The sequence below is a fragment of the Streptomyces sp. NPDC041129 genome, assembly GCF_055592265.1.
Map to the genome: position 1 here is coordinate 457,285 of NZ_JBVIYV010000001.1, position 230,686 is coordinate 687,970.

Consider the following 230,686-nt stretch of genomic DNA (forward strand, 5'->3'; position numbering starts at 1 on the left):
TGGGCTCTCCCGGTGGCGCGGGCCGGCTGGGTCCCGTCGCATGGGACCACCCCTTCGTTGCCGGCCGGCCCGTCCCCGCGTCATGAGGCACGTCAGGCCGTCGGCCGGCGCCGGGCCGCCATCACCGCGTAGACGATGATCCCCGCGAACAGGAACAGCACTCCCTGGTACACCGCCGCGTAGCCGGCGCCCGCGACGAGCCACATCGAGAACGCGGCCGCGACCGCCGTGACGACCGAGTCCCGGACCAGCCGCGCCCGGTCGACCGACTCGCGCCGGCCGGACACCAGGTGGAACAGCTGGGCGGCGGTGGCCAGCAGGTACGGCACGGTCGCGGTGAACGTGGTGACCAGCACCAGCATGTCGAAGACCTTCGCGGAGCCCGCCGTGTAGTTGTAGACGGTGAGCAGCGAGGCCAGGACGACGGTGACACCGACGCCGACGGTCGGCACGCCCCGGCGGCGACGCGCGAACGCGGCCGGGAACAGGCCGTCCCGCGCCGCCGCGTACGGGGTCTGGGCGCTCAGCAGCGTCCAGCCGTTGAGGCAGCCGGTCATCGAGACCAGGGCCGCGAGGGCTACCGCCCAGCCGCCCCAGCTCCCGCCGAACATGGCGTTCACGGCGTCCGAGAACGGCGCGGTCGACGTCACCAGACGGCCGTGCCCGACCGTGCCGAAGACCGACAGGGTGCCCAGCAGGTACACGAGGGCGGCACCGGCGGTGCCGATGACGGTGGCGCGCCCCACGTTGCGGCGGGCGTCCCTGACCTCGCCCGCGCTGACGGCGGCGGACTCCACCCCGAGGTAGGAGAAGAGCAGCAGGGCGGCGCACGCGGACACCGCGCCGACGACACCGCCGCCGGTGGCGTTGAACGGCCCGAGCTTCGCCGGGTCGAAGAAGAACAGGCCGCCGACCGCGACGAGCAGCAGCGGGACGAACTTCAGCACCGTGGAGACGAGTTGTACGGCGCCCACGTAGCGGGTGCCGGCGAAGTTGGCGAGCGCGGGCAGCCACTGCAGCACCAGGGCGGCCAGGCACGCGCTCCATCGGTGGCCGGCCACCGGGATCAGCACGTCGAGGTAGCCGACGGCGGCCACGGCGAGCGCCGCGTTCGAGACCCAGGTGGTGATCCAGTACGCCCAGGCGGCGAGAAAGCCGGCGAAGTCGCCGAACGCCTCACGGGCGTAGACGTAGGGGCCGCCGGTGCGCGGGTCGCGTTCGGCGAGCCGGCCGAAAACCAGGGCGAGCGCGATGGCGCCCACCGTCAGGACCGCGAAGGCGACCAGGCTGACGGTGCCGTAGGGGGCGACGGAGGCGGGCAGCAGGAAGATGCCCCCGCCGATGATGTTGCCCATTACCAGAGCGGTGGCGACGGGCAGCCCGAAGCGGCGGGCGTGCCGTCCGGTGTCGCCGTTCGGGTCCTCGGCGGGAACGGGGTGGGCTCCCGAGGGCGCCGGAGCCGGCCGCTCGGCGGTCCCGGTGACGTGCATGGGTGGGTGTGCCTCTCATCGAACGGGTGTTCCCGGGATCGCCGGGACCACGCCATGGTCGGGGATGCCCCGACCTGACGCAAAATCGCCGATTATTGTCCCGTTGGACCCGTTCGATGACGAAAAAACTGCTCCTCTGAGGCCTCTGTACCGTGAGACGTCCGTCAGCCCTTGCTGGAGCCCAGGGTCAGGCCGCTGACGAACTGGCGCTGCAGCGCGAAGTAGACGATCAGGGTCGGTATCGCGGTGAGCAGGGCGCCGGCGGCGACCAGGTTGGGATCGGTGAAGTACTGGCCGGACAGGTTGTTCAGGGCCGAGGTGATCGGCATGTTCTCACCGGTGGAGATGAGCACCAGGGCCCAGAAGAAGTCGTTGTAGATCCAGATCGACAGCAGGGTCGCCAGGGCCGCCATCGCCGGCTTGCACAGCGGCAGCGTGATCTGCCAGTACAGCCGCCACACGGAGGCACCGTCGACCAGCGCGGCCTCGGTCAGCTCGTGCGGCAGCGAGCGCATGTAGTTGCTCAGCACGAACGCGCAGAACCCGGACTGGAACGCCACGTGGATGAGCACGAGGCCGAGCGCGGAGTCGTACAGCTTGCCGCTCGCGGTGATGCCGGGCAGATCCGTCAGCAGGTACATCCGGTACAGCGGCGTGATGATGACCTGCTGCGGCAGCAGGTTGCCCGCCGTGAAGACCAGCAGCAGCGCCAGGTTGACCCGGAAGTCGAACCGGCTGACGTAGAAGGCGACGCAGGAGGACAGGAACAGCGTCAGCAGCACGGCCGGTACCGCGATGACCAGCGTGTTGACGAGGTAGTGCGTCATGTCCGACTGCTGGTACGCGTGGGTGAAGTTGTCCAGGCTGAGCTTGTCCGGCCAGGACACGTACCCCTTGGCGCTGGTCTCGCCGTACGGGCGCAGGGCCGAGAAGACCGCCCACAGCAGGGGTGCCAGCCAGGCCAGGGCCGTGCCCGCGAGGAAGACGTGCAGCAGGACGCGGGCCGGGCGCACGGGTGCGCGCCGCCTGAGTGCGACGGTGGGGGCGCTCACGATCGCCGCTCCTTCCGGAAGGTGGCCACCAGGTACGGGATGATCACCGCGAGGGAGATCACCAGGAGGACCACCGCGATGGCGGAGCCGTAACCGATGCGGCTGGACTCGCCGATGATGTTGTTCGTCACCAGGATCGACAGCAACTCGGTCCCCTGCGCGCCCTTGTTGAAGACGAAGACCAGGTCGAAGGCGCGCAGTGCCTCGATGATGGTGACGACGAGGACGACCGTGTTGGTCGGGCGCAGGGTGGGGAAGACGACGTGCCGGAACGACTGCCACTCACCCGCGCCGTCCAGGGCGGACGCCTCCCGCAGGGACGGGTCGACGCTCTTCAGGCCGGCCAGGTAAAGGATCATCATGTAGCCGGTGTGCCGCCAGGACGCGGCGACGAGCACCGCCCACAGGTTGAGATCGGGGTCGCCGATCCAGTCGATGTAGTGGCCGGGCTCGTTGGCCCCGGCGATGCTGTTGATCAGGCCCGTGTCCGGGTTGTAGACGAGCTGCCAGACGAACCCGATGCACGCCATCGAGATGACGACCGGCAGGAAGAACGCGGTCTGGTAGACCCGGCTGAACCGGATCCGCTTGTCCAACTGCACGGCCAGGAACAGCCCGAACGGCGTCGGGACGAGGATCAGGGCCGCGAACCAGATGAGGTTGTGCTGGACAGCGGGCCAGAACTGCGGGTTGTCGCTGAAGAGTTGCTTGAAGTTCTCCAGTCCCACCCACTGGATCGAGTCGAAGCCGATGCCGTCCCAGGTGGTGAAGGCGAGGAGGATCGAGGCGAGGGCGGTGACCCAGACCAGGGCCACGTGCAGGACCGTGGGGACGCCCGCCATGAGGGCGAGCGTGATCCGGTCGCGGCGGGTCAGCAGGCGCCGGTGACCCCGTGCGGCCCGCGTCGTCCCGGGCGCGGCGTCCTGAGGCGGCACGCCGGCCGCCTCCGGCGTCTTCGTCGTCGTGTCGGTCGTCATCGGGGCGCTCACGAGGACGCGAAGATGGTCTTCTTCTGGCGCTCGATCGACGACAGCAGGCCGTCCACGCCCTTGGGGTTCTGGATGAACTTCTGCAGCGCGGGCTGCATCACCGTGGAGGTGAAGTCCGGCCGGCTGTCGCGGTCCATGAACTGGGTGAGGCTCTTGGCGCCGCTGATCATCGTGTACGCCTTCTTCTGCAGCGCGGTGTACGAGGAGGTGTCCGCCTTGCTGGAGGCGGCCACCACGCTGGAGTCGGCCTTGAGGTAGACCGCCTCGGCCTCCGGGGTGCCGAGGTACTCCAGCAGTTTCACCACGCCCGCGTGGTTCTTCGGGGCCTTGCTGACCATGAAGCCGTCGGTCGGCGCCTCGACGGTGTCCTGGCCGTAGGCGGGGTTCATCTCCGGGAATGCGAAGAAGTCGAGGTCGTCCAGGTCGGCCTTGTCCGTGAACTGTTGTCCCACGAACGAGCCGAGGAGGTACATGCCCGCCTTCTTGGCCACCAGGGTCTGTGCGGCGTCCTGCCAGGTGCGGCCCATGGCGCCGTCCTGGTGGTAGGGGAGCAGCTCGCTCCAGTGGTCGAAGACGGACTTCACCTTCGCGTCGGTCCAGGAGGCCTTGCCGGCCATCAGCTCGACATGGAAGTCATAGCCGTTGAGCCGGAAGTTGATCTGGTCGAAAGTGCCCATCGCCGGCCAGGCGTCCTTGTCGCCGAAGGCGATCGGGACCAGGCCGTCCTTCTTCATCCGCTTGCAGAGGGCGACCAACTGGTCCCAGGTGGTGGGGACTTCGTAGCCGCGCTGCTGGAAGACGCTTCTGCGGTAGAAGAGCGCCCACGGGTAGGTGTACAGCGGCACGAAGTAGTACTTGCCGTCCTCGCCCTTGCTCAGCTTCTTCATGGCCTCGGGGAAGTTGCCCTCGATCTTCGCCCACACGTCGTCGACCGGCGTCGCCAGCTTCTTCGCCGCGAAGAACTGCATGCGGTAGCCGGCGAACCAGTTGAACACGTCGTCCGGGGTGCCCTGGAGGTAGGAGTTGATCTGCTCCTGGAAGGTGTTGTGGTCCTTCGTGTTCACGTCGACCGTGATGCCCGACCGCTCCCTGAACGTCGCGTAGATCTCCGCGAAGGCCTTCTTCGGTACCGCGTCGGAGGCGTTGGAGCCCAGGGTGACGGTCTTCGGGTCGGCGGCGGAACCGCTGCCGCCGCAGGCGGACAGCAGGGGTATGCCCGCACCGGCGAGGAGCGCGGCACCACCCGCTCCGCGGAGCAGCGAACGACGGCTGGGCCCGGGGAGGGAGAGACCGGAGAGGGAGAGGCGCATGGCGGCTCCTGAGGATTGCAGGGTCCGGCGAAGGGGATGAGTCGATCACCGAAAGGTCCTCGAAACCGATCAGAAACCAACTCGACCGAACAGCGTGGGCGTAATAACAGCCCCACGTGAGCCGAGCGTCAATAGGTCCCGCTCAGGCCGGCCGGTCTCTTGCCCGAAACGTAATCGCCGCGGAGCGGCTTTTTGAAATGATGTCTTGACAAAGGATTGACAGCGGGCTTCGCAGGGGGGTTGGATCGCGTGCCAACGCAACAGCGTCCTTACCCCGTAGCACAGTGAGGTGCACGAACGATGGACCGCTCTGCTCACTTCCGCTCCCGCCGGCCGGCCCTCGTCGTGGCCGTGGCCGCCGCGACAGCCCTCACCCTCGCCGGCTGCTCCAGCGGGTCCGGGGGGAAGAAGGCCGAGGAGGATGGTTCGAACGCCTCCGCGGGCAAGGCGAACACCCCCCGGATGACCGTCGCCCTGGTCACCCACCAGTCGGCGGGCGACACCTTCTGGGACATCGTCCGCAAGGGTGCCGAGGCGGCCGCCGCCAAGGACAACATCAAGCTGGTCTACTCCCACAACCCCGACGCCGGCCAGCAGGCCGGGCTCGTCCAGAACGCCGTCGACCAGAAGGTCGACGGCATCGCCGTCACTCTGGCGAAGCCGGACGCCATGAGGGACGTCGTCGGCAAGGCGAAGACGGCCGGCATACCCGTCGTAGGCCTGAACTCGGGCCTCAGCGACTGGAAGAGGCTCGGTCTGCTGCAGTTCTTCGGACAGGACGAGACCGTCGCCGGGGAGGCGTTCGGCAAGAAGCTGAACGAGGTCGGGGCCAAGAAGGCCGTGTGCGTGATCCAGGAGCAGGGCAACATCGGCCTCACCCAGCGCTGCGACGGCGTGAAGAAGACGTTCTCCGGCACGACCGAGACGCTGTACGTGAACGGCGCCGACATGCCGTCCGTGAAGTCGACGATCACGGCCAAGCTGAAGCAGGACAAGGCGATCGACTACGTGGTCACGCTGGGCGCCCCCTTCGCGCTGACCGCCGTGCAGTCGGTGGACGACGCGGGCAGCAAGGCCCGGATCGCAACCTTCGACCTGAACAAGAACCTGACCGGCGCCGTCAAGAAGGGCACCATCCAGTTCGCCGTGGACCAGCAGCCCTACCTCCAGGGCTACTTGGCGATCGACTCACTGTGGCTGTACAAGAACAACGGCAACTACAGCGGCGGTGGCGAGCAGCCGGTGCTGACCGGGCCGGCCTTCGTCGACAAGTCCAACGTGGACAAGGTCGCCGAGTTCGCCGCGAAGGGCACCCGCTGATGAGCGTGACCCGGCCCGCCGGGCCGGCGGCGGGCACACCTCCCGCCCCCTCCGCCGGGGCCGCCGACGGCCGCACCGCACGGCGTCCGCTGCCGCTGCGGCTGCTGGCCCGCCCGGAGATGGGCGTCTTCCTGGGCGCCCTGGCCGTACTGGTCTTCTTCCTGATCGCGGCGCCCTCGGTCCGCCAGGGCAGCTCGATGGCCACGGTCCTCTACCAGTCCTCGACGATCGGCGTCATGGCCCTCCCGGTGGCCCTGCTGATGATCGGCGGAGAGTTCGACCTGTCCTCGGGCGTCGCCGTGATCACCTCCGCGCTCACCGCGAGCATGCTCAGCTACCAGCTGACGGTGAACGTGTGGACCGGAGTCGTCGTAGCCCTCGCCCTGTCGCTGGGTATCGGGGCCTTCAACGGCTGGATGGTGATCAGAACGGGGCTGCCGAGCTTCCTGGTCACCCTCGGCACCTTCCTGATCCTCCAGGGCGTCAACCTCGCCGTCACCAAACTGGTCACCGACAACGTCGCCACCGACGACATCAGCGACATGGACGGCTTCGGCCAGGCCAAGCGGGTCTTCGCCTCCTCCGTCGCCATCGGCGGCGTACAGGTGAAGATCACCGTCTTCTACTGGCTCGCCTTCGCCGCCCTCGCCACCTGGGTGCTGCTGCGCACCAAGTACGGCAACTGGGTCTTCGCCGTCGGCGGCAGCCAGGAGAGCGCCCGGGCCGTCGGTGTCCCGGTCACCTTCACCAAGATCACTCTGTTCATGCTGGTCGGGCTCGGTGCCTGGTTCATCGGCATGCACAACCTGTTCTCCTTCAACACCGTGCAGTCCGGCGAGGGCGTCGGCCAGGAACTGATCTACATCTCCGCCGCGGTCATCGGCGGCTGTCTGCTCACCGGCGGCCAAGGCTCCGCGATCGGACCGCTCTTCGGCGCATTCATGTTCGGCATGGTGAACCAGGGCATCGTCTTCGCCGGCTGGAACCCCGACTGGTTCAAGGCCTTCCTCGGCGTGATGCTGCTCGGCGCCGTCCTGATCAATCTGTGGGTCCGGCGCACGGCAACCCGGAGGTGACCTTCGATGACCACGAACGGAACCGGAACCCACGGCGCGGTCCAGAAGGACACCGCGCCCGCCGCGGACGGCCCGGTCGTCGAGCTGCGCGGCGCGGGCAAGTCCTACGGCAACGTCCGCGCCCTGCACGGCGTCGACCTCGAGGTGCACCAGGGCCGGGTGACCTGCGTCCTCGGTGACAACGGTGCCGGCAAGTCCACCCTCATCAAGATCGTTTCCGGTCTGCACCGGCACACCGAGGGCGAGTTCCTGGTGGACGGCCGGCCGGTGCGCTTCAGCACCCCGCGCGAGGCCCTCGACCGCGGCATCGCCGCCGTCTACCAGGACCTCGCCACCGTCCCCCTCATGCCGGTGTGGCGGAACTTCTTCCTGGGCTCCGAGCGGACCAAGGGGCCCTGGCCGGTCCGGCGCCTGGACATCGCCCGTATGAAGGCGATCTGCGACCGGGAACTGCGCGACATGGGCATCGTCCTGGACGACCTGGAGCGGCCCATCGGCACCCTGTCCGGCGGCCAGCGCCAGTGCGTCGCCATCGCCCGGGCCGTCCACTTCGGCGCCCGCGTGCTGATCCTGGACGAGCCGACGGCCGCCCTGGGCGTCAAACAGTCGGGTGTGGTCCTGAAGTACATCGCCGCGGCCCGCGACCGTGGCCTCGGCGTCATCTTCATCACCCACAACCCGCACCACGCCTACATGGTCGGCGACCACTTCAGCGTGCTGCGCCTCGGCACCCTCGAACTCAGCGCCGGACGCGCCGGGATCACCCTCGAGGAGCTGACCAACCACATGGCGGGCGGCGCCGAACTAGCCGCGCTCAAGCACGAACTGGCCCAGGTGCGCGGCGTGGACGTCGACGGGCTGCCGGAGGAGGGGGACCTCACCGCACCGACGGCCGGCGCGCCGGAGGAGACCGGCTGACGGCGCGGCACACGCAACCGGCGGACCGGACCCGTGCGTCCACAGGGGTGTACGGGTCCGTACGAGCGCACGGGGAGGCCGAGTTGACGAACGAGACGCACGAGACGCACGAGGCGAACGTGAGCGGCGAGCGACGGAGGGCGGAACGGGAGCCGGTGCCGGACACCGCCGCGACCGCCCGCCGCGCCCGGTTCGGCACGCTCCCGGAGCGGGTCCGGCCCGAGGACACGGTGGAGACACGCCCCGCCGCGCCGAGGGACCCGGCACGCGACGCATACGACCCCGACGAATGGCTGGTCCGCTACTGCCTCTGAGCCGCGGGCGACTCGGCGGGAGCCCGAGCGGGCGCGGCGCGGTCAGCCGGCCCGCACCTCCGCGACCGTCACCGGACGGTGCTCGCGGAGGGACAGGGTGCACGCCTCGGCGATCCAGCCCGCCTCCAGGGCGTCCTCGACCGTGCAGGGGGAGGGGAGGGCGCCGGCCACCACGTCCGTGAACGCCGCGAGTTCGGCGCGGTAGGCGGAGGCGAAGCGGTCCATGAAGAAGTCGTGCGGGGTGCCGGACGGGAAGGTCACCCCGGGTTCGGCCGAGCGTAGCGGCAGCTTGTCCTCCAGGCCGACCGCGAGGGAGTCCGCGAAGCCGAGCAGCTCCATCCGGACGTCGTAACCGCGGGCGTTGTGACGGGAGTTGGAGACCACCGCGAGTGTGCCGTCGTCCAGGGTGAGGATCGCGCCGACGGTGTCCGCGTCGCCCGCCTCCCTGATGTGACCGGCACCGCGGTTGCCGCCGGCCGCGTACACCTCGGTGACCTCGCGGCCGGTCACCCAGCGCAGGACGTCGAAGTCGTGGACGGAGCAGTCCCGGAAGATGCCGCCGGAGGCGGCGATGTACGCGGCGGGCGGCGGCGCGGGGTCCAGGGTCGTGCAGCGGACCGAGTGCAGCTTGCCCAGCTCACCGCTGCGCACCGCCGCCCGGGCGGCCGTGAAACCCGCGTCGAACCGGCGGTTGAAGCCGATCTGCACCGGCACCTCGCCGCCCCGGACGGCCTTGAGCACCTCCAGGCCCTCCGCCATGGTGCGGGCGACCGGCTTCTCGCAGAACACCGGGACGCCGGCCTCGACCCCGGCCCGGATCAGCGCCGGATGGGCGGCCGTCGCCGCCGCGACGACCAGACCGTCCACCCCGGCCGCGAGCAGTGCCTCCGGCGAATCCGCGATCCGGGCGCCGAACCGCTCGGCGGCGGCCCGCGCCGCTTCGGCGAACGGGTCGGCGACGACGAGAGATTCGACGACGTCCAGCCCCGAGAGGGTCTCGGCGTGGAAGGCGCCGATGCGGCCGAGGCCGAGGATTCCGATGCGCATGAGGGGGCAGCTCCTTGGGTGCGGTGGTGCGAGGGGGCGTGCCGGTCGAGGCCGCGCCGGTGCGTTCCGTTCCGGTCTCAACCGACCACCGGCCCTGGCGGCAGGTCGACCCACGTCCGTCTCTCGGCGGACGCCACCATGGCGTCCAGCACCGCGGCCCCGCGCACCGCGTCCGCGAGGGTGGCGCCGTAGGGCCTGCCCTCGGCGACGGAGCGCAGGAAGCGGTACGCCTCGATGACCTTCAGGTCGTCGTAGCCCATGGCGTTGGCCGCGCCCGGCTGGAACGCGGCGAACTCACCGGCGTCCGGGCCGACGTACACCGTGCTCACCGGCTGGTCCTGGTACGTCGTGCCGCGGCTCACCCCCAGCTCGTTCATCCTGCGGAAGTCCCAGAAGACCGCGCCCCGCGTGCCGTGCACCTCGAAGCCGTAGGCGTTCTGCTCGCCGACCGAGACCCGGCAGGCCTCCAGTACCCCGCGGGCGCCGCAGGCGAACCGCAGCAGACAGCCGACGTAGTCCTCGTTCTCGACCGGACCCGGCTCACCGCCGAGGGCCCGCGCGTGTCCGGCGGTGGCACCTGCCGGACGGGCGCGCTCGGGCACGAAGACGGCCGTGTCGGCGATCAGGGAGGTGATGTCGCCGAGCAGGAAGCGGGCCAGGTCCGCGCCGTGCGAGGCCAGGTCGCCGAGCACTCCGCTGCCACCGCGCGCACGCTCGTAACGCCAGGTCAGAGCACCGTCGGGATGGGCGGCGTAGTCGCTGAACAGGCGGATGCGGGCATGGGTGACCGCGCCGATCTCCCCGCCGGCGATCAGGTCGCGGGCGGCCTCCACGGCGGGAGCGTTGCGGTAGTTGAAGCCGACCGTGCCCTGGACGCCGGCCCCCGCGACCGCCTCGGCGACGGCACGGGCGTCCGCACCGGTCAGCCCCACCGGTTTCTCGATCCACAGGTGCTTGCCGGCCTCGGCCATCGCCGCCCCGATCTCCCGGTGCAGGAAGTTCGGCACGGTGACGCTCACGGCCCGCACCCGCGGGTCGGCGGCCACCTCGCGCCAGTCGCGGGTGGCACGGGCGAACCCGAACCGCTCGGCGGCCTCCTCGGCCCGGCCCGGCACCTCCTCGGCGACCGTCAACAGCTCGGGGCGCAGCGGCAGTTGCGGATAGTGGTGCCCGACACGGGCGTACGCCTGGGTGTGCACCCGCCCCATCCAGCCGAAACCGACGACGGCGACACCGAGCGCATCCACCATGACAGCACCTCTGCTCATGCCTGGACCGGTTCAACCCCTGTCCAGGTCACCTTTGTGCGGACATGGTCAGCGTGTCAATCGGACGCGGCCGGCCGGCCCCCGCACGGCGCCCCTCAGAGATTGATCGCGTAGGCCTTGCGCAGCGTCTCGTGCACGGTCCACGTCGTACGGTCGCCCGCGCCCAGCACGGCCAGGTCGCCGGGTCCCACCCGCAGCGTGGGTCCGCCCTCCACCTCGATCGTCGCGGACCCGCTGATCACCACGAACAGCTCGTCCGCCTCGGTGTCGGTGACCACGCCCGGCGTGATCTGCCAGACCCCGCGGATCTGCCGGCGGTCCGCCGACTCCCACAACACCTTCCCCGTCACCTCCGGGTTCCCGGAGACGATCTGCTCCGGGTCGAGCGGCTCGGGTTCGAGTTCGGCGTCGGGAACGTGGAGAGCGAAGCTGTGCGTCATGCGGCGACCCTAACCAGCGGGGCCGCCGCGCGGCCGTCGACAGTGTGTGCGGCATCGGGCCCGGAAGACGGACACTCCGTCGCGCCGCACACGGCCGACGCTTCGTGGCGCCACCTGCGGCCGACGCGACCACAGCCGCCCCCGGTCGGACGCGGGAGGTGAGGGCACCCGCCCGGGTGCGGTAGGGTTTGACCTGCGTGATCACGCGGCAGGACCGCGTGGGAGGGCAACGGGACGTGGCGCAGCTTGGTAGCGCACTTGACTGGGGGTCAAGGGGTCGCAGGTTCAAATCCTGTCGTCCCGACCAGCGTTTACGCAGGTTGGAGGCCGTTCTCTCGCTAATGAGAGGGCGGCCTTTCGTGCGTCCGGAGCCATGGTGGTCGCAGTGTGGTCGCACGTCCACTCCGTGGCCGGTCGGCCGTAGCGCTGAAGGCCGGCGGCACGGGGGAGCGGAGTCGGCGGACAGCCTCGCGGAGCCGGTGGATGTGGTCGCGTGGTGGTCGCAGCCACGCCGCACGGCCCTTTGGGTGGTTGGCCTTCTCGGCTCCGGTGAGGGTGTGGCCGATGGTGTCGACGGCTTTTCGGGCTGCTTGGGTGAGGTGGCTGTAGATGTTGGCTGTCGTCGACAGGGTGGAGTGGCGCAGGTCGTGCACCGCGATCCTGGGGACGCCGGCTTCAGCAGTCGGTCCAGAACCCCGTGTGGTCCGAGAGGACGGCCGTCGGGCTGGCGGAAGACGAGTCCGGCGAACGGATCGTCAGGGTAGCCGCGCGTTCGGGGCATCGTCTTGGCGCGATGCCGGAGGGCGGTGGCGACGCGGGGTGAGTTGGCGGCCCAGCCGCGGCTGGATCAGGTCTTCGGCGTGGTGATGACGAGGCGGTTGTTGTCAATGGCGGAGAGGGTGCAGCGTACGTAGAGGACGTGTTCCGATAGGTGGACGTCGTCCCAGGGGAGGCCGAGGGCTTCGCCCGCGACCACCACGCCCACTGGAGGCGCCGTGACCAGCGTGATTCCCTTGTCCGGGCGCCAAGGCCCCCCTCCGGAGGCCTCCGGCAGATTCCTCGTGTGCTGGTAGTACAGGGCCCGCACCGACGTTGACCTGCGGGATGGTGGCTGTGGCGTGCGTTGGACAGACGCTGATCCGGGAATGGTCCGGATCTCGATCGCGGCGGCTGAGCGGCTTGGATGGCCGGAGGGCTACTCCCCACCGTGCGCCTCGGTGACCGGCTGTCTGCCGGCGCGCTAGGACTGAGAGCGGCCTGCGTTGCTGGTTGCGATGCGGAGCTGGAGCCAGCTGGAGAGACGGGTGTCCGGGTCGTCCAGGTCGAGGCCGAACAGTTCGCGGCTGCGGCGTAGCCGGTATTTGAGGGTGTTCTGGTGGATGGTCAGGCGCCCTGCCGCGTCGCTGATGTTGCCGACGGAGTCCAGCCAGGCGGCCACGGACGCCGCGTAGTGGGTGTGGTGGGTGCGGTCGTGTTCGAGCATCGCCTCGATGCCCTGGTGGCGCAGCCTCGGCCGGCGGGCGAGTTCGTCCGCCAGGTGTGCGAGCAGGACCCGGGCGTGGACGTCGGTCAGGGCCGCGACCGGCGGTGCGTCGGGATCGCTGGTGGTTACGCGGAGTACGTTGTCGACCTCCGCACGTAGCTCGGCCAGCTCGGACAGCCCCGTGGCGGATTCGCTGAGGGCGGCACGCGGCGGCGGGGTGCGGGGCCAAGTGACGGCGGCGAGAGCCTGTGCGGCCAGGCGCCGTCCCGATTCCGAGTCCTCACCGGGCAGCAGGGTGTAGACGGCGCCGGGGGCGGTGGCGACCGCGGCCGAGGGGCGTACCGCCGACCAGTGCCGGCCCAGGTCCCCTCCCAACCGAGTGAGCACCGCCTGCACCTCCGGGGGTGCGCCGGCTGGGGCGAAACCGATCAGCAGCAGCGGTGCGCCCACCGGCAGACCGAGGCGGTAGGCAGTCTCCTGCGCCCGTGCGTTGCCGTCCAGAGCCGCTCGCAGTGCCTGGTCGCGGGAGTGGAGTTCCAGTGCGGCGGCCCCACGGCGGCGGAGCATGTGCAGGGCGGCGGTCCGGGCGCCGTCCAGCAGCGCCTGCTCTCCGGCCAGGTTGAGCGGGGTGTGGTCTTCGATCGCCCAGATCGTCCCGAGCGGGAGGTCGCCCGCGCGGATGGCGACGGCGGCGCGCGGCAGTTCTGTGTCGGCCAGGGGTGGGAGGCGTACGACGCCCGTGGCGGCCAGCACCTCACGGTACTGGCGCAGCTGTCCTCCGCCCTGCGAGCCGGCCTGGGCGGGGACGCGCCGGCCGAGGATGCCCTGGCGGCGCAGCTCGTCGATGCGGCCACCCGGCACCGTGGAGTAGGCGAGGACGCGGGTGTCGAGGTCCTCGATGGCCACAGAGCCGCCGATGACCGCGGCGATGGCGTCGGCGAGGGCGAACAGCTCCTCGCCGTAGCCGCTGTCCGGGATTGTCAGATCCGACCATGTCATGGCCGGATCGTAGGCGATCGGGACAAGGCGGGGGAGGGGTGGCGGCCTCCAGCATGGTGCGACCGGCCGGCCCCGAGCTCGGGGCCGGCCGTATCACACCCGTGGAGGAAGATCATGTCCGTCGCGCTCGCACCAGCCGCCGTCCCGCCGTCCCAGGAAGCACTCCTCGGGCTGTTTCCGCCGGGCACGGAGCTCACTCCTGGCGGTGAGCTCATGATCGGGGGCTGTCGGGTGACCGAGCTCGCGGAGCGATTCGGTACCCCGGCGCTGATCGTCGACGAGGCAGCACTGCGCCACCGCGCCCGCCGGTACGCGGACGGTCTCGCAGCCCGCTGGGAGAAGTCACGTGTTGCGTTCGCCTCCAAGGCCTTCCCGTGCACGGCCGTGTACCGGCTGCTGGCGGAGGAAGGACTGAGCATCGACGTCGCGGGCGGCGGCGAGCTGGCCCTGGCCCTGGCTGGCGGGGTCGACCCGGCTTCGCTGGTGGTGCACGGCAACGCCAAGACCGATGCCGAACTGCGGATGGCGGTGGAAGCCGGCGCCGGGTTGATCGTCATCGACAACCTCGACGACATCGACCGGCTGGAGTGGATCGTCACCGGTGAACAGCCCGTGCTTGTCCGGGTGACGCCGGGGATCCGCCCTGACACCCATGCCGCGGTCTCCACCGGGCAGGAGGGTTCGAAGTTCGGCCTGACCCTGCACGAGGCGCGCGAGGCGATCGCCCGGCTGCGCGCGAGTGACCGGCTCAGGCTGGACGGTGTACACGTCCACATCGGATCCCAGATCCTCGACACCGACCCGTTCGCCCAGGCCGTGGAAGCCGTCGCCGGTCTCGGCACGTTCGCCGTCTACGACCTGGGAGGCGGGCTCGGCGCCCGCTACACCTACGAAGACCGGCCGCCCACCATCGAGGAGTACCTGGACACCTTGGTGGGGACGGCCAGGAAGGTGCTGCCCTCCGACGCGGAGATCATCATCGAGCCCGGCCGGTCGATGGTCGCTGAGGCCGGGGTGACACTCTACCGGGTGGTCACCGTCAAGCATGGCGAACCGGTCTTCGCCGCCGTCGACGGCGGGATGGCGGACAACCTCGAAGTCGCCCTGTACGGGCAGCGCTTCGAAGCCACCATCGCCACCCGCGTGGGCGGCGGCGAACCTCACCACTTGGTGGGCAGGCACTGCGAGTCCGGCGACACCCTCAGCGCCGGCGTGCCCCTGCGCGACCCGCGTCCCGGCGACCTGATCGCCGTACCGGCCACCGGCGCCTACTGCTTCTCCCTCAGCAACAACTACAACGGCGCGCTGCGGCCCCCCGTCGTCTTCTGCCAGAGCGGTGAGGCGCGGGCCGTGGTCCGCCGGGAGACGTACAGCGACCTGACACGCCGCGACCTCCCCTGAGTGCCTGACCGACCCGGCTCGGACCCGACCAGCCCAAGAACCGCCCTCCCACGAAGGCCGTCACCGCCCGCCCCTTGAAGGAGTTCCGATGTCACTTCGGCCGACGCTGCGTCAGCAGCTCTTCAGACGCAAGCCCTTGCACACCTTCACCAGCGAGCCGGAAGGCGGCGGTCTGCGCCGGACCCTGGGTCCCTTCCAGCTCACGATGATCGGGATCGGCGCCACGATCGGCACCGGAGTCTTCTTCCTCCTCGGCAGCGCGGTTCCGGAAGCCGGACCGGCCGTGATCGTGTCCTTCGCCCTCGCCGCCGTCGCCGCGGCCCTCACCGCGCTCTGCTACGCCGAACTGGCCTCGGCGGTGCCGGTGTCCGGCTCCTCGTACTCCTACGCGTACGCCACCCTTGGCGAGTTCGCGGCCTGGGCCGTCGGCTGGTGCCTGCTGCTGGAGTACGCCGTATCCGGCGCCGCCATCGCGGTGAGCTGGGGCCAGTACCTCAACGACCTCACCCAGCGCCTCTTCGGCTTCCAGATGCCCGACGCGATATCCGCCCCGCCGGGCGCAGGCGGATACATCAATCTGCCAGGCGTCGTCCTCGTGGGCCTGTGCTGCCTGCTCCTGGTCCGAGGCGCCAAGGAATCGGCGCTCGTCAACACCGTCATGGTGCTGATCAAGCTCGGTGTGCTCGTCCTGTTCATCGTCGTCGGCACCACAGGTTTCGACTCCGCGAACCTGCGGCCCTTCGCCCCCATGGGCACGGCCGGCATCAGTACCGCCGCAGCCACCGTCTTCTTCGCCTTCATCGGCCTCGACGCGGTCTCCACCGCCGGCGAAGAGGTCCGCAACCCCCGCCGCACCCTGCCCCTGGCCATCGTCGGCGCCCTGATCGTGGTCACCACCCTGTACATCCTGGTGGCCGTCGTGGGCGTCGGCGCCCAGCCCTGGACGGCCTTCGCCGGACAGGAGGCAGGTCTCTCCGCCATCCTCGGCGACATCACCGGGGCGGGGTGGCCCGCCGTCCTGCTCTCCGCCGGGGCGGTGCTCTCCCTCGTCAGCGTCACCCTCGTCGTGCTGTACGGGCAGAGCCGCATCCTCTACACCATGGGCCGCGACGGCATGCTGCCCTCGATGTTCCGCCGCGTCAGCCCGCGCAGCGGCACCCCAGCCGTCGCCACCCTCCTGACCGGCGGCTTCGTCGCGCTCCTCGCGGCGGTGTTCCCCCTCGACCTGCTGGCCGACCTCACCAGCATGGGCACCCTCGCGGCCTTCGCCGTCGTCTCGCTCGGCGTGATGATCCTGCGCCGCACCGCCCCGGACCTCGACCGCGGCTTCCGGGTCCCCGGCTACCCCGTGGTCCCCGTCCTGTCGATCCTGGCCTGCGCCTACCTCATGTACGAACTGCCGCTCGACACCTACCTCCTCTTCGGAGGCTGGCTGACCCTGGCCCTGGTCGTCTACCTCCTCTACAGCCGCAAAAACTCACGGCTCGACGAGGCAGCCGAGCCCGCTGGAGAACAGACCATGTCCTGACATGCAAGGTTGCACCCCTGTGCCGGATGGCGATCAGGGCATCGTCCCGACTTGTGAGCACGCAGGTCAGGGGGCGTGTCGGAGTGATCCGATACGGCCCTTCGGTCATTTCATGGGGTCTTGCGGCTTCGGGTCCGCTCCGCGGCCCGGCGGCTTCAGTCGCCGGCCGCCGCCCACAGGCCGCGTACATGGCCCAGGTGCCGGGTCATGACCTCGCGCACGGCCTTCTCGTCCCGCTCCAGCAGTGCGTCCAGGAGTTCGAGGTGTTCCTCGGCGGAGGCGAGCAGCCGGCCCGCCTCCACCAGGGACGTCAGTCCGTAGAGCCGGGAGCGGCCACGCAGGTCCGCGACCACCTCCACCAGGTGGGCGTTGCCGGCCAGGGCGAGCAGGCCGAGGTGGAAACGGTTGTCCGCCTCGACGTAGGCGATCAGGTCGCCGGCCGCGGCCGCGGCGACGATCTCCCGGGCCGCCGGGCGCAACGCCTCCAGGGAGACCCGGTCGGCCGTCCGGGCCAGGTCCACCACGGTGGGTGTCTCGATCAGGGCGCGGATGTGCGTGTACTCGTCGAGCTGCCGCTCGGAGACCGCGGTGACCCGGAAGCCCTTGTTCGGCACCGTGTCGACCAGGCCCTCCTTGGCCAGGTCCAGCATGGCCTCGCGCACCGGCGTCGCCGACACTCCGAAGCGGGCCGCCAGCGAGGGCGCCGAGTAGACCTGCCCCGGCCGCAGTTCGCCCGCGATCAGCGCGGCCCGCAGCGCGTCGGCGACCCGCTCGCGGTAGCTGCTCCGCCGGCCGCCGAGGCGGGGGAGCGCGGGTGCGTCCGCGTCCTGCGGTATCTGTGCCATGTCACGCATCATCGAAGTCTAGAGGACGAACCCCTCCGGGAAGGGGTCGGCCGGATCGAGCAGGTACTGGGCGGTGCCGGTGATCCAGGCGCGGCCGGTGAAACTCGGCAGCACGGCGGGGAACCGGCCGACCCGGGTGGTGCCGAGCAGCCGGCCCGTGAAGTGGGTGCCGATGAAGGACTCGTTCACGAACTCGGTGTGCAACGGCAGTTCGCCCCGCGCGTGCAACTGCGCCATGCGCGCACTGGTCCCCGTCCCGCAGGGGGAGCGGTCGAACCAGCCCGGGTGGATGACCATCGCGTGCCGCGAGCGGCGGGCGGTCGCGTCCGGCGCGTGCAGATGGACGTGGTGGCAGCCGCGGATCGACGGGTCCTCGGGGTGCACCGGCTCCGCCTCCGCGTTGATCGCCCGCATCAGCGCGAGGCCGGCCGCCAGGATGTCGTCCTTGCGGTCGCGGTCGAAGGGCAGGCCGAAGGCGTCGAGCGGGAGGATGGCGTAGAAGTTGCCGCCGTAGGCGAGGTCGTAGGTGACGGTGCGGCCGTCGGGGAGGGTGGCCTCGCGGTCCAGGGCCACCGCGAAGGAGGGCACGTTCCGGAGGGTGACGTCGCGGGCCGCTCCGTCCTCCACCGTCACCTCCGCGACCACGACCCCCGCCGGGGTGTCGAGGCGGATGGTCGTCACCGGCTCCACCACCTCCACCATGCCGGTCTCGACCAGCACGGTCGCCACGCCGATCGTGCCGTGCCCGCACATCGGCAGATAGCCGGAGACCTCGATGTAGATGACGCCCCAGTCGCAGTCGGGCCGGGTGGGCGGCTGCAGGATCGCGCCGCTCATCGCGGAGTGCCCGCGCGGCTCGTTCATCAGCAACCGCTTGATGTGATCACGGTGCTCCCGGAAGTACAGCCGCCGCTCGTTCGTCGTCGCACCGGGTACGGTGCCGATCCCGCCGGTGATCACGCGGGTCGGCATGCCCTCGGTGTGCGAGTCGACGGCGTGCAGGACGTGCTTGCTGCGCATGCTCCGGCCTCTCTGTGGTGGCGTCGTAGCGTCCGGCTGGTCGGGCTTCTCGCCGCGGCTGGTGCGTCAGGCGAGACCCGCGGCCACGGCCTTCTCGGTGGCGGCGCGGACGGCCACCTCCTGCTCGGGGAGCAGCGCGACGCGCGGAGGGCGCACCGGCCCGCCGTGCCGGCCGACCACGTCCATGGACAGTTTGATCGCCTGCACGAACTCCACCCGTGAGTCCCAGCGCAGCAGCGGGTGCAATCGCCGGTAGAGCGGAAGCGCGGCGCCCAGGTCCCCGGCCGTCGCGGCACGGTACAGCTCGGCCGAGGCCCGGGGGAACGCGTTGGGGTATCCGGCCACCCAGCCCTTGGCGCCGGCCACGGCGAGCTCCAGCAGAACGTCGTCGGCACCGATCAACAGATCGAGGTCCGGAGCGAGTTCGGCGATCCGGTAGGCGCGGCGGACGTCGCCGGAGAACTCCTTGACACCGTGGACGTGGCCCTCGCCGTGCAGCCGGGCGAGGAGTTCGGGTACGAGGTCGACCTTGGTGTCGACCGGGTTGTTGTACGCCACCACCGGCAGACCCGCTCGCGCGACCTCGGCGTAGTGCGCCAGCACGGACCGCTCGTCGGCGCGGTAGGCGTTGGGCGGCAGCAGCATCACGGCCGCACAGCCGGCCTCGGCCGCCTGCTCCGCCCACCGCCGGGCCTCGGCCGAGCCGTACGCCGCGACGCCCGGCATGACCCGCGCGCCGCCGATCGCGGCGACGGCCGTCCTCACGACCTCGGCGCGCTCCTCGGGGGTGAGCACCTGGTACTCGCCGAGGGAGCCGTTGGGCACGACACCGTCGCAGCCGTTCTCTACCAGCCAGGCGCAGTGCTCGGCGTACCGGTCGTGGTCCACCGAGAGGTCCGCGCGGAGCGGGAGCGCGGTGGCCACGAGGACGCCGCGCCAGGGGCGGCTCTGCTGGAGCGTCATGAGTGGTCCCCAATCGAATAGGGTGTGACATTTTACTGAGGCTGCGGGGGGTGGGGGTGGGGTCGTGGTCTACGGAACGGTGCGGGTGCGGGTGCGGGGTGGGCGGGCCGGTCAGTCCGGTTGTGGCTCAGGCAGTCCGGCCAGTACGCCGAGCGGTACCGGCCGGGCGAACGGCCGGCGTCCGGGGGTGAAGGGGCAGCCGGTCAGCCCGGCCACCGCGGGGCCGCACATCCGGCCCTGGCACCAGCCCATTCCGGCGCGGGTGAGCAGCTTCACGGTGCGCGCGTCCCCGGCTCCGAGGGTGCCGGCCGCCTCGCGGACCTGCCCGGCGGTGACCTCCTCGCAACGGCACACCGTCGTGTCGTCCGTCATCCGCTCGGCCCAGTCCGCGGGCGGCGCGTACACCGCGTCCAGCGCGGCGGAGAACGCCCGCAGCCGGGTACGGGCCCGGGCGGCAGCGGCCCATGCGCGCGGGTCCGGGGCGGTGCCGTGCAGGCGGGCGGCCATCGAAAGGCCGGCGACGTGTCCCTCGGCGAGCGCGAGGTCGGCGCCACCGATGCCGGTGGCCTCCCCGGCCGCCCAGACGCCCGGCACGTCGGTGCGCTGCTCGGGGTCGACGCGGACGTCGGTCCCGGCCAGGGTGCAGCCGAGCGTCTCGGCCAGGTCGGTGTGGGGCAGCATCCCGTGCCCCACCGCGAGGGCGTCGCACGGAAGGCGGCGGGTGGTGCCGGGCGCCAGCCGCCCGTCCCGGTCCAGCGCGGCGACGGTGACCGCCTCGAGCCGGTCGGCGCCGTGCGCCTCGACCACGGTGTGCCGGGCCAGGGGACGCACCCCGTACCTCAGCAACCGGGCCGCGTACCAGGCGCCTTCGGCGAGTTTCCCGGGGTGCCCGGCCAGCGCCGGAGCCTGCCGCAGCAGGGCCCTCCGGCCGGCGGACTCCACCAGCGCGGCCACCCGGACGCCCGCCTCGGCGAGCCCCGCCGCCACGGGGAGCAGCAGCGGACCGGTGCCGGCGACGACGACCGTGCGGCCGGGCACCACCAGTTGGCCCTTCAGCATGGCCTGGGCGCCGCCCGCGGTGACGACTCCGGGGAGCGTCCAGCCGGGGAAGGGCAGCACCCGCTCGTAGCCGCCGGTGGAGAGCAGCACCGCGTCGGCGCGTAAGGTGACCCCCTCCTCCAGTGCCACGCCGCGCAGGGCGTGCACCGCGAACCCTCCGGAGGCGGGAAGCCGCTCCACGCACCAGACATGGTGATCGTTCAGGTGAGTGATCATCCCGGTGGCGCGATGCCGGTCCAGCGTGTCCCGCAGCCGTTCCCAGGTGCGTGCCTGGGGGCGGGGTGCGGGCGGGTGGCCCGCCGCCAGGGCGGCGGCGGGCTGCCGGTGGATCTGGCCGCCCGCCCGCTCGGCCGCGTCGACCAGGGTCACGCGCACGCCGCGCGCGGCCGCGGCCAGAGCACCGGCCAGCCCCGCCGGACCCGCCCCGACGACGGCGAGATGCGGTCGCTCAGTCATCCTCGTGTCCCGTACCCTCCTGTGTGCGGATCGCGTCGCCCGGCTCGAGCGGGACCAGACAAGCCCTTTGGTTGGGGCGTCCGTTGACGGTCACCAGGCAGTCGAAGCACACCCCGATCCCGCAGAACACCCCGCGTGGCCGGCCCTCGACGCGTGTGCCGCGCCAGGAGGTCACACCCGCCGCCCACAGCGCTGCCGCGACCGTCTGTCCCGGCAGTGCCTCCACGGGCCGGCCGTCGAAGGTGACGGTGAACGCGGCGGACGGATGCGCCCCGGCCGGCTGCGAAGGGGTCACGGCGTCTCGCCGCCTCTCGTCGCCGGGGGAGTCCCGGGTGTCCCGAACCGGTCCGGGCGGAACGGGCCGAGATCCAGTTCCGTCGCTTTCCCGGTCAGTGCCTGCGCTATCAACTGCCCGGTCCCGGTGGCCAGTCCGATGCCGGCGCCCTCGTGTCCGCAGGCGTGCAGCAGTCCGGGTACGCGGGGGTCGGGGCCGATCGCCGGGAGGTGGTCGGGCAGGTAGGGCCGGAAACCCGCGTACGTCCGCAGCGCGCGCACCCGCTCCAGGAAGGGGAACAGGCCGATCGCGCCGGCCGCCAGCGCTCGTACGGCGGGCAGGGACAACGCGCGGTCGAAGCCGACCCGTTCACGGGTCGCCCCGATCAGGACCGGCCCGGCGGCGGTGCCCTCGACGACCGGCGAGGTCCGGAGCGCGGCCGAGTCGCTCGCGACGTCGGCCACGTAGTCGGCGGCGTACACCTTGTGCCGGACCGCCCGCGGAAGCGGCTCGGTGACCAGTACGAAGCCGCGCCGGGGGAGGACCGGGAGGTGAACGCCCGCCAGGGCGGCGAGTTCGCCGCCCCAGGTGCCGGCGGCGTTCACCACGGCCGGGGCGTGGAGGTCGCCCTGGGCGGTACGGACCCCGCGTACCGCGCCGTCCGGCCCGCGCAGCACGCCGGTCACGGTCAGGCCGGGGTGCAGCCGGGCCCCCGAGGCGCGGATCAGGTGGGCGGCGGCGAGGGCGGGCATGACCTGGGCGTCCTGGGGGTAGAGCACCCCGCCCGCCAGACCGGGGGCCAAGTGGGGCTCCAGGTCCGCCAGTTCCCGGGCATCGGCCCGGTCGGCGTCGACTCCCGCGGCTCGTTGGCGTTCGCTGAGGTCGTGCAGTGCGGAGAGTTCACCGGGCGTCTTGGCCACGACGAGGCCGCCCTTCGGCTCGTACTCGATCGCCGGACCGGACTCCTCCGCGAGTCGCGCCCACAATCGGGCGGACAGCAGGGCCAGTTCGAGTTCGGGACCGGGAGCCTTGTCGGAGACCAGCAGGTTGCCCTCGCCTGCGCCGGTGGTGCCCCCGGCGACCGGGCCGCGGTCCACCACACTCACGTCGAGACCCGCCCGCGCGGCGTACAACGCGCAGGCCGCACCCACGGCACCGGCCCCGACGACCACGACATCACAGGTCAGTCGCATCGTCACAACAGTAATATGTCACATGGCGCAGTGTCGGGACAGACCCCCGGCGAAGGCGAGGTCGCGCTGCGGGCCGTCAGTCCAGCGTGGTCGGGGTCGGGGACGGGGTCTTGCCGGCCAGCACCTGCTGCAACCGCTGGGTGCCCTGCTGGACCGCCGTCTCCGTGCTGTCGTGGTCGACGCCGGACGGGCCGCCGTTGGTGACCAGGATCCCCGAGGAGCCGACCCGGACGGCGGCCACATCCAGCTTCAGCGTGACGGGTTCTCCGTCCGAGGTGCCCCGAACCGTCAGGGTGAGGCCCTGCCTGCCGTCCCCCACGGCGGGCAGCGAACTGCTCACGACCTGCACCGTCCGCTTGCCGCCGTCGGAGCCGGTCACGGTGAACTGGTCGCAGGTGTCCGTGAGGCTCTTCATCCAGTCCAGGGACTTCTCCAGCGATCCCTTGCCGTAGTCACCCACTTGGTAGAGCAGCCGGGCGTCACCCTCGGTGAAGCCGGTGAGCGCCGACGCGCCGACCGGCCGGCCCAGCAGGGTGTCGGAGTACAGGCTGTCGAGCAGCTTCTGGCAGTCCTGGGAACCGGTTTCGCCGTTCAGGAACGAGGCGACGTCGACCTTGCCGACCAGCAGCTTGTCGCGCCAGTTCGACGCGTTGTTCACCTGCGTCCACGCGTCCTCGAGGTCGGCCTCGGTGATCAGCGCGGCCTTCGCCCCGTTCGTGGTCAGCGCCCGCGAGGCCGACGCGGAGGGGGAGGACGCGGAAGGGGAGGACGACGTCGACAGGGAGGACAGGGACGGGGAGGACGGGGACTGCTGCCTCGCCGCCGGGGAGGCGGGCGCGGCCTCCGGGGATCCGGTGTCGCCCGCGCAGGCGGCGGTGACCAGCAGAGTCCCCGTCGCCAGCGCCGAGGCGAGAGCACGTGCGGGGCGGGACGGACGGTCCATCGCGGCGGCCTCCTCAGAGCGCGGTACGTCCCTCCACATCAGCACCGGGCCGGTCGGCCGACGAGTGCAGTGTGGCGTTCGAGTGACCCGTGCGGGTCCGCCGTGTGGACGTCCTCTTGACGTCGCGGCACGCCGGATCGACACTCCAGGGAAAGGGAATCCCAGCGAACGGGTAGGGAATCATGGTGCGCCTCGAGACGGTGGCCGGCCGAGCGGGCCGCACGCCGCCCCACGCACCCCTTCTCACCTCCCGCCTGCACATCGACCTGCTGCGCGTCTGCAGCGCGATCGGCCTGCACCGCTGACAGCCGGTGACGGTGAGGCGACGGCCGACGGCTCGGCCGGCAGCCGACCTCCGACCGCTCTCCTCCGACGGTTGACCGCTGATCGCTGATCGCTGACCGCTGACCGCCGTACGCCGAGCCGGTAAGCCCGCGCCCTCGTCGCACCCATGCCGCATTCGCCGCGCACGCCTCCGCGCGCCCGCACCAGGGGAGACGCATGTCCATCGCTCCGCTCGCCGCCGTCCCGTCGCTCCGCCGCCCCGCCCCCGCCTTCCGAGGCCGGATCGGGCAGGACGCGCGCAGCGGCCACTACGCCGTCCCGCACCGCTACCGGCTCCATCTGTCGACCGGGTCTCCCGAAGGACTGCGCCTTGCCGTCGGCCACCGTCTGCTCGGGCTCGACGGCAGTTGTCCGGTGACCTTCCTGCCCGCCGAACCGGACCAACCCGACGGCGGGCACTCGGCGTTGCGCCCGCTGTACGAGGCGAGCGCGCACCACTACACCGGGCCCGCCCTCGCGCCGGTGCTCAGCGACGACTGGTCCGGACGCATCGTCAGCACACACGCTCCGGAGATCCTCCGCGACCTGGACCGCCTCCGCCCGAACTGCCGTGCCTCGCTGTACCCGAGCGGCGCCGAGAGCGAGATCGAGGCCGTGGAGCGGCTCTGTGCCGACGACATCCAGCGGGCGGCGCGACGCGCCGGCCGGGCCGACGCCGGTCCGGCCGACCGGGCCTCCGCACTGGAACGCCTGCTGGACACGCTGGGCCGGCTGGAGCGCTACCTGACGGGCGAGGAGTTCCTGGTCGCCGGCCGCCTGACCGCCGCCGACGTCGAGCTGTGGGTGGCACTGGTCCAATTGGACACCGTGCACAGTGATCGTCTCGACGCCCCGGCCGTGCACCGCCTCGCCGGCCACCCGGTGCTGTGGGGCTACGCCCGGCGGCTGGCCGCCCACCCGGCCTTCGCCGCTCACCTCGACGGGACCGCTCCGTCGGCCGACCGGGCCGTACCGCTGCTTCAGGAGCGGGACTTCCAGGCCGCTCGCGGCCCATCGCGCCGCGCCGGGGACACGATGGCGAGGCCGGAGGACGTCTCCCTCCCCCGAAGGTGACGTCCCCCGACCGCTCCCCCTGTGCCCGACTGTGGCCTGGACCGCCAGAGTGCCGTATCCGGTCGGCCGGGCGCCTGAGTAGAGGGGTACTCAAGTCGCCCTGTATCAGAACTGAGCAGGAGCGCTCCTGTTCGTGTGACGACTCACGAACAGGACGCGAAGACACTGGAACTGCCCTGGCCGTTCACCGGGCGGGAGGACGAACTGGATCTGGTCCGCCGGGCACTGGCCGCAGGAAGGCCGGGCATCGTGGTGACCGGGCCGGCCGGCCGGGGCAAGACCCGGCTGGTCAAGGAGGCGGTCCGGGGCCTGGACTGCGCCCGGGTGACCGGAAGTCCCGAGATCCGTGGCCTGCGCTTCGCGGCCTTCGCACACCTGCTGCCCGACACCGCCTCGCTGCACCGCGCGGTGCGGCTCCTGTCCGGAGTGCGCCTCCTCGTCGTCGACGACGCTCATCTGCTCGACGAGGCCTCCGCCGCGCTCGTCCACCAGCTCGCCGTGCACGCAGGTACCCGGCTGGCGGTGACCGCCACCGACGGCGCGCCCGCGCCCGCCGCCGTCTCCAGACTGTGGACGGGGGAGCTGTTGCCGCGCCTGCCGTTGCCGCCGCTGCCCCGCGAGGACACCGACCGGCTCCTCGCCGCGGCCGGGCTCGAACCGCTCACCATGGGACGGCTGCACCGGCTGTGCCAGGGTGATCTGCGGCTGCTCCGTGACCTGTTGGGGGCGCTGCACTGCTCCGACGCCCTGACCGCCGTCCCGGGCGGCGGCGGGTGGGCGTGGCGCGGACCGGTCCCGGTCACCGCGACCGTCCGCGAGCGGCTGGCCGCCGTCCTCGACCGGCCCTACCCCGACGAGCGCGAGACACTGCACCGGCTCGCCTTCGCCGGGCCCCTGCCGCTCGCCCTGGACGTCCTCGGCCTGGACGTGCTCGAACGCCTGGAGCAGGAAGGGCTGATCGACGTCGACGACCACGGCACCGTCACCCTCGCCCACCCCTTGCACGGACCGGTCCTGCGCGCCACCGCCGGCCCGCTGCGGGCACGCCGGCTGGCCCGCACCCCGGACCGCTGCGGGCCGGCTCTCTCGGCCGAACGAACCACGCTGGAAAAGCGGCTGGAGCGACACGACGTAAGGGCCGTGCCGACACCGGTCGGCGACTGGCTGCTGTCCGAGGGGCTGCCGGTCCCGGGCGGGTACGCCGCCGTACGCGCCCGGTACGCCCGGCTGCGCGGAGAGCTGCGCGAGGCGGCCGCATGGGCGCGCGAGGGCCTGCGCGCGGCACCGGAGGACAGCGGCTGCCGTACCGAACTCGACTTAGCGGCAAATCAATTCGGCGACATCAGGGGGACGGGGGTGTGGGCCGCGGCGGCACGGGGCGACGTCGGGGGCGCGCTGGACCGGATCGCCGGGGACGAGACGTCGGCGCTCTACGACGCCGTGCGGCTGGGGGCGCCGGAGCGGGTCACGGGGCGGCTGCCGGGCGACGGTGTGTTCGCCCGGCACGCCGACGCGCTCGCCCGCGGCGACGGCCCCGCCCTTGACCGGGCCGCCGAGGCGCTGGCGGAGCGCGGCTTCCTGCTGTTCGCGGCCGAGGCACACGCACAGGCCGTACCGGCCCACCGCGACCCGCGTGCCGCCCGCCTCTCCCGCACCCGGGCGCTCGCACTGGCCCGCCGCTGCCAGGGCGCCCGCACACCGGCGCTCTCCGGGCTCGTCCTCGGCGAACTCACCGCACGGCAACGGCAGATCGTCGCCCTCGCCGCGTCCGGCCTCAGCAACCGGCAGATCGCCGAGCGACTCACGCTCTCCGTCCGGACCGTCGGCAACCACCTGTACGGCGCCTACGCCCGCCTCGGTGCGAGCGACCGCGGCGCACTGCCGTGCCTCACGGACTCGCCGGCGGCGGAGCCCGCCTGACCGCGAGAGCTCACCCGGCGTGCGGGCTCCGCCTCATGCCGCCCCGAACGCCGCGAACGCCCACCCCGTCGCCTGGTGGACCGCGTCGCCCGGCTGGGTGGCGCGGGCGTCAAGGAGGGACTCGGCCAGGGAGAGGCCCGCGTCCAGGCCCTTGTGCAGGGCGAGCATCAGCGGCACCACGGCCGCGTCGTTGACCGGCGCGCTGCTCGCCACCACCCCGGCCGTGCCCAGCGGCAGCAACGCGGTGACCAGGCCCAGCAGTTCGTCCGCGCCGACCGAGGCGAGCCGGGCGGTGTCGCAACTGGAGAGGATGATCCGGTAGGGGCTGCGGGCCAGCCGCTCGAAGTCGTGCACGATGAGCGGCCCGTCGGCCATCCGCAGAGCGGAGAACAGCGGGCTGTCCGCGCGGAACGTGCCGTGCGCGGCGAGATGCGCGAGGGCCGCGCCGTCCAAGTGCTCCAGGACCCGGGGCACCCGCGCCGCCCGCCCCTCCAGCACCGTCGCCGCCGCACCGTACCGGCCGGCCAGCTCGGGCACCTCCGCGCCACCCGTGGCCAGACCCGGGCCGCGGACCAGCACATGCCGCCCGCCGCGCGGCGGCGCCGTCTCCCGGGCCCGCAGCCAACTGCCCGCCGACGGCGACACACTGAGCACCCGCTCCCGCAGGGCAGGCAGCAGCGCCCATGGCACCCGGTGCAGCGCGCCCGGCGGCACGATCACCACCGGGCCGGACCCGAGATGCGCCGCGGCACCGCCCAGCAGCAGCTCCTCCAGGCGACGGCCCGCCGCTTCCACCAGCGGCAGCCGCGCCTCGCCGCCCGGATGCGCGAGCCGGCGCAGCCCGGCCTGCACGTGCTCCGCCTCGGCCACCGCCTCCGCGAGCGCCCCGCCCGCGAACCGCCGGACCCGGCCCCGCCCACAGAGCAGGATGTGCACCCGGCCGTCCACCACGGCGAGTTCGACCAGCCGGGCGTCGCCGAGACGGTCCAGCAGCCGAGCCGTGTCGAAGCGGTCGCCGTCGCCGGGGGAATCGCCGCGCATGTGGTGGGTGCGGGAGCGGATCTCCCGTTCCAGCCGCCGCTGTTCGCGTTCCAGAGTGGCCACCGGGCGGCCCTCCATCCGCGCCTCCTCCGCGCGGGCCGCTATCTCCCGGTAGGCGGTGATGCCGCCGAGCAGCGCCGGATCGGCGGGCGGCCGGGCGGGCGGCGCGGCCAGCACGGTCGCCCGCCAGCGCTCGCTCCACGTCAGCAGCCGCCGCGGGCCGCCGTGCGCCAGGCTCACCTCCTGGGCCAGCGCGGCCAGTTCGGCCCCCTGCGCGGTGGCACGGGCCCGCAGCTCGGAGGCGCCCAGTGTCATCCGGTGGTCGTCGAGCACGGCCAGGCCCCGCCGGCAGGCATGCAGCACACCGCGCCCGGAACCGGCCGCCCGGGCGCGCAGCGCCTGCGCCACCCAGCCCGTCACCCTGGCCGGCGGCGGACCGGAGTACCGGCTGCGCGCCGCGGCCGCCAGATGCCGCTCCGCGTCCGCCGTCCGGCCCAGCCTCAGCGCGATCCGCCCGGCGAGCAGCGAGGCCTCCGGCGCGGCCGGCGAGCCGAAGGAGGCCAGCCGCTCGGCGACCCGCGCCGCGTCCGCGACCAGCCGGCCCGACCCGGGCCCCGCCGCCGCCCGCGCCTCGGTCAGCACCAGCCGGGCGTGCGTCTCCCACCAGGTCCGCCGCTGCCTGGCGAACAGGCGTACCGCGTGGGCGGCGCGGTCGGTCGCGATGTCGTCCTTCCCGGCCGAGCGGGCGGCGCGTGCGGCGGCCAGCAGCAGCTCCGCCTTACGGGTGGACTGCCCGCCGATCCGGTCCAGCAGCGCGATCGCGGTGTCCGCCTCGGCCAGCGCCTCGGGGGCGAGCCCGGCGGCCATCAGCACCTCGCAGCGCCGCACGGACAGCATGAAGGTGGGTGTGCCGAGCTTGGCGTACCGCTCCTCGGCCTCGTCCAGCAGCCGGAGCGCGGCCGGGATGTCCCCGGAGCGGAACGCGGCGAGGCCCCGGCTCTCCACCGCGTCCGCCTTGTCGTGCTCCTGGCCGGTGGTGTCCCACAGCCGCTCCGCCGCCGTGAAGTCCGCGACCGCCCGGTCCACCGCGCCCAGCGCCAGATGCACGGTGGCCCGCAGGGTCAGCGCCCGCGCGGTCCAGATCCCGTCGCCGGCCTGCCGCAGTGCCGGAAGCGCCCGCCGTACGTCCTCCAGCGCCTCCCGGTGATGCCCCAGCACCCACCACACGTAGGCCCGCCGGTACCGCACCCGTGCCCTGGTGTGTCCGCTGCCCCGCGCGACCCCCCGCTCGAACGACGCCAGCCCCTGCCTGGTGCGCCCCGCGTGCACCAGTGCGACCCCCAGGGTGGCGAGCACGTCCGCCTCCCGCTCCGCCGACTCGGCGCGCGCCGCCAGGTCCCGGGCCCGGCGCAGATGCCTGAGGGCGATCCTCAGATCGCCGAAGTCCCGCTGCCAGATGCCGAGCACCTGGTGCGCGACGCTGGCGTGCAGCGGCGGCGGGCCGGTGTGCAGCACGTGTTCCGCGCGTGCCCGGGCCTCGCCCGGGTCGGCGAAGACCATAGGCAGCAGTTCGAGGACCGACTCGCTTCCCGCTGTCACGCCTCGCATGGTAGTGGCCTGCGCAAACCCGCCCCACGGGTTCGCCGTTGTCACTCGCGGCCGTACCCGCCGCGCCCACCGGCTGCGTCAAGCTGTATCAATCGGTCGCCGGGCGACTCTGACTGTCGGAGAACGTCTCAGGGGGAGGACACACCATGGCACCTCAGCGATTCCACGAACAGTTCGACCACATCCAGCGCGCGATGCCCGGCACCGCCCTGGCCATGGGGCCGGACGACGCCGCGGAGTTCCTCTACGAGAAGGGTGTCGTGCTCGCCCGCGACGGCGAGGAGGCCCGGCTGGTCGAGGACACCGTGCGCGGCCACTTCACCGACACCCAGGGCCTGGTCCCGGACCATGTGCGCCGGACTGGCCCGGAGACCAACCGCACCGGCGTCACGCGGATCCGGGTCGGCGACCCCACCCTCGGCGATGACGTCGTCCCGCACGCCCTGGGCGCCCTGCGGGAGGCCGAGGGCCGCCGGGGCCGCCGCCTGGTCAGCCGCAACCACGTCGTGCACATCGCGGTCAACGCCTGCCCCGGCGACGAGCCGGTCCCCGCACCGCGCAGCGAGCCGCCCAACCCGGCCCCGGTGGAGGCCCCGTACGATCCGGACACCGCCGTCGGCGTCCTCGTCATCGACACCGGCCTGGTGCGGGACTACGGCTCCTACCCACTGCTCGCCCACACCGCCGGCGACCCGCAGGTCAGCGAGACCGGCCCCGACGGCGCGCTGCGGCAGTACGTCGGGCACGGCACGTTCATCGCCGGAATCGTCGCCGCCGTCGCCCCCAACACCGACGTCACCGTGCGCGGCACGCTCGCCGACGCGGGCGCCGTCCTGGAGTCGGAGTTCGGCGCCAAACTCTTCGAGGCCGTCGACCGTGGAGGCTGGCCCGACATCATCAGCCTCTCGGCCGGCACGTCCAACGGCCGCACCGACGGCCTGCTCGGCCTCGACGCGTTCATGCGGGAACTGCGCGAGCGGGGAACCCTGTTGGTCGCCGCCGCCGGCAACAACGCCAGCGACAACCCGTTCTGGCCGGCCGCCTACGCCGCCCTGCCCGAGTACGAGGACTGCGTGCTGTCGGTCGGCGCGCTGCGCGGGGACGGCGAGTCCGGCGCCTGCTTCAGCAACCACGGCCCCTGGGTCCGGGTCTACGCCCCCGGCGAGCGCCTCACCAGCGCCCTCACCGGCTTCCGCTCACCCGTGCCGTACGTCTACCAGCACTCCACCTACGACGCCTGCCGGTACGGCTTCGGGTACGTCTGCACCTGCCAGTACCCGCGGCACACGGGCGTGCTGAGCGAGGCGCGGGAGAGCTCCGCCGGCAAACCCGACCAGGTGATGTTCGACGGCCTCGCGCAGTGGAGCGGCACGTCCTTCGCCACCCCGGTCGTCGCCGGGCTCGTCGCCGCCCACATGACGGCGCACAAGGAGCGCGACCCGCGCGCGGCCCGGGCCCAACTGCTCGGCTCGGTCACCGAGTCCGCCGAGGTGCGCGGGGCGCACGTACCGGTGCTGCGGCCTTCCACCTGGCGGCCGACCCCCGTCTCGATCCCGGTCCGGCCGGTATGAGGGCCGGAACGCTCCCCTCCACGGCGTACGATGACGTGCCGTACACGAGGGGTGGAGCCGTGGACCGTACAGAGGTCGGCGCGCTGGTCCGGTCCGCGGTCGACGGTGACGCGGCGGCCTGGAAGGCGCTGGTGGAGGGACTGAGTCCGCTGGTGTGGTCGGTGGTGCGCGCACACCGGCTCTCCGACGCCGACGCGCACGAGGTCTACCAGACCGTGTGGTTCCGCTTCGCCCAGCACCTCCACCGTCTCCGGGAACCGGACAAGGCGGGCTCCTGGCTGGCCAGTACCGCCCGGCACGAGTGCCTGAAGGTGCTCAAGGGGCTGACCCGGCTGACGCTGACGGACGACCCGCAGGTGCTGGACCGGGCCAGCGAGGAACGGACGCCGGAGCAGTCGCTGATCGACTCCGAGGAGGAGGCCGCGCAGGCCGAGCGGATCCGCCGGCTGTGGCAGGAGTTCGAGGCGCTCGGCGAGCGCTGCCGGCAGTTGCTGCGGGTGCTGATGGCCTCGCCGCCGCCGAGCTATCTGGAGGTATCGGCCGCGCTCGGCATCGCGGTCGGCAGCATCGGCCCGCTGCGCCAGCGCTGTCTGCGCCGGCTACGGGCCCGGATGGACGCACGGGAGGCGGCATGAGCGGCATCCACGACGACGACGCCCTCACCGAAGAGGGTTTCGACGAGGCCGGGTTCGACGGGGGCCTGCTGGAGGAGGAACTGCGCCAGGCGGCCGCCGTGCTGGACCCGGTCCCGGCCGAACTGCGCCAACTCGCGCTGGCCGCCTACGCGCTGCACGACCTGGACGCGGACATCGCCGAGCTGACCTTCGATTCGCTGGTGGACGCGCTGCCCGTCAGGGGAGTACCGGACGCGCCACGAATGCTGACCTTCCGCGCGGGCGGCCTGACCGTCGACATCGAGGTCACCGGGGAGGGCCTGATCGGTCAGGTACTGCCCCCGGGCCCGGCCCGCGTCGAGGTCCTGGGCGGCCTCCAGGCGGCCCGCCCCGTCACCGTCGACACTCTCGGCCGCTTCACCAGTGACACCCCACCCACCGGCCCGTTCGCCCTGCGGCTCCGCACCGACGGCCAGGTGGTCGTCACGGAGTGGCTGCGGGCCTGAGGGCCGGGGGGCGCCGGAGCCAGAACCGGGTCCGGCGCCCGACGGGCGGGGCCGTGCGTCCCGCGGGCCGGTGTGGGCGGCCTTCCCGGTGCGTGCGCCGGTCGGTTCGAAGGCGGTCGGCCTGCCCTCGGAGTTGTTCCTCGCGGGTCACGCGGGATTCGCGACCGTGGGGGAGCCGGGGCGGGGGATGGTGACTGCCGGGGCGTACTGGGCGGCCTGCGCGTCGAACATCGAGGCGTAACGCCCTCGGGCTGCCATGAGTTCGGCGTGGCTGCCGTGCTCGACGAGTCGTCCGTTGTGCAGGACGTGGATGTGGTCGGCGTGGCGGACGCCGGACATGCGGTGGGTGACCAGGACGACGGCGCGGTTCGGGGCGGCGAGCCCGCGGATGCGGTCGAAGGCGGCGATCTCGGCTTCCGGGTCGAGGGCCGAGGTGGGCTCGTCCACGATGAGCAGGCTGTCGGCATCCGAGGTCGTGCCGCGCCAGTGGGTACGGGCGAGCCCGATCTTCTGCCACTCGCCGCCGGAGAGTTCGCTGGCGCCGCGGAACATCCTGGCGAGCAGGCTGCGAAGGCCGTCGGGGAGTTTCGCGATGACCGGTCCGGCCCCCGCGTAGTCGACGGACGGCCGCAGGTCCTCGGGACCGGCCTCGTGGCCGGGCCGGCCGATCCGGATGTTCAACGCCGCCGTGACGGGCCAGCGCTGGAAGTCCTGGGTCAGCAGTGCGACCCGGTCGAAGACCGCTGAGCGGTCCAGGGAGGCGATCTCGGCATCGCCCCACCGCACGGTCCCGCTCTGCGGCAGGAGCAGGCCCGACAACACCTTCATCAGAGTGCTCTTGCCGGAGCCGTTCTCGCCGACCACCGCGGTGACCGAGCCCATGGGCAGCGTGAGTGAGACCCCGTCCAGGGCGGGCGTCTCCCGGTCCGGATAGCGGTAGCCGACCCGGTCGAGGACGACCTCCCGCACCCGTGGCGGAACGGGATCGCCCCCGCTGGGAATGATGCGCCGTGCCGCCTCGTCCAGGAACCGGGCGTGGTCGCGGACGTAGAGGGACTCCTCGTGCAACTGGTTCACGTTCATCACCAGCGCGCCCAGTCCGGCCGAACCCGACCGCACGGCGATGACGGCGGTCCCGGCCACGGCCAGACTCATGTGTCCGCTCGAGATCAGCAGGAACATGGCCGCGTACGTCGCCGCCATGCCGAGGCCGGACAGCGCGGCGGCCACCCACTCGGTGACGGCCTTGCCGGCGGCCAGCCGCTCCTGCTCGGCCTCGGCGCTCTCGGCCATGCGCTCGTAGCGGCTGAGCAGGAAGGGGCCGACGGCGTGGATGCGCACCTCCTGCGCGGCGCTCCGCTCCGTGAGCAGGCTGCCGATGAGCCGGGCGGCCCGCACGTGCTCGATCCAGCTCATCACCGACACGTACCGCTCCTGCGCCACCCGCATCGCACCCCAGCCGCGCGGCGCCGCGATCAGGACCAGCATCGGCAGGAGCACCGGGTGGAGGATGGTGAGCACGCCGGCCGTGGAGATCAGGGAGATGGTCCCGTTCAGCGCGGCCACACAGGCGCCGATCATGCGGCGGGCGGATCCGGCGCCGTACTGGGCGACGTCGATCAGGCGCCGGAACTCCGGGTCCTCGATGGCCTCCAGCTCCACCGACGCGGCGGCGGCCAGGTACTGGGTCGTGGCGATCCGCTCGACCAGCGGTTCTAGACGGCCCGCCCGTGAGGTGGACCATCCGGCGAGGCCCGAGTTGACCACGGCTGCTCCGGCGGCGGCGAGCAGGCCCGGCAGCACCGCGTGCAACCGCTGCCCCGGGCTGCCCGAACCGAGCAGGGCGTGCATCACGGAGTTGACCGCGAGCAACCCCACGGCCGCGGCGAGGCCCTGCCCGATCTCGCTGATGGCGACCGTGAGCAGAGCGCGGCGGTCCGCCTGCCACGCCATTCGCAACGTCGCCCCGACCAGCGCGGGCATGGAGCGCAGGGCCGACAACATCGTCAGGTCGAGTCGGGCGCTCTCGTGTTCCGACCAGCCCATGTCGTAGCGCAGAGGGCCGCCGAACAGCTCCCGTTCGGCGTCGGAGACCTCCGGCTCGGCCAGCCGCACGCGTCCGAAGAACCTTTTCATCGGACGCCTCCCGGCCCACGCCGGCTCGGCCTTCGGTGAGCCGGCGCGGGCAGCCGCCGGGCCATGGTCGGTTGCTCTTGTGTGTCGGCCGTCAACGTGGTCCCCCTCGACGGTTGTGCGGCTGGTTCGTACGGCTCAACGAATCAGCCCGAGTTTCCGAACACATGTGTTTCGGTCGCGTCGGTATCCCCACGATTGAGCGCGCGCCGGAACGTGCGGACTGCATCGACCCGTGCGGTGCCGGGGGCGGAGGCTGGAACCACGGTGGCCGAAACGCCGAGCGTCGCGGCGGCGCCGGTGGCGGCGGGGCGAGGCCGAGTCCCCGGTGTCTGCGTGCGGGGTCACAGCCATCCGGCGTGCGGGCCACGGCCGTGCGGGAGGGACCGGCCCCACCCGCGACGGGGCGGGCGGCGAGGCGCGAGCACGTGTCGGGCGTGCCCCGGTCCCGGTCACCAGGTGACGGGCAGGGTGCGGGGTCCGCGGATCATCGTCTTGTGCCGCCACCGGACCTGGTCCGGTGGAACGGCGAGGCGCAGGCCGGGCAGCCGGGCCAGGATCGTGTCGACGAGCAGTTCGGTCTGCAGCCGGGCTAGGACGGCGCCGGTGCAGTAGTGCGGACCGTTGCCGAAGGCCAGGTGTGGGTTGGGGCGCCGGTCCGGGTCGATGCGGTCGGGGTCGGGGAAGACGGCCGGATCGCGGTTGGCGGCGAGGTAGGAGACGTAGACCGGTTCGCCCGCCGCGATGCGGTGGCCGCCGACCTCGACGTCCTCCAGGGCGATCCGGGCGAGCCCGACCGTGCTGCGGTGCGGGATGTGACGCAGGAGTTCGTCGAGCACGGGGCCGCGCGCCTCGGGACGGGTGCGTACCCGCTCCATCAGCTCCGGGCGGGTCAGCATCAGGAACAGCATCTGGCCGCAGTTGTGGGTGACCGCCTCGCCGCCGATCTGCAGCGGCCCGGCGAGGCCGACGGCCTCCTCCTCGCTGATCTCGCCCCGGGACACCGCGGCCCCGAGGAGTGAGTAGACGTCCTCGTCCGTGCTGTGCGCGCGCGACCGGACGGCCGTGGTGATCCAGCCGTAGAGGCCGGTCTTCGCGGCCTGGGCGGCCTCGGCGCCACCGGAGGTGGAGATGATCTGCCGGGTCCAGGCGTGCACCTGCTCCCGGTCGGCGGGCGGCACGCCCATCACCTCGCTGACGACCGTGATCGGGAACGGCTCCAGCACCCGCTCGACGAGGTCCGCCGGCGGCCCGTCCCGCACGACGTCGTCCACCAGGTCGTCCAGGACCCGCTGCGCGCGGGGCCGCAGCCGCTTCATGGCGCTCACCGTGAAGGCGCCGGCGACCGGCTTGCGCAGCCGGTTGTGCTCGGGCTGGTCGGCCCAGGCCAGCGAGCCCGGGCGCGGGGCGAAGTCCGGTGCGAGCCGGGTGATCTGACGGCGGGTCACCTCGGCACGGCCGAAGCGCGGATCGTTGGTGACCAGCTTCACGTCCGCGTAGCGGGTGGCGAGCCACGCCCACCCCTCACCGAACGGCAGCCGGATGCGGGTCAGGGGGCCCTCGCGCATCAGGCCGGCGAGGACCGGGTCGAAGTCCGTCCCGTCCAGGTCGAGCGGCAGCCAGTCCCGTACGGGCGGCCGGTCCCGCTCGGGCGGTGCGGCCCGGCCGGTGAGCGTGATCTCCTCCGTCATGCCCACCACCTTCGTACGCGCCCCGCCCGCTGTCCTGCGGGAGTGCTCCAGCCGGAGGGCCCGGACCCGCACCGGCGCCGGCCCCGCCGCTACACGGCGTCCACGAGCGCGGCCAGCGCCCCGGCAACGTCCTCGAGGCCCGGCCCCGCGGGGCCGCCGGGCTCGGTCATGTAGGTGTCCCGGCGGATCTCCACCATCAGCGCGCTCACCCGCGCCTCGCGCCCGTAGTACTCCAGCGGCACGTAGGTCCCGCTGAACGGGCTGTCCAGCCCCGTCTCCCCGCACCCCGCGAACGCCTCCAGGGCCGCCGCGCGTAGCCGGGACGGGGTGTGGAGGTCGTCCGTGCCCAGGCACACGGGCGGCCGCGGACCGGCGCCGTGCAACTCGTACGGCAGGGCCTCGCGCGGATAGGAGTGCACGTCGATCACGATCGCGCGCCCGGTCGCGGCCAGCCGCCCGGCCACCGCCTCGGTCATCGCGCGCGCGTACGGCCGGAAGTACCGCTCGACCAGCGGCTCGGGGTCGGTGTCCGCGGCCCGCAGCGCACCGCGGTGCGTGGTCCCGGTGTACACGGCTCCCATGCCCACGGCGAGCATCTCCTCCCGCTCGTCCGGGAACCGCTCCGGGTCCACGACCAGCCGGGACAGCCGGTTCACGAACCGCCAGGGGGTGGTCCCGGCGAGGGCCGCCGCCCGCTCCGCCATCCGCGCGGTGTGCGCGTCGGTGATGTGGTCCAGTTCCCGCTCGAGCGCCGCGTCGTCCAGCACGATCCCCTCACGGACGTCACCCGGTATCGCCCGCGACGAGTGCGGCACGTGCAGCAGCACGGGCGACTCGGCGGCGCCGGGCAGGAGCTCGAACGAGGGGCTGTACGAGGGCACGGGCTGCTCCACGGGCGTCGGTCGGACGGTGCACGATCAAGGTGCCACACGGCACTGACAACGCCCCCCGCACCGGCGGCGGACCGGGACGGACGGGCGGTGCACCGGCCCCGGCATGCCTCCGCCCCGGCCGGGTGCACCGGCCGGGGCGGAGGATCACTCATGGCGGCGGCTGAACCGCCGCGGAGCTCAGCTCAGGGACGCGAGGGCCGAGTTCCAGGTGGCCGACGGGCGCATGACCGCGTCCGCCTTGGCCTTCTCCGGCTGGAAGTAGCCGCCGATGTCGGCCGGGCTGCCCTGCACGGCGATCAGCTCGTCGACGATCTTCTGCTCGTCGGCCGCGAGGGTCTCGGCGAACGGGGCGAACGCCTTCGCCAGGTCGGCGTCGTCGGTCTGGCCGGCCAGCTCCTGCGCCCAGTACAGGGACAGGTAGAAGTGGCTGCCGCGGTTGTCGATGCCGCCGAGGCGACGGGTCGGGGACTTGTCCTCGTTGAGGAAGGTCGCCGTGGCGCGGTCGAGGGTGTCGGCGAGGACCTTGGCGCGGGTGTTGCCCGTGGCCGCCGCGTACTGCTCGAAGGACGGCACCAGGGCGAAGAACTCACCGAGGGAGTCCCAGCGCAGGTAGTTCTCCTTGACCAACTGCTGGACGTGCTTCGGCGCGGAGCCGCCGGCGCCCGTCTCGAACAGGCCGCCGCCCGCCATCAGCGGGACGACCGACAGCATCTTGGCGCTGGTGCCCAGCTCCAGGATCGGGAAGAGGTCGGTCAGGTAGTCACGCAGCACGTTGCCGGTCACCGAGATGGTGTTCTCGCCGCGGCGGATGCGCTCCACCGACAGCTTGGTGGCCTCGACGGGGGGCAGGATGCGGATGTCCAGGCCCTGGGTGTCGTGCTCCGTCAGGTACTGCTCGACCTTGGCGATCAGGTTGGCGTCGTGGGCGCGGGTCTCGTCCAGCCAGAAGACGGCCGGGTCGCCGGTGGCGCGGGCGCGGGTGACGGCGAGCTTCACCCAGTCCTTGATCGGGGCGTCCTTGGTCTGGCAGGCGCGGAAGATGTCGCCGGCGGAGACCGTCTGCTCCAGGACGACGTTGCCGGCCTGGTCGACCAGGCGGACGGTGCCCGTGGTCGGGATCTCGAAGGTCTTGTCGTGGCTGCCGTACTCCTCGGCCTTCTGCGCCATGAGACCGACGTTCGGGACGGAGCCCATGGTGGAGGGGTCGTAGGCGCCGTTGGCACGGCAGTCGTCGATCACGGCCTGGTAGACGCCGGAGTACGAGGAGTCCGGCAGGACCGCGAGGGTGTCGGCCTCCTGGCCGTCCGGGCCCCACATGTGGCCGGAGGTGCGGATCATGGCCGGCATCGAGGCGTCGACGATGACGTCGGACGGCACGTGCAGATTGGTGATGCCCTTGTCGGAGTCGACCATCGCGAGCGCGGGGCCCTCGGCCAGCTCGGCGTCGAAGGAGGCCTTGATCTCGGCGCCCTCGGGCAGCGACTCGATGCCCTTGAGGATGCCGCCCAGACCGTCGTTCGGGGTCAGGCCGGCGGCGGCGAAGGTCTCGCCGTACTTCGCGAAGGTCTTCGGGAAGAAGGCGCGCACCACGTGGCCGAAGACGATCGGGTCGGAGACCTTCATCATCGTGGCCTTCAGGTGCACGGAGAACAGGACGCCCTCCTCCTTGGCCCGGGCGACCTGCGCGGTCAGGAACTCGCGCAGCGCGGCGACGCGCATCACGGAGGCGTCGACGACCTCACCCTCGAGCACCGGGACGGACTCGCGCAGGACGGTGGTCGAGCCGTCGTCGCCCTTTAGCTCGATGCGCAGCGCACCGGCCTCGGAGATCACCACGGACTTCTCCGTGGAGCGGAAGTCGTCCACGCCCATGGTGGCCACGTCGGTCTTGGAGTCGGAGCTCCAGGCGCCCATGCGGTGCGGGTGGGTCTTGGCGTAGTTCTTGACCGAGGCGGGGGCGCGGCGGTCGGAGTTGCCCTCGCGCAGCACCGGGTTGACGGCCGAGCCCTTGATCTTGTCGTAGCGGGCGCGGATCTCGCGCTCCTCGTCGGTCTTCGGGTCGTCCGGGTAGTCCGGCAGCGCGTAGCCCTTGCCCTGCAGCTCGGCGACGGCGGCCTTGAGCTGCGGGATGGAGGCCGAGATGTTCGGCAGCTTGATGATGTTGGCGGCGGGCGTCTTGGCCAGCTCGCCCAGCTCGCTGAGCGCGTCGGGGATGCGCTGGTCCTCGTTCAGGTACTCCGGGAAGACGGCGATGATGCGCCCGGCCAGCGAGATGTCGCGGGTCTCCACGGGCACACCGGCCTGCGAGGCGTACGCCTGGATCACCGGCAGGAAGGAGTGCGTCGCGAGGGCCGGGGCCTCGTCTGTGTAGGTGTAGATGATGGTCGAGTCAGTCACCGGGTGCTCCGCTCCACGTCTGCAACATTGCTCGACATCAAGATATCTCGTGATCGGGTCCGGCTCGACAGGGGTCCCGGCCGGAAATTCGTGCCGCCCCGGGGCAACCGATCCCGCCTTCATGTGGTCATGACAAACGATCACCACTGACCACGCGTGATCGCCTCCGACCGGCGGCCGGATCCGACCACCCGGCCGCCCGAGCGAAAGCGGACCATGAGATATCGCACCAGAGTGACGGCCCCGGCGGCCGCCCTGATCGGCACCGCCGCGGCACTGACGACGGGCACCCCGGCCCAGGCGCGCCCCGCGGGCCCCGGCGCGGCGGCGCACAGGACGGCCCGCACGGCGGCCGTCCTCGGCCCCGAGACCCTCGGTGACCCCGTCTTCCCCACCCTCGGCAACAAGGGCTACCGAGCCACGTCCTACCACCTGGACGTGGCCTGGGACGCCAAGGCCAGGAAGGTCGACGCGACGGCCACGGTGAAGATACGCGTCGACCGCCCGCTCAGCCGCTTCTCGCTGGACGCCCTCGGCCTGGACATACGCACCGTGTCCGTCGACGGCGCCGCCGCCGCCTTCGCCCAGGTGGGCGAGAAGCTGCGGATCACACCCGCCACGGCGCTGCCGCCGGACGCGCTGGCCACCGTGACCGTCGCCTACTCCGCCGACCCGCGCCGTGTCCTCGCCCACACCGCCTGGGTGCCCACGCCCGACGGCTTCGCGACCTGCCCGCAGCCGAACTCCGCGCACACCGTCTTCCCGTGCAACGACCACCCCTCGGACAAGGCGGACTTCACCTTCCGCATCACGGTCCCGAGCGGCCTGCGCGCGGTGGCGAACGGCCTGCTCACCGGCACCGAGACGCTGAGCGGCGACCGCACGGCGTACTCGTACCGCTCGGTCTCCCCGATGGCCACCGAAGTCGTGCAGATCACCGTCGGCGACTACGTGATCAAGGACCGCCAGGGCCCGCACGGCCTGCCGCTGCGCGATGTCGTGCCCGCCGCCCGCGCCACCGCCCTGGAGCCGGCCCTCGCCCTCACCCCCGGCCTCGTGACCTGGCTGGAGGACCGGCTGGGTGCCTACCCGTTCGAGACGTACGGCCTGCTGCCGTGCAACTCGGACGACCCGGCGGCCTTCGACTTCACCGGCCTGGAGACGCAGACCCTCACCCTGTACAAGCCGAACTTCCTGCTCCAGCCGGAGAAGAGCATCGGCTCGCACATGATGCACGAGCTGGTCCACTCCTACTTCGGCAACCTGGTCAGCCCCGCCACCTGGGCCGACCTGTGGCTGAACGAGGGCCACGCCGACTACTACGGGCTGCTCTACCGCTACGAGCGCGGCTGGGCCGACTCCCTCGGCCTGACCAGCATGGAAGCCCGGATGAAGGACACCTACGCGCGCGGCGACCAGTGGCGCCACGACTCCGGCCCGGTGGCGTCCCCGAACGCGGTGAACCTCTTCGACAGCCAGCGCTACCTGGGTGGCGTCCTCGTCCTGTACGCCTTCCGGCAGCTCGTCGGCGAGCAGGTGTTCAACACCGTCGAGCGCACCTTCCTGGAGCGCTTCCGCGACTACTCGGCGACCACCACCGACTACATCGACGTGGCCTCCGAGGTCTCCGGCCAGGACCAGTCCGGCTTCCTGCGCGACTGGCTCTACGGCACCAAGACGCCGCGCATGCCCGGCCACCCCGACTGGACGGTGAACCCGGTCGCCTCCTCCTTCGCGGCCCCGCACAGCAAGCGCGGCGGCCACTGGCACGAGAACTCGGCCACGCTCTGATCAGCCGTGGCGGGCGGCGTCCGGCCCGGCGCCGCCCGCCACCTCGCGCTCGATCCACCGGCAGATCACGTCCACCACGTACACGTGCTCGGCGCGGCTCAGCTCCCGCCCGCGGGGAATGCCGTGCCAGCGCTGCAGACAGCCCCGGCAGCACGTCGCGGTGGCGTGCTGGGCGACGAACACCGGATGCCCCCGGTACGGCGTCTGCCTGCCGTCCTTGTGCGGCTGGGCCGGGGCGAGCCGCGCGGCGATCAGGTCGTAGGCGTGCCACCGGATCGTCGCCGGCCCCTTCTGCGTGGCGACGGCCAGCTCCCGGCCGCGCAGGCGGAACTTCGCCCGGAATGGCTGACGCGCGATCGTGTCGAGCCGTTCGTCGAGGGAGCGGGCGGCCGGATCCGGCGGCGGAGAGGACATGGCCCTTCGAGGGTATGCCCACCGCCGCCCTCGGGCCCTACTCGGCCACGGCCGGCGCGTGCTCCTCCCCGCTGCGCTGCTGCGGTATCACCACCGCGCCCTGCTGCAGGGCCACCGTCCTGGTCGGGGACGGGATGCGGATGCCCTCCGCGCGGTAGCGGCGGTGCAGGCTCTTGATGAACTCGTGCTTGACGCGGTACTGGTCGCTGAACTCGCCCACGCCGAGGATCACCGTGAAGCCGATGCGCGAGTCGCCGAAGGTGTGGAAGCGGATCGCGGGCTCGTGGTCCGGGACGGCGCCGGTGATCCCGGTCATCGTCTCGGCGATGACCTCGTGGGTGACGCGCTCGACGTGGTCGAGGTCGCTGTCGTAGCTCACACCCACCTGCACCAGGATCGTCAACTGCTGCTCGGGACGCGTGTAGTTGGTCATGTTGCTCTTCGCGAGCTCGCCGTTGGGGACGACCACCAGGTTGTTGGAGAGCTGGCGGACCGTCGTCTGACGCCAGTTGATGTCCACCACATAGCCCTCCTCGCCGCTGCTGAGCCGGATGTAGTCGCCCGGCTGCACGGTCTTGGAGGCGAGGATGTGGATGCCCGCGAAGAGGTTGGCGAGGGTGTCCTGCAGGGCCAGCGCGACGGCCAGACCGCCGACGCCCAGGGCGGTGAGCAGGGGCGCGATGGACACGCCGAGCGTCTGCAGCACCACCAGGAAGCCGATCGCCAGCACCAGCACCCGGGTGATGTTCACGAAGATGGTGGCCGAACCGGCCACGCCCGAACGGGACTGGGTCACCGACTGGACCAGGCCCGCGATCACCCGGGCCGCGGACACGGTCACCACGAGGATCAGCCACACCTCGAGGAACTGGTCGGTGTGGTGCTGCACGGTCCGGGTCAGCGGCAGCACCGCGGCGGCCACCGCGGCGCCGCCCGCGATCGCCGACCACGGGACGACGGAGCGCAGCGCGTCCACGATGACGTCGTCACCGCTCCAGCGGGTCCGCTCGGCGTGCTTGCCCAGCCAGCGCAGCACCGTGCGGGAGAGGAAGGCCAGCAGCAGCCCCGCGGCCACGGCGATGCCGGCGAGCACCAGGTCGTGCAGGGTCAGCGCACGGTTCACCGGTCACCTCCGGGGTGCGAAAGGGCGGTGCGGAGCCTGGAGTGAAGTCTCGTCACGTTGTCACCTGCTCGTGGTCCGTACATGTGCGATCGCGCCGGCCACCGACGTCGTCGGCGGGCGGCGCGATCGCTCATCCTGCCGTATCCGGCAGCCCGGTTCGCACCGGGACGGCGCGGATCAGACGATGCCCTCCGCGAGTTCGGCCTGGTCGCGCTCGTCACCGTAGGCCGCGGTGGTGGGCGTGCCGTACGAACGGCGGGCGACGTACCACCAGATGCTGGCCAGCACGAGCACGACCACCAGGGCCACGGCCGCGTAGTTCATCGTGTCGACGGTGACCGGCGAGGACTGCGGAAGGCAGAACAGGACCGTCACACAGGCCACCCAGACCACCGCGATCCAGCCGACCGGCCTGCTCCACCGGCCCAGGTTCCACGGACCCGGCCGGAACCGGTCGCCGGCGCGCAGCCGCAGCAGGACGGGGATGGCGTAGGCCGGGGTGATGCCGATGACGTTGATGGCGGTGACCGCGCCGTACGCCGTCGCCGAGTACAGGGACGGCAGGGCGAGCACACCGGCGACGACCACCGACAGCCAGACCGCCGCGACCGGCGTCTGGGTACGGCTGCTGACCTTGCGCCACAGGTGCGAGCCCGGCAGCGCGCCGTCCCGGCTGAACGCGAACACCATCCGGCTGGCCGCGGCCACCTCGGCGTTCCCGCAGAACAACTGGGCGACGATGACGACGAGCAGCAGCACGCTCGCCCCGTCGGTGCCGAGGCCGTCGAGCAGGATCTGCGCGGGCGGCACCCCGGTCGCCGTGGCCCGCGTGGCGTCGTAGTCCTGGATGGCGAAGGTCAGTCCGGCGAGCAGGACGAAGCCCGCGATCCACGACACCCAGATGGACCGCACGATGCCCTTCGCCGCGGACACCGAGGCGTTGGAGGTCTCCTCGGACAGGTGCGCGGAGGCGTCGTAGCCGGAGAAGGTGTACTGGGCGAGCAGCAGGCCGATGGCCGCCACGTACAGCGGGCTCGACCACCCGCTGTCGTTCACGAACTCGGTGAACACGAAGGACGGCGACTGGTGGTGGTCGGGGACGATCGCCAGCGCGCCGACGATGAGCGCGACACCGGCCAGGTGCCACCACACGCTGACCGAGTTGAGCAGGCTGACCAGGCGGACGCCGAACAGGTTCAGCACGGCGTGCAGCAGCAGGATGCCGCAGAAGATCAGCATGGTCCTGCCGGGAGTCGGCTGGAAGCCCCACTGGAGGTTGGCGAACGCGCCGGTGAACAGGGCGGCCCCGTAGTCGATGCCGGCGATCGCGCCGAGCAGGCCCAGCAGGTTCAGCCAGCCCGTGTACCAACCCCAGCGGCGGCCGCCGAGCCGGTCCGCCATGTAGTACAGGGCACCGGAGGTCGGGTAGGCGCTGGTGACCTCGGCGAGCGCCAGGCCGACGCAGAGCACGAACAGGCCGACGCCCGCCCAGCCCCACAGCATCACGGCCGGCCCGCCGGTGCCGAGGCCGAAGCCGTACAGGGTCATGCAGCCGGACAGGATCGAGATCACCGAGAAGCTGATCGCGAAGTTGCCGAAGCCGCCCATGCGGCGGGCCAGCACGGGGCGGTAGCCGAGTTCGCGCAGCCGCTGCTCCTCGTCGTGCTGCGGCCGGGCGGGGGAGGGCGACGGATCGGGGGCGGGGGACATGCGGAAACCTCCGGGAGGGGGGAAACGAGGGGGAGCGTCAGGGGCGGGAGCCGAGATCCTCCCCGGCCGCGCGGCAGCGGTCCCTGGCCCGCAGGAACACCTCCACCGCGGGGCCGCGGTCTGGGGCGCGGTACATCCAGGGCGACGGCGTGAAGTACGGGCCGATCGCGTCGAACACCCGGCGGGCCTCGGCGAACCGCTGGGCACCCCACAGCGCGTGGGCCAGGTGGTTGAGGTCCAGCAGGGAGCGTTCGCTCCCGGGCGCGTGCTCGAACCAGGAGTGCAGCGCCCGCGCCGCCTCACGGGCGGCGTCATCCGCGACCCAGTGCAGGTCGAGCGCCGCGTCGTGGCCTGCGGCCCGCCGGTAGCGCTCGACCCGGACGTACAGCGGCAGCACGTGCAGGGCGGAGCCGGGCGGCGCCGGGGCGGCGGCCCACCGGGTGTAGCGGGCGGCCTCGGCGAGCCGGTCGGAGGCGGCGGTGGCGTACAGGAACTGAAGCATCCGGTGGTGCGCCTCGCGGTTGTGCGGGTCGCGCTTGCCGGCCTCGGCCAGCAGTTCCCAGGGGCCCGGCGGCAGCAGGGGTTCCGGCGGCGGCGTCCGGTGCTCCGGCCAGCGCTGCTCCGGGTCGAGCTGGGCCAGCGCCAGCAGGCACACCCAGGGCACCGGGTCTTCCGGGGCGGTCTGGGCGGCGGACTGCGCGGCGTCCCAGGCCTCGATCCACAACTCGTGTGCCCGCAGGTGCCGTTCGCGCCGCGCCCGCAGGGCCCGCTCCACGCCGACCCGGGCGTGCATCACCGCGGCCGGCACGCTGTGCGGCTCCTCCGCGAGCCAGGCCCGCACCACGTCGGTGCCGGCCGCCGCGGCCGCGAGGATCTGGGTGCGCTGGGTCCACTGCCACGGGCTCGTGGTGTCCGCGAGCAGCGTGCGCATCGCCATCCAGCGCCCGGTGCGCAGATCCTGCAGGGCGCCGCGCAGGGCGCCGTCGTGACCGGCGGGATCGTAGGCGGGGCGGGCTCCCTCCCTGGCCATCAGCCACCCGCCCCGGTCCGCGAGCGGACGGGCAGAGTGACGCGGTGCGCTGACAACAGCCCTCCTCGGGGCGGTGGTTGGCGGTCACGTACGGGGACGGCGGTCACTATAGGGGTGTCGTTTGCACCGTGCCATCGATGTCAACTCAACTTCCCCAATGCGCAGTTGATCACCAGCCGACCGCGCTTGACGCCGGACACCGCCCGACGGCAGGCTGTTCGCGCCGATCTTCGAAGGGCCGCACGAGCGCGCGGGAGGGTGCGATGACGGGGCCGGTGCTCGCCGTCGACCAGGGCACGTCCGGCACCAAGGCGCTGGTGGTCTGCCCCGAACGCGGCGTCCTGGGCGCCGGGTTCGCCGCCGTGCGGCCCCGCCATCTGCCCGGCGGGCAGGTCGAGGTGGACCCCGAAGCGCTGTACGCCTCCGTGCTCGACGCCGGCCGGGCCGCCTTGGCCGAGGCGAGCGAGGACGTCGTGGCGATGGGCCTGGCCAACCAGGGCGAGACCGTGCTCGCCTGGGACCCCGTGACCGGCCGCCCGCTGACCGACGCCCTCGTCTGGCAGGACCGGCGCGCCGAGACCGTGTGCGCCGAACTGAACGACCGCGCCGACGAGTTGCGGCAGCTCACCGGCCTGCCCCTCGACCCGTACTTCGCGGCACCGAAAATGGCCTGGATCCGCCGTCACCTCACCCGCGAGGGCGTCGTCACCACCTCCGACGCCTGGCTGGTGCACCGGCTCACCGGCGCCTTCGTCACCGACGCGGCCACCGCGGGCCGTACCCAGCTCCTGGACCTGGACGGCACCCACTGGTCGGCGCGGGCGCTGGAGGCCTACGGACTGTCCGGCGAACGGCTGCCGGAGATCACCGACAACGCACAACCCGTCGGCACGACAAGGGCGTTCGGCCCCGAGATCCCCGTCACCGGCCTGATCGTCGACCAGCAGGCCGCTCTGCTGGCCCAGCGCATCACCGGGCCTGGCGGCGCCAAGTGCACCTATGGCACCGGAGCGTTCCTGCTCGCGCACACCGGCGGCACACCCCGGCGCGGCGACTCCGGCCTGGTGAGCTGTGTCGCCTGGCGGCTCGCCGGCGACACCGGTTACTGCCTCGACGGGCAGGTGTACACGGCCGCCTCCGCCGTGCGCTGGCTCACCGACCTCGGCGTCATCTCCTCGGCCGCCGACATCGACCCGGTCGGCAGCGCCGTCCCCGACAGCGGCGGCGTCACCTTCGTACCCGCCCTCGCGGGGCTCGCCGCCCCCTGGTGGCGCGGCGACCTGCGCGGGTCGCTGACCGGGCTCGGCCTGGACACCGGCCCCGGACACCTGGTCCGCGCCCTGTGCGAGGGCCTGGCGGCGCAGGTCACCGAGCTGGCCCGGGCGGCCGCCACCGACCTCGGCACCCCGCTGGACACGCTGCGCGTCGACGGCGGGCTGACCCGCTCCGCCCTGCTCATGCAGACCCAGGCCGACCTGCTGCAGCGCCCCGTCGAGGTCTCCGCCCTGCCCGACGCCACCGCACTCGGCGCCGCCGCCCTGGCCCGGCTCGGCGCCGACCCCGCGCTGAGTGTGGCCGACGCCCTGCCCGACTGGAAGCCGGCCGCCGTGTACGAGCCCCGCATCCCGGCCGGTCTGGCCGCCGAACGCCTGGCCTGCTTCCGCACCGCGGTCGCCGCGCTGCTCGGCTCATGACGGTCACCGCCGAGGGACCGCTGCCCGGGCAGCCGTACGACGTCGCGGTCGTCGGCGCCGGGGTCGTCGGCTGCGCCATCGCCCGCGAACTCGCCCGCCACCCCGGCCTGCGCGTCGTCCTGGCCGAGGCCCAGGACGACGTCGGCCAGGGCACCTCCAAGGCCAACACCGCCATCCTGCACACCGGTTTCGACGCCAACCCGGGATCCCTGGAGGCCACGCTGGTCCGCGAGGGCTCCCGGCGGCTGGCCGCCTACGCCGCCGAGTCCGGCATCCCCGTCGAACGGACCGGCGCCCTCCTCGTCGCCTGGGACGCGGAGCAGCTCGCCACCCTGCCCCGGCTCGCCGAGAAGGCCGGGCGCAACGGCTGCCCGGACACCCGGCTCCTCGGCGCCGACGAGCTCTACACCCGCGAACCGCACCTCGGCCCGGGCGCGCTCGGCGCCCTGCACGTGCCCGGCGAGAGCATCATCTGCCCCTGGACGACAACCCTGGCCTACGCCACCCAGGCGGTCCGCGCGGGCGTCCACCTGCACCTCGGCGCCCGGGTCACCCGGTCCGAACGGCGCGACGGCGTCCATCTGCTGACCACCTCCCGGGGCGCCCTGCGCGCCCGGTACCTGGTCAACGCGGCCGGACTGCACGCCGACACCCTCGACCGGACGCTCGGCCACGACGACTTCACCGTCACCCCGCGCCGGGGCCAGCTCATCGTCCACGACCGGTTCGCCCGCCCGCTGGTCCGGCACATCCTCCTGCCCGTCCCGACCGCTCTCGGCAAGGGCGTCCTGATCGCGCCGACCGTGCACGGCAACGTCCTGCTCGGCCCCACCGCCGAGGACCTGGACGACAAACGGGCCACCCAGTCCACCGGCGAGGGCCTCGCCCTGCTGCGGGAGAAGGGCCGCCGCATCCTCCCCGCGCTGCTCGACGAGGAGGTCACCGCCGTCTACGCCGGGCTGCGCGCCGCCACCGAGCACGACGACTACCGGATCTTCGCGCACCCCGAGCAGGCGTACGTCACCGTCGGCGGCATCCGCTCCACCGGCCTCACCGCGTCCATGGCCATCGCCGCCCACGTCGCCGGGCTACTGGCCGGCGCCGGGCTCGACCTCGGTCCGGAGCGGGAACCGGAGCCGGTACGGATGCCCGGCATCGGCGAGGCCACCCCGCGCCCCTGCCTGCGGCCCGAACTGATCGCCGCCGACCCGGAGTACGGCGTGCTCGTCTGCCACTGCGAGCGGGTCTCCCGCGGGGAGATCCGCGACGCCCTCGCCAGTACGATCCCGCCGCGCACCCTGGAGGGCCTGCGCCGCCGCACCCGCGCCCGGGCGGGCCGCTGCCAGGGGTTCCACTGCGGGGCGGCGCTCCGGGAGCTGTTCGAGGAGGCGCGCCCATGACCGCGAACCCGCCGGTGCGCTCCGTCGACGTCCTCGTCGTCGGCGCGGGCCCCGCGGGGCTCGCCGCCGCGGCACACCTGGCCACCGCCGGCGCCGGCCGGGTCGAGGTGCTCGAGCGGGAGGCACGGCCCGGGGGAGCGCCCCGCTACTGCGCGCACGGAGGCTTCGGCACCTGGACGCGTCCGCTGACCGGCCCGGGGTACGCACGGCTCCTCACCGAGGCCGCCGTGCGGGCCGGTGCCGTGGTGTGCACAGGGGTGACGGTTCTTCAGTGGGCGGACGCCGGACGGCCGTTTCCGGCGACACCAGCCGGGACCGGCACGGCGGGCGGCCCCGGGCCCGGTGGTGCGGAGGCGGCGGGCCCGGGCGAGGACCCGTGGCTCGTCCGGGCGGCGCGGGCAGGCGTGGCCGACGGCCCGGCGTCCGAGGGGGCGGACCCGGCGGACGTCCTCGACGGTCCGCCGGACGGGGCGACGGCGGCCGGCGAAGCCGTCGGCCAGGGGGTCCGGGGCGCGGCACCAGCGGGCGCGCCCGGTGCCCCGGTGCCCCCCGATGTCGCCCGGTCGAGCGTGGCCGGCGGCCCCGGCGACCGGAGCGAACCGGTCTTCACGGTGGTCGGTCCCGGCGGGCTGGAGACGGTCAGGGCCCGAGCCGTCCTCCTCGCCACCGGCGCCCGGGAACGCCCCCGCGCGGCCAGGCTGGTCCCCGGCACCAGGCCCGCGGGTGTCCATACCACCGGCGAACTCCAGCAGGCGGTGCACCTGTTCGGGCAGCCGATCGGAACCCGCGCGGTGGTGGTCGGCGCCGGGCACGTCTCGTACGCCGCGGCCGGCACCCTGCGGGCGGCCGGTGTCACGGTCGCCGCCCTGGTCACCGAAGAGAGCCGTGCGCAAATGCCGCCTTTCCGCGCGCAGTTGACCCGCCTGGTCCGCCGCATTCCGCTCCTCACCCACGCCACGGTCGCCGAACTCCTCGGCCACGGACGCCTGTCCGGCGTCCGCCTGCGCCACCGCGACGGCCGTACGGTGGTCCTGCCCTGCGACACGATCGTCTTCACCGGCGACTTCGTGGCCGAGAACGAACTCGCCCGGACCGCCGGCATCCGGCTGGACGCGAGCCCGTACACCTCACGCCCCGGCGTCTTCGCCGCCGGCGGCCTGCCGCACCCGGGGCAGCGCGCCGCCGCGGCGGCCCGCGACGGGGTGGCGGCGGCCGGCGCGGTGCTGCACTGGCTGGCGGGGGCGCCCTGGCCCGGCACCTGACCGGACCGGCCCGGCGGCCCTGAACCCCGGAGTCCTCAGAACTCCGTGAAGGACCCGTGCCGCCCCGCGCCCCCCGCGAACCGCGCCGCGCCCTCGAGGCCCTCGGCCAGCACGGCGACGCCGTACCGGAGTTCCCCGCGCATCGCCGTCTCCTCGGCCTGGCCCTCCTGGTCCAGCACCGAGGCCCGGTCCCCGCGCAGGCACGCCTGCGGGAAGCGGGCGATGGCGGCCGCGAGCTCCTCGGCCTCGGCGCGGGCGCGGCCGGTCGGCACCACCCGGTTGGCGAGACCGATGTCGTAGGCCTCGCGGGCCGGGACCGGGCGGCCGGTGAGGATCATGTCCATGGCGCGGCTGGTGCCGATCAGCCGGGGGAGCCGTACCGTGCCGCCGTCGATCAGCGGAACGCCCCAGCGGCGGCAGAACACCCCGAAGACGGCGTCCTCCTCGGCGACCCGGAGATCGCACCACAGGGCCAGTTCGAGGCCGCCCGCGACGGCGTGCCCCGCGACGGCCGCGATCACCGGCTTCGACAGCCGCATCCGGGTCGGCCCCATCGGCCCGTCGCCGTCCTCCGCGACCCGGTTGCCCCGCTCCGTGCCGACCGCCTTGAGGTCGGCGCCCGCGCAGAAGGTGCCGCCCTCGCCCCACAGCACCGCCACGCGGGCGGCGTCGTCCGCCTCGAACGCCCGGAAGGCGTCGGTGAGTTCGGCGGCCGTCGGGCCGTCGACCGCGTTGCGGGCCTCGGGGCGCGACAGCACGATCGTGGTGACGTGTTCCCTGCGCTCCACACGGACCGGCACGGCGGTGCTCCTCTTCTGGGGGGTGTAGCGGCTCGAAGGGCCACTCTGCCTCAGATGACCTTCAGCCGCACCAGCGCCCCCAGCGTCAGCGCCCCCGGCACCAGCGGCAGCCACACGGTGATGACCCGGTAGGCCAGTACCACCGCGGTGGCCACCGCGGCCGGTCCGCCCGCCGCGACCAGCGCCACGATCAGCGCCGCCTCCACGGAGCCGACCCCGCCCGGTGTCGGCACCAGTGCCACCGCGACCGTCGCCGCGAGATAGGCGAGCGCCATGTGCGCCGGCGGCACCGGCAGTTCCAGCGCCCGACCCACCGCGGCCAGACCGGCCGCCTGGCAGGCCGGGAACGCCAGCGAGCCGCCCCACAGGGCCAGCGCCCGGCCCGGACGCGTGTGCACCGACCGCGCCTCACCCAGGGCGTCCCGCAGGAAGGCGCACACGGCCGTGCGCAGCCGCCGTACGAGGGCCAGCGCGGCGGCCGCCAGCAGCACCAGCGCGCCCGCGCCCGACAGCAGCGGCAGCGCGGAGCCGGCGGGCAGCAGCGTGCCCGGCCGCAGCGCGTCGGGGAAGGCGAGCAGCAGCGCGGCCAGCAGAGCGAGCCGGCCCACGCTCTCCGCCAGCAGGTACAGGGCCAGCGCGGCCGAGGAGCGGGCCGGCGACACCCCGTACACGGTCATGAAGCGCAGGTTCACCGCGCTCGCGCCGAGCCCGGTGGGCAGCAGATGGTTGGCCGCGCCCGCCGCGAACTGGGTGGCCAGCAGCCGCCCCTTCGGCAACGGCTGCACCACCGCGCCCTGCCGGGTGAACGCGGCCGCCACCCAGGTCAGGCAGGTCGCGGCGGCCGCCGCCAGCAGCCACGGCCAGGAGGCGGCGCGCAACTGGCCGAAGCCCTCGGCGAGCACCGAGCGGTGCCGGACCGCGGCCACAGCGACCAGTACGAGCGGCACCGCGCACAGGACCTGGCGGACGGGGAAGCGCCGGGGGAGGCGTCCCCGGGGGACGTCGGGGAATCGGAGCGCTGTCACACCTGGAGAGGCTCGCCGCGCCGCGCCAACGGCGGATGGCGCGGGCGCGGACGGCGGCTTACGGACGGGCAGCGGATGAGCGGAGCCCTTGGGATGCGGTGATGCCGGCGGAGACGAGGAGGCGCGGACATTGACCTCAACGACGCTTGAGGTCCTACGTTCTCTCCCATGAGCATGGAGACCACCGCCTGGACGCAGCTGCACAGCGTCATGAACGCACAGGCCGAGCGCCGCCCCTTCGCCCGAGCCACGCTGCGCCGCATCGCCGCCTTCGCCCGCCCGCACCGCGCGGGCATCATCCGCTTCGTCCTGCTCGGGGTGGTGACGGCACTGCTGGCCGTGGCCACCCCGGTGCTCGCCGGCCACGTCGTCGACGCGATCGTGGCGGGCCACGACTCCGGGGTCGTCGTACGGCTCTCCCTGCTGATCGCGCTGGTCGCCCTCGCCGAGGCGGGACTGGGCGTCCTCGGCCGGCGCCTGTCGTCGACGCTCGGGGAGGGCCTCATCCTCGACCTGCGCACGGCTGTGTTCGATCATGTGCAGCGCATGCCCGTCGCGTTCTTCACACGTACCCGTACGGGAGCGCTGGTCAGCCGTCTCAACAACGACGTGATCGGTGCCCAGCGGGCGTTCGCCAACACCCTCTCTGGCGTGGTGACCAACCTCGTCACCCTGCTGCTCACCCTCGCGGTGATGCTCACCCTGTCCTGGCAGATCACGCTGCTCGCCCTGGTGCTGCTGCCGGTGTTCGTGCTGCCCGCCCGGCGCATGGGCAGCCGCATGGCCCGGATGCAGCGGGAGGCCGCGGCCCTCAACGCGGCCATGGGCACCCGGATGACCGAGCGCTTCTCCGCGCCCGGCGCCACCCTGGTCAAGCTGTTCGGCCGCCCGGAGGAGGAGTCGGAGGAGTTCGCGGCCCGCGCCCGCCGGGTGCGCGACATCGGGGTGCGCACGGCCACGGCCCAGTCGGTGTTCATCACCAGCCTCACCCTGGTCTCCGCCCTCGCCCTGGCCCTCGTCTACGGCCTCGGCGGCTGGTTCGCGCTGCGCGGCACCCTGGAGGCCGGCGCGGTCGTCTCCCTCGCCCTGCTGCTCACCCGGCTCTACGCCCCGCTCACCGCGCTCGCCGGGGCCCGCGTCGAGGTGATGTCCGCCCTGGTCAGCTTCGAGCGGGTCTTCGAGGTGCTCGACCTGAAGCCGCTCATCGAGGAGAAGCCGGACGCCGGCGAGGTACCGGCGGGACCGGTCGCGGTCGAGTTCGACGACGTCCGCTTCGCCTACCCGTCCGCCGACCAGGTCTCCCTCGCCTCCCTTGAGGAGGTCGCCGCCCTGGACACCCGCGGCGGCACCGAGGTCCTGCACGGCATCTCCTTCCGCGCCGAACCCGGCCACACCGTCGCCCTGGTCGGTTCCTCGGGCGCCGGCAAGTCCACCATCGCGCAACTGCTGCCGCGCCTGTACGACGTCGACTCCGGTGCCGTGCGGATCGGCGGGACCGACGTGCGCGACCTGAGCGCCGCCTCGCTGCGGGCCACCCTCGGCATGGTCACCCAGGACGGCCATCTCTTCCACGACACCGTCCGCGCCAACCTGCTGCTCGCCCGTCCTGAGGCCACGGACGAGGAACTGTGGGACGCGCTGGGCCGCGCCCGTCTCGCCGAGGTCGTGCGCGCCCTGCCGGACGGTCTCGACACGGTCGTCGGCGAGCGCGGCTACCGGCTCTCCGGCGGCGAACGCCAGCGCATGACCATCGCCCGGCTGCTGCTGGCCCGCCAGCGCGTGGTCATCCTCGACGAGGCCACCGCCCACCTGGACAACACCTCGGAGGCGGCCGTGCAGGAGGCCCTCACCGAGGCCCTGGAGGGCCGTACCGCCGTGGTGATCGCCCACCGACTGTCCACCGTGCGGGCCGCCGACCAGATCCTGGTCGTGGAGTCCGGCCGGATCGTGGAACGGGGCACGCACGACGAACTGCTCGCGGCGGACGGGCGGTACGCGGAGCTGCACCGCACCCAGTTCGCCCGGCGCGACGGCGAGGTACCGGCCGTCTGACGGCGACCACCCCGCGGCCGGACGCCGCGGGGCCCGGGTCCGGCCGCGGGGACACGCGACGGGACCCGGGCCCGCCGACGGGACACGTGACCGGAGCCGGGCCCCGCGGCACGGATCCGGCCACCGGCCGCAGTCCAGATCCATGACCGATGTCCAACCCCTTGACGCCACTGGTCCGGACCTTTAACTTCACGCCTTAATCAAAGACGCCGAACGCGCTCAACGCCCAGTCCCTGCCGTGGTGTTGCCCGCGTCCGGCCACCCCCCACGTGAAAGGCCGGCCCCTCCATGGCCAGACCACTGCCCGCGGTCGTCTCCCTCGCCGCCCTGTCCATCGCCACCGGGCTGCTCACCGCCGCCCCGGCCCACGCCGCCACCGGCACCATCACCGGCCTCGCCGGCAAGTGCCTCGACGTCGCCGGGGCCGGCTCCGCCGACGGCACGCCCGTACAGCTCTACGACTGCAACGGCACCGCCGCCCAGCAGTGGACGGTCGGCGGCGACGGCACCATCCGCGCCCTCGGCAAGTGCCTGGACGTCACCGGCAATTCGACCGCCGACGGCGCCAAGGCACAACTGTGGACCTGTACCGGCGGCGCCAACCAGAAGTGGACCGTCACCGCCGCCCACGACATCGTCAACCCGCAGGCCGACAAGTGCCTGGACGTCACCGACAACAACCCGGCCAACGGCACCCGCGCACAGATCTGGAGCTGCGGCGGCGGCGCCAACCAGAAGTGGAACGCGCCCGCCGCGGGCGGTGGCGGCACCTCCGCGCCGATGGCCGTGGCGCCGTACCTCTACAACGGCTGGGGCAGCCCGCCCAGCCCCGCCACCATCACCCAGGCCACCGGCGTGAAGTGGTTCACGCTCGCGTTCGTGCTCAGCAACGGCTACTGCAACCCCCAGTGGGACGGCGGCCGCCCGCTGACCGGCGGGGTGGACCAGCAGACGATCGGCACCGTGCGCGCGGGCGGCGGAGACGTCATCCCGTCGTTCGGCGGCTACAGCGGCAACAAGCTGGAGAGCTCCTGCGCCGGCGCGGGCGAACTCGCCGCCGCCTACCAGAAGGTGATCAACGCCTACGGCCTGAAGGCGATCGACATCGACCTCGAGGCCGACGCGTACGGCAACGCGACCGTGCAGCAGCGCACCGTGGACGCGCTCAAGACCGTCAAGGCCAACAACCCCGGCCTGAAGGTGTACGTCACCATCGGCACCGGGCAGAGCGGCCCCGACACTAGCCTCATCAACCGGGCGGCCGCGTCCGGGCTGACCGTGGACGCCTGGACGATCATGCCGTTCGACTTCGGCGGCGCCGGCAAGAACATGGGCAACCTCACCACGCAGGCCGCCGAGGGCCTGAAGAACGCGCTGAAGAACGCCTACCACTACAGCGACGACCAGGCCTACCGGGACATGGGCATCTCGTCCATGAACGGTGTCACCGACCAGAACGAGACCGTCACGGTGAACGACTTCCGGACCATCCTGGCCTACGCCCAGGCGCACCACCTGGCCCGGCTCACCTTCTGGTCCGCCAACCGCGACCGCCCCTGCACCGGCGGCCCCGCCGACAGCTGCTCCGGCGTCCCGCAGTCCGACTGGGACTACACCCGCGTCCTCGCGGCCTACACCGGCTGACCCGGCCGGCGGAAGAGCCGGTTCCCGGGATCAGCAGCCCGTCGCCGGGCCGGACCGCCGTCCGGCCCGGCGACGGGGCCGCGGTGGGCCCTGGAGTGGCCGGGACGTGTGAGGCGTCGCAGCCTGGATACGCGGTGTGCACGGACACCACGGCCCGTCCGGAAGGCCCTCCCTGCCATGACCAGCGAAAACCGGCTCGACCCGCATTCGGAGATCACCCTCCGGGTGAACGGCAAACCCCACAGCCTGCTCGTCGACCACCGGCGGGTCCTGCTGGACCTGCTCCGCGAGGACCTGGGCCTCACCGGGTCCAAGAAGGGCTGCGACCACGGTCAGTGCGGCGCCTGCACCGTCCTGGTGGACGGGCGACGCGTCAACGGCTGCCTGCTGCTGGCCGTCACGCTCGACGGCAGCGAGGTCACCACCATCGAGGGCCTGGGCGGCGCCGGCGAGGAACCGCACCCGCTCCAGCGGGCCTTCCTCGAACGGGACGCCTTCCAGTGCGGCTACTGCACGCCCGGGCAGATCTGCTCCGCCGTGGGCGTGATCGCCGAGGCCGCGGCCGGCCATCCCTCCCACGTCACCGACCCGGCGGAGCCCTCCGGCCGGCCCGTGCCGCTGGACCGGACCGAGATCCGCGAGCGGCTCAGCGGCAACCTGTGCCGCTGCGGCGCCTATCCGCGCATCGTCGAGGCGGTGGAGGACGTGATCGGGTGAAAGGCTTCGGATACCTCAGGCCCACCGGCGTCCAGGAGGCCGTCGACGCCTACGCGGCCCACCCCGGCGCCCGCTACCTCGCCGGCGGCACCAACCTCGTCGACCTGATGAAGCTCGGCGTGGAGACCCCCGGCGTCCTCATCGACATCGGCCGGCTGCCGCTGGACGCGGTCGAGGAACTGCCGGACGGCGCGCTGCGCGTCGGCGCCACCGTCCGCAACAGCGATCTCGCCGCCCACCCGCTCGTCCGCGACCGCTACCCGGTGCTGTCCCAGGCACTCCTCGCGGGCGCCTCCGGCCAGCTCCGCAACGCCGCCACCACCGGCGGCAACCTGCTCCAGCGCACCCGCTGCCCCTACTTCCAGGACCTGGACAAACCCTGCAACAAGCGCGAGCCGGGCAGCGGCTGCGGTGCCCGCGACGGCGTCCACCGCGACCACGCCGTCCTCGGCCACTCCCCGCACTGCATCGCCACCCACCCCTCCGACATGGCCGTCGCCCTGGCGGCCCTCGACGCCCGGGTCGAGCTGTACGGCGCCGAGGGCGGGCGCAGCATCCCGGTCGCCGACTTCCACCGGCTGCCCGGGGTGCGCCCGGAGCGGGACACCGAGATCCGCCCCGGCGAGCTGATCACCGGTGTGCTGCTCCCCGCCGCCCGGGCCGGAGTGCCCTCCGCCTACCGCAAGGCCCGCGACCGGGCCTCGTACGCCTTCGCCCTGGCCTCCGTGGCCGTCGTCCTGCGGGTCGCGGACGGCGTGGTGGACCAGGTGGGACTCGCCTTCGGCGGCCTCGCCCACCGGCCCTGGCGCGCCCACCACGCGGAGACCGCCCTGCTGGGCGCGGCGGCGACCCCCGAGGCCTTCGAGGGCGCCGTCGCCCTGGAACTGGAGCGTGCCGAGCCGTTGCGCGACAACGCCTACAAGGTGCCCCTCGCCCGCAACCTCGCCCTGGACGTCCTGAACCGCCTCGCCCCCGCACCCGCGACGGCCTGACCCCCGGACCCGGCCGACCCCAGGAGAACCCGATGGCGAACGACCCACTGGAGCACGGCGGCCCGCTGCCCGGGACCGGTCTGCCGCACGACGACCCGATGGCCGCCACCGGAGCGGCCCGGGACGATCCGCTGGACGGCGCCGCTCCGCCGCACGACGACCCCGTCACCCGCACCGCCTCCGCCGCCCCGGGTGAGGCCGGCGGCGACCGGCAGCCCCGCCCCGGCGCCCTGGAGCGGGACCCCCATCCCACCCCGCGCACCGGCACCGCCCTCGGGGCGCCCGCCGGCCGGCGGGAAGGTCGGGAGAAGGTCACCGGTAACGCCCGTTACGCCGCCGAGTACCCGGTGCCCGGCCGCGTCCACGCGTGGCCCGTGCCCGCGGCCGTGGCCCGGGGCCGGGTCACCGGCGTGGACACCTCGGCCGCCCTCGCGCTGCCCGGCGTCCTCGCCGTGCTGACCCCCGGCGACGCCCCGCGCCTCGGCGCGACGGACGACGCCACCCTCGCCGTCCTGCAGAACCGGCACGTGCCGCACCGAGGCTGGTGCGTAGCCCTGGCCGTCGCCGAGACCCTGGAGGCGGCCCGCGCCGCCGCCCGGGCCGTCCGCGTCACCTACGCCGCGGAGCACCACGACGTCGTACTCCGGCCCGGGCACCCGGACGCCTACGAGCCCGAGGAGGCCAACGCCGGCCTGCCGGGGCGCGTCGAGCACGGCGACCCGCACGGCGCCTTCGCCGCCGCCGAGGTCCGCGTCGACACCGAGTACCGGGTGCCGCCCCTGCACAACCACCCCATGGAGCCGCACGCGACCACCGCGCAGTGGGACGGTGACCGGCTGACCGTCCACACCTCCAGCCAGGGCGGCACCACCGTCCAGTCCGTGCTCGCCGGTCTCTTCGGCCTGCCCGGAGAACACGTCACCGTGGTGGCCGAGCACGTCGGCGGCGGCTTCGGCTCCAAGGGCACGCCGCGCCCCGACGTCGTCCTCGCCGCGATGGCCGCACGGCACACCGGCCGCCCGGTCACCCTGGCCTACCCCCGCCGGTACCTGCCCACCGTCGTCGGGCACCGCGCCCCCACCCTGCACCGGCTGCGCCTCGGCGCCACCGCCGACGGACACCTCACCGCGGTGCTGCACGAGATCACCACGCACACCTCGCACGTCAAGGAGTTCGTGGAGCAGGCCGCGGTGCCGTCCCGCGTCATGTACAACGCCCCGCACCTGCTCAGCACCCACAGCGTGGTGCCGCTGGACGTCCCCAGCCCGTCCTGGATGCGCGCCCCCGGCGAGGCCCCCGGCATGTACGCCCTGGAGTCCGCGGTCGACGAACTCGCCGACGCCCTCGGCCTGGACCCCGTCGAGCTGCGGATCCGCAACGAACCGGACGGCGAACCCGGCAGCGGCAAGCCGTTCAGCAGCCGGCACCTCGCCGAGTGCCTGCGCGAGGGGGCCCGCCGCTTCGGCTGGGACCGACGCGACCCGCGCCCGCGCTCCCGGACCGAGGGCCCGCTGCTCATCGGCACCGGAGTGGCCGCGGCGACCTACCCGGTCCAGATCTGGCCGTCCACCGCCACCGCCCAGGCCCTGCCCGAGGGCACCTTCGTCATCAGGGTGAACGCGGCCGACATCGGCACCGGCGCCCGGACCGTCCTCGCCCAGGTCGCCGCCGACGCGCTCGGCGCGCCCCTGGACCGGGTGCGCACCGAGGTGGGCCGCAGCGACCTGCCCCCGGCCTCGCTGGCCGGCGGCTCCTCCGGCACCGCGTCCTGGGGCTGGGCCGTGCACGAGGCGTGCGCCGGCCTCGCGACCCGGCTCGCCGAGCACCCGGGCCCGCTGCCGGCCGAGGGCCTCGAGGTCCGCTCCGACACCACCGGCCGGGCGGACGCCGACTCCCCGTACGCCCGGCACGCCTTCGGCGCCCACTTCGCCGAGGTCGCCGTCGACACCGTCACCGGCGAGGTACGCGCGCGCCGGATGCTCGGCGTCTTCGCCGCCGGGCGGATCCTCAACGCCCGTACCGCGCGCTCCCAGTTCGTCGGCGGCATGACGATGGGCCTGGGCATGGCCCTGACCGAGGGCAGCACCATGGACGCCCCGTTCGGTGACTTCACCGAGGCCGACCTCGCCTCCTACCACGTGCCCGCCCACGCCGACGTCCCCGCCATCGAGGTCGATTGGATCGAGGAGGACGACCCGCACCTCAACCCCATGGGCAGCAAGGGCATCGGCGAGATCGGCATCGTCGGCACCGCCGCCGCCCTCGGCAACGCCGTCCACCACGCCACCGGGATCCGGTTCCGCGAACTGCCCCTCACCCCGGACCGGATCCTCACCGGCCTGCTGTCCGAACGGTGACCGCCACGACGCAGGACACGGGACGGGGGAGCGCCCGGGTGCCGGGACTGCTGTGGGAGTACGACGGCTACGACCCCGCGGAGGAACGCCTGCGGGAGTCCCTGTGCACCCTGGGAAACGGCTACTTCGCCACCCGCGGGGCGCTGCCCGAGTGCGCCGCCGACGCCGTGCACTACCCGGGTACCTACGCGGCCGGCATCTACAACCGGCTCACCTCCGACGTCGCCGGCCGCCGGGTCGACAACGAGGACATGGTCAACCTCCCCGACTGGCTGCCGCTGCGCGTCCGCCCGGACGGCCACGACTGGCTCGGCCCCGACACCACCCCGGTCGCCGAACACCAGCAGATCCTGCACCTGGACCCCGGTGTGCTGGAGCGCCGCACCCGGTACCGGCTCGACGGCGGCGGCACACTCCTGGTGCGGCAGCTCCGTCTGGTCCACATGGCCGACCCGCACCTCGCCGCCCTGCGCACGGACATCACAGCCGAGGACTGGACCGGCGAACTCGACGTCGAGGCCGCGCTCGACGGCGGTGTCACCAACTCCGGCGTGGCCCGCTACCGCGACCTGGACGGCCGCCACCTCACCCAGGTCGAGGCGGGCAGCGCCGAGTCCGGCGCGATGTGGCTGCGCTGCCGCACCCGTACGTCGGACATCACCGTCGGACTCGCCTGCCGGCTGACCTCCGACGCCCCGGCGGCCACCGACGCGCACGAGCCGACGCGGGCCGTGCGGCGCCTGCGTCTCGCCCTCGCGCCCGGCCGTACGGTCACCGTCGACAAGTGCGTCGCCCTGCACACCTCCCACGACCCCGCCATCAGCGACCCGCTGTGGGCCGCCGTGGACCGCGCCGAGACCGCGCCCGCCTTCGACGAACTGCTCGCCTCGCACGCCACGGCCTGGGAGCAGTTGTGGCGGCGCGCCGAACTCGACGTGCCGGGCGAACCGGGCAGCATCCTGCGGCTGCACCTCTTCCACGTGCTGCAGTGCCTCTCCCCGCACACCGCCGACCTCGACGTGGGTGTCCCCGCCCGCGGACTGCACGGCGAGGCGTACCGGGGGCACGTCTTCTGGGACGAGCTGTTCGTGCTGCCGTACCTCAACCTCCATCTGCCCGAGGTGTCCCGGTCGTTGCTCCACTACCGCCACCGCCGTCTGGACGTGGCCGTCCACGCGGCCCACGAGGCCGGCCTGCGCGGCGCCCTGTACCCGTGGCAGAGCGGCAGCGACGGCCGGGAGGAGACCCAGGAACTGCACCTCAACCCCCGCTCGGGGCGCTGGCTGCCGGACCACTCCCGGCTGCAGCGGCACGTCGGCTCGGCGGTCGCGTACAACGTGTGGCAGTACTGCGAGGCAGCCGGCGACACCGACTTCCTGCACACCGAGGGCGCCGAGATGCTGCTGCAGATCGCCCGCTTCTGGGCCGACTCGGCCACCTACGACGAACACCTCGGCCGTCACCGGATCCTGGGAGTGGTCGGCCCCGACGAGTACCACGACGCCTACCCCGACGCCGCCGGGCCCGGCCTGGACGACAACGCGTACACGAACGTCACCGCGGCCTGGGTGCTCCTGCGCGCGCTGGGCCTGCTGCGCGACCTGCCCGAACCGCGCCGCCGCGAACTCGCCGAGAGCATCGGCCTGGAACAGGACGAACTCGCCCGCTGGGAGGAGGTCTCCCGCACCCTCCACGTGCCCTACCACGACGGCGTGATCAGCCAGTTCGACGGCTACGGCGATCTCGCCGAGCTGGACTGGCAGGGCTACCGGGAACGGTACGGCGACATCCGGCGCCTCGACCGGATCCTGGAGGCGGAGGGCGACACCGTCAACCGCTACAAGGCGTCCAAGCAGGCCGACGTGCTGATGCTGGGCTACCTGTTCTCGCCCGCCGAACTACAGTCTCTGTTCAGGCGGTTGGGGCACCGCCTCGACGAGGACATCTGGTCCGCGACGGTCGACCACTATCTGCACCGCACCTCCCACGGCTCCACCCTCAGCGGCCTCGTGCACGGCTGGATCCTGGCCCGCGCCCGCCGCGCCGACGCCTGGGGCTTCGTCCAGGAGGCACTGCGCGGCGACATCGCCGACGTCCAGGGCGGCACCACCGGCGAGGGCATCCACCTGGGCGCCATGGCCGGCACCCTCGACCTCGTGCAGCGCTGCCTGACCGGCCTGGAGACCCGCGACGGCGCCCTCTGGCTCGACCCGGTACCGCTGCCGGAACTCTCCTCCTACGGCTTCTCCCTGCGCTACCAGGGCCACTGGGGCGTGAGCCTGCGCCTGCGCGCGGGCCTGCTGGAGGCCGTCGTGCCGTCGGCCTCCGGCCGCCCGCCCATCGACTTCCGCCTGCAGGACCGGGTGGTCCGGGTCGGACCGGGGGAGAGGGTGCGCATGCGGCTGCCGGACTGACCGGCACGCGCCCGCCGCCGGCTTCTCGACGGCCACGGTCCCGAGGGGTCAGGATGCCCTCGGGCGGGTGCCGGGGTCCGTGAAACGGCACGGGACGAGAGGACAGGGGACGAGGAGATGCGGGACATGAGCGCGGCCGGGCGGCCCGGGCCACGAGCCGACGGGCAGGAGCCGCTGCGCGCGCTCGCGGTGGACGACGAGGAACCGGCGCTCGAGGAACTGCTGTACCTGCTCGGCGAGGACGAGCGGATCGGCAGCGTCGTACCCGCCCTCGACGCCGCCGGGGCGGTGCGCCTGCTGGAGCGGGCCATGACGGCCGGACCCGACGGCCCGGACGCCTTCGACGTCGTCTTCCTCGACATCAACATGCCCGGCCTGAGCGGCCTGGACCTGGCCGGTCTGCTCGCAGACCACCCGGACCCGCCGCTGATCGTCTTCGTCACCGCCCACGAGGACTTCGCGCTCCGCGCCTTCGACCTCAAGGCGGTGGACTACCTGCTCAAGCCGTTGCGCAAGGAGCGCTTCGCGGAGGCCGTACGGCGCGTCGCCGAACTGACCCGGGCCGGGCAGGGACCCCGGCCGCCCCGGCTCCCGGCGGACGGCCCCGGCCCCGCCCCGGCCGGCACCCCCGGCGACCAGGTCCCCGTGGAACTCGGCGGGGTGACCCGGTTCGTCCCCGTCGCCGACATCACCTACGTCGAGGCACAGGGCGACTACGCCCGCCTGCACACCCCGCACGGCAGCCACCTGGTGCGCGTCCCGCTCACCACCCTGGAGGAGCAGTGGCGCTCGCGCGGGTTCGTCCGCATCCACCGCAGCCGCCTGGTGGCCCTCGGCCGCATCGAGGAACTCCGCCTGGACGGCGGCAACCTGACCGTCCGGATAGGTGACCGGATCCTCGCCGTGAGCCGCCGCAACGCACGGGAACTGCGGGATCTGCTGGCCGCGCGGGCCCGGGGGACGGTACGCGCACGACGGTGACGGCACCCGGTTCCCGGCGCGCCCGCGAAGCGGCCGTGGCGGCCCTGTGGCGATCCTCGTCCGGTACCTACCTGACCGCCCCGGCGCTGCGTACACTCGCCCGCAACAAGGTGATCACCGCGGCGTCGGGGAGTGCGTGATGGGTGCGGAATCCGTCCCTCGCAGAGAGGTGGTCACCGGACGGCCCCGCACCGACCGCGCCGGCCTCCCCCCGCTGGTCCCGCCCGGCAGCCGCCCAGCCGCCCCGGACGACGACGCCCCCGTACGGAACTTGATGCACCGTCAGCTTCGCGCCGCGCTCACCGCGACGGCCCTGCTCGCCCTTTCGCTCGGACTGCTCCCCGTGCTCCTGCGGATCCTCTCGGCCGGCGGCGCCCGGCACGACGTCCCGCTCGCCGTGTGGCTGCTGCTGGGCGTGGCGCCGTATCCGATCCTGCTGTGCACGGGAGCCTGGTACGTCCGCCGTGCCGAGCACAACGAGGGTGACGTGACCGGGCGTTGAACCAGACGTACGGAATCGCCGGCGTGTCGGCCGTGGTCCTCGCCACGGTGCTCGTCGGCGCGCTGGGCCTGCGCGTCTCACGCACCACCTCCGACTTCTACGTCGCCTCGCGCAGCGTCCCGCCGCGGCTCAACGCCTTCGCCGTCAGCGGCGAGTACCTGTCCGCCGCCTCCTTCCTCGGCGTCGCCGGACTCGTCCTCGCCCAGGGCGCCGACATGCTCTGGTTCCCCATCGGCTACACCGCCGGCTTCCTGGTGCTGCTCGCCTTCGTCGCCGCCCCCCTGCGGCGCTCCGGCGCCTACACGCTGCCGGACTTCGCCGAGGCACGCCTGGAGTCCCGCGCCGTACGGCGGATCGCGAGTGTGTTCGTCGTCGGCGTCGGCTGGCTCTACCTGCTGCCACAACTGCGCGGCGCCGGGCTGATCCTCCGGCTGCTCACCGGCGCGCCCGGCTGGTTCGGTGGCCTGGTCGTGGCCGCCGTCGTCACCGTCGCGGTGGCCGCCGGCGGCATGCGCAGCATCACCTTCGTCCAGGCCTTCCAGTACTGGCTGAAACTCACCGCCCTGCTGGTGCCCGCCGTGTTCCTGCTCATCGCCTGGCGGGCCGACCGGGCCCCGGCCCCCGCCTGGGACGAGCGGCCCGTCTTCCAGCGCTCCACCCGGGTCGCCACCGACCGGCCGCTGACCCTCACCGTCCACGAACCGGTGCGCGTCACCGTCACCGGAACCGTCGACGGACGGCCCCTCGCCGACGGCCCGCTCACCCTCGGCGCCGGCACCCACCAGGTCGGCCCCGGCACCACCCTGAGCTTCCCGCCAGGCGCCCCCGTGCCGCTGCCCGACCACGGCGGGCCCGGCACGGCCGCCTCCGGCTGGGCGCAGCCACTGTCGGCGGGCCGCGAACAGCACGGCCTGTACGCCACCTACGGGCTGATCCTCGCCACCTTCCTCGGCGCCATGGGACTGCCGCACGTCGTCGTCCGCTTCTACACCAACCCCGACGGCCGCGCCGCCCGCCGCACCACCGTCGTCGTCCTCGGCCTGCTCGGCGCCTTCTACCTGCTGATCCCGCTCTACGGTGTGCTCGGCCGGCTCTACGCGCCCGACCTGCTGCTGACCGGCGACACCGACGCGGCGGTGCTCGTCCTGCCGCAGCGGCTGATCGGGGGGCTCGGCGGCGACCTGCTCGGCGCCCTGGTCGCGGGCGGCGCCTGCGCGGCGTTCCTGTCCACCGTCTCCGGACTCACCATGTCCGTCGCCGGGGTGCTCGCCCAGGACGTGCTGCCGACTCTCGGCATCCGGCACTTCCGGCTCGCGACCCTGCCCGCCATCGCGGTCCCCACCGCCGCCAGCACCGTCGTCACCGACCTCCCCGTGGCCGACGCCGTCGGCCTCGCCTTCGCCGTGTCCGCCTCCTCGTTCTGCCCGCTGCTGCTCCTCGGCATCTGGTGGCGCGGCCTCACGCCGCCCGGCGCGGCCGCGGGACTGCTCCTCGGCGGCGGGTCCGCGCTCACCGCGGTGACCGTGACCATCGCCGGCGGGGCGAGGTCCGGCCCGCTGCACACCCTGCTGGCCTGGCCGGCCGTCTGGTCGGTCCCCGTGGGCTTCGCGGCCATGGTGCTGATCTCCCTGGCCACCCGGCACCGCGTCCCGGCGACCACGGCCACCACGATGGCCCGCCTCCACCTGCCCGAGCCCCCGAGCGGCCGGGCCACCGCCGAGGCGACCGCGCTGGGCACCGGTCCGGAGCGGTCCCGGGGCCGCCGTCCGTGAGCGCGCTCGGCACCGTCGTCCTCGCCGTGGCCGCTCTGGGGCTGTTCGCCCTGGGCGCCGCCCTCGGCCATGCCGGGGCCCGCCGGCAGCAGGAGAACCCGGCCTGCGTCGGAACCCCCGTGGAGCGGGCCACCTTCCACACCCTGCACACCGCCTCGCTCGCCGCGCCGCCCCTGCGCGCGGGCCTCACCCCTGACACCGCCCGCAAGGCGGTCCGCCGGCTGCGGCCGCTGCTCGGCACGGTCGCCCTGGCCCTCGCCGACGAGGAGTCCGTGCTCGCCTGGGACGGCGCCGGCGACCACCACCGGACCGCGGCCGCGGCCCACCTCGCCCACACCGCGCGCACCAGGACGTTCCCGCTGACCTGCCCCGACCCCCGCTGCCCCGTCCGCTGGGGGGTGATGGTCCCGCTGACGGTCGACGGCCGGGCCGCCGGCGCCCTGGCCGCCTTCGCCGACCAGGAGTCAGCGGTCGTCGTCCGGGCCGCCGAGGAAGTGGCCCGCTGGGTCTCCGTACAGCTCGAACTCGTCGACCTCGACCGGGCGCGGTCCAGCGTGATCGAGGCCGAGATCCGGGCCCTGCGCGCCCAGATCTCCCCGCACTTCGTCTACAACTCGCTCGCCTCCATCGCCTCGTTCGTCCGCACCGACCCCGAGCGGGCCCGCGAACTGCTGCTGGAGTTCGCGGACTTCACGCGCTACTCGTTCCGCCGGGGCGGCGACTTCACCACGCTCGCCGAGGAACTGCGCTCGATCGAGCAGTACCTCGAACTCGCCCGCGCCCGCTTCGGCAGACGCCTGGAGGTGACCCTGCGGATTGCCCCCGAGGTACTGCCCGTCACCCTGCCGTTCCTCTGCCTGCAGCCCCTCGTGGAGAACGCGCTCAAACACGGCCTCGAGGAGTCCGTGGACCGCGGCCGGATCACCATCACCGCCGAGGACGAGGGCACCGAGGCCCGGGTCGTCATCGAGGACGACGGCGTCGGCATGGACCCGCAGCGCCTGCGCGACCTGCTGCGCGGCCGGGGCGGCCCGTCCGCCGGAATAGGCCTGAGCAACGTGGACATGCGGCTGCGCCAGGTCTACGGCGACGACCACGGCCTCGTCATCGAGACCGGCGTCGGCGCCGGCACGAAGATCACCGTCCGGCTCCCCAAATTCCACCCGGGCTCGGCCCGCTGAAGCGAAGGGACCGAAAGAAGCGATGGATACGAACACCGGCATCCCCGACGGCGCGGCCGACCGGGCCCTGGCCCTCCTGCGCGAGTGCGGCGCGGGGGCCTTGGCGCACCCCGGTGGCACCCTCCTCGCGCACCTGCGCCGCGTACAGGACCGGCTCGCCCTGTGGCAGGCCCGTCCGGCGCTCCAACTGGCCGGCCTCTGTCACGCGTTCTACGGCACCGACGGCTTTCCCCACGCCCTGCTGCCGGTGTCCCGCCGGGCGGAGCTCACTGCGGTGATCGGGGCCGAGGCGGAGTCGATCGTCCACCTGTACGCCTCCTGCGACCGCGGGGCCACCTATCCGGGCCTCGGGCGGCCCGACGCTCCCTTCCACGACCGCTTCACCGGGGAGTCGCACGTGCCCGGCCCACAGCCGCGCCGGGACTTCGCCGAACTGTCGGCCGCGAACGAACTCGACCTCGCCCGCCTCGACCCCGCCTTCCGCGAGCGGTGGGGGGCCGATCTGCTCGCGCTCTTCACCCGGCTCGAGGCGCTGCTGAGCACCGGGGCCCGGCTCGACTGCCGCACCGTCCTCGCCGGGCCCACCTCGTGAAGCGCGCCGGGGGTCTTGGAACCCGGGCGAGGACGACCGCACCCCGAGCGGGCGCCAATCTCCGCAATTCATTTGCGGAAATTGCGCTAGGCTTGCGTACATGACGCGACGACTTGCTCAGGTGGCTAAGAAAGTGGGGGTCAGCGAGGCGACGGTCAGTCGTGTCCTCAATGGCAAGCCCGGTGTCTCGGAGTCGACCCGGCAGTCGGTGCTCACCGCCCTCGACGTCCTCGGCTACGAGCGGCCCACGCAGCTGCGCGGAGAGCGGGCCCGGCTCGTCGGACTCGTCCTGCCGGAGCTGCAGAACCCGATCTTCCCCGCGTTCGCCGAGGTCATCGGTGCCGCGCTGGCTCAGCAGGGGCTGACGCCGGTGCTGTGCACGCAGACCAAGGGCGGCGTCTCCGAGGCCGACTACGTGGACCTCCTGCTGCAGCAGCAGGTGTCCGGCGTGGTCTTCGCCGGCGGTCTGTTCGCACAGGCCGACGCGCCGCACGACCACTACCGCCGGCTCGCCGAGCGGGACATCCCGGTGGTCCTCATCAACGCCTCCATCGCGGGCCTCGACTTCCCCTGTGTCGCCTGCGACGACGCCGTCGCGGTCGAGCAGGCCTGGCGCCACCTCGCCTCGCTGGGGCACGAGCGGATCGGGCTGGTCCTCGGCCCCGGCGACCACGTCCCCTCGCGCCGCAAGCTGGAGGCCGCCCGGGTGGTGGCGCGCCGCACCGGCGAGGAGCTGCCGGACGAGTTCGTCGCGCGGTCGATGTTCTCGCTGGAGGGCGGGCAGGCGGCGGCCGCCCGGCTCCTGGAGCGCGGGGTGACCGGCATCGTGTGCGCGAGCGACCCGCTGGCGCTCGGCGCCATAAGGGCCGTGCGCAGGCGCGGACTCACCGTCCCCGGGGACGTCTCGGTCGTCGGGTACGACGACTCCGCCTTCATGAACTGCACCGAGCCGCCGCTGTCGACGGTCCGTCAGCCCATCGAGGCGATGGGCCGGGCGGCGGTCGAGCTGTTGTGCGCCCAGCTCCAGGGCGCCCGTTCGCACCCCGGTGAGCTGCTCTTCGAGCCCGAACTGGTGCTGCGCGGCTCCACGGCGCCCCCGCCCGCGGGCTGACGCCCTCCCTTCGGACTCCGGCCGGCACCGGCACCGGGACACCGCCTCCGCGGTTCCGGTGCCGGTGTTTTCGTATGCCTTGATCCACAAGTTTTCGCGTCGGTGACGTAGACGACTCAACAGCCCTCTGGAAGTCTCTGAGCGTGCAATGCAAAGAAGAGACATCCATGCGTTTCATTCATGAGGCCTAGATTCGAGGGACTGATGAGAATCCGCAGAAGGGGATCGCGGTGCCTGAGCGCCGTGATCGTGACCGGCCTCCTGGCACTGGTCGGCCCGGTGATGACCGCCCGGGCCACCGGAGGACCGAACATCGCGCTGGGGGACAAGGCGTCCGCGAGCAGCGCCCACAGCGAGTACGCCGCAGGGAACATCACCGACGGCAACCAGGGCACCTACTGGCAGAGCGCCGGCTCCGGCTTCCCCCAGTGGGTGCAGACCGACCTGGGCACGACCGAGAACGTCGACGAGGTCGTCCTCGAGCTGCCCGCCGGGTGGGAGAGCCGGGCGGAGACCCTCTCCGTCCAGGGCAGCGCCGACGGCACGAGCTTCAGCACGCTGAAGACGTCCGCCTCGTACACCTTCAGCCCGGGGTCCGGCAACACCGTCACGGTCGCGTTCCCGGCGGTCCGGACCCGGTTCGTACGGATCGACGTCACCGGGAACACCGGCTGGGGGGCTGCGCAGCTCTCCGAGCTGGAGGTGCACGCCGCCGGTGAGTCGTCGGTGAACCTGGCCGCCGGCCGGCCCCTCTCCGCCGGCAGCCACATCCAGACGTACACCGCCGAGAACGCGGGCGACGGCAACCCGGCCACCTACTGGGAGAGCGCCGCCCACGACTTCCCGCAGTGGCTGCGCGCCGACCTCGGCTCTTCCGTCCGTGTCGACCGAGTGGTGCTGCGGCTGCCCGGGAGCTGGGAGAAGCGCAGTCAGACGCTGAAGATCCAGGGCAGCACCGACGGCACCGACTTCACCGACCTGACCGCCTCCCGGGCCTACGCCTTCGACCCGGCGACCGGCAATTCGGCGGCCATCGCCCTGGACGCCACCACCACCCGCTATGTCCGGGTACTCGTCACGGCGAACTCCGTCCAGCCCGCCGCCCAGATCGCCGAACTGGAGGTGTACGGCCCGGAGACCGGGGACACCCGGGCCCCCAGCGCCCCGGCGGGTCTGGCGTACACCGAGCCCACGACCGGACAGGTCCGGCTGAGCTGGAACGCGGCCACCGACGACGTCGGTGTGACGGGCTACGACGTCTACGCCAACGGCTCACTGCTGGCCGGCCTCGCCGGTGACGTCACCACCTACACCGACACCCGGCCGGCCGGTGAGACCGTCTCCTACTACGTGCGCGCCCGGGACGCGGCCGGCAACCAGTCGGGCAACAGCAACACCGTCACCCGCACCGGAGACAAGGGCGACACCCAGGCCCCGACCGCCCCGTCGAACCTGGCGTACACCGAGCCGGCGGACGGCAAGATCAAGCTGACCTGGACCGCGTCCTCCGACGACACCCGGGTCACCGGGTACGACGTCTACGCCGGCAACACCCTGCGCGACAGCGTCGCCGGTGACGTCACCACCTTCACCGACACCCAGCCCGCGACGCGCACGGTGACCTACTACGTGCGCGCCCGCGACGCGGCCGGCAACAGGTCCGTCCCCAGCAACAGCGTGACCCGCGACGGCAGCGGCGGCACCGGTTCCAACCTCGCCGTCGGCAAGCCCATCACCGCCTCCTCCGCGGTCGACTCCTACGTCGCCGCGAACGCCGACGACAACAGCACGGCCACCTACTGGGAGGGCGCCGCCGGCAGCTACCCGAACACGCTCACCGTCAAGCTGGGGGCCAACGCCGACCTGGACCGCCTCGTCCTGAAGCTGAACCCGGACTCGGTCTGGGCCAAACGGACCCAGACGATCGAGGTGCTGGGCCGGGAGCAGAGCGCCGGGGACTTCACCTCCCTGGTCGCGGCGAAGAGCTACACCTTCGACCCGGCCGACGGCAACACCGTCACCGTCCCGGTCTCCGCCCGGGTGGCCGACGTACGGCTGCGGTTCACGGCCAACTCCGGTGCCACCGGGGGCCAGCTCGCGGAGTTCCAGGTGATCGGGGTCCCGGCACCCAACCCGGACCTGGAGGTCACCGGCCTGACCGTGTCGCCCGCCGCCCCGGTCGAGTCGGACACCATCGCCGTGTCGGCCACCGTGCGCAACGGCGGCCCGGCCGCCGCCCCGGCGAGCAGGGTCGCGGTGACCCTCGGCGGCACCAGGGCCGCCACCGCGCAGGTCGGTGCGCTCGCGGCCGGAGCGCAGACCACCGTCACCGCCTCCCTCGGGCAGCGCGACGCGGGAACCTACCAGCTCGGCGCGGTCGCCGACGACGGTGACGCGGTCATCGAGCAGAACGAGACCGACAACACCTACACCAGCCCGAGTCCGCTGGTGGTCAAGCCCGTCGACACCTCCGACCTCGTCGCCTCCTCGGTGACCACCTTGCCGTCCAGCCCGACGGCGGGCGACGACGTCACCTTCACGGTGACCCTGAAGAACCAGGGCACCCGGGCCAGCGCCGGAGGCGCCCACGGCGTCACCCTCACCCTGACCGACTCCAAGGGCGACACGGTCAGGACCTTGACCGGCTCCTACGACGGTACCCTGGCCGCGGGCTCCGCACAGGACGTGCGGCTGGGCCCCTGGACCGCCGCCAACGGCTCGTACACCGTGAAGACCGTCGTCGCCGCCGACACCGGCGAGGTGCCGGTCAAGCGCGACAACAACACCTCCAGCCGGCCGCTGTTCGTCGGCCGCGGCGCCGACATGCCGTACGACATGTACGAGGCTGAGGACGGCACGGTCGGCGGCGGCGCCAAGGTGGTCGGGCCCAACCGCACCGTGGGCGATGTCGCGGGCGAGGCCTCCGGCCGCAAGGCCGTCACCCTGGACGCGACGGGGCAGTACGTCGAGTTCACCACCCGCGCCGCGACAAACACCCTGGTCACACGCTTCTCCATCCCGGACGCCCCGGGCGGCGGGGGCATCGACACGACGATCGACGTCTACGTCGACGGCGTCTTCAAGAAGGCGCTGCCCCTGACCTCGAAGTACGCCTGGCTGTACGGGGCGGAGACCGCGCCCGGCAACTTCCCGGGCTCGGGGGCCCCGCGGCACATCTACGACGAGGCGCACATCCTGCTCGGCGAGACCGTGCCCAAGGGCAGCACCATCCGGCTGCAGAAGGACGCCGCGAACACCTCCACGTACGCGATCGACTTCGTCAACCTGGAGCAGGTAGCGCCGGTCGCCAACCCCGACCCCGCCGCGTACGCCGTGCCCGGCGGATTCACCCAACAGGCCGTGCAGGACGCCCTGGACAAGGTGCGCATGGACACCACCGGCAAGCTCGTCGGCGTCTACCTGCCGCCCGGCGACTACGAGACGTCTAACAAGTTCCAGGTGTACGGCAAGGCCGTACGCGTGGTCGGCGCCGGCCCCTGGTACACGACGTTCCACGCGCCGGCGGCGCAGGAGAACACCGACATCGGCTTCCGGGCCGACGCGACGGCCAAGGGCTCGCTCTTCAAGGGCTTCGCCTACTTCGGCAACTACACCTCGCGGATCGACGGCCCGGGCAAGGTGTTCGACTTCTCGGGCGTCTCGGACATCGTCATCGACGACATCTGGAACGAGCACATGGTCTGCCTGTACTGGGGGGCCGACACCGACCGGATGACCATCAGGAACTCCCGGATCCGGGACATGTTCGCCGACGGCGTCAACATGACCAACGGCTCCACCGACAACCTAGTGACCAACAACGACGCGCGCGCCACCGGCGACGACAGCTTCGCGCTGTTCTCGGCGATCGACGCCGGCGGCGCGGATGAGAAGAACAACGTCTACGAGAACCTGACCAGCACCCTGACCTGGCGCGCCGCCGGCGTGGCCGTCTACGGCGGCTACCACAACACGTTCCGCAACATCCGCATCGCGGACACGCTGGTGTACTCCGGAATCACCATCTCCTCCCTGGACTTCGGCTACCCGATGAACGGTTTCGGGACCGATCCGACCACCTTCGAGAACGTGACGATCGAGCGGGCCGGCGGCCACTTCTGGGGCGCGCAGACCTTCCCGGGCATCTGGGTCTTCTCCGCGTCGAAGGTGTTCCAGGGCATCCGGGTCAACCACGTCGACATCGTCGATCCCACGTACAGCGGGGTGATGTTCCAGACCAACTACTCCGGCGGACAGCCGCAGTACCCCGTCAAGGACACCGTCTTCACCGACGTCTCCATCACCGGCGCCCGCAAGAGCGGGGACGCCTACGACCCCAAGTCGGGCTTCGGCCTGTGGGCCAACGATATGCCCGAGGCGGGGCAGGGGCCCGCCGTGGGCGAGGTGACGTTCAACGGGCTGCGGATGAGCGGCAACGCGGTGGACGTCCGCAACACCACGTCCACCTTCAGGATCAACATCAACCCCTGAGATCGCCGCAAGCTGTTTGCGGGGCTTTGCAGCAGGCTTGCGTGCGTTCGCCCCCTCGAGATGAGGGTGCTGCGGCCCGCCTCGGGTGTCTCCCGAGGCGGGCCGCGGGCTGCTTTGCCGTTGGCAGAGGGCAGTTCGGGCCCTGGCGCCGACGCCAGTCATGCGTGACTGGGCGCCGCGACTGTCAAACATTTACGAACTCGGCGCGATATCTTGCGGGCCGTTGTTGATGGTGGTTGAGTGTGCGGCGCCCCACAACGCACCGAGTCGCACCGACGGTGGGGCGACCTCACCGTTCATGCCCGAAGGGGACCACCCATGAGAAGTGCCCGGTTCCGCCGTACCCGCCGCTCCGGCGCGGTCGCCCTCGTCTCCGCGCTCACCCTGACCGCGCTCGCCGCCTGCGGCACCAGCGCGAGCAACAACGGCGCCGGTGGTTCCGAAGGAGGCGGCTCCTCCGACCCGGCCGCCCCCCTGGACCCCAAGGCCAAGGTGACGATCACCATCGACTGCATGCCCCCCGCGGCCAAGGCGGCCGAACTCAGGGAGTGGAAGCAGGACGTCGCCGAGTTCAACAAGAAGTACCCGAACGTGACCATCGAGGGCCGCTCCACCCCGGGCCAGTGCCTGGAGCCGCCCCGCTTCACCGCGATGCTGAAGGCGAAGTCCCAGCCCGACGTCTTCTACACGTACTTCACCGACCTGCCGCAGGTGCTCGACAACGACGGCGCCGCCGACATCACGGCCTACGTCAACGACCGTACGGTCCCGCTGCTGAAGGACATCGACCCCAACGTCCTCGGCTCGCTCAAGCACGACGGCAAGCTCTACGGCCTGCCCACCAGCAACTACACCATGGGTCTGCTCATCAACCGCAAGCTCTTCGAGCAGGCCGGCCTCAACCCCGACTCGCCGCCGCGCACCTGGGACGAGGTCCGCGCCGCGGCCAAGAGGATCGCCGCCCTCGGCAATGGCATCGCCGGCTACGGCGACTACAGCGCGGCCAACACCGGCGGCTGGCACTTCACCGCCCAGGTGTACAGCCTCGGCGGCGACATCGTGGACGCGAGCGGCAAGAAGGCCGCGTTCAACAACGACATCGGCCGGCAGGTGGCGCGCAACCTGCACGCCATGCGCTGGGACGACGACAGCATGGGCAAGACCCAGTTGCTCAAGTGGGGCGACCTGCAGAAGCAGATAGCGAGCGACAAGCTCGGCATGTTCCTGGCCGCCCCCGACGACATCGCGTACATGGTCCAGCAACTCGGCGCCAAGTACGAGAACTTCGGCATGGGCCCGATCCCGGGCGAGCAGAACACCCTGGCCGGCGGCAACAACTACATGATCAAGAGCGGTATCTCCGGCGACAAGATCAAGGCCGCGGTCGCCTGGCTGAACTTCAAGAACCTCACCGTCGGCAAGGGCCAGTTCCAGTGGGCCCGCACCAAGGCCGACAAGCTTCCGGTCGGCGTCCCGCAGCCCAACTTCTGGCTGGGGGAGTCGAAGAAGAAGGACGACGCCGCACGGCTGGCGAACGCCACCATGCCCGTCGCCAACTTCCAGACGTTCACGGACAACCCGGTGCCCGGCAAGGCCGAACCGCCCAAGGCGCAGGAGATCTACAAGGTCCTCGACAACGTGATGTCCGGCATCCTCACCAACAAGGACGCCGATGTCGACAAGCTGCTCTCCACGGCCGAGTCCCAGGTCAACCAGGTCCTCGCCAACCAGTGACCGGTCCCCGGCGGAGGGCGGGCCCACGGGCCCGCCACCGCCGGGAGCACCGTGTCCGCGCCCCGGCCCCCCCGGCCCCGCGGCGCGTGCGCCCCCGCAATCCGGCAGCCGAGCACCAAGGAGCGACGATGGCGGCCCCCAGTCTGATCCCGAGCACGGCGGACCCCGCCCGCCCGGCACCCCCGCGCGCTGCGGGCCCGCCACCACCCGGCGGCCGGTTCGCCCGCGGGCTGCGGCGCAACCTCACCGCCCACGGCTTCCTCATCGGCGCGGTGATCTGCTTCGCGGTGTTCTCCTGGTACCCGATGATCAGGGAGTTCGGCCTCGCGTTCCAGAAGACCGGCAACGGCGGGACCAGCTGGGTCGGCCTGGACAACCTCGAAACCGTCTACCACGACCCCGCCTTCTGGCAGGCCTGGCGCAACACCCTGCTGTTCACCCTGCTGGCGCTGCTCCTCGGCTTCGCGGTGCCCTTCCTCACCGCGATCGTCATCAACGAGTTCCGGCACGGCCAGGGCTTCCTCCGGCTCCTCGTCTACCTGCCCGTGATGCTCCCGCCGGTCGCCTCCGTGCTGCTCTTCAAGTACCTCTACGACCCCGGATACGGCCTGCTGAACGAGCTGCTGGGCTTTCTGCACCTGCCCGAGCAGCAGTGGCTGCAGGACCCCGGCCTGTCGATGCTGTCCGTGGTCATCGCCTCGACCTGGATGAACATGGGCGGCGCGACCCTGATCTACCTCGCCGCGCTCCAGGGCATCCCCGGCGAGCTGTACGAGGCGGCCGAGCTCGACGGCGCCGGCCTGCTGCGCAAGGTCTGGCACGTCACGATCCCGCAGACCCGGCTGATCCTGTCACTGATGCTGCTGATGCAGGTCATCGCGACCATGCAGGTCTTCGTCGAGCCGTTCCTGCTCACCGGCGGCGCCGGCCCCGAGGGTTCGACCACCACCGTCGTCTACCTGATCTACCAGTACGCCTTCAACTTCAACAACTACGGTGCCGCGGCGGCGCTCGGCCTGCTCCTGCTCGTACTCCTCGCCGGTTTCTCGGCGGCGTACGTGCGGCTCAGCCGCGCCGGCGACGAGTAGACGGGGGAGACACCCGCATGTCCACACGCACACTCATCTCACCGGCCCAACTCGCCAAGCCGTGCGGGAAGTTCCTCTACTGGGCGGTCTTCGCCGTGGTCGTCGGGGCCTTCGCCCTGGTGTTCCTCGGGCCGATGTACTGGCTGGCCTCCAGCGGCGTGAAGGACGCGCAGGAGGTGATCCAGACCCCGCCGACCCTGGTACCGAAGTCCTTCACCCCGGGCAACTACACCCGTGCCTGGGACGTCATGGACCTCTCCCGGCTGCTGCTCAACACGACGTTCTACGCGTTCGGCGCGCTGGCCTGCCAGCTCGTCCTCGACGTGGCCGCCGCCTACTCGCTGTCCAAGCTCCGCCCGGTGTTCGGCAAGGCGATCCTCGGCATGATGCTGGCCACGCTCATGATCCCGGCCACCGTGCTGGTCGTACCCCAGTACCTGACCGTTCTCGACGTGCCGATCGTGCACCGGAACCTGCTGAACACGCCCTGGGCGATCTGGCTCCCCTCGGTCACCAACGCCTTCAACATCTTCCTGCTGAAGCGGTTCTTCGACTCCATCCCGAAGGAACTCCTCGACGCGGCCGCCATGGACGGCGCCTCCCCGGTGCGGATCCTCTGGTCGATCGTGCTGCCCATCTCCCGGCCCATCCTCGGCGTGGTGTCGATCTTCGCGATCGTCGGCGTCTGGAAGGACTTCCTCTGGCCGATGCTCACCCTGCCCGACCCGTCGAAGCAGACCCTCAACGTGGGGATCTACTCGCTCTCCACCGGGGTCCCCGTGAACATCCTGATCGCTGCCCTGACGATCGCCTCGGTGCCGACCCTGCTGATCTTCCTGGTCTTCCAGCGGAACATCATGAGCGGCCTGACCGCCGGCGGCCTCAAGGGCTGACCGCACCGCCCGCCGGTTCCCGGCCTCTCCCTCCCCTTCCCAGCCTTCGCCGCCGGCCCGTCCGACGCCCCGCAGCATCCGGGCCGGCGGCGAAGATCCACCCTGCCCGAAAGGAACGTCAGTTGGCAGCCCCTCACTCGCCCCGCACCGACGACTGGTGGCGCGACGCCGTCATTTACCAGGTGTACCCGCGCAGCTTCGCCGACGGCGACGGCGACGGCACCGGGGACCTCGCGGGAGTCCGGGCGAGACTGCCCCACCTCGCACAACTGGGCGTCGACGCCGTCTGGTTCACCCCCTGGTACGCCTCCCCGCTGGTGGACGGCGGCTACGACGTCTCCGACTACCGCACCATCGACCCGGCGTTCGGGACCCTCGCCGAAGCCGAGAAGCTCATCGCGGAGGCCGCCGAACTGGGCATCCGGGTCATCGTCGACATCGTCCCCAATCACGTCTCCGACCAGCACCCCTGGTTCCGCGCCGCGCTGGAGGCCGGGCCCGGCAGCCCCGAGCGGGAGCTGTTCCACTTCCGCCCCGGGCGCGGCGGGAACGGCGAACGCCCGCCCAACGACTGGCCGTCACAGTTCTCCGGACCCACCTGGACCCGGGTGCCCGACGGCGACTGGTACCTGCACCTCTTCACCCCGGAGCAGCCCGACCTCAACTGGGCCCACCCCGCGGTCCGCCGGGAGCACGAGGAGATCCTGCGCTTCTGGTTCGAACGCGGCGTCGCCGGCGTACGCATCGACTCCGCCGCCCTGCTCGTCAAGGATCCCGCGCTCGCCGACTTCGAGGAGGGCGTGGACCCGCACCCGTACATCGACCAGGACGAGCTGCACGACGTCTACCGCTCCTGGCGGTCGATCGCCGACGAGTACGGGGCGGTGTTCGTCGGCGAGGTCTGGCTGCCGGACGCCGAACGCTTCGCCCGCTATCTCCGGCCCGACGAACTCCACACCGCCTTCAACTTCAACTTCCTCGCCTGCCCCTGGGAACCGGACCGCCTGCGGAGCGCCATCGACGACACGCTCGCCGAGCACGCCCCCGTCGGGGCCCCCGCCACCTGGGTCCTGTGCAACCACGACGTCACGCGTACCGTCACCCGCTACGGGCGCGCCGACACCTCCTTCGACTTCGCCGCGAAGGCCTTCGGCATCCCGACCGACCTGGAGCTGGGCACCAGGCGGGCCCGCGCCGCCGCCCTGCTGACCCTGGCCCTGCCCGGCTCCGTCTACCTGTACCAGGGTGAGGAGCTGGGGCTGCCCGAGGCCGACGTCCCGCGGACGAGCATCCAGGACCCCATGCACTTCCGCTCGGGAGGCACCGACCCGGGGCGGGACGGCTGCCGCATCCCGCTGCCGTGGGAGGCCGGCGCCCTCTGGTGCGGCTTCGGCGCGGGTGCCGCACCCTGGCTCCCGCAGCCCGAGGACTGGGGCCACTACGCCGTCGACCGGCAGGCGGCCGACCCGGACTCGATGCTCGCGCTGTACCGTGCGGCCCTGCTCCTGCGCCGGTCCGTGCCGGGTTTCGGGGACGGCCCCCTCACCTGGCTGCCCTCCGGTGACGGTGTCCTCGCCTTCGCCCGGGAGCACGGACTGGTCTGCGTCGTCAACCTGTCCGGGCGGTCGGCCGAACTCCCGGCGTACGAGGACCTGTTGCTCGCGAGCGGTCCGCTCGACGATACGGGCCGGCTGCCGCGGGACACGGCGGTCTGGCTCCGGACCTGACCCGCGACCCGGATGCGGCAGGGCCCCGGCCACCGTGTCACACGGTGCCCGGGGCCCTGCCCCACGTCAGTCCTTCAGCGCCGTGCCGGCGGCGGTGAGGGCCTTGGTGTTCTCCGCCTTCGCGGCCGTCAGAGTGCTCTTGTGGGCCGTGATCTGCTTCTTCTGGATCTTGGTTTCGGCCTTGAACCAGACGTCCACCAGGTTGGTCCGCTGCTTGCAGTCGATCTCCGCCAGGGCGACGTCGATCTCCTTCTGGGTGGCCGGGTCGGTGTGCGGGACCAGGTCGGCCGACTCGGTCGGCGTCGCGGCCTCGTAGCCCTTGCCCTTCATGCACCGCGACCAGGCGCCCATGGCCTTCTTGACGGCCGGGACCTGCATCGACTGCACGAACGACTGGCCGTTCAGCTCCGAGACGAGCTGGAAGTCGACGGCCGGCTTGCCGATCTTCTCGGCCGCGTAGCCGACACAGCCCTTGGCGTGGATCTTCTTGCCGTTGTAGGTCTTCGGCGCGGCCTTGGCGACGAAGGAGCCGTCCGCCCCCGCCTTGGTCGGCTTGCCGTGCCCGGTCAGCACCTCCACCTGCGTCTCGCTCAGGCTGGGCACCTTCTGCCGGGGCTGGTCGGTCAGGGCGCCGGGCAGACCGTAGCCGTACTTCGCGGCGTTGGCGCGGTCGGTGAGGCCGTAACGGCGCTCCATGTTGGCGTCGTTGTCGTTCGGCGGCGGGGTGGCGCCGGCCACGGTGAGCTTGACGTCGAAGCCGTAGCCGGCCATGCACTTCTCCTGGAGGTGGCGGGTGGCCGTGTCCAGGGTGACGGTGTCGGCGTAGGTCTGCATGTAGGCCTCGAGCGGCAGCGACAGGCCCTTGGCCAGGCCGCGCTGCGGGGTCGCCTTGGGCCAGTTGGCCTTGTCGACGAGCGGCTTGTTCGCCGCGACCGGGGCCGCCGCGTCATGGCCGGAGCCGCTCGATCCGCAGGCCGAGAGCATCCCGGTTGTCGCGATCATGACAGTTGCGGCGATGAAGGCGCGCTTGTTCCACATGGGGGTGACTCCTCGGTTCGGATCAGGCGAAGTGCTGGGAGGCGTTGTTGTTCTTCAGCGCCGAGATCAGGTTGGTGAGGTTGCAGTCACCGTAGGGCTCGTTGTGCGCGAAGTACTGCGAGGTGCCGCCGTAGCCCGAGTTGTAGTACACGCGGTAGTTGTCGGCCGGGGCGCAGTTCTGCACCGAGGCCGCGTTGTTCTTCGTGTACTGGCCGGAGCCGGTGCCGTTGCCGTTGAACACGTAGCGGTACGTGCTCAGCGTGGAGCCCTGGTACTGGCTGGTGCCCCAGTAGTCGTTCACGTTGCCGTAGAACGACGACCAGCTCGTCACGTATCTGCCGCCGCTGACCGCCAGCTCCTTGGAGTTGTACAGCAGCCACAGATCGCCTTCGGAACAGGTGATCCAGGGCACGTCGCAGTTGTCCGTGACCTTGTACTCGGCGGCGTGGGCGGGGGTGGCGCCGGCCATGAGCGCGGCGGTCGCGGCGAACGCGGAGGCCACCGCGCCGATCCTGGACCGCAGGCGGATGTTCTTCATGCTGGAGGAACCCTTCGCTCGGGTTGTGATGATCATTTGAAGTGGATCTTACAGAGAGAGCTTGGAAAGGTGACAGGAATTCCACTGTCCGCGGACGGCCTCGCCGTGTTCGCGCCCGTCCCCGGCCGGGGACGGGCGCGAACACGGTCGAAGCAGACGTCCGCAGGCGGGTGCGTCACGCGTCCGCCGTCCTCACCAGGGGAACGCGCCGGACCCGTGGAAGGAGACGAACAACCAGATGACCAGAGGGAAAAGGACCAGGAAGACGAAGGCGGCCAGCGCCTTCGCCCATCCGGCGGTCCTCCCGCGACCGTCAGCCGGCACGGCGGATCACAGCTTGCCCACGGCGCGGACGAACGCCTGGGCGTAGGCGCTCGTACCGGTCCCGGTGGGGTGGAAGCTCTCGCGGCTGACGCACCAGCTTCCTCCCAGCTCGCAGCGGAAGTCACCGTCCCCCTGGGGGGCGACGACGATCTTGTTGATGCCCTCGGGGTCGTCGCAGGCGCGCCGGCCCTCGAAGTCGGGGTCGGGCGATTCGTAGGTCACCGGAATGCCCGACGAGTGCAGTGACGCGACCATTTGCTGCTGCTCGTCGGCCATGGTCCGGGCCATGGCGTTGATGCGGATCATCCCCGCCCCGCCGACGCCGCTCACACAGGTGAGGGAGTCCTCGTTGAACAGCTGGGGGTAACCCAGCAGGATGATCTTGGCGTTGGGTGCCTGGTCGTGGATCTCCCGCAGGGTCTTCTCGACCTTCGGAACGGTCTCGTCGATGGCCCGGTCGACGTCGTCCTCGGAGGGACAGCCCTCGAGCGCGCACGACTGCATGATGCTCGGGAAGCCCGCGTCGTTGCCGCCGACCGTCAGGGCGACCAGGGTGGTGTCGCTGCTGAGCACCCCGGACTTGATCTGGGCCATCTCGTGGAACTGCCCGTCCGCATGCGCGTACTTGCTCCGGTCGTCCCATGACACCGGCCAGGTGTCGTAGTCGTTGCCCTGGTCGTCCGTCGCCTTTCCGCGCACGTTCCACGTCAGTGCGCCGGAGCAGGCCACGTCCAGGAAGTCGGCGGAGGTGGCGTGCTGGTCGGCGATCTGGCCGAGGGTGGACGACTGGCCGGGCAGGGTCGCCTTGCGCGACCAGGAGTTGTCGCTGCGCCGGCAGGCGTTCCAGGTCTCCTTCTCGCTGTCCCGGTCGGACTCGGGGGAGTAGGCGCCCGCGCCCTCGCCGGAGGAGTAGGAGTCGCCCAGCACGGCGACCATGTCCTTCGGCTTGCCCGGGAGATCCTGGAAGGCGACCGAAGTGAACGCGATGTCCTCGTCGGCCGTGCCGTCGTCCGTGGTGTTCGTCAGCTGCACGCGGGGCGTACCGGTGAAGTGGTAGACGCCGAGCTCCACCCAGGTGCTCTTGCCGTAGTGGGTGTTGATGTAACGGTCACGGTCACCGCCCGCGACACCCTTGATCACGTAGTGGGCCTGCTGGGTGTGGGCCCCGGTGTCGGGGACGTGCACGAACACCCTTGCCCAGTCCAGGCTCTGGCCGAGTGTCCAGGTGCCGGTGATGGTCATCGGGCCGTAATCGCCGCCCAGATGCTCGGAGTCGCGGGTGTGGGCGTACCAGAAGTGACCGCCGTAACCGCCGCCGACCTGGTGCAGGTCCGCCTTGGCCTCGTAGTGGTTCGCGGCGTCGGCGTTGAAGTCGAACTGGAAGCTGCCCGAGGACGTCACCTGCCCGCAGTCGCCCCAGGACTCGGTTCCGTTGGCGACGGAGGCGACGACATGGGTGCCGGGGGCGCCGGAGCAGACCGGTTCGCCGTGCTGCAGGCGGTAGCCGCGTCCCGGCTCGGTGACCAGGGTCTGGTACTTGATGCTCTCGTGACCGCAGTCGGTCGCGCAGTCGTCCTTCCAGGTCGCGTTCGGCGCGTGCCACCAGTACTGCGAGTAGCACGCCTCGGTGTCGCAGTCCGGCGGGTTGATCGAGTCGCAGTAGTTGTACTCGTTGCAGAACGTGCTCAGGGGCGGCGAGACCTGGCTGCGCTGCTCCTTGGTCACCCACCAGGCGGGCCGGAAGCCGGCCGAGGAGAACCCGGACTCGCCGGGCCAGTCCTGGCGGCCGGACGTGGCGTAGGAGTAACCGGTGTCCATGGACCAGGCGGCCCAGCCCATCACCTTCTCCTCGTACGGCCAGTCCTGCGGGTGCGCCGCGTCCTTGTTCGCCTCCGTGCCGTCCACGTCGGTGTCCATGAACGGGTGGCCCCAGCTCTTCTTGTAGATCGGGTTCGCCGGGTTGTTGTACCAGCCCAGACCCCAGGGGCCGTCGACGTGCGGGGTGGGGGCGTTGAAGCCGAGGTTGTAGTTCCACACGGCGGTGAACCAGTTCTCCACCCGGGAGGGATCGTCGTCGTTGACGGTGACCTTCTGCCCGTCGGTGTGCACCTCGTTCCACTTGTCCGCGAGGATCTTCATGGAGGCGGCGATGTTGGTCGCGTAGTCGACGGCGACGGCCTTCTGCAGGGCCGGCGACAGACTCGTCTCACCGGTCTTCTCGTGCCCGGCGAGCCGCATCCCGTCGGTGACCTGGCCGACGCCGTAACCGCAGTCGGACTTGTCCCAGTTGATGTGCCAGTACACGTCCGGGTCGCTCGGGTCGGCCTTGTGGCCGTAGTAGCCGTCCACCGCGGCCAGCGGGCTGCCCATCTGGCCGGGAATGGAACCGGATTCGGCCTGCCAGAGGTTGGACTCCTGGGCCATGATGCCCAGCATCACATTGGCGGGGATCCGCCCGCCACCGGTCAGCGTGGGCGCCGGGAACAGGCCCTGCGGGTCGATGGTGCCGATCCCGGTCTGGTTGCGGTAGCCGCCCTGGCGGATGTACTGGGAGCGCAACTGGCCGCGTACGGCCATGTCCACGGCCCACTCGACCTGGTTCGGCGTGGGCTGCAGCGCCTGCGCGTTCACGTCGTTGCGGGAGACGGAGCACCAGCGGTCGGGGTCCGTCGGATCCTGTGAAGCGACGGCCGCGGCGGCGGTGAGCGTCGACCGCTTGGGCTCGCCCGCGCCGGAGTCCGGCACGCTCGCGCCGGTCAGGGCGGGGGAGAGCCGGCTCTTCCCGGCGGAGTCGTCGGTCCTGGTGACCGTCTGCTCGATCCTCGCGCCGGTACCGGTGGCCGTGGAGGTCACCGTCACCGGCGTGTTGGCCGCGACGGTGGCCGGGGACTGGGCGGCCTCGCCGCGCGGTGCGGGGTCGGCCTTGGTGAAGCCCTTGCCCGCCTTCGCGATGTGCTCGAGTCCCGCCCGCACCCCGGGGGTGAGGACCGGGTCGACGGCCAGCCGCCCCTGGCTGGAGATGACCGTGTCGGCCGGAGCGCCGACGCGGGTGATGCCGGTGCCCGCCGTGTGGGTGGCGCCGGCCGGGTGCCCGGTCAGGAACACCGCGTCGGAGCCGCCGCGTTCGAGGTCGAGGTCACCGAGCTTGCCGGTGGCGACAACGGCCGGCGCGCCGTGCCCGCCCCACACCCTGGCGCGCGCGACCTTGGTGCCGCGCCGCTCCACGAAGGCGATCCTGCCGCCGTCGACGGGGTGGATGTCGTACGGCACCCCGCCCGCGGTGAACAGCTTCTCGGCCTTGCCGTTGCGGTGGCCGAGCCGGACCACACTGCGGCCCAGGGCGCCGACCGCGCCGCCCTCGACGGGCACCGCGCTGGTGACCTCGCCGCGTGCGGAGGCGTCGCCCACGGTCTTGCCGGTGGTGTCCACGGTCACCACGCGGGTCCGGGTGGCGGCCGGGTCGTTCATGTCGCGGAAGGCGGTGAACGCGGCGGTGCGGGTCGACGGGTTGCAGGACGGGTCGAAGTACGCGAGCGAGGCGGTGAAGGGCAGCTTCGTGACCTTGCCGGTGGCCAGGTTCACGACGGCGGCGAAGGCGCCGCCCTGCATCAGGTCCGGCTTGTTGGTGAAGGTGCGCGGCGCGTAGACCACGGCGGCGTGGTCGCGGTCCATGACGCACTCGTTGCCGAGCCACGAGTCCGCCGGCATGCCGGGCTCGCTGAGCACGGCGGCGGTCCGCCAGTCGTATGCCCTCGCGCTGTCCGCGACCAGGACGTGCAGCCCGTCGACGTCGGCGGCGGCGGTCACGGCCCGGTCCCTGCTGCTCCGCCACCCCTTTCCGAGCTTCTTGTCCGGGCTGGTGACCCGTCCGCCGGGTGCGTTCGTGGCATTGCCGGGCTCGGTGCTCGTGGGCCTCGGTGCGGCGTGGGGCGCCGCGAGCGCGCTCGCGCTCTGCAGCAGCCCGCCGGCCAGCACGGCGCAGGCCAGCACGGCGCCGAGCCGCCCGCGTATGCGTCTGTTGGATCTCAAGGAGATTGTCCTCGCTTCTCGGTGGGGTTCCCGCGCCCGTGTCCGGGCACGACTCGGCCCGGAAGGGGGCCCATGGGCCGGGCGGGAGCTTGGGGAGCCGGCCGCTGGCGTCGGGCAGGAAGCGGGCCGCGGGATCGGCGAGCGCCGCGGCCCGCCCTGTCACCCGCGGTTCATGAAGCCGCGCCGCTCATCGAAGAGTTCCGCGGCCTGCAGGCCGGCGCGGCGGCGACACAGAGCTGTTCTCGGACACGTGTTGAGCCCCCCTCATGGCCACCCATGACAGGCGAGCGCGCCCTCCGGCACGCGACAGCCCCCTGGATGCCCCCGCTGGTGTCGCACGCTCACGACACAGAACCGACGTTTGGTCTAGTCCACCCGTTTCCAGCGCGGTCATCCTATGCCTCGCATGGACATGCCACGCAAGATTCCGGGCTCCACCCTTGATCGGCTTTGACCGACCCTTGGCGGGAGCAATGCCGTTCGTTGAACAACGGGCGGGGGCCCTCGCTCCTTCTGGCATCCGCTGCCACGAGGTTCGGGGGCGTCAACGACGCGGGCGTCAGGCGCGTTCCCAATGCTCGACAAGGGCACGAGCCGATCCGGGAGCAGCCGCCACCAGCAGGGGTGAGCCGAAGGTGAAGGCCTCTCCTGCCGCTCCGAGGACCATTCGTCCCCGTTGGCGGCAGAGCGCGACCCCGGCCGCCACGTCCCAGGGCTTGGGAGCGACGCACACGCACGCGTCGAGCCAACCCTCGGCGACGCCCACGAGGTCCAGCGCCATCGAACCCTGCATTCTGAGGCGGTACGCCTCCTCCTGAACGCGATACAGGAACTTTCGGACACGGAGGGGGCCGGAACCCGTTCCTGAGACACCGACCACCGCGCGCCGCAGCTCTCCTATGCCTGTCGCTTCGTCCGCCGCGGCGGTGACTGTGGGGTCGGTCGTCCAGCGCCGGCCGAGCGCGGGCGCGTGGATCACGCCGAGCACGGGGGCACCGTCCCGTACATGGGCGAGGGAGACGGCGTACATGGGTGCGCCGCGGGTGAAGTTCATCGTGCCGTCGATGGGGTCCAGCAGCCAGCAACGGTCCGGCAACCGGTAGTGGTCCGGCGCCGACTCCTCGCCGATGACCGGGATGTCCGGCGAGAGGGCAGCCAGGACCCGTGTCATACGGGCCTCCACCTCGGTGTCGGCGTCCGTCACCTCCTCGCCGGAGGCCTTGAATCGTCGCGCCGTCCACTCGTCCGAGGCGGTCGACAACCAGCCGACCGCCTCGTCCATGGCTCGTTCGGCGATTGAGCGGTATTCCCGGAGCCCGGTCACAGCCGGGCCAGCGGCAGCTCCACCAACTTCTCTGCGTGAGCCCCGTGTTGCCCCATGACGTAGAAACTGAGCCGGTCGAAGACCCAGGTGCCGGGCAGGGTGACACGCTCAGGCGTGGTGCGGACCAGCTCGAGGGCGACCGCCTCTGGCGCGCGGCCCAGCGTCATGTGCGGGGCATAGGCGTCCCCGACGTAGCGGTAGCCGTATTTCTGGTAACTGATGCGCTCACTGTCCGTGAAACGGGACACGTCCTTGTCCGCGTCGAAGGCACCCCGGTCGAGGTGCGAGTCCAGAACGGCCACCACGGACTCCTGCAGGGCCATCATCAGAGGCGGCCGTTCCAGTGCGAGGAAGAGCCACCCGGTGGGCTGGTAGACCACGCCCGGGCTGGAGAGAACGAGTGCATCGGGCAGGCCGATCTCCGCGGCGGACGCGGCGATGCCTGCCAGGGTCTCGGCAGGATCGAGCGAGTCGCGGAAAGGGCCCTGGAAGACGGTGACATGAGGAAGGTTGCCGTCCGCGCTGAGCGGTGGCTCCAGGTTGACGTCTCCACCGACGCTCGCTTGCAACCGGACGGCGGCATGCAGCTGATCGGCGCGCGGAAGCAGCGCGACACCAAGCCATCTCGTCATGGGTGAGCTCCTACTTTCCTGAGTACGTGCAGTGCCGCATCGAGCCCTCGTCGCATGCAGGTCACCGGTGGTTCTCCGTTCAGCCAGCCGGCGATGACACCAGCGTCGAACGCGTCACCTCCGCCCGTCCTGTCCACCGGATCCACCGGAGTCGTCGGCTGGTGGAAGAGCTGTCCCCCGGCAGTGGCCCACAGGGCGCCCTCGGGCCCCATGGTCACTATCACATCACCCGAAACCAGATCGGCACATCGCCGCGCGTTGGCGGTCGCATCGGCCGAAACGGCCCCCGGCATACGGGACGCTTCGTCGGCGTTCATGAAGTTGAGCGACGCCTTCGCCGCCAACGCGCTCATGTCCCGGCCGTTCCACTCGACGGAGACGCTGCGCCCGGCTGCGTGAGCCAGATCGACGATGCGCCTCAGGGCCAGGGTGGGTTCGCCCACGACATGGACGTGGTCGCAGCCGCGCACGTCGTCCTCGGTGACGGCGTCGAACGCGAGACCGCGATCGGCGCCTGCGAACGTCATCATCCGCTTGCGACCTCCCGAGGAGAGGACGACGGCGGTGCTGGTCCGGGCTCCGTCCTGCACCCGCACCAGGGAGGTGTCGACGCCGCCCTCACGCAGTGCCTGGAGGCACAGCGAGCCGGCCGCGTCGTCCCCGACCGCCGAGGCGAGCCGGACCGAGCAGCCCTGACGGACCAGGCCGGCGGCCGTGTTCGCCCCGGCGCCTCCGGGAGTCACCGCGCACGCCGTGCCGCGCAGCTTCTCGTGCTCCAGAGGCAGCCGGTCCGCCTGGGCGATGACGTCGAAGTTCGTACCGCCGACGACCAGCACCCGCTTCTCACGACTCACGGCGAGCCCCAGCGGTAGCTCTCGAAGAGCACATGGCGCACCAGCCGCTCCCTGCTGTCGGCCAGGGTCTCCGGTGGGAAGGACGCGTGTGTCACCAAGTCCCGGATCATGCGCTCGTAGTGTGCCTCGTCGGTGCCGACTCCATGGAACGACCGCATCAGTTCCGTGAACAACTCCCTGGGGGGCAGCTCCAGTTCCTCCAGCCAGGCCCGGTTCGCTATCAGTACGTTTGCGGCGGCGGAACGCAGCCGTGTCCGGGTGGCGGCGGGCAGCATCTCGGAGTTCAGGAGTTCGAAGTACGCGTCGTCGTCGTGCGCGTGCATGCGGAGGTTCTGGCCGCCGACTGCCAGTACGTCACGGTTGAGGTGGAAGAGTTCGAGGCCCAGATGATGTGGAACGTCGAGGATGCTCACCCCGCGGCACCGCAGGCCCGCCTCGTCGGTGCCCAGGGCGGACAGCAGGTTGTCGAACATGTCGCTGTGCTTGGGTACCGCGATCTGAGCCCCCTCGGGATTCGCCAGGAACTCCTCGGCCGTCGCGCCGCCCCAGCGCCCTGCACGAGCCGCGAGGAGGTAGAAGTTGCGGCCGCCCATCGAGTAGCCGACCCGTCCGACAGGTACGACCTGGTCGCGGACCGACTCCTCCGTTTCGAGCAGGCGCAGTACACGCTGCTCGTTGTAGACGGCTGCGTCGAGGAGCCGGGTCGACACGTCCCTTACGAGGCTGTCGGCCCAGGGGAGCTGGACCGGTACGACGCGGTGGTTGCGTCGTGCCATCGCCTTCTCGAAGCCGCAGCCCAGTAGCACCGCCTTCACCACGATCAGCGTCGAGTCGGCGAGCCGCGTGGTGCCCGTTCTGCGCTGGTGTGCCGAGAGCCGGTGCCTGGCGTCCTCCTCGGCGAGCGACTTGCTGGTCTGCCCGTACCAGACGGCCAGCTGGGTGAGTGCGTCCAGGCACGGTCGCACGTCGTCGGCCGAGATCTCCTCGGCCGACGCGTCTTGCGCGTGACTGCCGTAGTTGCCGTAGTTCTGGATCGTGCGAATGGCCAGCACGATTTTCGGTGGCACCAGGCCTTTGCCGGTGAGTACCGTCAGAAGGGACTCAAGGGTCGGCTTGCTACCGACGGCCTCCCGTAGCGCGATGTCCAAGAGGATCGACTCCGCTGCTCTCCTCGCAGTACCGAGGAAGACCTCGGGATCCGATTCCGCGTACCTCAGAGCTTTCCTGTACAGCCGGAGCGGCTCACCCTCGCTGCTGGTCACCCCGTTGCCCGTATCCTTTTCTCCCAGCTCCGCAGGCCAGGAAGGTAGCAGCACGCTGGCCGGACATACAGTCACAATCCAGCCGATTTCACCTTCGGCCGGATCGTGTTCGCGGTCATCCGTCTTCCTCGGGTCCTCGTCCGAGCAGCGAGGACAGCACCAGACGGCCGTAACGCGTGGTGAGTACGAGGGCCGTGGCCGACAGAGCCGCGCCGAGCGCCACGATCAGCGGTACGACGCCCTGGAGGTCGAGCAGCGGGAGCGCTGCCAGCGCCGTGCTCAGCGGCAGGCCGAGGATGGTCAGCACCCCCAGGGCCCCGGCGATCTGCTGGCTCTCCTGGGTCTGCACCAGTCGCGCGTAGTCGGCCGCCTCCGCAAGGATCTCGCTGAACCGGGCAGGCAGACGATGCTGTTCCTGATATGCCGTCAGCAGGTCGTTCGCGGGCCCGTGCGCGGTCAGGTGCTGGCGCCAGTACGTGCTGCGGAAGGTCGCGATGCGCCGCTCCAGTACGGAGACCCGCCGGGCCAGCCGCGGACCCTCGAAGACGCCCGATAGGGCGTCGGTGAGCTCGTCGATGTGGTCGCGCTGAACGGACCCGAGGAGCAGTGCGTCCAGATAGACGGTGCGGCAGTGCGACTCGGCGAAGGCGAAGAAGTCGCCGTCGCCGGTGTCCGGCCGATGGCCGAGGAAGGCGGCGCCGTGGCGGAGCACCAGTGCGCTCCAGTCCGCGGACAGCCGAAGCGCCTGAGCCTTCTGCTTGGGCCACTCCTCGAAGGGCACCGGGAAGTCGGCGTCCGTCGAACGGGAGGCCAGTGACCAGAGCCAGCGGTCGGCGGCGTCGGGCAGTCTGCCGTCCTGCCGCAGGGCGGGGGACTGGTGGGCGTCCGGAGTGAGGAAGGCGAGTGTGTAGGGAGTGTCGGTGTGCGGCACCGCCACCGCGTCCAGCAGCGCGGCAGGGGAGAGGGGGCCGTCGAGAGGATCGGGTCCCGCGGAGTGCCGGTGGCCGATGGCGCGCAGCGTCTCCAGAAGCGCCGGTCCCGCGACGTCGAAGTGCAGGACGGCAATGGCTTGATGGGGCTGCCGCGCGGTGTCGGTGCGCAGCAACTCGATGCCCCGCAGATGGAGCGCGCCTTGCCGTAAGTCCGTGAACCGGTGCCACCGGCAGGGGCGTCCGGGAGTGCCGTAGAGCACTCGGGCGGCGGCCGGTGTGAAGTAGGTCTGCCGGGTCTCGGCGTCGGTACACCGGCCGCCGCCAAGGTCGAAGGGTATGGGGCCCACCGGCCACGGGGGAGAAGCCGTGAGGCGAACGGGAATGATGACGGCGAGTGTCTGCCGTACGCCGGTGACGGAAGTGAGCTCCGTGATCAAGGGCGGAAGCCTCCCATGTGGACCGCTGCGATCTGGACGGGCGCCTCAGAATAGGCGAGGGCCGGGAGGCAACCGGGGGCGTGTGTGCCGCTCAGTCCTCCAGGCGCACCGGCATCAACAGCGAGAAGGTGTGCTCGTCGTCGGGGCGGCGGATCGCCAGGGGGGCCGTCGGGGACGTGGATTCCAGGGTGAGGTGGTCGTGGGCGGCGGCGGTGAGGGCCTGGAGGAGGAACTCGCGGTTCACGGCGATGCGGTTCTGGCCGGCCTCGGCGTCCTCGCGGATGGTCACCGTGCCGTCGTCCGTCATCTCGAGCACGCTCAAGTCCGCCGTCGAGTCGTGGTGTTCGTGGACCGGGCCCGTCTCGAGCGCCTTGCGGAAGGCGGGTGCGTCGACGGGGGCGCGGCGGCCTGCCGGCAGGTGGACCAGGCGGCGGTAGTCGGGGAAGCCGTGGTCGAGGCGCTTCCCGGCCACCTGGCGGTCGCCGGTCTCCAGCGTCACCCGGTCGCCGTCCAGCTCCAACCGGACGGGCTCCTCGCCGTCGAGCAGCGCGCGCATCGCGTCTGCGAGCGGGGTGGGCACGACGGCCTGGACGCGCGGGCCGCTGTGCCCGGTGACCGCTGCCCGGGCCACGGCCATGCGGTAGCGGTCGGTGGCCACGGTGTGCAGTGCGTCGCCGTCGATGTCGAACAGGATGGCGTCGAGCATGGGCAGTTCGGGATCGGTGCCGGTCGCGAAACGCACCGCGTCCAGGGCTGCCGCCAGAGCCGTTGCCGGGACGGACAGGTGGACGGGGGCGGTGTGGAGCGGGGCCATGTGGTTCTCCCTCTGGTCGAGTAGGGCTCGGAGAGTGGAGAACTCGCCGCGGGCATCGGACAGTCCCGCGGCCAGCCGGTGCAGATGGCCGTCCAGCAGCGTGCGGACCAGGCCGGTGTCGGCACCGGACCAGGCGGCCAGCACCAGCCGGATGTCGGCCAGCGGCATACCGGCCCGGCGCAGGCGTGCCAGCACCCGGGCCTCTTCCAACTGCTCCCGGCCGTACCAGCGGTACCCGCTCACCGGGTCCACCCGGACCGGGACCAGCACGCCGGCCCGGTCGTAGAACCGCAGGGCGCTCACGCCCAGGCCGCTGGCACGGGCCATCTCCCCGATACTGCGCATCTCGCTCTCCACACCCGGAACCCTGAGCCCTCGACCAGGTCGAGGGTCAACCCGGCCGGATCAGTGTCCTGCCGCCGCTGTCGCTCCAGGACCCTCCGGCCGCGGGACGGGCCTGGCGCGGCGCTCGGGCCGCCAGGTCGTCATGAGCGCCCCGGCCAGCAGGAGTTCGGCGATGTCCCCGCCGTAGTACATGATCTCCGCCCCCTGCCGGACCTCGTCGACGGGGGCACGGACGTCGACGAAGAACCCGCCGTACACGGCCTGGGCGATCAGGGCGTGGGCGGCGATCGCGACGCCCAGATACACCAGGCGGGTCCTGACTCCGGGGCGGGTGGGCGCGGGGTCGGGGCCGGCGATGGCGTGGGCGAACAGGCAGCCCGAGGCCAGGAAGTGCGCCTGCATGAGCCAGTGCCCCAGGGGGTGGCCCATGGCGGCGTTGTACAACGGCGTGAAGTAGAGCACCCCGAGGCTGCCGGTGCTCAGGACGAGTGTCACCGCCGGATGCGCCACTACCCGGGCCGGGGTGCTGTGCAGCACCGCCGAGAGCCCGCGGGCCCGGGGGGCCGGCAGCGCTCGCAGCAGGAGTGTCACCGGCGCTCCCAGCACCAGCGCCGTCGGCGCGTACATGCCGATGAGCATGTGCTGGACCATGTGCCCACGGAAGTCGGAGTGCGCGGCGGACGACAATGGCGGAAGAAGGGCGGTGCCGAGCAGGCACAGTCCGCCCAGGAACGATGCCGACCGCCAACGGCGCGGGCTCCGTGCGGGGTTGCGGCGCCGTGCGCGGTGCGCGGCGAGCAGATAGCAGCCGGCCGTGGCGAGCAGGGCCGCCAGGATCAGCGCGGCCGGCACCGCCGCCGGCGCACCGCCGCCACCGTCGTGCTGATGCATGTCCTCCATCAGGCGTGGTCTCCGGCTCGCCCGGTGCCGCGGGGAGCCTCGGAACCGAGGAGCGTTCCGCCGCGCTGGAGCAGGTGCCCGGCGAGCATGAAGAGGCCGCCCAGTACGAGGAAACCGGTGTCCCACCAAGCCTGGTGGGGACCCCCGTGGACGTGGTGGATGCCCAGAACCTGGTGGTCCAGGATGCCCTCGACCAGGTTGAACAGGCCCCAGCCGAAGAGGATCCAGCCCCACAGGACCCGTGAGGTCCACACCGCCCGCCGGTCGTGCGTGATACGCGAGTACAGCACGGCCAGGCCCAGGAGCACGGCGACCCAGCACACCGCGTGGAAGATGCCGTCCCACAGCGTGTTCATCTCCAGACCCGAGACCGTGTGCGGGTCGTAGTACTTCACCCCGATGCGGTCGTGGTTGGTGCTGGTGAGCATGTGGTGCCACCGCAGGAGCTGGTGCAGCAGGATGCCGTCGATGAACCCGCCCAGACCCACGCCGAGGACGATCCCCGGTAATCGCAGACTGCTGGGCTCCACCGTGAGCGGCGGGGCTGTGCCCGGCATGGTGGCCATCAGCTGATCTCCGTTCGGTCGGCAGCGCGTGGATGGTCCTGGGGCGTGGTTTCCCGCACGGCCCGCCACAATCACCCCGCCCGGTGCAGTTTCGGTCAGCCGCCCGTGGCCTCGGAAAATCTGGTCCAACCAGTTGACCAGTCGCCGCGGCCGGTCCACGCTGCTCGCCATGACACGGCACGGCATCCGGCGTGAAGCGGTCTCCGACCAGCTCTTCGCCGTCCTGCGCGACAGGATCCTCGACGGCGGACTGCCGCCCGGCTCGGCGCTCACCGCCGAACGGGACCTGGCGTCCGAGTTCGGCGTGAACCGGCACGCCGTCCGTGAAGCCGTCAAACGGCTCCAGCAGGCACGGCTCGTCCAGGTCAGCCATGGCGGGCGCACACTCGTCCAGGACTGGCGGCGCTCCGCGGGTCTCGACCTGGCCATGGGTATCGTGGCGGCCGACGCCGGGCCCTCGGTCGACGACCTCGCCCGGGACGCACTGGAGATGCGGGCCTGCATCGGCGCCGACGCGGCCCGGCTGTGCGCGATCCGGTGCTCGGCGGCAGCAGCCCGCGAGATCGTCGAGGCCGCGGGGCGGTACGCGCGCGGCGGACCCGATCTGGCCGAGCTGGGTGCCGCCGACATCGCCTGGTGGCGGCTCGTCGTGGAGGGCTCCGGGAACATCGCCTATCTGCTGGCCTTCAACAGCCTTGTCGAGGGCACGCTTCCGGTCGCCGATGTGCCCGGCGACCTGCGGACGGCCGAACTCCTCGATGTGGCGGCCCGTATCCGGCTGGCGTCGCACATCGAGGCACGCGAGACGGAGGCGGCCGAACGCCTGGCGCGTGAGCTGTTGTCCCGCAGTGTGCCGGCGACGCCCCGGAAGGCGGTGCGCTGAAAATGATCCCTGCCGTGGTCTACGCGATACCGGCGTTCGTGCTCCTCGTCGTCGTGGAGGCGTTGTCCTACCGTTTCCTGCCGGACGACGACGAACGCGGCTACGAGCTGCGGGACACGGTGACCAGCATGTCGATGGGGGCCGGCAGCCAGGTCGTCGCGGTGCCGTGGAAGGCGGTGACGGTCGTGGTGTACGCGGCCCTCTTCACCGTCGCTCCCTGGCAGTTCTCGCCGTCCTCGGTGTGGACGTGGCTGGTGCTGTTCTTCGCCGACGACCTGGCGTACTACGTCTTCCACCGTGCCCATCACCGGGTCAGGGTGCTGTGGGCGAGCCATGTGGTCCACCACTCCAGCGTCCGCTTCAACCTCTCGACCGCTCTGCGCCAGAGCTGGACGCCGATGACGGGACTGCCGTTCTGGCTGCCCCTTGCGCTGCTCGGCATCCCGCCGTGGATGATCCTGCTCCAGCAGGCCTTCAGCCTCGTCTACCAGTTCTTCCTGCACACCGAACGGGTGGACAAGCTGTGGCGTCCGGTGGAACTGGTCTTCAACACGCCCTCCCACCACCGCGTCCACCACGGATCGAACGACGAGTACCTGGACCGCAACTACGGCGGCATCCTCATCATCTGGGACCGGCTCTTCGGGACCTTCGAACCGGAGGGCGCACGCGCGGTGTACGGACTCACGAAGAACATCGGCACCTACAACCCGGTGCGGGTGGCCTTCCACGAGTACACGGCCGCCTGGCGTGACGTCCGCGCGGCCCGGAACTGGCGCCAGCGCGCCGGGTACCTCCTCGGGCCGCCCGGCTGGGCGCCCAGGGCCGAGGGGTGATCCCGCTCCCCGAGGCCACCCCTGCGCCGTGTGCCCGCGCTCACGGCCCGGCGGCACCGGCGGGCGCGTGGCATCGCGCCCGCCACGGTCCCGGATCTGGAGAAGACCGCCAACGCGGGCTGGCGGTCCGGCGAGGCGCACGGTCCCGACGACCTGCCGGACGATGTCGCGCAGTGGCTCGCCGACCACCCGAGCCGCCCGGAGCGAACGGCGGCGGACCAGCCCCTCGCCCATCAGGGCGTCATCGCGGAGAGGGTCAAGAACATCCAGCAGCGCCTGAACGAGCTCGGGTGGACCCCGCCCCTCGGCGTCGACGGCAACTTCGGGCCGCGCACGAAGGAGGCCGTGCAGTGCTTCCAGGCCAGCAACGGGCTCACCGCGGACGGCATCGTCGGCAACAGGACGTGGCGGCAGCTCGTGGGAGCCCAGTGACGTCACGAGCGGGTGCTGCCGGGACGTCGAGCACCGGCGTTACCGGGACGTCGAGGACCGGAGTTACCGGCACGCCGAGGACCGGCCGGCCATCCGTGTCCGTCTGGCCGGATGATGGCCGGTCCGGTCCCGCGACCAGGCTGAGGCAGGGTGGACCCGCCGCGGTCGGCAGGCCCTACTTGGTGCCGAGGCCGGCCGGGTCGAGTTCGTCCTTGCCCTCGGCCTTGAGGACCTTGTTGAGCGGCGTGAGGTCGTAGATGCCCTTCAGGTCCGGCTTGTCGAGCAGGCCCGCCGTCACCGCGTGCTCCGCCTCGGTGTTGAGGGTCGAGGCCAGCGGGTCGTCGAGGAAGGTGATGGACTTCCACGCCGGGTCGATGACCTCGGCCGGCAGCGCCTTGCCCGACAGTTCCTCCAGGGCCTTGTTGGCGGACGCCTTCGCCTTGTCCGGGTGGGCGTCGATCCACTCGTTCGTCTTCACCGAGCCGCGCAGCACGGCCTCGACGACGTCCGGGTGCTCCTTCAGGAACTTCTGCGACACGATGATGTTCGTGATCACGAACTTGTTGCCGGGCCACAGGGACGCCTCGTCGAGCAGCACCTTGCCGCCCTCGGCGACCAGCTTCGACGCGGTCGGCTCGGGCACCCAGGCGCCGTCGACGGAGCCGGACTTGTAGGCGTCCGGGGTCACCTTGTTGTCGGTGCGGACGACGGAGACGTCACCCTTGCCGCTCTGCGCGTCGACCTTCCAGCCCTGTTCCGCGGCCCAGTTGAGGAAGGCCACGTCCTGGGTGTTGCCGAGCTGCGGCGTGGCGATCTTCTTGCCCTTGACGTCCTTCAGGGACTTGATCTTCTTCGGGTTCACGACCAGCTTCACCCCGCCGGACGCCGAACCGCCGATGATCCGCAGGTTCTTGCCGTTGGACTTGGTGTAGCCGTTGATGGCGGGGGAGGGGCCGATCCAGCCGATGTCGATGGAACCGGCGTTGAGCGCCTCGATCTCGGAGGGGCCGGCGTTGAAGGTGGAGGTCTTGATCGTGGTGCCGCCGAGCTCCTTCTGGAACAAGCCCTCCTGCACGCCCACGAGAGCGGTGGCGTGCGTGAGGTTGGGGAAGTAGCCGATCTTCACCTGGTCGGTGGAGAGCTTCTTGGCGCCCGCCGCGACCGCGCTCTTCTTCCCGTCGTCGGTCGACTCGGAACCGTACCCGCAGGCGGTCAGCAGGACGGGGAGCGCCGCGATGACGGCGATGGTACGCAGGGTGGTGAGCGGTCTTGCGGCAGACACGGAGGTGTCCTCTCAGGGGAGGGATGAACAAGGAGGTACGAAGAGCGAGCAGGGTGTGCGCGGGTGCCTCGGGGCACGCCGGCTCCGCTGACCGGTCGGCGGCAGCTGGGACGCCGCCCCGGACCCGTGAGCGGATCGGGAGGAACGTCAGGTGAAAGCGACCCGCCCGCCGGAGAGGGCGGGGTTCGCGGACGGCTCAGACAGGCCGACAGATGGCGCTGGACGTGCGGCCGAAGTCGATGTGCCGGCGCGAGGTCAGCGGAGGCGGCGACGGGAGTGCGCGACTGGGCGACACCATGACCACACCCCCCGCTTCCCTAGTTTTCCTACCTGGTTGCTAGGGATCGTGGCAGAAGGCGGCGCTCACCCCAAGGGGGTGTTCGCATGATGGACGGCGGGGGTCCGGCAGGCAGGGGTCAGGCAGGCAGGACGAACGGCGGATGCGCGCCGTTGAGGAAGTAGTCCCCCACATCGCGGAGCCGGGGAGCGACGGGCTCGTACAGGGTGTGCGTCCGGGCGTTGCGCCAGAAGCGGTCGAAGCCCAGCCGCGAGGACGCGGAGCGGGCGCCGACGATGTCGAGGGCGCGGGCGGTGGACTCCTGTGCGGCCCGGGAGGAGGCGGCCTCGGCCATGGCGACGAGGACGGAGATGTCCGCGTACTCGTCGTAGGTCAGGTCCGCGCCGCGTGCCAGCCCGCCGTGGACTGCCTCCAGCGCCTGGTCGGTGAGGGCGGACGCGGAGCGGGTGAGGACCGCGAGTTCCCCGTAGGCGGCCAGTGCCTGCGGGTCCTGGTCGGAACCGGACGGCCGGGCGGGGGGCCGGGGCGAGTGGCCCGCCCGGCTGTACTCCCGGGCCTCGGCGAGCACTCCCTCCGCCATGCCGAGACGGAGCTGGACGGAGAGGAGGCGCCCGACCGGAGAGGCCAGGGCGGTCGGGGGAGACAGGATGTCCTCGTCCGCGGACAGGGAACCGAGTACGTCGTCGGCGGCGACCGGTACGGAGTCGAACTCCACGCTCCCTCCGGCCGCGAGACGCTGGCCGAAGGCGTCGGCGTCGCCACCGGGGCCGACGCCGTGGTGGGCGGGGTCGACGACGACGGCGACCGGTTCGCCGGTGTCGGCCCGCACGGCCCGCACGGCGAGACGGTCGGCCACCAGGACTCCGGTGGAGTAGCTCTGCCGTCCGTCGAGCACATGGCCGCCGCCGCGCGCCCTGGTCAATGTCAGTGGGGAATCCTGGCGGGCCAGACCGCCACCCCAGCACCACTGCTCCGCCGCGTACTGCCGCTCGAGCCGGGCGGCGCGGGAGGGGTCGGCGAGAAACCGGGCGCTCCACGACAGGAAGTAGTGGCTGCCGAGCAGTTGGCCGATCGCGCCGTCGGCCACCGCGATCTCCCGGACCACGGCGTAGGCCGTGGTCCAGTCCGCGCCGCCCCCTCCCCACTCCGCCGGCACGAGGAGTGTCAGCAGTCCCGCCTCGCGCAGCCGGGACACCTCGTCGAGCGGGGGTTTGCCCGCCTGTTCCCGGGCCACCGCGTCCGTGGCCAGGTCGTCGGCCGACTCCCGGGCCACGCGCAGCCAGTGCGCACGGCCGGGTCCGGGCGGGCCGGAATCCGACACCGGGCCGGACGGCGCGGTGGCAACGTCCATGGTGGAGGTCTCCTCGAAGCCGACATGCCGACGACGAACGAGTCGTTGCTGCGCGGGGGACATGGGCATCATCCTGCGCATCCCGCGAGCGGAGCGTCAACACTTCCCTAGTAAATCGATAGGAATTGTAGGGAAAGCTGTTCCGTCGGGGGTGTGTTCACCGGTCGCCGTCCAGCGCCGGCCGGGTCTCGGCCGCGGTCGCCCGCTCCAGCCGGGCGCGAAATCCGGCCGTACGCACCTTGAGTCGGTGCAGAGGAGTGGGCGGCAGGTGGTGCGTGGACCCGCGCGCGTAGTGGCGCTCGACGTAGAACTGACCCGCGCTGAGCAGGGTCGTGACGACGATGTACCAGAGGGTGGCCACCATCAGCAGCGGGATGATCTGGTAGGTCTGGTTGTAGACCAGTTGCACCGAGTACAGCAGGTCGTGCACGGCCAGCACGCTGACGATGCTGGTGCCCTTCAGCGTGCCGATCAGCATGTTGCCCGCGGCCGGCACGATGGAGCGCATCGCCTGCGGGAGGACGATGCGGCGCAGGGTGCGTCGTCTGCCGATGCCGAGAGCCTGGGCGGCCGCCGTCTGGCCGGCGTCCACCGAGAGGATCCCGCCGCGCACCACCTCGGCGGCGTACGCGGCTTCGTGCAGGGTCAGCCCGATGACGGCGGTGAGGGTGGGGCCGAGCAGGTCGACCGTTCTGACGGTGACGAACTGCGGCCCGAAGGGGATTCCGAGGCCGAGCGTCGGATAGAGGGCGCCGATGTTGAACCAGAACAGCAGCTGCACCAGCAGCGGGGTGGACCGGAAGATCCACACGTAGCCCCAACTCAGCGTTCGCAGAACCGGGTTGCCGGACTGTCGCAGCACGGCCAGGGGGATGCCGAGCAGGAAGCCGAGCACCATCACCACGCCGGTCAGCCAGAGGGTGAGCAGCAGCCCGTCGAGCACGGCGGTGGTGGTGAAGTACCGGCCGACCACGTCCCACTGGAAGGCCTTGTTGCGGACCACGGAGTTGACCGCCATCGCCAGGACCAGCAGCGCCCCGCCGGCCGTCAGCCGGCGGCCTAGGCGCCGCCGGGGCACGATGCGCGGCAGGTCGTCGGAGGTGCCCTTGCCGGGCTCTGCCCGGCGTCCCGCGGGTGGGGCGGACGCCGGAGGGCGGGAGGAATCGGTGACGTCGGACGGCGAAACCATCAGGAGACTCTCCAGGGGAGGGAGGCGCGTGGACGCCGGTGACCACACGGCGGCACACACGTGCACGGAGTCCGCGCGGAGACAGCGCGGGTACGGGGCAGGCGGCCCAGGCCTTCGGCGTCATCACGGTCGCCGCGTCCCTCAACGCGGCCGGTGCGGCCGCCGCGCGCGGCGGAGCCGTTTCCGTCCTCGATCGTATGCGGCCGCGGCGCGCGGGTGTCAACCACGCCGGAGCAGCTCAACACCCTTCCGCCATCCGGGACGTGGTTGACGGAACGCGAGATGTACTGCTCAATTAAGCGCATGAATGCCGAGCAGCGTCTGGTCACCCGTGACCACATCGACTTCGGTCGGGTGTGGTCCGCAGCGTGTTGCGCCTGAAGCGGCAGCGGGCCGTCTGACCGGCCCTTCCCTCCCTCGGTCACCCCGTCGCGGGCCGAGTTCCTCCCCTCGTAGCACCGTCGCACGCCCGCGCTGACACGTGCTGGTACGCGTGGGAACGGTCCTGCGGGACACCCCGGACGCGCGCTGCCGCCGCCCTTTCCCGCCGAGGTCCATCGCCCCGGCGTCCTCACACCCGCTCACCCCGTCTCTCTCCCCCCCCCGCACCCGAGGCGTGCCGTCACACGGTCCGCAGGGCTGCTCCGCCGTGTCCGCATGCCGCCCCGCCTGCCCGGACACGGCACCGAAGACCTGAGGAAAGGCCATCTCCCATGCCAGTGGAGTTCCTCGGCATCGCCGCCACCAACGACGGCTCCGAGACCACCCCGCGCTCCGGCGCCGCCTTCGACAAGGAGTACACGCTCCGGCTCGCCCGGGCCCACGAGGAGCACGGGTGGGACCGGGTGCTGTTCGCCTACGGTTCCGGATCGCCGGATCCGGCGCCGGCCGCCGCGTTCGTCGCGAGCCGGCTGGACGGGCTCCAGATCCTGCTGGCCCACCGCCCGAACGTCTCGTACCCGACCTTCGCCGCGAAGACCTTCGCCACCCTCGACCAGATCAGCGAGGGCCGGCTGACGGTGCACTTCATCACCGGCGGAAACGACCATGAGCAGGGCCGGGAGGGCGACACCCTCAGCAAGGACGAGCGCTACGCCCGCACCCGCGAGTACATCCGGGTCGTCAAGAAGATCTGGACCAGCCACGAGCCCTTCGACCACGAGGGCGCCCACTACCGCTTCCACGACTTCGTCAGCGATGTCTTCCCCGTCCAACAGCCCCGCCCGAAGGTGTCGTTCGGCGGTTCGTCACCCGCCGCGTACACCGCGGGGGGCGCCGAGGCGGACATCTACTGCCTCTGGGGCGAGCCCCTGGAGCGGACCGCCGAGCAGATCGAGCAGGTGAAGGCCGCCGCGAGGGCCGCGGGCCGTACCGACGTGCCCCGCATCCAGGTGGCGTTCCGCCCGATCATCGCCCCGACCGAGGAACTCGCCTGGGAGAAGGCCCACCGCACGGTCGGTGCCATCAGGGAGCGGCGCGCCGCCGGCCGCGCACGGCACCACCGCGGCGCCCCGGACGCCACGGCTCCTGAGAACACCGGCTCGCAGCGGCTGATCGCCATCGCCGAGGCGGGGGAGCGCTACGACCGCGCCCTGTGGACCCCGACCGCCGCCGCCACCGGTGGCGCGGGCAATTCCAACGCCCTGGTCGGCACCCCGGAGACGGTCGCCCAGGCCCTGCTGGACTACTACGACCTCGGCGTCGACATCCTCTCCGCCCGCGGCTACGACCTGCTGGGCGACGCCATCGACTTCGGCCGGTACGTGATCCCGATCGTCCGTGAGGAGGTCGCCAAACGCGACGCCGAACGCGACGCCGAGCGGGCGGCACGCGGGACCCGGGCCTTCGCGGCGGTGGGCGAATGACTTCCGTGACCCGACCACCCCACCTCAGCGGCCGAGACGGAAAAGGCAGCCGGCGTATGAACCTCCGAAAGTCCGGAACCCGGCCGCGCGTCGCCGCCGGCATCGCGCTGCTGCCCCTGCTGGTGCTGACCGCGTGCGGCTCCGGCGACACCCCCGGCACCACGGCGGTGGGTGCCCAGGCGTCCCCCGCCCCGACCGACGACCCGGTCGCCGCCGTGCGCAAGGTGGACTCCGTCGCCGCCCTGCTGCCCGCCGACGTACGCAGGGCGGGCACGCTGCGGGTCGGCAGCGCGATCGGGTTCCCGCCCGGCGCGTACTACCCGAACGGCCCGGACAAGGCGCCCGCCGGCCAGGACATCGACCTCGCCGATGCGGCGGCCAAGGTCCTCGGTGTCCGACTGCGGCGCCAAGGAGCCTCGTTCGAGACGATCCTGCCCGCCCTCGGCAGCGGCAAGTACGACTTCGGCACCGGCAACTTCGGTGTCACCACCGAACGTCTGAAGACGATCGACTTCGTCACCTACATCGACGACGGCCAGGGCTTCGCGGTGAAGAAGGGGGTCGCCGTACTCAAGAAGAAGGTCACCGACCTCACCCAGCTGTGCGGGCTGACCATCGGTACCGGGGCCGGCACCACGTTCGAGGCGACCCTCACCGCACAGAAGGACGTGTGCGCGAAGGCGGGCAGGAAGCCGTACGAGGTCAAGGTCTACTCGGAGAACGCGGCGACCCTCACCGCACTCCAGCAGGGCCGCATCGACGTGATCATGTCGACCATCAACGGACTGCGTTATCAGGCCGCACAGCCCGCGTCGGGGACGGCCTTCCTCGGCGAATACCACCGCCTCGACGTCGGCTTCGCCTTCAAGAAGGGGTCCCCGCTCACCAAGGCGTTCCAGGCCGCCGTCAACGAGCTGATCGAGGACGGCACATACGCCCGGATCCTCCGGAAGTGGGGCACCTCCGCCTCCGCGATCAAGTCGTCCCGGATCAATCCGCCCGAGCACAGCTGAGAGTCGAGCAGGAACAACACGATGTCATCCACCACCGGCGCCGCCCCGCCCGGCGCGGCCTCCCCGGCCGTCGCCCCCGACGCGCCGCCCACACCGGGCGAACGGGCCGCTCTCGAGGTCGTCCCCGCCCGCCACTACGCCCGCTGGACGGCGGCCGTCGCCGTCGTCGTGCTGGTCACCCAGTTCGTGCACGGGCTGGCCACCAACCCGGTCTGGGAATGGGGTGTCTTCGGCGACTACGTCCTGTCCGAGACCATCGTCCAGGCGGTGTGGGTGACCCTCCAGCTCACCGCCTACGCGACCGTGCTGGGCTTCCTCCTCGGCACCGTCCTGGCCTTCATGCGCCTCTCGCGCAGCCCGGTGCTGCGGACCGTCGCCTGGACCTACATCTGGATCTTCCGTTCCATCCCGATGATCGTCCAGCTCGTGTTCTGGTTCAACCTGAGTGCCCTGTACGAGGAGTTGGGCGTCGGCATCCCCTTCGGCCCGGTGCTCTGGTCCGTCGACAGCAACAGCCTGATCGGCACCATCGGGGCCGCCGTGATCGGGCTGACGCTGCACCAGGCCGCCTACGCCGCCGAGATCGTCCGCGGCGGCGTCGTCTCGGTCGACCCCGGACAGCTGGAAGCCGCCGCCGCGCTGGGCATCCCCCGGCTGCGCCAGATCCGCAAGATCGTGCTGCCGCAGGCCATGCGCGCCATCCTGCCCACGGCCGGCAACGAGATCATCGGCCTGCTCAAGGGCACCTCGGTCGTCTACGTGATGTCGATCGGCGAGCTGTTCTACCGGGTGCAGGTGATCTACGGCCGCAACGGACGGGTGATCCCGCTGCTGCTGGTCGCCACCGCCTGGTACGTGGTGCTGACCTCCCTGCTGTCGGTCGCCCAGTACTACGTCGAGCGCCGTTACGCGCGGGGCGCCGACCGCACCCCGCCGCCCCACCCGTTCCAGCGCGCCCGCCGCCGCCTGCGCGAGCTGCGCGCCGAGGCGGCACGACGCGGCGGGCCCGTCGTACCCCTGAAGCCCCTCGGACCCGTGGGAGACAGCCGATGAGTCAGGTGATGGTGGACGTCCGCGGCGTCCACAAGAGCTTCGGCCCGCTGGAAGTGCTCCGCGGCGTCGACCTGCAGATCCGCACCGGCGAGGTCACCGTGGTCCTCGGCCCCTCCGGCTCCGGGAAGTCCACGCTGCTGCGCACCATCAACCACCTGGAGAAGGTCGACCGCGGCTGGATCGGCATCGACGGCGAGCTCATCGGTTACCGCCGCTCCGGGGGCAAGCTGTACGAGCTGAAGGAGAAGGAGGTTCTCAAGCAGCGCACCCATATCGGGTTCGTCTTCCAGAACTTCAACCTCTTCCCGCATCTGACCGTGCTGGACAACCTCGTCGAGGCCCCCGTCTCCGCGCTGCGCCACCCCCGCAAGGAGGCCGAGGACAGGGCCCGCCGACTGCTGGAACGGGTCGGCCTCGCCGACAAGGCCGACGCCTACCCCCGGCAGCTCTCCGGCGGCCAGCAGCAGCGCGTGGCCATCGCCCGCGCGCTCGCCCTCGAACCGAAGGTGCTCCTCTTCGACGAGCCCACCTCCGCGCTCGACCCCGAACTGGTCGGCGAAGTCCTCGACGTCATCAAGGACCTGGCCCGGACCGGCACCACCATGATCGTCGTGACCCACGAGATCGGCTTCGCCCGCGAGGTCGCCGACACGGTCGTGTTCATGGACGGCGGTGTCGTCGTGGAACAGGGGCCGCCCGCGGCCGTTCTGGACGCCCCACGGCGCGAACGCACCCGCGCCTTCCTCTCCAAGGTCCTCTGACCGCACCTCATCCCGTACGCCCACGCAAGGAGAACGACCGTGTCCACCCTCACCGCCCGCCGCACCGCCGCGGCAAGCCTCGGACTCGCCTCCGCCCTGGTCCTCGCCGCCTGCGGCAACCCTTCCGACGGCGGCACGACCGAGGTCGCGGCCACGACGGGCGGCAGGACGAGGATCAACCTCAGCCCCGAGCAGCACCGCGTCACCACCGGCAGGGTCGACTCCATCGCCGCCGAGGTGCCCGAGGCGATCCGCGAGAGAGGCACGCTGGAGATCGTCGGCTCCTCCGGCTCCGCCGCGCCGCTCACCTTCTACGCCACCGACAACAAGTCCGTCATCGGCGTCGAGCCCGACATCGCGTACCTGGTCGCCGACGTCCTCGGCCTCGAGCCGCACATCAACACCGTCTCCTGGGAGAACATCTTCGTCGGCCTCGACAGCGGCAAGTACGACGTCGGCTTCAGCAACATCACCGACACCGAGGAACGCAAGGAGAAGTACGACTTCGCCGCCTACCGCGAGGACAACCTCGGATTCGAGGCGAAGAAGGGCAGCGGTCTGAAGGTCAGCGGGCCCAAGGACGTGGCCGGCCGGACGGTCGCCGTGGGCAGCGGCACCAACCAGGAGAAGCTGCTCGTCGAGTGGAGCAAGGAGGACGTCAAGGCCGGCCTGAAGCCGGTGGACATCAAGTACTACCAGAACGACAGCGACACCTACCTCGCCCTCCAGTCCGGCCGGATCGACCTCTACCTCGGGCCCAACCCGACCGCCGCCTACCACGCGGCCACCACCGGGAAGACGGAGGTCGTCGGCACCTACTCCGGCGCCGGCGCCACCCTCCAGGGCCTCATCGCGGCCACCACCAAGAAGGACAACGGACTGGTCAAGGCGCTCGCCGACGCCCTCAACAAGATCATCGAGAACGGTACCTACGCCAAGGTGCTCAAGCGCTGGGGCCTGTCCGACGAAGCCGTGGCGAAGTCGGAGATCAACCCGCCCGGCCTGCCCAAGACCAACAAGTAGCCGTCCCCACGCCCCGAAAGGTCCGCCATGGCCACCGTCCTGTCCGTCTCCGGAAGTCCCTCCGCCACCTCCCGCACCGGCCGGCTGCTGCGCCACCTGGACGCGCGGCTCACGGCCCAGGGACACCAGGTGATCCCGCTGGACGTCCGCACCATCCCCGCCGAGGCCCTCCTCGGCGCCGACTTCCAGCACCCCGCGATCCGCGAGGCGGCCGCGCTCTTCGACCGCGCCGACGGGGTGGTGATCGGTACTCCCGTCTACAAGGCCGCCTACTCCGGGCTGCTGAAGGCGCTGCTCGACCTGCTGCCCCAGTACGGCCTGGCCGGCAAGACCGTCCTTCCGCTGGCCACCGGCGGAACCACGGCCCACGTCCTGGCGATCGACTACGCCCTGCGCCCGGTGCTCAGCTCCATGGGCGCCGCACACATCGTTCCGGGCTGGTTCACGCTGGACAAGGACATCGCGGTGGGCGACGACGGCACCCTGACCGTCGCGCCGGGTCCGGCCGAGGCCCTCGCACAGGTCGTCGACCAGTTCTCAGTCGCCCTCGGAAGCCGTACGGCCCTGCTGGCGGCCGCCGGATGAGCGCCCCGACCGCGAACGCCGACGACCCGCGAGAGATGTGAGCCCGGTGAACCTCACCTTCCACTGGTTCCTGCCCACCAACGGAGACAGCCGTCATGTCGTCGGCGGCGGCCACGGCACCCCGGCCACCGTCTCGGGACAGGACCGGCCGCCCACGGTGGCCTACCTGAGCCAGATCGCCCGCGCCGCGGAGGACCTCGGCTTCACCGGTGCGCTGACCCCCACCGGCGCCTGGTGCGAGGACGCCTGGCTGACCACCGCCATGGTCAGCCGGCACACCGAGCGGCTGAAGTTCCTGGTCGCCTTCAGACCCGGCTCCGTCTCACCGACGCTCGCCGCGCAGATGGCGTCCACCTTCCAGCGGCAGAGCGGCGGCCGGCTGCTGCTCAACGTGGTCACGGGCGGGGAGAGCCACGAGCAGCGCGCCTACGGCGACTTCCTCGACAAGGACGCGCGGTATCGCCGCACCGGGGAGTTCCTGCACGTCGTACGCGAGTTGTGGGAGGGCGGGACCGTCGACCTGGACGGCGAGCACCTGCGGGTCGCGGACGCCCGGCTCGCGCGGCTGCCCGACCCCGTCCCCGAGGTGTACTTCGGCGGCTCGTCGCCCATCGCCGGTGAGATCGCGGCGCGGTACGCCGACGTCTACCTCACCTGGGGGGAGCCACCGGCCCAGGTCGCCGGCAAGATCGCCCGGATCAGGGAGCTCGCCGCGGGTCAGGGCCGCGTCCTGCGCTTCGGGATCCGGCTGCACGTCATCACCCGCGACACCTCCGAACAGGCGTGGGCGGAGGCGCACCGGCTCCTGGACGGCTTCGACCCGGAGACGGTGCGGTCGGTGCAGGAAGGGCTCGCCCGCAGCGAGTCCGAGGGGCAGCGGCGCATGCTCGCCCTGCACGGCGGCGGCAGCCGCGAGGCCCTCGAGATCCACCCCAACCTGTGGGCCGGCATCGGCCTGGTGCGCGGTGGCGCGGGTACAGCGCTGGTCGGCAGCCACGCCGAGGTGGCCGAGCGGATCAAGGAGTACCACGCCCTGGGCATCGACGAGTTCGTCCTCTCCGGGTACCCGCACCTGGAGGAGGCGTACTGGTTCGGCGAGGGCGTACTGCCGAGGCTCGAAGCGCAGGGACTGTGGGCCCACCCACTGCGCGCCGCCAAGGCCGCGCCCGCTGCCCAGGTTCCCTTCGCGGGCTCCGGGACCCCGCGATGACCCCACGGTCGCGACCGTCCGGCTCGGCACCCACGCACCAGGAAGGCACCCCTCTCGTGTCCGCATCCCGTCCGCTCCATCTCGCCGTCGCGCTCGACGGCACGGGCTGGCACCCGGCCGCATGGCGCGAGCCGGGCGCCCGGCCCCACGAACTGCTCACCGCCGGCTACTGGGCCGGCCTCGTGACCGAGGCCGAACGCGGCCTGCTCGACTTCGTGACCTTCGAGGACGGGCTGGGGCTCCAGTCCTCGCACCCCACGGAGCCGGACGGACGCACCGACCAGGTACGCGGCCGGCTGGACGCGGTGCTCCTCGCGGCCCGCGTCGCACCGCTGACCCGCCGCATCGGGCTGATTCCGGCCGTGGTCGCCACCCACACGGAGCCGTTCCACATATCCAAGGCGATCGCCACCCTGGACTACGTCAGCGGCGGTCGCGCGGGCCTGCGCGTCCAGGTGTCCGCACGGCGGAACGAGGCGGCGCACTTCGGCCGCCGTACCTTCCCGCCTCTCGGCGCCGAGGACCGGGACACTCCGGCGGGCAGGGCACTGATCGGCGAGCTCTTCGAGGAGGCCGCCGACCACGTCGAGGTGGTACGCCGCCTGTGGGACAGCTGGGAGGACGACGCGGAGATCCGTGACGTCGCCACCGGCCGCTTCATCGATCGCGGCAAACTGCACTACATCGACTTCGAGGGCCGGCACTTCAGGGTCAAGGGCCCCTCGATCACCCCCCGGCCACCACAGGGACAGCCCCTCGTCAGCGCGCTCGCGCACCACGGCGCGGCCCGCCAACTGGTGGGCGGTTCCGCCGATATCGGCTACATCACCCCGCACGACACCGACCAGGCCCGCGCGGCCGTGGAAGAGATCCGCACCGCCCAGGCCGCGGCGGGGCGGGCCGAGGAGCCGCTGCACATCTTCGGTGACCTGGTCGTGTTCCTGGACGACGACCCGACGACGGCGAAGGACCGCAAGGCCCGCCTGGACGACCTCGCGGGACACCCCTACGCCAGTGACGCCGAGGTGTTCACCGGTACCCCCGCGCAACTGGCCGATCTGCTCCAGGAACGGCGCCGTGCCGGACTGAGCGGCTTCCGTCTGCGCCCCGCGGTGATCGGGCACGACCTGGAGCGGATCACACAGGGCCTGGTGCCCGAACTCCAGCGCAGGGGGGCCTTCCGGCGCGCATACGAGGCGGACACCCTGCGCGGCCTGCTCGGACTCGAACGCCCCGCCAACCGCTACGCAGCCGTCCGAGCCTGAGGAGCCCCACGACCATGAGCGACCCGACCACGGGCAGGCCCCTGAAGCAGATCCACCTCGCCGCTCACTTCCCCGGCGTCAACAACACCACCGTGTGGAGCGATCCACGGGCGGGCAGCCACATCGAGTTCAGCTCGTTCGCGCACTTCGCCCGGACCGCCGAACGCGCCAAGTTCGACTTCCTGTTCCTCGCCGAGGGACTGCGCCTGCGCGAACAGGGCGGCGAGATCTACGACCTGGACGTGGTGGGGCGGCCCGACACCTTCACCGTCCTGTCCGCCCTCGCCGCGGTCACCGAACGGCTCGGCCTGACCGGCACCATCAACTCCACCTTCAACGAGCCCTACGAGGTGGCCCGCCAGTTCGCCGCCCTGGACCATCTGTCGGGCGGCCGCGCCGCCTGGAACGTCGTGACCTCCTGGGACGCCTTCACCGGCGAGAACTTCCGCCGCGGCGGCTTCCTCCCGCAGGACCAGCGCTACTCCAGGGCCAGGGAGTTCCTCGCCACCGCCACCGAACTGTTCGACTCCTGGCACGGTGACGAGATCGTCGCCGACCGCGAGTCCGGCATCTTCCTCAAGGACGCCGACGCCGGCGCCTTCGTCCACCGGGGCGAACACTTCGACATCGAGGGCCGGTTCGACGTACCGCGCAGCCCCCAGGGCCGCCCCGTGATCTTCCAGGCCGGCGACTCCGACGAGGGCCGCGAGTTCGCCGCGTCGAGCGCGGACGCCATCTTCAGCCGGCACAGCACCCTGGAGGCGGGGCGGGACTTCTACTCCGACGTCAAGGGACGCCTGGCCCGCCACGGGCGAACCCCTGGCCAACTGCTGATCCTGCCCGCGGCGACCTTCGTGCTGGGCGACACGGACGCCGAGGCGCGGGAGCGGGCGCGTGAGGTGCGACGCCAGCAGGTCAGCGGGCAGACCGCGATAAAGTACCTGGAGCACGTCTGGAACCGGGACCTGTCCGGCTACGACCCGGACGGCCCGCTCCCCGACATCGACCCGGATCCCGGCGAGAACACCATCGCCCGCGGCCGCGCGAGCGTCCGGATGTTCCGCGACCCCCTCGCCGTCGCCGCGCAATGGCGCGAACGCGCCGCGGCCGAGAACCTGTCGATCCGCGAGCTGGTCATCGAGACCACCGGCCGCCAGTCGTTCGTCGGCTCCCCGGCGACCGTCGCCGAGACCATCAACACCTTCGTCCAGACCGACGCCGCGGACGGCTTCATCCTGGTCCCGCACATCACTCCCGGCGGTCTTGACGAATTCGCCGACACCGTCGTCCCGTTGCTCCAGGAACGCGGTGTGTTCCGCCACGACTACACGGGCACCACCCTCCGCGACCACCTGGGCCTGGCCCACCCCGACGCCCACGCGCGACCGCCGGCCCGGCAGGTGGCGCCGTGAGATTCCTGGCCGTCACCCTCATCGTGCACGCCCCGGATCCCGTGACCGGCGTGCGGAAATCCACCGGCGAGCGCTTCCGCGAGGTGATCGACAACGCCCTGCTCGCCGAGGAGCTCGGCTTCGACGGATTCGGCGTCGGCGAACGCCACGAGCGGCCGTTCATCTCCTCCTCGCCACCGGTCGTGCTCAGCCACATCGCCGCGCTCACCTCGCGGATCCGGCTGTTCACCGCCGTCACCACGCTCAGCCTGCTCGACCCGGTCCGCGCCTACGAGGACTACGCGACCCTGGACCACCTGTCCGCCGGCCGCCTCGACCTGATCATCGGCAAGGGCAACGGCGCCGCCCAGCGCGAGCTGTTCCACGTCACGCCCGAGGACCAGTGGGACCGCAACGCCGAGAGCTACGAGCTGTTCCGCCGGATCTGGCGGCAGGACAAGGTGAGCGCCGCACCGCGGTTCCGCCCCGCGCTGACGGACGCCGAGGTGTGGCCGAGGCCGCTCCAGCGGCCCGTCCGGGTCTGGCACGGCAGCGCGACCAGCAGGGAGTCGGTCGACCTGGCCGCACGGTACGGAGATCCGCTCTTCTCGGCCAACGTCACCCACCCCATCGAGCCGTACGCCGAACTGATCCGCCACTACCGGGAGAGATGGGAGCAATACGGCCACGACCCGGCGCTGGCCGTCGTCGGCGCGGGGACGGCCGGCTACTACGCGGCCCGCACCTCGCAGGAGGCGGTCGCCGCGTACCGTCCCGTGTTCGAGGGCCATCTCGCCCTCCAGAAACGGCTGGGCGCCGAGCCGGTGTTCACCAGCCTCGAGGACTTCGTCGAACGCAGCTCGGCGCTCATCGGCAGCCCCCAGCAGGTGATCGACAAAGTCCACCGCTACCACGAGCGGTTCGGCCACAGCGTGCTCCACCTGCACGCCGACGCGGGCGGGCTCACCCAGGCCCAGCACCGTGCCTCGCTCGAACTCTTCCAGTCCGACATCGCCCCCGTGCTGCGCCGTGACATCCCCGACCCGCCGTTCCCCTGGGCCCCGGTCCTCGCCGGACCCGCGTCCGCATCCGTGCCCGCCAACCACTAGGAGCATCCGACCGTGTCCGGCATCCCCCTCGGGGTTCTCGACCTCGTCCCGGTCTCGTCCGGTTCCACCGCCGCCGAGGCCCTGCGCAACACCATCGACCTCGCCCGGCAGACCGAGCGGTTCGGCTACACCCGCTACTGGTTCGCCGAGCACCACCTCAACCCGGGGGTGGCCGGCACCTCGCCCGCCGTCGTGCTCGCCCTGACGGCCTCCGCGACCTCCACGATCAGGATCGGTTCCGGAGCCGTACAGCTCGGTCACCGCACCGCCCTGTCCACCGTCGAGGAGTTCGGGCTGATCGACGCCCTGCACCCCGGGCGCCTCGACCTGGGCCTCGGCCGCTCGGGCGGCCGGCCGTCCGCAACGGCCGCGGGACCCAGGCCGACCACGACCCCCGTCGTCGACGGGCGCGCCCCCAACGGCCTGCTGATCCCGCCACGCTTCTCCCCGCAGCACCTGCTCGGTTCACCGCGCTTCCTGCTCCAGCAGCGGCTGCTGCACCAGCCCGGCGCCTCCTCCCAGGACTACGGCGAACAGGTCGACGACATACTCGCGCTCCTGCGCGGCGACTACCGCTCGGCGGACGGCGTCGAAGCGCACGCCGTACCGGGCGAGGGTGCCGATGTGCAGGTGTGGATACTCGGCAGCAGCGGCGGACAGAGCGCCGACGTCGCGGGCCGCAACGGCCTGCGTTTCACCGCCAACTACCACGTCAGCCCCGCCACCGTGCTGGAGGCCGCCGAGGGCTACCGCGCCGCCTTCCAGCCCTCCGGCGATCTCGACAAGCCCTACGTCAGCGTCTCCGCCGACGTCGTCGTCGCCGAGGACGACGCGACCGCCCGCGAACTCGCCACCGGCTACGGCCCCTGGGTCCGCAGCATCCGCACCGCCGAGGGCGCCATCCCGTTCCCGACCCCGGAGCAGGCCCGCGCCCACGCCTGGACCGACGCCGACCGGGCCCTGGTGGCCGACCGTGTCGACACCCAGTTCGTCGGCTCCCCGGGGCGCGTCGCCGACCGGCTCGAACAACTCCAGGAGGCCACCGGCGCGGACGAGCTGATCATCACCACCATCACCCACGCCCACGCCGACCGCGTGCGCTCGTATCGACTCCTGGCCGAGGAGTGGCAGCGCCGATGAGCTGATCGCGGGCCGGCCGGGCCCGGCGGGATCACCTCCCGCGAGACGGTGTCCTGATCTACCGTCAGGACTCGCGGTCGCCTCCGGCCTGCCCGACGAGTTGTCGCACGAGTGCGGAGACTTGTTCCAGTTCGGTGAGGAAGCCGTCGTGACCGCACGGGGACTCGATCACCCGGAGATGATCCGCGGTGGGGATGCCGGCGGCCAACTCGGCCTGCTGGGACAGTGGGTAGAGGCGGTCGGAGTCCACTCCGGCGACGAGCGTCCGGGCCGTCACGCGGCTCAGGGCGGCACGTGTACCGCCCCGGCCACGGCCGATGTCGTGACTGTTCATGGCCTGCGTCAACGTGACGTAGCTGCCCGCGTCGAAGCGGCGCACCAGCTTGGCGGCATGGTGGTCGAGGTAGGACTCGACCCGGTACCGGCCGCCGTCCCAGGGGTCCTCGGCGCCCTGCGGCGTGCGGCCGAAGCGGTCCCGCAGCTCCGGTTCGCTGCGGTAGGTGACATGGGCGAGGCGGCGGGCCAGGCCGAGTCCCGCGTGCGGGCCGAGACCGGGGCCGGCGTCGTGGTAGTCGCCGCCGCGCCAGTGCGGGTCGCCGCGGATGGCATGGAGCTGGATGTTCGCCCAGGCGATGTGTTCCGCGCTCGGCGCGGCAGTCGTGGCGAGCAGCAGGAGCGCCCGCGTCCGCTCCGGATGAGACACCGACCATCACCAGCGCGGCATGGCCGCTTCCTCTTCCGGGGCGCGCCGGTGACCGCGACCGCGGTCTGTGGCGCGCGCCGTCGCCCGCTCACACCGGCCGGGGTTCCTCCGCCACCACAGTGCGGCGGAGGAACGGCAGGGGGGCAGGGGGCGCCGGGGGTCGGCGCGGGGCTCAGGATCCACCGCGCTCGCGGGGGAACTTCTGGCCCGCCTCGATCGCCACCGGCAGCCGGTTCTCGGCCGGCGGCAGCGGGCAGGTGGCCAGGTCCGTGTAGGCGCACGGCAGGTTCGCGGCACGGTTGAAGTCCAGGACGACCGTGCCGTCGGCGGCGGGCGGCCCGACGGCCAGGGCCCGGTTGGCGGCATAGGTGGTGACCCCGGAGGTCGCGTCGGTGAACAGAACCATCAGCCCGCCCGCACCGCGTCCGGGGAACGCGGTCAGGGACAGCGGGCGCCCGTGCAGCTCGAACTCGATCCTGCCCGGAGCGTCGTACACGTGCTCAAGGCCCTCGACAGCCGCGCCCACGGTGGTCGGCCGCGGCTCGTCGAAGGGTATGTACCGGCCCGTCACGGCCCAGCGCGGGTCGGGGGCGTAGGCAGGTGTTCCGGTGAAGGCCGTGCGCAGCGGCGCGTCCGGGTGCCGGGGGCGCACGATGTCATGGCCGCCCCGCCTGGCGACCTCGATGACGGCGTCCCCCCAGACCGCTTCCACTCCGCCGCGCTCGGGGAGCACACCGAAGCGGTGTTCACCCCGCACCACCGTTCCGCCGACGACCAGTTCCTCCCCGTCGCCGAGGTGCACGACGACCCCGTCGTGCCCGGTGTGCCACGCGCCGGGCGCGTCGGGGAAGCGCTGCGGCCGGTCGTCGAGCCAGTGCAGGCCGGTGACGGCCAGGAACCCGTGCGGGGCGGCGAGCCCGGCCTCCTGGGCGCGGTACCAGTCCAGCCAGTTCTCGGTGAAGAGCTGGAGGTCCGCGGTGGTGGCCTCAGTGGTCATGAGTTCTCCTTGGTCGGGCGAGGCTCGGCCTCGCACAGCGGGGACAGGGCGTCTGGGGGGCGAAGCCCCGAGGGGCGTGCTCAGCCGGCCAGTTGGCCGAGCAGTGCCCAGGTGCGCCGGCGGTCGGCGGCTCCCGCGATCCCGGTGCCCGAGAACACGACCTCGGTCGCACCGGCGTCGCGGTAACGCCGCACTTCGGCTGCCACCTTCTTCTCGTCGCCGATCACGGCCACGTCGGCGGCCCGGCGACCGCCGGAGAGCTCGATGACGCGCGCGTAGGACGGGATCTGTTCGTAGAACGCGAGACTGTCGGTGGCCCTCGCGCGTACCGAGTCCACGTCGTCGGTGACCACACCGGGTACCAGGGCCACGATCCTGGGCGCGGGACGGCCGGCGGCCTCGGCCGCGGCTGTCACGGCCGGAACGATGTGTTCCGCCAGGGCGCGCGGTCCCGCCAGATACGGCAGGATCCCGTCCGCGAGTTCACCGCTGACCCGCAGCGCCTGCGGCCCCATCGCGGCGACCAGCACGGGGACGCCGCCCTCGGCGCCGGGCACCCGGGCGGGGACCGGCGTGGTGGCGGTGATCAGCTCACCGTGGAAGTCCGCCCTGCCGGTCTGCGTCAACTGCCGTAGCGCGGTGAGGAATTCACGCAGGCGGGCGATGGGGCGCTCGAAGGGCAGGCCGAATCCGGTCTCGGTCAGCAGTCTCGTGCCCAGGGCCAGACCGAGGTGGTAGCGGCCGTGCGTCGCGGCCTGCGCGGTCTGGGCCTGGCTGGAGACGAGCAGTGGGTGCCGTCCGAAGACGGGGATCGCGGAGGTGCCCACGTGCAGTCCCGGTACGGCGCGCCCGACGATCGCGGCGAGCTGGGGTGAGTCCGCGCCGAACGTCTGGCCGAACCAGGCCGACCGCAGTCCGGCGGCCGCGGCCTCCCGGGCCAGCCGCACGGTGGCGTCGACCTGGTTCCGCGCGTCGGCGGCGTCGAGTGCTACTCCCACAGTCATGCCATTCAGAACGGCCCTCGGCCGAACCCGCATTCCGCCCGGCGTGTGACAGCTTCTTGTCGGTCATGTGTACGGAAGCCGTACCTCCCCGCGGCGCGCGAACGCGTCCCCGCGGTGCACGCCGTATCGCACGGCGGATCGCGTCGGGGGGTTTATCCCGCCTTCTCCGGGTGACGCGGCTGTGGGAACGGTGTGTCTGGGAACGTCTCCGCCGCGTTCGTACGGTGTGCTGGGCGTGGAGACGCCAGCCGCACCGCGCTGATCGGACGTCGGCGTCCCAGGAGCGGCGACATCGCCGCTGACGCACCACGAAAGGCAGACCAGACCCATGACGGAGATCCGACCCGCCACCACGACCGATTCGGGCGCACCGGTGGAGAGTGACGAACACTCGCTCACCGTGGGCCCCGGGGGACCGATTCTGCTGCAGGACGCCTATCTGATCGAACAGATGGCGCAGTTCAACCGGGAGCGGATTCCCGAGCGCCAGCCGCATGCCAAGGGAAGCGGGGCGTTCGGCTACTTCGAGGTGACCGACGATGTCAGTGCGTACACGAAGGCGGCCGTGTTCCAGCCCGGCACCCGCACCGACCTCGTCATCCGCTTCTCGACCGTCGCCGGTGAGCGCGGCAGCCCGGACACCTGGCGTGACCCGCGCGGCTTCGCGGTGAAGTTCTACACCAGCGAAGGCAACTACGACATGGTCGGGAACAACACCCCGGTGTTCTTCGTGAAGGACCCGATGAAGTTCCAGCACTTCATCCGGTCCCAGAAGCGCCGCGCCGACAACAACCTGCGCGACCACGACATGCAGTGGGACTTCTGGACCCTCTCGCCGGAGTCCGCCCACCAGGTCACCTGGCTGATGGGAGACCGCGGCGTCCCGCGGACCTGGCGCCACATGAACGGCTACACCTCCCACACCTACATGTGGATCAACGCCGCCGGGGAGCGGTTCTGGGTGAAGTACCACTTCAAGACCGACCAGGGCATCGAGTTCTTCACCCAGCACGAGGCCGACCAGATGGCCGCGGCCGACACCGACTACCACACCCGCGACCTCTTCGAGCACATCCGGGACGGCGACTTCCCGAGCTGGACCCTGTACGTGCAGGTGATGCCGTACGAGGAGGCCGCGAACTACCGCTTCAACCCGTTCGACCTGACCAAGGTGTGGCCGCACGGGGACTATCCGCTCATCCGGGTCGGCCGCATGACGCTCGACCGCAACCCCACCGACAACCACGCGCAGATCGAGCAGGCGGCGTTCCAGCCCAACAACTTCGTCCCCGGCATCGGACCGAGCCCGGACCGCATGCTGCTGGCCAGGCTGTTCTCCTACGCGGACGCCCACCGCCACCGCATCGGCGGCAACTACCAGCAGCTCCCCGTGAACGCGCCCGTCGTCGACGTCCACACCTACTCCAAGGACGGGGCGATGGCGTACCGGAACACGACCGACCCGGTGTACGCCCCGAACTCCAAGGGCGGCCCCGCGGCCGACACCGAGCGTTACGGATCCCCGCCGAGCTGGACGGCCGACGGCGAGATCACCCGCTCCGCCTACGTCTCCCACCCCGAGGACGACGACTGGGGGCAACCGGGCACCCTGGTGCGCGAGGTCATGGACGATGCCGCCCGTGACCGTCTGGTCGACAATGTCGTCGGGCACCTGCTCAACGGGGTGACGGAACCCGTCCTCGAACGTGCCTTCGCGTACTGGTCCAACATCGACGAGACCATCGGCAAGCGCATCGCCGACGGCGTCCGGGCCAAGGTCGACGAGAAGGACCCCAAGTCCACCGAGCAGGGCAACCCGGCCCGGAGCTCCATGCAGCACAAGGCGTGAACGGCCAGGTCGGCCCGGGCGCGCCGCTACGGAAGGCAGGAGGACTCACGCGCCCCACAGCGTGACGTACACCGGGGGCCGCCCGGGAGGGCGGGACCCCGCGCCGGGCGCGCGCATGAGGCGGGTCGCCGCGGGCGTGTGCAGGAAGTGCAGGAACGCGTCGGTGGCCGGGGAGCGGTGTCCCGGCCGCATGACGGTGACGTGCCACGTGGCGTCCCAAGGCGTGGCAGGCGTCTCCAGCAGGCGCAGCTCGTCACGCCGGACGCGGGGTGACACCAGGTGCGCCAGCGCCGGTGCCACCCCCGCGCCCTCGGCGGCGGCCGCCAGGGTCGCGGTCTGGTTGGGGAACACCCACACGTTTCCCTCGGCCACGCCGAGCCGGCGGAGCAGCCGTCCGGAGTCTGCGTCGGGATCGGTCCCGAAGGAGTCGACCAGCCACGACCAGCGCGGCGGCGGACCGGGCGGCCGTGGTGACCCGGCGCCGGTCACCACGACGAGCTGGGTGCGGAACAGCGGCTCGCTGACCAGTTCACCCCTGCCGTCGTCGCCGAGAAGCGGCCCGAGCGCGACGTCGGCCAGCCGGTTCTCCACCAGCACGCGTGTCCCGCTGCTGGCGGCCACCCCGAACGGATCCCGCTCGACGCCGGTGTCCGGAGCCGCGACCGCCATGGTCGCCCGCAAGGTGCGCGAACGCGCGAAGATCGTCGCCTCCGCCATGCTCGAAGTGAGCCGGACGACCTGGAATGGGCGAAGGGCCGCTGGTTCGTCACGGGCGACCCCGACCAGGGCCGCACCATGGTGGAGATCGCGCTCGCCGCGCACTCCAGCCTGGAGCTGCCCGAGGGCGTCGAGGGCCACCTGGACCGAGCTGCGTCTACAACCCGCCGAACCTCACCTTCCCCTTCGGCGCGTACATCTGCGTAGCCGACGTCGACGCGGGCACCGGCCAGGTGAAGGTGCGCCGGTTCGTCGCCGTGGACGACTGCGGCAACCGCATCAATCCCACGATCGTGGAGGGTCAGGTGCACGGCGGGCTCGCCGACGGACTCGGGCGCATCGACGTGCGCCGCACCCTCTCCGACAGCCGGCGCACCGGCGGACAACCGCTGCGGCTACGCCGCTTCGTGCCCCGTACCCGCCCTCGCGACCTCGTCGTGCTCTGCGACGTCTCCGGCTCGATGGAGCCCTACGCCCGCGCGATGCTGCAACTGCTCTTCTGCGCCGCCCGCGCCACCCACGCCGAGGTCTTCACCTTCGCCACCCGGCTCACCCGCCTCACGCCCGTCCTCCGGCGGTCCGGGTCGCACGACGCCCTGGTGCGGGCCGGACGAGCTGCCCCGGACTGGTCCGGGGGCACCCGGATAGGGGAGTGCCTGGCGGAGTTCAACGAGCGGTTCGGCCGGCGCGGCATGGCGCGCGGCGCCGTGGTCGCCATCGTCTCCGACGGCTGGGACACCGGCGGTCCCGCCGACCTCGCCACCCACATGGCGCGGCTGTCCCGCGTCGCCTACCGCGTCGTATGGGTCAACCCGCGCTCGGCGAACCCGCGTTACCGTCCGCTCGTGGCCGGCATGGCGGCCGCCCTGCCCTACTGCGACGCGGTCGTCAGCGCCCACAACCTCGCGGCCCTGGTGCCGGGTCCTGTGCATGCCGCAACGGTGGGGACCCACAGGCGCGGACACCGCGAGGTGGGGCGCGTCCCCATTACCGCCTCCGGCAGGCCGGACCTAACGTCCCCGTAACTCCCCGGTCACGCGGTCGCGTTCGAAGCAGGAGCGCGGCCGCTCTCGGCCTCCCCACCCGTCGCGATCACCCAGGTGGCACGATGAACCCCACTTCCCCCCACCCGCTGCCGCGCCGTTCGTGGCCGCGCCCCGCCTCCACGGCGGCGCTGGTCCTGTCCCTGATCGCCGTGGTCCTCGGACTCTCCCCGACCCCGGCGCAGGCCGCGAGCCTGCAGCAGGTCACGGGCTTCGGCTCGAACCCGGGCAACCTGCAGATGTTCCAGTACGCCCCCGACAACCTGCCGTCCGGCGCGCCGCTGGTCGTGGCCCTGCACGGCTGTACGCAGAGCGCCAGTGACTACTACAGCCACTCGGGCTGGCCCAAGTACGCGGACATGTACGGCTTCGCCGTGGTCTTCCCGCAGACCACCAGCTCCAACAACGCCAACTCCTGCTTCAACTGGTTCCAGTCCTCCGACTACACCCGGGGCCAGGGCGAGGCGCTGTCGGTCAAGCAGATGGTGGACAACGCCACGTCCCGTTACGGCAGCGACCCCGGCCGCGTCTACGTCACGGGGCTGTCGGCCGGCGGCGCGATGACCTCGGTGCTGCTCGCCGACTACCCCGACGTGTTCGCGGGCGGCGCGATCGACTCCGGCATCCCGGCGGGCTGCGCGACCGACCTCTCCAGTGGTCTGACCTGCCAGAACAGTGCGGTCAGCAAGCCTCCGCAGCAGTGGGGCGACGCGGTCCGCAGCGCCTCGGGCGGCTGGGGCGGGCCCTGGCCGCGCGTCGCGATCTGGCAGGGCACCGGCGACACCACGGTGAACCCGGCCAACGCCACCGAGGAACGCGACCAGTGGACCGACGTCTGGGGCATCAGCCGTACCCCGTCCTCGACCACCACCCTGACCGGCGGCACCACGCAGGCCGTGTACAACGACGCGAGCGGCAGGCCCGCCGTGGAGACCTTCTCCGTCTCCGGCATGGCGCACGGCCTCGCGGTCAACCCGGGCTCCGGCACCGACCAGTGCGGCAGCACCGGTACCTACTACCTCAACCACATCTGCTCCTCGTACTGGACCGCGAAGTTCTGGGGCCTGGACGGGGCGGGCGGAGGGAGCACCGGCAGCCTCCCGGCACCCAGCGGGCTCACCGTCACCGGCACGACCGACACCACCGCGTCCCTGGCCTGGTCGGCGGTGAGCGGCGCGGCGTCGTACAACGTGTACCGCGGCGGCAGCAAGGTGGGATCGACCACCGGTACGTCGTACACCGACACGGGGCTGGGCTCCGGCACCAAGTACACCTACACCGTCGCCGCCACGGACTCCGGCGGCGCGGTCGGCACGCGGTCGTCGGCGGTCACGGCGACGACCGCCGGCTACCAGCCGCAGTGCTTCACGGACAACAACTACAACCAGGTCGCGGCGGGCCGCGCCCACCAGAGTCTCGGCTACGTCTACGCCAACGGCTCCAACCAGAGCATGGGCCTCTACAACGTCGCCGTCACCCACACCCTCGAGGAGACCTCGTCCGGCTACTACGTGATCGCCGACTCGGGCTGCCCGTCCTGACGGACCGGACGGGCCGTGTCGTGCGGCGCTGGCCTCACCCTCGTCCGGTGAGGCCACCGCTGCCCGCCGGTCACTGGCGATCGGCGGCAGCTTCGCGCGGGCGCGGAGGGTGCGGACGGTTCCGGCGCCGCCGATGCCCTACACGTCGTCCCATGCCATCGAGCTCATCCGCCAGCCGGCCGGCGTCCTGACGAACTGGGTGGTCTTGCAGCCCGAGCCCTCGAACCATTCGCCGTGGCGGAAGCCGGACTTGCGGTATTCGCTGAACCGGTGCGCGATCGATCCGAAGATCTCGGTCCGCTCGGCGACCTCCCGTTCGGAGAACTCGGTCAGCGTCCCGTCCGTCAGCATCCGCCGGCGGGACTCGATGAACCCGTCGAGGTCGTAGATCACCGGATCGTCCCCGACGTTCGCGATGATCCTGCCCTCCGGAATGAAGACGTCGCGGACGACTTCGAGGGCCGGCCGGGTGCCGCCGGTGTTGGTGAACGCGCCGACGAACACGCGCATCAGCCGGTCGAGTTCGGCCCGGACGCCCGCTCCGGACGCTTCCCCGGCGGACGGCCACTCCTCGGCGAGGACCGACCAGACCTCGCTGTCGTGCCGCACACCCCGGTACGAGGAACGCCGCCGCAGCACGCCGTCGCGGGTCATGCAGATCGCCATGCTCGACGACTTCCTGACCTCACAACGCCGGTGACGCGGTTCGGACCGCGGCGAAGGGTCCGCGGCCGAGGCCGGCTCCTGGAGGGGGCCATGGGCGGTGGCCATGGCCGCCGAGCGATGGGTACCACGGCGCGATGTCATGCCTTGTGTTACTGTCATGCGTTTGCGTGGTCGTCGCGGTGGGCGATTCTGCCTGTTCGGTTCCGCTTGTGCGCGGGCTGTCACATCCTGCCGGGCCTTCCTCGGTACGTTCTCCTGCGGAAGGCTGTTCATGAATCATCCCGAAGACTCCGGCATCGCGCACGGTGGTCCCGCCCGGCCCGGGGCCACGACCCCCGCGCCGTCCCCGGCCGTCACCTTCGCCGGTCTGGAACTGCCGGTGGCGGTGCTGCGGACACTGAGCGAACTCGGGGTGCGTGACCCCTTTCCCATCCAGGCCGCCACGCTGCCCGATGCCCTGCGGGGTCGCGACGTCCTGGGGCGCGGGCGCACCGGATCGGGCAAGACGCTCGCCTTCGGCCTGCCGCTGCTGACACGTACGGCCGGGCGGCGCGCCGAACCGAAGCAGCCACTCGCTCTGATCCTCGTGCCCACCCGGGAGCTGGCCCAGCAGGTCACCCAGGCGCTGGCGCCGTACGCCGAGGCACTGCGGCTGCGGATGGCCACGGTCGTCGGCGGCATGTCGATCGGCCGGCAGATCGCCGAACTGCGCCAGGGAGCCGAGGTGGTCGTCGCCACCCCCGGACGCCTGCACGACCTGATCGAGCGCAACGCCTGCCGTCTGGGACGGGTGAGGATCACCGTGCTCGACGAGGCCGACCAGATGTGCGACCTGGGCTTCCTGCCGCAGGTCGTCGATGTGCTCGACCAGGTGCACCCCGACGGTCAGCGGATGCTGTTCTCGGCCACTTTGGACCGCGACGTCGATCAGCTGGTCCGCCGCTACCTCCACGACCCCGTCGTCCACTCGGTCGACCCGTCCGCGGGCACGGTCACGACGATGGAGCACCACGTCCTGGTCGTCCACGGCCCTGACCGCTACGCCGTGACCACGGAGATCTCCGCCCGCGACGGACGTGTACTGCTGTTCCTCGACACCAAGCACGCCGTCGACCAGCTCACCCGGCACCTGCGGGCCAGCGGGGTGCACGCCGGGGCCCTGCACAGCGGCAAGTCCCAGCCACAGCGCACACGGACCCTGGCGCAGTTCAAGAACGGCCAGATCACCGTCCTGGTGGCGACCAATGTCGCGGCCCGTGGCCTGCACGTCGACGACCTCGATCTCGTGGTCAACGTCGACCCGCCCACCGACCCCAAGGACTATGTGCACCGGGCGGGCCGCACCGCACGAGCGGGTGAGTCCGGCAGCGTGGTCACGCTCGTGCTTCCGGGCCAGCGCCGGGAGGTGAGCCGCATGATGGCCGGGGCCGGCGTCGAGCCGACCGTCACCAAGGTGCGCTCGGGCGAGGCGGAGCTGAGCCGGATCACCGGCGCCAGGGCTCCCTCCGGCACCCCGCTCGACGGCGGGCCCGCCGTCCCCCGGCCCAAGAACACCAACGCTCCCTTCCGCGGTCTCGGCACCAGCAAGGACAGCGCCCGCGGCGCCGGCGGCAAGTCCCGGAAGGCCGCGGAGGCCCGCAAGCTCGCCGAGGCCCGCAAGGCCGCCCTCATGCGTCGCAACGGCTGAGGCGCGTCGCCCCGGCAGTGAGCAATGATGTTGCGGCACCCCCGTACGGCGCTCCGGCATGACAAGCTGTGGGCGCCCATCCCCGAACCCAGGAGGTCACCATGACCGCAGAGCCCGTATCCACGGAAGGTTCGGAGCCGGACGTCCCGGAGACGACGTCCCCCGTGGCGCCGGACAGCGACGGCAACTACGACCTCAAGCGCAAGTTCCGCGAAGCCCTGGCGCGCAAGCGCGGTGCGCAGACGGACGCCGCCGACAGTACCGCCAACCCCAACGCGTCGAAGGTGCGTGCGGCGCACGGCCCGGCCGCGAGCCAGCGGTCGTTCAGGCGCAAGAGCGGCGGCTGAGCCGGTAGGTCCCGCGCGGCGCCCGGCGCCGAAACCCTGGTGCACTCGTGGCGCTGTGGTGTCGGCGGTGCGGCCGGATACTCGAAGGGGGGACCCATCGGGGCACCGACGTGTCCGTGCCCCGCCGGCCCCGGGTTACCGGGTCGCGGTGTGGTCTGTGCGGGAAGGACGGCGGCGACGTGGTGGAGGGCGTGAGGTCCGGCGGAGAGCACCGGCGGCTGTCGGCGGCGAAGCCGCCTCTGTGGGAGCGGGTGGCCGAGCAGCTGGGCACGGCGATCGCCGTGATCGACGCGGCCGGGCGGATCGTCGCGGTCAACCCGGCCGCCGAGGGGCTCCTGAATCGCCCGGCGGCGCTGGTTCTCGGGCATGACCTGCATGACCTGTGCCATCGGGACCCGGGCGGCGCCCTCATCCCGCGGGAGTACTGCCCGCTGCTGCGGGCACTGGCCGAGAGGCGTTCGGCACGCGGGGACGACGACAGGTGCCTGCGGGGTGACGGACGGCTGATCCCGATCTCCTGGTCGGCCACGCCTCTGACGGACGACGACGGCTCCGGTGCCTCGCCGGGCATGGTCGTGTTGATCGCCGAGACCGCGGCGGAGCGCCGTATGGGAAGTGAACGCGCTGAACGCGCGGAGCAGTCGGAGCGGGCGGAACGGGCGGAACGAGCCGCTCATACCAGCGCCCTGGAGAGTCTCGCCGAGCGGTTGACACTCGTCGCGGAGATCACCGACGTGCTCGGTCAGACCCTTGAGGTGGACGAGGCCCTCGCCCGGTTGAGCCGGGCCCTGGTTCCCCGCCTCGCCGACTGGGCCGCGGTGGACCTGCGTGTCGGCTCCCGTCAGGTGCACCGAGTGGCCGTGACCGGCCCTGAAGGCCGTGACGCCGGGCAGGAGGACTGGCGCGGTCATCTGCCCCCGGCCGGGGAGACGACCCACTCGGCCCTGGTCCAGGTGCTGAACGGAGACGGTCCCGTCCTGCAGGACCGGGCGGACACGGACGCACCGCCCGACTCCCCGCTGGCCGCCGTACACAGCACCTTCCTCGGAGCGACCGGCGCGGCGTCCGTCATCACGGTGCCGCTCGGCAGCAGACGGCAGCCCACCGGTGCGCTGACACTCGTGCGCACCGACCCGGCACGGCCCTTCGGCACCGGTGATCTGGACGTGGTGAGCGACATCGGCCGCCGGGTCGGCCTGGTCATCGACAACGCCCGCCAGTACGGCCGGCAGCGCGCGGTCGCCGAGGCCATGCAGCGCAACCTCCTCCCCCCGCTGCCCGCGCACGGCCGGTTCCAGCTGGCCGCCCGGTACCAGCCCGCTCCGCCGGGATCCCAGGTAGGCGGTGACTGGTACGACGCGTTCCCGCTGAGGGACGGCTCACTGGCCCTCGTCATCGGCGACGTCGTCGGCCACGATCTCACCGCCGCGGCCGGCATGGCGCAGTTGCACGGCATCCTGCGCTCCCTCGCCTGGGACCACTCCGAGCCGACCGGTGCCGTCGTGGACCGCCTCGACGACGCCATGCACGCCATCACCACCGTGCGGATGGCCACCCTCGTCCTCGCCCGGGTGCACGGTCCGGAGACCGGACCCTGGACGCTGCACTGGACCAGTGCGGGGCATCCGCCACCCCTGCTGCTGACTCCCGGCGGGAACGCGCAGTACCTCGAAGCCGGCCAGGGACTCATCCTCGGAACCCACCTGGGCGCCGCCGGTCACCGTCCGAGCGCCGTCCACGCCCTGCCGACAGGGTCCACGCTCCTGCTCTACACCGACGGCCTGGTCGAAGCCCGCGGCAGCGACCTGGACACCGGGCTCGACCGGCTGCGCCGCCACGCCCTCGCTCTCGCCCACGAACCACTGGACACCTTGTGCGACCAGCTGCCGGCCCGGATGTCCCTCGGCAGCACCGACGACATCGCCCTTCTCGCCCTGCGCCTGCCCGGGCCCCTGACCGGGGCCGAGGCCTGATTCACGGCGGAGCGGCCGCTCACGTCCCCGGAGCCAGCACCAGAACGCGGAACGGAGCGGGCGACACGACCTGGACGCGGTCCTCTCCGGCGTACCGCCAACCCCAGGACCGCATCGTCTCGACGGTCCTGTCGTCCCGGACGTCCACCAGTGCGACGCCGAGCGCGCCGCCGTGGTCGGCGAGCAATCGCCGCTGCAGGCGCCGGGCGAGGTTCCAGACCTGGTCGCGGTATTCCCGGCGCACGCAGGGCGGGACGACGATACCGGAGACGACGAAGAGCCGACCGGAGCCGGCGCGTCCGAGCAGCCCTGCCCGAAGGCGTCCGTCGAGGGCCGCCCACCATGTTCCCGTGCCGCCCACAGGGAAGCCGTAGGCGTATCCGGTCAGGGCGGTGGTCTCCGCGATCAGCAGTGAGAACCCCGGTCGTCGCGCGTCGGCCGCGAGGCGGCGCAGAAAGGCGGCACGGGCCTGGTTCCACGCCCATGGATCGCCACCGGAGGTCTCCGCGTACAGGTCGCCCAGCTCCTGCATACGGTCCTCGACCTGACCACGCGTCAGCGGGCGGACGCGTTCCGCGATCGGGGGCGAGGACCTGCCCCGTCGCTTCGGCGGGCCGGGCACGAGGGTACGCGGCCTGCCCCGTGCGGGCCGGAGCGCCGGCAGGGCCAAGGTCGTCGGAAGGAACACCTGCGTGGTCATGACCAGCCCTGCCCCGGCGCGGACGAAGGACGCCCCGCCGTCATCGATCCCCGAGAACGGCACCGGTGCCTGAGGCGGTGCGCGGCGTGCCCTCGGTGTCTCCACCGTACTCCCGGCCGGGCCCGCCGCGGCGGGCAGCGCTCCGACGCCTGCGCCCGTTCCGCTGGCGATGGCCTGATCGGCGTGGACCCGACCTCGAACCGGACCCCGCCGCATCGCCGAACAGGGCATCCGCCTGACGGCGGAGCCGGAGGACGACAGACCCGCCCGCTTCTCCTCGCCAGGAGTAGCCTGACCGTACCGAGAGCATTTCGCGCAGCGCTTCCGGCGGTGCCGTTCCCGGCGAGTGGCGAAACGGGCAGCCGTCCCACGGCTCCCGGGACGGGGCCGCACGATGGAACCCAGCAGTACGCCGGCCGAGGACGCGTCCGGTGCGGAGGCACACACCTATCGCATGCCCCTGCCCCGCCTGACCCTCACCCCGGACGTCAGCCACGGCCCGCTGGACGGGGCCTGGTGGCCGCGCTGCGACGCGCTGGAACTGGAACTTCCCACACTCGTCGGCTCGTTGGAGCCGGACCCAGGGGCCACGATACGGGTCACCGTGGACCCCTCCGAATGGGCCGACGCCCCGCAACGGGTCATGGCGCCCGGCCGGGTGATCGACGTGGAGCCGGCCGGACCCGGAAGCGACGCGCACGCCATCACCCTGGACTGCGGCAGCGTGGGCCGCTGGGTGCTCCTCGTCGTCCCGCCCGAGGAACCCGCCGGAACAGCCGCTCGGATGCTGGCCGCCGCCGCCGACCCCGACAACCCGCTGACCGCCGCGCGCATGCTGGCGCTCGCCGAGACGGGGCGCCCCATGGACACGAACGCGGAGACGGGATGAGGCACAGAGCTCCGGGGAGCCCACGGGTCCCTGGGGAACGGGTCCTTGGGGAGCCCACCTGATCTTCCGCCGCGCCCGGCACTGTCCACCCCGCCGACGCGAGCGCACAGGACGCCTCGGCGTTTCGAACGATCGACACCACTCCGTCTCACCGCGAGCCCGCCCCCGGCCGCCGAGGCGCACCGCCCGGCCGCGGACGACCTACCGCGCCGAATCCCGGTACGGCTGATGACCGGTGGCCTTCGGCGCGGGCGCGGGGCGTTGCGGCGGTCGCGGTGCGGTCATGTCCAGCAGGAGCAGGGCGTCGTGGTCGGGGGTGCCGGGTTCGGCGGTGTAGACGCCGATGCGCTGGCCGGGGGTGCCTTCCACGTGCAGCGACGGGGAGGTGAGGGTGACAGTCCCGATCCGGGGGTGGTGGAAGGTCTTGTGCGCGGGCTTGCGTCCGGTCACCTCGTAGCGTTCCCAGAGACCGGCGAACTCGGGGCTCAAGCTGTGAATGCGCGCCGAGCGCATGGCCGAGAACATCGACGTCTTCGACTTCCAGCTCACCGACGAGCAGATGGCCCGGATCGCCACTCTCGACACCGGCAGTTCACTGTTCTTCGACCACCACGACCCCGAGATCGTCACCTGGCTCGCCAGGCGCCGCCTGGACGTCTGACCACACCCCGTCGAGCACTGCTGTGGCGATCGCCACGAGAGTCTCCGGAGGGCCGTTTCGTACGCTGATCGCGGCCCTTCGTGCGGAGAGCGTGGGAAGCCGGATGTGCTTCCGGGCGCCGCGTCGCGCGGGCTGTGGCGCACCCCTGGCCGGTGTCGTCCGGTGAGCCCGTAGGCTCTGACGCATGGCGGGTACACAGACGCGTGGGGCGGAGCGGGGACCGGGGCGGCCACGCGAGGAGCGGGTCACCGGGGCGGTCCTCAACGCGGTCGTGGAGCTGGTCACGGAGCAGGGCATGGGGGCGGTCACCATGGACGCCGTCGCGGCCCGTGCCGGTGTGAGCAAGCCTGCCATCTACCGACGCTGGCCCACCAAGCAGGATCTCGTCATCGCCGCCGCCGAGAGCCGTATCGGCGTTCTCTCGGTGCCCGACCTGGGCGACTTCCGGGCGGAGCTGCGGGTCGTGCTGACGACCCGGCTGGAGGCGTACCGGATGCCCGGCTCGGACCGGCTGTTGGCCGGCCTGATCGGTACGGCGGCCGAGGTGGGCGTCGACCATGCCCAGTACGCCCGGTACACGGAGCGGATCACGAGCGAGACCCGGCGCATCCTCGAGCGCGGAATCGCCCGAGGTGACGTGCGTGCGGACATCGACGTGCGGGCCGCGGCGACCCTGGTGGCCGCACCGCTGCTCTTCCGGCTGATCGGCGAGCGGGAACTGCCCGACTCCCAGTTTGTGGACGCCCTGGTGGATCTCGTCGCCCGCGCCGTCGCCGAGACCGCCTGACCTCGGCCGCCGTCCCGCCGGCGTCCGGGCGCCGCCTCGCGGGGGCTGCGCGCCGCCCCCGTTTTCCGCCCTGCCGACCTGCTCACCACGTCCCGACCGTCGCTGACGGGGCAGGCCGCGGACACGCGGCCCCCTGGGACGAAGGCCCGCCCCCGGCCGCCCCGACGGCTCCTCGACCCCGCTCGGACATCGATTGCCGCAGACCCTTGCCACCTCCTCCGCCAATAACGATACTGCCAGGAACGAAATCCGTTCCGTAGTTCCCGGAGGATCCATGGACAGCGCCGCCACCACCAGTTCTCCCGTTCTCGGCAAGCCCTTGGTGCACTTCGGCAAGCGCGTGCTCGAGCGCACCGCGCCGGGTCTGCCCACATCGGACTACCGCCGTCTGGGCATCCACCCGCTCACCCCGCACATCGGCGCGGAGATCGACGCCGTCGACCTCTCCGCCCCGGTCGACGAGGAACTCGCCGAGGAACTGAAGCGTGCCCTGCTGGAGTGGAAGGTGATCTTCTTCCGGGACCAGCACGCGTTCGACGCGACCGCCCAACTCGCGCTCGCCCGCGTGTGGGGTGAGCCGGAGCCGAACCCGTTCTTCCCGAAGACCAGGACCACCGGCGTTTCCCGGCTGGCCAAGGACGCCAACGCCGCGGGCAACAAGAACATCTGGCACAGCGACCACTCCTTCATGGCCGCGCCCGCTCTCGGCTCGGTGCTGCGGGCCGTCGACATCCCGCCCGCCGGCGGCGACACCATGTGGGCCGACATGGCAGCCGCCTACGACAATCTGTCCCCCGAGATGCGGGAGCGCATCGACGGACTGACCGCCGAGCACGACTGGGTGCACAGCTGGGGCGCCATGATGCCGGCGGACCAGATCGCCACTCACCGCCAGACGCTGCCGCCCGTCGAGCACCCGGTGGTCGTCCGCCACCCGCGCACCGGCCGCAAGCTGCTCTACGTCAACGAGCCCTTCACCATCCGGATCGTCGGGCTGCCGGACGACGAGAGCCGGGAGTTGCTGCACGAGCTCGTCCTGCAGTCGCGCATCCCCGAGTACCAGGTCCGTTTCCGCTGGCAGCCGGGCTCCGTGGCGATCTGGGACAACATCGCCACCCAGCACTACGCGATCAACGACTACTACCCGCAGCGCCGGGTCATGGAGCGCATCGCGATCACCGGTGTACCGCTCTCCTGATCCGAACCCGCCCGCTGTGAGGGCCGGGCTGGAGCCCGGCCTGTTGTCGCACCCCTTTGCCCGACCGTCCTACGCGGAGTCCCTGTGACCGACACCGACGTCGTACCGGCTGAACCGGCCGGCCCCACGAGAACCATGAGCGGTCCACGGCGCCGCGCCTGGACCGTCACCGCACTCCTCGTCGTCTTCATGATGGTCAACTTCGCGGACAAGTCCGTGCTGGGTCTGGCGGCCGAGTCGATCCGCACGGACCTCGGCCTGTCCGCGTCCGCCTTCGGGCTCGCCAACAGCGCCTTCTTCCTGCTGTTCTCGGCCTGCGGCGCCGCGGTCGGGCTGCTCGCCGACCGCGTGAGGCCGAAGTGGCTGCTCCTGGTGATGGCCCTGCTGTGGTCGGTCGCCCAGACCCCACTGGCCCTTGGGGGAGGATTCGCCCTGCTCGTCGCCTCGCGTGTGCTGCTCGGCGCTGCCGAGGGGCCCGCCTTCCCCGTCGCGCAGCAGACCGCGATGTCCTGGTTCCCCGACCGCGGCCGCAACCTGCCGGGCGCACTGGTCGTCCTCGGCACCACACTCGGCATGCTCCTCGCCGCACCCGGCCTGACCTGGGTGATGGACCACCACGGCTGGCACTCGGGCTTCGCCGTCGTGGCGCTCGCCGGCCTGGTCTGGGCACTGTTGTGGGTCCCCTTCGGAGGGGAGGGGCGCTACGCGAGGGCCGCGCTGGACGACGCCTGCTCCGCCCGTACGGAAGCCCCGGCCGGCGGGATCGAGGTGGTCGCGCGCCGGACACCGTACCGACGGATTCTCGCGACCAGTACCTGGATCGGTGCCACGACCGCCTACTTCGGCGCCTACTGGATCACCGCGTTCGGACTGGTCTGGCTCCCCTCCTACCTGCACGAGGGGCTGGGCTACTCGCCGGCGGCGTCCGCCAGAGTGCTGATGTGCGTCTACGGCCTGAACGCGGTGGTCGTGCTCGGTCAGGCCGGCCTGACCGGGTGGCTGCTGCGCCGCGGCACGGCGAGCCGGTGGGCCCGCGGCCGGGTCGGCGGCATCCTCCTGCTCATCAGCGCCGCAGCCTGCCTGGCACTGCCGTCCGTGCCTGCCGGAGCCGCGACCGTCGTGCTCCTGGTCGTCGGGTTCGGAGCAGCCGGCGCGATGACCAGCATCGCTGTCACCACCGTCACCCGGCTGAGCCCCGCCGATCGCCGTGGCGGCGCCCTGGGCATCATGAACGCTGTCGTGACCACTGCCGGCCTGATCGCGCCGACACTCATCGGGTACCTCGTGGACGCCAACGGAGCAGACGGCTATCAGTACGCCGTCCTGATCACCGGTGCCCTGCTCCTCCTGGGCGGGACCGCCGCGGCCGCGCTGATCGACCCGGACCGCGACGCCCGCCTGCTGGTCGACTGAGTCCCGGGCGTCCCACCCCTTCTACGGGACGCGCCCATCGCACGACCCGCAGGGCCCCGCAGCCCCCGTGCCCTCGGACGGAGCGCGCCGTCCCCGCATCAGATGCGGCCGCCCCCATGCCACCCATCGACCTCCCCAAGGAGTGACGTGACCTCCAGCGCCCTCGACACATCCACCCTGGACCGGGCCGTCGCCGCGCTGCGCCGTGGCGCCGAATCCTGGTCCACCACCCCGCTCTCCGAGCGCATCGCCCTCCTGGAGCGGCTACTGCCCCGGGTGGTCGCCGGCTCCGCCGACATGGCCGCAGCCGGGGCGAACGCCAAGGGATACGCTCCCGACTCCCCATGGGCGGCCGAGGACTGGATGGGCGGGCCATGGGCCCTGGTCCAGAACACCGCGGCCCTCCTGCACGTCCTGCGGCGCATCGCCGCCGGCCGCGACCCCCTGGCCGCCGGCGCGGTGCGCGAGCGGGACGGCCGAACGCTGGTCGACGTCTTCCCCGCCACCGGATGGGACAGGCTGCTGCTCAACGGCTTCAGCGCCCAGGTGTGGACGCGCCCCGGCACCACCCCCGAGCAGGTACGGGAGCGGGCGGCCGGGGAGTACCGGGGACGGCCCGGGCGTCCCGGTGTGGCTCTGGTGCTCGGCGCGGGCAACGTCGCCGCCATCACGGCGCTCGACATCCTGCACAAGCTCTACGCCGAAGGGCAGGTCGTCGTCGCCAAGATGAACCCGATCAACGCCTACCTCCGCCCGCACTTCGAGCGGGTCTTCGCCGAGTTCGTCGCACGCGACTGGGTCCGCTTCGTCGACGGCGGAGCGGCCGAGGGCGGTCACCTCACGCGTCACGAAGGCGTCGTCAGCATTCACGTCACAGGCAGCGACCGCACCCACGACGCCATCGTCTGGGGCACCGGCGACGAAGCCGTCGACCGGCGCCGCGAGGACCGGCCCCTGGTCGGCAAACCCTTCAGCAGCGAACTGGGCGGTGTCAGCCCGTGCGTCGTGACGCCCGGCCCATGGAGCGACGCCGACTTCCGGTTCCAGGCCGAGCACATCGTCAGCAGCAAGATGAACAATTCCGGGCACAACTGCATCGCAGGCCAGGTCCTGGTCGTTCCCCGCGACTGGGACGGCACGGAGCGGCTGCTGAACGAGATCCGGCGAGTGCTGCGGGACCTGCCGCCGCGCGCCGACTACTATCCCGGGGCGCATCAGCGGCTCGCCGGCGTCCGTGCGGCACACCCGACGGCGGAGACCTACGGCGACGGCTGCCGGCTTCTCGTACCCGACATCGCCGACCACGACGACGTCCTGATCACCAGTGAGGTATTCGGCAGCGCCCTGGGCGTCGTACGGCTCGCCGGGACGACCACGGCCGAATTCCTGCACCGCGCCGTCGACTTCGCCAACGACGTCCTCCCCGGGAGCCTCGGCGCCACCCTGATCGTCCACCCCAGGACCGCGCGCTCCGAGAAGGCGGCGCTCAAGACGGCGATCGCCGACCTGCGGTACGGCACGCTGGGCATCAACTGCTGGTCAGCGGTGGGCTTCCTGCTCGGCTACACCCCTTGGGGAGCATTCCCGGGCAACACACGCCAGGCCATCGGCAGCGGCATCGGTTTCGTCCACAACGCGTTCATGCTCGAGGACGTCGAGAAGACCGTGCTGCGCGCTCCCTTCGCCCCGGCACCGCGTGGCCTGGTCACGGGTGAGCCGTCACTCTCCCCCCGGCCGCCGTACTTCGTCACCAACCGTACGGCGCTGACCACCGTCGAACGCCTCACCCGCTTCACCGCCGCGCCGAGCGCGCTGGGACTTCCGGCCCTCTTCGCGTCCGCGCTGCGCGGCTGACCAGCCGGAACCGGACCGCGCGGATCCCGCCTCGACCGCCTCCACACCCTCACGGAGACCCCCTTGCTGAACCTCGCCTGCCTGCTGGAAAGCAGCGCCCGCGACGTCCCCGACCACACCGCTGTCGTCCTCGGCGACCAGCGGCTGACCTACGCCGAACTGGACACGAACGCACGCCGCGTGGCCGGCCTGCTGCACGCGCGGGGCATCCGGCCCGGCGACAAGGTCGCGTTGTCCTGCCCCAACCTGCCCTGGTTCCCCATCGTCTACTACGGCATCCTCAAGGCCGGGGCCGTCGTCGTTCCGCTCAACGTCCTGCTCAGGAGCCGCGAGATCGCGTACCACCTGACCGACTCGGGAGCCAAGGCCTACTTCTGCTTCGAGGGAACGCCCGAACTGCGGATGGGCCAGGAGGGATGGAACGGGTTCGAGACCAGCGCCGGCTGCGAGCACTTCTTCCTGCTGACCGCCGCCCCCACCACCGACTCTCCGCTCGCGGGCGCCCAGACCCTGACCGCGGCGCTCGACGGGCGGAGCGCGGACTTCGAGACGGTGGCCACCGAGGCCGGTGACACCGCGGTCATCCTCTACACCTCCGGTACCACCGGCCTGCCCAAGGGCGCCGAACTCACGCACTCCAACATGACGCTCAACGCCCTCACCTGCCGGCGACTGCTCGATGGAGCCGAGCAGGACGTGCACCTGATCACGCTGCCGCTGTTCCACTCCTTCGGCCAGAGCGTCCAGATGAACGCCGGCCTCGCCGCGCGGGCGACGCTGGTACTGCTTCCGCGCTTCGAGGCGCGCTCGGCCCTCACCCTGATGGAGCGCCATTCGGTCACGATCTTCGCCGGCGTCCCCACCATGTACTGGTCCCTGCTCAGCGAGGAGGCGCCCGGTGTGGACCCTGCCCGGATCGCGCGGAGTCTGCGCCTCGCCGTCTCGGCGGGCGCGGCACTGCCGGTCGAGATCCACCGCCGCTTCGAGGAGCGGTTCGGCATCACCCTCCTGGAGGGCTACGGCCTGTCGGAGACCAGCCCGGTGGCCACCTTCTCCCCGCCCGGCGAGGAGGCACGCCCGGGCTCCATCGGGCGTCCGGTCTGGGGCGTGGAGCTGGACCTGATCGACGAGGACGGGTCCCCGGTCGCGGGCCCCGACGCGGTCGGCGAGATCGTCATCCGCGGGCACAACGTGATGAAGGGCTACCTCAACCGACCGGAGGCCACGGCAGAGGTCCTGCGCGATGGCTGGTTCCGCACCGGCGACCTGGCCCGCCGGGACAGCGACGGCTGGTACTACATCGTCGACCGCGCCAAGGACCTGATCATCCGCGGCGGCTTCAACGTCTACCCGCGGGAGATCGAGGAGGTGCTGCTGACCCATCCCGCCGTGAGCATGGCGGCCGTGATCGGCGTGCCCCATGCCAGCCACGGCGAGGAGATCAAGGCGTGTGTGGTGTGCACACCAGGCGTGGCGATCTCCGCAGAGGAACTCGTCGCCTGGTGCCGGGAGTCGATGGCGAGCTACAAGTACCCGCGCCTGGTGGAGTTCTGCGACGTCCTGCCCACCAACGCCACCGGCAAGATCCTCAAGCGGCAACTGCGCAACGCGAACGGAGCCGATGCCGGCCGATGAACCGGTGACGAGGACGCACGGGCGCGGGCTGCCTCCTGCACCACTTCGCCTCCGACGGGCTGGGCAGTGGCATCCCGATCACCGACGTGGCCGAGTGGACGGGGCGCAAGCCGATCGACCCGAGCGGCCGACCCGCCGCAGGAAGGCACTCCCCGGTGCGAAATACTCTCCCGATGAGTTCACGCACTGCTCCGGTCAGCCAGCCGATCACGATACGGAGGGCAGTCGCGCGGGACGCCAAACGGCTCACGCGGCTCGTGCGTGGCTCAGCCGCCTACGAGGGTAAGTACGCATCCGCAGTGGCGGGCTACCGGGTCGGTCCTGACTACATCGAAGCCCACCGCGCCTTCGTCGCCGTCGGCGCCGGCGAGCATGGAGGCCGGGTCCTCGGGTTCTACTCGCTCGTCCTCGCTCCACCGGAGCTCGACCTGCTGTTCGTCGCCGACGAAGCACAAGGACGTGGTATTGGACGGCTGCTCGTCGCGCACATGCTGTCCGAGGCCCGTGCCGCCGGGCTCGACCGCGTCGAGGTCGTGTCGCATCGTCCCGCCGAGGACTTCTACCACCGCGTCGGCGCAGTGCGGACCGGGACCGCGCTCGCGAACCCGCCCGCCGTGCCGTGGGACCGTCCCAGATTTGAGTTTCGCATTCCTTCGGAATGACGCGGTGCCGGTACGGGGCACCGGCACCGCACGCCTGGTGACCGGCCCGCAGGAGCCGCTGGACGCCGCGCGCTCGGTGTGTGCCGTCGCCTTGCCGGTGCGGCCATCAGCGCAAGTGGCCGTAGTCACAGCTCTTGCCCCGTCGTAGGCGTCGACGACGGCGATGGTCCTGCCGGGGCCGCCGGCGGAGGCGGCGGAGGTCAGGCCGTAGGCCGGCTGCGGGTCGCCGGGGCCGTAGCCGGTGGGGGAGTCCACGGCGGCGTTCGCCCGGACGGTCCAGGCGGAACGCCGGCCCGCCCAGCGCTACGGCGTGGAGGGCCGCTGCGGGGAGCGGAGTACGAGCAGGGTGATCTCGCTCGGGGCGAAGACGCGGAAGGGCGGGCCCCAGAAACCGGTGCCACGGCTGGTGTAGAGGAGGGTGCGGGCGCCGTGGCGGCTGAGGCCGGCGAGGGCGGGCTGATCGATGCGGACCAGGTGGTGGAAGGGCCAGATCTGGCCGCCGTGGGTGTGGCCGGAGAGCTGGAGGTCGACCCCGCCGGCCGCCGCCCGGTCGACGAACTTGGGCTGGTGGGCCAGGAGCAGTACGGGGTGGTCGGGGTCGGCGCCGTGCAGGGCTCCGGCGAGGTGGGCGCCGTGGCCGGCGAGGCCGGAGGACTCGGCCGTGACGTCGTCCACGCCGGCCACCACGAGGGTGTCGCCACCGCGTTCGAGCAGCAGATGGCGGTTGCGCAGCGGCTCCCAGCCCAGCTCGTCCATCAGGTCGACCCAGCCCTGGGCCTCGCTGTAGTACTCGTGGTTGCCGGTGACGTAGACACGGGCGTGGGTGGCCCGCACGGTCCCGAGCGGGGCGGCCTGCGCGCGGCGGCGTTCGGCCGTTCCGTCCGCGATGTCACCGGTGTGGCACACCAGGTCGGCTTCCAGGGTGTTGACCGTCTCGCAGACCCGTGCCGACCAGCGGGCACGGTCGAGCGGGCCGTAGTGGGTGTCGGTGATGAGGACGACCCGGGTGCCGTCCAGACCGGCCCCCAGTCGCGGAAGTCGCACGTCGAGCCGACGCACGCGGGGCACCCGGCGGGCCTCGGCGTACCCCCACGCGAGCAGCACGGCGGCTGTGCCGAGGACCGCCCAGGCGGTGATCCGGGCCCGGTCCTGGCCGTCGCCGACGCCGGTCACGGTCAGGGCGAGCCGCAGCAGCACGCCGAGCACGACGGACCAGGTGAACAGGACCCAGATGGTGCCCAGCAGGGTGTCACCGACGATCGCCGCCCGGTCCTGCTGCCGTCGGCCGTGGCCGCGCACCATCGCGAGCGGCATGCCGAGCAGGCCGAGGGCGAACAGGGCGGTGCCGGCCAGCGTGACAGGGAGCGGCCAGTGCTGGCCGGCGTGCAGCAGGAGCCAGCAGGGCACGGTCCACAGCAGAACGGGGGCGATCAGGGGGAGGTAGCGCATCAGGCGGTGCAGTCGGCTCTGCTGAGTCGCATGCGCTGCGGTGTCGGCGGGTCGGGTTTCGCTGGCGTCGGTCACGCTTCCCCTCCTTGAACAACCAGGCTGCCGTCGCGCGCACTGTATCCGGCCGTCCCGGGCCGGTCGGACGGACGGGGTGCTCATGGGGGGCAGCCCCGTGCGGCGAGGTGGCCTCCGAGTTCCCCCCGGCTCACGCGGTTGCTGGCGCTGCGCCTGACCGGGGCCGAGGCGGCCTCGCCGACATCGGTCCCGCCGCGGGACCAGCGCGCCGGATCAGCCATATCGGCCACCAGGCGTGTTCTACATCCACGGCGCCGGCTGGGTCTTCGGCGACGACAAGACCCACGACCGCCTCGGAGGTCCAGGCCGTACCGACACTGCTGATCCTCGACCAGGGCGCGACGGTCGCCCGGCAGGCGGGGGCGGCGCCCGCCCCCGCTCTGCGCCAGTGGGTCGAACAGTCGATCACCGCCCGGAAAGGATGATCCGGATGACCCTGCATGCAGACCCCCCCCACCTCGCGCTTGTCCGGCCGGTCCAGCCGCTGACCCCAGAAGGGTGTCTCCGCCGCCTGACACCCCACCGAGCCGGCGGTGCCGGACCAGTGTCCTCCATGCGGTGAACCGCGACCACCACCGGGGCGGCAGTCGGCTGCCTCGGCCCAACGATCTGGTCGGCCTCACGTCCGCGACGCACTCTGGTGCAGGCGCAGTCCCGCCAGCGCAGTCAGCACCGCGTCGTTGGCACTCCGGTCGCCGACGGTGAGCCGGAGTCCCTCGCCGGGGTAGTAGCGCGTTTCAACACCCCCTTCGGCGAGTGCCGCGGCGCCCTCGTCGATCGGATCGGGCACGGCGAGCCACACGGAGTTGGCGTGGCCGGGGCGTACCCGCCAGCCGAGGGCTGCGAGTTCACGCCGGAGCCGTTCTCGTTCGGCGACGAGGGTGTCCACACGTCGGCGCAGCTCGTCTTCGGCCCGCAGCGAGGCCTTCACCGCCGCTGTGGCCACCGCGTTGATGCCGAAGGGCAACTGCTGCCGACGGATCCGCGCCACCAGGTCGGAGGCGCCGAGTCCATAGCCCACCCGCAGGGCAGCGAGGCCGTAGGCCTTGGAGAAGGTACGCAGGACCAGCAGGTTGGGATGTGCGTCCAGGAGCGCGAGTGAATCCGGCAGATCGGCGTCTCGGGCGAACTCCACGTACGCCTCGTCGAGGAGCACGGTGACGTGTTGGGGGACCTCACGCAGGAACGCCGACAGTGCGTCGGCGGTGACGAGGCTTCCCGTGGGGTTGTGGGGATTGCACAGCACCACGACACGGGTGCGGTGATCGAGCGCCGCGAGCAGGGCGCCCAGATCCTGGTCTCCGTCCGGCGACAAGGGTATGGGGACAGGGTGAGCGCCGACCATGGCGACCAGGAGGGGGTAGGCGTCGAACGTGCGCCAGGCGTAGGCCACCGAGTCGCCGGGCCGGACCACTGCCCGGAGCAACTGCAGGGCCACGCCGACCGATCCGCTGCCGACCGCGACGCGGTCGGAGGCCACCTGGCACCGTGCGGCGATTCGCTCGGTGAGGTCGTCGGGGTGGAACTGCGGGTAGCGGTGAGCCAGTGCGACGGCCCGTCGCATCGCCTCGCGCACTGAGGGCAGCGGGGGATACGGGCTTTCGTTCAGGGCAAGTCGGTGCAGCACGGGGATGTCCACGGCTCAGTTCCGTCCGCCGTGCCACCGGACGGCGACTGCACCGGCGAAGTCGCCCGCGTGGGCGAATCCCCCGAGCACCGTCAGGTCCCCGTCCTCCACCTGCCCGGAGCTGATCGCGCGGTCCAAGGTCACCGGAATCGCCGCTCCGAACAGATTCCCGTACTCATCGAAGGTGTTCAGGTGCCGCTCGGCAGGCAGTTGCAGCGCCTCACGCCAGTTCCGCAGGAAGGTACGGTTGGGCTGGTTGGTGATGAGGACGTCGATGTCGGAGCTCGCCACGCCGAGCCGCCGGCACAGCTCCGTGACCACCTCGGGGACGAGGCGGTTACCGCGTGCCAGGACCTTGGCGACGCTGGCGTCGGTGAACCCGATCCGCAGTTGGGACTCGCCCGGCTCCCAGTACTTGCGACCGTCGTCGACCGCCACGGTCATGTCACCGGCGTACTCGCCGATGTGCCGCGTCTCCACGTCGAGGACCGGCGACTGCGCCGACGTCGTCACGTACCCCACCCCGCACCCGTCGCCCGGGATCGCCGCCTGGGCGAGTCTGCGCACCTCGGACTGGGTGAACCATTGCCCCGCGGCACTCTGCGCGTTGCAGATCAGCGCGGTCTTCGCGTCCGTGGAGGTGAGGATCTGCCGTGCCAGCTTCACCATGTACACAAAGGAAGCGCAGCCCGCGTTGGCCACGTCGACGAGCCACTCCGGGTTCAGGCCCAGCCGGCGGGCCACCTCGGTTCCGGCGCCCACGAACGGCAGATCCGGCAACTGGCTGTGCACCAACAGTACGTCGACGCCTCGGATCTCCGCCACGCCGTGCCGTTCGATCAGGGGCTGCACGGCGCGTTCCACCATGTCCGCGTTGGTCTCGTCCCTGGCCACGTGGTGCCGTAACGGCGGCACCTTGAACATGGGGTGGTTGCGGAGCTTGTCCTCGGCTCCGGGGAAGTCCGTGTAGAACTCCGCGGGGACCGGCTCGCCGGGCAGGTAGCTGGCGACGTCGGTGAGGCTGACCGTGGTCACTGCGCCACCACCCGCGTCGGAGCTGAACCGACCGGCAGGCCGCCCCGGTGGCGGTGCTCCAGGATGGCCTTGAGGTTGAGCATCTCCAGGGTGTGCCCTGCGTAGAAGAGGTCCCAGTAGTCGCCCACCCAAGGCCGTTCCGGGCGGGGAGCCAGGCCGGGATGCGGGTTGGCGTCGTAGTAGGGGTGGCGGCAGTTGGTCCAGGTGATCACCGAACCGGGCTTGTCGAGTACCGGTCGGGCCGGTACGACACGCATCAGGTAGATCATCCACAGCTTCTCGGCCTGGTCCCAGGAGCAGTGGTAGTCCACGGTCATGGCATCGGGGTTCGCCAGCACCTTGCAGTAGATCCTGGTGTCGTCCTCCAGCCGGTCGTGACCGACCCACAGCCCTGGTGTGTCGGTGGGCGCGAAGTCCCGCAGGCTGCAGGTCCACTCCTCCAGATGGTGTCCCTGGCGCAGGTAGTCGTAAGCCTGCTCCGGGGGGCAGTCGACGTACTCGTGGATGGTGCAGTACTGCCCGTAGACCTGATGGTGGGGGTAGACCGCGTGGGTGAGCTCCATGCAGCGGGCGGTCAGTTCCTCCTTGCCGGCGTTCTCGATCCGGACCAGACCGGGTATGTCAGCCAACGTGGACGACTTCTTGTTCATTTGAACCCTCCTTGCTCTTGGCGGCTTCGGTGAAGGACTGGAAGGGGAGGAACGGGGGAATCTCCCGCGGATCACAGGCCACTGCGACCAGCGCGGGGCCGCCCCGCGCGTTGCTGCGAAGCAGAGCCGTGCGCAGTTGCGCCGCGTCCCTGGCTTCCGTGGCCTCCAGGGACGGGAAGGCGGCGGCCACCCCGGCGGCGAGGTCGGTCCGGGCGAACAGGTCGTCCTTGCGGACCCCGCCCTGGAGGAACTCCTCCCGCAACGCGCACATGGCGTGCGCATTGTTGTTGAAGATCACGAACGTCACGGGTGCGTCGTACTCCACGGCGGTGTGCACTTCCATCCCGTGCATGAAGAAGGACCCGTCGCCGGCGATGACGTAGGCGCGCCGGCCGGTGGCGAGCGCGGCACCGATGCCGGCACCGAAGGTGTAGCCCATGCCGCCCATGCCGACCGCCACCACGAAGCGGCCGTGGCGCGGTGCCGCGAGGAGATGGACCGCGCTGGCCCCCGCGTTCCCGGCGTCCACGAACACGTGTGCGTCCTGGGGGAGTGCCGCCTGCACCGCGGCGACCGCCTGGGCATGGGGGACCGTTCGCTCCCCGGTCTGAGTGAGCGGACGCCGCGTGGGTGTGGGAAGGGGGCCGGCGTGCGGCGGGCAGGGACGAGGGTGCGAGGGCAGCCGGGCGGTCACCGCGCGCAGCGCGTCCCGCAGGTTCCCACCGAGCGCGGTGCCTGTCACGAACGGTGGCTCGGATCCGAGGCAGACGACGCGGGTGGCGGTCAGGGCCTGATCGAGGCCGCCGCGTGCCAGGAGCGGCAGTCGGGTACCGACCAGCAGGCACAGGTCGGCCCGCTGCAGACAGTCCTCGACGTTGGCGTGGCCCATCACCCCGGCCACACCTGCGAACCGGGGATCACGGTTGTCGAAGACGTCCTTGGCGTCCGGGGTGACCGCCACCCAGGCCCCGAGGCGCCGGGCCAGTTCGGCCAGCTGGTCACGCGCGTCGGTGGCGGCGACTTCCTCACCGGCGATGACGAGGACGCGACCCGCCTCGCGAAGAGCGTCCGACACGGCGCTGAGGGCTGCCGTGTTGAGCCGGGTCGCGGCTGCCGCAGCGAGGCCGCCCGGTGACGGGGCCGTGTCGCGGACGGGCACCCGGATCCGCCTCTGCTGCACGTCCTTGGGCAGCAACAGCACCGCAGGGCCGCGTGGATCGGCCTGTGCCGCCGCGACTGCCCGGGGCAGCAACTCCGTGAACGAGTGGGCGTCGTCGACCCGGGCGCAGAACCGGGAGACGGGCGCGAAGACCTCCCTCGCGTCGAAGGAGCCCGCCTTGCCACTGGAGTCCTGGAACGCCCCGCGCCCTTCCTGGCCGGTCGGCGGCTGGCCCACCAGGGCCAGAACGGGCACCCGGGAGGCGTATGCCTCCGCAAGACCTGGTACGAGATTCATCGCCCCACCGCCCGAGGTGGCGGCGACGACGCCGAGGCGCCTGGTGGTACGTGCGTATCCGTCGGCCATGGTGACGGCGGCGAACTCGTGTTTGGCGACGACGCTGCGGACCGCGCCGTCGCGGTGCACTGCGTCATACAGGTCCTCGATGTTCGCGCCGCCGACACCGAACATGTGGGTGACGCCGGCCCTGGCGAGTTCCCTGGCCAGATGGTCGACGAGGCGTACCGACTCTGCTTCGCGTGATTCCGGAGCCGTGGAGGTCATGCGGGGCGCCCCTCCCTCTCGAGCTGCCGGTCGATGAGGCCGGACGGCGAGATGACCTGAAAGCGGTGCCGGTATTCCTTGGGGGTGAGTCCCAGGGTTCTTCCGAAGGAGCGGAAGAACGTCTCGGTGGCGGGGAATCCGCAGCGGCCAGCTATCTGGCTGATCGTCAGGTCTGTGGATTCCAGCAGGTCGCGTGCGCGGGAGATACGCGTCCGCTCGACATACTGGCCTGGTGTCACACCTACCTCGCGCCGGAACACCCGGGCGAAGTTGCGCTGGCTCATGTTGGCCCGCTGCGCGATCTCGGCGACGGGCAGCGGGTTGTTCAGGTTTTCCTGGATCCACTCCTGTGCTGCCCGGATCGGCGGATGGTCGGCCAACTGGGCGTCGAGGACGGCGCTGTACTGCGACTGTCCTCCGTGCCGCTTGAGAAACAGCACCAGAAACCGTGCCGCCTCCAGTGCGAGTGCCGATCCGTGATCGGCCTCCACCAGAGCCAGCGCCATGTCGATGCCCGTGGACACGCCCGCGGAGGTCACGAAGGGTCCGTCCCAGACGAAGATCGGCTCGGCGTCCACCGTCACCTTCGGAAAGCGGCAGGCCATCGCCTCGCTGTAGGCCCAGTGGGTGGTGGCGCGTCTGCCGTCGAGCAGACCCGCCTCGGCCAGCAGGAAGGATCCGCCGCATACGGAGGCGATTCTGCGCGACCGGGCCGCCGCCCTGCCGATCCAGGACACGAGCGCCTGGTCCCGGAGCGCGTTGTCGAGACTCCATCCGCCCGGAACGAGGAGCGTGTCGATCGGGCCCTGCGCCGCATCCAGTGGCGAGGCCTCCACCACCACCCCCGAGCTCATGCGGACCCGTGGTGCGTCGGTGGAGACGAATTCGGCCCGGTAGGGGGTGGCCGAGGGGCCCAGGAGCCGGTTCGCGGTATCGAACACTTCAATCGGTCCGGTGATGTCCAGGGCCATCGCGCCCGTGTACACCACCACAACAACACGTCGCTTCAACACGGTCACAGCCTGTATCGGATGCCGCACTGGCTGCAATGACAGATTACTGACGGATCCGGCCAACCAGCGGCGTCGAACGGGCGGGAATGGCGCTGGCAAGGAGATTCTTCCGCCGAGCGGGCAGTGCCGGGTGAGGCAGCTCACAGCACGTCGGTGCTGCCGTGCGGGACAACTACCGTCGATCGGGCCGACCTTGACGGTGTTGCGACGCCCTCGACACCTTCGGCCGGTGACGGAAACCGGCGTGCTCGTGGCGACACCCCGCGGTTCGCCGGGCGCACCCCGTGCCACTCGCCTCGGCATCCGTGCTCAGCGCGACCATTCGCGATCTCGGCGCCCTCCTCTACTGCGCCCCACCTGTAACGACAGCTCCGGCGCGCACCTCGCCCCGATGGCGAACCGCTCAGAAGGTCCCCGAAGTCGCCGCTCACCGGAACACGCACTAGGAGTAGGGCGGAGGGCCCGCTCCCAGAGCGGTGAACGTGGCCACCCCTGCCGCTCAGTGAGAGAGCCCCGATGCCCCCAGTACCGCCTGCACGGTCTAGCGCGTTTCACTTTGATGGATTGGTCAGTTGATCGGATGTGTCCATCCGATTAGTGATCACCGATGCGATGTGGGACCGGATCCGGCCGTTGATGCCAGCGGATCCCGTCCGCGGGCGGCGATGGGCCGACCACCGCCGAACCGTTGAGGCCATCGCGTGGAAGTACCGCACCAACTCGCCCTGGCGTGACCTCCCCGACGAGCTCGGCTCATTCCAGACCGCTCACCAGGGGCTGATCAGATGGGCCGTCGACGGCACCTGGGAGATGATTTTCACCGCTGTCCTCGCGTCGGCGAACGCCGACGATGACATCGGCTGGACGGTGTCGGTGGACTCCACGGTCGTCCGGGCCCACCAGCACGCCGCCGGAGCACCCAAAAGGGGGCGACCTACTCCGGCGAACCCTCCGATCACGCGGTCGGACGCTCCCGCGGCGGGCTGAGCACCAAGCGCGTACGGACGACAGGAGAGGAGCGGGATGTGCAGCGAGCCGGAGACCGGCACGGCATCGCGGGGGGCCCGCGTCAGCCGGTAGCTGCCGGCCGCATCTGGGCGGCTGTCGTCCTTGGGGGACTTCTGACCACCAGCGCTTGCGATGCGGGGGACAAGTCCGACGGGGAAAGTGCGAAGGGCCTCGACCTGAGCGACGTCGCAGCTGCGTGGGGCCCCGATCGGGCGACGTACACCGAGGACGGCCGCCCCGAGCGCGCCACGCTGAACTCGGTGAGCGACAATCAGGCACGGGGACGAGAGAGATTTCCTCTCCGTCGAGGAAGTCTCCACCGGTCGGCAGCGCTCGGAAGGTGGCGTCGGTCTGGAGCCGGGCAAGACCTACGAGGCGTCCATCTTCTCCCGGAACGACCCTGATCGCTTCGACCGCATTTCCGACGAAACCCCGGCACCGGACACCGCGCGGGGCCGTGTCCTGGGATCTTCCTCGGGCGGCCGTGCAGCTTTCGCGGACGGTTTCCCGGAGTCCTTGCCGCGAGAGCGCAGGTGGTCGCGCACCGGCGACAGATCGTCCCGGGACCGCTTCACCTGCTTACGCCGCTCCGCCAGAGGCCTGACTCCGGGCGGCCTGCGGTCAACCTCGATCACGGCCAGGCCGGCGCGGTCGTTGCTCCGCACCTGGTAAATGCCGTCGACGCCACGAGCAGGGACGGGCGGACGACGCGACGCGGGTTTCACTTCGGACCCGATTGGCCCTGTGCAGCGGTGGAGTGATCTTCCTTGAATGGGTAGAACACAGGTAGTGGGCGTGTATTAGCTGCTGTCGGGTCCAATGGTGAGCGTCCAGCCCTGCCACGCCTGCACCGGTCTGAAGAGGCACGCAATGGATCCATGGCTGATGTGGTTGATCGGCGCAGCCGTCCTGGCTGTGGCGGAGATCTTCACAGTGACTGCCGCGCTCGGATTGCTGAGTGCGGCCGCGTTGGTAGCGGCGGGTTCTGCCGCGGTCGGGCTGCCTGTGCCCTTCCAGTTCCTGGTGTTCACCGTCGTCGCTGTGGTCGCCGTCCTGTTTTTGCGGCCCATCGCACTGCGCCAGCGTCTGTGCCGGCCCCAAACGGCACGGTTCGGCGTGGACGCCCTGGTCGGCAAGACCGCCCATGTCGTCGCGGAGGTGACGGGACAGGGCGGCAGGGTCCGTATCGACGGCGATGAGTGGACGGCCCGCGCCTACGACGAGACGCTGGTGATCCCTGTCGGAAAAACCGTCGACGTCATGAAGATCAGCGGCGCGACCGCGCTCGTCTACCCCCGGGACTGAAACCATGGAAACCTCGGCGTTCCTGATTGCCGGCCTGATCCTCGCTCTGTTCGCGGTGTTCACGGTGATACGGGCGGTCCGCATAGTGCCCCAGGCGCGTGCGCGTAACGTCGAGCGACTGGGCCGCTACCTCCGGACCCTGAATCCCGGCCTCAACTTCGTCATCCCGTACATCGACCGCGTTCGCCCGCTGATCGACCTGCGGGAACAGGTTGTCTCCTTCAAACCGCAGCCGGTGATCACCGAGGACAACCTGGTCGTCGAGATCGACACCGTTCTCTATTTCCAGGTGACCGATCCGCGTGCGGCATTCTACGAGATCGCGAATTTCCTTCAGGCGGTCGAGCAGCTCACCGTCACCACACTGCGCAACGTCGTGGGATCCATGGACCTGGAAAAGACGCTCACCTCCCGGGACACCATCAACAGCCAGCTGCGCGGCGTGCTGGACGAGGCCACCGGCAAGTGGGGGCTGAGGGTCAACCGGGTGGAGATCAAGGCCATCGACCCTCCGCAGACCATCAAGGACGCGATGCAGAAGCAGATGCGGGCCGAGCGGGACAAGCGCGCCGCGATTCTGGGAGCCGAGGGGCAACGCCAGTCACAGATCCTCACGGCCGAGGGCGACAAGCAGGCGGCCGTTCTGCGCGCGGAGGGCAACCGTACCGCCGCGATCCTCCAGGCCGAGGGCCAGTCCCGGGCCATCGACGAGGTGTTCCAGGCCGTACATCGCAACGACCCGGACCCCAAGCTGCTCGCCTACCAGTACCTCCAGGCGCTGCCCCAACTCGCGCAAGGCTCGGGCAACAACTTCTGGGTCATCCCCAGCGAGATCACCTCCGCACTCCAGGGCGTGTCCCGCGCCTTCAGCGAGGTGCTGCCCCAGTCTCCGGCCACTCGCGAAAAGCCCACGGACGACATGGCCGCCCAGGCCGCCGACGACACGGCGCAGGCGGCGGAAGCCGCCGCCGAGGCCCTCGCCGACGCTGCCAGGGCCGATCGCACCACCACCCTCGACCGCCGCCTCTCCGAGCCGCCACGCTGACTGCCGGGCACGTCGGCTGCGCTTGGCCGGTGCCCGTCGCCCGTAGGCTTGCGCATGGGGGCGTTCCTCGAAGAACGCGGTTGTTCGAGACCATCCCGTTGCCCGCACCCGTGGACGATTCGGTTCCGAGATGCTTTCGGTAAACAGCGTGAGGAAACCGGCTACGACACGTCCTCACCGCGAACCCGCTGATCTGGCACGAGCTCGACACAGGTGTTGGCGAACGGGTTGCCCTCGGTCCACTCGAAGTAGATGTGCGGGGTGCACCCGGTGACGTCCCGCGCGTGCAGGAGGAGCGCGGCCAGGGCATTGGGGATGGACGCGGACTCCAGGGTCAGCACGCGGTAGCGCCCGTGCAGGACCTCGCCGCGTACGGCAGGCCCCCTCGAACTCTGAGGGGTCGGTGACGGTCACCTCGACTAAAACGAAGTCCTCCTGCTCCGGCATGTCGTTGTCGGCCCGGATCTGCTCGACCTTGTCGCGGTACTCCGCCTTGTCACGGCTGTCCGGCTCGTTGGCGATGTACCGCATCTTGCGGCTGGCCGTGTCCCGGATGAATCGTTCCGCCATGGGGTCGAGCGTCACGCTGGTCACGCGCAGCTCGAAGGTGCGGGTCAGCCGGGAACTCCCGCTCAAGGTGACCGGTGTCCAGGCGCAGCCGCAAGGCGTTCCGGCGGTGCACGGCCGTCAGCGCCGCCCGCAGCGGCGACGGCGGCACGGCGAGGACGGGGCAGCCGGCGTGGGCGAGGCAGTAGCGGCTGACCGACGGCCACAGCGCTCGGCGCAGCCGGCCCCGCCCGCCGGCGCCGATGACGAGGATGTCGCTGTCCCCGGGCGGCGATCCGCACCAACGCCGGTCCGGGGGCGCCCCGGACGACGAGCGCCTGCCCGGGCAGCCCGGTGCCGGCGCCGCCGAACACGTCACGCAGCGCTGCGACAAGCCTTTCCCGCGTGAGCCGCTCCCACTCCGGGACCATGGCGGCCGAGGCCGGGAACCTGCGGGCGGCGAGATCCCCCTCCGGCGGCTGCCAGGCGGCCACCGGCCAGAGTTCCGCACCTCGGAGCCGTGCCTCGTCGGCAGCCCGCACCAGGGCGGTCAGGCTCCCCGGCGAGCCGCTCACTCCGACTACGACACGAGCGGCTGGGAGCATGGGGGACTCGGACATCGCTTTCACCTTCTGTACGTGCCGCCGGAGGGTTTCCGGTCGGCGATCCTTTGCAGAAGCGCCTCCATCTCACCTCCCTTTCAGGGCTCCCGACAGTGCGTACACCAGTTCTTGGCGCCCTTCTGACGGTCCTTTCGGTGGCCTCTCACCAGCGCTGTCAGCATCCCGTCAGGACCGGTCCGGCGGCCGGGGGGTTCGGGCATAACGTCGACAGCGAACCCCGGTCCGCCTCCCCGCGTCCGGGGTCTCACAGATCCGATCCCACGCGCTGCCCTTCGGGAGGCACCCCATGGCAGAACCCCTCTACGGCGAAGACCCCGAGCCCTCCGATCGGTTCCCGGCCGGACCCCTGTACGTCCCGGTCCGGCCGGGCCCCTCCGGGTGTGCGGCCCGGCTTTTCCGCACACCGCTCGGCGCCCGCACGGCCGTCGGCTTCACCTCCGAGCGCAGGCTGACCGCGACGCTCGGCCCCGGACAGGAGTGGATCCGCCTCGCCACACCCGCCCTGCGCGCACTGACCGTCCCGCTCGGCGTCACCACCCTCACGGTGGACCCGCAATTCACTGCCCCGGCGCCCAGGCCGATGCCCGCAACGGCACCCGCCTTCGCGCTGCGGATCGCCTGAGGGGGAAGGACACGATGACCACGGCTCCCGTCGCCGCTCCCGCTGTCACGGCCGCCGACCTGTCGGTGTGGCCGGCCTCCACCACCGAACCCCGGCCCGGCGAACTGGCTGTGGGCGGAGTGCCGCTCGCCGAGCTCGCCGACCGCTTCGGCACCCCCGTCTACGTCCTGGACGAGGCAGAGGTCCGCGACCGCTGCCGCACCTAAACGACGCCTTCCCGGAAGCCGAAGTCCTCTACGCGGCCAAGGCGTTCCTGTGCCGGGCCATGGCCCACAGGATGGACGAGGAGGGCCTCGGCCTCGACGTCTGCTCTGCCGGCGAACTCGAACTCGCCGTCACCACCGGCTTCCCGCCCGAGCGGATCGTGCTGCACGGCAACGCCAAGTCACCCCGTGACCTGGACACCGCTCTCCGCCTGGGGGTCGGCCGCATCGTCATCGACAGCCCCTCGGAAATCGCACGGCTGGCCGCCGCCGTCGGCCCCGACGGGCATCAGAAGGTGATGGTCCGGGTCGTCCCGAGCATCAGCGCGGGCGGCCACGACAAGATCCGCACCGGCACCGGCGACCAGAAGTTCGGCCTGTCCATCGCCGACGGCTACGCGGCGCACGCCATCGCCCGCATACTCGACCAGCCGCAGCTCGAACTCACCGGCCTGCACTGCCACCTTGGCTCACAGATCACCAGCGTCAAGCCGTATCTGGTCGCCGTGCGCCGCCTGGTCGGACTGATGACCCGCCTGCACGAGCAGCACGGCCTGGTCCTGCCCGAACTCGACCTGGGCGGCGGGCACGGCATCGCCTACCGCCCGGGCGAGGACGCCCTGGACCTCACCGCACTGGCCCGCAAGGTCCGCGCCGAGCTCAAGGACGCGTGCGCCACGGCCGGACTCCCCGTACCCCGCCTGATCATCGAGCCGGGACGGGCGATAGTGGGCCCTGCGGGCATCGTCCTGTACCGCGTCCTCTCCGTGAAGCACACGGGCGAGCACGTGTTCGTGGCCGTGGACGGCGGCATGAGCGACAACCCGCGCCCGGCCCTGTACGGCGTCCGGTACGCGCCCCGGCTGACCGGCCGGCGCGGCGCCACGGCCCAAGCCCGGGTGACCGTGGTGGGCCGGCACTGCGAGGCCGGCGACGGCCTCGCCGCCGACGTGGACCTGTCGGCCGACGTACGCCCCGGCGACCTGCTCGCAGTGCCCGTGGCCGGCGCCTACCACCTGTCCATGGCCTCCGGCTACAACCTGGTGGGCCGCCCGCCCGTCGTCGCCGTACGAGACGGACATGCCCGCTTGCTCGTGCGCCGGGAATCGCTGGAGGACATCCGCCGCCGCGACGTGGGTCTGTAAGCCACACGCGGACCCTGGTCGCCCGGGCGGGCCGGTCTTCCCTCCCTCCCGACCGACCCGCCCGGGGGCTGCGGACGGCGATCAGCGTGCCTACACCTCGATGTGCGAGCCCATGATGACCGCGCGCTCACGGGGGAGCCCGAAGTACTCGGCGGCGTCCGCGGTGATGTAGGAGGTGGCGATGCCGCCGGCCACGCTGCGAGCCCCACCGACCGCCGTACAAGGGTGATCAGCGCCATGATGCCGCCCTCGCCGTCGTTGTCGGCGCGCACCGCCAGCAGCACATAGGTGACCGTCACGATGATCATCATGGCCAGAACACGAGCGACACCATGCCGTACACGTTCTGGATGCCGACCGGGACGGGGTGCGGGTCGCTCGGGTTGAACACGGTTGAGAGCGAGCTGCGCCGGCGGAGCCACCGAGGCCCGGGCGCTCCTGCGGAGGCATGGTCTCCACTCGGAGCCCGGAGAAGGTGCTGCTGCGGCGCAGCGGCGCCGGCTGCCGGGCGAGCGTTTCCCTTTCCAGCCGAGATGTGACGGGAATCTCGATGCGGCTGTGGGGGCCGACCGTAGTCTGGTCACGCGTCGGTCGCTGGTGAGGTTGATGGCTCATGCAGACTCTCCAGCATCTGCCTGGCGAACCGTCAGTCGACTCAGCAAGCGGTCAGCATGAATCTCTTGATGAATGGTGGGCGTTGGCCGGAGGGCGAGCCGTTGTAGGCTGAGAGGACAGCCCTTGACCCGCAAAAAGCGGGCAGGGAGCGAATTCCCGGGAGTGCTGAATGCTTCGCACCATGTTCAAGTCCAAGATCCACCGCGCCACCGTCACCCAGGCCGACCTGCACTACGTGGGATCCGTGACCATCGACGCGGACCTGCTGGACGCCGCCGATCTGCTGCCGGGCGAGCTCGTGCACATCGTGGACATCACCAACGGCGCCCGCCTGGAGACGTACGTCATCGAGGGGGAGCGCGGGTCCGGGGTCGTCGGGATCAACGGGGCGGCCGCCCACCTCGTGCATCCCGGGGATCTGGTGATCATCATCAGCTACGCTCAGGTCACCGACGCCGAGGCGCGGGCACTGAAGCCGCGGGTGGTGCACGTGGACGGCGACAACCGGATCGTCGAGCTCGGCGCCGACCCGTCCGCGCCGGTGCCCGGCTCGGACCAGCAGCGCAGCCCGCAGGCCGTTCCGGCCTGACCGGGGACGACGACCAGGAGCGTGCGTGCCCATGACTGACATCGAGATCCGCGACGACCGGGCCGCTGGCCGCCTGGAGGCCGTCGGCGACGGCGAAGTCGTCGGTCACGTCGAGTACTTCGTCCTCGAGTCGCCCGCGCGCGCCCTGGTCCCGGTCCACACCATCGTCGAGCCGGACCACGAGGGCAAAGGCATCGCCGGCTCCCTGGCCCGCGAGCTGTACGCCGTCGCCGAGCGCGAGGGCGTCCCCGTCGCCCCGCTGTGCCCGTACGTCGTGAAGTGGGCCGAACGCCACCCCGAGGCCGCCCCGCCGGCCGACCCGGAACTGCTCGCGGCCGCCAAGGACTGGCTGCGGGCCCACCCCGGCCGCTTCTGAGGCCGGCGGACCGGACCACGCAGGCTCTGATTCCACGATGCTCGCGCTACTGCACACCTCACCCGTGCACATCCCGGTCTTCGACGTCCTCCGCGACACCGATCACCCGGGCCTGGAGCTGCGCCACTTCGTCGACGAGGAGCTGCTGGAGCGGGCCCGGCGCGACGGCCCCGAGGCGGTCGGCGGCGACGTGGGCCAGGCCCTCGGCCGCGCCGTGGGCGCCGGGGCACGGGCGGTGCTGTGCACCTGCTCCACCATCGGTGGCGTCGCGGAGGCCCGGGCGGCCGCGGCCGGCGTGCCGGTGCTGCGGGTCGACCGGCCCATGGCGGCCGCCGCCGTGGCAGCGGGCCCGCGTGTCACCGTCCTCGCCGCCCTGCGCAGCACCCTCGGCCCCACCGCCGAGCTCGTCGAGGAGGAGGCGTTCCGGGCCGGCCGCCCCGTCTCGGTCCGCACCGTGCTGGTCGACGGAGCCTGGGACCACTTCACGGCAGGAGCCACCGAGGCGTACGTACAGCGGGTCGCGGCCGCCGCGGACGCGGTCACCGGCACCGATGTGATCGTCCTCGCCCAGGCCTCCATGGCCCCGGCCCAGCGCCTCACCTCGGCGGCGGTTCCGGTGCTGTCCAGCCCCCGTCCGGGACTGGCCGCCGGGGCCGCGGCTGTCGCGGCTGCGGCGGTGGTGCGCGAGCGCTGAGCGCAGGGCCGGGCGGGCAGCGGCTACCGGTGCCGTGCCGCGTGACCGCTGAGCACGGGGGCTCGGCCAGGACAGCGGCTGTCGTCGCGACGGCGGTGCGGGACCGGCTGCCACCGGACCGCCGAGCACGCAGCCGTGCCGGGCAGCGGCTTCGCATGAGTAAGCAGCGGTGCCGGGGCAGCGGCTCCGCAGTGGTGCTGCGGCAGCCGTGAGCGCGGGACCATGCCTCGCGCCTCCACCTGGGCGCGTTCCGTGCCGCCGTCGGGTGAGTGGCCGAGCGGCCCTCGGGTAGGCGGGGGAGTAGTCAAGAGGCGACGACGTACAGCGACCGCCGGAGGCCATCCATGACGAGCCCGCACCCCGACCCCGTACCCCCCGGCCCGACCCCGGGTCCGGGTCCCACCCCGCCGGATCCCTACCCGAGCCCGGTCCCGCCCCCCGCACCGGGGCCCGAGCCGACGCCGCCGGGCCCGGGACCCGAGCCCACACCGCCTCCGGCGCCCCCGGCCCCCGGCCCGCCGGAGCCCTCACCGTCCCCGATCCCTCCGGGCCCCGAGCCGACGCCGAGCCCGGAACCCGGCCCGCCCCTGACGGCCGGGACCTGAAAGAACTCAGGGGACTGCGCGAATCAGGACCTGAGAGGGGCGTACCAGGGGCGCGAAGACGGGGCGGGGGACGGCGCGCCCGTGGGCGCCGCCCCACGGGCGCGCAGCGCTATGCGCCGACCTCCGACCGGTCCCCGCCCCACAACGTGTGGAACGACCCGTCCTGGTCGACCCGCCGGTAGGTGTGCGCCCCGAAGAAGTCCCGCTGGCCCTGCGTAAGGGCGGCCGGCAGGCGCTCGGCGCGCAGCGCGTCGTAGTAGGCGAGCGCCGCAGCGAAGCCCGGCGTCGGAACGCCCTGGCGGGTGGCCGCGATGATCACCTCGCGCCAGTCGTCCTGCGCGGCGGCGATCTCCTGCGCGAACGTCTCGTCCGACAGCAGGCTGGGCAGGTCCGGCCGGGCGTCGTACGCGGCGCGGATGCGGTCGAGGAAGGCCGCGCGGATGATGCAGCCGCCGCGCCAGATCGCCGAGACCGCGCCGAGGTCGATGTCCCAGTCGTACTCCTCGCTGCCCGCCGCGATCTCGTGGAAGCCCTGCGTGTACGACACGATCTTGGACGCGTACAGCGCCTGCTCCACCCGGTCCGCGAAGGCGGCGGCCTCCGCCTCGCCGAGCGGCGACGGCTTCGGTCCGGCCAGACCCTGGGACGCCTCGCGCAGCGCCGCGTGACCCGACAGGGACCGGGCGAACACCGCCTCGGCGATGCCCGACACCGGCACACCCAGGTCCAGCGCGATCTGCACCGTCCAGCGGCCGGTGCCCTTCTGCTCGGCCTGGTCCACGACCACGTCCACGAACGGCTTGCCGGTGGCCGCGTCGACGTGGGACAGCACCTCGGCCGTGATCTCGATCAGGTAGGAGTCCAGGCGCCCGGTGTTCCAGGTGCGGAAGATCTCCGCGATCTGCGCGGGGGAGTACCCGGCGACATCGCGCAGGAGCTGGTAGGCCTCGCCGATGAGCTGCATGTCGGCGTACTCGATGCCGTTGTGCACCATCTTCACGAAGTGACCGGCGCCGTCGGGGCCCACGTGCGTCACACAGGGCGCCCCGTCCTTCGCCTTCGCGGAGATCTTCTCCAGCATGGGGCCCAGCGAGTCGTAGGACTCCTTCGGGCCGCCCGGCATGATGCTCGGCCCGTGCAGCGCTCCCTCCTCACCGCCGGAGACGCCCATGCCCACGAAGTGGATGCCCTGCTCGCGCAGCGCCTTCTCGCGGCGGCGGGTGTCCGCGAAGTGCGCGTTGCCACCGTCGATGATCATGTCACCGGGCTCCAGCAGCGGCGCGAACTCCTCGATCACCGCGTCCGTCGGCCCACCGGCCTTGACCATCACGACCAGCCGGCGCGGGCGCTCCAGCGCCGCCACGAACTCCTTGGCGGTCTCGGCCGCGATGAAGTCGCCCTCGTCCCCGAACTCCTCCACCAGCGCGTGCGTCCGCGACGCCGTACGGTTGTGCACGGCGACCGTGTAGCCGTTGCGCGCGAAGTTCCGGGCGAGATTGCGGCCCATGACCGCGAGCCCGGTGACGCCGATCTGCGCTGAAGTGCTCATTCCGCCTGCTCCCTAGCTGCCTCGTGACTACGGCTCCGCCGTGCGGACCCTCGCCCATCCTGACGTGCCGCTACGGCGAGCGCACATCCGACCCGCCACGCTTGTTTACGCACGGAACGCGGCGGTCGGCTCACCGCGGCCGCCGATGTCGTCAAGGAGGGTCCGTTCCCGGCCACTTGGGGCGGACAGGAGGCCGATTTCCCGTCTTGTCATGGCCTGTTCGCGGCGCTTACTTTTGCCGCTCCTGACGCATGCCGAGGGGAATTCGGACATGGCCGTACGCGGCCGGCATCGCCGGTACCAGCCGAACAGGATCAACCGCGCCTCACTCACCGTCACGGCGGGAGGTGCCGGACTCGCGATCCCGCTGGTCGCCGCGGGTGCCGCCGACGCGGCCGACGCGGCCACCTGGAACAAGGTCGCCGCCTGCGAGTCCAGCGGGAACTGGCACATCAACACCGGTAACGGCTACTACGGCGGGCTGCAGTTCACCCAGTCCACCTGGGAGGCCTACGGCGGCGCCCGGTACGCGCCGCGCGCCGACCTCGCCACCCGGGACCAGCAGATCGCCGTCGCCGAACACGTCCTCGACGGCCAGGGGCCCGGCGCCTGGCCGGCGTGCTCGGAACGGGCCGGGCTGAACCAGGGCGGCGCGGCCCCGGACGTGCACACGGACGGTGCGGCGAGGCGCCCGGCGAAGACCGGCCCGACGCGGGACACGCGGGACACGCGGGATGTCCGGGGCGTCCGGGACGTGAAGCCGCAGACGACACCGCAGTCCCGCGCGGGCCGGGCCGAGATGTACACGGTGGTGCGGGGCGACACCCTGTCCGGCATCGCGGGCGAGCACCACGTCCGGGGCGGCTGGCGGCAGCTCTACGAGGGCAACCGGGCCGTCATCGGCTCCGACCCCGACCTGATCGTTCCTGGACAGCGGCTCGGCCTGGGCGCCACCGCCTCACCGGCGTCCGACACACGCCCGCACACCGGCGCCACACCGAAGTCCGAGTCCAAGTCCCCGAAGAAGAAGGAACCTTCGCGGAAGAGACCCGCGGAGAAGAAGTCCGCCGGGCAGCGGGAACACCCGGCCGGGTCCGGTCACGCGGAGAAGAAGACCTCCCGGCATCCGGCGCCGGCCGGCGGACACTCGCTCGTCGCCCCGGTGCACGCCGGCATCGGCACCGGCTACCACGTGGCCGGGTCGCACTGGTCGAAGGGCTACCACACCGGCGTCGACTTCCTGGTGCCGACCGGCACCAGCGTGGAGGCGGCGGGGGCCGGGCAGGTGGTGTCCGCGGGGTGGGGCGGCTCCTACGGCTACCAGGTGGTGATCCGGCACGCGGGCGGGCACTACACCCAGTACGCCCATCTGTCGGCGATCTCCGTGCGGGCCGGGCAGAGCGTCGCTACGGGCCAGCGCCTCGGCCGGTCCGGGTCCACCGGGAACGTCACGGGCCCGCATCTGCACTTCGAGGTGCGGACCGGGCCCGGCTTCGGCTCCGACGTCGACCCGATCGCCTATCTCCGGGCCGGCGGCGTCAGGATCTGACCCGCGAGCGGTACGCGTTCAGGACGGGCAGCGGGGCGTAGATGTTCGCGCACAGCGGGACGTACGGCGTGTCGTCGTAGACGGGGCACTCGGGCACCCGTACGTCCGCCAGGGCGGCCGGCGTCAAGCCGCCCTCCGGCAGACCCGCCCGAGCGGAGTCCACCTGAGCCGGGCCCGCCTGTGCCGAGCCCTCCGGTGTCAGCCGTGCCCGTGTCAGGCCCTCGTCGTCCGGGCCCGTCTCCGCCGGTCCGGCGCCGGCGGAGGCCGGGGTGTGCTCCAGCCGCTCGGTGGTGAGCAGGATCAGGCCACCCGCGGCCACCACCGCGCAGCCCAGCGCCAGCACGGTGCCGGTGCTGCCGTGGCGGAACGTCTCGCCGAACATCAGGATGCCGACCGCGGCGGCCAAAACCGGATTCACCACGGTGGCCGTGGCCAGCGGCGCGGCGAGGCCGCCGCCCCGGTAGGAGGCCTGGGACAGCAGCACCCCGGCGGTCGCGAACGCGCCGATCACCGCGAGGGAGGGCAGATCGCCGGGGTCGATGCCGTCGCTCCAGTCGACCGCGACGGTCTTGGTGAACACCGACGCCATGCCGAACGCCGTGCCCGAGGCGGTGGCGAGCAGCACGCTGCGCACGGCGGGGTGCCGGTGCACGGCCAGTCCCGCGCACGTCAGCGCCACGACCGCCCCGCCGGTGACCAGCGCGACGGCCACCCGCTGGGCCGAGTCGAGGGACTGCGCGTCGGCCGAGCCGACCAGGGACAGCAGGCCCGCGAGGCCCACCGTGGCCATGACCGCGCCCCGCCATGCGGCCGCCCCGGCCCGGCGGCCGACGAATAGCGCCGCCATGGGCAGGGCGAAGACGATGGTCAGCGCGCCCAGCGGCTGCACCAGACTGAGCGGGCCGCAGGCCAGTGCCACGACGTGCAGCAGGCCGCCTAGTCCGTTCAGCGCCAGCGCCGCCCACCAGCCGGCCCGGCGCAGCGGCATGTACGACCTGTCGGGGCACGACACCGCGACCTGCTCCTGCACGATGGCTCCGCCCGCGTACGCGACGGCGGAGACGAACGACAGCAGCACGGACAGCGCGAGGGCGCTCATCTGCGGCTCCTTCGCGCGGGGCGGGCCCCCGGGGCCCGGCGCGGCGTACGGTCGGCGGTCATGGCGAACACTCTGCCCGCCAAGGCCCGTTCCCGTCGTCGTACCTGAGCACGCAATGGGTCCTACTGCCGATGGAGTACACCACCGCCCCGATCATCCCCAAGGCGGGTGTGAACGGGGGCCGGACCCGGGCTCCGGGGCGGCGTACGGGACTGGTAGTAGTGCTGTCCGTGGACCTCGACGCCGATCTCGCCGCGCTCCGCCCGCTGGGCGGCTTCTTCGTCCTGCGCACCCGCGCGGACCCGGCCGGGCCGGCACCGGGAGACCTCGCCACCCTCGCGGAGACGTACGCGCCGGCGCCGCCGGAGGTTCAACGCGACGCGCTGGCCCTGCGGGTCGCGACCGTCGCCGGCAGGCTGCGCGCCGCTGAGCCGCGGGTTTCGGCCTCCATCAGCCAGCAGGGCCTCGCCGCCCGGCTGTGGTCCGTGGCCCTGGCCTGCGCCGCGCTGTACGGCCGGCTGCCCGGCCTCGACCCGCGGTTGCTGCGCTGGGACCCCGTCGCCACCGCCCCCGACGACCTGTGGCTGACCGAGGTGCGCCCGCTGCCCGGGGACGCGGCCACGCTCGCGGACACCGTGCTGCACGGCCATCTGGAACCCCTAGGGGTGGCCCTGAGGGCCCGTTACGGGGTCGCGCCCGGACTGCTGCGGGGCAACGCCGGCTCGGCGCTCGCCGGCGCGGCACGGGAACTGGACCGCTGGGCCCGCGCGGGCGGCCGTACCGACGTGGCGGCGCGGGCCCGCGCCCTCACGGACGAGCTCTTCACCCATCCCCTGCTGCGGGGCACCGGCACCCGCACGGCGACGGCCTTCCGCCGCCGGAGCTGCTGCCTGTACTACCGGGTGCCCGGCGGGGGAGTCTGCGGGGACTGCTGCTTCACCCGGCCGCCGCGCTCTTCCCCGCGCGCCGTATCTGGGTGACCATGAAGTCAACGTACGGACGAGACCAGGGGGTTGTCAGGTGCGAGTGGGACTGCTGACGCGGGAGTACCCCCCGGACGTGTACGGCGGCGCGGGGGTCCATGTGGAGTTCCTCTCCCGCGAACTGGCCTCGCTGGTGGACCTCGAGGTGCACTGCTGGGGCGAGGGCCGAGGCGTGGGCGTCTTACGGCACCGCCCCTGGTCCGCCCTCGACGGCTCCAACGACGCGCTGCGCACCTTCTCCGTGGACCTCTCCATCGCCGCCGCCCTCGAGGGCCGCGAACTCGTCCACTCGCACACCTGGTACGCCAATCTCGCCGGGCACCTCGCCAAGCTCCAGTACGGCGTCCCGCACGTGGTCACCGCCCACTCGCTGGAGCCCCTGCGCCCCTGGAAGGCCGAGCAACTGGGGGGCGGGTACGCGCTGTCGAGCTGGACCGAGCGCACCGCGATCGAGGCCGCCGACGCGGTGATCGCCGTGTCCGGGGCCATGCGCGAGGACATCCTCGCCTGCTACCCGGCGCTCGACCCGGCCCGGGTGCACGTCGTGCACAACGGCATCGACACCGCCCTGTACCGTCCGGACCACGGCATCGACGCCCTGCTCAGGCACGGCGTCGACCCCACCCGCCCGTACGTCCTGTTCGTCGGCCGGATCACCCGCCAGAAGGGCGTGCCCCATCTGCTGCGCGCGGTACGGGACATCCACCCCGGCACCCAGGTGGTGCTGTGCGCGGGCGCGCCCGACACACCGGAGATCGATCGGGAGTTCCGCGAGCTGTACGAGGAGCTGAGCCGGGTCCGTGCGGGCGTGCTCTGGATCCCGCAGATGCTGCCCCGCCCTGAGGTGATCCAGCTCCTCACGCGGGCGGCGGTGTTCGTCTGCCCCTCGGTGTACGAACCGCTCGGCATCGTCAACCTGGAGGCGATGGCCTGCGGAACGCCGGTCGTGGCCTCCAGGGTCGGCGGCATCCCGGAGGTGGTGGACGACGGCCGGACCGGTCTGCTGGTCGACGTGGACGACGACTTCGAGGCGAACCTCGCCCGGGCACTGGACACCGTACTCGGCGACCCGGAGGCCGCCGGCCGGATGGGAGAGGCCGGACGGCTGCGCGCCGTGGGCGAGTTCGGCTGGGACGCGGTGGCCAGGCGGACCGCCGGACTCTACGAGGAGGTCCTCAAGCAGGCTTAGTCCGGCCCGCTCGGGGCATCCATGGTGGAACCAGGGTGAGGGGAGCCGTCATGCGGCGTGGAGGGCCTTCGGTACTCGGGATCGTGCTGGCGGGCGGGGAGGGCAAACGCCTGATGCCGCTCACCGCCGACCGCGCCAAACCGGCGGTCACCTTCGGCGGCACGTACCGGCTCGTCGACTTCGTCCTGTCCAACCTCGTCAACGCCGACGTGCTGCGCATCTGCGTGCTGACCCAGTACAAGTCGCACTCGCTGGACCGGCACATCACCACCACCTGGCGGATGTCCAGCCTGCTCGGCAACTACGTCACGCCGGTCCCCGCCCAGCAGCGCCTCGGCCCGCGCTGGTACCTGGGCAGCGCCGACGCGATCCTGCAGTCGCTGAACCTCGTGTACGACGAACAGCCCGAGTACGTGGCCGTGTTCGGCGCCGACCACGTCTACCGGATGGACCCGCGGCAGATGCTCCGCCAGCACATCGAGGGCGGCGCCGGCGTGACCGTGGCCGGCATCCGGGTGCCGCGCTCGGAGTCCTCCTCCTTCGGGGTGATCACGCCCGGCTCGGACGGCCGTACCGTGCAGCGCTTCCTGGAGAAGCCGGCCGATCCTCCCGGCCTCGCGGACGACCCCGAGTGCGTCTTCGCCTCGATGGGCAACTACGTCTTCACCACCAAGGCCCTCATCGAGGCGCTGCAGCGGGACGCCGAGGACGGCCAGTCCGTGCACGACATGGGCGGCTCGATCCTGCCCCAGCTCACCGCCCGTGGCGAGGCGCAGCTCTACGACTTCAGCGAGAACCACGTCCCCGGCGAGACCTCGAGGGACCAGGGCTACTGGCGGGACGTCGGCACCCTCGACGCCTACTACGAGGCGCACATGGACCTGATAGCCGAGCGCCCGGCCTTCAACCTGTACAACCGCCAGTGGCCCGTCTACACCCACGCGGGCCAGCTCTCCCCGGCGCGCTTCAACGCGGGCGGCATCGCGAGCGAGTCCATCATCAGCGCCGGCTGCCTGATCCGCGGCCAGGTCACCCGCTCCGTGCTGTCGCCGGGGGTGCGTGTCGACCCGGGAGCGGTCGTCCAGGGCTCGGTGCTGCACGACAACGTGCGCATCGGCCGGGGCGCGGTGGTGCGCGGCGCCGTCCTCGACAAGAACGTCGAGGTCCCGCCCGGCGCGACGATCGGTGTCAACCCCGAACGGGACGCGGAGCTGTACACCGTCTCCAAGGGCGGCGTGATCGCCCTGGGCAAGGGGCAGCGGGTGGACTGACCGACACCCCGTCAGACGATCCCTCCCCGCGACGCGTTCGGCGTCATCCCTCCGTAATGCCCGGGTTCGCCTCGTTCGCCCGCCACGATGCAGGCAACGATGTCGAACCTTCGGAGGTCATCCGACATGAGAGGGACCCGGCGCACACGGCTGTGCCTGGCCGGGGTGATGGCAGCCTCCACGCTGATCGCCACCCCCGCCGCACGCGCCGCCGAGCGGACCGACGGCCACCTCACCGACCTGGTCAACCCCTTCATCGGGACCCAGGACGAGGGCAACACCTTCCCCGGCGCGGCCGTGCCCTTCGGCATGGTGCAGCTCTCCCCGGACACCGGGCACAACACCGGCTACGACTACACGCAGAACCGTGTCCGCGGCTTCTCGCTGGTCCACCTGTCCGGCGTCGGCTGCCGGATCGGCGGCGACCTGCCCGTGCTGCCCACCACCGGCGACGTCACACAGACGGACTACACCAAGTACGCCGCGGGGTTCCGGCACGCGGACGAGGAGGCGAGCCCCGGCTACTACCGCGTCGGCCTCGACTCCGGCATCCGCGCCGAACTCACCGCGACCGCGCGCACCGGGGTGCAGCGCTACACGTTCCCCGCCACCGGCCGGGCCAACGTCCTGCTGAACGCCGCCCAGGCGTTGCACCGGCCGGGCGGCAGCAAGGTCGAGATCCTCGACGACCGCACCGTGCGCACGGAGATCACCGGCCACGGATTCTGCCGGGACACCGGCCCGTACACCGTCCACACCATCACCCGCTTCAGCCGCCCGTTCACCGCCTACGGAACCTGGGACGGACCGACGGTCACCGGCGGGGCGCGCACCGGCCGCGGCGGCGCCTACGTCCGCTTCGACACCACGCGGAACCGTACCGTCGAGGCGACCACCGCCCTGTCGTACGTCGACGCGGACGGAGCCGCCGCCAACCTGCGGGCCGAGGGCGGCCGGTCCTTCGACGCCGTGCGGCACCGGGCCCGTGAGGAGTGGGAGCGGCGGCTCGCCACCGTCCGCGTCCAGGGTGGCGCCCCGGTGCTGCGCCGCACCTTCTACTCCTCGCTCTACCGCTCGTTCCTCGCTCCGAACGTCGGCGGCGACGCCGACGGCCGCTACCTCGGCTGGGACCGCCGCGTCCACCGCGCACGGGGCTTCACCTACTACCAGAACTGGTCCCTGTGGGACACCTACCGCACCCAGGCCCAGCTCCTCGCCCTGCTCGCGCCCCGTGAGGCCCGCGACATGGCCCGGTCGGTGGTGCAGGTGGACGAGGACGGCGGCTGGCTGCCCAAGTGGGGCTACGGACCGGTGGAGACGAACGTCATGAGCGGCGACCCGGTCACCCCGTTCCTGACCACCGCGTACCAGATGGGCCTGCTCAAGGGCTTCGAGGAGCGGGCCTACCGGGCGCTCAGGAAGAACGCCGACGGCGTGCCGCCCGCCGGCTATCCCGGCATCGGCCGGGAGGCCAACGCCGAGTACATCGCGCACGGCTTCGCGCCCTACGTCTGGAACCGACCGCTCGCCAAGATGGGCGACTCCGACTACCACCACGGCGCCTCCGTCACCCTGGAGTACGCCCTCGCCGACGCCGTGCTCGCCCAGATGGCCCGCGGCCTCGGACACCGGGAGGACGCCGCCCGCTACGCGGCCCGCGCCCGGAACTACCGCACCGTCTTCGACCCCGCGACCGGCTTCTTCCGCCCCCGCGACGCCTCCGGCGCCTTCACCGGCACGCTCGACCCGGCCCGCGCCCCCGGCTTCCACGAGGGCACCGCCTGGCAGTACCAGTGGCTGGTCCCGCACGACCTGCCCGGCGTGGTCGGCCTGATCGGCGGCGAACGCGCGGCCAACGACCGCCTGGACGCCTTCTTCGCCTACGACCGGCTGCTGGCCGACCCCGGGCGCACCGCCCGCGAGGTGTGGGTGCACGGCGACGCGTACGCCTACTACAACGCCGACAAGTACAACCCGATGAACGAGCCCGACCTCATCGCGCCCTACACGTACCTGTCCACCGGCCAGCCGTGGAAGACCACCGACGTGGTGCACGCGGCGCTGACCCTGTTCACCGACGGGCCCACCGGTATGACCGGCAACGACGACCTGGGCACCATGTCCGCCTGGAACGTCCTGTCCTCCATCGGGCTCTTCCCGATCCAGCCCGGCTACGACACCTGGGGACTGTCCACCCCGGTGTTCGACCGGGTCGACCTCACCCTGGACCGCCGCTACTGGCCCGGCGGGCGGCTCACCGTGACCGCCCCCGGCACCTCGGCCGCCGAGCGCTACATCCAGGGCGTCCGCACGGACGGGACACCGCACGCGCGGACCTATCTGCGCACGGATGCGCTGCGCTCCCTGCGCACGCTCGCCTTCACGGTCGGCCCGCGCCCGTCGGAGTGGGGTACGGCGCCAACGGCCGCGCCCCCCGTCCTGAGGTGACCCGGGCCGACCTTGGCCCTCTCGTGTGTCCCGCTCCTCTCAGCGGGGTGGGACTTAATCTGCCGTTAACTGTCCGTAGCGCGGTCGTACTTGACCGTAATCGCCTCACGGGGATTGACTGCTGGTTCACCCCGTCGTCGACGTGCGAGGCAAGCCTTGACCTCCGACCCGCTCGCTCCCCTCGATCTGGCCTTCTGGAACATCGAGTCCGAACGGCACCCGATGCACCTGGGCGCGCTCGGTGTGTTCGCCACGCACTCGCCCACCGCGGGCGCGCACGCGGCCGACCTGCTGGCCGCCCGCGCCGCCGCCGTGCCCGGCCTGCGCATGCGCATCCGGGACACCTGGCAGCCGCTCGCGTTCGGCGGCGCCACCCGTGAACCCACCCCGGACTTCGACCCGCTGGACCACGTGCGCCTGCACGCGCCGACGGCCGACTTCCACGCGGTCGCGGGCCGGCTGATGGAACGGCCGCTGGAGCGCGACCGCCCGCCGTGGGAGGCACATGTGCTGCCCGGCGAGGACGGCGTCTCCTTCGCCGTGCTGTTCAAGTTCCACCACGCCCTCGCCGACGGGCTGCGCGCGCTGAAGCTGGCCGCCGGTGTGCTCGACCCGCTCGACCTGCCCGAGCGTGCCCCGCGGGCCGTCGAGCCGCCGCGCGGCCCGCTCTCCGACGTCCTGTCCGACGTGCGCCGACTGCCCGGCATGATGCCCGGACTGGTCAGGGGCGCGCTGTCCGACGTGGGCCGGGCCCTGGACATCGGCGCCTCGCTCGCCCGGTCGACCCTCGGCATGCGCCCCTCGTCCGCGCTGACCTCGGCGCCCAGCGGCACCCGCCGCACGGCCGGGGTCGTCCTGGACATCGACGACGTGCACCGGGTCCGCAAGAGCGCCGGCGGCACCGTCAACGACGTGCTCATCGCCGTCGTCGCCGGTGCGCTGCGCCGCTGGCTGGACGCGCGCGGCGAGGACACCGAGGGGGTGGCGCCGCGCGCCCTCATCCCGGTCTCCCGGCGCCGCCCGCGCACCGCGCACCCACAGGGCAACCGGCTCTCCGGGTACCTGATACGGCTTCCGGTCGACGACCCCGATCCGCTGCGCCGGCTCGACACCGTCCGCACGGCGATGGTCCGCAACAAGGACGCGGGGCCGAACCGGGGCGCCGGCGCGGTCGCGCTGCTCGCCGACCACGTACCGGCCCTCGGTCACCGGCTCGGCGGCCCGCTGGTCGGCCAGGCCGCGCGGCTGTGGTTCGACATCCTGGTCACCAGCGTGCCGCTGCCGGGGCTCGGGCTGCGGCTGGGCGGTCACGAGCTGACGGAGGTGTATCCGCTGGCCCCGCTCGCGCCCGGGCAGTCGCTGGCGGTCGCGATCTCGACGTACCGGGGGCACGTGCACTACGGCCTGGTGGCCGATGCCGAGGCCGTCCCGGACCTGGACGTGTTCGCCCGCGCGGTGTCGGAGGAGGTGCAGGACCTGCTCGCGGTGTGCGACGCCTGAGGACCGGCCTCCGGCCGGGTCCCGGGTTCGGCGCCCGGGCTTCGGATCCGCACCGGCCGTGCGGCCGGCCCTCGCCCCGGCGCGCCTCCGCGGCGGCACGGGGCGCGGCCGCGGGAATGGCGAGACGGCGTTGTCGCAGCTCAGCGGGGTGGGGCGGCGGGCGAGGGCGGGGGCCGGGGGAGCGGTTTGGCCGTAAGGTGTGCGGCTACGTAAAATTCCCCGTTCGAAAGCGGGCGCGAGTCGGAGCGCTGCGCGGGTGATCAGGGAAGCGGCAGCGCGATGACGGTGACAGAGGACGGTTCCGTGTCCATGGAGGCAGCCATGGCCGTCCCCACGGACGCATCCATGGAAGAGGTGGTCCACGGACCCGGTATCGACCCCGAGCGGCTGGCCGTCTGCCTGAGCGTGCTCGAGGAGCTCGACGGGCTCGACGTCGACCACCCCGACGCGATCACGGTGCGCCGGGCCACCTCGCACATCTACCGCACGGTCAAGCAGCGCCGCCGCCAGGAGCGCCGCGCCGCCAAGACCGCGCACGACCGCGCGGTCACCGAGGCCACCGCCACCGGCTCCGCCGAGCGCATCGACGACGAGACCGAGGGGATCCTGCCCTCCTCCAAGACCGACGAGGGCCGGATCGCGGGCATCCTCCAGCGCCCCCGCTCCTGCTACGTCTGCAAGCAGCGGTACGTCGAGGTCGACTACTTCTACCACCAGCTCTGCCAGAAGTGCGCCGACGAGAACCGGGCCAGGCGGGACGCCCGCGCCGACCTCACCGGCAAGCGCGCCCTGCTCACCGGCGGCCGCGCCAAGATCGGCATGTACATCGCGCTCCGGCTGCTGCGGGACGGCGCGCACACGACCGTCACCACCCGCTTCCCCAAGGACGCCATCCGCCGCTTCAAGGCGATGGAGGACTCGGCGGACTGGCTGCACCGGCTGGAGGTCGTCGGCATCGACCTGCGCGACCCGGCGCAGGCCGTGGCCCTGGCCGAGCAGGTCGCCGAGGCGGGCCCGCTCGACATCCTGATCAACAACGCCACGCAGACCGTGCGCCGGCTGCCCACCGCCTACGCCGCCCTGGTGGACGGCGAGAGCGCGCCGCTGCCCGCCGGTGAACTGCCCTCCCACCACGTCATCGGCGCCTTCAACTCCGGCGCCGTCGACGGCATAGCCGCCCTGCCCGTCGGCACCAGCGGCCTGGACGCGCAGAAGGTCGCGGACCTCGCCCTCGTCGCGGGCAACGCCAGCGTCGCCCGGCACCTCGACGGCACCGCCATCGACGCGGGCGGCCTCGTCCCCGACGTGGTCGACACCAACACCTGGGTGCAGACCATCGAGCAGATCTCCCCTGTGGAGCTGCTGGAGACCCAGCTCTGCAACTACACGGCACCGTTCATCCTCATCAGCAAGCTGCGCCCGGCCATGGCCGAGGCGGCGCGCCGGGCGGGCCGCGGGCGTGCCTACGTCGTCAACGTCTCCGCGATGGAGGGCGTCTTCAGCCGCGGCTACAAGGGCGCCGGGCACCCGAACACCAACGCCGCGAAGGCGGCCATGAACATGGTGACGCGGACCAGCGCCCAGGAGATGTTCGACACGGACGGCATCCTCATGACCGCCGTCGACACCGGCTGGATCACCGACGAGCGTCCGCACTACGAGAAGCTGCGGCTGGCCGAGGCCGGCTTCCACGCGCCCCTCGACCTGGTCGACGGCGCGGCCCGTGTATACGACCCGATCGTGCGCGGTGAGGCGGGCGAGGACCTGTACGGCGTCTTCATGAAGGACTACGCGCCCGGCAAGTGGTGAGCCCACGCGCTCGGCGACCGAATCACCCACTCGGCCTCGAAGGCATGTTCGCCTGATAGCCCGAGTGGGTGATTCGTTTGGGTCATCGAGTGATGCGCTTTGTGGCAAATAGCTGCATATTGAGAGGCATTGGGGGGTCGGACGACTCCCGATAGTTACACCTTGTTTGCACTCCCTATCGAGCGGCTGTCCGCTCATTTGGTTAATCTGGAGGGCGCGGACAGCAGTACCGGGTCCCACCCACACCCATCGTCCGCACCGGCGCCACCGCGTCCGAACTGGCCTTCCATCCAGACCCGAGCGGGCACGAGTGCCGGAGCGCAGCTGTGCGGTATGCCCCGAGGGTGAGCCCGACACATAAGGAGTGCGCGGTGACACCGGAGAAGACGAATCTCGACGAACGCCCCAAGGAACGCGGCGAGCGCGCCGGCCGGCGGCACGGAGAACTGGGCAGCCTCGACGTGTGGGCCCGGTCCGCCCCCATCCGCCTCGCAGGGTACGAGGAAGACCTCGCCGAACCCCACATCCTGCCCAGCGTGGACTGACCGCCGGGCCCGATCACCCAGGTCACCGCAGGTATGGGCGTGACAGGCTCACGCCCATACCCGATCCGAGAAGCCGGCGCCGCCCCGCGCTCCGTGCGGCTCGATCAGACCCCGTCCGCCGAGTCCGGCAGCGGTGCCGTCCGGGACCACGGGCGCAGCGTCTCCAACTCCTCCGCCAGCGCCAGCAGATCCGCCTCACGGCCCGGCTGCGCCACGAGCTGTACGGCGCAGGGGGCGCCCGAGGGCAGGCTGCCGAAGGGGACCGACATCGCCGGCCAGCCGGTCAGGTTCCACGGCGGGGTGAAGGGCGAGTAGGCGGTGTTGGCCAGGATGTTGCGCAGCCAGCCGCGCTCGTGCCAGGGGGCGGCCGCGGGGGAGCGGCGGGCGAGGGCCGGGGTCAGCAGCACGTCGTGCTCGGTGAGGAACGGGGTCAGCCGGGCGCGCAGGCGTTCACGCTGGACCCCGGAGCGGACCGACCGGACGAAGCGGCGGCCCACGGCCGCGTGCACCCGGGTCCGCCGGGCCAGCAGCGCCGGGTCCAGGCCCTCCGCGTCCACCGCCGTACCCGCCGTCCAGTGCCGCAGCGAGGTCACGCCGAGGGAGAGCGGGTAGGGCGGCTCCGCGCGCCGGACCCGGTGTCCGGCCCCGGCCAGCGCCCCGGCCGCCTCCCGGACCGCGGTCGTGTACGGCCTGCTCACGCTCACCCCGGCGAGCGGGCTGCGCAGGGCGACGGCGATGCCGAGCGGCGTCCGCTGCGCGGGCCCCGCGAACCCGTCGTCCGCGAGGACCGACAGCATCAGCCGCAGATCCCCGACCGTGGTGGCCAGCGGGCCGTTCTCCGACATGCCGAACCAGTCGCCGTTGCCGATCCCGGCCGGCACCACCCCGTGCCCCGCCTTCAGCGTGACCAGTCCGCAGTTGGCCGCCGGGATGCGCAGCGAGCCCATGCCGTCGTTGCCGAGTGCCAGCGGCACCAGGCCCGCGGCCACCGCCGCCGCGCTGCCGCCGGAGGAGCCGCCCGCCGTGCGGGAGAGGTCCCAGGGGTTGCGCGCGGTGCCGTGGACGCCCTCCGTCGTGCCGAAGACACACAGCTCGGGCACGTTCGTCAGGCCCACGACCACGGCGCCGGCCGCCCGCAGCCGGGCCACCGTCACATGGTCCTCGGCGGCCGGTTCGTCCGACGTGGCGGCGGAGCCGTTGCGGTGGGACTCGCCACGCACCGCCAGGTTGTCCTTCACCGCGACCGGCACCCCCGCGAGCGGCAGCCCGGCCAGATCGGACCGCGCCCCCACCTCGTCCGCCTCCGCGAGCGCCGCCTCGGCCCGCACGGCGCGGAAGGCCCCGATCCGGCCGTCGAGGCGCTCGATCCGCGCGAGGTGCTCCGCCACCACCTGCCGCGGCGTGACGTCCTTCTCGCGTACGGCCGCGGCGATGTCGGCGGCGGTCCGGCCGGCCCAGCTGGTCACGGGCACTCCCTGGCTACTCGTCGGTATGAATCTGCGCGCAGGGAGAACTGTGCACGCTCGGACGCGGCGCGTCGAGAGGCCGGAAGGGGCCTCGCCCTGGCGGCCGGTGAGCGGCTATGGCACGACCGGCCGCTCGAAGAAGGTCTCCAGGGCGACGGTGGCCTGGGTGCCGCTCACGCCGGGGATCGCGTAGACGCGGCGGAGCACGTCCTGGAGCTGCTCCGTCGTCGTGGTCCTGACCTTGACGAATACCGAAGCGCTGCCCGCGATGACATGGGCCTCCTGGATCTCCGGGATCGCGGCGAACGCGTCGCCGCTCTCTCCCATCCACCGTGTCGACGTGACGGTGACGAAGGCGAGCACGCCCCGTCCCACCGCCGCGGGGTCCACCTCCACGGTGGTACGCCGGATGACTCCCCGCTCGCGCAGTTTGCGGACCCGTTCATGGGTCGCCCCGGCGGACAGTCCGACCGCCTCCCCGAGCGCCGCGTACGACCTCGACGCGTCCTCCTGCAGGAGGACGAGCAACCGCCGGTCTGTGTCGTCCAACGCATCTCCTTCGGCAATACGGTTGATGAACCGAATGACATTCTGCATAGTGAGGCTCCGCTGTATCAAATTCGGAACCACAGTGGGGGTTGGCGACATGCCGGACGAGCGACCGCAGTTGTACGAGATCCTTGACGACCGCTTCCGCACCGGCAAGTGCCACGTGGGCGACTCGCGGCTGGAGGTCCTCCACGAGGGCTGCCGCTGGGCCGAGGGCCCGCTGTACGTCCCGGCCGGGCGGTACGTGGTGTGGAGCGACATCCCCAACGACCGCATGCTGCGCTGGGACGAGACCACCGGGCGGGTCGGCGTCTTCCGCTCGCCCGCCGGTCACCCCAACGGCAACACCCTGGACAACGAGGGCCGCCTGATCACCTGTGAGCAGGGCAACCGCCGGGTGACCCGCACCGAGCACGACGGCTCGATCACCGTCATCGCGGACCGGTTCGAGGGCAAGCGGCTGAACAGCCCGAACGACGCGGCCGTACGGTCCGACGGCTCGATCTGGTTCTCCGACCCCGACTTCGGGATCACCAGCGACTACGAGGGCCACCGCGCCGAGAGCGAGATCGGCGCCACCAACGTCTACCGGGTGGACCCGGGCACCGGAGAGGTCCGGCTGGTCGCCGACGGATTCGGCGGTCCCAACGGCCTGGTCTTCTCCCTCGACGAGAGCCGGCTCTACGTCTCGGACAGCAGGGCCGGCCACATCCGGGTCTTCGACGTACAGGACGACGGCACCCTCACCTCCGACCGGGTCTTCACCGAGTGCAAGGCCGGCAGGTTCGACAACATCCGCTTCGACGACGGAGGCCGGCTCTGGGCCGCCGCGATGGACGGCGGAGTGCACTGCTACGACCCGGACGGCACACTCCTCGGCCGCCTGCTGGTCCCCGGCATCGTCGCCAACATCCGCTTCGGAGGCGCCAAGAGGAACCGGCTGTTCATCGCCGCCGACACCACGCTCTACTCCCTCGTCATGGGCGTCACCGGCCCGCCGCCGTTGCCGGGGGTGCACGGCACCCGCTGACTTCAGGAGGCGGACGCCGCCCCCGTGCTGCCGCGTCCCGTCAGCCGGGGCACCGGCACCCCCACCGACCGCGCAGGCTCGCCGTCCAGCAGCGCCATCAGCTCCCGCGCCGCGGTCCGGCCGAACTCGGCGCTGTCGCGGGACAGGGCGGACAGCCGCGGCGTCACCATGCGGCACAGGGCCGAGTCCTCCCACGACACCACCGACACGTCCCGCGGGACACGGAAGCCCAGTTCGGCCGCCGCGGCCAGACCCGCCACCGCCATCACGTCGTTGTCGTAGATCAGCGCGGTCGGGGGCGGTGACCCGCCGAGGACCCGGCGGGTCACCGCGGCGCCCTGCGTGTCGGAGTAGTCGGTGGTCACCGAGCGGACCCCGGTGAGACCGCGGCGCTCCGCCTCCGCCCGCAGGGTCGCGATCCGGCGCTGGGTGTGCGCCAGGCCTGGCAGCCCCGCGATGTGCACGATCCGGCGGTGCCCCAGTGCCGCCAGCTCGTCCACCACCGACGCCATCGCGCCGGCGTCGTCCGCCCAGACCGTGGAGAGACCGGGGTGCCGTACGTCCGGCGCGCCGCCGATGACCACGGCGGGCAGGCCGAGTTCGTCCAGGAGGCCGGGGCGCGGGTCCTCGGCCCGCGGGTCGGCCACCAGGACGCCGTCCACCCGGTGCTCCGCCCACCAGCGCCGGTACACCGCGCACTCGTCGGCCACGTCCGGGGCCATCTGGAAGAGCAGGCCCAGGTGACGCTCGGCCAGCACCTCCTGGATGCCGGAGACGAGTTGCAGGAAGAAGGAGTCGACCCCCAGCGTGTCCGCGGGCCGGGCCAGTACGAAACCGACCGTGGCCACCCCCTCGCCGGAGAGGGCGCGGGCCGCCGTGCTGGGACGCCAGCCCAGTTGCTCGGCGACCCGGCGGACCCGGGCGCGGGTGTTCTCCGAGACCCCGGGGCGGCCGTTGAGGGCGAACGAGACCGCGCTCTCGGAGACTCCGGCGCGGCGCGCGATGTCCTTCATCGTCGGCCGGCGCGCGGGTGATCGCTTCTCCGGCAACGCTGTGCCCCTTCCCTCGGCGGCCCGGCACCGGCCAACCGCTAATGCGCTTGAGTCCACTTACCCTAAAGCGCATTAGTGATCCGCGGCAATAGGGTGTAAGCACCGCCCTGAGCAGGGAATTTGAGCCACTAATGACTTTAGCGGGGTCGAATCCATTGACGCGTCCCACAAACGCTGTGCACAGTCTGGCCCGGCACCTTCTGCCACTTCCCCCTGCAAAGGAGCCCAGCCGCCGTGCGCATCTCCCGCAGAACCTTCGCCGCCGCCACCGTCGCCCTTCTCCTGCCGCTGAGTGCCTGCGGCTCGGGCGGGGACGAGGGCGGCTCAACCGACGCCTCGGGCAAGGTCGAGGGCGACATCACCTTCCAGACCTGGAACCTGCGCGCCAACTTCAAGCCGTACTTCGAGGGGCTGATCGCGGACTTCGAGAAGAAGCACCCCGGCACCCGTGTGAAGTGGATCGACCAACCCGCCGAGGGCTACGCCGACAAGATCAGCGCCGACGCCGCCGGCGGCACCCTGCCCGACGTCGTCAACGTCTCCCCGGACCTGGTCGCCCCGCTCGCCAAGGCCGGTCTCGCCCTCGACCTCGACAAGTCCGCGGGCGAGTACAGGTCCGAGTACCTGCCCGGGGCCTGGGCCGGGCACCAGGTGCCGGGCCTCGGCGGGACGTATGCATTCCCCTGGTACCTGAACACCGGTCCGCTCTTCTACAACAAGGCCCTGTTCAGGAAGGCCGGACTCGACCCCAGCGCACCGCCGAAGACGTACGACGACCTCTTCACCGACGCGCGGCGGATCGCCGAGAAGACCGGCGGCAAGGTCGCCACGCTCGCCAACGTCCCCACCATCGAGGACTTCGGCCGCTACGGCGTGCCGCTGATGAACAAGGAGGGGACCGGCTTCGCCTTCGACGACGCCAAGGGGGTCGAACTCCTCGCCGAGTACAAGCGGCTCTACGACGCCAAGGCGCTCGACCCGCAGGCGCTGACCGCCACCCCGGAGTCCTCCGGGAAGAAGTTCCTCACCCAGGCCGTCGCCATGAACCCCGGCAGCGCCCTGGACCTCGGCAACTTCAAGAAACAGGCGCCCGGCCTCTACCGGAACATCGGGATCACCGACCAGGTCACCAGCACCGGGCACGCCAACATGTACGTGATGGGCGTGATGGTCAACTCCCGTACCGAGCACACCCCGGCAGCGGTCGCCTTCGCGCACTTCGTCACCGACGCGCGCAACCAGATGTCCTTCGCCAAGAAGGTCGCCATCTTCCCGAGCACCGCCGGCTCCCTGGACGATCCGTACTTCACCGAGGAGGACGGCACCGACGAGACCCGGGTGCGGGTCGCCGCCGCCAAGTCGCTGAAGAACGCCGTCAACTACACGCCGGTGCTGTTCAGCGAGCAGATGAAGACCGCGCTGCGCAACGAGGTCGCCAAGGCTCTGCAGGGCAAGGAGAGTCCCGAGGCGGCTCTCGACAACGCTGTCAAGGCCTGCGACCAGCTCCTGAAGCAGCAGGGCTGAGCAGCATGGCCACGCCCACCACCACCTCCCGGATACGGCGCCAGCTTCCCAGCAGTCCCTGGCTGTTCGCCGCCCCCGGGCTGCTGATCGCCGGCGCCTTCGTGCTCCATCCGTTCGTGTCGACCGTCGTGAACTCCTTCACCGACCGCCGCACCCTGATCCCCGGGCGCTTCGTGGGCCTCGCCAACTACCGCGAGCTCCTCCACGACGACATGTTCTGGACCGGGCTGCGCAACAGCGTCCTGTACATCGCCGGTGTCGTACCCGCCCTGGTGGTCCTGCCGCTGCTGCTCGCGCTGCTGGTGCAGCGCAGCATCCCCGGCATCACCTTCTTCCGGTCCGCCTTCTACACCCCGGTGGTCGCCTCCATCGTGGTCGTCGGGCTGATCTGGGTGTGGCTGCTGGACGAGCGCGGTCTGGTCAACTCCCTGCTGGAGACGGTCGGCATCGGTCGGGTCGGCTTCCTCAGCGACCAGTGGCTCCTCCTGCTCAGCGCCATGGCGGTGACGGTGTGGAAGGGCCTCGGCTACTACATGATCATTTATCTGGCGGCGCTCGCCGACGTCCCGCGCGAACTGCACGAGGCCGCCGCCGTGGACGGCGCGGGAGCGGTGCGCCGCTTCCTCGACGTCACCGTTCCCGCCGTGCGTTCCACCATGGTGCTGGTCGCCGCGCTGTCCTCGGTCGCCGCCTTCAAGGTGTTCTCCGAGGTGTATCTGATGGCCGGTCCCAACGGCGGCCCGGCCGGCGAGGACACCACCCTCGTCATGCTCGTCCAGCGCACCGGCACCGGGCTGACCGGCCGGGTCGGCTACGCCTCCGCCCTCTCCGTCGTGGTGTTCGCCGTCGCCGTCGCGCTGATGCTCCTCGTACTGCGCGCCGACCGGAGGGAGGAGACGTGAGCGTCCTGGAGAAGACGGCGCGCACACACCGCACGGCGGGCCCGGCCGGGCCCGCCCCCACCCGGGCACCCAGGATCACCGACGAGCACGGCCGCCGGATACGGCCCGCCGAACTGGTCCTGCGCTACGTGCTGCTGCTCGTCGTCCTCGCCCTCACCGTCGGACCCTTCCTGTGGCAGCTCTCCACGTCCCTCAAGGGCCCCACCGAGGACATCTTCAGCTCCCCGCCGAAGTTCCTGCCCGGCCGTCCCACCCTGCACAACTACACGCGGGTCGCGCACACCATCCCCGTCTGGGACTACGCCCTCAACTCGCTCAAGGTCGCCGCCGCGAGCGTCGTGACCAACTGCGCCGGTTCGGCCCTCGCCGGATACGCCCTGGCCCGCCTGCGCTACCGCGGCCGTAAGGCGGCGACCCTGGTCTTCGTGCTGGCGATGCTGGTGCCCGTGGAGGGCGTCATCATCGCCCAGTTCACCACCATGCGGGAACTCGGCCTGAACAACACGCTCATCGGCGTCGTGCTGCCCGGTTCGGTCGCGGCGATGAACGTGCTGCTGATGCGCAACGCCTTCCGCAACCTGCCGTACGAGATCGAGGAGGCCGCCTACGTCGACGGCGCCAACGTCTGGCAGCGGTTCTGGCGCATCGCGCTGCCGGCGGTGAAGGGCACCCTCGCCGTCGTCGCGATCTTCGCCTTCATGGGCGCCTGGGACGACTTCCTGTGGCCGCTCGTCGTGCTCAGCGACCCCGACAAGTTCACCCTGACCATCGGCCTCAACTACCTGCACGGCACCTTCGCGAACGACGAACGGCTGGTCGCCGCCGGCACCGTCATCGCCGTGGCCCCGCTCATCGCGCTCTTCGCCTGCCTCCAGCGGTACTTCTTCCGCGGGGTCGGCGAGGGCGCCGTCAAGGGCTGACCGCACCGCCGAAGGGCCACCGGCCCCCTTACTCCACAGCAAGGACACCGCATGCCCCCTGCCGTGCGCTTCGGCGTCAACTACACCCCGAGCGAAGGGTGGTTCCACCACTGGCTCGACTTCGACCTGGACGCCGTGCGCGCCGACCTGGACGCGATCGCCGCCCTCGGCCTCGACCACATCCGCGTCTTCCCGCTGTGGCCCTACTTCCAGCCCAACCGCACCCTGATCCGCCCCCGTGCCGTGGCGCAACTCGTGGCGCTCGCCGACGCCGCCGCCGAACGCGGCCTGGACGTCAATGTGGACGGCCTGCAAGGCCACTTGAGCAGCTTCGACTTCCTGCCCGCCTGGACCCGCACCTGGCACCGGCGCAACCTCTTCACCGACCCGGACGTCGTCGACGGCCAGGCCGACTACCTGCGCACCCTCGCCACCGCCCTGGCCGGCCGGCCCAACTTCATCGGCATGACCATCGGCAACGAGGTCAACCAGTTCGCCGCCGGGCCCCACCCCGACCCCGACCGGATCACTCCGGAGGAGGCCGAACGGTGGCTGGGCACGCTGCTCGCCGCCTGCGCCGAGGGCGCCCCGGACCGGCTCCATCTGCACGCCTCGTACGACGCCGCCTGGTACCAGGACGACCAGCCCTTCACGCCCGGGCACTCGGCCCGGCTCGGAGCCGTCACCGCCGTCCACTCCTGGGTGTTCAACGGCACCGCACAACGCCACGGCCGCACCTCCGTACCCGCCGAGCACCACGCCGCCTACCTGGTCGAGCTGAGCAAGGCCTGGGCCGAGGAGCCGCACCGGCCGGTCTGGCTGCAGGAGGTCGGGGCGCCCGCGCCCCTGGTGCCCGCCGAGCACGCCGCCGCCTTCACCGAGGCGACCGTGGCCGGCGCACTGGACTGCCCGGACCTGTGGGGCATCACCTGGTGGTGCTCGTACGACGTCTCGCGCGACCTCGCCGATTTCCCCGAACTCGAGTACGGGCTGGGCCTGTTCACCAACGACCGCAGGCCCAAGGACATCGCCCGCGTGCTCGCCGGAGCCGCCCGCGGGCCCCGCACCGACCCGGTGGTGCGCAGCACGGCCCTCGTCGTACCCGCCGACCCCGGCCGCCGCTCCCGATGCGCTCCCGGCGGCCCCGTCTTCGACGCCTTCTTCCGGCTCGTCTCCGACGGGGCCCGCCCCACCACCGTCCTCGACACCCGCGCGGACGACAAGGACCACCTCGCCGCGCGCGGCATCACCGAAGTCGTCACTCCCGGCCAGGTACTCCCCACCCCACAAGGAGGCACTTGCTCGTGAACCCCACCAGACGCACCGTCCTGATCGCCGGCGCCGCCGCGGCCCTGCTCCCGGCCGCCCCCGCCCTCGCCGCCCGGGGAACCAGGGCCGCCACCGCGCCGTACGCCTCCTACTGGTACCCGGACTCCCTGCCCGCCGGCAGCCCGGGCAGCGGCGTCACCTGGCGCAGCCTGAAGGCCTGGAGCGCCGCCGACGACCCCGACCTCGCCTTCAACGCGGCGTCCGTGCCGCTCGCCGCCCGCTTCACGCCGACCCCGGCCAACACCACCGCCCGCTCCGGCCAGGCCCGCGTCCAGGCCCTGGTCTCCTTCGGGCCCACCTCCGCCAACCCCTCCCAGGGATCACCCACCGCCGACTACTACGCCCTCACCCACTGGGCCTATCTGGACGAGCTGGTGTTCTGGGGCGGCTCGGCGGGGGAGGGCCTGATCCTGGCGCCGAACGCGCCGGTCGTGGACGCCGCCCACCGGCACGGCGTGCCCGTCCTCGGCAACGTCTTCCTGCCCCCCACCGCCTACGGCGGGCAGCTCCGCTGGACCCGCGACCTGGTCCAGAAGGACGCCTCGGGACGCCATCCGCTCGCCGCGCAACTGGTCGCGGTGGCGTCCGCGTACGGCTTCGACGGCTGGTTCCTGAACGCCGAGACGGGCGGCGGGAACACCGCCCTCGGCACCGCGACGTTGGACTTCGTGACCGAGCTGAAGGCGCTCGCGGCCGCGAAGGGGCAGCGGGTTACCTGGTACGACGCGATGACCGTGGACGGGACGGTCAGCTGGCAGGGTGCGCTGAACGACCGGAACCAGGCCTTCTTCCAGGCCGCCGACGACATGTTCGTCGACTTCCGCTGGAGCGCGGGCGGTCTGGCCGCCTCGGCCACCAGGGCCGGGCGACTGGGCCGTGATCCGTACGAGCTGTGGGCCGGCGTCGACGTCGAGTCGAACGGGTCGGAATCGTCGGTGAACTGGGATGCGATCGTGCCGGCGACGAAGGCGCACACCACCTCGATCGGCTTCTACCGGCCCGAGTGGACCCGCAACCACCTGCCCGCCGACCGGCGGGCCCCCGAGGACTTCCACGCGGCGGACGACCGGTTCTGGACCGGGCGGTCACTGGACCCCGCGCGGCCGGACGGCACCGATCCCTGGCGGGCGCCGGCCGTCTCGGTGGCGGACCGGTCGACGGTGACCTCGGTGCCGTTCGCAAGCGTGTTCAACACCGGGCACGGGCTGCGCTGGTACCAGGAGGGAGCCGTCACCTCGGACGCGCCCTGGAACCACCTCGGGCTGCAGGACCGGCTGCCGTCGCGACGGTGGGTGGTGCGGACGCAGGGGCGGCGCCCGGAGGTCACCCTCGACTTCGGCGACGCGTGGCGTGGCGGCAGCAGCGTGCTGGTCGCGGGCGAGTTCGACGCGCCGGCGGTGCTGGACGTGTACGCGACCCGGCTGCCGATCACCGGCGGCACGGTTGTCGAGCTGACACACCGGGCCGACGCTGGAGGTGTGAACGTCGAGCTGGCCGTCGCCACGGCGGAACCGGACGGCCCCGGTACGCCACCGCCGTACACCTATCTGCCTGTGAATCCGGTGAAGCCTGTGAACCGGGTCAATCCGGCCGACGCCGCGGACCCGGCCGACGCGGCCGACACCTGGCAGACCTCGACCGTGCGGCTCACCGGGCTTTCCGGCACGGTCCACGCCCTCGGAGTGCGCCTGACCGCACCCGGCGGCGGCCCCGTGCGCTGGCGGCTCGGCCGCATCGCCGTCCGCGACACCACCGAGGCCCCCGCCGCACCCGCCGGCCTGCGGATCACCGCCGCCACCGGAGGCGACCTGCGCTTCGCGTGGAACGCCGCCCCCCACCGGGTCCCCGTCCGCCACTACGAACTGCACCGCCTCCTGCCCGACGGCACCCGCCGCTTCCTCGGCGGAACCTGCCAGCGCGCCCACTTCGTCACCGGCCTGCTGCCCGAGCCGGGAGAGACGGCCGCACGATTCGAACTGCGGGCGGTGGGGGAGCTGTACAACGCCTCGGCCCCCGTTACCGTCACCCACCCCTGGTGACCCGCCCGTGTCCCTCACCCGGAACCCAGCAGGGAGCACCCCGCATGCATGACGACCGCAGCCTGGTCGAAGCCCGTCTCCGGCGCGTCCTCGACGAACGCGTCCGCCCCGCCGTGTACCCCGAGTCCGTGCCGCTGCGGGTCGCCGTCTGGCACGCGCCCGGTGAGCCCGTGCCGGTCGCGCAGGGGCTCGCGGCCGAGCCCGAGCCGATCGAGGTGGGCGCCCGGTGGGGCGCGCCCTGGGGCACGAGCTGGTTCCGGGTGACCGGGACCGTACCCGGGGCCTGGGCGGGCCGGACCGTCGAGGCCCTGCTCGACCTCGGCTTCGACGAGAACATGCCCGGCTTCCAGTGCGAGGGCCTGGTCTACCGGCCCGACGGCACCCCGGTGAAGGGCCTCAACCCGCGCAACCAGTGGGTGCGGATCGGCGCCCCGGCAGAAGGCGGGGAGGAGGTGTGCCTGCACATCGAGGCCGCCTCCAACCCGGTCATCCTCGACTACCACCCCTTCCGGCCCACCCGGCTCGGCGACAAGGACACCGCCGGGCACGAGCCGCAGTACACGCTCACCCGCATGGACCTCGCCGTGTTCGACGAGACCGTGTGGCGGCTGGTGCTGGACCTGGAGGTGCTGGGCGAGCTGATGGCCGAGCTGCCCGTGGACTCCGCCCGCCGGCACGACATCCTGCGCGCCGTCGACGGGGCCCTGGACCTGCTCGACCTCCAGGACGTGAACGGCACCGCGGAGCGCGCGCGAGCCCGGCTCGCCGGGGTGCTGGCCGCCCCGGCCGTGCCCTCCGCCCACCGGATCAGCGCCGTCGGGCACGCGCACATCGACTCGGCGTGGCTGTGGCCGCTTCGGGAGACCGTGCGCAAGGTGGCCCGTACCACCGCCAACATGACCGCGCTGATCGAGGACGAGCCGGAGTTCGTCTTCGCCATGTCCCAGGCCCAGCAGTGGGCGTGGGTGAAGGAGCACCGGCCCGAGGTGTGGGCGCGGGTGCGCAAGGCCGTGGCGGAGGGGCGGTTCGTGCCGGCCGGCGGGATGTGGGTCGAGTCGGACACCAACATGCCCGGATCGGAGGCGATGGCCCGGCAGTTCGTGCACGGCAAGCGGTTCTTCCTCGACGAGTTCGGCATCGAGAACGAGGAGGCCTGGCTGCCCGACACCTTCGGCTTCGCCGCCGGGCTCCCGCAGATCATCCGGGCGGCCGGGTCCAAGTGGCTGCTGACCCAGAAGATCTCCTGGTCGCGGACGAACACGTTCCCGCACCACACCTTCCAGTGGGAGGGCATCGACGGCACCAGGATCTTCACGCACTTCCCGCCGGTCGACACCTACAACTGCTCCATGCGGGGCCGCGAGATCGCCCACGCGGCACGGAACTTCAAGGAGAAGGGCAGGGCCAGGCACTCCCTGGCGCCCACCGGCTGGGGCGACGGAGGCGGCGGCACCACCCGCGAGATGGTCGCCAAGGCGGCGCGGCTGCGCGACCTGGAGGGCTCCGCGACCGTCGTCTGGGAGACGCCCCGGGCGTTCTTCGAGAAGGCCGAGGCCGAGTACCCCGAAGCGCCCGTCTGGGTCGGCGAGCTCTACCTCGAACTGCACCGCGCCACCCTCACCAGCCAGGCCATGACCAAACAGGGCAACCGCCGCAGTGAGCACCTGCTGCGCGAGGCCGAACTGTGGGCGGCCACCGCGGCGGTCCGCGCCGGGTTCCCCTATCCGTACGAGGAGCTGGACCGGCTCTGGAAGACGGTCCTGCTGCACCAGTTCCACGACATCCTCCCGGGCTCCTCCATCGCCTGGGTGCACCGCGAGGCCCGGGCGACGTACGAGCGGGTCGCCACCGAGCTGACCGGGATCATCGAGGCCGCGCAGCACGCGCTGGCGGGCGAGGGGACGACGCCCCTGGTGTTCAACGCCGCCCCGCACGCCCGCGCCGGCGTCCCGGCCGCGGGCTCGGCGGTCGCCCGGACGGAGGGTGCCACGACGCTCGTGCCGAGCCCGGACGGCGGGCACGTGCTCGACAACGGCCTGCTGCGGATCGCGATCGACGCCCGCGGCCTGGTCGTCTCCGCGTACGATATCGAGGCCGACCGCGAGGCCGTCGCCCCCGGCCGCGCGGCGAACCTGCTCCAGCTCCACCCCGACTTCCCGAACATGTGGGATGCCTGGGACGTCGACGAGTTCTACCGGAACACCGTCACGGACCTCACGGACGCCGACTCGGTGACGGCAGGCGGGGACGCCGCCTCGGTGCGGGTCGTACGGTCCTTCGGCGCCTCGCGGGTAACCCAGGTGCTGTCGCTGCCGCCGGGGGAGCGGCGGCTGCTGATCGATACCGAGGTCGACTGGCACGAGACGGAGAAGTTCCTGAAGCTGGCCTTCCCGCTCGACCTGCACGCCGAACGGTACGCGTCCGAGACGCAGTTCGGGCACGTCCACCGGCCCACCCACACCAACACCTCATGGGAGGCGGCCAAGTTCGAGGCCTGCAACCACCGCTTCGTCCACCTGGAGGAACCCGGCTGGGGCGTGGCGCTGGTGAACGACTCCACGTACGGCCACGACGTGACCCGCACGGTCCGCACCGACGGCGACCGCGGTACGACGACCACGGTCCGCGCCTCCCTCCTGCGGGCCCCGCGCTTCCCCGACCCCGAGACCGACCAGGGCCTCCACCGCTTCCGGCACGCCCTGATCCCCGGCGCCGGGATCGCGGACGCGGTCCGCGAGGGCTGGCGGATCAACCTGCCGGAGCGGCGCGTCACCGGCGCCCACGAGGTCGCCCCGCTGGTCACGGTGGACGACGACGCGGTCGTGGTCACCGCCGTGAAGCTGGCCGACGACGGCAGCGGCGATGTCGTGGTCCGCTTCCACGAGGCCCACGGAGGCCGGGCCCGCGCCACCCTCACGGCCGGCTTCGAGGTCACCGGCGTCACGGCGACGGACCTCCTGGAACGCCCGGCCCCCGAGAGTCCCGCCCCGGACCGGGACGGCCACCGGATCACCGTGCGGCTGCGGCCGTTCGAGCTGATGACCCTGCGGCTCAGCAGGCGCTGACCAGGCCCCTCGGGTCACCGGCCGGGGGGGGCGGTTCGCACGCGGTCCGCAGGCGGTTCGGCTGCGGTGCTCCGGCTCAGGGGTCGAGCCGGGCCCGCAGCCACTCCTCGACCTCGCCCACGTGCGCGGCCGCCGCCGCGCGGGCCGCCTCCGGGTCGCGGGCGGCGAGGGCGCGGTGGATGGCCGCGTGTTCACGGCGGGTGCGGACGATGGCGCCGCCCTCCTGGTAGCCACGCCGGGCGCGGGCCCGGAAGGTGTGGGAGGACAGGCCCTCCAGGATGGCGGCCATCGTCTCGTTGCCCGCCGCCGTCGCGATCTCGCGGTGGAAGGCCAGGTCGTGGGCGAGGATCTCCTCGGGGTCGTCGGTGCCGTTCATCGCCGTCAAGTGGGCTTCCAGAGAGTCCAGTTGTCCGTCGGTGAGGCGGGCGGTGGCGAGCGCGGCCGCCGCCGACTCCAGGATCCGGCGCACCTCCAGCAGTTCCACCAGCCGCGGCCCGCGGGACAGGTCGGCGACCACGCCGAAGGTCTCCAGCAGATCGCGGGCCTCCAGTGCGGTGACGTAGATGCCGCTGCCGTGCCGGGCCTCCAGCACGCCCATGACCGTCAGCGCGCGTATCGCCTCGCGCATCGAGCTGCGGGAGATGCCCAGTTGAGCCGCGAGCTCGCGCTCGGTGGGCAGCCGCTGGCCCGGCTCCAGCGAGCCCTCGGTGATCATCACCTTGATCCGCTCGATGGCGCGCTGGGTCACCGTGCCCTTCCGCGGCGCCGACTCGTCCACACCGATCTCCCGTCGCTGGTGCGTCGCAGTCTAGCCAGCACGGTGGTCGGACCATGGTGCGCGGTGAGTGTGGACATCGGGGCCCTGAGGGTGTTCCGGTTCCGGAGAGGTCTGATAAATGTCGGAGCATCCGCCCCATGACGGAAAGGACTTCAGTGTCCGAGGCCCCGCGCGCGTCTCAGCGGTCGACACCATCCGTTCTCCCGCCTCGCGCGAGCCGGACGGCGCTCGCCGTCGACGGCGGACTGCGGGGTGTCAGGCCACGCCCGGCGGCCGGCCGGTGACCCCCCTGGGCCGCAGCGGCGTCGAGGTCACCCCACTTGGCTTCGGCGCCGCTGCCCTCGGCAATCTCTACGCCCCGGTCGACGACGAGCGGGCCCACGCCGCCGTCGAAGCCGCCTGGGAGCGCGGAATCCGCTACTTCGACACCGCGCCCCACTACGGTCTCGGCCTGTCCGAACGCCGGCTGGGCGCGGCCCTGCGGGATCACGACCGCGCCGCGTACACGGTCTCCACCAAGGTCGGCCGCCGCCTGGAGGGCGCCGACGGCGCCGGGGACGACCTGGCCCACGGCTTCGCCGTCGCGGCCGCCCACCGCCGGGTCTGGGACTTCAGTGCCGACGGAGTGCGCCGCACCCTCGAGTCGAGCCTGCGGCGCCTCGGCCTTGACCGGGTGGACGTCGTCTACCTGCACGACCCCGACGACCACGCCGAGCAGGCCTTCCGGGAGGGCTATCCGGCGCTGGAAAGGCTCCGCTCGGAGGGTGTCGTCGGGGCGATCGGCGCGGGCATGAACCAGGCGGAGATGCTCACCCGGTTCGTCCGGGACACCGACGTCGACGTCGTGCTCTGCGCCGGCCGGTACACCCTGCTCGACCAGAGCGCGGCGACCGCGCTGCTGCCCGAGGCCGCCGCGCGAGGCGTGTCGGTCGTCGTCGGCGGCGCCTTCAACTCGGGCCTGCTCGCCGACCCGGCGCCTCGGTCGACGTACGACTACACCCGTGCGCCGCGGGAACTGGTGGACCGCGCCGTGCGGCTGGCGGCCGTGGCCGAACGGCACGGCACCACCCTGCGCGGCGCCGCGCTCGCCTTCTGCGCCGCGCACCCGGCCGTCGCCTGCGTCCTGGCCGGCGCCCGGTCGGCCGCCGAACTCCACGACTGCGCCGAGCGGTTCGCGACACCGGTCCCGGACGCCTTCTGGCGGGAACTGAGGGACACCGGCCTGCTGCCCCCGGGCGAGCCGCCGGCCCCGTCGCCGCCCGGGCCAACGGGCCGGTCGTCCCCCGAGCCCCTGTGACCGTCGACGCCCACCATCACGTCCGGGACCAGTCCGTCCGCGACCAGGACCGGATCCGGGAACCCGCCCCGACGGGGCGCACGGTCCCGTACGAGGGCACCGCCCCGCCGTGTCCACGGCCTCTGAGTCACCGCCGGGACCCGTGAGCCGCCCCCGCGAGCCGCGTCGGCGGCAGGTACTCCCGTACGAACGTCCGCTCCCAGCACGCCCCGGTCGTCCGGAGCTCCCGCCAGGTGGTGTAGCGGTAGCGGAAGAGGCGGGCCCGGACGAAACGGGGCGGGGCGTCCCGGGGGAACGGGGAGCGGCGCAGCAGCCGCAGGGTGTCCCGGTCGTTCTCCAGCAGCCGCTCCACCAGCCGGCCGAACCAGTCGCCGGCGTAGCCCGGGGACAGCGCGGCGAACCACATCAGCCAGTCCAGGCGCAGATGGTAGGGCGCGAAGAGGCGCGGCCAGTGCCGTGGGTCGCCGGGCTTGCCCCTGAACTCGTACTCCAGCCACCGCGAGTCCTTCCTCGGCGCGTCGTCCAGCGTGCCCTCGATCACCACCTCGTACCGGACCCGGCTGACGCTGCCGAACGCTCCGTAGGTGTTCACCAGGTGCAGCGGGTCGAAGGACCGGTTCATGACCTGGCGCCGGGAGACCATGTTCATCACCGGGTGGTAGCTGAGGAACAGCAGCAGCGCCGCGACGGCCGACACCACGACCTCGTACCAGAGCGGGGCCGGGGGCACGGACGGCGCCGCCGTGGGCAGCCGCAGCGCGGACAGCGCCAGGACGACGGTGATCCAGTTCAGCCAGGAGAAGTTCCCGGACAGCACCAGCCAGAGCTGGGTGACGATCATCAGCGCGGCGGCGGCCGAGGCGACCGGCTGTGGGGTGAAGAGCAGGAAGGGCACCACGAGCTGGGTGAGGTGGTTGGCGGCCACCTCCACCCGGTGCAGCGGCTTCGGCAGATGGTGGAAGAACCAGCTCAGCGGGCCCGGCATCGGCTGGGTCTCGTGGTGGTAGTCCAGACAGGTCAGCTTGCGCCAGCACGCGTCGCCCCGGAGCTTGATCAGCCCGGCCCCGAACTCGACCCGGAACAGGATCCAGCGCAGCAGGAACAGCACGACCACGGGTGGCGCGACCTCGTCGTTGCCGAGGAAGGCGGCGAGGAAGCCGGTCTCCAGGAGCAGCGACTCCCAGCCGAACGAGTACCAGGTCTGCCCCACGTTGACGACCGACAGGTACAGCGCCCAAGGCACCAGCCACAGCAGGATGCCGCCCCACAGCGGCAGAGCCGAGTCCACCCCGGCGAGCAGGGCCGCCGACACCGCGCAGCCCGCCCATGCGACGGCCGCGAAGAAGCGGTCCGAGTAGTGCAGGTGGAACAGGCTGGGCGCCCGCCTGAAGGGCACCCGCGCGGTGAAACGGGGGATCGGCAGCATGCCGCGCTCTCCCAGCAGGGCCCGGAACTGCAGCGCGGCCACCAGGAACGCGACGAGGTACACACCGGCCAGGGCCCGCTGGAGGACCAGCCTGCTCAGCCAGTAGTCGGGTGCGGTGAACCAGTCCACAACTGCGCTCCTGCCAGGTCGTGGCCACCGCGACGAGGGTGTCCAGTGGCGCGGGAAGGACCCGTCACACCGTGTACCGCACGCCTCCGCCTGCGTAACACGCACAGATGGGGGGACCGGCGGACTCCCACTCGAAGAATCGGGCGAATGCTGGCAAGGTGGGCGCATGGCTGATCGGGGAGCGAGCGCCCTGTCTCTCCCGGAGGACTGGCCCGCCCACCCGGACCCGATCCTGGCGCTCAACAACATGGGCAGCTTCGACTGGGACCTGGACACCGGTCTGTTCAGCATGGACGCCCAGGCGCACGAGATCTTCGACATGCGCCCCGACGAATACGACGGCCACCCCGAGACCCTCTCCGTGCGGGTGCCCCCTGCCGAGGCGCACCGCCTGGACACCCTGGTGGCCCTGGCCATCAAGGACGGCCGGGAGAACTACGGCGCCTACTTCCGCGTCCGCCGCCGCGACGGCAGCCTGCGGTGGACCCACACCCAGGGCTACATACGGCGCGACGAAACCGGCCGGCCGCGCCGGATCATCGGGATCGTCCGGGACGCCACCGAGGAGCTCAGCGAGAGCGCGAGCCGCCAGGACGCCGCCGCCCTGGACGCCGCGCGGCGCGAGCAGACCAACGTCGTCCAGATCGCCACCGCCGCCCTCGCCCACGCCCGCACCGTGCAGGACGTCATCGACGTCGTCACCGACACCCACGGGCTGACCCTGCTCGGCTCCAGGAGCCTGGTCCTCGGCCTGGTCGAGGCGGGCCGCATCCGGCTGGTCGCCGAGGGCCCCGCGGGCAGCTTCGTACCCGGCACCCGGGTCACCCATATAGACGAGCCGTATCCGATGAGCGTGGCGGTGCGGACCCTCAGCCCGTGCTTCATCGAGTCACCGCAGGAGTTTGCCGAGCGCTTCCCGCTGCTGTGGTCGCACATCACCGACCTGCGGATCACCTCCGCCGCCTATCTGCCGCTGATCGCCCAGGCCCGCCCGATCGGCGCGATGGGCCTGCTCTACGACGACCGGCGCGGGTTCTCCCCCGAGGAGCGCAACGTACTCGTCGCCCTCGGCAGCAGCATCGCGCAGAGCCTGCAGCGGGCGATGCTCTACGAGCAGGAGAAGGACCTCGCCCAGGGTCTGCAGCAGGCCATGCTGCCGCGCACCATCCCCAGCGTGCGCGGTGCCGACGTCGCCGTCCGCTACCGCGCGGCGGCCGTCGGCGGCACCCTCGGGCGGGACATCGGCGGCGACTGGTACGACCTGATCCCGCTGCCCGGGGGCACCCCCTACGGGGGAGGGCGGGTCGGCGCGGTCATCGGCGACGTCCAGGGCCACGACACCCACGCGGCCGCCGTGATGGGCCAGCTCCGGATCGTGCTGCGCGCCTACGCCGCCGAGGGCCACACCCCGGCCACCGTCATGGCCCGCGCCTCCGTCTTCCTGCGCGAACTCGACACCGACCGCTTCGCCACCTGCCTGTACGCCGAGGCCGACCTGTCCACCGGAGTCGTCCAGGTGGTCCGCGCCGGACACATCGACCCGCTCGTCCGGTACGCCGACGGCACCTGCCGCCGTGTCCCGGTCGAGGGCGGGCTGCCGCTCGGGCTGTCCGCCGAGTTCGGCCGGCTGGAGTACCCCGTCTCCACCCTCGAACTCGATCCCGGCGACACGCTCCTGCTGTGCACCGACGGGCTCGTCGAGCAGCCCGGCACCGACCTCGACGACGGTGTGCGCGCCCTGACGGACCTCATCGCCGAAGGCCCCGATGATGTGCGCGCGCTGGCCAACCGGCTGATAGAGGCGGCCGAGGAGCGCGGCGGCGACGACGACGTGGCGCTGCTCCTGCTGCGCCGCCGCACCCTGGAGGTCCCGCGGGCCGGCGGCCGGTTCCAGCAGCACGTGGCGCCCGGCGACCCCGAGGCGCTCACCCAGGCCCGGCACCTGATCCGTGCCGCCGTCCGCGGCTGGGGCGCCCGGGACCGGGCCGACGAGATCGAACTGGTCGCCGACGAACTCATCACCAACGCGCTGATGCACACCGAGGGCGCCGCCATCGTCACCCTGCGGGTCCTGGAGGGCGGTGACCGGCGGCTGCGGGTCGAGGTCGAGGACTCCTCCAGCGCCCTGCCGCGCCGCCGTGAGGCGGGGGAGGACGGCGTCTCCGGCCGCGGGCTGCTCCTGGTCGACCTGCTCGCCGACGTGTGGGGCGTGGAGGCGCGCGGCGGCGGCAAGGCCGTGTGGAGCGAGTTCCAGGTACCGCGGCGGCCGGCCGGGTGACCGGCGAGGCGTCCCCGGTGCAGGATGGCACTCTGGAACCATGCCGGAACTGCCCGAGGTAGAAGCGCTGAAGGACTTCCTCACCGAGCACCTGGTCGGCCGACGGGTGGTGCGGGTGCTGCCGGTCGCCGTCAGCGTCCTGAAGACGTACGACCCCCCGGTCACCGCGATCGAGAACAGCGAGGTCACCGCCGTGCGGCGGCACGGCAAGTTCCTCGACCTGGCGACGGATGACGGGCTGCACCTGGTGACCCACCTGGCCCGCGCGGGCTGGCTGCAGTGGCGGGACCGGCTGCCCGACGGTCCGCCGCGGCCCGGCAAGGGCCCGCTCGCGCTGCGCGTCGCGCTGGAGACGGGGGAGGGCTTCGACCTCACCGAGGCCGGCACCCAGAAGCGTCTCGCGGTGTACGTGGTCCACGATCCGGAGGAGGTCCCGGGCGTCGCCCGGCTCGGTCCCGACCCGCTCGCCGCGGACTTCGACGCGGACCGCCTCGCCGCCCTGCTGAAGGACGAGAGACGGCAGCTCAAGGGCGCGCTGCGCGACCAGTCCCTGATCGCGGGCGTCGGCAACGCCTACAGCGACGAGATCCTGCACGCCGCGAAGATGTCCCCGTTCAAGCTGGCCGCGTCCCTGACCCCGGAGGAGACCGGGCGGCTCCACGAGGCCCTGCGCGGCACCCTCACCGAGGCGGTGGAGCGCTCACGCGGCCTCGCCGCGGGACGGCTGAAGGCGGAGAAGAAGAGCGGTCTGCGGGTCCACGGCCGCGCCGGTGAGCCCTGTCCGGTCTGTGGCGACACCATTCGCGAGGTCTCCTTCAGCGACTCCTCGCTCCAGTACTGCCCCACCTGCCAGACCGGTGGGAAGCCGCTGGCCGACCGCAGACTCTCCCGGCTGCTGAAATGACGCGATCCGCCCGCCGAGGGGGAAGCCCGGTCGCCGCGACGCCCCGCTAGCGGGGCGTGAGCGACACCAGCGGCTGTCCGTCCGTGGTGCGCACGTCGTAGCGGGCGATCTGGTCCGGATGCATCGAGGAGCCGGCCATGGTCGTGGTCGTCCCGCTGTCGTGGGCGCCCACCGTCCAGCCGGAGACCGTCTGCTCCGAGCCGTCGCGGCCGACGACCACGAGCCGGCAGGAGTGCGGCCCCGAGCCGTCCTTCACGTCCAGCCGCATCCGGCTGCCCAGGTCCCCGTCCTCCGTGGTCACCTGCGCCCACACCCCGGTGCCCGGATCGGTCGCCGCGGTCACCCGGGAGGGCGGGTCCCCGTGCGCGGAGTGCAGCACGACCCCCGGTCCGGCCACGGCCAGCACCACCGAGGCGGCCAGGCCGTAGAGGAAGTGCCGGCGCCGGGCGCGGTGCCGGAGCGCCAGTTCGCCCAGGAGCCGGTCCAGCAGCCGGGGACCGGGCTGGGCCAGGGGGCTGACGAAGCGCGGCGTGGCCCGGCGGTACAGCATCAACTGTCGTGCGGCGGGACCGAATTCGGTCACCTGTGCCGCGCACCGGGGGCACTCCATGAGGTGGTCCTCGAAGCGGAAGGCCTCCGCCTCCTCCAGCACGCCGAGCGCGTACGCGCCGACGTCGCGATGCCTTTCCAGGGACCTCATGCCGAATCCTCGTGCCGATGGGTGCGGGTGGGGTTACTCCGTGCTCCCATCCGTACGCACCCGACAACCGAATCACTCAAGGCGCACACCGAATCGTGACCAAGAGATTCGGAGCGGCCCGCCCCGCGGATTGGTGCGATTTCCAGAGAACCTCAGGAACTCGCCATCGAGAGGGTCAGGGCGGTCTCCGGGCCTCAGAACAGGTGGATGGCGAGATGGCCGAGGGGCAGTCCGAGCCGCCAGGCGGGGGTCCACACCTTGGGTCCGTCGTCCTCGCCGGACACCGCGCCGCCGCCCGGCACCGCGTCCAGATCGGGCGCGAGCAGTTCGGTCTCCTCCAGCCAGCGCCAGGCCTCGGCGGCGAGCGCCAGGTCGGGTGAGGGCGCGGCGGCCGCGGACTCCTCGGCGGCCAGCTCGGCCATCCGCAGGCCCACCCACTCCTGCCACGGCTGGTCGTACGCCGTCAGCGCCAGCCAGTTCTCCAGTTGCGAGATCACCCGGATGCCGGAGAGCTCGCCGTCGGTGTCGGAGAGGAAGACGGTCAGCGCCAGGGCGTCCCGCCCGGCCCGGAACTCGAACGACGTCGGCGGCATCAGATCGCCGGTGCGCAGCAGCTCGTCGGCGATGTACTCGGCGTACAACCAGGCCATCGGGACGGCCAGTTCACCGCCGACGCCGTCGCTGCCGTCGGTGCTCTCGTGACCTCTGTGCGGCATCCCTTCCTGCCTTCCTCCGGTGCGTGCGCCTCGCCCGAACCTCCGGGCCCGGCCACGGGCCCGGCCCCCCGTCCGGAACCACGGATGAGGACAGCTGATTGCCCCAACGGGGTTCTCAGCAAGGGGCTTTGCCGAGGTTTGACCCGGCGGCCGGTTTCACCGCAGGTCGGCCGCGTAACCCGGAAGGACCCCGCGCAGGGCGCGCAGCGCGTAGTACGCGCGGGACTTCACGGTACCGGGTGGAATGCCCAGGGTCCGCGCGGCCTCCGCCACACTGGCCCCGCGGAAGTACACGAGTATCAGCACGTCACGGTGGGCGGGGGTGAGTGTCTTCACAGCCTCCCGGACGTCCAGCGCCGCGGCGGCCCGCTCGGCGTGGTCGGCGGTCACCCGGGCGTTCTCCGGCACCTCGTCGACCACCTCCGGAGGCCGCGCCTGGCGGGCCCGCCGCGCGTCGATCGCGAGCCTGCGGGCCACGGTCAGCAGCCAGGGCCGGACCGAGTCGAAGTCGGCCGCGTGCAGGGCCTCCGGATGCTGCCAGGCGCGCACCAGGGTCTCCTGCACCAGATCCTCGGCGCGCTGCCGGTCTCCGTCGCTCAGCCTCAGCAGCAACGCGAAGAGGGGGCCGCCGTGCTCGCGCTGGAGTGCGGCGAGCTCGTGCTCGGCGGTCGTCGTCCCGCGGGGAAGTGTGGTTACGGCCGTCATGGCCGTATGGCAGCGCAGGGCTCCGCCGGGGGACAGGGGGCGCGCGCCGCTCTGCGACGGACGGTCCGATCGCGTCGGTGAGCGGTCGGGCGAGCGGTGCGCGCACCGGCGCGGGCGGCACCGGATGGGCTAATTCCGGCGCCCCGTTTGTTTGCGCCGGGAGCCGGATTCATACCCATATGCCGTCAAAGCTTTGCCGGTAAACAAGAAGTCCGCAGTGACGACGATGCTGGGGTGAACCGATGATCGCACGCAGGCATCAGGTGGCGCTGGCGCTGACCGCCCTGCTCGCCGCCGGGGCCGCCTGCCTGAACCAGGAGCGGCAGGAGCCCGTCGCGGTGGGCCGCCCGGCACCGCCGGTCGCCCGCGCGGTCACGCTCGTCGCCTCCGGTGACGTGCTCCCGGACCGATCCGTCGCCGAACGGGCCGGCTACGACGCCGGCGGCCAGGGCTACGACTACCGCCCGATGCTGTCCGGCGTGGAGCCCCTCGTGCACGGGGCCGATCTGGCGCTGTGCCACCTGGAGTCCGTCACCGGCGACGGCACCGCGCACGCCGGCGCGACGTCCCCGCCGCAGCTCGCCGCGGGGCTCGCCGCGACCGGTTACGACGGCTGCGCCACCGCCTCCGAGCACGCCCTGGACGACGGCGCCCCCGGCATCCGGCGCACCCTGGACGCCCTGGACCGGGCCGGCCTGCGGCACACCGGGACCGCGCGCACCGAGGCCGAGTCCCGCTCGGTCACCCTGTACCGGGCGGGCCTGGCCAGGGTCGCGCACCTGTCGTACACCTACGGCACCGACGGCCGGCCGCTCCCGACCGGGCAGCCCTGGGCCGTCAACCCGCTCGACGCCGACCGGATCGTCTCCGACGCACGCGCCGCCCGGGTGGCGGGCGCCGACCTGGTCGTCGTCTCCGTGCACTGGGGCACCGAGTGGCAGGACGCCCCCGACCGGACCCAGCTCGGCCTGGCGAACGCCCTGACGGCGTCGACGACCAACGGCCGCCCGGACATCGACCTGCTCCTCGGCGCCCACGCCCACGTCCCGCAGGCCTATCAGAAGGTCAACGGCACCTGGGTCGTCTACGGCCTCGGCGACCAGATCGCCGGCGAGATGTTCAACGACAGAGGCGTCCGGGACTCGCGCGGCAACGAGTCCACCACCGGCCGCTTCACCTTCGCCCCGCCCGCCGTCCCCGGCGACCGCTGGCGGGTCACCAAGGCCGAGTTCGTCCCGCAGATGTACGACCTCGACGCCGGGCGGGTGGTCGACCTCAACCGGGCCATCGCCGGCGGCGCCGAGCTGGAAGGGGTGCGCGACCGCATCCGGGACGTGGTCCTCAGCCGCGGGGCCGCCGGGGACGGGCTGGTCATGGCGGACTGATCAGTCGGCCGGCCGGCGCTCGGCCAGCACCGAGCGCCGGTAGGAGTAGCCGAAGTAGATCACGCAGCCGATCAGGAACCACACCGCGAACCGCACCCAGGTCTGCCACTGCAGGAACGTGATCAGCCAGATGGAGAAGACGACCCCGAGCGCCGGCAGGAACGGCATCCACGGTGTGCGGAAGCCGCGCGGCAGGTCCGGCCGGCGGTAGCGCAGCACGATCACCGCCGTGCACACCACCACGAACGCCAGCAGGATGCCGATATTGGTCAGCTCCGCCGCCTCACCGATCGGGATGAACCCGGCGATGAGCGCCGACGCGCCTCCGACGATCCAGGTCACCCGGGTCGGCACGTGCCGGGTCGGGTGCGTCTTGGCGAACCAGCGGGGCAGCAGCCCGTCCCGGGACATCGAGAACCACACGCGGGTCACGCCCAGCATGAACGTGAACATCACGGTGAGGATGCCGATGATCGCGCCCACCGCGATCACATCGGCCAGTCCGCTCAGCCCGACCGACTTGAACGCCGTGGAGAAGCCGCTCTCCGGGTCGATGTCCTTGTAGTTCTGCATGCCGGTCAGCACCAGGCAGGCCGCGACGTACAGCACCATCGAGATCGCCAGCGAGTAGATGATCGCCTTCGGCATGTGCCGCTGCGCGTCCTTGGACTCCTCGGCGGCGGTCGACATGGCGTCGTAGCCGAACACCGCGAAGAACACGGTCGCCGCGCCGGTGAAAGCCCCGCTGAGGCCGAACGGGAAGAACGGGTGGTAGTTCGCCGTCGTGATGTGGAACACGCCCACCCCGATCACCAGCAGCACCACCAGCACCTTCAGCGCGACCACGAACGTCTCGAACCGGGCCGCGCTGCGGATGCCCTGGGTGAGCAGCCAGGCGATGAGCAGGCACAGCACGGCCGCGAACAGGTCCACCCGGTGCCCGTGGCCGGTCCCGGGCGCGCCCAGCATCCAGGCGGGCAGGTCGGCGCCCATCTCCTCCACCAGGAAGCTGAAGTAGCCGGAGATGCCGATGGCGACCACCGCCACGATGGCCGTGTACTCCAGCAGCAGGTCCCAGCCGATGAACCAGCCCGCGAACTCTCCGAGCACCGCGTACCCGTAGGTGTACGCCGAACCCGCCTTCGGGATCATCCCCGCGAACTCGGCGTACGACAGGGCGGCGCAGGCGCTCGCGACACCGGCGATGAGGAACGACACCAGTACCGCGGGCCCGGCCGTCTGGTTGGCCACGGTTCCGGCCAGCGTGAAGATACCGGCGCCGATGATGCCGCCCACGCCGATGGCGGTGAGCTGCCACAGGCCGAGCGACCGTTCGAGCCCGCCGCCCCCGCCGACCTCGGTCTCCTCGATGTGCTCGATGGGTTTGCGGCGGAGAATTCCTTCGCCCATTCGGAGCTTGGCCATACGTTCCACCTCTTCGCCGACGGCAAACGGCTGACGGCGGATCATGATGGCTCAGCGGCGCCCCTGACGGAAGACGCCACGCACGGGCGGTCCGGCACCGGTCCGGGCGGGATTTGGATCGCGGTACCTCCATTCGCTTTGATGGCGGGGATCAGCGGGAGGTTCGGCATGGGGCGGCGGTTCGGGTGGCTGTGGGCCGCGTACTCGGTGAGCGCGCTGGGCACCTGTCTGGCCTTCGACGCGTTCTCGGTGATCGGGGTCCTCGCGCTGCACGCCGGACCCGCCGAGGTGGCGCTGCTCGCCGCGACCGGGCCGGCCGTGGGCGCCGTGGCGGCGGTGCCGCTCGGACCGTGGGTGGACTTCCGGCTCAAGCGGCCGGTGATGATCGGAATGGACCTGATCAGGTTCGCCGCGCTGCTCACCATCCCCGCCGCCTACGCGCTCGGCGGCCTCGGGCTCGGGCAGATGCTGCTCGTGTCCGTCGTCGTGGCGGCCGCCGACATCACCTTCAACGCGGCCTCCGGCGCCTTCCTGAAGACGCTCCTCCCGGCCGACCGGCTGCTCGGCGCGAACGCCCGCTTCGAATCCGCCAACTGGACCGCCCTCGTGCTCGGGCCACCCCTCGGCGGCGCCGCGATCGGCCTGTTCGGCCCGGTCACCACGGTCGTCGCGAACGCGGTCAGCTTCCTGCTGTCGGCGCTCGGTATCCGGGCCGTCGGCGCCGGTGAGCCCCGCCCCGAGCGGGGGAAGGCCGAACGCCTGCGGGCCGGGGACCTGCTCGACGGCTGGCGGCACATCCTGTCCAGCCCGGAACTGCGGCCGCTGTTCCTCAACAACCTCGCGGCCAATGCCCTGATCATGGTCGCCGCACCGCCGCTGGCCGTGCTCATGCTCGGCCCGCTCGGCTTCTCCCCCTGGCAGTACGGTCTCGCCTTCGCCGTACCCTGCCTGGGCGGCCTTCTCGGCTCCCGGCTCGCCCGGCCGCTGGTCACCCGGTACGGGCAGTGGCGGGTCCTGCGCACCGCGACCGTCCTGCGCGCCGTCTGGCCGCTGGGACTGGCCTTCGTCGGGCCCGGGCTGCCCGGGCTGCTGCTGGTGATGGCCCTGGAGCTCGGCGTGATCACCTGCTCGAGCGTCTACAGCCCCGTGTACGCCACCCGGCGCCTGGAGTGCACCCCGAACGACCGGGTCGCCCGTACCCTGTCCGCCTGGTCGATCACCGGCAAGGCGACGACGGCCGCCCTGACCGCGCTCTGGGGCCTGCTGGCGACGCTCACCGGCCCCCGCACGGCCATCGCGCTGGCGGGCGTGCTGCTTCTCGCGACCCCGCTGCTGCTGAGGGAACCCGCTACGGAACGACCGTCACCGGCCAGCGCCCCGCCTTCACCAGCCGCACCGCCACCGAGCCGATGATGCGGTGCCCGGCCTGCTCCGAGGCGCCCACCACCACCGCGTCGGCCTTGAGCTCGTCGGCGGCCTTCACCAGGCCGTTGTAGGGGTCGCCGCGGAACGTGTGGAACTCCCACCTGACGTCGAATATCCCCCGGACCCGCTCGGTCGCCTCCCGGATGTAGGTGACCAGGTCCTCGGCGATCTCGTCGGTCGTCTCCGCGACCGGCGCCCCGAGCGCGGCCCCGGCCGCCAGCACCGGCTGCACGTACACGACGGCCAGCAGCGCGCGCTGCCGGCGGGCCAGACCGCCCGCGTACGCGGCGGCGCGCAGCGAGGAGTCGGAGCCGTCCACCCCGACCACGATGACCTTGGGCCCGTCGGTACCCCGCTCGAACTGGTGCGCGTGCTGTTCGTGCTGTTCCGTCACGGCCCGAGGCTATCGGAAGCACCCCCTCCTCCGAAGCACGGGTTCACGGGGCCGGTTGACGCGGCTCGCTCGACGGGCGGCCCGACCGGGGGCTTCCTACAGTCGGAACCATGACTGCCACCGCCGGGCCGGCCGCGCGGAGGGCTGCCGGAGGGCCGGGTCACCCGCACGCCGGCGGGCACCTCGGGCGGGTGCCCGAAGCCTTCGCGGCCTTCTTCGCCGCGCTCGGCCTGCTGTGCGCCCTGCTCGCGTTCGCCGCCCCGCTGCGGCGCGTCCTGCGCCCGGTCGTCCGGACCCTCGACCTGCTCCTGGTCCCGATCAGCGCCAACCTCGCCTACGCCGTCTTCCTGTTCCTGCTGGCCGGCGCCACCGCCGCCCGCAAGAAGGTCGCCTGGTGGCTGGTCGTCGTCTATCTGGGCCTGCTGGTCCTCAGCGACGCCCTCGGCCTGGCCCTCGGCCTGTACCGCCAGTCGCTGCCGTCCCTGGTGCTGTGCGCCCTGCTGCTGCTCGTGCTGGTGGCGGCCCGAGGGGAGTTCTGCGCCGCCTCGCGCCGCGGAGCCGTGTGGCGGGCCCTGGGCGTGCTGGTGGGCGGCCTCGCCGTGGCGATCCTGCTCGGGTGGGGCCTGGTCTCGCTGTTCCCCGGCACCCTTCCGCAGGGCCAGCACCTGGCCTGGGCGGCGGACCGGGTGTGCGGCGGACTGGTCTCCAACAGCGCCTACGACGGCCGCCCGCCGCGGCGGGTCACCTTCCTGCTCGGTCTGCTCGGCGCGCTCGCCCTGCTGAACGCGGCGGCCACGCTGTTCCGTTCGCAGCGACTGGAGGCGGCCCTGCACGGCGACGAGGAGGACCGTATCCGGGCGCTGCTGAGGGCCTACGGCGACCGGGACTCGCTCGGCTACTTCGCCACCCGCCGCGACAAGGCCGTCGTCTTCTCCACCAGCGGCAAGGCGGCCGTCACCTACCGCGTCGAGGTCGGCGTGTGCCTCGCCAGCGGCGATCCGGTCGGCGACCCCGAGGCCTGGCCGCACGCCATCGCCGCCTGGCTGGACGTGGCCCGCCGGCACGCCTGGGCGCCCGCCGTGATGGGCGCCTCGGAGGACGGCGCCCGCGCCTTCGCCCGGGCCGGGCTCGGCGCCCTCCAGCTCGGCGACGAGGCGATCCTGCACGTACCCGGGTTCGACCTGAGCGGCCGGGACATGCGCGTCACCCGGCAGGCGGTGCACCGCGTGCGCCGCACCGGCGCCACCTGCCGGGTCCGCCGCCACGCCCAGCTCACCGACCGGGAGACGGAGGAGATCGTCGCGAAGGCCGACGTCTGGCGGGACACCGAGACCGAGCGCGGCTTCTCCATGGCCCTGGACCGACTCGGCGACGCCGCCGACGGCGACTGCCTGCTGGTGGAGGCCCTCGGCGACGACGGCCGCCTCCTCGCGCTGCTCTCCTTCGTGCCCTGGGGCCTCGACGGCGTCTCCCTGGACCTGATGCGCCGTGACCGCGCCGCACCCAACGGCGTGATGGAGTTCATGGTCACCGAACTCTGCGCGGCCGCCCCCAAGCTGGGAGTGCACCGGATCTCGCTCAACTTCGCCGCCTTCCGGTCCGTCTTCGAGGAGGGCGCCCGCATCGGCGCCGGGCCGGTCCTGCGGCTCTGGCGCCGGCTGCTGCTGTTCTTCTCCCGGTGGTGGCAACTGGAGGCGCTGTACCGGTCCAACGCCAAGTACCACCCGCAGTGGTATCCGCGCTTCATCTGCTACGGCGACGCCGCCTCCCTCGCCCGCATCGGCCTCGCCTCCGGCATCGCCGAAGGCTTCGTCTCCGTACCGTCCTTGCGCAAACTCCGCCGAAAGGGGCACCCGAAGACCGGGCGGCGGTCCGCCACCACCGAGGGGCCGCCGTCCACGACGGCGCTCGGCCTCGACGGAGGGGACCAGGCCGGAGCCGTCGCCCCGGACGCGGGCCTGCCCGACCAGGTCCGCGTCCGGCACCACACCCTCGACCGGCTGCGCGCCACCGGCACCGACCCGTACCCGGTCGGTACGCCCCGGCCCACGCACGCCCTCGCCCGTGTCCCGCAGGGACAGGACGTCACGGTCGCCGGCCGCGTCATGCTGGTCCGCGACTTCGGCGGCATCGTCTTCGCGGTACTGCGCGACTGGTCCGCGGACCACCAACTCGCCCTCACCCGGGACCGCTGCGGGCCCGACCTCGACCGCTTCCGGGCCGACACCGACATCGGCGACCACATCACCGCCACCGGACGCGCGGGACGCAGCGACAAGGGCGAGCCCACCGTCTTCGTACGCTCCTGGCAGCTCACCGGGAAGTGCCTGCACCCGCTGCCCGACAAGCGCCACGGTCTCACCGACCCGGAAGCCAGGGTCCGCCGCCGGCACCTCGACCTGCTCACCAGCCCCGAGGCCCGCCGGGTGGTCCGCGTCCGCTCCGCCGCCGTACAGGCGCTGCGCCAGGGCCTGCTGGACCGCGGCTACCTCGAGGTCGAGACGCCGATGCTGCAGCAGATCCACGGCGGCGCCAACGCCCGCCCCTTCACCACCCACATCAACGCCTACGACCTCGACCTCCACCTGCGCATCGCCCCCGAGCTGTACCTGAAGCGGCTGTGCGTGGGCGGCCTGGAGAAGGTGTTCGAACTGGGCCGCACTTTCCGCAACGAGGGCGTCTCCCACAAGCACAACCCCGAGTTCACCATGCTGGAGGCCTATCAGGCGCACGCCGACTACGACGTGATGCTCGACCTGGCCCGGGAACTGATCCAGGGCGCCGCGACCGCCGCCTTCGGCGCCCCGGTCGCGCACAAGGACGGCCGGGAGTACGACATCTCCGGGGACTGGCCGGTCAGGACGGTGTACGGCGCGCTCTCCGAGGCACTGGACGAGGAGATCGGCCCCGGCACCGAACTCCTGCGGCTGCACCGGCTGTGCGACCGCGCCCACGTGCCGTACACCGCCGACGACGGGCCGGGCGACGTCGTCCTGGAGATGTACGAGCGGCTCATCGAGGAACGCACCCTGCTGCCCACCTTCTACAAGGACTTCCCGACCGACGTCTCCCCGCTCACCCGGCAGCACCGCACCGACCCCCGGCTCGCCGAACGCTGGGACCTGGTCGCCTTCGGCACCGAACTGGGCACCGCCTACTCCGAACTGACCGACCCGGTCGAACAGCGCCGCCGGCTCACCGCGCAGTCCCTGCTGGCCGCCGGGGGAGACCCCGAGGCGATGGAACTCGACGATGACTTCCTCGACGCCCTCGAGTACGCGATGCCGCCCACCGGGGGCCTCGGCATCGGCGTCGACCGTCTCGTCATGTTCCTCACCGGCCTGACGATCCGCGAGACCCTGCCCTTCCCGCTGGTACGCCGCGGCCGGCGGCCCTCCTGAAGATCGTTCACGGGCCTCCGGCATTGCGCCGTACGGGTGTATTACCGCCGCCGCACCGGTGTCGTTGTGGTGCGCCGGAGGGGTGCCGGGCGACTGATGAGTCATGCAGAAGGATCAGTTGTTCACACGGCGCCGCATGCTGCTCGCCGGAACCGCCGCGCTGGGCGCCGCGGGCACCGCGGGAATCGTCCTGGCCGGCGGCGAGGAGCCGGCCCGCACCGCCGCACCCGTCGCCGGTCCTCAGGCCCGCCAGCAGCTCAAGTCCTCGGCCTTCCGGCTCCAGCCGCTCACCGGATACGGCCCGCCGCGCGCCGCGCCCCGCAAGCCCAAGGTCCGGCACGAGCCCATCCTGCGCATCTCCGGACGCGGCCGGCAGATGATGCTGACGTTCGACGACGGCCCCAACCCGGCCTACACCCCGCACATCCTGGACACCCTCGCCAAGTACGACGTACGGGCGATGTTCTTCGTCTGCGGGGAGTGCGTCGTGGACAACCGGGAACTGCTGGCCCGGATGGCCGACGAGGGCCACGTCGTCGGCAACCACACCTGGACGCATCCCCTGCTGACCAGCCTCAACCGCAAGGAGATCCGCTCCGAGATGGAGCGGACCAGCGACGTCATCGAGGACAGCTACGGCGAGCGCCCCCAGTGGTTCCGCGCGCCCTACGGCGCCTGGAACCGCGCCGCCTTCCAGATCGGCTCCGATCTGGGCATGGAACCCATGGCCTGGACGGTCGACACGACCGACTGGATGACGCCCGGCACCGGAACCATCGTCGACCGGGTGGAGGACGGCGCCGCCCCCGGCGTCGTGGTTCTCTCCCACGACGCCGGGGGCGACCGTTCGCAGAGCGTCAAGGCGATCCGGGAGTACCTGCCCCATCTGCTCGCCTCCGGGTACCACCTCACCGTGCCGCCCCGGCGGCTCACCTGAGGCGGCGTCCGGCCGCCCGGCGGCGGCTCACTCGACCGCGACCAGGCGGGCGAAGACGACGACGTTGCCGTCGTAGCCGTGCTGCTTGGTGAAACCACCGCCGCAGGTGATCACCCGCAGCTCCGGGCCGCCCTTCGAGCCGTACACCCGGCTGCCGGGGAAGCTGCTCTTCGCGAAGACCTCCACGCCGTAGATCTCGAACACGGGGGTCTTCCCGTCCTGGCGCCGGACCTCGATCCGGTCGCCCTTCTTCAGGGCCCCGAGTCCGTAGAACACGGCGGGTCCCTGCTGGTTGTCGACATGCCCGACGACCACCGCGGTGCCCTTCTCCCCGGGGGACACGGCACCGGTGAACCAGCCCGCCAGGTTGGGGTTCTCCGGTGGCGGAGCGCCGACCCAGCCCTGGGTGTCCAGACCCACGGGCTGGACGGGCGCGTCGACGTGGATCGCCGGGATCCGGACCCGGTCGGCCGGGGAGAACGCCAGCGGGGTGACGACGGCCGCCGCCGCTGCCGGATCCTGCTCCGGCGTGGCACGGCTGTCCGCGGCCGCCGCCGACGCGGGCTGCGGCGGCCCGACGTCGAACTCACCCGAGCCGTTGCGGATGAGCGCCAGACCGGTCAGCAGAACAAGCGCTATCACGCCCCAGGGGGCGCGCTTGCGCCGCCGCTCCTCCTCTTCGGCCAGCTCGGCCAGCTCGGACGCAGACATTCGCCATCCCCTCTCGACGCGGCGGTCACCACGCCTTCGCGCATGGGAAAACGCTAAGTCCCGCGCGCGGCACGGGCGACGGGGCGGCGGGCGAACGGGTGGCCCGTCACCTTGTCGGTGCGCCATCCGAGTTGCAGCGGAAAGGATTTTTCTGATGGGCCGTGACCTGCGTAAATATGTGATTGTGTGGTTTTCTGTCGGCGTGTCCGCTCACCAGAACGGAGCATTCTCGATGTGCGGGCGTGTTCCGGGCGCCTGAGGGTCTTGTCGGGAGGTGCTTTCTCGCCGATCGCCCGGGAACCGGACCCGGGGTGCCTCCCGCGGAGGATCACATGCGAAACCAACGTGCCCTGGGGGCCGCGTGCGCTGCGGTCGCCGTACTCGGGCTTGCCACCGCCCCCGTGGCCGTCGCGGACGGCATGGGCAACGGGGGCGGCCCGTCGGACACCACCGGGACCGGGAACACCGGCGCGGTGGTGATCCCCGGAACCGGCAACGGAAACTTCAACGGAGTCCTCCCCGGGAACGGATTCCTCCCCGGGAACGGATTCTTCCCCGGGAACGGCAACTTTCCCGGGAACGGGAACTTCCCTGGGAACGGGAACTTTCCCGGGAACGGGAACTTTCCCGGAAACGGCAACTTCAACGGCAACCTGAACGGCAACTTCAACGGCAACTTCAACGGTCACGTCAACGGACACATCGGCGATGGACGGGGCAACTTCAACAACGGCAACAGGCCCTTCAACAACGGCAACGGCCCCGTCAACGGCAACAGGCCCTTCAACAACAACGGTCTCAACAACAACAGCTTCGGCGACGGCAACAACAACGCCGGCCAGGGCGACCCGCGCCCCAACAGGTGGCCGTCCGGCGGCGTCAGGGCAGGCCTCGGCGGTGGCATCTCCACCGGTGCCACTCCGACCGACATCGCCATCGGCGGCGGGCTGGTGGCCGCCGCCACCGTGTTCGGGGGCGGCACGTTCTGGCTGCGCCGCCGGCCCGGCAAGCGCGTCTGAGCGGCCCCGAGCCCGGCTCCTGCCCGGAGCCCGGCCCCTTCGAAGGCCCCCGCCTCGCCCCGGTCCCGTTACGAGACCGGGGCGAAGCCCTGCGGCGGGCCCACCGGACGGAGGACCCTAACTTCCCGAGCCCGGGATCAGAGTGAGGAACGGCTCGGCGGTCGCCGCGATGCCCCGGCTGTAGGGGGCGTCGAAGTCCCAGATGAGGAACAGCATGAAGGCGATGGTCGCGGAGAACAGCCCGGCCAGCACGAGTTCGCGCGCGGTGCGCCGGATCTGCAGGGCGAAGACCATGCCGATGGTGATCACCGCCCCGCTGAGCAGCCCCCACCACACCACGGGCGGCATGGTCGGGCCGGTCGAGTCGGCACGCGCGTTGCGTGCCTGGTCGGCGGCGGCCATCTGGTCCAGCACCGGCTGGTACGCCTGCGCCTCGTAGTCGTTCCCGGGCCGATAGTCGGTCACGTCGTGGCGGACCCGCGCAAGCAGCGCGGCGCCGCGCTCGGTGACCTGGCCGCGCTCGGTCATCGACCTCCACTCGGTGGTCACCACGTACCGGGCGTACGTGTCGACGTCGGCCCGGATGCGGTCGCGGACGTCGGGCGGGTAGACCCGGACCCGCTCGGAGATCTCGTGCAGCGCCTGTGCCTCGGCCTGCACATGGTCCTGGGCGGCGCTGCGCGCCTCCCAGACGCCCGCGATGGCCAGGCCCAGGACGATCGCGTACACCACGCCGATCCACATCGTCATGTACTCGATGACATCCGGGGTCTCACTGGGGTCCTCGTCCTCGGGAGCCCTTTTGTGCCGTACGAGGGTGATGACGACCACGACGGCACAGGCCCCCAGCATGGCGAGGACGAGAACAAGCCAATCCGACAACGGTGCCTCCAGAGGTGAGCGGCCGACGCCTCAGCGCGGGCGCAGCGCCGCGACGGCGACGATCGCGGGCACGGTGATGAGCAGGACGTAGGTGACCGGTGAGGTGGGGGAGGGGGCTGGATGGTGGGCCGGCCGCGGGCGGTACGCCGGGTAGCTCACGGGGGTCGCGGAGGGCCGTGGGGCGGGCTCGGTGGACGGGGCGGGCTTCGGCGCCGGGGGCGGGGCCGGCGGGGGAGTGGGTCTGGGCTTGGGCCGGGGCGCGGGCGCCACCGGGGCGGGCCGCGCGGGTGGCCGTGGCTTCGGCGGGGGCTTGGGCGCCGGTGTCGGCCTCGGCTCGGGCGCGGGCTTCGGCGGCGGGGTCGGCGTCGGGGTGGGCGTCGGTGTCGGGGTGGGCGTCGGGGTGGGCGCCGGGGAGGGGGTCGGCGGGCACGGGGGCGTCGGTTCCGGGCACTGCGGGACGGTGGGCCAGTGGGCGCCGCCGCCCGCCACGGCCACCGCCACCGTGCCGTCCGGGCCCGTCGAGGCGTACGCACAGGCGTCGGCCGACGCGGCCCCGGCCGGGCAGCCCACCAGGGTCCAGGTCAGTGCCATCAGGGCCAACGCCCGCGTGACGGGCGCGCATCGGGTCGCTTCGGGTCCTTGCACGACGAAGATCATGAGGCGCGGAGCGGGGCCGTGGTCCGCAGTGCCCGGGGATTGGTCCGAAGGGATGACAAAACGCCATCCATGGTTTGGCGGGGTGAAACACAGCAACCGGCCTGTTTGAGCGTCTTTGTGCCCCCCCCCGCTCCGGAGGTCGCGTCACAAGAGCCGAAAAGAATTTCGCGCCCGGGTTGAACACTCCCGCCCCTTCGGCGCGTACCCATGACCGTGCGGCGGCGCAGCAGAGCGCTGCAACATTCAGGCGAATTATGGGAGTTGACGATGAGGACCTCCTGGCGGACCGCCTCGCTGGTGGCTACGGCCGCTTCGGTGCTGGCACTGACGACGGCGTGCGGTCAGGACAACACCACGACCCCCGCGTCGGCGGCCCAGAACGTGGGCGCCACGGCGGCGGCAGGCGACTACGGCAGCCCGGCCGGCACGGGAACGGGTGCCGGCAACGGGTACGGCGCCGACGGCAACCAGAGCTCCAGCTCCCCGAGCCCGGCGGCCCCCGCGGGCAAGCTGACCGTGGCCGCCAACCCCGACCTGGGCAATGTGCTGACGGACGGCTCCGGTCTCACCCTCTACCGGTTCGACAAGGACACCGCCAACCCGCCCAAGTCGAACTGCTCCGGCGACTGCGCCACCACGTGGCCGCCGGTGCCCGCGGACGACGCCACCGCCGGTGCCGGGATCGACAAGGCGCTGCTGGGCGAGGTCACCCGGGCCGACGGCGGCAAGCAGCTGACCGTGGGCGGCTGGCCGGCCTACCGCTACGCCAAGGACGTCAACTCCGGTGACGTGAACGGCCAGGGTGTGGGTGGCAAGTGGTTCGCGCTCGCCCCCGACGGCAAGAAGGCCAAGGTGTCCGACCTGCCCGGCCTGTCCGTGCACAAGGACCCCAAGCTGGGTGACATCGTCGTGGACAAGAAGGGCATGACGGTCTACCGCTTCCTGAAGGACCAGGCCTGGCCGAAGTCCGTCTCGAACTGCACCGGCGCCTGCCTGGAGAAGTGGCCGGCCGTCGGCCCGGTGAACGCCGACGACACCGAGGGCGTGAAGAAGAAGGGGCTCATGCCCTTCACCCGGCCCGACGGCGTCAAGCAGATGTCGGTCAACTGCTGGCCGATCTACACCTTCTCCGGTGACAAGGCCCCCGGAGACACCAACGGTCAGGGCGTGGGCGGCACGTGGTACGCCGTCTCGCCCGACGGCAAGCCGGTCGGCGCGCCGGGCAAGTAAGGATCACCTCCCCAGGGTCGATCGCCCCGCCCACCGGCGCGTGACCGAAGGTCCGCCCCCTCCGCACCGCACGGAGGGGGCGGACCGTTCGTGTGCCGTGCGAATCGCCGGAGCCGGCCGGGGCGTCGTGACACAGCGGGGCGGCACGGCCACTTGCCGCAGGCAGTGACCGGGAACGGATGGTCAATTTCCGGTTCGGCTCGCTCCGTTGGCGGGCGATCAGTAGCCTCTGCTCGAACACCGGATCGCCTTCCCCGTCAGCCACCCCTGGGAGAGATACATGGAGCGTCCCGCCTGGGCCCCCCGGAGCATCGACATCTCGGTGCCGAGCGTTTCGCGTATCTACGACTTCTACCTGGGCGGATCGCACAACTTCGAGGTCGACCGGGAAGCGGCGCGCAGGGCGATGGAGTTCATGCCGGGGCTGCCGAAGGTCATGCAGGCCAACCGGGCGTTCATGCGTCGCGCGGTGCGGTTCGCGGCGGGCGAGGGCATCACCCAGTTCCTCGACATCGGCTCCGGCATCCCGACCTACGGCAACGTCCACGAGGTGGCCCGGTCCGCGGCGCCGGACGCCCGGGTGCTGTACGTCGACCACGACCCGGTCGCGGTGGCGCACAGCGAGGCCGTACTCCAGGGCGACGACGGCACGGACGTGATCGCCGCCGACCTGTGCAAGCCCCAGGAAATCCTCGCGAGCCCCCAACTCAGCCATCTCATCGACCTGAATCGGCCAGTGGCGCTGCTTCTCGTTGCGATACTTCACTTCGTGGAAGACGCGGACGACCCCTACGGTGCGGTGGCCGAGCTGCGCGAGGCACTCGCGCCCGGCAGCCTGCTGATCCTCACCCATGCCTCGTACGAGGGAATTCCCCTGACGCCGGAGCGGGCCGAGGGCACGGTGGACGTGTACAGGGACATCCGCAACCCGCTGATCATGCGCTCGCACGACGAGATCGCGCGGTTCTTCGAGGGGTACGACATGGTGGAACCCGGAGTGGTGCCGATGCCGCGCTGGCGGCCGGAGTCGGCGCCGGAGGACGAGGATCCCTATGCCTTCTCCGGGTTCGCCGGCGTGGGGCGCAAGGCGTGAGCGCGGAGCCGGACGGGCCGGAGGACAGACTGCGCCGGTTCGCGACGATCTGGAGCCGGGCGGTCTTCCCGGTCACCTCCACCTCGCTGACCCGCGCGGAGTTCGAGCAGCGACTCCAGCCCCTCGCAGGCCGGTTGCGCGACCTGCTGCACACCCGCAGCTTCGCCGCCGACGAGGCGAAGTCCATCGGCTCCGCGCTGGTCGCCGCGCACTGCACCGACCCCGAGGCACTCGCCCGTACCCTGGACTGCGTCGACGCCTACCTGGTGCTCTACTGCGGCGACGACAGCCCGAAGGACGAACTGCGCGCGCGCTCCTCGCGGTTGCAGCACGCGATGGCCGCCGGTTACGCGCAGGCGCTGCGCGAGCGTACCCTCGCCGAACAGGAGGCCATCGCCCAGGCCGCGCTGCGGGCCCAGGGCGTGGTGGCCCAGGCGCTGCACGCGAGCGAGGCCCGGTTCCGCGCCGTGTTCGAGGGCGCGGCCATAGGTATCGGCATCGCCGACCTGGAGGGCAACATCCTGCAGGTCAACAAGGCGCTGCTGCGCATGTTCGGCCTCTCCGAACCGAGCCTGCGCGGCCGCCGGGTGCCGGAGTGGACCCACCCGGAGGACGCGCCGCAGACCTGGAAGCTCTACGAGGAACTGGTCCGCGGCGAGCGCGAGCACTACCACGTCGAGAAGGCCTTCAACCGCCCCGACGGAACCGCTCTGTGGACCAACCTGACGGTCTCCCTGCTCCGGGACGCCGACGGCAACCCGCAGTACCAACTGGCCCTCATGGAGGACACCACCGAGCGCCGCCTGCTCAACCTCCGGCTGCGCTACGAGGCCACCCACGACGCCCTCACCGGCCTGCCCAACCGCACGCTGTTCTTCGAGCGCCTGGAGAAGGCCCTCTGCGCGGGCGAAGGTCAGCGCTTCGGCCTGTGCTACCTCGACCTGGACGGCTTCAAGACCATCAACGACAGCCTCGGCCACGCGGCCGGCGACCGGCTGCTGGTGGAGGTCGCCGACCGGCTCCAGTCCTGCGCCACCGCGCCCGGCGAGATGGTCGCCCGGCTCGGCGGCGACGAGTTCGTGGCGCTGACCACCGGCACGGACACCGAGCGCGAGGTGGACGAACTCGCCGAGCGCATCATGAGCGCCCTGGTCACCCCCATCAGCATCGACGGCCGGGACCTGCTGGTGCGCGGCAGCCTCGGTATCGTGGAGGGCCCGGCGGGCGAGCGCACCGCGGCGGAGGTGCTGCGCAGCGCGGACATCACCATGTACCGGGCCAAGTCGGCGGGCGGCAACCGCTCCGAGCTGGCCGACCCGGAGGCGGACGCCCGCGCCATCACCCGTCACGGCCTCACCACCGCGCTGCCGACGGCCCTGGAGCGCGGCGAGTTCTTCATCGAGTACCAGCCCCTGGTCCACCTCGGCGACGGCAGCGTCCGTGGCGCCGAGGCCCTGGTCCGCTGGCTGCACCCGCAGCACGGCGTGCTCGGCCCCGACCGGTTCATCCCGCTCGCCGAGCACACCGGCCTGATCGTGCCGCTCGGCCGCTGGGTCCTGGAGGAGTCCATCCGGCAGGCCCGCGAATGGCGGGAAATGCACGCGGGTCAGGACGCCGCGGGCCCGCTGCGCATCAACGTCAACCTCTCCCCGTGCCAGCTCGGCCATCCCGGCCTGGTCCAGGACACGGTCGACATCCTCGAGCGCGCGGGCGTCACCCCGGACGCCCTGTGCCTGGAGGTCACCGAGTCGGCTCTGATCGGCGCCGACGACGACCTCCTCAAACCGCTGCGCCGGCTCGCCGAGATGGGCGTCGACATCGCCCTGGACGACTTCGGCACCGGCTACTCCAACCTCGCCAACCTGCGCCGGCTGCCGGTGAGCGTCCTGAAACTGGACCGCTCCTTCACCCGGGGCATGCAGCAGTTCCCGGCCGACCCGGTCGACCTGAAGATCGTCGAGGGCATCGTCTCCCTGGCCCACAGCCTGGACCTCGCGGTCACCGTCGAAGGCGTGGAGACCGGCGCCCAGGCCGAGCAACTGCGCATCCTGGGCTGCGACACGGCCCAGGGCTGGTACTACGCCAGGCCGGGCCCGCCGGAGAGGCTGCACGAGCTGGCGCTCGTGGACGCGATCGGCTGACGGCCGCCTCATCGGGGTACGACTACCACGGGCGGGCCGCACCCGTGCCCGCCACCGTGTCGTTCCACCTTAGGACGGAGGACCGGATGTCGGATCGCTCGGTGGATGAACTGCGCGCACAAGTCGCCGAGTTGGAGGCGAGCCGGGGATCCTGGGAACTGGAGACCACGGCGGCCCGGCACGATCTGGCGGGGGCCCTGCACGAGTCCGGGCAGTTGCTCGAGGCGGTGGAGCAGTACGCGCTGGCCTGGGACGGGTTCGCACGGCGCTTCGGACCGTCGCACCTGTTCACCCTGACCTGCCTGAACAACTTCGCCCTGGTGCTGCGGGACCTGCGCCGCTGGGACGAGGCGCTTAACCTGTTCGGCCAGGTGCACGCGGAGCGCGTCGCCTCGCTGGGATCCGCGCACCCCCTGACCCTGAACGCCGCGAACAATGTCCTCAGCGTGCTGGTGAGGAAGGGCGATCTGGCCGCCGCGGCCGAGGAGTACCCGGCGTTCGTGGACGCCTGCGAGCACACCTTCGGTCCCGAGGACGGCACGACACAGGCCGTCCGGCGGGACCACGCCGACGTCCTGCGGCGGCTCGGCCGGCACGGGGAGGTCGTCCGGATCCTGGGCACGTCCGCGATGTGGCCGGTCGGCCAGGTGCTCATCGGCTGCGCCCGGCTGCTGCGCTACACGGGACTGTTCCCGGTGGCGATGACCGCGAGCCGCTACGGCGCCGAACTGACGCTCGCTCTGCACGGGGGCGGCCGCACCGACCTCGGCGCCGGGCGCGAACTGCGCGACGACGACCTCGGCATCCGCTGCGCCGTGGTCGCCCCACGGGACCTCCCCGAGCCGTACGACCCCGCCGAGAACCTGTTGGTGACGGCCGACCAGGTCGCGGACGCGGTGGGCGCGCTGGGCGAGCACCTGGCCGAGGCGGACCGGGAACTGGGGGACGGGCGGCTGAGGGTGCGGGTCCTCGTGCACCACGCCCACTGGCCGAGGCTGAGCGCGCCGCCGTCGCTGACGGTCGACCGCAGGCTGATGTCCGCGCGCAACCGCGCCCGGCACGACCGCGTGATGCGGTCGACCCCGCACCACCCGGCACCGCAACCGGCCGCCCGCCGCGGCCTCCTGGGCGCCCGGGGCGGCTTCTCGGTACGCCTGGCCTCCGCGCCACACGTCACCGTGTCCACCGCCATCGGCCTGGACGCCCTTCCACCGCCGTCCCCGGCAGAGGCGTGAGGCGTCCTGTGCGGTGCCGGGCCGGCTTCCCCGCGGCCCGACCGGCGGTGCCTGATGGATGCCGTGCGGTGCCGGCCGCAGCGCGTCGGCGCGGGCGAGCGGGCGGGCGCGACGGGTGGCGGCCGGCCCGGTGACCCGGTGGCTCATCCGTCGAAGCGCGACAGGTCCGTGCGGTCCTTGCGCAGCAGGGTGGTCGCCGTGCCGCCCTCCTCAGGGCCGAGCCGGCCCGGGCAGTCGATCCCCAACTGCACCACCAGGTCCCGGCCGTAGAGGTCGACCGTCGCCTCCACGAGATCGGCCTGCACACCGACGGCGATCCGGGCCCGGTGGCGGGCGGCGATCAGCACGCCGGCGGCGAGCACGGCGGCTGGCCACCACACCACGGCGAGCGGCAGATACAGCAGTCCCCAGCCCATCAGCCGCGCGCTCGCGCCGACACCGGCCCGTGCCTCGCCGAGCTCGGCCCGCGCCGCGTCGGGAACCAGCAGCCACAGCCGCGGCCAGGCGGCCGTCAGATCCAGGTGGTACGTGTCGTGCACCCGCTCGTCCACGGCGTACAGGCGATCCCCCATCCAGGTCGGCCGGGACGACGGCTCGGGGCAGATGGCGTCGCGGCGTGCGATCGCCGCCCTGAGCACCCGCGCCGTGCGCGGGGTGCCGCCGGACGCCGTGAACTCCCGCAGTGCGGCGGTCACCTGCTCGTCGGCCCGCTGCCAGCGCCGTCCGCGCGAGGCGGCCAGCGCCCGCAGCAAGGGCTCCTCGCCGGACGCCCACCACACGCGCTCCACGAGCTGGGCGGCCGCCGAGGCGGCCAGTCCGGCGGCGGCCGAGGCGGCGGTGAACCCGGCGGCCCCGATCAGCACCGTGCCGAAGCGGCCGCTGGCCGGAGCGGCGGCGACCGAGTCCAGCCAGGCGGTCAGCACCCAGGGGTCGAGCGCGTGCCCGTGGCCGAGCAGCACGGCGACGGCCGCGGTGGACACGTAGAAGGCGCCCGGCAGGACGAGCAGCGCCGCCCAGCGGCCCGCCACCTGCTTGCCCAGTTCGGCGAGGACCGTGATCACAGCCGGGTCTTCCGGGAGACCAGCGGGACGCCGGTCAGCCCACAGGAGGGCGGCGGGGTCCGCGACCCATGGCGCTGCTCCCGCGGTTCGAGACGCGAACAGGCCGCCTCGGCCGGGCAGCCCCACACGGTGACCACGGGATGCGCACGACCGCCCCGCAGCGGGTCCAGCGCGCGCGGTCCCACGGTGAGCCCGTCGATGCCGTGCCGGGCGAAGGCGTCGTCCAGGGAATCGAGATCCGCCGTGACCGAGGGAGCGCGGCTGCCGGACCGGGCGGCCTCGCCCAGCCGGGTCAGCGCTTCCCCCACCCCGTAGCGTTCGGCCCGCTCCCGCAGCCCGGCGTCCCCCGCCTGCGCGCACAGCCGCGCCAGCCGCTCCGCGATCTCGTCCATCGACGGCTCCTCGAACTCCCCCGCGCCACAGCCGTTCCGTGGCCGGCCGGGTTCAACGTACCCGTCACCCATGGTGGTGGACACGGGACGGACGGGAACCGGGGGAGGAGGACAATCGTTGGGCGGGTGTACGGGGGTGACGGGATGGACGATCCGGAGCGGTACCTGCGGACCGGTGACGGCCGGGACCTGCCGCCACTGCCCCCTGCCGAGCTTCCGCCGCCGCCCGGCGCGGACGCGGCGGACGCCGCCCGCCTCGCCCTGCTCCGCTGGTTCCGCCATCTCCATCTGCCCGGCGTGCGCGGCCTGATGGAGTACCGTGCCGCGCTCCTGCTGGCCGGCATGCTGGACCACGAGCCGGAGGGCCTGCCCCCGCTGCCCGCCGCGCTGCGCGAGAGCATGCGCAAGCCGGGTGCGGAGCGCCGTGGCCGGCGCCGGCCACGGCGCGGCGACCGGGTGACGCCGGACGCCGAGGAGGAGCCGGTCACGCTCGGTCCGGCCCGCATCGACCAACTCCTCTTCCTCATGGCCAGGTTCGAGGAACAGCACGACTTCTCCGCCCTCGACACCGCACTGGACCTCCAGCGGCGCTGGCTCGAGGAGCAGGGCACGTCGGCGCGCGAGCGCGCAGCTCTGCTCACCGACCATGCCCATCTGCTCCTGCTCGTCGGCGAACTCGGCGCCCACCCCACCTGGCCTGCGGAGGGCGAGCTGGCCGCCGGCCTCGCCGTGGAGATCACGGCCCGGCACCAGGCGCGGCATGATCCGCACCTGGCCAACCGGCTGACGATCAAGGCCCGTTGCGCGATCACACGGTACGACCCCGAAGCCGACCCCTCGGGGCTGGAGCGCGCCGCGCACGACCTGCGCCGGGCCGTCGAGGCGGCCGGCCACCGCACCCCCGTGCTTCTGCACCCCGCACGCCACCTGGTGACCACGCTGACCAAGTGGTACGAGGCCACCGGCTCGCCGCAGACCCTCACCGAGGCGCTGACGGCCGCCCGCGACCTGGTGCGGGCCACCCACCCGGACGACCGCCGGGGCCCGGAACACCGGGAATGGCTGGCCCAGTTGGAGTCGAAGGCCGTGCCCCGGCTCGGTGCGCACGCGGTCGCCGCCGTTCTGCGCGAGGCCCCGGTGCCGTACGCACCCGACACCGAGCAGCTCCACCGTGCCTGGTGGAGCACCGGCGACGACGCGGACGCCCCGTGGACCGAGCGGCGGAAGGCGGCGCTCTCCCTGGTCGCGGCGGTGCCGCACCACGACGAGGACCGGCCCGGCGCCCTGCTGCTGGCCGCGCAGACCGAGATGCACGTGTGGCTGGAGGGCGGGGGAGAGGCCTCGCCCGGCCAAGCGCACCTGTGGGCCGTGCGGGCCGCCGACGCCCTGCCGCCGGAGCACCGGCTGGCCGGGCGGGCGCTGACCGTGCTGGCCGAGTGCGCCCTCTACCTCGCGGCCGAGGCCTCACCCGAGCCAGACGAACGGCTCGTCGAGGAGGCGCTGGCGCACGCCCGGCGTGCGAGATCCGCGCTCCTGCCCGGCCAACCCGACACCCCCCTCCTGCTGGAGCGGCTGGCGGTGCTGCTGGTCCGGGTGGCGAACCTGCTGTCGGACGGCACCCTCCTGGCGGAGTCGGTGGACATGCGCAGACAAGCCCTGTCCCTGACCCCGCTGACGGAACCCTTCCGCCCGTTCCGCATGTCCAACCTGGCGGGCGCACTGCGTGAACTGGCCGCGTACGAGGACGACGCGGAACTGACCGACGAGGCACTCGCCGTCGCCCGCGAGGCCGCTGACGCCCTCGCCGAGGACCACCCGCGCAAACACGAGCTGCTGCTGAACCTGGCCGATCACCACATGCACGGGCGGGGCCGCGGAAAGCGTGCCGTCGGGCGGCTGACCGAAGCCGAGCGGCTCTACCGCGACGGCCTGGCGCGGCTGCCCGCGGACCACCCCGACGTGCCCCGCTTCACCAGCTCCATCAGCCAGGTGCTGCACATGCTGCACCGGGAGACCCATGAGAGGGCGCCCCTCGAGGACGCGGTGGCCCTGGCCCGGGACGCGGCGGCCCGTACCCCGGCCGACGACCGGTTCCACAGCGAGCGCCTCCTGCTGTTCGCCCGTGCCGCGACGGCGCTGTACGACCTTGCGGAGGCGGACGGGCACCCGGACGCGGAGCTGCGCGCCGAAGCACTCGCCGCCTGGGACGGGGTCGCGGCGGACGCACAGCTGTCGACCATGCTGCTGTTCGAGACACAGGAGCAGCGCGCCCGTCTCGCCCGGGCCCTGGGCGACCCCCAGCAGGCCCTGCGGGCACTGGAAGCCGCCCTCGCCCAGGTCCCCGGACTGGCCCGGCGCGCCTACGCCGGTCCGGTCCGCAAGGGCATCGCCCGCAGAGCACCCGAACTGGCCGCACAGGCCGCGGTGGCGGCCATCGAGGCCGGCCGCCCCGGACACGCGGTCGAACTGCTGGAGAGCGGCCGCGCGATCCTGTACGGGCAGGCGATCACGTCGTGGCGGCACCGGGCTGAACTGCGCGCGATCGACGCGAAGGCCGCCGAGCGCCTGGAGGAGATCGACCGGCGCCTGGCCGAAGCGGACTTCTTCGCGAACGTCGGGAGGATCGAGGTCAACGCGGTCACCCAGCACCGCTCCGGCCGCACCACGACGGACTCGACCCGCAGCTGGGACCCGCGCCCCGGTTCCGCGGCGCAGACCCGCAGACTCGCCGCCGAACGAGACCGCATCGTCGACGCCCTGGCCGCGGACCCACGATTCGCCGAGCTGGCCGGCCGACGGCCGCTGGCCGCCCTGCGTGCCGCGACCGCCGGAGCCACCGTCGTACTCGTCCTGGCCCACGCGGCCCGGGGCGACGCCCTGCTCGTCCCGGCCGACCCCGCGGACCCCGTCGAGCACATCGCGCTGCCGGGCCTGACCGCCGCGGCGGCACACGCGCACATCGCCGCGCTGACGACGGCCCTGCGGGACGCGGTGGACCCGACCGCCGGACCCGACCGCCGCGAGGCCGCGCAGTCCGAACTGCACGACGTCCTCGACTGGTTGTGGGACGAGGTGACCTCGCCCGTCCTGGACCGGCTGGACACTGCCGTACCAGGACGCCCGAAGCCGCGGCTCTGGTGGTGCCCGGTGGGTCCGGTGGTGCGGCTTCCGCTCCACGCGGCGGGTCACCACCCGCGCTCGGCCGCCGAGGTCGAGGCCCGTGCCCAGGACCCCGCGCCCGGCGCCCGGCCCACGGTCATCGACCAGGTGATCCCCTCCTACACCCCCACCCTGGGGGCGCTGGCCCACTCCCTGCGGCACGCGCCCGGCACGCCGGCCGGCGGGACGGGCCCGAGCTCCCTCGTCGTCGCCGTGCCGAACAGCCGGCACGGCCCGCCGCTGCCCCAGGCCGAACGGGAGGCCCGCACCGTCCTCGCCGCGCTCCCCGGCGCGCGGCTGCTGATCGGCGAGGAGGCCGACCTGGCCACGGTGACGGCCGCGCTGCGCGACCACACCCTGGTCCACTTCGCCTGCCACGGGGACAACGACTCCTCCCTCGGACTGCTGCGCGGCGGCGGCCTGCACCTCGGCCAGGGGACCCTGACGGCCGGCCAGATCCAGGACACCCCACTGGAGCACGGCGCGCTGGCGATCCTCTCCGCCTGCAGCACGGCCCAGGCACACCCCCAGCTGCCCGACGAGCCGATGCACCTGGCGGCTGCCTTCCAGCTGGCCGGATTCCGGGGGGTCGTGGGCACCCTGTGGCAGGCCCCGGACACCCCCGGAATGGCCCGGGAGCTCTACGCCGCCCTCACCGCGGGCGGAACCGCCCCGCCGGACACCGCGGCCTCGGCCCGCGCGCTCAACCACGCCCAGCTCTCCGTCCGCGACGCCTATCCGGCCGCCCCGACCCGCTGGGCGGCCCATCTGCACTCCGGCGCCTGAGCAACCGCCTCCCGAACGGCAGCGCTCGAGGCACCGGCGACCCGGCACCGGCACCCGGCCACGGGCGCCCCCGCACTCACCGCTTCGGCGCTCACCGCTCCAGCAGCATCCGCTGGAGCTCCCGGGCGGCCCGGGGCGGGGCGACGTCGCTGCGGTGGGCCAGCGCGATGGTCCGGTGTAGTCCCGGCCGGGCCAGCGGGGTGACCCGCAGCCCCCGTCCGGCCCGGGTGGCGACCATCCGCGGCACCACGGCCACCCCCAGCCCGGCCCGCACGAATCCGAGTACCGCGTCCATCTCGCCGCCCTCCACGGCGAAGTCCGGGTCGAACCCGGCGGACCGGCACGCCGCGACGGTCAGCTCCCGCAGGTCGTACCCGTGCCGGAACATCACCAGCCGCTCGCCCTCCAGACCGGCGATGTCGACGACCCGCCCGCCCCGGCCGGGCGCCCGCGCGTCGGGCGAGGACACCACCACCAGGTCCTCCCGCAGCAGTTCCACCGTGGTCAGGGCGGGCGACGGCGTGGGCAGCGGCAGCACGACCAGGGCGAGGTCCAGGGCGCCACGGGCGAGCTGGCGTACCAGGTCGTGCGAGCCGCCCTCCTCGATCAGCAGCTGAATCCCGGGGTAGCGGTCGTGGAAGGCGCGCAGCACGTCCGGCAGCAGTCCGGTGCACAGGCTCGGCGTGGCGCCCAGCCGCACCCGCCCCCGGCGCAGCTGCACCAGCTCCTGCACCTCGTGCCGGGCCGTGTCCGCGTCGGCGAGGATCCGCCGGGCCAGCGGCAGCAGCGCCTCCCCGGCGTCGGTCAGCGTGATGTTGCCCCGGGCGCGCAGGAACAGGTCCGCGCCCAGCTCCCGCTCCAGTGCCTTGATCTGCTGGGACAGCGACGGCTGGGCGACGTGGACCACTTCGGCGGCCCGGGTGAAGTGCCGGGTCTCGGCGACGGCCACGAAGTACTGGAGCTGCTGAAACTGCATGGTCTCCACGATAGCTGTTGTCTATGGAATCAAGCCGGACCATGTCTTGGACCGATCGGGCCCTTCGGCCCTAGCGTCTCTGAACATGGCTCTGGCAACGCGGACGGACCGACGGCCGTCCATGGCGCGCACGATGTGGGACAGCACGGTCGGCAAGAAGGCGGTCATGGCCGTCAGCGGCCTGATCATGCTGCTCTACCTGGTCGCGCACATGATCGGGAACCTGAAGATCTACTTCGGGGCGGGCGAGTTCAACCACTACGCGCACTGGCTGCGCACCGTCGGCGAACCCTTCATGCACTACGAGTGGACGCTCTGGCTCGTCCGGATCGTCCTGGTCGCCGCCGTGGTCGCGCACGCCACCTCCGCCTACCAGCTCAGCCGCCGGGACATCAGGGCGCGGCCCACGAAGTACGTGCACAGCAGGCCGCGGGCCAGTTACGCCACCCGCACCATGCGCTGGGGCGGGATCATCCTCGGCCTGTTCATCGTCTGGCACCTGCTGGACCTGACCACCGGCACCGTGCACTCCGGCGGCTTCCAGCAGGGGCACCCGTACCAGAACGTCGTGGACACCTTCTCCACCTGGTACGGCGACGTCGTCTACATCGTCGCGATGCTCGCGCTCGGCCTGCACATCCGGCACGGCTTCTGGAGCGCGGCCCAGACCCTCGGCGTCGGCAGCCGCTCCCGCGACCGAGCCCTGAAGACCCTCGCGAACGTCCTCGCGCTGCTGCTCACGGCCGGCTTCATCGCCGTACCCGTGGGCGTGATGACCGGAGTGGTGAGCTGATCATGACCTCGTACACCGACTACACGACCGGCGAGCCGGCCGTCGACACCAAGGCGCCCGCCGGCCCGATCCACGAGCGCTGGGACAAGCGCCGCTTCGAGGCCAAGCTGGTCAACCCCGCCAACCGGCGCAAGCACACGGTCATCGTCGTGGGCACCGGTCTGGCCGGCGGCTCCGCGGGCGCCACCCTCGCCGAACAGGGCTACCAGGTCGTCCAGTTCTGCTACCAGGACTCTCCGCGCCGCGCCCACTCCATCGCCGCGCAGGGCGGCATCAACGCGGCGAAGAACTACCGCAACGACGGCGACTCGGTCCACCGCCTGTTCTACGACACCGTCAAGGGCGGCGACTTCCGGGCCCGTGAGTCCAACGTGCACCGCCTCGCCCAGGTCTCCGTCGAGATCATCGACCAGTGCGTGGCCCAGGGCGTGCCGTTCGCCCGCGAGTACGGCGGCCTGCTGGACACCCGCTCGTTCGGCGGCGTGCAGGTGTCCCGGACCTTCTACGCCCGCGGCCAGACCGGCCAGCAACTGCTGCTGGGCGCCTACCAGGCGCTGTCCCGGCAGATCGCCGCCGGGAACGTGGAGATGCACCCGCGCACCGAGATGCTCGACCTGATCGTCGTCGACGGGCGGGCCCGGGGCATCGTCGCCCGGGACCTGATCACCGGGAAGATCTCCACGTACTTCGCGGACGCCGTCGTCCTCGCGAGCGGCGGCTACGGCAACGTCTTCTACCTGTCGACGAACGCCATGAACTCCAACGCCACCGCGATCTGGCGGGCCCACCGGCGCGGCGCCCACTTCGCCAACCCCTGCTTCACCCAGATCCACCCCACCTGCATCCCGCGCACCGGCGACCACCAGTCGAAGCTGACGCTGATGAGCGAGTCGCTGCGCAACGACGGCCGGATCTGGGTGCCGAAGGCCAAGGGCGACGACCGGCCGGCGAACAGGATCCCCGAGGACGAGCGCGACTACTACCTGGAGCGCATCTACCCGTCCTTCGGCAACCTGGTCCCGCGCGACATCGCCTCCCGCGCCGCGAAGAACGTCTGCGACGAGGGCCGCGGCGTCGGCCCCGGCGGACAGGGCGTGTACCTCGACTTCGCGGACGCCATCAGGCGCATGGGCCGGGCGGCGGTCGAGGCGAAGTACGGCAACCTCTTCGACATGTACCAGCGGATCACCGACGAGGATCCGTACGAGGTGCCGATGCGCATCTACCCGGCCGTGCACTACACGATGGGCGGCCTGTGGGTCGACTACGACCTGCAGACCACGGTCCCCGGCCTGTTCGCCGTCGGCGAGGCCAACTTCTCCGACCACGGTGCCAACCGGCTCGGCGCCTCGGCCCTGATGCAGGGTCTGGCCGACGGCTACTTCGTGCTCCCGGCCACCATCAACGACTACCTGGCGCGCAACCCGCACCAGGACCCGGTGACCGGCGAACACCCGGTGGTCCAGGAGGTGCTGGCCGAGACGGAGGACCGGCTCAACCTGCTGCTCGCCGTCGGCGGCGACCGCACCCCCGACTCCTTCCACCGCGAACTCGGCGAACTGATGTGGGAGTTCTGCGGCATGGCCCGCACCGACTCCGGGCTGCGCAAGGCCCTGGAACGCATCCCGCAGATCCGCGACGAGTTCTGGCGGCGCATCAAGGTGCCCGGCACCGGCGAGGAGTTCAACCAGTCGCTGGAGAAGGCCAACCGGATCGTCGACTACCTGGAGCTCGCCGAGCTGATGTGCCTCGACGCGCTGCACCGCGCCGAGTCCTGCGGCGGTCACTTCCGCGAGGAGTCGCAGACCCCCGACGGCGAGGCGGCGCGCCGGGACGACGAGTTCGGCTACGCGGCCGCCTGGGAGTTCACCGGCACCGGCGCCGCTCCCGTCCTGCACAAGGAAGACCTGGTCTTCGAGTACGTCCACCCCACCCAGCGGAGCTACGCATGAAGCTCACCCTGCGCGTCTGGCGGCAGAAGAACGCCGACGCCGACGGCGCGATGTCCACGTACGAGGTGGACGGCATCTCCCGGGACATGTCCTTCCTGGAGATGCTCGACACCCTCAACGAGGAGCTCATCCTCAAGGGCGAGGACCCGGTCGCCTTCGACCACGACTGCCGCGAGGGCATCTGCGGCGCGTGCTCGCTCGTCATCAACGGCGACGCACACGGCCCGGAGCGCACCACCACCTGCCAGCTCCACATGCGGTCCTTCGAGGACGGCGACGTGATCGACATCGAACCCTGGCGGGCCTCGGCCTTCCCGGTGATCAAGGACCTGGTCGTCGACCGGTCCGCGTTCGACCGGATCATCCAGGCCGGCGGCTACGTCACGGCACCGACGGGCTCGGCGCCGGAGGCCCACGCCACGCCGGTGCCCAAGCCGGACGCCGACCTCGCCTTCGAGCACGCGGAGTGCATCGGCTGCGGGGCCTGCGTGGCCGCGTGCCCCAACGGTGCGGCGATGCTGTTCACCTCCGCCAAGGTCAACCACCTGAACGTCCTGCCGCAGGGCGCGCCCGAGCGGGAGACCCGGGTGCTGGACATGGTGGCGCAGATGGACGCCGAGGGCTTCGGCGGCTGCACGCTGACCGGTGAGTGCGCGACGGCCTGCCCGAAGGGCATTCCGCTGATGTCCATCACCGGTATGAACAAGGAGTGGCTGCGCGCCACCCGAAAGGCGGCCGGGCGGTAGCGCGGACCAGCGGGCGTTCGCCGTACAGGGGCGGACGGGCGGGGCCGGGAATGGTGCTCATCCCGGCCCCGTCTCGTTTCCCGGCCGGACGCTCTCCCGCGCCGTTCAACAACCTCACACCCGCGCTCCCGCCACCGGTCACACACACGCCAACCGGCATCGGAAGAACAGGAGCGGCAGCCCGGAACGCCGGACTGCCCTGCTGCCGAACCCCGGCCCGTGACCAGGGAGTGAGCCATGACCGGCGTCACCACGCTCGATCGTCCTTCGCAGCCCGCCGCCCCCACCCGCTACACCGTCACCCTCGCCCGCGACGAGGACGACGTCCGCGCCGCCCAGCGGCTGCGGCACGACGTGTTCGCCGGGGAGCTCGGCGCCCTGCTGACCACCCCGCAACCGGGCCTCGACGTGGACCCGTTCGACGCGTACTGCGACCACCTGCTCGTCAACGACACGGTCACCGGCCAGGTCGTCGGCACCTACCGGCTGCTGCCGCCGGAACGGGCCGCGGTCGCCGGACGGCTCTACTCCGAGGGCGAATTCGACCTGACCGCGCTCGACGGACTGCGGTCCGGACTGGTGGAGGTCGGCCGCTCCTGTGTGCACCCCGAGCACCGCGACGGAACGGTCATCGGCCTGATCTGGGCCGGGATAGCCCGCTACATGGTGGACCGGGGCCACGAATGGCTGGCGGGCTGCTGCTCCGTACCGCTCGCCGACGGCGGCGCCCAGGCCGCCGCCACCTGGGAGCGGGTGCGCGCCAGGCACCTGGCGCCCGAGGAGTACCGGGTACGCCCGCTGCTGCCGTGGGTGCCGGCCGCCGCGGCGCCGGCCGGACGCGGCGAACTGCCCGCCCTGCTGCGCGGCTACCTCCGGCTCGGCGCCTGGGTGTGCGGGGAGCCCGCCCACGACCCGGACTTCGGGGTCGCCGATCTGTACGTCCTGCTGTCGATGCGCCGGGTCAACCAGCGCTATCTGCGGCACTTCCTCTCCCTCGTGCCGGCCTGATGAGCGCCTGGCTGCCCACCGCGCCCTGCACCCCTGCCGCCTGCCTGGAACCGGCCGGGCCCACCGTGGCTCCGCTCAGGGCCGTACTGCGACTCGCCGCGCTCGCCGTCCTGGTCCTCGTGGGGATCGCGCTGTCCCCGCTGGGCGGCAGGCTCCCGGCCGGCTGGGTCGGATGCTGGTGCCGGGCGGTCGTACGGGCCGCGGGCGTCCGGATCCGGCTCACCGGCTCCGCGCCCGCCGAGGGCGGCGTCCTCCTGGTCGCCAACCACATCTCCTGGCTGGACATCCCGCTGCTCGCGGCCGTGCGTCCGGCCCGGATGCTCGCCAAGTCCGAGATTCGGCGGTGGCCCGTGGCGGGCCGGCTGGCGGAGCTGGGCGGGGCCCTGTTCATCGAGCGGGACCGGCTGCGCGCCCTGCCGGACACCGTCGTCCGGATCGGCGCCGCACTGCGGGCCGGTGCCGCCGTCGCGGTGTTCCCGGAGGGCAGCACCTGGTGCGGCCGCGCCCGGGGGCACTTCCGCCGGGCGGTCTTCCAGGCCGCGCTCGACGCCCGGGTGCCCGTGCAGCCCGTACGCCTGGGCTATCGCGACGCCGGGGGAGGCGCGGACACGGCGGCCGCGTTCGTCGGGGAGGACACCCTGTTCGCCTCGCTGTGGCGGGTGGCCTCGGCGCGTGGCCTGGTGGCCGAGGTGGAGGTGCGCCCGCTCATCCCGGCCGGACGTCACCAGGACCGGCGGACGCTCGCCCGGGCGGCCGAGCCCTGGGCGGCCACGTGTCCGACGGAATGGGTACATACGCCGCGAAAGGGAACCCGGAACATGCACATCACTACTCTCCGAGGAGCGTGTGTCCATGTACACGGGAACGCTTCTGGCCATGTCCACGGGGACGCTGCTGGCGATCATCATCCCGATCGTCGTGGTGATCGCGTTGATCGCGCTGATCGCCATGGCGGTCTCCCGGATGCGGCGCAATCGCCTCCGCAAGCGCTTCGGCCCGGAATACGAACGCACGGTTGAGGGATCCGACAGCCGGCGCACCGCCGAACGGGAGCTCAGGGACCGCGAGCGGCGTCACGACTCCCTGGAGATCAGGCCGCTGCCCCCCGTCTCCCGCGACCGCTACTCGCGGGAGTGGAACGACGTCCAGCGGGAGTTCGTGGACCGGCCGCAGGACGCGGTGCACGACGCGGACCGCCTGGTGACCTCGCTGATGCGTGAGCGGGGCTATCCGACCGAGGACTTCGAGCAGCAGACGAGGGACCTCTCGGTGGAACACGGCCGCACGCTGGAGCACTACCGCGCCGCGCACGAGGTGGAGTCCCTCAGCACGGAGCGCCGGGCGACGACCGAGCAACTGCGGGGTGCCATGGTGCACTACCGCGCCCTGTTCGACGAATTGCTCTCCGACGGCGGCGGCCGGGCCCACGCCCGGACCTGACGCCCCGCACGACCCGCATGGAGGAGCACCATGCCCAGCAACGAGGAAACGCGCCGCACCACGGGCGGCCTGTCCACCGGGGACCTGGCCCAGCCGGCCGGGACCCGTACCGAAGGGGACGCGGGAGCGGCCACCTCGCGAGCCCCCATGTATCCGGGTGAGGGCACCGCGCAGACCGGTACGCGGCCCCCGGGTGGCGAGACCGAGGCCGCGGGCCCCGGCACCGGTTCCCCGGCCACGGACCGGTCCGAGGCGGCCGGCGCCACGGCCGGGCCCGACGGCGGCACGGATGCGGCGCAGGGGGCCGGCGCGGCCTCCGAGCCCGCCCGCGCCCCAGGTGCGTCCGACGACGAGACCCCGCAACTGCTGACCGACGACGAGGAGCAGGGCTTCCGCGACCGCTGGCAGAGGATCCAGGGCAAGTTCGTGGACGACCCCCGGGAGGCCGTGCACGACGCCGACGCCCTCGTCGCGGACGTCATGCGGACCCTCGCCACCACCTTCGACCAGCACAAGAAGGGCCTGGAAGGACAGTGGAGCCAGGGCGAACGGGTGGACACCGAGGAACTGCGCGGGGCACTGCGCCGCTACCGCTCCTTCTTCAACCGGCTGCTCAGCACCTGACGGCCGGCCACCGGCTGTCCGGCACCTGACGTCCGGCGTCCCCGCTCAGCGTCCGGCGTCCCCGCTCAGCGTCCGGCGTCCCCGCTCAGCGCCCGGGCCAGATGGGTCGCCGTGGCGCTGCCCTCGGTCCGGGCCACCTCGGCCGGGGTCCCGGCCGCCACGACGCGCCCACCCCGGTCGCCGCCGCCCGGCCCCAGGTCGATCACCCAGTCGGCCCCCGCGACGACCGTCATGTCGTGCTCCACCACCACCACCGTGTGACCCGCGTCGACGAGGCCGTGCAGCCGGTCCATCAGTACCTCGACATCCGCCGGGTGCAGCCCGGTCGTCGGCTCGTCCAGCAGGTACAGGGTGTGGGCGCGACGGCCGCGCTGCAGCTCGCTCGCCAGCTTGATCCGCTGGGCCTCCCCGCCGGACAGCTCCGTGGCCGGCTGCCCCAGGCGCACATAGCCGAGGCCCACGTCGAGCAGCGTGCCGAGACTGCGGGCGGCGGCCGGGGTGTCCGCGAAGAACTCCGCGGCGCCCTCCACCGTCAGGTCCAGCACCTCGGCGATGTTCCGCCCTCGGTAGGCCACTTGCAGTGTCTCGGGGTTGTAGCGGGCGCCCGCGCAGTCCGGGCAGGGCGCGTACGTGCTCGGCAGGAACAGCAGCTCGACACTGACGAACCCCTCGCCCTGGCAGGTCTCGCAGCGGCCTCCGGCCACGTTGAACGAGAACCGGCCCACCCCGTACCCGCGGGCCCGTGCCTCGTCGGTGGCGGCGAACACCTTCCGCACGACGTCGAACAGGCCCGTGTACGTGGCCAGGTTGGAGCGCGGAGTTCGCCCGATCGGCTTCTGGTCCACCCGGACGAGCCTGCCGACCGCGTCCGGCTCCTCCGTGAACTCGCCGACGAGCGTCGACTTCCCCGAACCGGAGACACCGGTGACGGCGGTGAACGCGCCGAGCGGGAAGGCGGCCGTCACGCCGCGCAGGTTGTGCCGGGTCACGGGGCCCAGCGTCAGCCAGCCGCGCGGCTCGCGGACCGCACGCGCCGGACCGGGTGGCCCGGCGAACAGGTAGCGGGCCGTCGCGGAGTCGGCCACCGGGGCGAGGCCCGCCACCGGGCCGCTGTACAGCACCCGCCCGCCGTGCTCGCCCGCGCCGGGGCCCACGTCCACCAGCCAGTCGGCGCCCCGTACCACCTCCAGGTGGTGCTCCACCACGAACACCGAGTTCCCGGCCGCCTTGAGCCGCTCCAGCACCGTGATCAGCGCCTCGGTGTCCGCCGGGTGCAGGCCCGCCGAGGGCTCGTCCAGCACGTAGACCACCCCGAACAGCCCGGACCGGAGCTGGGTGGCCAGCCGGAGCCGCTGCAACTCGCCCGCGGAGAGGGTGGGCGTGGCCCGGTCCAGGCTGAGGTAGCCGAGACCCAGCTCGACGACCGGCGCGATCCGTGAGTTCAGGTCCTCGGTGAGCACGCGGGCGGTCTCGGTGCCGTCGTGCGGCAGCCCGGCCAGGTCGGTCAGCGGCAGCGCCGCCAGTTCGGCGATGGTCCGGCCCCCGAAGGTCACCGCCAGCGCCTCGGGCCGCAGTCGGCTGCCCCCGCACGCCGGGCAGGGGGCGCTGGTCAGGAACCGCTCCGCCTTGGCCCGCAGGGTCGCGGACCTGGTGTCGGAGAACGTCTTCATGACGTATCGGCGGGCACTGGTGTACGTGCCCTGGTACGGCCGCTGGATCCGGTCGGCGTCCCGCACCGGGTGGACGGTGACGACCGGCTGCTCGTCGGTGAAGAGGATCCACTCCCGCTCCCCGGCGGGCAGCTCACGCCAGGGCCGGTCGACGTCGTACCCGAGGGCGTCGAGGATGTCGCGCAGGTTCTTGCCCTGCCAGGCGCCCGGCCAGGCGGCGATCGCGCCCTCGCGGACGGACAGCGAGGGGTCGGGGACCAGCAGCTCCTCGGTGGTGCGGTGTACCTGGCCGAGGCCGTGGCACTCCGGGCAGGCGCCCGCCGCCGTGTTGGGTGAGAAGGCGTCGGAGTCGAGCCGCTCGGCGCCGGGCGGGTACTCCCCGGCGCGCGAGAAGAGCATGCGCAGGGAGTTGGAGAGGTTGGTGACCGTGCCCACGGAGGAGCGCGAGGACGGGGCCGAGCGGCGCTGCTGGAGCGAGACCGCCGGCGGCAGCCCCGTGATCTCGGCGACCCGGGGTGCCCCGATCTGGTGGATCAGCCGCCGTGCGTACGGCGCGACCGACTCGAAGTAGCGCCGCTGCGCCTCGGCATAGACGGTGCCGAACGCCAGGGACGACTTGCCCGAGCCGGACACGCCGGTGAACACGGCCAGCACATCCCGTGGGATGTCCACGTCGACACCCTTGAGGTTGTGCTCGCGGGCACCGCGGACGCGGACGCGGGGATCATGGGGGCTGTGCATCGGGGCGATGGTAGTCCGCCCCGCTCGTCAGGTCTGCGGGGGCCGGTCCTGCGGCTTGCCGAACTCGTCCCGCAGCTTGTCCTGGCCGGTGTCGACCTGGGACTGGTACTTGTTCCCGGTCCGCTGGTCGATGTAGTCGCCGCCCTTGTCGACGCCCTTGTTGGCCATGTCCTCGTGGCCCTTGAGCATCCCTTTGATCTTGTCCATGAAGGACATGTCAGCGCTCCTTGTCGTCGAGGCTTCCTCCCCAAGCCTTACCGGCCCCGCCCGGTAACGCATCTCGGGACGTCTTCGCGCCGTGCGTACTTGCAGCATATATGCGATTTTGGGGGAATATGTCTGCCCATCGCGGAAAGGGCCGCCCATGAACACCCCCGGTTTCGGATTCGGACGCAGTCCGTTCGAGGAGTTCGACGAGCTGATGTCCCGCTTCTTCGGCGGGACCGGCGGCCCGGCCGCCTCCACCCGCCGGCCCCAGCGCGTCGACATCGGCAGCCTGCTGTCCGAGCGGGCGCGGGAGCTGGTGGGAGGAGCCAGGGACATCGCCGCCGCCGAGGGCAGCGACGAACTCGACGCCCGCCATCTGCTCGCCGCCGCCACCGAACACGACTCCACCCGGCGGCTGCTCACCGCCGCCGGCGCCGACCCCGACCGCATCCGCGAACGGCTCGCCGCCCCCGCCGCGGGCGCGAAGAGCGAGCCCGCCACGCTGACCCCGGCCGCCAAACGCGCCCTGCTCGACGCCTACCGCATCTCGCGGGCCGAGGGCGCCTCCTACATCGGCCCCGAGCACCTGCTGCGCGCCCTCGCCGCCAACCCGGAGTCGGCGGCCGGACAGGCCCTCGGCGAGGGCGGCTGGGAGCCGGCCCGGGTGCCCGCCGAGAGCACGGCCGAGCGCAAGGAGCCGAGCAGCACGCCCACCGTCGACGAATACGGCCGGGACCTCACCGAGGATGCCCGCGACGGCCGCCTCGACCCGGTGATCGGACGGGACGAGGAGGTCGAGCAGACCATCGAGGTGCTCTCCCGGCGCAGCAAGAACAACCCCGTCCTGATCGGCGACCCCGGCGTGGGCAAGACCGCGGTGGTCGAGGGCATCGCGCAGCGCATCGTCGCCGGTGACGTGCCGAAGACCCTCGCCGGCAAGCGGCTGGTCTCGCTGGACCTGGCCGGCATGGTGGCCGGCACCAAGTACCGGGGCGAGTTCGAGGAACGGCTGAAGAAGCTCCTCGACGAGGTCAGCCGGCACAGCGACGAACTGGTGCTGTTCCTGGACGAGTTGCACACCGTCGTCGGAGCGGGCGGCGGGGGCGAGGGTGCCATGGACGCCGGTAACATGCTGAAACCGGCCCTGGCGCGCGGGGAGTTGCACCTGATCGGCGCGACCACCGTGGACGAGTACCGCAGGCACATCGAGAAGGACGCCGCGCTGGAACGCCGCTTCGCGCCGATCCTCGTCGGCGAGCCCGGAGTCGACGACACCATCGAGATCCTGCGCGGACTGCGCGACCGCTACGAGGCCCACCACCAGGTGCGCATCACCGACGAGGCGGTCGTCGCCGCGGCCGAGCTGTCCGACCGGTACATCACCTCCCGCTTCCTGCCCGACAAGGCCATCGACCTGATGGACCAGGCCGCCGCCCGGGTCCGGCTGCGCGCCAGGACCCCGCTCGCGGACACCCGGGAGGCCGAGGACCGGCTCGCGGCCCTGAACCGGGAGAAGGACCAGGCGGTCGCCGACGAGGAGTACGAGCGGGCCAAGGACCTGCGTGACCGGATCAAGGAGACCGAGGCCGAGCTGGCCGACGCGAACAAGGCGGAGGGGCAGGCCCCGAAGGTCACCGCGGAGGACATCGCCCAGGTCGTCTCACGCACCACCGGCATCCCGGTCGCCCAGCTCACCGAGGAGGAGCGGGAGCGGCTGATGAAGCTGGAGGAGCACCTGCACGAGCGGGTCGTAGGCCAGGACGAGGCGATCACCGCGGTCGCCCGCGCGGTACGGCGGGCCCGGGCCGGCATGAGCGACCCCGACCGGCCCGTCGGCAGCTTCCTCTTCCTCGGCCCGACCGGTGTCGGCAAGACCGAGCTGGCCCGCGCCCTCGCCGCAGCCCTGTTCGGCGACGAGGGCCGCATGATCCGCCTCGACATGAGCGAGTTCCAGGAGCGGCACACGGTCTCCCGGCTGGTCGGCGCCCCGCCCGGGTACGTCGGCCACGAGGAGGCCGGCCAGCTCACCGAGGCCGTGCGCAGGCAGCCCTACGCCGTGCTGCTGCTGGACGAGGTGGAGAAGGCGCACCCCGACGTCTTCAACACCCTGCTGCAGCTCCTGGACGACGGCAGGCTCACCGACTCCCAGGGCCGCACCGTCGACTTCAAGAACACCGTGGTCATCATGACGTCCAACATCGGTGCCGACCGCATCCTGGCCGCCGGCACCGAGGACTACGCCAAGGTGCGCGAGGCGGTCATGCCGGTGCTCCAGCAGCACTTCCGGCCCGAGTTCCTGAACCGCATCGACGAGATCATCGTCTTCCGGGGCCTGGAGCGCACCGAGCTGCGCCAGGTCGTGGACCTGCTGCTGGAGCACACCCGGCGCCGGCTGCACGCCCAGGACGTCACCATGGAGGTCACCGACGCGGCCGCGGAACTGCTGGCGAACCTCGGGTACCAGCCGGACTTCGGCGCCCGCCCGCTGCGCCGCACCATCCAGCGCGAGGTGGACGACCGTCTGGCCGACCTGCTGCTCTCCGGCGGGCTGACCGCGGGCGACCGGGCGGTGGTGGACGCGGCCGACGGATCGGTGGTGATCCGCGCGGAGCGGCCGGCCGAAGCGGGGGACTGAGCCCTCAGCGGCCGGGGGCGAACAGGGCGGCGAGGCGCCGGTAGGAGTCCAGCAGCGCGCCACGGTCGTACGTGCTGGTGGTGACGAGGACCTCGGCGGCGCCCGTCTCCTTCAGCACCGTCTCCAGCTCGTCGGCGACCTGGCCGGCGGTGCCGGCCAGGTGACCGGCGAGCGCGGACTCGTAGAGGTCCCGTTCCTTCCCGGTCATCGCCCGCCCCTCGATCTCCTCGGCCGGGGCCAGCGGCGGGAAGGTGCCGTGGGTCCGCGAGTACGCCGTGGCCCAGGCCTCCGGGACCAGCAGCCGCCGCGCCTCCTCGGCGGTCCCGGCGACCGCCACGGTCCCGGAGATCACGACGTAGGGCTCGGACGCCCAGGGCGAGGGGCGGAACAGCGAGCGGTACTCGTCGATGCCGCGCATCATCCGCTCGCGTCGCCGCAGGTCCCCGATGACCATCGGCAGCCCCGCCCGGGCCGCGATCCGCGCCCCTTCGCCCATGGCCAGCACGAACGGCGGGACCCTCAGGCCCTCGGCCGGGCGGGCGCGCACCCCGGTGGGGGAGGTCCCGGCGAACCAGCCGAGCAGTTCGCCGAGCTGGGCCGAGAAGTCCCCGGCGGCCTCCTTGTCCCGGCCGAGCGCCCGGCGGACCCCGTCCGTGAAGCCGACGGAACGGCCGAGCCCCATGTCGATCCGGCCCGGGAACAGCGCCTCCAGCACGCCGAACTGCTCGGCGACGACGAGGGGCTGGTGATTGGGCAGCATCACCCCGCCGGTGCCTACCCGGACCGTGCGCGTCGCAGCGGCCACGGCGGCGGCGAGCACGGTCGGCGCGGAGCCCGCGACCCCGGGCACGCCATGGTGCTCCGACACCCAGAAACGGTGGTAGCCGAGCGCCTCCGCCTCCCGTGCCAGCGCGACGGTGTCCCGCAGCGCCTCGGCGGGCGGGCGTCCCGCGCGGGTACGGGAGCGGTCGAGGACGGAGAACCTGGTCCGGGCGATCACTGCACTCACGCAGGGTTCAACACCGCCGGGGCGCCAGGATTCCCGGTCCGGCTCTCACCGCCCCGACCGGGTCCGCGCACCGCGTGGGGCACGGATCATCTGCAACTCCAGCGCGAGCGGGGGCTCGGCAGTACCCGGGCCACCCGCCCGCGCCCAGTCGGCGATCTCGGCGGTGCAGTCGTCGTCCAGGGCGAAGCCGATCCACACCGGCCTGCCACCGGCGCGCCGGCCCTCCGCCGACGGCCGCACGACCAGGACGTTCGCCTGGTCGCACGGCCCGAGGCAGTCGCTCGTGCGCACTTCGAAGCCGCCCTCGGCGGCCGCCGCCCGCAACCGGTCGAGCTGACCGTCCGGATCGGTGCCGGGCTGCTTCGCCGGATCGCCGCAGCAGCAGCCCCGGCAGACGACGACGGTGCAGGGACGGGCGAAGTTGCGGGGTACGGAAGGCATGGGAGAAGCATGCGGCCCTCGGTCCACGGCAGTTGACACCGGGGTGGGTAGGTCCTCTCGTTCGGGTCAGGCCGGATCAGCCGGATCAGGGCGCCGTGCCAGGTCCCGCGAGCCCGGCAGGATCCGAACGAGAGGGCCTAGGGTGACCGGGTGACAGACAGCAGCGCGCGCCCGGTCGCCGTGTTCGACCTCGACAACACCCTGGCCGGCACCGCCCACCGCCAGCACTTCCTGGAGAGCCGCCCGCGCGACTGGAACGCCTTCTTCGCCGCCGCGCCCGCGGACCCGCCGCTCGCCGAGGGCGTGAAGCTCGCGCTCGAGACGGCCCGCGAGTGCGAGATCGTGTACCTCACCGGGCGGCCCGAGCGGTGCCGGCGCGACACCCTTGACTGGCTCGCGGCCCACGGACTGCCCGAGGGCCGCGTGCACATGCGGAGCAACGCCGACCGCAGGCCCGCCCGGTTCACCAAGCTGGAGATCCTGCGCCGGCTCGCCCGGGACCGGCGGGTCCGGGTCCTCGTCGACGACGACGAGCTGGTGTGCGACGACGCGGAGCGCGCCGGTTTCACCGTGGTGCGGGCCCGCTGGGCCGACCGGTCCGCGGCGCTGGAGGACGCCCAGGAGCGCGAGGGGCGTACCTGAGGGACCGCGAGGGGTGTCCGGGGGTCCCGGCGGCTACTCGGCGCCGTCCTCGATGCGGAAGCCCACCTTCAGGCCCACCTGGTAGTGCTCGATCCGCCCGTTCTCGATCTGGCCGCGTACCTGGGTCACCTCGAACCAGTCGAGGTTGCGCAGCGTCTGGTCGGCGCGCGCGATGGCGTTGCGGATGGCCTGGTCGAGGCCCTCGTGCGAGGTGCCGACGATCTCGGTGACCCGGTAGGTGTGGTTCGACATGCGGGGGGCTCCTCTCCGCCGTGAGGAGCCGCGCGGCGGCGTGCCTCACGTCCGGCGCGACCGGGGTGTCACGCCGTACTCCACCGTGCCGTATCCCCGCCCGGCGCGCGAGGCGTCGCCTCCGTACGCCCGGTAGCGCTTGACCTACGCATTGGTCCATACCAAAATCCAGCACACCCGTGCGAACGCGTGTGTTCGTCCCCCCACGTCGGGCCCCTCGCCCTGTCCGCAACCGCCAGGCCAGACAGAACAGGACCCCTCGTGAGACGTCGTCTGCTCGCCCTCCTCTGCGTCACCGGCTCCCTCGTCAGCGCCTGCGGTGTCCTGCCCGGTCACCACCGGCAGACCGTCACCGTGTGGCTGATGAAGGACAGCGCCTCGCAGGACTTCCTGCGGCGCTTCACCGCGGACTTCGAACGCACCCACGACGACCTGCGGCTCGACATCCGCATCCAGGAGTGGACCGGCATCGTGGAGAAGGTCCGAAAGGCGCTCAAGGACGACGCGGAGGACGGCCCCGATGTCATCGAGGTGGGCAACACCCAGGTCCCGCTCTACGTGGAGGACGGCCGGCTGACCGATCTGACCCTGGAGTCGATGCGCGACTGGGGCAAGGAGCACTGGCTGCCCGGCCTCGCCGAACCCGGCAAGGACGGCAACAACCAGTACGGCGTGCCCTGGTACGCGGCCAACCGGGTGGTCATCTACCGCAAGGACCTCTTCGAACAGGCCGGCATCACCGCCCCGCCGAAGACCCGCGACGAATGGCTCGCCGACACCCGGAAGCTCGACTCGGCCGGAAACCAGGGCATCTACCTGGCCGGGCAGGACTGGTACACCCTCTCGGGATTCATCTGGGACGAGGGCGGTGAACTCGCGGAGAAGAAGGACTACGAGTGGCGGGGCACCCTGGACACCCCCGCGGCGCTGCGCGGCATGGACTTCTACCGCCGGCTCCAGGCGCTCGGTGAGGGGCCCGTGGACTCCGACGAGGAACACCCGCCCCAGGCCGGGGTGTTCGCGGGCGGCAAGGTCGCCCAGATCATCGGGGTGCCGGGACTCGCCCAGTCGATCGTGCGGGAGAATCCCGGCCTCAAGGGCAAGCTCGGCTTCTTCCCGGTGCCCGGCAGGACGGCCGCCCGGCCCGGCGTCGTCTTCACCGGCGGCTCCGACCTCGTCGTACCGCGCAACACCGGCGACCAGTTCGCCGCCACCGCCGTCGTCGGGGCGCTCACCGGAGCCAAGTGGGACACCGAACTCGCCCGCACCATGAACTACGTGCCCAACAAGACCACCCTGGCGGACGCGGTGGCCGGCGAGGAGGGGGTCGCCGCCATGGCGGCGGGCGCCGCGCACGGCCGGGCGACCCCCAACACCCCTCAGTGGGCCTCGGTGGAGGCCGACAACCCGATCAAGGGGTACATGACCCGGGTGCTGGACGGGGCCGACCCGGCGAGCGAGGCCCGCCGGGCCGACCGCAGGATCACCGAGGCCCTGGCCACCAACCTGGGCTGACCTACCGCACCACGCTCAGCGACAGCGCGAACCGGTCCTCGGCATCCGTCCACCAGTGGGTCAGTTCGAGGCCGGTGGCCGCCAGTTCGGCGGTGATGCCGTCCCGGCGGAACTTCGCCGACACCTCGGTGCGCATCTCCTCGCCCGCCGCGAAGTCCACGGCCAGGTCCAGCGCGGGCACCTTGACGGTCTGCGCGGTGCGCGAGCGCAGCCGCATCTCGATCCACTCCTGTTCCGGGTCCCACACGGCCACGTGGTCGAAGGCGTCCGGCTCGAAGTCCGCGCCCAGTTCACGGTTGACGACCGCCAGGACGTTCTTGTTGAAGGCGGCCGTCACCCCGGCCGCGTCGTCGTACGCCCGGACCAGCACCCGCTCGTCCTTGACCAGGTCCGTGCCGAGGAGCAGGCCGTCGCCCGGGGCGAGCAGGGAGCGTACGAGGGCGAGGAACTTCGCCCTCTCGGCGGGCAGCAGGTTGCCGATCGTGCCCCCGAGGAACGCCACGAGCCGGGGACCGGAGGTCGCGGGCAGTTCCAGCGGGGCGGTGAAGTCGGCGATCAGCGCGTGCACGTCGAGTCCGGGCCGCTCCTCGATGAGCGCCCGCCCGGCCTGGGTGAGGGCGCTCTCGCTGACGTCGACCGGGACGTAGGCCTCCAGCGAGGTGAGCGCGTCGATGAGATGGCGGGTCTTCTCCGAGGAGCCGGAGCCCAGTTCGATCAGGGTGCGGGCGCGGCTCGCGGCGGCGATCTCACCGCTGCGGGCGACGAGGATCTCGCGCTCGGCACGCGTGGGGTAGTACTCGGGCAGATCGGTGATCCGCTCGAACAGCTCGCTGCCCAGGGCGTCGTAGAACCACTTGGGCGGCAGCGTCTTGGGGGTGACGGTGAGGCCGTGCCGGACGTCGGCGCGCAGCGCGGCGCCGGTCGCGTCCTCGGGGAGGGTGCGGGTGACGTGCAGGGGACTCAACGGCAGGGCTCCTTCGGGGATGGGGGTCCCTCCGCTCGAACGGAGCTGAGAGCGGGGGAGGACGCCGGATCCTCGAGTGGGGCGAGGAGTACACCGGCGCGGCTCGCGGTGAGCACGGTGCGGTCGGGGACCTCCTGCCAGAGCGGGTCGTCGTCGTACGGCTCCGACGCGACGACCGTGCCCGGGCCGGGCTCCGTGCGGTACCAGAGGCTGTCGCCCCAGGCGGTGGCGGCGATGGTCTCGCCGTCGGTGAGCAGCAGATTGAGGCGGGACGCGGGGGCCGCCGCGGCGAAACGGCGAACGGTGTCACCGAGGGCCTGCGCGGGGTCGTCGCCGGAGCGCAGCCGGTGCAGGACCAGCGCCCAGACGAACGCCGAGTCGGTGCGTGCCTGCAGCGACAGCAGCTCGACCGGGGGAAGTCCGGACACCAGGTGCGCCGCCGAGTCCGGCCAGCCGGCGATCGCGCCGTTGTGGCTGAACAGCCAGCGTCCGGCGGCGAAGGGCGCGGCCGCCGCCTCGGCGTCCGCACCCGCGAGGGTGGCGTCGCGCACGGCGGCGAGCACCGTGCCGGCGCGCACCACCCGGGCCAGATCGGCGAAGGACAGGTCCGCCCAGATCGGCCCGGCCCGCCGGTAGCGGGCCGGCGCGGGATCGTCCGGGGCGTACCAGCCCACCCCGAAACCGTCGGCGTTGACGGTGCCGTACCGCTGCCGGCGGGGCTCCCACGACTGCCGGTACAGGCTGTGCGGGGGTTCCACGAGGAGTCGCCCGAGCGGCTGTTCCGGCCCCAGGTAGGCCAGGTGACGGCACATCAGGCGGCCTCCGATCGGGCGGTGCGGAACCCGGAGAAGATCTGCCGCCTTATCGGGTAGTCCCAGTTGCGGAACGTGCCCCGGCAGGCGACCGCGTCCACGGCGAACGAACCGCCGCGCAGCACCTTGTACTCGGCGCCGAAGAACACCTCCGAGTACTCCTTGTACGGGAACGCCGTGAACCCCGGGTACGGCAGGAAGTCGCTGGACGTCCACTCCCACACGTCACCGATCAACTGCCGTACGCCGAGCGGGGACTCGCCGTCCGGGTAGCTGCCGGCGGGGGCCGGCCGGAGGTGGCGCTGGCCCAGGTTGGCGTGCTGGGGGGCCGGGTCGGCGTCGCCCCACGGGTAGCGCCGGGAACGGCCGGTGGCCGGGTCGAAGCGGGCGGCCTTCTCCCACTCCGCCTCGGTCGGCAGCCGGCGCCCGGCCCAGCGGGCGTAGGCGTCCGCCTCGTACCAGCACACGTGCAGCACCGGCTCGTCGGCCGGCACCACCTCGGTGACGCCGAAGCGCCGCCGCAGCCACTGGCCGCCGTCCCGCCGCCAGAAGAGCGGGGCGGTGAGGCCGTGCTGCCGGATGTGCGCCCAGCCCTCCGGGGTCCACCAGCGCTCGGTGCCGTAGCCGCCGTCCTCGATGAACGCCTGGTACGCCGCGTTCGTCACCGGTGTCGTGTCGATCCAGAAGGGTGCCACGTCCACCGGGTGCGCCGGGCGCTCGTTGTCCAGCGCCCAGGGCTCGGCGGAGGTGCCCATGGTGAACGGGCCACCGGGCACCAGGACTTCGGCCGGACCGGTGAACAGCGGGGCCGGTCCGGGATCGGGCGCGGTCAGGACCGGCGCGCCCGTGCGGAGCTGATGGGTGATCAGCATCGTCTCGTCGTGCTGCTGTTCGTGCTGCGCGATCATGCCGAAGGCGAAGCCCGCCTCGGTCAGCCGGCTGCCGTGGAAGTCCGCGGCCTCCAGCAGGTCGAGGGCCCGTCCGCGCACGTCGGACGCGTAACCGCGGGCCTCGGCGGGCGGCAGCAGCGGCAGCGAGGGGCGTTCGGCGCGCGAGTGCTCGAAGGCGTCGTACAGGCCGTCGATCTCGGGCCGCAGCGCCTCCCGGCCGCCGACCGCCCGCAGCAGCCACAGCTCCTCCTGATTGCCGATGTGGGCGAGGTCCCACACCAGGGGCGACATCAGCGGGGAGTGCTGGGTGGTGAGGTCCTGGTCCTCGACACAGTTCGTCAGCAGTTCGGTGCGGGCGCGGGCGGCGGTGAGCGAGGCGACCGCGCGCTCGCGCAGCGCCTCGGTGTCCGCCTCGGTGGCCGTGGTCTCGGTCTCAGGGGCGGTCATGTGCGGATGTCCTTCCTCCCGTGGGCCGCGCGGCGGTCGGTGCCGCGCAGACGGTCCAGCAGGTCGTCGGCCGGGCAGCGGCCCCGCGCGACATGGCGGTCCAGGTACGCGGCGACGGCGTCGACGACCGCGGGCGTGGCGCCGAGCCGGGGCAGGGCCAGGAGCGCCGCCGTGAAGCAGGCGACGGCGGCCTCGCGCAGCTCGGGGTCGGTGAGCCCGTGCCGGGCCGCGTCGGTCCACAGCGGATTGTGCGGGGCCGGCAGGTTCTCGGCCCGCTCGGCCAGCGGTTTGACGGCCTGGTGCGCGGCCTCGGCGGCCTCCGGGTCGTCGAACAGCGCCGCGGTCACCGCGAGCGGCACGATCCAGCCGTCGTCGCCCGGCTGCGCGTCGATCATGCGCAGCTCCAGGTGACCGCGCGGCCGGACCGGCGGGAACAGGGTGGTCAGGTGGTAGTCGAGATCCGCCCGGGTGGGCGGCCGGGGGTGCCGGGAGCGGGTCCACTCGCGGAAGGTGAGGCCCTCGGGTACGTACCAGGGGCCGCTGTCGCGGCGGACGCACATCACCGGGGACTCCAGTACGTGCCGGGCCCAGGCGCCCCTCGGTTCCCCGTCCGGCGGGGGAGCGCCCGCGCGGCCCGCCCCGATCTCCGTCCAGTGCAGCTGACGGGTGGACCGCCAGCCGGTGGGCCGCCGTCCGACCAGCGGGGAGTTGGCGAACGCGGCCACGAGGACCGCGCCGAGCTGGTGGGCCAGCCACCAGCGCTGTCCGAGACCCATGACGCCCGGATCGTCGTGCCCGGCGTCCACGCACACCTGGACGGAGGCCGAGGCGCACATCATGTGCCGGCCGGCCGTGCCGGTGCGGTCGAGGCAGGACTCCATGGCGTCGTAGCGCGGTTCGCGCAGGAACCGGCGGGGTGCGCGCCAGGGGTCGTGGCCGACGCCGAGGAGTCCGAGTCCGTCCTTCGCGAGGACGGTGCGCACGGTCTCCAGATCGGCGGAGACGGTCTCCACGCACTCCATCAGGGAGGCGGCGGGCGGCGAACTCAGCTCCAGCTGGCCGCCGGGTTCGATCGTGAGGGGCGAGCGCAGCGGCACGTTCCGCAGGGTGGCGTAGGCCGCTTCGAGTCGTTCGGGTGTGACGGGGAGCTGCGGCTCGCGCAGCTCGTGGACGAGCCATTCGACTTCCACCCCGAGGGTGCGGGGCGGCCCTGTCTTGAAGCAGAT

Annotated in this window: 184 protein-coding genes, 1 tRNA gene and 10 pseudogenes (2 of these 195 running past the window's edge); 110 read left to right on the forward strand and 85 right to left on the reverse strand. The window is 72.2% G+C overall.

Annotated elements, in window-relative coordinates; genetic code table 11:
• Positions 1-86, forward strand: partial view of a ferredoxin gene (gene fdxA / locus ACZ6B1_RS02005; RefSeq protein ID WP_468774043.1) — the 3' portion only. The gene continues 235 nt to the left of window position 1, outside the view; the window shows 86 of its 321 coding nt (coding positions 236-321); the start codon falls outside the window, past its left edge; its stop codon occupies positions 84-86.
• Between the two features lie 6 nt (positions 87-92).
• Here fdxA and ACZ6B1_RS02010 read toward each other — a convergent pair whose 3' ends face one another.
• The 4 genes from ACZ6B1_RS02010 to ACZ6B1_RS02025 all read right to left on the reverse strand — a co-directional run bounded on the left by ACZ6B1_RS02010 (position 93) and on the right by ACZ6B1_RS02025 (position 4,841).
• A complete protein-coding gene (locus ACZ6B1_RS02010; protein ID WP_468774045.1) occupies positions 93-1,490 on the reverse strand; it encodes an amino acid permease in 1,398 nt (465 codons plus the stop codon).
• Positions 1,491-1,654: 164 nt separating this feature from the next.
• Entirely contained in the window at positions 1,655-2,542 is an 888-nt protein-coding gene (locus ACZ6B1_RS02015; protein ID WP_468774047.1) for a carbohydrate ABC transporter permease, read from the reverse strand.
• Positions 2,539-3,519 carry a carbohydrate ABC transporter permease gene (locus ACZ6B1_RS02020; RefSeq protein WP_468774049.1) on the reverse strand — a complete coding sequence of 327 codons (981 nt, stop codon included), beginning with the start codon at positions 3,517-3,519 and terminating at the stop codon, positions 2,539-2,541. The genes ACZ6B1_RS02015 and ACZ6B1_RS02020 overlap by 4 nt, the downstream gene beginning before the upstream one ends.
• 8 nt (positions 3,520-3,527) lie before the next feature.
• Positions 3,528-4,841, reverse strand: coding sequence for an ABC transporter substrate-binding protein (locus ACZ6B1_RS02025; RefSeq protein WP_468774051.1), 1,314 nt, complete (start codon positions 4,839-4,841; stop codon positions 3,528-3,530).
• 300 nt (positions 4,842-5,141) lie between these two features.
• Between ACZ6B1_RS02025 and ACZ6B1_RS02030 the strand changes: the two genes are divergently transcribed.
• From ACZ6B1_RS02030 to ACZ6B1_RS02045, 4 genes are all read left to right on the forward strand, one after another.
• The gene (locus ACZ6B1_RS02030) at positions 5,142-6,161 is read left to right on the forward strand and encodes a sugar ABC transporter substrate-binding protein (RefSeq protein ID WP_468774053.1); all 1,020 of its coding nucleotides are present in this window, start codon (positions 5,142-5,144) and stop codon (positions 6,159-6,161) included.
• A complete protein-coding gene (locus ACZ6B1_RS02035; RefSeq protein ID WP_468774055.1) occupies positions 6,161-7,237 on the forward strand; it encodes an ABC transporter permease in 1,077 nt (358 codons plus the stop codon). The genes ACZ6B1_RS02030 and ACZ6B1_RS02035 overlap by 1 nt, the downstream gene beginning before the upstream one ends.
• A gap of 6 nt (positions 7,238-7,243) precedes the next feature.
• Positions 7,244-8,155, forward strand: a complete 912-nt coding sequence (locus ACZ6B1_RS02040) for an ATP-binding cassette domain-containing protein (RefSeq protein ID WP_468774057.1) — start codon at positions 7,244-7,246, stop codon at positions 8,153-8,155.
• 83 nt (positions 8,156-8,238) lie between these two features.
• Complete coding sequence (locus tag ACZ6B1_RS02045; protein ID WP_468776071.1) at positions 8,239-8,469, forward strand: hypothetical protein; 231 nt, start codon at positions 8,239-8,241, stop codon at positions 8,467-8,469.
• A gap of 42 nt (positions 8,470-8,511) precedes the next feature.
• On the opposite strand, the gene ACZ6B1_RS02050 is transcribed toward ACZ6B1_RS02045, so the two are convergent.
• The 3 genes from ACZ6B1_RS02050 to ACZ6B1_RS02060 all read right to left on the reverse strand — a co-directional run bounded on the left by ACZ6B1_RS02050 (position 8,512) and on the right by ACZ6B1_RS02060 (position 11,224).
• Positions 8,512-9,516 (reverse strand): Gfo/Idh/MocA family protein, encoded by a 1,005-nt coding sequence (locus tag ACZ6B1_RS02050; protein WP_468774059.1) that lies wholly within the window; start codon positions 9,514-9,516, stop codon positions 8,512-8,514.
• A gap of 77 nt (positions 9,517-9,593) precedes the next feature.
• Positions 9,594-10,766 carry a Gfo/Idh/MocA family protein gene (locus tag ACZ6B1_RS02055; RefSeq protein WP_468774061.1) on the reverse strand — a complete coding sequence of 391 codons (1,173 nt, stop codon included), beginning with the start codon at positions 10,764-10,766 and terminating at the stop codon, positions 9,594-9,596.
• Between the two features lie 113 nt (positions 10,767-10,879).
• The gene (locus ACZ6B1_RS02060; protein WP_468774063.1) at positions 10,880-11,224 is read right to left on the reverse strand and encodes a cupin domain-containing protein; all 345 of its coding nucleotides are present in this window, start codon (positions 11,222-11,224) and stop codon (positions 10,880-10,882) included.
• 230 nt (positions 11,225-11,454) lie between these two features.
• On the opposite strand from ACZ6B1_RS02060, the gene ACZ6B1_RS02065 reads away from it, so the two are divergent.
• Positions 11,455-11,531 (forward strand) — tRNA-Pro (locus ACZ6B1_RS02065).
• Between the two features lie 540 nt (positions 11,532-12,071).
• On the opposite strand, the gene ACZ6B1_RS02070 is transcribed toward ACZ6B1_RS02065, so the two are convergent.
• Both ACZ6B1_RS02070 and ACZ6B1_RS02075 read right to left on the reverse strand, forming a co-directional pair.
• Positions 12,072-12,200 carry a hypothetical protein gene (locus ACZ6B1_RS02070; protein WP_468774065.1) on the reverse strand — a complete coding sequence of 43 codons (129 nt, stop codon included), beginning with the start codon at positions 12,198-12,200 and terminating at the stop codon, positions 12,072-12,074.
• Between the two features lie 264 nt (positions 12,201-12,464).
• Positions 12,465-13,706 (reverse strand): PucR family transcriptional regulator, encoded by a 1,242-nt coding sequence (locus ACZ6B1_RS02075; RefSeq protein WP_468774067.1) that lies wholly within the window; start codon positions 13,704-13,706, stop codon positions 12,465-12,467.
• A gap of 114 nt (positions 13,707-13,820) precedes the next feature.
• Between ACZ6B1_RS02075 and lysA (ACZ6B1_RS02080) the strand changes: the two genes are divergently transcribed.
• Positions 13,821-15,107 carry a diaminopimelate decarboxylase gene (gene lysA, locus ACZ6B1_RS02080; RefSeq protein WP_468774069.1) on the forward strand — a complete coding sequence of 429 codons (1,287 nt, stop codon included), beginning with the start codon at positions 13,821-13,823 and terminating at the stop codon, positions 15,105-15,107.
• A gap of 88 nt (positions 15,108-15,195) precedes the next feature.
• Entirely contained in the window at positions 15,196-16,635 is a 1,440-nt protein-coding gene (locus ACZ6B1_RS02085; protein ID WP_468774071.1) for an APC family permease, read from the forward strand.
• 155 nt (positions 16,636-16,790) lie between these two features.
• Here ACZ6B1_RS02085 and ACZ6B1_RS02090 read toward each other — a convergent pair whose 3' ends face one another.
• From ACZ6B1_RS02090 to ACZ6B1_RS02120, 7 genes are all read right to left on the reverse strand, one after another.
• Positions 16,791-17,492, reverse strand: a complete 702-nt coding sequence (locus ACZ6B1_RS02090) for a GntR family transcriptional regulator (RefSeq protein ID WP_468774073.1) — start codon at positions 17,490-17,492, stop codon at positions 16,791-16,793.
• A 6-nt stretch (positions 17,493-17,498) separates the two neighbouring features.
• Complete coding sequence (locus ACZ6B1_RS02095; protein WP_468774075.1) at positions 17,499-18,500, reverse strand: proline racemase family protein; 1,002 nt, start codon at positions 18,498-18,500, stop codon at positions 17,499-17,501.
• Between the two features lie 66 nt (positions 18,501-18,566).
• Entirely contained in the window at positions 18,567-19,463 is an 897-nt protein-coding gene (locus ACZ6B1_RS02100) for a dihydrodipicolinate synthase family protein (protein WP_468774078.1), read from the reverse strand.
• A gap of 111 nt (positions 19,464-19,574) precedes the next feature.
• The gene (locus ACZ6B1_RS02105; protein WP_468774080.1) at positions 19,575-20,978 is read right to left on the reverse strand and encodes an FAD/NAD(P)-dependent oxidoreductase; all 1,404 of its coding nucleotides are present in this window, start codon (positions 20,976-20,978) and stop codon (positions 19,575-19,577) included.
• The gene (locus ACZ6B1_RS02110; RefSeq protein WP_468774082.1) at positions 20,971-21,273 is read right to left on the reverse strand and encodes a (2Fe-2S)-binding protein; all 303 of its coding nucleotides are present in this window, start codon (positions 21,271-21,273) and stop codon (positions 20,971-20,973) included. Before ACZ6B1_RS02110 ends, ACZ6B1_RS02105 begins: the two co-directional genes overlap by 8 nt.
• A complete protein-coding gene (locus tag ACZ6B1_RS02115) occupies positions 21,270-22,451 on the reverse strand; it encodes an NAD(P)/FAD-dependent oxidoreductase (RefSeq protein ID WP_468774084.1) in 1,182 nt (393 codons plus the stop codon). The genes ACZ6B1_RS02110 and ACZ6B1_RS02115 overlap by 4 nt, the downstream gene beginning before the upstream one ends.
• Before the next feature lie 70 nt (positions 22,452-22,521).
• Positions 22,522-23,388, reverse strand: a complete 867-nt coding sequence (locus ACZ6B1_RS02120; RefSeq protein ID WP_468774086.1) for a hypothetical protein — start codon at positions 23,386-23,388, stop codon at positions 22,522-22,524.
• 182 nt (positions 23,389-23,570) lie between these two features.
• On the opposite strand from ACZ6B1_RS02120, the gene ACZ6B1_RS02125 reads away from it, so the two are divergent.
• The 3 genes from ACZ6B1_RS02125 (at position 23,571) to ACZ6B1_RS02135 (ending at position 26,706) form a co-directional block, all read left to right on the forward strand.
• On the forward strand, positions 23,571-23,693 hold the full coding sequence (locus tag ACZ6B1_RS02125) for a putative leader peptide (RefSeq protein WP_468774088.1): 123 nt from the start codon (positions 23,571-23,573) through the stop codon (positions 23,691-23,693).
• A gap of 196 nt (positions 23,694-23,889) precedes the next feature.
• The gene (locus tag ACZ6B1_RS02130) at positions 23,890-24,786 is read left to right on the forward strand and encodes a glutathione S-transferase C-terminal domain-containing protein (RefSeq protein WP_468774090.1); all 897 of its coding nucleotides are present in this window, start codon (positions 23,890-23,892) and stop codon (positions 24,784-24,786) included.
• Between the two features lie 135 nt (positions 24,787-24,921).
• Entirely contained in the window at positions 24,922-26,706 is a 1,785-nt protein-coding gene (locus tag ACZ6B1_RS02135; protein WP_468774092.1) for a LuxR family transcriptional regulator AbsR2, read from the forward strand.
• A 33-nt stretch (positions 26,707-26,739) separates the two neighbouring features.
• Here ACZ6B1_RS02135 and ACZ6B1_RS02140 read toward each other — a convergent pair whose 3' ends face one another.
• Positions 26,740-29,355 (reverse strand): CHAT domain-containing protein, encoded by a 2,616-nt coding sequence (locus tag ACZ6B1_RS02140; protein WP_468774094.1) that lies wholly within the window; start codon positions 29,353-29,355, stop codon positions 26,740-26,742.
• A gap of 146 nt (positions 29,356-29,501) precedes the next feature.
• Between ACZ6B1_RS02140 and ACZ6B1_RS02145 the strand changes: the two genes are divergently transcribed.
• The 3 genes from ACZ6B1_RS02145 to ACZ6B1_RS02155 are packed head-to-tail and all read left to right on the forward strand — an operon-like array spanning position 29,502 to position 32,046.
• Positions 29,502-30,926 carry a S8/S53 family peptidase gene (locus tag ACZ6B1_RS02145; protein ID WP_468774095.1) on the forward strand — a complete coding sequence of 475 codons (1,425 nt, stop codon included), beginning with the start codon at positions 29,502-29,504 and terminating at the stop codon, positions 30,924-30,926.
• Positions 30,923-31,561 carry an RNA polymerase sigma factor gene (locus ACZ6B1_RS02150; protein ID WP_468774097.1) on the forward strand — a complete coding sequence of 213 codons (639 nt, stop codon included), beginning with the start codon at positions 30,923-30,925 and terminating at the stop codon, positions 31,559-31,561. The genes ACZ6B1_RS02145 and ACZ6B1_RS02150 overlap by 4 nt, the downstream gene beginning before the upstream one ends.
• Positions 31,558-32,046: a hypothetical protein gene (locus tag ACZ6B1_RS02155; RefSeq protein WP_468774100.1), complete on the forward strand. Its 489-nt coding sequence runs from the start codon at positions 31,558-31,560 to the stop codon at positions 32,044-32,046. Before ACZ6B1_RS02150 ends, ACZ6B1_RS02155 begins: the two co-directional genes overlap by 4 nt.
• Before the next feature lie 147 nt (positions 32,047-32,193).
• Here the strand turns inward: ACZ6B1_RS02155 and ACZ6B1_RS02160 are convergent, their stop codons facing one another.
• The 4 genes from ACZ6B1_RS02160 to ACZ6B1_RS02175 form a co-directional block, all read right to left on the reverse strand.
• The gene (locus ACZ6B1_RS02160; RefSeq protein WP_468774101.1) at positions 32,194-34,182 is read right to left on the reverse strand and encodes an ABC transporter ATP-binding protein; all 1,989 of its coding nucleotides are present in this window, start codon (positions 34,180-34,182) and stop codon (positions 32,194-32,196) included.
• A gap of 449 nt (positions 34,183-34,631) precedes the next feature.
• Positions 34,632-35,870, reverse strand: coding sequence for a cytochrome P450 (locus tag ACZ6B1_RS02165; protein WP_468774103.1), 1,239 nt, complete (start codon positions 35,868-35,870; stop codon positions 34,632-34,634).
• Between the two features lie 89 nt (positions 35,871-35,959).
• A complete protein-coding gene (locus tag ACZ6B1_RS02170; RefSeq protein WP_468774105.1) occupies positions 35,960-36,751 on the reverse strand; it encodes an N-formylglutamate amidohydrolase in 792 nt (263 codons plus the stop codon).
• A 189-nt stretch (positions 36,752-36,940) separates the two neighbouring features.
• Entirely contained in the window at positions 36,941-39,160 is a 2,220-nt protein-coding gene (locus tag ACZ6B1_RS02175) for an NADP-dependent isocitrate dehydrogenase (RefSeq protein WP_468774107.1), read from the reverse strand.
• A 216-nt stretch (positions 39,161-39,376) separates the two neighbouring features.
• On the opposite strand from ACZ6B1_RS02175, the gene ACZ6B1_RS02180 reads away from it, so the two are divergent.
• Entirely contained in the window at positions 39,377-40,951 is a 1,575-nt protein-coding gene (locus ACZ6B1_RS02180) for a M1 family metallopeptidase (RefSeq protein ID WP_468774108.1), read from the forward strand.
• Here ACZ6B1_RS02180 and ACZ6B1_RS02185 read toward each other — a convergent pair whose 3' ends face one another.
• The 4 genes from ACZ6B1_RS02185 to ACZ6B1_RS02200 form a co-directional block, all read right to left on the reverse strand.
• The gene (locus tag ACZ6B1_RS02185) at positions 40,952-41,365 is read right to left on the reverse strand and encodes a DUF4186 domain-containing protein (protein ID WP_468774110.1); all 414 of its coding nucleotides are present in this window, start codon (positions 41,363-41,365) and stop codon (positions 40,952-40,954) included.
• A 37-nt stretch (positions 41,366-41,402) separates the two neighbouring features.
• Positions 41,403-42,488, reverse strand: a complete 1,086-nt coding sequence (locus ACZ6B1_RS02190) for a mechanosensitive ion channel family protein (protein ID WP_468774113.1) — start codon at positions 42,486-42,488, stop codon at positions 41,403-41,405.
• Between the two features lie 177 nt (positions 42,489-42,665).
• Entirely contained in the window at positions 42,666-44,198 is a 1,533-nt protein-coding gene (locus ACZ6B1_RS02195) for an amino acid permease (RefSeq protein ID WP_468774115.1), read from the reverse strand.
• A gap of 37 nt (positions 44,199-44,235) precedes the next feature.
• The gene (locus tag ACZ6B1_RS02200) at positions 44,236-45,228 is read right to left on the reverse strand and encodes a hypothetical protein (RefSeq protein WP_468774117.1); all 993 of its coding nucleotides are present in this window, start codon (positions 45,226-45,228) and stop codon (positions 44,236-44,238) included.
• Positions 45,229-45,491: 263 nt separating this feature from the next.
• On the opposite strand from ACZ6B1_RS02200, the gene ACZ6B1_RS02205 reads away from it, so the two are divergent.
• From ACZ6B1_RS02205 to ACZ6B1_RS02215, 3 genes are read left to right on the forward strand one after another with little or no spacing between them, the layout of a single operon-like run.
• Positions 45,492-46,922, forward strand: a complete 1,431-nt coding sequence (locus ACZ6B1_RS02205) for an FGGY family carbohydrate kinase (RefSeq protein ID WP_468774119.1) — start codon at positions 45,492-45,494, stop codon at positions 46,920-46,922.
• Complete coding sequence (locus tag ACZ6B1_RS02210) at positions 46,919-48,322, forward strand: FAD-dependent oxidoreductase (RefSeq protein ID WP_468774120.1); 1,404 nt, start codon at positions 46,919-46,921, stop codon at positions 48,320-48,322. Before ACZ6B1_RS02205 ends, ACZ6B1_RS02210 begins: the two co-directional genes overlap by 4 nt.
• Positions 48,319-49,584: an NAD(P)/FAD-dependent oxidoreductase gene (locus tag ACZ6B1_RS02215; RefSeq protein WP_468774122.1), complete on the forward strand. Its 1,266-nt coding sequence runs from the start codon at positions 48,319-48,321 to the stop codon at positions 49,582-49,584. The genes ACZ6B1_RS02210 and ACZ6B1_RS02215 overlap by 4 nt, the downstream gene beginning before the upstream one ends.
• A 35-nt stretch (positions 49,585-49,619) precedes the next feature.
• On the opposite strand, the gene ACZ6B1_RS02220 is transcribed toward ACZ6B1_RS02215, so the two are convergent.
• A complete protein-coding gene (locus ACZ6B1_RS02220; protein WP_468774124.1) occupies positions 49,620-50,384 on the reverse strand; it encodes a crotonase/enoyl-CoA hydratase family protein in 765 nt (254 codons plus the stop codon).
• Positions 50,385-50,434: 50 nt separating this feature from the next.
• Entirely contained in the window at positions 50,435-51,409 is a 975-nt protein-coding gene (locus ACZ6B1_RS02225) for a lysylphosphatidylglycerol synthase transmembrane domain-containing protein (RefSeq protein WP_468774126.1), read from the reverse strand.
• A 174-nt stretch (positions 51,410-51,583) separates the two neighbouring features.
• Here ACZ6B1_RS02225 and ACZ6B1_RS02230 point away from each other — a divergent pair, with 174 nt between their 5' ends.
• From ACZ6B1_RS02230 to ACZ6B1_RS02310, 17 genes are all read left to right on the forward strand, one after another.
• Positions 51,584-53,461, forward strand: a complete 1,878-nt coding sequence (locus ACZ6B1_RS02230; RefSeq protein ID WP_468775998.1) for an ABC transporter ATP-binding protein — start codon at positions 51,584-51,586, stop codon at positions 53,459-53,461.
• Between the two features lie 288 nt (positions 53,462-53,749).
• The gene (locus ACZ6B1_RS02235; protein ID WP_468774128.1) at positions 53,750-55,105 is read left to right on the forward strand and encodes a lectin; all 1,356 of its coding nucleotides are present in this window, start codon (positions 53,750-53,752) and stop codon (positions 55,103-55,105) included.
• Positions 55,106-55,282: 177 nt separating this feature from the next.
• Entirely contained in the window at positions 55,283-55,822 is a 540-nt protein-coding gene (locus ACZ6B1_RS02240; RefSeq protein WP_468774130.1) for a (2Fe-2S)-binding protein, read from the forward strand.
• Positions 55,819-56,814 (forward strand): FAD binding domain-containing protein, encoded by a 996-nt coding sequence (locus ACZ6B1_RS02245; protein ID WP_468774132.1) that lies wholly within the window; start codon positions 55,819-55,821, stop codon positions 56,812-56,814. The genes ACZ6B1_RS02240 and ACZ6B1_RS02245 overlap by 4 nt, the downstream gene beginning before the upstream one ends.
• 32 nt (positions 56,815-56,846) lie before the next feature.
• Positions 56,847-59,171 carry a xanthine dehydrogenase family protein molybdopterin-binding subunit gene (locus ACZ6B1_RS02250; protein ID WP_468774134.1) on the forward strand — a complete coding sequence of 775 codons (2,325 nt, stop codon included), beginning with the start codon at positions 56,847-56,849 and terminating at the stop codon, positions 59,169-59,171.
• Positions 59,172-59,209: 38 nt separating this feature from the next.
• Positions 59,210-61,585: a glycoside hydrolase family 65 protein gene (locus ACZ6B1_RS02255; protein ID WP_468775999.1), complete on the forward strand. Its 2,376-nt coding sequence runs from the start codon at positions 59,210-59,212 to the stop codon at positions 61,583-61,585.
• A gap of 126 nt (positions 61,586-61,711) precedes the next feature.
• Entirely contained in the window at positions 61,712-62,566 is an 855-nt protein-coding gene (locus ACZ6B1_RS02260) for a LytR/AlgR family response regulator transcription factor (RefSeq protein ID WP_468774136.1), read from the forward strand.
• A 139-nt stretch (positions 62,567-62,705) separates the two neighbouring features.
• On the forward strand, positions 62,706-63,068 hold the full coding sequence (locus ACZ6B1_RS02265; RefSeq protein WP_468774138.1) for a hypothetical protein: 363 nt from the start codon (positions 62,706-62,708) through the stop codon (positions 63,066-63,068).
• Positions 63,065-64,840, forward strand: a complete 1,776-nt coding sequence (locus ACZ6B1_RS02270) for a sodium/solute symporter (RefSeq protein ID WP_468774140.1) — start codon at positions 63,065-63,067, stop codon at positions 64,838-64,840. The genes ACZ6B1_RS02265 and ACZ6B1_RS02270 overlap by 4 nt, the downstream gene beginning before the upstream one ends.
• Positions 64,837-66,021: a sensor histidine kinase gene (locus ACZ6B1_RS02275; RefSeq protein ID WP_468774142.1), complete on the forward strand. Its 1,185-nt coding sequence runs from the start codon at positions 64,837-64,839 to the stop codon at positions 66,019-66,021. Before ACZ6B1_RS02270 ends, ACZ6B1_RS02275 begins: the two co-directional genes overlap by 4 nt.
• A gap of 22 nt (positions 66,022-66,043) precedes the next feature.
• Positions 66,044-66,613, forward strand: coding sequence for a DUF6817 domain-containing protein (locus ACZ6B1_RS02280; RefSeq protein ID WP_468774144.1), 570 nt, complete (start codon positions 66,044-66,046; stop codon positions 66,611-66,613).
• A 100-nt stretch (positions 66,614-66,713) separates the two neighbouring features.
• Positions 66,714-67,724 (forward strand): LacI family DNA-binding transcriptional regulator, encoded by a 1,011-nt coding sequence (locus ACZ6B1_RS02285; RefSeq protein WP_468774146.1) that lies wholly within the window; start codon positions 66,714-66,716, stop codon positions 67,722-67,724.
• A 204-nt stretch (positions 67,725-67,928) separates the two neighbouring features.
• Positions 67,929-72,215, forward strand: coding sequence for a discoidin domain-containing protein (locus tag ACZ6B1_RS02290; protein ID WP_468774147.1), 4,287 nt, complete (start codon positions 67,929-67,931; stop codon positions 72,213-72,215).
• 318 nt (positions 72,216-72,533) lie between these two features.
• Positions 72,534-73,949 (forward strand): ABC transporter substrate-binding protein, encoded by a 1,416-nt coding sequence (locus ACZ6B1_RS02295; protein ID WP_468774149.1) that lies wholly within the window; start codon positions 72,534-72,536, stop codon positions 73,947-73,949.
• A gap of 128 nt (positions 73,950-74,077) precedes the next feature.
• Complete coding sequence (locus ACZ6B1_RS02300) at positions 74,078-75,037, forward strand: carbohydrate ABC transporter permease (RefSeq protein WP_468774151.1); 960 nt, start codon at positions 74,078-74,080, stop codon at positions 75,035-75,037.
• A 17-nt stretch (positions 75,038-75,054) separates the two neighbouring features.
• Positions 75,055-75,930, forward strand: coding sequence for a carbohydrate ABC transporter permease (locus tag ACZ6B1_RS02305; protein ID WP_468774153.1), 876 nt, complete (start codon positions 75,055-75,057; stop codon positions 75,928-75,930).
• A gap of 122 nt (positions 75,931-76,052) precedes the next feature.
• Positions 76,053-77,657, forward strand: coding sequence for a glycoside hydrolase family 13 protein (locus tag ACZ6B1_RS02310; RefSeq protein ID WP_468774155.1), 1,605 nt, complete (start codon positions 76,053-76,055; stop codon positions 77,655-77,657).
• A gap of 66 nt (positions 77,658-77,723) precedes the next feature.
• On the opposite strand, the gene ACZ6B1_RS02315 is transcribed toward ACZ6B1_RS02310, so the two are convergent.
• The 11 genes from ACZ6B1_RS02315 to ACZ6B1_RS02365 all read right to left on the reverse strand — a co-directional run bounded on the left by ACZ6B1_RS02315 (position 77,724) and on the right by ACZ6B1_RS02365 (position 91,652).
• Positions 77,724-78,695, reverse strand: a complete 972-nt coding sequence (locus ACZ6B1_RS02315; protein WP_468774157.1) for a hypothetical protein — start codon at positions 78,693-78,695, stop codon at positions 77,724-77,726.
• A 22-nt stretch (positions 78,696-78,717) separates the two neighbouring features.
• Positions 78,718-79,233 (reverse strand): hypothetical protein, encoded by a 516-nt coding sequence (locus ACZ6B1_RS02320; RefSeq protein WP_468774158.1) that lies wholly within the window; start codon positions 79,231-79,233, stop codon positions 78,718-78,720.
• Positions 79,234-79,563: 330 nt separating this feature from the next.
• Positions 79,564-83,586 (reverse strand): SGNH/GDSL hydrolase family protein, encoded by a 4,023-nt coding sequence (locus tag ACZ6B1_RS02325; protein WP_468774160.1) that lies wholly within the window; start codon positions 83,584-83,586, stop codon positions 79,564-79,566.
• A 559-nt stretch (positions 83,587-84,145) separates the two neighbouring features.
• Positions 84,146-84,868 carry an inositol monophosphatase family protein gene (locus ACZ6B1_RS02330; protein ID WP_468774162.1) on the reverse strand — a complete coding sequence of 241 codons (723 nt, stop codon included), beginning with the start codon at positions 84,866-84,868 and terminating at the stop codon, positions 84,146-84,148.
• Between the two features lie 38 nt (positions 84,869-84,906).
• Positions 84,907-85,542: a 2'-5' RNA ligase family protein gene (locus ACZ6B1_RS02335; RefSeq protein WP_468774163.1), complete on the reverse strand. Its 636-nt coding sequence runs from the start codon at positions 85,540-85,542 to the stop codon at positions 84,907-84,909.
• On the reverse strand, positions 85,539-86,396 hold the full coding sequence (locus ACZ6B1_RS02340; protein WP_468774165.1) for a carbohydrate kinase family protein: 858 nt from the start codon (positions 86,394-86,396) through the stop codon (positions 85,539-85,541). The genes ACZ6B1_RS02335 and ACZ6B1_RS02340 overlap by 4 nt, the downstream gene beginning before the upstream one ends.
• Positions 86,393-87,712, reverse strand: a complete 1,320-nt coding sequence (locus ACZ6B1_RS02345; protein ID WP_468774167.1) for a DUF4145 domain-containing protein — start codon at positions 87,710-87,712, stop codon at positions 86,393-86,395. The genes ACZ6B1_RS02340 and ACZ6B1_RS02345 overlap by 4 nt, the downstream gene beginning before the upstream one ends.
• Before the next feature lie 61 nt (positions 87,713-87,773).
• Complete coding sequence (locus tag ACZ6B1_RS02350) at positions 87,774-88,937, reverse strand: hypothetical protein (protein ID WP_468774169.1); 1,164 nt, start codon at positions 88,935-88,937, stop codon at positions 87,774-87,776.
• Positions 88,938-89,118: 181 nt separating this feature from the next.
• On the reverse strand, positions 89,119-90,186 hold the full coding sequence (locus ACZ6B1_RS02355) for a DNA polymerase III subunit beta family protein (RefSeq protein WP_468774171.1): 1,068 nt from the start codon (positions 90,184-90,186) through the stop codon (positions 89,119-89,121).
• A gap of 60 nt (positions 90,187-90,246) precedes the next feature.
• Complete coding sequence (locus tag ACZ6B1_RS02360; RefSeq protein ID WP_468774173.1) at positions 90,247-91,077, reverse strand: cytochrome c oxidase assembly protein; 831 nt, start codon at positions 91,075-91,077, stop codon at positions 90,247-90,249.
• An 8-nt stretch (positions 91,078-91,085) separates the two neighbouring features.
• Entirely contained in the window at positions 91,086-91,652 is a 567-nt protein-coding gene (locus ACZ6B1_RS02365) for a DUF2243 domain-containing protein (RefSeq protein WP_468774175.1), read from the reverse strand.
• Positions 91,653-91,821: 169 nt separating this feature from the next.
• Between ACZ6B1_RS02365 and ACZ6B1_RS02370 the strand changes: the two genes are divergently transcribed.
• Genes ACZ6B1_RS02370 through ACZ6B1_RS02380 form a run of 3 tightly spaced genes read left to right on the forward strand, consistent with a single transcriptional unit; the run spans position 91,822 to position 93,803 of the window.
• Positions 91,822-92,535, forward strand: a complete 714-nt coding sequence (locus ACZ6B1_RS02370; RefSeq protein WP_468774177.1) for a FadR/GntR family transcriptional regulator — start codon at positions 91,822-91,824, stop codon at positions 92,533-92,535.
• 2 nt (positions 92,536-92,537) lie between these two features.
• On the forward strand, positions 92,538-93,371 hold the full coding sequence (locus ACZ6B1_RS02375) for a sterol desaturase family protein (RefSeq protein ID WP_468774179.1): 834 nt from the start codon (positions 92,538-92,540) through the stop codon (positions 93,369-93,371).
• Positions 93,372-93,401: 30 nt separating this feature from the next.
• Positions 93,402-93,803, forward strand: a complete 402-nt coding sequence (locus ACZ6B1_RS02380; protein WP_468774182.1) for a peptidoglycan-binding domain-containing protein — start codon at positions 93,402-93,404, stop codon at positions 93,801-93,803.
• A gap of 175 nt (positions 93,804-93,978) precedes the next feature.
• On the opposite strand, the gene ACZ6B1_RS02385 is transcribed toward ACZ6B1_RS02380, so the two are convergent.
• The 3 genes from ACZ6B1_RS02385 to ACZ6B1_RS02395 all read right to left on the reverse strand — a co-directional run bounded on the left by ACZ6B1_RS02385 (position 93,979) and on the right by ACZ6B1_RS02395 (position 97,923).
• On the reverse strand, positions 93,979-95,085 hold the full coding sequence (locus ACZ6B1_RS02385; protein ID WP_468774184.1) for an aliphatic sulfonate ABC transporter substrate-binding protein: 1,107 nt from the start codon (positions 95,083-95,085) through the stop codon (positions 93,979-93,981).
• 416 nt (positions 95,086-95,501) lie between these two features.
• The gene (locus tag ACZ6B1_RS02390) at positions 95,502-96,734 is read right to left on the reverse strand and encodes an acyl-CoA dehydrogenase family protein (RefSeq protein ID WP_468774186.1); all 1,233 of its coding nucleotides are present in this window, start codon (positions 96,732-96,734) and stop codon (positions 95,502-95,504) included.
• Positions 96,735-96,891: 157 nt separating this feature from the next.
• Entirely contained in the window at positions 96,892-97,923 is a 1,032-nt protein-coding gene (locus ACZ6B1_RS02395; protein ID WP_468774188.1) for an amino acid ABC transporter permease, read from the reverse strand.
• A 713-nt stretch (positions 97,924-98,636) separates the two neighbouring features.
• On the opposite strand from ACZ6B1_RS02395, the gene ACZ6B1_RS02400 reads away from it, so the two are divergent.
• The 11 genes from ACZ6B1_RS02400 to ACZ6B1_RS02450 are packed head-to-tail and all read left to right on the forward strand — an operon-like array spanning position 98,637 to position 110,338.
• Entirely contained in the window at positions 98,637-99,788 is a 1,152-nt protein-coding gene (locus tag ACZ6B1_RS02400; RefSeq protein ID WP_468774190.1) for an LLM class flavin-dependent oxidoreductase, read from the forward strand.
• 56 nt (positions 99,789-99,844) lie between these two features.
• Positions 99,845-100,801, forward strand: coding sequence for an ABC transporter substrate-binding protein (locus ACZ6B1_RS02405; RefSeq protein WP_468774192.1), 957 nt, complete (start codon positions 99,845-99,847; stop codon positions 100,799-100,801).
• 21 nt (positions 100,802-100,822) lie between these two features.
• Positions 100,823-101,854 carry an amino acid ABC transporter permease gene (locus ACZ6B1_RS02410; protein WP_468774194.1) on the forward strand — a complete coding sequence of 344 codons (1,032 nt, stop codon included), beginning with the start codon at positions 100,823-100,825 and terminating at the stop codon, positions 101,852-101,854.
• Positions 101,851-102,615, forward strand: coding sequence for an amino acid ABC transporter ATP-binding protein (locus ACZ6B1_RS02415; protein ID WP_468774196.1), 765 nt, complete (start codon positions 101,851-101,853; stop codon positions 102,613-102,615). Before ACZ6B1_RS02410 ends, ACZ6B1_RS02415 begins: the two co-directional genes overlap by 4 nt.
• A gap of 39 nt (positions 102,616-102,654) precedes the next feature.
• The gene (locus ACZ6B1_RS02420) at positions 102,655-103,638 is read left to right on the forward strand and encodes an ABC transporter substrate-binding protein (RefSeq protein WP_468774198.1); all 984 of its coding nucleotides are present in this window, start codon (positions 102,655-102,657) and stop codon (positions 103,636-103,638) included.
• A 27-nt stretch (positions 103,639-103,665) separates the two neighbouring features.
• Complete coding sequence (gene ssuE / locus ACZ6B1_RS02425) at positions 103,666-104,223, forward strand: NADPH-dependent FMN reductase (protein WP_468774200.1); 558 nt, start codon at positions 103,666-103,668, stop codon at positions 104,221-104,223.
• 46 nt (positions 104,224-104,269) lie between these two features.
• The gene (locus ACZ6B1_RS02430; protein WP_468774202.1) at positions 104,270-105,433 is read left to right on the forward strand and encodes an LLM class flavin-dependent oxidoreductase; all 1,164 of its coding nucleotides are present in this window, start codon (positions 104,270-104,272) and stop codon (positions 105,431-105,433) included.
• The gene (locus ACZ6B1_RS02435) at positions 105,430-106,698 is read left to right on the forward strand and encodes an LLM class flavin-dependent oxidoreductase (protein ID WP_468774204.1); all 1,269 of its coding nucleotides are present in this window, start codon (positions 105,430-105,432) and stop codon (positions 106,696-106,698) included. Before ACZ6B1_RS02430 ends, ACZ6B1_RS02435 begins: the two co-directional genes overlap by 4 nt.
• A 14-nt stretch (positions 106,699-106,712) precedes the next feature.
• Positions 106,713-108,110, forward strand: a complete 1,398-nt coding sequence (locus tag ACZ6B1_RS02440) for an NtaA/DmoA family FMN-dependent monooxygenase (protein WP_468774207.1) — start codon at positions 106,713-106,715, stop codon at positions 108,108-108,110.
• A complete protein-coding gene (locus ACZ6B1_RS02445) occupies positions 108,107-109,198 on the forward strand; it encodes an LLM class flavin-dependent oxidoreductase (protein WP_468774209.1) in 1,092 nt (363 codons plus the stop codon). Before ACZ6B1_RS02440 ends, ACZ6B1_RS02445 begins: the two co-directional genes overlap by 4 nt.
• A gap of 12 nt (positions 109,199-109,210) precedes the next feature.
• Entirely contained in the window at positions 109,211-110,338 is a 1,128-nt protein-coding gene (locus ACZ6B1_RS02450) for an LLM class flavin-dependent oxidoreductase (RefSeq protein WP_468774211.1), read from the forward strand.
• Positions 110,339-110,402: 64 nt separating this feature from the next.
• Here the strand turns inward: ACZ6B1_RS02450 and ACZ6B1_RS02455 are convergent.
• The 3 genes and pseudogenes from ACZ6B1_RS02455 to ACZ6B1_RS02465 form a co-directional block, all read right to left on the reverse strand.
• Positions 110,403-111,047: pseudogene (locus tag ACZ6B1_RS02455) on the reverse strand (alpha/beta fold hydrolase); the annotation flags it as partial.
• A gap of 166 nt (positions 111,048-111,213) precedes the next feature.
• Positions 111,214-112,038 (reverse strand): DUF1684 domain-containing protein, encoded by an 825-nt coding sequence (locus tag ACZ6B1_RS02460; RefSeq protein WP_468774213.1) that lies wholly within the window; start codon positions 112,036-112,038, stop codon positions 111,214-111,216.
• Positions 112,039-112,118: 80 nt separating this feature from the next.
• Complete coding sequence (locus tag ACZ6B1_RS02465; RefSeq protein ID WP_468774215.1) at positions 112,119-113,042, reverse strand: LLM class F420-dependent oxidoreductase; 924 nt, start codon at positions 113,040-113,042, stop codon at positions 112,119-112,121.
• Between the two features lie 328 nt (positions 113,043-113,370).
• On the opposite strand from ACZ6B1_RS02465, the gene ACZ6B1_RS02470 reads away from it, so the two are divergent.
• Entirely contained in the window at positions 113,371-114,891 is a 1,521-nt protein-coding gene (locus ACZ6B1_RS02470; RefSeq protein WP_468774217.1) for a catalase, read from the forward strand.
• 45 nt (positions 114,892-114,936) lie between these two features.
• Here the strand turns inward: ACZ6B1_RS02470 and ACZ6B1_RS02475 are convergent, their stop codons facing one another.
• The gene (locus ACZ6B1_RS02475; RefSeq protein WP_468774219.1) at positions 114,937-115,608 is read right to left on the reverse strand and encodes a LysR substrate-binding domain-containing protein; all 672 of its coding nucleotides are present in this window, start codon (positions 115,606-115,608) and stop codon (positions 114,937-114,939) included.
• A gap of 26 nt (positions 115,609-115,634) precedes the next feature.
• Between ACZ6B1_RS02475 and ACZ6B1_RS02480 the strand changes: the two genes are divergently transcribed.
• Both ACZ6B1_RS02480 and ACZ6B1_RS02485 read left to right on the forward strand, forming a co-directional pair.
• The gene (locus tag ACZ6B1_RS02480; protein ID WP_468774221.1) at positions 115,635-116,633 is read left to right on the forward strand and encodes a vWA domain-containing protein; all 999 of its coding nucleotides are present in this window, start codon (positions 115,635-115,637) and stop codon (positions 116,631-116,633) included.
• 83 nt (positions 116,634-116,716) lie between these two features.
• A complete protein-coding gene (locus ACZ6B1_RS02485) occupies positions 116,717-118,192 on the forward strand; it encodes an extracellular catalytic domain type 1 short-chain-length polyhydroxyalkanoate depolymerase (protein WP_468774223.1) in 1,476 nt (491 codons plus the stop codon).
• Between the two features lie 138 nt (positions 118,193-118,330).
• Here the strand turns inward: ACZ6B1_RS02485 and ACZ6B1_RS02490 are convergent, their stop codons facing one another.
• Together ACZ6B1_RS02490 and ACZ6B1_RS02495 are read right to left on the reverse strand one after the other, a co-directional pair.
• Positions 118,331-118,705, reverse strand: coding sequence for a DUF4440 domain-containing protein (locus ACZ6B1_RS02490; RefSeq protein WP_468776000.1), 375 nt, complete (start codon positions 118,703-118,705; stop codon positions 118,331-118,333).
• 51 nt (positions 118,706-118,756) lie between these two features.
• Positions 118,757-118,846 (reverse strand): annotated as a pseudogene (locus ACZ6B1_RS02495) (GNAT family N-acetyltransferase); the annotation flags it as partial.
• Between the two features lie 283 nt (positions 118,847-119,129).
• Here ACZ6B1_RS02495 and ACZ6B1_RS02500 point away from each other — a divergent pair.
• The 3 genes from ACZ6B1_RS02500 to ACZ6B1_RS02510 all read left to right on the forward strand — a co-directional run bounded on the left by ACZ6B1_RS02500 (position 119,130) and on the right by ACZ6B1_RS02510 (position 122,865).
• Positions 119,130-120,545 (forward strand): DEAD/DEAH box helicase, encoded by a 1,416-nt coding sequence (locus ACZ6B1_RS02500; RefSeq protein WP_468774224.1) that lies wholly within the window; start codon positions 119,130-119,132, stop codon positions 120,543-120,545.
• A gap of 101 nt (positions 120,546-120,646) precedes the next feature.
• Complete coding sequence (locus tag ACZ6B1_RS02505) at positions 120,647-120,892, forward strand: DUF5302 domain-containing protein (protein WP_468774226.1); 246 nt, start codon at positions 120,647-120,649, stop codon at positions 120,890-120,892.
• Between the two features lie 179 nt (positions 120,893-121,071).
• Positions 121,072-122,865 carry a SpoIIE family protein phosphatase gene (locus ACZ6B1_RS02510; RefSeq protein WP_468774228.1) on the forward strand — a complete coding sequence of 598 codons (1,794 nt, stop codon included), beginning with the start codon at positions 121,072-121,074 and terminating at the stop codon, positions 122,863-122,865.
• 19 nt (positions 122,866-122,884) lie between these two features.
• Here the strand turns inward: ACZ6B1_RS02510 and ACZ6B1_RS02515 are convergent, their stop codons facing one another.
• Positions 122,885-123,565, reverse strand: a complete 681-nt coding sequence (locus ACZ6B1_RS02515; protein ID WP_468774230.1) for a hypothetical protein — start codon at positions 123,563-123,565, stop codon at positions 122,885-122,887.
• 394 nt (positions 123,566-123,959) lie between these two features.
• Between ACZ6B1_RS02515 and ACZ6B1_RS02520 the strand changes: the two genes are divergently transcribed.
• The gene (locus ACZ6B1_RS02520) at positions 123,960-124,454 is read left to right on the forward strand and encodes a DUF5994 family protein (protein WP_468774232.1); all 495 of its coding nucleotides are present in this window, start codon (positions 123,960-123,962) and stop codon (positions 124,452-124,454) included.
• Positions 124,455-124,655: 201 nt separating this feature from the next.
• Here the strand turns inward: ACZ6B1_RS02520 and ACZ6B1_RS02525 are convergent.
• A pseudogene (locus ACZ6B1_RS02525) lies at positions 124,656-124,940 on the reverse strand (MmyB family transcriptional regulator); the annotation flags it as partial.
• A gap of 10 nt (positions 124,941-124,950) precedes the next feature.
• On the opposite strand from ACZ6B1_RS02525, the pseudogene ACZ6B1_RS02530 reads away from it, so the two are divergent.
• From ACZ6B1_RS02530 to ACZ6B1_RS02560, 7 genes and pseudogenes are all read left to right on the forward strand, one after another.
• Positions 124,951-125,115, forward strand: a pseudogene (locus ACZ6B1_RS02530) (aldo/keto reductase); the annotation flags it as partial.
• Between the two features lie 184 nt (positions 125,116-125,299).
• Positions 125,300-125,902, forward strand: a complete 603-nt coding sequence (locus ACZ6B1_RS02535; RefSeq protein ID WP_468774234.1) for a TetR/AcrR family transcriptional regulator — start codon at positions 125,300-125,302, stop codon at positions 125,900-125,902.
• Positions 125,903-126,176: 274 nt separating this feature from the next.
• The gene (locus tag ACZ6B1_RS02540; RefSeq protein ID WP_468774236.1) at positions 126,177-127,100 is read left to right on the forward strand and encodes a TauD/TfdA dioxygenase family protein; all 924 of its coding nucleotides are present in this window, start codon (positions 126,177-126,179) and stop codon (positions 127,098-127,100) included.
• Between the two features lie 84 nt (positions 127,101-127,184).
• Positions 127,185-128,513, forward strand: a complete 1,329-nt coding sequence (locus ACZ6B1_RS02545; RefSeq protein ID WP_468774238.1) for an MFS transporter — start codon at positions 127,185-127,187, stop codon at positions 128,511-128,513.
• A gap of 147 nt (positions 128,514-128,660) precedes the next feature.
• Positions 128,661-130,367, forward strand: coding sequence for an aldehyde dehydrogenase family protein (locus ACZ6B1_RS02550; protein ID WP_468774240.1), 1,707 nt, complete (start codon positions 128,661-128,663; stop codon positions 130,365-130,367).
• A 63-nt stretch (positions 130,368-130,430) separates the two neighbouring features.
• Positions 130,431-132,002 (forward strand): long-chain-fatty-acid--CoA ligase, encoded by a 1,572-nt coding sequence (locus ACZ6B1_RS02555; RefSeq protein WP_468774242.1) that lies wholly within the window; start codon positions 130,431-130,433, stop codon positions 132,000-132,002.
• A 173-nt stretch (positions 132,003-132,175) separates the two neighbouring features.
• Positions 132,176-132,664 carry a GNAT family N-acetyltransferase gene (locus tag ACZ6B1_RS02560; RefSeq protein WP_468774244.1) on the forward strand — a complete coding sequence of 163 codons (489 nt, stop codon included), beginning with the start codon at positions 132,176-132,178 and terminating at the stop codon, positions 132,662-132,664.
• 303 nt (positions 132,665-132,967) lie between these two features.
• Here the strand turns inward: ACZ6B1_RS02560 and ACZ6B1_RS02565 are convergent, their stop codons facing one another.
• Complete coding sequence (locus tag ACZ6B1_RS02565) at positions 132,968-134,188, reverse strand: metallophosphoesterase (protein ID WP_468774246.1); 1,221 nt, start codon at positions 134,186-134,188, stop codon at positions 132,968-132,970.
• Positions 134,189-134,484: 296 nt separating this feature from the next.
• Between ACZ6B1_RS02565 and ACZ6B1_RS02570 the strand changes: the two are divergent.
• Positions 134,485-134,613 (forward strand): annotated as a pseudogene (locus tag ACZ6B1_RS02570) (thiol reductase thioredoxin); the annotation flags it as partial.
• 194 nt (positions 134,614-134,807) lie between these two features.
• Here ACZ6B1_RS02570 and ACZ6B1_RS02575 read toward each other — a convergent pair.
• Genes ACZ6B1_RS02575 through ACZ6B1_RS02595 form a run of 5 tightly spaced genes read right to left on the reverse strand, consistent with a single transcriptional unit; the run spans position 134,808 to position 140,236 of the window.
• Positions 134,808-135,827, reverse strand: a complete 1,020-nt coding sequence (locus ACZ6B1_RS02575) for a histidinol-phosphate transaminase (protein ID WP_468774248.1) — start codon at positions 135,825-135,827, stop codon at positions 134,808-134,810.
• Between the two features lie 3 nt (positions 135,828-135,830).
• A complete protein-coding gene (locus tag ACZ6B1_RS02580) occupies positions 135,831-136,850 on the reverse strand; it encodes a 3-oxoacyl-ACP synthase III family protein (protein ID WP_468774249.1) in 1,020 nt (339 codons plus the stop codon).
• Positions 136,847-137,500, reverse strand: a complete 654-nt coding sequence (locus ACZ6B1_RS02585; RefSeq protein WP_468774250.1) for an SRPBCC family protein — start codon at positions 137,498-137,500, stop codon at positions 136,847-136,849. Before ACZ6B1_RS02585 ends, ACZ6B1_RS02580 begins: the two co-directional genes overlap by 4 nt.
• Complete coding sequence (locus tag ACZ6B1_RS02590; protein ID WP_468774251.1) at positions 137,472-139,223, reverse strand: thiamine pyrophosphate-binding protein; 1,752 nt, start codon at positions 139,221-139,223, stop codon at positions 137,472-137,474. Before ACZ6B1_RS02590 ends, ACZ6B1_RS02585 begins: the two co-directional genes overlap by 29 nt.
• Positions 139,220-140,236, reverse strand: a complete 1,017-nt coding sequence (locus tag ACZ6B1_RS02595) for a GlxA family transcriptional regulator (protein ID WP_468776001.1) — start codon at positions 140,234-140,236, stop codon at positions 139,220-139,222. The genes ACZ6B1_RS02590 and ACZ6B1_RS02595 overlap by 4 nt, the downstream gene beginning before the upstream one ends.
• A 582-nt stretch (positions 140,237-140,818) precedes the next feature.
• On the opposite strand from ACZ6B1_RS02595, the pseudogene ACZ6B1_RS02600 reads away from it, so the two are divergent.
• The 3 genes and pseudogenes from ACZ6B1_RS02600 to ACZ6B1_RS02610 form a co-directional block, all read left to right on the forward strand.
• A pseudogene (locus ACZ6B1_RS02600) lies at positions 140,819-141,288 on the forward strand (IS5 family transposase); the annotation flags it as partial.
• Positions 141,289-142,114: 826 nt separating this feature from the next.
• Entirely contained in the window at positions 142,115-142,549 is a 435-nt protein-coding gene (locus ACZ6B1_RS02605; RefSeq protein WP_468774252.1) for an NfeD family protein, read from the forward strand.
• 4 nt (positions 142,550-142,553) lie between these two features.
• Positions 142,554-143,594 carry an SPFH domain-containing protein gene (locus ACZ6B1_RS02610; protein ID WP_468774254.1) on the forward strand — a complete coding sequence of 347 codons (1,041 nt, stop codon included), beginning with the start codon at positions 142,554-142,556 and terminating at the stop codon, positions 143,592-143,594.
• Between the two features lie 215 nt (positions 143,595-143,809).
• Here ACZ6B1_RS02610 and ACZ6B1_RS02615 read toward each other — a convergent pair.
• Both ACZ6B1_RS02615 and ACZ6B1_RS02620 read right to left on the reverse strand, forming a co-directional pair.
• Positions 143,810-144,227: pseudogene (locus ACZ6B1_RS02615) on the reverse strand (amino acid transporter); the annotation flags it as partial.
• A gap of 1 nt (position 144,228) precedes the next feature.
• Positions 144,229-144,760 (reverse strand): annotated as a pseudogene (locus ACZ6B1_RS02620) (universal stress protein); the annotation flags it as partial.
• A gap of 289 nt (positions 144,761-145,049) precedes the next feature.
• On the opposite strand from ACZ6B1_RS02620, the gene ACZ6B1_RS02625 reads away from it, so the two are divergent.
• Positions 145,050-145,385 carry an SAV_915 family protein gene (locus ACZ6B1_RS02625; protein ID WP_468774256.1) on the forward strand — a complete coding sequence of 112 codons (336 nt, stop codon included), beginning with the start codon at positions 145,050-145,052 and terminating at the stop codon, positions 145,383-145,385.
• Between the two features lie 14 nt (positions 145,386-145,399).
• Positions 145,400-146,733: pseudogene (gene lysA / locus ACZ6B1_RS02630) on the forward strand (diaminopimelate decarboxylase).
• A gap of 257 nt (positions 146,734-146,990) precedes the next feature.
• On the opposite strand, the pseudogene ACZ6B1_RS02635 reads toward lysA (ACZ6B1_RS02630), so the two are convergent.
• Positions 146,991-147,044 (reverse strand): annotated as a pseudogene (locus ACZ6B1_RS02635) (hypothetical protein); the annotation flags it as partial.
• Positions 147,045-147,517: 473 nt separating this feature from the next.
• Here ACZ6B1_RS02635 and panD point away from each other — a divergent pair.
• The 3 genes from panD to ACZ6B1_RS02650 are packed head-to-tail and all read left to right on the forward strand — an operon-like array spanning position 147,518 to position 149,007.
• Positions 147,518-147,937, forward strand: coding sequence for an aspartate 1-decarboxylase (gene panD / locus ACZ6B1_RS02640; protein ID WP_468774258.1), 420 nt, complete (start codon positions 147,518-147,520; stop codon positions 147,935-147,937).
• 31 nt (positions 147,938-147,968) lie between these two features.
• Positions 147,969-148,313, forward strand: coding sequence for a GNAT family N-acetyltransferase (locus tag ACZ6B1_RS02645; RefSeq protein ID WP_468774260.1), 345 nt, complete (start codon positions 147,969-147,971; stop codon positions 148,311-148,313).
• A gap of 37 nt (positions 148,314-148,350) precedes the next feature.
• A complete protein-coding gene (locus ACZ6B1_RS02650; protein ID WP_468774262.1) occupies positions 148,351-149,007 on the forward strand; it encodes an aspartate/glutamate racemase family protein in 657 nt (218 codons plus the stop codon).
• A gap of 714 nt (positions 149,008-149,721) precedes the next feature.
• Here ACZ6B1_RS02650 and gndA read toward each other — a convergent pair.
• Complete coding sequence (gene gndA, locus ACZ6B1_RS02655; protein WP_468774264.1) at positions 149,722-151,161, reverse strand: NADP-dependent phosphogluconate dehydrogenase; 1,440 nt, start codon at positions 151,159-151,161, stop codon at positions 149,722-149,724.
• Positions 151,162-151,432: 271 nt separating this feature from the next.
• Between gndA and ACZ6B1_RS02660 the strand changes: the two genes are divergently transcribed.
• Positions 151,433-152,710 carry a transglycosylase family protein gene (locus tag ACZ6B1_RS02660; protein WP_468774266.1) on the forward strand — a complete coding sequence of 426 codons (1,278 nt, stop codon included), beginning with the start codon at positions 151,433-151,435 and terminating at the stop codon, positions 152,708-152,710.
• On the opposite strand, the gene ACZ6B1_RS02665 is transcribed toward ACZ6B1_RS02660, so the two are convergent.
• Entirely contained in the window at positions 152,700-153,809 is a 1,110-nt protein-coding gene (locus ACZ6B1_RS02665) for a DMT family transporter (RefSeq protein WP_468774268.1), read from the reverse strand. The genes ACZ6B1_RS02660 and ACZ6B1_RS02665 overlap by 11 nt on opposite strands.
• A gap of 230 nt (positions 153,810-154,039) precedes the next feature.
• Between ACZ6B1_RS02665 and ACZ6B1_RS02670 the strand changes: the two genes are divergently transcribed.
• The 7 genes from ACZ6B1_RS02670 (at position 154,040) to ACZ6B1_RS02700 (ending at position 163,554) form a co-directional block, all read left to right on the forward strand.
• Positions 154,040-154,789, forward strand: coding sequence for a (2Fe-2S)-binding protein (locus tag ACZ6B1_RS02670; protein ID WP_468776002.1), 750 nt, complete (start codon positions 154,040-154,042; stop codon positions 154,787-154,789).
• Positions 154,790-154,835: 46 nt separating this feature from the next.
• Positions 154,836-155,981 (forward strand): glycogen synthase, encoded by a 1,146-nt coding sequence (glgA, locus tag ACZ6B1_RS02675; RefSeq protein WP_468774270.1) that lies wholly within the window; start codon positions 154,836-154,838, stop codon positions 155,979-155,981.
• A 50-nt stretch (positions 155,982-156,031) separates the two neighbouring features.
• Positions 156,032-157,252: a glucose-1-phosphate adenylyltransferase gene (glgC, locus tag ACZ6B1_RS02680; RefSeq protein WP_468774272.1), complete on the forward strand. Its 1,221-nt coding sequence runs from the start codon at positions 156,032-156,034 to the stop codon at positions 157,250-157,252.
• A 126-nt stretch (positions 157,253-157,378) separates the two neighbouring features.
• On the forward strand, positions 157,379-159,700 hold the full coding sequence (locus ACZ6B1_RS02685; RefSeq protein ID WP_468774273.1) for a GH92 family glycosyl hydrolase: 2,322 nt from the start codon (positions 157,379-157,381) through the stop codon (positions 159,698-159,700).
• Positions 159,701-159,856: 156 nt separating this feature from the next.
• A complete protein-coding gene (locus ACZ6B1_RS02690; RefSeq protein ID WP_468774275.1) occupies positions 159,857-161,200 on the forward strand; it encodes a wax ester/triacylglycerol synthase family O-acyltransferase in 1,344 nt (447 codons plus the stop codon).
• A gap of 279 nt (positions 161,201-161,479) precedes the next feature.
• Complete coding sequence (locus ACZ6B1_RS02695) at positions 161,480-163,009, forward strand: SDR family NAD(P)-dependent oxidoreductase (RefSeq protein WP_468774277.1); 1,530 nt, start codon at positions 161,480-161,482, stop codon at positions 163,007-163,009.
• Positions 163,010-163,380: 371 nt separating this feature from the next.
• Positions 163,381-163,554, forward strand: coding sequence for a hypothetical protein (locus ACZ6B1_RS02700; RefSeq protein WP_358937041.1), 174 nt, complete (start codon positions 163,381-163,383; stop codon positions 163,552-163,554).
• A 104-nt stretch (positions 163,555-163,658) separates the two neighbouring features.
• Here the strand turns inward: ACZ6B1_RS02700 and ACZ6B1_RS02705 are convergent, their stop codons facing one another.
• Positions 163,659-165,020 (reverse strand): amidase, encoded by a 1,362-nt coding sequence (locus ACZ6B1_RS02705; protein WP_468774279.1) that lies wholly within the window; start codon positions 165,018-165,020, stop codon positions 163,659-163,661.
• Positions 165,021-165,134: 114 nt separating this feature from the next.
• Positions 165,135-165,569 (reverse strand): Lrp/AsnC family transcriptional regulator, encoded by a 435-nt coding sequence (locus ACZ6B1_RS02710; protein ID WP_468774281.1) that lies wholly within the window; start codon positions 165,567-165,569, stop codon positions 165,135-165,137.
• A 97-nt stretch (positions 165,570-165,666) separates the two neighbouring features.
• Here ACZ6B1_RS02710 and ACZ6B1_RS02715 point away from each other — a divergent pair, with 97 nt between their 5' ends.
• On the forward strand, positions 165,667-166,599 hold the full coding sequence (locus ACZ6B1_RS02715) for an SMP-30/gluconolactonase/LRE family protein (protein ID WP_468774283.1): 933 nt from the start codon (positions 165,667-165,669) through the stop codon (positions 166,597-166,599).
• Between the two features lie 2 nt (positions 166,600-166,601).
• On the opposite strand, the gene ACZ6B1_RS02720 is transcribed toward ACZ6B1_RS02715, so the two are convergent.
• Positions 166,602-167,648, reverse strand: a complete 1,047-nt coding sequence (locus ACZ6B1_RS02720; protein WP_468774285.1) for a LacI family DNA-binding transcriptional regulator — start codon at positions 167,646-167,648, stop codon at positions 166,602-166,604.
• Between the two features lie 237 nt (positions 167,649-167,885).
• Here ACZ6B1_RS02720 and ACZ6B1_RS02725 point away from each other — a divergent pair, with 237 nt between their 5' ends.
• From ACZ6B1_RS02725 to ACZ6B1_RS02750, 6 genes are read left to right on the forward strand one after another with little or no spacing between them, the layout of a single operon-like run.
• Complete coding sequence (locus tag ACZ6B1_RS02725; RefSeq protein ID WP_468774287.1) at positions 167,886-169,175, forward strand: ABC transporter substrate-binding protein; 1,290 nt, start codon at positions 167,886-167,888, stop codon at positions 169,173-169,175.
• 5 nt (positions 169,176-169,180) lie between these two features.
• Positions 169,181-170,077: a carbohydrate ABC transporter permease gene (locus ACZ6B1_RS02730; RefSeq protein WP_468774289.1), complete on the forward strand. Its 897-nt coding sequence runs from the start codon at positions 169,181-169,183 to the stop codon at positions 170,075-170,077.
• Positions 170,074-170,997: a carbohydrate ABC transporter permease gene (locus tag ACZ6B1_RS02735; RefSeq protein ID WP_468774290.1), complete on the forward strand. Its 924-nt coding sequence runs from the start codon at positions 170,074-170,076 to the stop codon at positions 170,995-170,997. The genes ACZ6B1_RS02730 and ACZ6B1_RS02735 overlap by 4 nt, the downstream gene beginning before the upstream one ends.
• Before the next feature lie 51 nt (positions 170,998-171,048).
• A complete protein-coding gene (locus ACZ6B1_RS02740; RefSeq protein WP_468774292.1) occupies positions 171,049-172,305 on the forward strand; it encodes a glycoside hydrolase 5 family protein in 1,257 nt (418 codons plus the stop codon).
• Positions 172,302-174,365 (forward strand): endo-beta-N-acetylglucosaminidase, encoded by a 2,064-nt coding sequence (locus ACZ6B1_RS02745; protein ID WP_468774294.1) that lies wholly within the window; start codon positions 172,302-172,304, stop codon positions 174,363-174,365. The genes ACZ6B1_RS02740 and ACZ6B1_RS02745 overlap by 4 nt, the downstream gene beginning before the upstream one ends.
• Before the next feature lie 44 nt (positions 174,366-174,409).
• A complete protein-coding gene (locus ACZ6B1_RS02750) occupies positions 174,410-177,430 on the forward strand; it encodes an alpha-mannosidase (RefSeq protein WP_468774296.1) in 3,021 nt (1,006 codons plus the stop codon).
• A gap of 76 nt (positions 177,431-177,506) precedes the next feature.
• Here the strand turns inward: ACZ6B1_RS02750 and ACZ6B1_RS02755 are convergent, their stop codons facing one another.
• Positions 177,507-178,208 (reverse strand): FadR/GntR family transcriptional regulator, encoded by a 702-nt coding sequence (locus tag ACZ6B1_RS02755; protein ID WP_468774298.1) that lies wholly within the window; start codon positions 178,206-178,208, stop codon positions 177,507-177,509.
• A gap of 280 nt (positions 178,209-178,488) precedes the next feature.
• Here ACZ6B1_RS02755 and ACZ6B1_RS02760 point away from each other — a divergent pair, with 280 nt between their 5' ends.
• Positions 178,489-179,505 (forward strand): aldo/keto reductase, encoded by a 1,017-nt coding sequence (locus ACZ6B1_RS02760; protein WP_468774300.1) that lies wholly within the window; start codon positions 178,489-178,491, stop codon positions 179,503-179,505.
• Between the two features lie 127 nt (positions 179,506-179,632).
• On the opposite strand, the gene ACZ6B1_RS02765 is transcribed toward ACZ6B1_RS02760, so the two are convergent.
• On the reverse strand, positions 179,633-181,060 hold the full coding sequence (locus ACZ6B1_RS02765) for a lipase maturation factor family protein (RefSeq protein WP_468774302.1): 1,428 nt from the start codon (positions 181,058-181,060) through the stop codon (positions 179,633-179,635).
• A 166-nt stretch (positions 181,061-181,226) separates the two neighbouring features.
• On the opposite strand from ACZ6B1_RS02765, the gene ACZ6B1_RS02770 reads away from it, so the two are divergent.
• Both ACZ6B1_RS02770 and ACZ6B1_RS02775 read left to right on the forward strand, forming a co-directional pair.
• Positions 181,227-183,338, forward strand: coding sequence for a SpoIIE family protein phosphatase (locus ACZ6B1_RS02770; protein ID WP_468774304.1), 2,112 nt, complete (start codon positions 181,227-181,229; stop codon positions 183,336-183,338).
• A gap of 40 nt (positions 183,339-183,378) precedes the next feature.
• Complete coding sequence (locus ACZ6B1_RS02775; protein WP_468774306.1) at positions 183,379-184,242, forward strand: Fpg/Nei family DNA glycosylase; 864 nt, start codon at positions 183,379-183,381, stop codon at positions 184,240-184,242.
• A 46-nt stretch (positions 184,243-184,288) separates the two neighbouring features.
• Here the strand turns inward: ACZ6B1_RS02775 and ACZ6B1_RS02780 are convergent, their stop codons facing one another.
• The 3 genes from ACZ6B1_RS02780 to ACZ6B1_RS02790 form a co-directional block, all read right to left on the reverse strand.
• Positions 184,289-184,942, reverse strand: a complete 654-nt coding sequence (locus ACZ6B1_RS02780; RefSeq protein WP_468774307.1) for a zf-HC2 domain-containing protein — start codon at positions 184,940-184,942, stop codon at positions 184,289-184,291.
• Between the two features lie 194 nt (positions 184,943-185,136).
• The gene (locus ACZ6B1_RS02785; protein ID WP_468774309.1) at positions 185,137-185,658 is read right to left on the reverse strand and encodes a hypothetical protein; all 522 of its coding nucleotides are present in this window, start codon (positions 185,656-185,658) and stop codon (positions 185,137-185,139) included.
• 156 nt (positions 185,659-185,814) lie between these two features.
• Positions 185,815-186,363: a sigma-70 family RNA polymerase sigma factor gene (locus ACZ6B1_RS02790; RefSeq protein WP_468774311.1), complete on the reverse strand. Its 549-nt coding sequence runs from the start codon at positions 186,361-186,363 to the stop codon at positions 185,815-185,817.
• 242 nt (positions 186,364-186,605) lie between these two features.
• On the opposite strand from ACZ6B1_RS02790, the gene ACZ6B1_RS02795 reads away from it, so the two are divergent.
• Positions 186,606-187,748: a CapA family protein gene (locus ACZ6B1_RS02795; RefSeq protein ID WP_468774313.1), complete on the forward strand. Its 1,143-nt coding sequence runs from the start codon at positions 186,606-186,608 to the stop codon at positions 187,746-187,748.
• Here ACZ6B1_RS02795 and ACZ6B1_RS02800 read toward each other — a convergent pair whose 3' ends face one another.
• A complete protein-coding gene (locus ACZ6B1_RS02800; protein ID WP_468774315.1) occupies positions 187,749-189,173 on the reverse strand; it encodes an amino acid permease in 1,425 nt (474 codons plus the stop codon).
• A 141-nt stretch (positions 189,174-189,314) separates the two neighbouring features.
• On the opposite strand from ACZ6B1_RS02800, the gene ACZ6B1_RS02805 reads away from it, so the two are divergent.
• Positions 189,315-190,586, forward strand: a complete 1,272-nt coding sequence (locus ACZ6B1_RS02805) for an MFS transporter (RefSeq protein WP_468774317.1) — start codon at positions 189,315-189,317, stop codon at positions 190,584-190,586.
• Here the strand turns inward: ACZ6B1_RS02805 and ACZ6B1_RS02810 are convergent.
• Complete coding sequence (locus ACZ6B1_RS02810) at positions 190,522-190,992, reverse strand: universal stress protein (RefSeq protein ID WP_468774319.1); 471 nt, start codon at positions 190,990-190,992, stop codon at positions 190,522-190,524. The genes ACZ6B1_RS02805 and ACZ6B1_RS02810 overlap by 65 nt on opposite strands.
• A gap of 110 nt (positions 190,993-191,102) precedes the next feature.
• Between ACZ6B1_RS02810 and lysX the strand changes: the two genes are divergently transcribed.
• Positions 191,103-194,393: a bifunctional lysylphosphatidylglycerol synthetase/lysine--tRNA ligase LysX gene (gene lysX, locus ACZ6B1_RS02815; RefSeq protein WP_468774321.1), complete on the forward strand. Its 3,291-nt coding sequence runs from the start codon at positions 191,103-191,105 to the stop codon at positions 194,391-194,393.
• 103 nt (positions 194,394-194,496) lie between these two features.
• Positions 194,497-195,330, forward strand: a complete 834-nt coding sequence (locus tag ACZ6B1_RS02820; RefSeq protein WP_468774323.1) for a polysaccharide deacetylase family protein — start codon at positions 194,497-194,499, stop codon at positions 195,328-195,330.
• 27 nt (positions 195,331-195,357) lie between these two features.
• Here ACZ6B1_RS02820 and ACZ6B1_RS02825 read toward each other — a convergent pair whose 3' ends face one another.
• The gene (locus tag ACZ6B1_RS02825) at positions 195,358-196,041 is read right to left on the reverse strand and encodes a class F sortase (RefSeq protein WP_468774325.1); all 684 of its coding nucleotides are present in this window, start codon (positions 196,039-196,041) and stop codon (positions 195,358-195,360) included.
• 332 nt (positions 196,042-196,373) lie between these two features.
• Between ACZ6B1_RS02825 and ACZ6B1_RS02830 the strand changes: the two genes are divergently transcribed.
• The gene (locus ACZ6B1_RS02830; RefSeq protein ID WP_468774327.1) at positions 196,374-197,060 is read left to right on the forward strand and encodes a hypothetical protein; all 687 of its coding nucleotides are present in this window, start codon (positions 196,374-196,376) and stop codon (positions 197,058-197,060) included.
• Between the two features lie 117 nt (positions 197,061-197,177).
• On the opposite strand, the gene ACZ6B1_RS02835 is transcribed toward ACZ6B1_RS02830, so the two are convergent.
• Complete coding sequence (locus ACZ6B1_RS02835; protein ID WP_468774329.1) at positions 197,178-197,942, reverse strand: bestrophin-like domain; 765 nt, start codon at positions 197,940-197,942, stop codon at positions 197,178-197,180.
• 30 nt (positions 197,943-197,972) lie between these two features.
• Positions 197,973-198,533 (reverse strand): hypothetical protein, encoded by a 561-nt coding sequence (locus ACZ6B1_RS02840; RefSeq protein WP_468774331.1) that lies wholly within the window; start codon positions 198,531-198,533, stop codon positions 197,973-197,975.
• 333 nt (positions 198,534-198,866) lie between these two features.
• Here ACZ6B1_RS02840 and ACZ6B1_RS02845 point away from each other — a divergent pair, with 333 nt between their 5' ends.
• The 4 genes from ACZ6B1_RS02845 to ACZ6B1_RS02860 all read left to right on the forward strand — a co-directional run bounded on the left by ACZ6B1_RS02845 (position 198,867) and on the right by ACZ6B1_RS02860 (position 204,298).
• Positions 198,867-199,829 carry an SCO0930 family lipoprotein gene (locus ACZ6B1_RS02845; RefSeq protein ID WP_468774333.1) on the forward strand — a complete coding sequence of 321 codons (963 nt, stop codon included), beginning with the start codon at positions 198,867-198,869 and terminating at the stop codon, positions 199,827-199,829.
• Positions 199,830-200,109: 280 nt separating this feature from the next.
• Positions 200,110-200,922, forward strand: a complete 813-nt coding sequence (locus tag ACZ6B1_RS02850; RefSeq protein WP_468774335.1) for an SAM-dependent methyltransferase — start codon at positions 200,110-200,112, stop codon at positions 200,920-200,922.
• The gene (locus ACZ6B1_RS02855) at positions 200,919-203,063 is read left to right on the forward strand and encodes a putative bifunctional diguanylate cyclase/phosphodiesterase (RefSeq protein WP_468774337.1); all 2,145 of its coding nucleotides are present in this window, start codon (positions 200,919-200,921) and stop codon (positions 203,061-203,063) included. Before ACZ6B1_RS02850 ends, ACZ6B1_RS02855 begins: the two co-directional genes overlap by 4 nt.
• Positions 203,064-203,149: 86 nt before the next feature.
• Positions 203,150-204,298 (forward strand): tetratricopeptide repeat protein, encoded by a 1,149-nt coding sequence (locus ACZ6B1_RS02860; protein ID WP_468774339.1) that lies wholly within the window; start codon positions 203,150-203,152, stop codon positions 204,296-204,298.
• A gap of 143 nt (positions 204,299-204,441) precedes the next feature.
• Here the strand turns inward: ACZ6B1_RS02860 and ACZ6B1_RS02865 are convergent, their stop codons facing one another.
• Together ACZ6B1_RS02865 and ACZ6B1_RS02870 are read right to left on the reverse strand one after the other, a co-directional pair.
• Positions 204,442-205,359, reverse strand: a complete 918-nt coding sequence (locus tag ACZ6B1_RS02865; RefSeq protein ID WP_468774341.1) for a hypothetical protein — start codon at positions 205,357-205,359, stop codon at positions 204,442-204,444.
• Positions 205,356-205,751, reverse strand: coding sequence for a hypothetical protein (locus ACZ6B1_RS02870; RefSeq protein ID WP_468774343.1), 396 nt, complete (start codon positions 205,749-205,751; stop codon positions 205,356-205,358). Before ACZ6B1_RS02870 ends, ACZ6B1_RS02865 begins: the two co-directional genes overlap by 4 nt.
• Before the next feature lie 144 nt (positions 205,752-205,895).
• Between ACZ6B1_RS02870 and ACZ6B1_RS02875 the strand changes: the two genes are divergently transcribed.
• Entirely contained in the window at positions 205,896-209,696 is a 3,801-nt protein-coding gene (locus ACZ6B1_RS02875; protein ID WP_468774345.1) for a CHAT domain-containing protein, read from the forward strand.
• Positions 209,697-209,787: 91 nt separating this feature from the next.
• Here the strand turns inward: ACZ6B1_RS02875 and ACZ6B1_RS02880 are convergent, their stop codons facing one another.
• Positions 209,788-210,672 carry a LysR family transcriptional regulator gene (locus tag ACZ6B1_RS02880; RefSeq protein WP_468774347.1) on the reverse strand — a complete coding sequence of 295 codons (885 nt, stop codon included), beginning with the start codon at positions 210,670-210,672 and terminating at the stop codon, positions 209,788-209,790.
• A gap of 121 nt (positions 210,673-210,793) precedes the next feature.
• Here ACZ6B1_RS02880 and ACZ6B1_RS02885 point away from each other — a divergent pair, with 121 nt between their 5' ends.
• The 7 genes from ACZ6B1_RS02885 (at position 210,794) to ACZ6B1_RS02915 (ending at position 217,235) form a co-directional block, all read left to right on the forward strand.
• A complete protein-coding gene (locus tag ACZ6B1_RS02885; RefSeq protein ID WP_468776003.1) occupies positions 210,794-211,465 on the forward strand; it encodes a succinate dehydrogenase in 672 nt (223 codons plus the stop codon).
• 2 nt (positions 211,466-211,467) lie between these two features.
• Entirely contained in the window at positions 211,468-213,417 is a 1,950-nt protein-coding gene (locus tag ACZ6B1_RS02890) for a fumarate reductase/succinate dehydrogenase flavoprotein subunit (protein WP_468774349.1), read from the forward strand.
• On the forward strand, positions 213,414-214,163 hold the full coding sequence (locus tag ACZ6B1_RS02895) for a succinate dehydrogenase/fumarate reductase iron-sulfur subunit (RefSeq protein WP_468774351.1): 750 nt from the start codon (positions 213,414-213,416) through the stop codon (positions 214,161-214,163). Before ACZ6B1_RS02890 ends, ACZ6B1_RS02895 begins: the two co-directional genes overlap by 4 nt.
• A 237-nt stretch (positions 214,164-214,400) precedes the next feature.
• Complete coding sequence (locus tag ACZ6B1_RS02900) at positions 214,401-215,171, forward strand: GNAT family N-acetyltransferase (protein ID WP_468774353.1); 771 nt, start codon at positions 214,401-214,403, stop codon at positions 215,169-215,171.
• Entirely contained in the window at positions 215,171-216,190 is a 1,020-nt protein-coding gene (locus ACZ6B1_RS02905; protein ID WP_468774355.1) for a lysophospholipid acyltransferase family protein, read from the forward strand. The genes ACZ6B1_RS02900 and ACZ6B1_RS02905 overlap by 1 nt, the downstream gene beginning before the upstream one ends.
• Positions 216,135-216,611 carry a hypothetical protein gene (locus tag ACZ6B1_RS02910; RefSeq protein WP_468774357.1) on the forward strand — a complete coding sequence of 159 codons (477 nt, stop codon included), beginning with the start codon at positions 216,135-216,137 and terminating at the stop codon, positions 216,609-216,611. Before ACZ6B1_RS02905 ends, ACZ6B1_RS02910 begins: the two co-directional genes overlap by 56 nt.
• Positions 216,612-216,641: 30 nt before the next feature.
• Positions 216,642-217,235, forward strand: coding sequence for a hypothetical protein (locus tag ACZ6B1_RS02915; RefSeq protein ID WP_468774359.1), 594 nt, complete (start codon positions 216,642-216,644; stop codon positions 217,233-217,235).
• Positions 217,236-217,300: 65 nt separating this feature from the next.
• Here ACZ6B1_RS02915 and ACZ6B1_RS02920 read toward each other — a convergent pair whose 3' ends face one another.
• Entirely contained in the window at positions 217,301-219,646 is a 2,346-nt protein-coding gene (locus ACZ6B1_RS02920) for an ATP-binding cassette domain-containing protein (protein ID WP_468774361.1), read from the reverse strand.
• Positions 219,647-219,673: 27 nt separating this feature from the next.
• Complete coding sequence (locus tag ACZ6B1_RS02925; RefSeq protein ID WP_351667911.1) at positions 219,674-219,862, reverse strand: antitoxin; 189 nt, start codon at positions 219,860-219,862, stop codon at positions 219,674-219,676.
• A gap of 148 nt (positions 219,863-220,010) precedes the next feature.
• On the opposite strand from ACZ6B1_RS02925, the gene ACZ6B1_RS02930 reads away from it, so the two are divergent.
• Entirely contained in the window at positions 220,011-222,488 is a 2,478-nt protein-coding gene (locus tag ACZ6B1_RS02930) for an ATP-dependent Clp protease ATP-binding subunit (RefSeq protein WP_468774364.1), read from the forward strand.
• A gap of 4 nt (positions 222,489-222,492) precedes the next feature.
• On the opposite strand, the gene ACZ6B1_RS02935 is transcribed toward ACZ6B1_RS02930, so the two are convergent.
• Complete coding sequence (locus tag ACZ6B1_RS02935) at positions 222,493-223,497, reverse strand: MsnO8 family LLM class oxidoreductase (RefSeq protein ID WP_468774366.1); 1,005 nt, start codon at positions 223,495-223,497, stop codon at positions 222,493-222,495.
• Between the two features lie 45 nt (positions 223,498-223,542).
• Positions 223,543-223,938, reverse strand: coding sequence for a (2Fe-2S) ferredoxin domain-containing protein (locus tag ACZ6B1_RS02940; RefSeq protein ID WP_468774368.1), 396 nt, complete (start codon positions 223,936-223,938; stop codon positions 223,543-223,545).
• 150 nt (positions 223,939-224,088) lie between these two features.
• On the opposite strand from ACZ6B1_RS02940, the gene ACZ6B1_RS02945 reads away from it, so the two are divergent.
• Positions 224,089-224,580 (forward strand): phosphatase domain-containing protein, encoded by a 492-nt coding sequence (locus ACZ6B1_RS02945; protein ID WP_468774370.1) that lies wholly within the window; start codon positions 224,089-224,091, stop codon positions 224,578-224,580.
• A 33-nt stretch (positions 224,581-224,613) separates the two neighbouring features.
• Here ACZ6B1_RS02945 and ACZ6B1_RS02950 read toward each other — a convergent pair whose 3' ends face one another.
• Complete coding sequence (locus tag ACZ6B1_RS02950) at positions 224,614-224,832, reverse strand: dodecin (RefSeq protein WP_468774372.1); 219 nt, start codon at positions 224,830-224,832, stop codon at positions 224,614-224,616.
• A 261-nt stretch (positions 224,833-225,093) separates the two neighbouring features.
• Here ACZ6B1_RS02950 and ACZ6B1_RS02955 point away from each other — a divergent pair, with 261 nt between their 5' ends.
• Complete coding sequence (locus ACZ6B1_RS02955; RefSeq protein WP_468774374.1) at positions 225,094-226,347, forward strand: extracellular solute-binding protein; 1,254 nt, start codon at positions 225,094-225,096, stop codon at positions 226,345-226,347.
• Position 226,348: 1 nt separating this feature from the next.
• Here the strand turns inward: ACZ6B1_RS02955 and egtD are convergent, their stop codons facing one another.
• The 4 genes in view from egtD to egtA are tightly spaced (each overlapping or abutting the next) and all read right to left on the reverse strand, a layout consistent with a single transcriptional unit that may run on beyond the window.
• Positions 226,349-227,311: an L-histidine N(alpha)-methyltransferase gene (gene egtD, locus ACZ6B1_RS02960; protein WP_468774376.1), complete on the reverse strand. Its 963-nt coding sequence runs from the start codon at positions 227,309-227,311 to the stop codon at positions 226,349-226,351.
• Complete coding sequence (gene egtC, locus ACZ6B1_RS02965) at positions 227,308-228,123, reverse strand: ergothioneine biosynthesis protein EgtC (RefSeq protein WP_468774377.1); 816 nt, start codon at positions 228,121-228,123, stop codon at positions 227,308-227,310. Before egtC ends, egtD begins: the two co-directional genes overlap by 4 nt.
• A complete protein-coding gene (gene egtB / locus ACZ6B1_RS02970; RefSeq protein WP_468774379.1) occupies positions 228,123-229,460 on the reverse strand; it encodes an ergothioneine biosynthesis protein EgtB in 1,338 nt (445 codons plus the stop codon). Before egtB ends, egtC begins: the two co-directional genes overlap by 1 nt.
• On the reverse strand, positions 229,457-230,686 hold the 3' portion of the coding sequence (gene egtA, locus ACZ6B1_RS02975) for an ergothioneine biosynthesis glutamate--cysteine ligase EgtA (RefSeq protein ID WP_468774381.1). Its footprint extends 87 nt past the window's final position; the window shows 1,230 of its 1,317 coding nt (coding positions 88-1,317); its start codon lies beyond the right edge, outside the window — the gene reads right to left on this strand; the stop codon is at positions 229,457-229,459. Before egtA ends, egtB begins: the two co-directional genes overlap by 4 nt.

What these genes read in the sequence shown, in the direction of transcription:
- ACZ6B1_RS02130 (WP_468774090.1), top strand. Translation starts at nt 23,890, where the DNA reads ATGTCCATCGCTCCGCTCGCCGCCGTCCCGTCGCTCCGCCGCCCCGCC.
- ACZ6B1_RS02900 (WP_468774353.1), top strand. Translation starts at nt 214,401, where the DNA reads ATGACCGGCGTCACCACGCTCGATCGTCCTTCGCAGCCCGCCGCCCCC.
- ACZ6B1_RS02215 (WP_468774122.1), top strand. Translation starts at nt 48,319, where the DNA reads ATGACCGCGAACCCGCCGGTGCGCTCCGTCGACGTCCTCGTCGTCGGC.
- ACZ6B1_RS02305 (WP_468774153.1), top strand. Translation starts at nt 75,055, where the DNA reads ATGTCCACACGCACACTCATCTCACCGGCCCAACTCGCCAAGCCGTGC.
- ACZ6B1_RS02315 (WP_468774157.1), bottom strand. Translation starts at nt 78,695, where the DNA reads ATGTGGAACAAGCGCGCCTTCATCGCCGCAACTGTCATGATCGCGACA.
- glgC (WP_468774272.1), top strand. Translation starts at nt 156,032, where the DNA reads ATGCGGCGTGGAGGGCCTTCGGTACTCGGGATCGTGCTGGCGGGCGGG.
- ACZ6B1_RS02775 (WP_468774306.1), top strand. Translation starts at nt 183,379, where the DNA reads ATGCCGGAACTGCCCGAGGTAGAAGCGCTGAAGGACTTCCTCACCGAG.
- ACZ6B1_RS02030 (WP_468774053.1), top strand. Translation starts at nt 5,142, where the DNA reads ATGGACCGCTCTGCTCACTTCCGCTCCCGCCGGCCGGCCCTCGTCGTG.
- ACZ6B1_RS02785 (WP_468774309.1), bottom strand. Translation starts at nt 185,658, where the DNA reads ATGCCGCACAGAGGTCACGAGAGCACCGACGGCAGCGACGGCGTCGGC.
- ssuE (WP_468774200.1), top strand. Translation starts at nt 103,666, where the DNA reads ATGGCCACCGTCCTGTCCGTCTCCGGAAGTCCCTCCGCCACCTCCCGC.
- ACZ6B1_RS02240 (WP_468774130.1), top strand. Translation starts at nt 55,283, where the DNA reads ATGACCAGCGAAAACCGGCTCGACCCGCATTCGGAGATCACCCTCCGG.
- ACZ6B1_RS02880 (WP_468774347.1), bottom strand. Translation starts at nt 210,672, where the DNA reads ATGCAGTTTCAGCAGCTCCAGTACTTCGTGGCCGTCGCCGAGACCCGG.
- ACZ6B1_RS02740 (WP_468774292.1), top strand. Translation starts at nt 171,049, where the DNA reads ATGCCCCCTGCCGTGCGCTTCGGCGTCAACTACACCCCGAGCGAAGGG.
- ACZ6B1_RS02320 (WP_468774158.1), bottom strand. Translation starts at nt 79,233, where the DNA reads ATGAAGAACATCCGCCTGCGGTCCAGGATCGGCGCGGTGGCCTCCGCG.
- ACZ6B1_RS02925 (WP_351667911.1), bottom strand. Translation starts at nt 219,862, where the DNA reads ATGTCCTTCATGGACAAGATCAAAGGGATGCTCAAGGGCCACGAGGAC.
- ACZ6B1_RS02050 (WP_468774059.1), bottom strand. Translation starts at nt 9,516, where the DNA reads ATGCGCATCGGAATCCTCGGCCTCGGCCGCATCGGCGCCTTCCACGCC.
- ACZ6B1_RS02100 (WP_468774078.1), bottom strand. Translation starts at nt 19,463, where the DNA reads ATGACGCTCCAGCAGAGCCGCCCCTGGCGCGGCGTCCTCGTGGCCACC.
- ACZ6B1_RS02910 (WP_468774357.1), top strand. Translation starts at nt 216,135, where the DNA reads ATGCGGCGCAATCGCCTCCGCAAGCGCTTCGGCCCGGAATACGAACGC.
- ACZ6B1_RS02560 (WP_468774244.1), top strand. Translation starts at nt 132,176, where the DNA reads ATGAGTTCACGCACTGCTCCGGTCAGCCAGCCGATCACGATACGGAGG.
- ACZ6B1_RS02205 (WP_468774119.1), top strand. Translation starts at nt 45,492, where the DNA reads ATGACGGGGCCGGTGCTCGCCGTCGACCAGGGCACGTCCGGCACCAAG.
- ACZ6B1_RS02125 (WP_468774088.1), top strand. Translation starts at nt 23,571, where the DNA reads ATGGTGCGCCTCGAGACGGTGGCCGGCCGAGCGGGCCGCACGCCGCCC.
- ACZ6B1_RS02075 (WP_468774067.1), bottom strand. Translation starts at nt 13,706, where the DNA reads ATGACATGGTCGGATCTGACAATCCCGGACAGCGGCTACGGCGAGGAG.
- ACZ6B1_RS02805 (WP_468774317.1), top strand. Translation starts at nt 189,315, where the DNA reads ATGGCGGGGATCAGCGGGAGGTTCGGCATGGGGCGGCGGTTCGGGTGG.
- ACZ6B1_RS02285 (WP_468774146.1), top strand. Translation starts at nt 66,714, where the DNA reads ATGACGCGACGACTTGCTCAGGTGGCTAAGAAAGTGGGGGTCAGCGAG.
- ACZ6B1_RS02520 (WP_468774232.1), top strand. Translation starts at nt 123,960, where the DNA reads ATGGAACCCAGCAGTACGCCGGCCGAGGACGCGTCCGGTGCGGAGGCA.
- ACZ6B1_RS02850 (WP_468774335.1), top strand. Translation starts at nt 200,110, where the DNA reads ATGGAGCGTCCCGCCTGGGCCCCCCGGAGCATCGACATCTCGGTGCCG.
- lysA (WP_468774069.1), top strand. Translation starts at nt 13,821, where the DNA reads ATGTCCGTCGCGCTCGCACCAGCCGCCGTCCCGCCGTCCCAGGAAGCA.
- ACZ6B1_RS02505 (WP_468774226.1), top strand. Translation starts at nt 120,647, where the DNA reads ATGACCGCAGAGCCCGTATCCACGGAAGGTTCGGAGCCGGACGTCCCG.
- ACZ6B1_RS02035 (WP_468774055.1), top strand. Translation starts at nt 6,161, where the DNA reads ATGAGCGTGACCCGGCCCGCCGGGCCGGCGGCGGGCACACCTCCCGCC.
- ACZ6B1_RS02160 (WP_468774101.1), bottom strand. Translation starts at nt 34,182, where the DNA reads ATGAAAAGGTTCTTCGGACGCGTGCGGCTGGCCGAGCCGGAGGTCTCC.
- ACZ6B1_RS02415 (WP_468774196.1), top strand. Translation starts at nt 101,851, where the DNA reads ATGAGTCAGGTGATGGTGGACGTCCGCGGCGTCCACAAGAGCTTCGGC.
- ACZ6B1_RS02660 (WP_468774266.1), top strand. Translation starts at nt 151,433, where the DNA reads ATGGCCGTACGCGGCCGGCATCGCCGGTACCAGCCGAACAGGATCAAC.
- ACZ6B1_RS02410 (WP_468774194.1), top strand. Translation starts at nt 100,823, where the DNA reads ATGTCATCCACCACCGGCGCCGCCCCGCCCGGCGCGGCCTCCCCGGCC.
- ACZ6B1_RS02105 (WP_468774080.1), bottom strand. Translation starts at nt 20,978, where the DNA reads ATGACTGAGCGACCGCATCTCGCCGTCGTCGGGGCGGGTCCGGCGGGG.
- ACZ6B1_RS02290 (WP_468774147.1), top strand. Translation starts at nt 67,929, where the DNA reads ATGAGAATCCGCAGAAGGGGATCGCGGTGCCTGAGCGCCGTGATCGTG.
- ACZ6B1_RS02790 (WP_468774311.1), bottom strand. Translation starts at nt 186,363, where the DNA reads ATGACGGCCGTAACCACACTTCCCCGCGGGACGACGACCGCCGAGCAC.
- ACZ6B1_RS02465 (WP_468774215.1), bottom strand. Translation starts at nt 113,042, where the DNA reads ATGACTGTGGGAGTAGCACTCGACGCCGCCGACGCGCGGAACCAGGTC.
- ACZ6B1_RS02645 (WP_468774260.1), top strand. Translation starts at nt 147,969, where the DNA reads ATGACTGACATCGAGATCCGCGACGACCGGGCCGCTGGCCGCCTGGAG.
- ACZ6B1_RS02950 (WP_468774372.1), bottom strand. Translation starts at nt 224,832, where the DNA reads ATGTCGAACCACACCTACCGGGTCACCGAGATCGTCGGCACCTCGCAC.
- ACZ6B1_RS02375 (WP_468774179.1), top strand. Translation starts at nt 92,538, where the DNA reads ATGATCCCTGCCGTGGTCTACGCGATACCGGCGTTCGTGCTCCTCGTC.
- ACZ6B1_RS02165 (WP_468774103.1), bottom strand. Translation starts at nt 35,870, where the DNA reads ATGACGGAGGAGATCACGCTCACCGGCCGGGCCGCACCGCCCGAGCGG.
- ACZ6B1_RS02060 (WP_468774063.1), bottom strand. Translation starts at nt 11,224, where the DNA reads ATGACGCACAGCTTCGCTCTCCACGTTCCCGACGCCGAACTCGAACCC.
- ACZ6B1_RS02025 (WP_468774051.1), bottom strand. Translation starts at nt 4,841, where the DNA reads ATGCGCCTCTCCCTCTCCGGTCTCTCCCTCCCCGGGCCCAGCCGTCGT.
- ACZ6B1_RS02665 (WP_468774268.1), bottom strand. Translation starts at nt 153,809, where the DNA reads ATGAGCGCCCTCGCGCTGTCCGTGCTGCTGTCGTTCGTCTCCGCCGTC.
- ACZ6B1_RS02020 (WP_468774049.1), bottom strand. Translation starts at nt 3,519, where the DNA reads ATGACGACCGACACGACGACGAAGACGCCGGAGGCGGCCGGCGTGCCG.
- ACZ6B1_RS02475 (WP_468774219.1), bottom strand. Translation starts at nt 115,608, where the DNA reads ATGGCGGAGGCGACGATCTTCGCGCGTTCGCGCACCTTGCGGGCGACC.
- ACZ6B1_RS02770 (WP_468774304.1), top strand. Translation starts at nt 181,227, where the DNA reads ATGGCTGATCGGGGAGCGAGCGCCCTGTCTCTCCCGGAGGACTGGCCC.
- ACZ6B1_RS02230 (WP_468775998.1), top strand. Translation starts at nt 51,584, where the DNA reads ATGGAGACCACCGCCTGGACGCAGCTGCACAGCGTCATGAACGCACAG.
- ACZ6B1_RS02840 (WP_468774331.1), bottom strand. Translation starts at nt 198,533, where the DNA reads ATGGCACTGACCTGGACCCTGGTGGGCTGCCCGGCCGGGGCCGCGTCG.
- ACZ6B1_RS02180 (WP_468774108.1), top strand. Translation starts at nt 39,377, where the DNA reads ATGAGATATCGCACCAGAGTGACGGCCCCGGCGGCCGCCCTGATCGGC.
- ACZ6B1_RS02940 (WP_468774368.1), bottom strand. Translation starts at nt 223,938, where the DNA reads ATGCCTTCCGTACCCCGCAACTTCGCCCGTCCCTGCACCGTCGTCGTC.
- ACZ6B1_RS02730 (WP_468774289.1), top strand. Translation starts at nt 169,181, where the DNA reads ATGGCCACGCCCACCACCACCTCCCGGATACGGCGCCAGCTTCCCAGC.
- ACZ6B1_RS02695 (WP_468774277.1), top strand. Translation starts at nt 161,480, where the DNA reads ATGACGGTGACAGAGGACGGTTCCGTGTCCATGGAGGCAGCCATGGCC.
- ACZ6B1_RS02150 (WP_468774097.1), top strand. Translation starts at nt 30,923, where the DNA reads ATGAGGGCCGGAACGCTCCCCTCCACGGCGTACGATGACGTGCCGTAC.
- ACZ6B1_RS02235 (WP_468774128.1), top strand. Translation starts at nt 53,750, where the DNA reads ATGGCCAGACCACTGCCCGCGGTCGTCTCCCTCGCCGCCCTGTCCATC.
- ACZ6B1_RS02185 (WP_468774110.1), bottom strand. Translation starts at nt 41,365, where the DNA reads ATGTCCTCTCCGCCGCCGGATCCGGCCGCCCGCTCCCTCGACGAACGG.
- ACZ6B1_RS02515 (WP_468774230.1), bottom strand. Translation starts at nt 123,565, where the DNA reads ATGACCACGCAGGTGTTCCTTCCGACGACCTTGGCCCTGCCGGCGCTC.
- ACZ6B1_RS02405 (WP_468774192.1), top strand. Translation starts at nt 99,845, where the DNA reads ATGAACCTCCGAAAGTCCGGAACCCGGCCGCGCGTCGCCGCCGGCATC.
- ACZ6B1_RS02825 (WP_468774325.1), bottom strand. Translation starts at nt 196,041, where the DNA reads ATGTCTGCGTCCGAGCTGGCCGAGCTGGCCGAAGAGGAGGAGCGGCGG.
- ACZ6B1_RS02090 (WP_468774073.1), bottom strand. Translation starts at nt 17,492, where the DNA reads ATGATGCGTGACATGGCACAGATACCGCAGGACGCGGACGCACCCGCG.
- ACZ6B1_RS02395 (WP_468774188.1), bottom strand. Translation starts at nt 97,923, where the DNA reads ATGGTTTCGCCGTCCGACGTCACCGATTCCTCCCGCCCTCCGGCGTCC.
- ACZ6B1_RS02585 (WP_468774250.1), bottom strand. Translation starts at nt 137,500, where the DNA reads ATGAACAAGAAGTCGTCCACGTTGGCTGACATACCCGGTCTGGTCCGG.
- lysX (WP_468774321.1), top strand. Translation starts at nt 191,103, where the DNA reads ATGACTGCCACCGCCGGGCCGGCCGCGCGGAGGGCTGCCGGAGGGCCG.
- ACZ6B1_RS02260 (WP_468774136.1), top strand. Translation starts at nt 61,712, where the DNA reads ATGAGCGCGGCCGGGCGGCCCGGGCCACGAGCCGACGGGCAGGAGCCG.
- ACZ6B1_RS02210 (WP_468774120.1), top strand. Translation starts at nt 46,919, where the DNA reads ATGACGGTCACCGCCGAGGGACCGCTGCCCGGGCAGCCGTACGACGTC.
- ACZ6B1_RS02650 (WP_468774262.1), top strand. Translation starts at nt 148,351, where the DNA reads ATGCTCGCGCTACTGCACACCTCACCCGTGCACATCCCGGTCTTCGAC.
- ACZ6B1_RS02295 (WP_468774149.1), top strand. Translation starts at nt 72,534, where the DNA reads ATGAGAAGTGCCCGGTTCCGCCGTACCCGCCGCTCCGGCGCGGTCGCC.
- ACZ6B1_RS02535 (WP_468774234.1), top strand. Translation starts at nt 125,300, where the DNA reads ATGGCGGGTACACAGACGCGTGGGGCGGAGCGGGGACCGGGGCGGCCA.
- ACZ6B1_RS02470 (WP_468774217.1), top strand. Translation starts at nt 113,371, where the DNA reads ATGACGGAGATCCGACCCGCCACCACGACCGATTCGGGCGCACCGGTG.
- ACZ6B1_RS02250 (WP_468774134.1), top strand. Translation starts at nt 56,847, where the DNA reads ATGGCGAACGACCCACTGGAGCACGGCGGCCCGCTGCCCGGGACCGGT.
- ACZ6B1_RS02930 (WP_468774364.1), top strand. Translation starts at nt 220,011, where the DNA reads ATGAACACCCCCGGTTTCGGATTCGGACGCAGTCCGTTCGAGGAGTTC.
- ACZ6B1_RS02780 (WP_468774307.1), bottom strand. Translation starts at nt 184,942, where the DNA reads ATGAGGTCCCTGGAAAGGCATCGCGACGTCGGCGCGTACGCGCTCGGC.
- ACZ6B1_RS02155 (WP_468774100.1), top strand. Translation starts at nt 31,558, where the DNA reads ATGAGCGGCATCCACGACGACGACGCCCTCACCGAAGAGGGTTTCGAC.
- ACZ6B1_RS02400 (WP_468774190.1), top strand. Translation starts at nt 98,637, where the DNA reads ATGCCAGTGGAGTTCCTCGGCATCGCCGCCACCAACGACGGCTCCGAG.
- ACZ6B1_RS02750 (WP_468774296.1), top strand. Translation starts at nt 174,410, where the DNA reads ATGCATGACGACCGCAGCCTGGTCGAAGCCCGTCTCCGGCGCGTCCTC.
- ACZ6B1_RS02085 (WP_468774071.1), top strand. Translation starts at nt 15,196, where the DNA reads ATGTCACTTCGGCCGACGCTGCGTCAGCAGCTCTTCAGACGCAAGCCC.
- ACZ6B1_RS02795 (WP_468774313.1), top strand. Translation starts at nt 186,606, where the DNA reads ATGATCGCACGCAGGCATCAGGTGGCGCTGGCGCTGACCGCCCTGCTC.
- ACZ6B1_RS02140 (WP_468774094.1), bottom strand. Translation starts at nt 29,355, where the DNA reads ATGCGAGGCGTGACAGCGGGAAGCGAGTCGGTCCTCGAACTGCTGCCT.
- ACZ6B1_RS02685 (WP_468774273.1), top strand. Translation starts at nt 157,379, where the DNA reads ATGAGAGGGACCCGGCGCACACGGCTGTGCCTGGCCGGGGTGATGGCA.
- ACZ6B1_RS02610 (WP_468774254.1), top strand. Translation starts at nt 142,554, where the DNA reads ATGGAAACCTCGGCGTTCCTGATTGCCGGCCTGATCCTCGCTCTGTTC.
- ACZ6B1_RS02370 (WP_468774177.1), top strand. Translation starts at nt 91,822, where the DNA reads ATGACACGGCACGGCATCCGGCGTGAAGCGGTCTCCGACCAGCTCTTC.
- ACZ6B1_RS02870 (WP_468774343.1), bottom strand. Translation starts at nt 205,751, where the DNA reads ATGGACGAGATCGCGGAGCGGCTGGCGCGGCTGTGCGCGCAGGCGGGG.
- ACZ6B1_RS02915 (WP_468774359.1), top strand. Translation starts at nt 216,642, where the DNA reads ATGCCCAGCAACGAGGAAACGCGCCGCACCACGGGCGGCCTGTCCACC.
- ACZ6B1_RS02605 (WP_468774252.1), top strand. Translation starts at nt 142,115, where the DNA reads ATGGATCCATGGCTGATGTGGTTGATCGGCGCAGCCGTCCTGGCTGTG.
- ACZ6B1_RS02460 (WP_468774213.1), bottom strand. Translation starts at nt 112,038, where the DNA reads ATGACCACTGAGGCCACCACCGCGGACCTCCAGCTCTTCACCGAGAAC.
- ACZ6B1_RS02365 (WP_468774175.1), bottom strand. Translation starts at nt 91,652, where the DNA reads ATGGCCACCATGCCGGGCACAGCCCCGCCGCTCACGGTGGAGCCCAGC.
- ACZ6B1_RS02435 (WP_468774204.1), top strand. Translation starts at nt 105,430, where the DNA reads ATGACCCCACGGTCGCGACCGTCCGGCTCGGCACCCACGCACCAGGAA.
- ACZ6B1_RS02355 (WP_468774171.1), bottom strand. Translation starts at nt 90,186, where the DNA reads ATGCGCAGTATCGGGGAGATGGCCCGTGCCAGCGGCCTGGGCGTGAGC.
- ACZ6B1_RS02715 (WP_468774283.1), top strand. Translation starts at nt 165,667, where the DNA reads ATGCCGGACGAGCGACCGCAGTTGTACGAGATCCTTGACGACCGCTTC.
- ACZ6B1_RS02200 (WP_468774117.1), bottom strand. Translation starts at nt 45,228, where the DNA reads ATGGCCAGGGAGGGAGCCCGCCCCGCCTACGATCCCGCCGGTCACGAC.
- ACZ6B1_RS02905 (WP_468774355.1), top strand. Translation starts at nt 215,171, where the DNA reads ATGAGCGCCTGGCTGCCCACCGCGCCCTGCACCCCTGCCGCCTGCCTG.
- ACZ6B1_RS02300 (WP_468774151.1), top strand. Translation starts at nt 74,078, where the DNA reads ATGGCGGCCCCCAGTCTGATCCCGAGCACGGCGGACCCCGCCCGCCCG.
- ACZ6B1_RS02330 (WP_468774162.1), bottom strand. Translation starts at nt 84,868, where the DNA reads ATGGACGAGGCGGTCGGCTGGTTGTCGACCGCCTCGGACGAGTGGACG.
- ACZ6B1_RS02590 (WP_468774251.1), bottom strand. Translation starts at nt 139,223, where the DNA reads ATGACCTCCACGGCTCCGGAATCACGCGAAGCAGAGTCGGTACGCCTC.
- ACZ6B1_RS02500 (WP_468774224.1), top strand. Translation starts at nt 119,130, where the DNA reads ATGAATCATCCCGAAGACTCCGGCATCGCGCACGGTGGTCCCGCCCGG.
- ACZ6B1_RS02010 (WP_468774045.1), bottom strand. Translation starts at nt 1,490, where the DNA reads ATGCACGTCACCGGGACCGCCGAGCGGCCGGCTCCGGCGCCCTCGGGA.
- ACZ6B1_RS02800 (WP_468774315.1), bottom strand. Translation starts at nt 189,173, where the DNA reads ATGGCCAAGCTCCGAATGGGCGAAGGAATTCTCCGCCGCAAACCCATC.
- ACZ6B1_RS02885 (WP_468776003.1), top strand. Translation starts at nt 210,794, where the DNA reads ATGGCGCGCACGATGTGGGACAGCACGGTCGGCAAGAAGGCGGTCATG.
- ACZ6B1_RS02890 (WP_468774349.1), top strand. Translation starts at nt 211,468, where the DNA reads ATGACCTCGTACACCGACTACACGACCGGCGAGCCGGCCGTCGACACC.
- ACZ6B1_RS02095 (WP_468774075.1), bottom strand. Translation starts at nt 18,500, where the DNA reads ATGCGCAGCAAGCACGTCCTGCACGCCGTCGACTCGCACACCGAGGGC.
- egtC (WP_468774377.1), bottom strand. Translation starts at nt 228,123, where the DNA reads ATGTGCCGTCACCTGGCCTACCTGGGGCCGGAACAGCCGCTCGGGCGA.
- ACZ6B1_RS02280 (WP_468774144.1), top strand. Translation starts at nt 66,044, where the DNA reads ATGGATACGAACACCGGCATCCCCGACGGCGCGGCCGACCGGGCCCTG.
- ACZ6B1_RS02440 (WP_468774207.1), top strand. Translation starts at nt 106,713, where the DNA reads ATGAGCGACCCGACCACGGGCAGGCCCCTGAAGCAGATCCACCTCGCC.
- ACZ6B1_RS02360 (WP_468774173.1), bottom strand. Translation starts at nt 91,077, where the DNA reads ATGCATCAGCACGACGGTGGCGGCGGTGCGCCGGCGGCGGTGCCGGCC.
- ACZ6B1_RS02875 (WP_468774345.1), top strand. Translation starts at nt 205,896, where the DNA reads ATGGACGATCCGGAGCGGTACCTGCGGACCGGTGACGGCCGGGACCTG.
- ACZ6B1_RS02040 (WP_468774057.1), top strand. Translation starts at nt 7,244, where the DNA reads ATGACCACGAACGGAACCGGAACCCACGGCGCGGTCCAGAAGGACACC.
- ACZ6B1_RS02845 (WP_468774333.1), top strand. Translation starts at nt 198,867, where the DNA reads ATGAGGACCTCCTGGCGGACCGCCTCGCTGGTGGCTACGGCCGCTTCG.
- ACZ6B1_RS02195 (WP_468774115.1), bottom strand. Translation starts at nt 44,198, where the DNA reads ATGTCCCCCGCCCCCGATCCGTCGCCCTCCCCCGCCCGGCCGCAGCAC.
- ACZ6B1_RS02485 (WP_468774223.1), top strand. Translation starts at nt 116,717, where the DNA reads ATGAACCCCACTTCCCCCCACCCGCTGCCGCGCCGTTCGTGGCCGCGC.
- gndA (WP_468774264.1), bottom strand. Translation starts at nt 151,161, where the DNA reads ATGAGCACTTCAGCGCAGATCGGCGTCACCGGGCTCGCGGTCATGGGC.
- ACZ6B1_RS02120 (WP_468774086.1), bottom strand. Translation starts at nt 23,388, where the DNA reads ATGGACCGTCCGTCCCGCCCCGCACGTGCTCTCGCCTCGGCGCTGGCG.
- ACZ6B1_RS02920 (WP_468774361.1), bottom strand. Translation starts at nt 219,646, where the DNA reads ATGCACAGCCCCCATGATCCCCGCGTCCGCGTCCGCGGTGCCCGCGAG.
- ACZ6B1_RS02390 (WP_468774186.1), bottom strand. Translation starts at nt 96,734, where the DNA reads ATGGACGTTGCCACCGCGCCGTCCGGCCCGGTGTCGGATTCCGGCCCG.
- ACZ6B1_RS02820 (WP_468774323.1), top strand. Translation starts at nt 194,497, where the DNA reads ATGCAGAAGGATCAGTTGTTCACACGGCGCCGCATGCTGCTCGCCGGA.
- egtB (WP_468774379.1), bottom strand. Translation starts at nt 229,460, where the DNA reads ATGACCGCCCCTGAGACCGAGACCACGGCCACCGAGGCGGACACCGAG.
- ACZ6B1_RS02055 (WP_468774061.1), bottom strand. Translation starts at nt 10,766, where the DNA reads ATGGTGGATGCGCTCGGTGTCGCCGTCGTCGGTTTCGGCTGGATGGGG.
- ACZ6B1_RS02265 (WP_468774138.1), top strand. Translation starts at nt 62,706, where the DNA reads ATGGGTGCGGAATCCGTCCCTCGCAGAGAGGTGGTCACCGGACGGCCC.
- panD (WP_468774258.1), top strand. Translation starts at nt 147,518, where the DNA reads ATGCTTCGCACCATGTTCAAGTCCAAGATCCACCGCGCCACCGTCACC.
- ACZ6B1_RS02145 (WP_468774095.1), top strand. Translation starts at nt 29,502, where the DNA reads ATGGCACCTCAGCGATTCCACGAACAGTTCGACCACATCCAGCGCGCG.
- ACZ6B1_RS02895 (WP_468774351.1), top strand. Translation starts at nt 213,414, where the DNA reads ATGAAGCTCACCCTGCGCGTCTGGCGGCAGAAGAACGCCGACGCCGAC.
- ACZ6B1_RS02625 (WP_468774256.1), top strand. Translation starts at nt 145,050, where the DNA reads ATGGCAGAACCCCTCTACGGCGAAGACCCCGAGCCCTCCGATCGGTTC.
- ACZ6B1_RS02335 (WP_468774163.1), bottom strand. Translation starts at nt 85,542, where the DNA reads ATGACGAGATGGCTTGGTGTCGCGCTGCTTCCGCGCGCCGATCAGCTG.
- ACZ6B1_RS02860 (WP_468774339.1), top strand. Translation starts at nt 203,150, where the DNA reads ATGTCGGATCGCTCGGTGGATGAACTGCGCGCACAAGTCGCCGAGTTG.
- ACZ6B1_RS02480 (WP_468774221.1), top strand. Translation starts at nt 115,635, where the DNA reads ATGGGCGAAGGGCCGCTGGTTCGTCACGGGCGACCCCGACCAGGGCCG.
- ACZ6B1_RS02830 (WP_468774327.1), top strand. Translation starts at nt 196,374, where the DNA reads ATGCGAAACCAACGTGCCCTGGGGGCCGCGTGCGCTGCGGTCGCCGTA.
- ACZ6B1_RS02540 (WP_468774236.1), top strand. Translation starts at nt 126,177, where the DNA reads ATGGACAGCGCCGCCACCACCAGTTCTCCCGTTCTCGGCAAGCCCTTG.